This window comes from Pantoea sp. 1.19 (assembly GCF_001922585.1).
In the GTDB taxonomy this organism is placed as follows: domain Bacteria; phylum Pseudomonadota; class Gammaproteobacteria; order Enterobacterales; family Enterobacteriaceae; genus 1-19.
In genome coordinates, this window is sequence record NZ_MRBS01000006.1 from 57,672 (window position 1) to 242,695 (window position 185,024).

At 60.1% G+C, this 185,024-nt stretch carries 155 protein-coding genes, 6 tRNA genes, 4 rRNA genes, 1 other RNA gene and 1 pseudogene (1 of these 167 only partly in view); 71 read left to right on the forward strand and 96 right to left on the reverse strand.

What is annotated here, in order from left to right; translation table 11 throughout:
- From prfC to BS626_RS12130, 5 genes are all read right to left on the reverse strand, one after another.
- A protein-coding gene (prfC, locus tag BS626_RS12110) for a peptide chain release factor 3 (RefSeq protein ID WP_075182665.1) crosses the window boundary here: on the reverse strand, nt 1-892 show its 5' portion. 698 nt of this gene lie to the left of the window's left edge; 892 of the gene's 1,590 nt are visible here — the first part of the coding sequence; it begins with the start codon at nt 890-892; its stop codon lies off the left edge, out of view.
- A 105-nt stretch (nt 893-997) separates the two neighbouring features.
- Nucleotides 998-1,816: a CPBP family intramembrane glutamic endopeptidase gene (locus BS626_RS12115; RefSeq protein ID WP_075182811.1), complete on the reverse strand. Its 819-nt coding sequence runs from the start codon at nt 1,814-1,816 to the stop codon at nt 998-1,000.
- Between the two features lie 28 nt (nt 1,817-1,844).
- Entirely contained in the window at nt 1,845-2,825 is a 981-nt protein-coding gene (locus BS626_RS12120; protein ID WP_075182666.1) for a nucleoside hydrolase, read from the reverse strand.
- The gene (locus BS626_RS12125) at nt 2,806-3,858 is read right to left on the reverse strand and encodes a LacI family DNA-binding transcriptional regulator (protein WP_075182667.1); all 1,053 of its coding nucleotides are present in this window, start codon (nt 3,856-3,858) and stop codon (nt 2,806-2,808) included. Before BS626_RS12125 ends, BS626_RS12120 begins: the two co-directional genes overlap by 20 nt.
- A 93-nt stretch (nt 3,859-3,951) precedes the next feature.
- Nucleotides 3,952-5,331, reverse strand: a complete 1,380-nt coding sequence (locus BS626_RS12130) for an MFS transporter (RefSeq protein ID WP_075182668.1) — start codon at nt 5,329-5,331, stop codon at nt 3,952-3,954.
- Between the two features lie 483 nt (nt 5,332-5,814).
- Here BS626_RS12130 and BS626_RS12135 point away from each other — a divergent pair, with 483 nt between their 5' ends.
- Nucleotides 5,815-6,540, forward strand: a complete 726-nt coding sequence (locus BS626_RS12135; RefSeq protein ID WP_075182669.1) for a MurR/RpiR family transcriptional regulator — start codon at nt 5,815-5,817, stop codon at nt 6,538-6,540.
- Nucleotides 6,541-6,686: 146 nt separating this feature from the next.
- Entirely contained in the window at nt 6,687-8,120 is a 1,434-nt protein-coding gene (locus tag BS626_RS12140) for a 6-phospho-beta-glucosidase (protein WP_075182812.1), read from the forward strand.
- A 42-nt stretch (nt 8,121-8,162) separates the two neighbouring features.
- On the opposite strand, the gene BS626_RS12145 is transcribed toward BS626_RS12140, so the two are convergent.
- From BS626_RS12145 to gcvT, 4 genes are all read right to left on the reverse strand, one after another.
- Entirely contained in the window at nt 8,163-8,903 is a 741-nt protein-coding gene (locus tag BS626_RS12145) for an SDR family oxidoreductase (protein ID WP_075182670.1), read from the reverse strand.
- A gap of 62 nt (nt 8,904-8,965) precedes the next feature.
- The gene (gene gcvP, locus BS626_RS12150) at nt 8,966-11,836 is read right to left on the reverse strand and encodes an aminomethyl-transferring glycine dehydrogenase (protein WP_075182671.1); all 2,871 of its coding nucleotides are present in this window, start codon (nt 11,834-11,836) and stop codon (nt 8,966-8,968) included.
- Between the two features lie 28 nt (nt 11,837-11,864).
- Entirely contained in the window at nt 11,865-12,254 is a 390-nt protein-coding gene (gene gcvH, locus BS626_RS12155) for a glycine cleavage system protein GcvH (protein WP_075182813.1), read from the reverse strand.
- A gap of 29 nt (nt 12,255-12,283) precedes the next feature.
- Entirely contained in the window at nt 12,284-13,378 is a 1,095-nt protein-coding gene (gene gcvT / locus BS626_RS12160; protein ID WP_075182672.1) for a glycine cleavage system aminomethyltransferase GcvT, read from the reverse strand.
- 469 nt (nt 13,379-13,847) lie between these two features.
- Here gcvT and BS626_RS12170 point away from each other — a divergent pair, with 469 nt between their 5' ends.
- Nucleotides 13,848-15,878, forward strand: a complete 2,031-nt coding sequence (locus BS626_RS12170; protein WP_075182674.1) for an NADPH-dependent 2,4-dienoyl-CoA reductase — start codon at nt 13,848-13,850, stop codon at nt 15,876-15,878.
- On the opposite strand, the gene rlmG is transcribed toward BS626_RS12170, so the two are convergent.
- A complete protein-coding gene (gene rlmG / locus BS626_RS12175; protein ID WP_075182675.1) occupies nt 15,875-16,999 on the reverse strand; it encodes a 23S rRNA (guanine(1835)-N(2))-methyltransferase RlmG in 1,125 nt (374 codons plus the stop codon). The genes BS626_RS12170 and rlmG overlap by 4 nt on opposite strands.
- A gap of 73 nt (nt 17,000-17,072) precedes the next feature.
- Between rlmG and BS626_RS12180 the strand changes: the two genes are divergently transcribed.
- Nucleotides 17,073-17,579: a M48 family metallopeptidase gene (locus BS626_RS12180; RefSeq protein ID WP_075182676.1), complete on the forward strand. Its 507-nt coding sequence runs from the start codon at nt 17,073-17,075 to the stop codon at nt 17,577-17,579.
- Here the strand turns inward: BS626_RS12180 and BS626_RS12185 are convergent.
- On the reverse strand, nt 17,576-18,883 hold the full coding sequence (locus BS626_RS12185) for a serine hydrolase (protein WP_139308828.1): 1,308 nt from the start codon (nt 18,881-18,883) through the stop codon (nt 17,576-17,578). The two genes, BS626_RS12180 and BS626_RS12185, sit on opposite strands and share 4 nt — an antisense overlap.
- 239 nt (nt 18,884-19,122) lie before the next feature.
- On the opposite strand from BS626_RS12185, the gene BS626_RS12190 reads away from it, so the two are divergent.
- Together BS626_RS12190 and BS626_RS12195 are read left to right on the forward strand one after the other, a co-directional pair.
- On the forward strand, nt 19,123-19,746 hold the full coding sequence (locus tag BS626_RS12190) for a response regulator (protein ID WP_075182678.1): 624 nt from the start codon (nt 19,123-19,125) through the stop codon (nt 19,744-19,746).
- Entirely contained in the window at nt 19,746-23,336 is a 3,591-nt protein-coding gene (locus BS626_RS12195) for an ATP-binding protein (RefSeq protein ID WP_075182679.1), read from the forward strand. Before BS626_RS12190 ends, BS626_RS12195 begins: the two co-directional genes overlap by 1 nt.
- Here BS626_RS12195 and BS626_RS12200 read toward each other — a convergent pair whose 3' ends face one another.
- Nucleotides 23,337-25,028, reverse strand: coding sequence for a chloride channel protein (locus tag BS626_RS12200; RefSeq protein ID WP_075182680.1), 1,692 nt, complete (start codon nt 25,026-25,028; stop codon nt 23,337-23,339).
- 338 nt (nt 25,029-25,366) lie between these two features.
- Here BS626_RS12200 and BS626_RS12205 point away from each other — a divergent pair, with 338 nt between their 5' ends.
- The 10 genes from BS626_RS12205 (at nt 25,367) to BS626_RS12250 (ending at nt 32,374) form a co-directional block, all read left to right on the forward strand.
- Complete coding sequence (locus BS626_RS12205; protein WP_075182681.1) at nt 25,367-26,329, forward strand: TerC family protein; 963 nt, start codon at nt 25,367-25,369, stop codon at nt 26,327-26,329.
- Between the two features lie 217 nt (nt 26,330-26,546).
- On the forward strand, nt 26,547-27,779 hold the full coding sequence (sstT, locus tag BS626_RS12210) for a serine/threonine transporter SstT (RefSeq protein ID WP_075182682.1): 1,233 nt from the start codon (nt 26,547-26,549) through the stop codon (nt 27,777-27,779).
- A gap of 374 nt (nt 27,780-28,153) precedes the next feature.
- Entirely contained in the window at nt 28,154-28,825 is a 672-nt protein-coding gene (locus tag BS626_RS12215; protein ID WP_075182683.1) for a DedA family protein, read from the forward strand.
- Between the two features lie 5 nt (nt 28,826-28,830).
- The gene (gene mzrA / locus BS626_RS12220) at nt 28,831-29,196 is read left to right on the forward strand and encodes an EnvZ/OmpR regulon moderator MzrA (RefSeq protein ID WP_371328498.1); all 366 of its coding nucleotides are present in this window, start codon (nt 28,831-28,833) and stop codon (nt 29,194-29,196) included.
- Nucleotides 29,197-29,342: 146 nt separating this feature from the next.
- Complete coding sequence (locus tag BS626_RS12225) at nt 29,343-29,714, forward strand: DUF1090 domain-containing protein (protein WP_075182685.1); 372 nt, start codon at nt 29,343-29,345, stop codon at nt 29,712-29,714.
- A gap of 33 nt (nt 29,715-29,747) precedes the next feature.
- Nucleotides 29,748-30,053 (forward strand): YqjD family protein, encoded by a 306-nt coding sequence (locus BS626_RS12230; protein WP_075182686.1) that lies wholly within the window; start codon nt 29,748-29,750, stop codon nt 30,051-30,053.
- Between the two features lie 3 nt (nt 30,054-30,056).
- Nucleotides 30,057-30,452: a phage holin family protein gene (locus BS626_RS12235; protein WP_075182687.1), complete on the forward strand. Its 396-nt coding sequence runs from the start codon at nt 30,057-30,059 to the stop codon at nt 30,450-30,452.
- Nucleotides 30,446-30,727 (forward strand): YqjK-like family protein, encoded by a 282-nt coding sequence (locus BS626_RS12240; protein ID WP_075182688.1) that lies wholly within the window; start codon nt 30,446-30,448, stop codon nt 30,725-30,727. Before BS626_RS12235 ends, BS626_RS12240 begins: the two co-directional genes overlap by 7 nt.
- 204 nt (nt 30,728-30,931) lie before the next feature.
- Complete coding sequence (locus BS626_RS12245) at nt 30,932-31,324, forward strand: DoxX family protein (RefSeq protein ID WP_075182689.1); 393 nt, start codon at nt 30,932-30,934, stop codon at nt 31,322-31,324.
- A 63-nt stretch (nt 31,325-31,387) separates the two neighbouring features.
- The gene (locus BS626_RS12250) at nt 31,388-32,374 is read left to right on the forward strand and encodes a glutathione S-transferase family protein (RefSeq protein WP_075182690.1); all 987 of its coding nucleotides are present in this window, start codon (nt 31,388-31,390) and stop codon (nt 32,372-32,374) included.
- 220 nt (nt 32,375-32,594) lie between these two features.
- Here the strand turns inward: BS626_RS12250 and BS626_RS12255 are convergent, their stop codons facing one another.
- Entirely contained in the window at nt 32,595-33,506 is a 912-nt protein-coding gene (locus BS626_RS12255) for a LysR family transcriptional regulator (RefSeq protein ID WP_075182691.1), read from the reverse strand.
- 131 nt (nt 33,507-33,637) lie between these two features.
- Here BS626_RS12255 and BS626_RS12260 point away from each other — a divergent pair, with 131 nt between their 5' ends.
- The 6 genes from BS626_RS12260 (at nt 33,638) to BS626_RS12285 (ending at nt 40,909) form a co-directional block, all read left to right on the forward strand.
- Nucleotides 33,638-34,339 (forward strand): pirin family protein, encoded by a 702-nt coding sequence (locus BS626_RS12260; protein ID WP_075182692.1) that lies wholly within the window; start codon nt 33,638-33,640, stop codon nt 34,337-34,339.
- 200 nt (nt 34,340-34,539) lie between these two features.
- Nucleotides 34,540-34,815: a GrpB family protein gene (locus BS626_RS19065; RefSeq protein WP_075182693.1), complete on the forward strand. Its 276-nt coding sequence runs from the start codon at nt 34,540-34,542 to the stop codon at nt 34,813-34,815.
- A gap of 131 nt (nt 34,816-34,946) precedes the next feature.
- Nucleotides 34,947-35,402, forward strand: a complete 456-nt coding sequence (locus BS626_RS12270; protein WP_075182694.1) for a GNAT family N-acetyltransferase — start codon at nt 34,947-34,949, stop codon at nt 35,400-35,402.
- A 137-nt stretch (nt 35,403-35,539) separates the two neighbouring features.
- On the forward strand, nt 35,540-37,720 hold the full coding sequence (gene katG, locus BS626_RS12275; RefSeq protein ID WP_075182695.1) for a catalase/peroxidase HPI: 2,181 nt from the start codon (nt 35,540-35,542) through the stop codon (nt 37,718-37,720).
- 207 nt (nt 37,721-37,927) lie between these two features.
- Nucleotides 37,928-39,832 carry a glucose PTS transporter subunit IIA gene (locus BS626_RS12280; protein ID WP_075182814.1) on the forward strand — a complete coding sequence of 635 codons (1,905 nt, stop codon included), beginning with the start codon at nt 37,928-37,930 and terminating at the stop codon, nt 39,830-39,832.
- Between the two features lie 57 nt (nt 39,833-39,889).
- Entirely contained in the window at nt 39,890-40,909 is a 1,020-nt protein-coding gene (locus BS626_RS12285; protein WP_075182696.1) for a LacI family DNA-binding transcriptional regulator, read from the forward strand.
- 45 nt (nt 40,910-40,954) lie between these two features.
- Here BS626_RS12285 and rnpB read toward each other — a convergent pair.
- Both rnpB and BS626_RS12295 read right to left on the reverse strand, forming a co-directional pair.
- An RNA gene (rnpB, locus tag BS626_RS12290) (RNase P RNA component class A) lies at nt 40,955-41,331 on the reverse strand.
- A 230-nt stretch (nt 41,332-41,561) separates the two neighbouring features.
- A complete protein-coding gene (locus BS626_RS12295) occupies nt 41,562-42,365 on the reverse strand; it encodes a DeoR family transcriptional regulator (RefSeq protein WP_075182697.1) in 804 nt (267 codons plus the stop codon).
- A gap of 251 nt (nt 42,366-42,616) precedes the next feature.
- On the opposite strand from BS626_RS12295, the gene kbaZ reads away from it, so the two are divergent.
- From kbaZ to BS626_RS12335, 8 genes are all read left to right on the forward strand, one after another.
- Nucleotides 42,617-43,912 carry a tagatose-bisphosphate aldolase subunit KbaZ gene (kbaZ, locus tag BS626_RS12300; protein ID WP_075182698.1) on the forward strand — a complete coding sequence of 432 codons (1,296 nt, stop codon included), beginning with the start codon at nt 42,617-42,619 and terminating at the stop codon, nt 43,910-43,912.
- A gap of 19 nt (nt 43,913-43,931) precedes the next feature.
- Nucleotides 43,932-44,405, forward strand: a complete 474-nt coding sequence (agaV, locus tag BS626_RS12305; protein ID WP_075182699.1) for a PTS N-acetylgalactosamine transporter subunit IIB — start codon at nt 43,932-43,934, stop codon at nt 44,403-44,405.
- A 10-nt stretch (nt 44,406-44,415) separates the two neighbouring features.
- Entirely contained in the window at nt 44,416-45,195 is a 780-nt protein-coding gene (agaW, locus tag BS626_RS12310) for a PTS N-acetylgalactosamine transporter subunit IIC (protein ID WP_075182700.1), read from the forward strand.
- Nucleotides 45,185-46,063, forward strand: a complete 879-nt coding sequence (gene agaE, locus BS626_RS12315) for a PTS N-acetylgalactosamine transporter subunit IID (protein ID WP_075182701.1) — start codon at nt 45,185-45,187, stop codon at nt 46,061-46,063. Before agaW ends, agaE begins: the two co-directional genes overlap by 11 nt.
- A gap of 16 nt (nt 46,064-46,079) precedes the next feature.
- The gene (gene agaF / locus BS626_RS12320; RefSeq protein ID WP_075182702.1) at nt 46,080-46,514 is read left to right on the forward strand and encodes a PTS galactosamine/N-acetylgalactosamine transporter subunit IIA; all 435 of its coding nucleotides are present in this window, start codon (nt 46,080-46,082) and stop codon (nt 46,512-46,514) included.
- Nucleotides 46,515-47,019: 505 nt separating this feature from the next.
- Nucleotides 47,020-48,168, forward strand: coding sequence for an SIS domain-containing protein (locus BS626_RS12325; protein ID WP_075182703.1), 1,149 nt, complete (start codon nt 47,020-47,022; stop codon nt 48,166-48,168).
- Nucleotides 48,169-48,180: 12 nt separating this feature from the next.
- The gene (gene kbaY / locus BS626_RS12330; protein ID WP_075182704.1) at nt 48,181-49,053 is read left to right on the forward strand and encodes a tagatose-bisphosphate aldolase subunit KbaY; all 873 of its coding nucleotides are present in this window, start codon (nt 48,181-48,183) and stop codon (nt 49,051-49,053) included.
- A 17-nt stretch (nt 49,054-49,070) separates the two neighbouring features.
- Entirely contained in the window at nt 49,071-50,960 is a 1,890-nt protein-coding gene (locus BS626_RS12335; protein WP_075182705.1) for an enterotoxin, read from the forward strand.
- Between the two features lie 50 nt (nt 50,961-51,010).
- On the opposite strand, the gene rsmI is transcribed toward BS626_RS12335, so the two are convergent.
- Nucleotides 51,011-51,874, reverse strand: a complete 864-nt coding sequence (rsmI, locus tag BS626_RS12340) for a 16S rRNA (cytidine(1402)-2'-O)-methyltransferase (RefSeq protein ID WP_075182706.1) — start codon at nt 51,872-51,874, stop codon at nt 51,011-51,013.
- Nucleotides 51,875-51,936: 62 nt separating this feature from the next.
- Between rsmI and BS626_RS12345 the strand changes: the two genes are divergently transcribed.
- The 4 genes from BS626_RS12345 to dolP are packed head-to-tail and all read left to right on the forward strand — an operon-like array spanning nt 51,937 to nt 55,433.
- Nucleotides 51,937-53,895, forward strand: a complete 1,959-nt coding sequence (locus BS626_RS12345; RefSeq protein ID WP_075182707.1) for a penicillin-binding protein activator — start codon at nt 51,937-51,939, stop codon at nt 53,893-53,895.
- The gene (locus tag BS626_RS12350) at nt 53,853-54,248 is read left to right on the forward strand and encodes a YraN family protein (RefSeq protein ID WP_075182708.1); all 396 of its coding nucleotides are present in this window, start codon (nt 53,853-53,855) and stop codon (nt 54,246-54,248) included. Before BS626_RS12345 ends, BS626_RS12350 begins: the two co-directional genes overlap by 43 nt.
- Nucleotides 54,249-54,259: 11 nt before the next feature.
- Nucleotides 54,260-54,850 (forward strand): DnaA initiator-associating protein DiaA, encoded by a 591-nt coding sequence (diaA, locus tag BS626_RS12355; RefSeq protein ID WP_075182709.1) that lies wholly within the window; start codon nt 54,260-54,262, stop codon nt 54,848-54,850.
- Between the two features lie 10 nt (nt 54,851-54,860).
- A complete protein-coding gene (dolP, locus tag BS626_RS12360; RefSeq protein WP_075182710.1) occupies nt 54,861-55,433 on the forward strand; it encodes a division/outer membrane stress-associated lipid-binding lipoprotein in 573 nt (190 codons plus the stop codon).
- 39 nt (nt 55,434-55,472) lie between these two features.
- Here dolP and BS626_RS12365 read toward each other — a convergent pair whose 3' ends face one another.
- The 13 genes from BS626_RS12365 to pmbA form a co-directional block, all read right to left on the reverse strand.
- The gene (locus tag BS626_RS12365) at nt 55,473-57,383 is read right to left on the reverse strand and encodes a transcription antiterminator (protein ID WP_075182711.1); all 1,911 of its coding nucleotides are present in this window, start codon (nt 57,381-57,383) and stop codon (nt 55,473-55,475) included.
- A gap of 45 nt (nt 57,384-57,428) precedes the next feature.
- Nucleotides 57,429-58,169 carry a KDGP aldolase family protein gene (locus tag BS626_RS12370; RefSeq protein ID WP_075182712.1) on the reverse strand — a complete coding sequence of 247 codons (741 nt, stop codon included), beginning with the start codon at nt 58,167-58,169 and terminating at the stop codon, nt 57,429-57,431.
- Nucleotides 58,166-59,281, reverse strand: coding sequence for a DgaE family pyridoxal phosphate-dependent ammonia lyase (locus tag BS626_RS12375; RefSeq protein ID WP_075182713.1), 1,116 nt, complete (start codon nt 59,279-59,281; stop codon nt 58,166-58,168). Before BS626_RS12375 ends, BS626_RS12370 begins: the two co-directional genes overlap by 4 nt.
- A complete protein-coding gene (locus tag BS626_RS12380) occupies nt 59,268-60,398 on the reverse strand; it encodes an amidohydrolase/deacetylase family metallohydrolase (RefSeq protein ID WP_075182714.1) in 1,131 nt (376 codons plus the stop codon). Before BS626_RS12380 ends, BS626_RS12375 begins: the two co-directional genes overlap by 14 nt.
- Nucleotides 60,399-60,407: 9 nt before the next feature.
- On the reverse strand, nt 60,408-61,052 hold the full coding sequence (locus BS626_RS12385) for a DUF4310 family protein (RefSeq protein ID WP_075182715.1): 645 nt from the start codon (nt 61,050-61,052) through the stop codon (nt 60,408-60,410).
- Between the two features lie 11 nt (nt 61,053-61,063).
- The gene (locus tag BS626_RS12390; RefSeq protein ID WP_075182716.1) at nt 61,064-61,840 is read right to left on the reverse strand and encodes a DUF4311 domain-containing protein; all 777 of its coding nucleotides are present in this window, start codon (nt 61,838-61,840) and stop codon (nt 61,064-61,066) included.
- Nucleotides 61,831-62,172 carry a DUF4312 family protein gene (locus tag BS626_RS12395; protein ID WP_075182717.1) on the reverse strand — a complete coding sequence of 114 codons (342 nt, stop codon included), beginning with the start codon at nt 62,170-62,172 and terminating at the stop codon, nt 61,831-61,833. The genes BS626_RS12390 and BS626_RS12395 overlap by 10 nt, the downstream gene beginning before the upstream one ends.
- A 2-nt stretch (nt 62,173-62,174) precedes the next feature.
- Nucleotides 62,175-62,531 (reverse strand): SFCGS family glycine-rich protein, encoded by a 357-nt coding sequence (locus BS626_RS12400; RefSeq protein WP_075182718.1) that lies wholly within the window; start codon nt 62,529-62,531, stop codon nt 62,175-62,177.
- Between the two features lie 11 nt (nt 62,532-62,542).
- Nucleotides 62,543-62,878 (reverse strand): glycine dehydrogenase, encoded by a 336-nt coding sequence (locus tag BS626_RS12405; RefSeq protein ID WP_075182719.1) that lies wholly within the window; start codon nt 62,876-62,878, stop codon nt 62,543-62,545.
- A 559-nt stretch (nt 62,879-63,437) separates the two neighbouring features.
- On the reverse strand, nt 63,438-64,226 hold the full coding sequence (locus tag BS626_RS12415) for a hypothetical protein (protein ID WP_240494304.1): 789 nt from the start codon (nt 64,224-64,226) through the stop codon (nt 63,438-63,440).
- Nucleotides 64,210-66,297 carry a lipase family protein gene (locus BS626_RS12420; RefSeq protein WP_075182721.1) on the reverse strand — a complete coding sequence of 696 codons (2,088 nt, stop codon included), beginning with the start codon at nt 66,295-66,297 and terminating at the stop codon, nt 64,210-64,212. Before BS626_RS12420 ends, BS626_RS12415 begins: the two co-directional genes overlap by 17 nt.
- A 170-nt stretch (nt 66,298-66,467) precedes the next feature.
- Nucleotides 66,468-66,854: a cytochrome b562 gene (gene cybC / locus BS626_RS12425; RefSeq protein ID WP_075182722.1), complete on the reverse strand. Its 387-nt coding sequence runs from the start codon at nt 66,852-66,854 to the stop codon at nt 66,468-66,470.
- Nucleotides 66,855-66,925: 71 nt separating this feature from the next.
- On the reverse strand, nt 66,926-68,266 hold the full coding sequence (gene pmbA, locus BS626_RS12430; protein WP_075182723.1) for a metalloprotease PmbA: 1,341 nt from the start codon (nt 68,264-68,266) through the stop codon (nt 66,926-66,928).
- Nucleotides 68,267-68,381: 115 nt separating this feature from the next.
- Between pmbA and yjgA the strand changes: the two genes are divergently transcribed.
- Nucleotides 68,382-68,924: a ribosome biogenesis factor YjgA gene (gene yjgA / locus BS626_RS12435; RefSeq protein ID WP_075182724.1), complete on the forward strand. Its 543-nt coding sequence runs from the start codon at nt 68,382-68,384 to the stop codon at nt 68,922-68,924.
- Between the two features lie 40 nt (nt 68,925-68,964).
- Here yjgA and mpl read toward each other — a convergent pair whose 3' ends face one another.
- Nucleotides 68,965-70,320: a UDP-N-acetylmuramate:L-alanyl-gamma-D-glutamyl-meso-diaminopimelate ligase gene (gene mpl / locus BS626_RS12440; RefSeq protein ID WP_075182725.1), complete on the reverse strand. Its 1,356-nt coding sequence runs from the start codon at nt 70,318-70,320 to the stop codon at nt 68,965-68,967.
- Between the two features lie 169 nt (nt 70,321-70,489).
- Here mpl and fbp point away from each other — a divergent pair, with 169 nt between their 5' ends.
- Nucleotides 70,490-71,488, forward strand: coding sequence for a class 1 fructose-bisphosphatase (gene fbp / locus BS626_RS12445; RefSeq protein ID WP_075182726.1), 999 nt, complete (start codon nt 70,490-70,492; stop codon nt 71,486-71,488).
- A 116-nt stretch (nt 71,489-71,604) separates the two neighbouring features.
- Here the strand turns inward: fbp and BS626_RS12450 are convergent, their stop codons facing one another.
- Nucleotides 71,605-73,164, reverse strand: coding sequence for a methyl-accepting chemotaxis protein (locus BS626_RS12450; RefSeq protein WP_075182727.1), 1,560 nt, complete (start codon nt 73,162-73,164; stop codon nt 71,605-71,607).
- Between the two features lie 168 nt (nt 73,165-73,332).
- Between BS626_RS12450 and BS626_RS12455 the strand changes: the two genes are divergently transcribed.
- Together BS626_RS12455 and ppa are read left to right on the forward strand one after the other, a co-directional pair.
- Nucleotides 73,333-73,740, forward strand: coding sequence for a lysozyme inhibitor LprI family protein (locus BS626_RS12455; protein WP_083615961.1), 408 nt, complete (start codon nt 73,333-73,335; stop codon nt 73,738-73,740).
- Between the two features lie 144 nt (nt 73,741-73,884).
- On the forward strand, nt 73,885-74,415 hold the full coding sequence (gene ppa, locus BS626_RS12460; protein ID WP_075182728.1) for an inorganic diphosphatase: 531 nt from the start codon (nt 73,885-73,887) through the stop codon (nt 74,413-74,415).
- A gap of 242 nt (nt 74,416-74,657) precedes the next feature.
- Here ppa and BS626_RS12465 read toward each other — a convergent pair whose 3' ends face one another.
- The 3 genes from BS626_RS12465 to BS626_RS12475 are packed head-to-tail and all read right to left on the reverse strand — an operon-like array spanning nt 74,658 to nt 80,502.
- Entirely contained in the window at nt 74,658-74,993 is a 336-nt protein-coding gene (locus tag BS626_RS12465) for a gamma-glutamylcyclotransferase (protein WP_075182729.1), read from the reverse strand.
- Nucleotides 74,994-74,995: 2 nt separating this feature from the next.
- Nucleotides 74,996-78,763 carry a translocation/assembly module TamB domain-containing protein gene (locus BS626_RS12470; RefSeq protein WP_075182730.1) on the reverse strand — a complete coding sequence of 1,256 codons (3,768 nt, stop codon included), beginning with the start codon at nt 78,761-78,763 and terminating at the stop codon, nt 74,996-74,998.
- Complete coding sequence (locus BS626_RS12475; RefSeq protein WP_075182731.1) at nt 78,760-80,502, reverse strand: autotransporter assembly complex family protein; 1,743 nt, start codon at nt 80,500-80,502, stop codon at nt 78,760-78,762. The genes BS626_RS12470 and BS626_RS12475 overlap by 4 nt, the downstream gene beginning before the upstream one ends.
- 221 nt (nt 80,503-80,723) lie before the next feature.
- On the opposite strand from BS626_RS12475, the gene msrA reads away from it, so the two are divergent.
- Together msrA and BS626_RS12485 are read left to right on the forward strand one after the other, a co-directional pair.
- Nucleotides 80,724-81,365, forward strand: coding sequence for a peptide-methionine (S)-S-oxide reductase MsrA (msrA, locus tag BS626_RS12480; RefSeq protein WP_240494305.1), 642 nt, complete (start codon nt 80,724-80,726; stop codon nt 81,363-81,365).
- A gap of 253 nt (nt 81,366-81,618) precedes the next feature.
- Entirely contained in the window at nt 81,619-82,953 is a 1,335-nt protein-coding gene (locus tag BS626_RS12485; RefSeq protein WP_075182733.1) for a hemolysin family protein, read from the forward strand.
- 44 nt (nt 82,954-82,997) lie between these two features.
- Here the strand turns inward: BS626_RS12485 and BS626_RS12490 are convergent, their stop codons facing one another.
- Nucleotides 82,998-83,204, reverse strand: a complete 207-nt coding sequence (locus BS626_RS12490) for a DUF1107 domain-containing protein (protein WP_075182734.1) — start codon at nt 83,202-83,204, stop codon at nt 82,998-83,000.
- 326 nt (nt 83,205-83,530) lie between these two features.
- Between BS626_RS12490 and BS626_RS12495 the strand changes: the two genes are divergently transcribed.
- Nucleotides 83,531-84,079 carry a YtfJ family protein gene (locus BS626_RS12495; RefSeq protein ID WP_371328500.1) on the forward strand — a complete coding sequence of 183 codons (549 nt, stop codon included), beginning with the start codon at nt 83,531-83,533 and terminating at the stop codon, nt 84,077-84,079.
- Nucleotides 84,080-84,180: 101 nt separating this feature from the next.
- Here the strand turns inward: BS626_RS12495 and BS626_RS12500 are convergent, their stop codons facing one another.
- Together BS626_RS12500 and cysQ are read right to left on the reverse strand one after the other, a co-directional pair.
- Nucleotides 84,181-84,351, reverse strand: a complete 171-nt coding sequence (locus BS626_RS12500) for a YhfL family protein (RefSeq protein WP_075182736.1) — start codon at nt 84,349-84,351, stop codon at nt 84,181-84,183.
- Nucleotides 84,352-84,614: 263 nt separating this feature from the next.
- Entirely contained in the window at nt 84,615-85,358 is a 744-nt protein-coding gene (gene cysQ, locus BS626_RS12505; RefSeq protein ID WP_075182737.1) for a 3'(2'),5'-bisphosphate nucleotidase CysQ, read from the reverse strand.
- A gap of 159 nt (nt 85,359-85,517) precedes the next feature.
- Here cysQ and BS626_RS12510 point away from each other — a divergent pair, with 159 nt between their 5' ends.
- Together BS626_RS12510 and BS626_RS12515 are read left to right on the forward strand one after the other, a co-directional pair.
- On the forward strand, nt 85,518-86,396 hold the full coding sequence (locus BS626_RS12510; protein ID WP_240494306.1) for an SMP-30/gluconolactonase/LRE family protein: 879 nt from the start codon (nt 85,518-85,520) through the stop codon (nt 86,394-86,396).
- 138 nt (nt 86,397-86,534) lie between these two features.
- Nucleotides 86,535-88,478, forward strand: a complete 1,944-nt coding sequence (locus tag BS626_RS12515; RefSeq protein ID WP_075182738.1) for a bifunctional 2',3'-cyclic-nucleotide 2'-phosphodiesterase/3'-nucleotidase — start codon at nt 86,535-86,537, stop codon at nt 88,476-88,478.
- Between the two features lie 38 nt (nt 88,479-88,516).
- Here the strand turns inward: BS626_RS12515 and fklB are convergent, their stop codons facing one another.
- On the reverse strand, nt 88,517-89,137 hold the full coding sequence (gene fklB, locus BS626_RS12520) for an FKBP-type peptidyl-prolyl cis-trans isomerase (RefSeq protein WP_075182739.1): 621 nt from the start codon (nt 89,135-89,137) through the stop codon (nt 88,517-88,519).
- A 325-nt stretch (nt 89,138-89,462) separates the two neighbouring features.
- Here fklB and BS626_RS12525 point away from each other — a divergent pair, with 325 nt between their 5' ends.
- Nucleotides 89,463-90,005, forward strand: coding sequence for an OapA family protein (locus BS626_RS12525; RefSeq protein ID WP_075182740.1), 543 nt, complete (start codon nt 89,463-89,465; stop codon nt 90,003-90,005).
- Nucleotides 90,006-90,075: 70 nt separating this feature from the next.
- Here the strand turns inward: BS626_RS12525 and rplI are convergent, their stop codons facing one another.
- Genes rplI through rpsF form a run of 4 tightly spaced genes read right to left on the reverse strand, consistent with a single transcriptional unit; the run spans nt 90,076 to nt 91,516 of the window.
- Nucleotides 90,076-90,525: a 50S ribosomal protein L9 gene (gene rplI, locus BS626_RS12530; RefSeq protein WP_075182741.1), complete on the reverse strand. Its 450-nt coding sequence runs from the start codon at nt 90,523-90,525 to the stop codon at nt 90,076-90,078.
- Nucleotides 90,526-90,564: 39 nt separating this feature from the next.
- Nucleotides 90,565-90,792 carry a 30S ribosomal protein S18 gene (gene rpsR / locus BS626_RS12535; protein WP_000135199.1) on the reverse strand — a complete coding sequence of 76 codons (228 nt, stop codon included), beginning with the start codon at nt 90,790-90,792 and terminating at the stop codon, nt 90,565-90,567.
- 4 nt (nt 90,793-90,796) lie between these two features.
- Complete coding sequence (gene priB / locus BS626_RS12540) at nt 90,797-91,114, reverse strand: primosomal replication protein N (RefSeq protein WP_075182742.1); 318 nt, start codon at nt 91,112-91,114, stop codon at nt 90,797-90,799.
- 6 nt (nt 91,115-91,120) lie between these two features.
- On the reverse strand, nt 91,121-91,516 hold the full coding sequence (gene rpsF, locus BS626_RS12545; RefSeq protein WP_075182743.1) for a 30S ribosomal protein S6: 396 nt from the start codon (nt 91,514-91,516) through the stop codon (nt 91,121-91,123).
- 815 nt (nt 91,517-92,331) lie between these two features.
- Here rpsF and bsmA point away from each other — a divergent pair.
- On the forward strand, nt 92,332-92,652 hold the full coding sequence (gene bsmA / locus BS626_RS12555) for a biofilm peroxide resistance protein BsmA (RefSeq protein WP_075182745.1): 321 nt from the start codon (nt 92,332-92,334) through the stop codon (nt 92,650-92,652).
- A gap of 277 nt (nt 92,653-92,929) precedes the next feature.
- On the opposite strand, the gene rlmB is transcribed toward bsmA, so the two are convergent.
- The 14 genes from rlmB to nnr all read right to left on the reverse strand — a co-directional run bounded on the left by rlmB (nt 92,930) and on the right by nnr (nt 109,136).
- Nucleotides 92,930-93,667: a 23S rRNA (guanosine(2251)-2'-O)-methyltransferase RlmB gene (rlmB, locus tag BS626_RS12560; protein WP_075182746.1), complete on the reverse strand. Its 738-nt coding sequence runs from the start codon at nt 93,665-93,667 to the stop codon at nt 92,930-92,932.
- 45 nt (nt 93,668-93,712) lie between these two features.
- Nucleotides 93,713-96,166, reverse strand: a complete 2,454-nt coding sequence (gene rnr / locus BS626_RS12565; RefSeq protein WP_075182747.1) for a ribonuclease R — start codon at nt 96,164-96,166, stop codon at nt 93,713-93,715.
- A gap of 15 nt (nt 96,167-96,181) precedes the next feature.
- Nucleotides 96,182-96,628 carry a nitric oxide-sensing transcriptional repressor NsrR gene (gene nsrR / locus BS626_RS12570; protein ID WP_075182817.1) on the reverse strand — a complete coding sequence of 149 codons (447 nt, stop codon included), beginning with the start codon at nt 96,626-96,628 and terminating at the stop codon, nt 96,182-96,184.
- A 185-nt stretch (nt 96,629-96,813) separates the two neighbouring features.
- Nucleotides 96,814-98,112: an adenylosuccinate synthase gene (locus tag BS626_RS12575; RefSeq protein WP_075182748.1), complete on the reverse strand. Its 1,299-nt coding sequence runs from the start codon at nt 98,110-98,112 to the stop codon at nt 96,814-96,816.
- 132 nt (nt 98,113-98,244) lie between these two features.
- Complete coding sequence (locus BS626_RS12580; protein WP_075182749.1) at nt 98,245-98,445, reverse strand: DUF2065 domain-containing protein; 201 nt, start codon at nt 98,443-98,445, stop codon at nt 98,245-98,247.
- Nucleotides 98,446-98,508: 63 nt separating this feature from the next.
- Nucleotides 98,509-99,513, reverse strand: a complete 1,005-nt coding sequence (gene hflC, locus BS626_RS12585) for a protease modulator HflC (RefSeq protein WP_075182750.1) — start codon at nt 99,511-99,513, stop codon at nt 98,509-98,511.
- 3 nt (nt 99,514-99,516) lie between these two features.
- Nucleotides 99,517-100,761, reverse strand: a complete 1,245-nt coding sequence (gene hflK / locus BS626_RS12590) for an FtsH protease activity modulator HflK (protein ID WP_075182751.1) — start codon at nt 100,759-100,761, stop codon at nt 99,517-99,519.
- 90 nt (nt 100,762-100,851) lie between these two features.
- The gene (gene hflX / locus BS626_RS12595; RefSeq protein WP_075182752.1) at nt 100,852-102,132 is read right to left on the reverse strand and encodes a ribosome rescue GTPase HflX; all 1,281 of its coding nucleotides are present in this window, start codon (nt 102,130-102,132) and stop codon (nt 100,852-100,854) included.
- Nucleotides 102,133-102,207: 75 nt separating this feature from the next.
- Nucleotides 102,208-102,525, reverse strand: a complete 318-nt coding sequence (gene hfq, locus BS626_RS12600; RefSeq protein ID WP_075182753.1) for an RNA chaperone Hfq — start codon at nt 102,523-102,525, stop codon at nt 102,208-102,210.
- A gap of 109 nt (nt 102,526-102,634) precedes the next feature.
- Nucleotides 102,635-103,579 (reverse strand): tRNA (adenosine(37)-N6)-dimethylallyltransferase MiaA, encoded by a 945-nt coding sequence (gene miaA / locus BS626_RS12605; protein ID WP_075182754.1) that lies wholly within the window; start codon nt 103,577-103,579, stop codon nt 102,635-102,637.
- Entirely contained in the window at nt 103,572-105,488 is a 1,917-nt protein-coding gene (gene mutL, locus BS626_RS12610; RefSeq protein ID WP_075182755.1) for a DNA mismatch repair endonuclease MutL, read from the reverse strand. The genes miaA and mutL overlap by 8 nt, the downstream gene beginning before the upstream one ends.
- 23 nt (nt 105,489-105,511) lie before the next feature.
- Nucleotides 105,512-107,146 carry an N-acetylmuramoyl-L-alanine amidase AmiB gene (amiB, locus tag BS626_RS12615; RefSeq protein WP_075182756.1) on the reverse strand — a complete coding sequence of 545 codons (1,635 nt, stop codon included), beginning with the start codon at nt 107,144-107,146 and terminating at the stop codon, nt 105,512-105,514.
- Nucleotides 107,143-107,619, reverse strand: a complete 477-nt coding sequence (gene tsaE / locus BS626_RS12620; RefSeq protein ID WP_075182757.1) for a tRNA (adenosine(37)-N6)-threonylcarbamoyltransferase complex ATPase subunit type 1 TsaE — start codon at nt 107,617-107,619, stop codon at nt 107,143-107,145. Before tsaE ends, amiB begins: the two co-directional genes overlap by 4 nt.
- Nucleotides 107,616-109,136, reverse strand: a complete 1,521-nt coding sequence (nnr, locus tag BS626_RS12625) for a bifunctional ADP-dependent NAD(P)H-hydrate dehydratase/NAD(P)H-hydrate epimerase (RefSeq protein WP_075182758.1) — start codon at nt 109,134-109,136, stop codon at nt 107,616-107,618. Before nnr ends, tsaE begins: the two co-directional genes overlap by 4 nt.
- On the opposite strand from nnr, the gene queG reads away from it, so the two are divergent.
- The gene (gene queG / locus BS626_RS12630) at nt 109,135-110,274 is read left to right on the forward strand and encodes a tRNA epoxyqueuosine(34) reductase QueG (protein WP_075182759.1); all 1,140 of its coding nucleotides are present in this window, start codon (nt 109,135-109,137) and stop codon (nt 110,272-110,274) included. The genes nnr and queG overlap by 2 nt on opposite strands.
- Before the next feature lie 287 nt (nt 110,275-110,561).
- On the opposite strand, the gene BS626_RS12635 is transcribed toward queG, so the two are convergent.
- From BS626_RS12635 to orn, 4 genes are all read right to left on the reverse strand, one after another.
- A tRNA-Gly gene (locus tag BS626_RS12635) sits at nt 110,562-110,637 on the reverse strand.
- Nucleotides 110,638-110,665: 28 nt separating this feature from the next.
- Nucleotides 110,666-110,741: transfer RNA gene (locus BS626_RS12640), tRNA-Gly, on the reverse strand.
- Between the two features lie 30 nt (nt 110,742-110,771).
- A tRNA-Gly gene (locus tag BS626_RS12645) sits at nt 110,772-110,847 on the reverse strand.
- Nucleotides 110,848-111,044: 197 nt separating this feature from the next.
- Nucleotides 111,045-111,590, reverse strand: a complete 546-nt coding sequence (orn, locus tag BS626_RS12650; RefSeq protein WP_075182760.1) for an oligoribonuclease — start codon at nt 111,588-111,590, stop codon at nt 111,045-111,047.
- A gap of 90 nt (nt 111,591-111,680) precedes the next feature.
- On the opposite strand from orn, the gene rsgA reads away from it, so the two are divergent.
- The 3 genes from rsgA to mscM all read left to right on the forward strand — a co-directional run bounded on the left by rsgA (nt 111,681) and on the right by mscM (nt 117,031).
- Nucleotides 111,681-112,721, forward strand: coding sequence for a small ribosomal subunit biogenesis GTPase RsgA (gene rsgA / locus BS626_RS12655; protein ID WP_075182761.1), 1,041 nt, complete (start codon nt 111,681-111,683; stop codon nt 112,719-112,721).
- A 66-nt stretch (nt 112,722-112,787) separates the two neighbouring features.
- Nucleotides 112,788-113,687, forward strand: coding sequence for an archaetidylserine decarboxylase (gene asd / locus BS626_RS12660; RefSeq protein ID WP_075182762.1), 900 nt, complete (start codon nt 112,788-112,790; stop codon nt 113,685-113,687).
- A gap of 11 nt (nt 113,688-113,698) precedes the next feature.
- A complete protein-coding gene (gene mscM / locus BS626_RS12665) occupies nt 113,699-117,031 on the forward strand; it encodes a miniconductance mechanosensitive channel MscM (RefSeq protein ID WP_075182763.1) in 3,333 nt (1,110 codons plus the stop codon).
- Between the two features lie 48 nt (nt 117,032-117,079).
- On the opposite strand, the gene epmA is transcribed toward mscM, so the two are convergent.
- Entirely contained in the window at nt 117,080-118,057 is a 978-nt protein-coding gene (gene epmA / locus BS626_RS12670; RefSeq protein ID WP_075182764.1) for an elongation factor P--(R)-beta-lysine ligase, read from the reverse strand.
- A gap of 152 nt (nt 118,058-118,209) precedes the next feature.
- Between epmA and BS626_RS12675 the strand changes: the two genes are divergently transcribed.
- Nucleotides 118,210-118,737: a lipocalin family protein gene (locus BS626_RS12675; RefSeq protein WP_075182765.1), complete on the forward strand. Its 528-nt coding sequence runs from the start codon at nt 118,210-118,212 to the stop codon at nt 118,735-118,737.
- A gap of 41 nt (nt 118,738-118,778) precedes the next feature.
- On the opposite strand, the gene BS626_RS12680 is transcribed toward BS626_RS12675, so the two are convergent.
- Both BS626_RS12680 and efp read right to left on the reverse strand, forming a co-directional pair.
- Complete coding sequence (locus BS626_RS12680) at nt 118,779-118,913, reverse strand: entericidin A/B family lipoprotein (RefSeq protein WP_075182766.1); 135 nt, start codon at nt 118,911-118,913, stop codon at nt 118,779-118,781.
- 179 nt (nt 118,914-119,092) lie between these two features.
- Nucleotides 119,093-119,662 (reverse strand): elongation factor P, encoded by a 570-nt coding sequence (gene efp / locus BS626_RS12685; RefSeq protein WP_075182767.1) that lies wholly within the window; start codon nt 119,660-119,662, stop codon nt 119,093-119,095.
- 41 nt (nt 119,663-119,703) lie between these two features.
- Here efp and epmB point away from each other — a divergent pair, with 41 nt between their 5' ends.
- Nucleotides 119,704-120,732: an EF-P beta-lysylation protein EpmB gene (gene epmB, locus BS626_RS12690; RefSeq protein WP_075182768.1), complete on the forward strand. Its 1,029-nt coding sequence runs from the start codon at nt 119,704-119,706 to the stop codon at nt 120,730-120,732.
- Between the two features lie 23 nt (nt 120,733-120,755).
- Here the strand turns inward: epmB and BS626_RS12695 are convergent, their stop codons facing one another.
- From BS626_RS12695 to BS626_RS12710, 4 genes are all read right to left on the reverse strand, one after another.
- Complete coding sequence (locus BS626_RS12695) at nt 120,756-121,100, reverse strand: DUF4156 domain-containing protein (protein WP_075182769.1); 345 nt, start codon at nt 121,098-121,100, stop codon at nt 120,756-120,758.
- A 156-nt stretch (nt 121,101-121,256) separates the two neighbouring features.
- Entirely contained in the window at nt 121,257-122,903 is a 1,647-nt protein-coding gene (gene groL / locus BS626_RS12700) for a chaperonin GroEL (protein ID WP_075182770.1), read from the reverse strand.
- A gap of 49 nt (nt 122,904-122,952) precedes the next feature.
- On the reverse strand, nt 122,953-123,246 hold the full coding sequence (locus tag BS626_RS12705) for a co-chaperone GroES (protein WP_075182771.1): 294 nt from the start codon (nt 123,244-123,246) through the stop codon (nt 122,953-122,955).
- Nucleotides 123,247-123,480: 234 nt separating this feature from the next.
- Nucleotides 123,481-123,954 carry an FxsA family protein gene (locus BS626_RS12710; protein ID WP_170870463.1) on the reverse strand — a complete coding sequence of 158 codons (474 nt, stop codon included), beginning with the start codon at nt 123,952-123,954 and terminating at the stop codon, nt 123,481-123,483.
- A 403-nt stretch (nt 123,955-124,357) separates the two neighbouring features.
- Here BS626_RS12710 and aspA point away from each other — a divergent pair, with 403 nt between their 5' ends.
- The 6 genes from aspA (at nt 124,358) to BS626_RS12740 (ending at nt 130,446) form a co-directional block, all read left to right on the forward strand.
- On the forward strand, nt 124,358-125,794 hold the full coding sequence (aspA, locus tag BS626_RS12715; protein ID WP_075182773.1) for an aspartate ammonia-lyase: 1,437 nt from the start codon (nt 124,358-124,360) through the stop codon (nt 125,792-125,794).
- A gap of 86 nt (nt 125,795-125,880) precedes the next feature.
- Nucleotides 125,881-127,182, forward strand: a complete 1,302-nt coding sequence (locus BS626_RS12720) for an anaerobic C4-dicarboxylate transporter (RefSeq protein ID WP_075182818.1) — start codon at nt 125,881-125,883, stop codon at nt 127,180-127,182.
- A gap of 126 nt (nt 127,183-127,308) precedes the next feature.
- Nucleotides 127,309-129,021, forward strand: coding sequence for a protein-disulfide reductase DsbD (locus BS626_RS12725; protein ID WP_075182774.1), 1,713 nt, complete (start codon nt 127,309-127,311; stop codon nt 129,019-129,021).
- A 64-nt stretch (nt 129,022-129,085) separates the two neighbouring features.
- Nucleotides 129,086-129,664 (forward strand): transcriptional regulator, encoded by a 579-nt coding sequence (locus tag BS626_RS12730; RefSeq protein ID WP_075182775.1) that lies wholly within the window; start codon nt 129,086-129,088, stop codon nt 129,662-129,664.
- Nucleotides 129,665-129,771: 107 nt separating this feature from the next.
- Nucleotides 129,772-129,847, forward strand: a tRNA-Phe gene (locus BS626_RS12735).
- 245 nt (nt 129,848-130,092) lie between these two features.
- A complete protein-coding gene (locus tag BS626_RS12740) occupies nt 130,093-130,446 on the forward strand; it encodes an RcnB family protein (RefSeq protein WP_075182776.1) in 354 nt (117 codons plus the stop codon).
- Nucleotides 130,447-130,480: 34 nt separating this feature from the next.
- On the opposite strand, the gene BS626_RS12745 is transcribed toward BS626_RS12740, so the two are convergent.
- The 11 genes from BS626_RS12745 to BS626_RS12795 all read right to left on the reverse strand — a co-directional run bounded on the left by BS626_RS12745 (nt 130,481) and on the right by BS626_RS12795 (nt 144,932).
- Nucleotides 130,481-131,725 carry a cytochrome c gene (locus tag BS626_RS12745; RefSeq protein WP_075182777.1) on the reverse strand — a complete coding sequence of 415 codons (1,245 nt, stop codon included), beginning with the start codon at nt 131,723-131,725 and terminating at the stop codon, nt 130,481-130,483.
- A gap of 15 nt (nt 131,726-131,740) precedes the next feature.
- A complete protein-coding gene (locus BS626_RS12750; RefSeq protein WP_075182778.1) occupies nt 131,741-133,516 on the reverse strand; it encodes a GMC family oxidoreductase in 1,776 nt (591 codons plus the stop codon).
- Between the two features lies 1 nt (nt 133,517).
- A complete protein-coding gene (locus tag BS626_RS12755) occupies nt 133,518-134,243 on the reverse strand; it encodes a gluconate 2-dehydrogenase subunit 3 family protein (RefSeq protein WP_075182779.1) in 726 nt (241 codons plus the stop codon).
- A 247-nt stretch (nt 134,244-134,490) separates the two neighbouring features.
- A complete protein-coding gene (locus BS626_RS12760) occupies nt 134,491-135,006 on the reverse strand; it encodes a PadR family transcriptional regulator (protein ID WP_075182780.1) in 516 nt (171 codons plus the stop codon).
- Nucleotides 135,007-135,076: 70 nt separating this feature from the next.
- On the reverse strand, nt 135,077-135,850 hold the full coding sequence (locus BS626_RS12765; protein ID WP_139308830.1) for a siderophore-interacting protein: 774 nt from the start codon (nt 135,848-135,850) through the stop codon (nt 135,077-135,079).
- Nucleotides 135,851-136,022: 172 nt separating this feature from the next.
- A complete protein-coding gene (gene narI, locus BS626_RS12770; RefSeq protein ID WP_075182819.1) occupies nt 136,023-136,700 on the reverse strand; it encodes a respiratory nitrate reductase subunit gamma in 678 nt (225 codons plus the stop codon).
- Nucleotides 136,700-137,389, reverse strand: coding sequence for a nitrate reductase molybdenum cofactor assembly chaperone (gene narJ, locus BS626_RS12775; RefSeq protein WP_075182782.1), 690 nt, complete (start codon nt 137,387-137,389; stop codon nt 136,700-136,702). Before narJ ends, narI begins: the two co-directional genes overlap by 1 nt.
- Nucleotides 137,389-138,933: a nitrate reductase subunit beta gene (narH, locus tag BS626_RS12780; protein WP_075182783.1), complete on the reverse strand. Its 1,545-nt coding sequence runs from the start codon at nt 138,931-138,933 to the stop codon at nt 137,389-137,391. Before narH ends, narJ begins: the two co-directional genes overlap by 1 nt.
- The gene (locus BS626_RS12785) at nt 138,930-142,670 is read right to left on the reverse strand and encodes a nitrate reductase subunit alpha (RefSeq protein WP_075182784.1); all 3,741 of its coding nucleotides are present in this window, start codon (nt 142,668-142,670) and stop codon (nt 138,930-138,932) included. Before BS626_RS12785 ends, narH begins: the two co-directional genes overlap by 4 nt.
- A gap of 21 nt (nt 142,671-142,691) precedes the next feature.
- Entirely contained in the window at nt 142,692-144,083 is a 1,392-nt protein-coding gene (locus BS626_RS12790; RefSeq protein ID WP_075182785.1) for a NarK family nitrate/nitrite MFS transporter, read from the reverse strand.
- Between the two features lie 216 nt (nt 144,084-144,299).
- Complete coding sequence (locus BS626_RS12795) at nt 144,300-144,932, reverse strand: LysE family translocator (protein ID WP_075182786.1); 633 nt, start codon at nt 144,930-144,932, stop codon at nt 144,300-144,302.
- A 293-nt stretch (nt 144,933-145,225) separates the two neighbouring features.
- Between BS626_RS12795 and BS626_RS12800 the strand changes: the two genes are divergently transcribed.
- Both BS626_RS12800 and BS626_RS12805 read left to right on the forward strand, forming a co-directional pair.
- Nucleotides 145,226-147,607 (forward strand): glucose/quinate/shikimate family membrane-bound PQQ-dependent dehydrogenase, encoded by a 2,382-nt coding sequence (locus BS626_RS12800; protein WP_075182787.1) that lies wholly within the window; start codon nt 145,226-145,228, stop codon nt 147,605-147,607.
- Between the two features lie 257 nt (nt 147,608-147,864).
- On the forward strand, nt 147,865-148,896 hold the full coding sequence (locus BS626_RS12805) for a methyl-accepting chemotaxis protein (RefSeq protein ID WP_075182788.1): 1,032 nt from the start codon (nt 147,865-147,867) through the stop codon (nt 148,894-148,896).
- A gap of 49 nt (nt 148,897-148,945) precedes the next feature.
- On the opposite strand, the gene lptG is transcribed toward BS626_RS12805, so the two are convergent.
- Nucleotides 148,946-150,022 carry an LPS export ABC transporter permease LptG gene (gene lptG, locus BS626_RS12810; RefSeq protein WP_075182789.1) on the reverse strand — a complete coding sequence of 359 codons (1,077 nt, stop codon included), beginning with the start codon at nt 150,020-150,022 and terminating at the stop codon, nt 148,946-148,948.
- Nucleotides 150,022-151,122: an LPS export ABC transporter permease LptF gene (lptF, locus tag BS626_RS12815; RefSeq protein ID WP_075182790.1), complete on the reverse strand. Its 1,101-nt coding sequence runs from the start codon at nt 151,120-151,122 to the stop codon at nt 150,022-150,024. The genes lptG and lptF overlap by 1 nt, the downstream gene beginning before the upstream one ends.
- Before the next feature lie 255 nt (nt 151,123-151,377).
- Here lptF and pepA point away from each other — a divergent pair, with 255 nt between their 5' ends.
- The 4 genes from pepA to BS626_RS12835 all read left to right on the forward strand — a co-directional run bounded on the left by pepA (nt 151,378) and on the right by BS626_RS12835 (nt 156,874).
- Nucleotides 151,378-152,889: a leucyl aminopeptidase gene (gene pepA / locus BS626_RS12820; RefSeq protein ID WP_075182791.1), complete on the forward strand. Its 1,512-nt coding sequence runs from the start codon at nt 151,378-151,380 to the stop codon at nt 152,887-152,889.
- 83 nt (nt 152,890-152,972) lie between these two features.
- Nucleotides 152,973-153,431 (forward strand): DNA polymerase III subunit chi, encoded by a 459-nt coding sequence (locus BS626_RS12825; protein ID WP_075182792.1) that lies wholly within the window; start codon nt 152,973-152,975, stop codon nt 153,429-153,431.
- 6 nt (nt 153,432-153,437) lie between these two features.
- Nucleotides 153,438-156,293: a valine--tRNA ligase gene (locus BS626_RS12830; RefSeq protein ID WP_075182793.1), complete on the forward strand. Its 2,856-nt coding sequence runs from the start codon at nt 153,438-153,440 to the stop codon at nt 156,291-156,293.
- A 71-nt stretch (nt 156,294-156,364) separates the two neighbouring features.
- Nucleotides 156,365-156,874: a GNAT family N-acetyltransferase gene (locus BS626_RS12835; protein WP_075182794.1), complete on the forward strand. Its 510-nt coding sequence runs from the start codon at nt 156,365-156,367 to the stop codon at nt 156,872-156,874.
- Here the strand turns inward: BS626_RS12835 and BS626_RS12840 are convergent.
- Together BS626_RS12840 and rraB are read right to left on the reverse strand one after the other, a co-directional pair.
- Nucleotides 156,854-157,648 (reverse strand): tRNA-(ms[2]io[6]A)-hydroxylase, encoded by a 795-nt coding sequence (locus BS626_RS12840; protein ID WP_240494308.1) that lies wholly within the window; start codon nt 157,646-157,648, stop codon nt 156,854-156,856. The genes BS626_RS12835 and BS626_RS12840 overlap by 21 nt on opposite strands.
- A gap of 30 nt (nt 157,649-157,678) precedes the next feature.
- On the reverse strand, nt 157,679-158,107 hold the full coding sequence (rraB, locus tag BS626_RS12845) for a ribonuclease E inhibitor RraB (protein ID WP_075182795.1): 429 nt from the start codon (nt 158,105-158,107) through the stop codon (nt 157,679-157,681).
- A 155-nt stretch (nt 158,108-158,262) separates the two neighbouring features.
- Here rraB and argF point away from each other — a divergent pair, with 155 nt between their 5' ends.
- From argF to ridA, 4 genes are all read left to right on the forward strand, one after another.
- Entirely contained in the window at nt 158,263-159,264 is a 1,002-nt protein-coding gene (gene argF / locus BS626_RS12850) for an ornithine carbamoyltransferase (protein WP_075182796.1), read from the forward strand.
- Between the two features lie 216 nt (nt 159,265-159,480).
- Nucleotides 159,481-160,416, forward strand: coding sequence for an aspartate carbamoyltransferase (gene pyrB / locus BS626_RS12855; RefSeq protein ID WP_075182797.1), 936 nt, complete (start codon nt 159,481-159,483; stop codon nt 160,414-160,416).
- 12 nt (nt 160,417-160,428) lie between these two features.
- A complete protein-coding gene (pyrI, locus tag BS626_RS12860; RefSeq protein ID WP_075182798.1) occupies nt 160,429-160,893 on the forward strand; it encodes an aspartate carbamoyltransferase regulatory subunit in 465 nt (154 codons plus the stop codon).
- A gap of 109 nt (nt 160,894-161,002) precedes the next feature.
- Nucleotides 161,003-161,389 carry a 2-iminobutanoate/2-iminopropanoate deaminase gene (gene ridA / locus BS626_RS12865; protein ID WP_075182799.1) on the forward strand — a complete coding sequence of 129 codons (387 nt, stop codon included), beginning with the start codon at nt 161,003-161,005 and terminating at the stop codon, nt 161,387-161,389.
- Between the two features lie 34 nt (nt 161,390-161,423).
- On the opposite strand, the gene BS626_RS12870 is transcribed toward ridA, so the two are convergent.
- Nucleotides 161,424-162,968, reverse strand: coding sequence for a PAS domain-containing methyl-accepting chemotaxis protein (locus tag BS626_RS12870; protein WP_075182800.1), 1,545 nt, complete (start codon nt 162,966-162,968; stop codon nt 161,424-161,426).
- Between the two features lie 211 nt (nt 162,969-163,179).
- Nucleotides 163,180-164,487: a glutamate/aspartate:proton symporter GltP gene (gene gltP, locus BS626_RS12875; protein WP_075182801.1), complete on the reverse strand. Its 1,308-nt coding sequence runs from the start codon at nt 164,485-164,487 to the stop codon at nt 163,180-163,182.
- 518 nt (nt 164,488-165,005) lie between these two features.
- Here gltP and acs point away from each other — a divergent pair.
- The 3 genes from acs (at nt 165,006) to actP (ending at nt 169,065) form a co-directional block, all read left to right on the forward strand.
- Nucleotides 165,006-166,961 carry an acetate--CoA ligase gene (gene acs, locus BS626_RS12880; protein ID WP_075182802.1) on the forward strand — a complete coding sequence of 652 codons (1,956 nt, stop codon included), beginning with the start codon at nt 165,006-165,008 and terminating at the stop codon, nt 166,959-166,961.
- A gap of 143 nt (nt 166,962-167,104) precedes the next feature.
- The gene (locus BS626_RS12885; protein WP_075182803.1) at nt 167,105-167,416 is read left to right on the forward strand and encodes a DUF485 domain-containing protein; all 312 of its coding nucleotides are present in this window, start codon (nt 167,105-167,107) and stop codon (nt 167,414-167,416) included.
- On the forward strand, nt 167,413-169,065 hold the full coding sequence (actP, locus tag BS626_RS12890; protein ID WP_075182804.1) for a cation/acetate symporter ActP: 1,653 nt from the start codon (nt 167,413-167,415) through the stop codon (nt 169,063-169,065). The genes BS626_RS12885 and actP overlap by 4 nt, the downstream gene beginning before the upstream one ends.
- Nucleotides 169,066-169,101: 36 nt before the next feature.
- Here actP and BS626_RS12895 read toward each other — a convergent pair whose 3' ends face one another.
- The 6 genes from BS626_RS12895 to malP form a co-directional block, all read right to left on the reverse strand.
- Nucleotides 169,102-169,647 carry a YfaZ family outer membrane protein gene (locus tag BS626_RS12895; RefSeq protein WP_075182805.1) on the reverse strand — a complete coding sequence of 182 codons (546 nt, stop codon included), beginning with the start codon at nt 169,645-169,647 and terminating at the stop codon, nt 169,102-169,104.
- 674 nt (nt 169,648-170,321) lie between these two features.
- The gene (locus BS626_RS18840; RefSeq protein ID WP_240494309.1) at nt 170,322-170,528 is read right to left on the reverse strand and encodes a hypothetical protein; all 207 of its coding nucleotides are present in this window, start codon (nt 170,526-170,528) and stop codon (nt 170,322-170,324) included.
- A gap of 83 nt (nt 170,529-170,611) precedes the next feature.
- A complete protein-coding gene (locus tag BS626_RS18845) occupies nt 170,612-170,764 on the reverse strand; it encodes a hypothetical protein (RefSeq protein ID WP_240494310.1) in 153 nt (50 codons plus the stop codon).
- Nucleotides 170,764-171,231 (reverse strand): hypothetical protein, encoded by a 468-nt coding sequence (locus BS626_RS18850; RefSeq protein WP_240494311.1) that lies wholly within the window; start codon nt 171,229-171,231, stop codon nt 170,764-170,766. The genes BS626_RS18845 and BS626_RS18850 overlap by 1 nt, the downstream gene beginning before the upstream one ends.
- Nucleotides 171,232-171,567: 336 nt before the next feature.
- The gene (gene malQ, locus BS626_RS12910) at nt 171,568-173,697 is read right to left on the reverse strand and encodes a 4-alpha-glucanotransferase (RefSeq protein ID WP_075182807.1); all 2,130 of its coding nucleotides are present in this window, start codon (nt 173,695-173,697) and stop codon (nt 171,568-171,570) included.
- Between the two features lie 11 nt (nt 173,698-173,708).
- Nucleotides 173,709-176,114: a maltodextrin phosphorylase gene (gene malP, locus BS626_RS12915; protein ID WP_075182808.1), complete on the reverse strand. Its 2,406-nt coding sequence runs from the start codon at nt 176,112-176,114 to the stop codon at nt 173,709-173,711.
- Between the two features lie 436 nt (nt 176,115-176,550).
- Between malP and malT the strand changes: the two are divergent.
- Nucleotides 176,551-179,245: pseudogene (malT, locus tag BS626_RS12925) on the forward strand (HTH-type transcriptional regulator MalT).
- Between the two features lie 303 nt (nt 179,246-179,548).
- Here the strand turns inward: malT and rrf (BS626_RS12930) are convergent.
- The 6 genes from rrf (BS626_RS12930) to BS626_RS12955 all read right to left on the reverse strand — a co-directional run.
- A 5S ribosomal RNA gene (gene rrf, locus BS626_RS12930) occupies nt 179,549-179,664 on the reverse strand.
- Between the two features lie 33 nt (nt 179,665-179,697).
- A tRNA-Thr gene (locus tag BS626_RS12935) sits at nt 179,698-179,773 on the reverse strand.
- A 14-nt stretch (nt 179,774-179,787) separates the two neighbouring features.
- Nucleotides 179,788-179,903: ribosomal RNA gene (rrf, locus tag BS626_RS12940) — 5S ribosomal RNA — on the reverse strand.
- Nucleotides 179,904-179,998: 95 nt separating this feature from the next.
- A 23S ribosomal RNA gene (locus BS626_RS12945) occupies nt 179,999-182,824 on the reverse strand.
- Between the two features lie 427 nt (nt 182,825-183,251).
- A tRNA-Glu gene (locus BS626_RS12950) sits at nt 183,252-183,326 on the reverse strand.
- Between the two features lie 377 nt (nt 183,327-183,703).
- Nucleotides 183,704-185,024 (reverse strand): 16S ribosomal RNA (locus BS626_RS12955); the annotation flags it as partial.

The window sequence follows — 185,024 nt, forward strand, 5'->3', positions numbered from 1 at the left end:
CGCTGAATTTTTCCTCTTTCGCTTCCACCACGCGGCTGTCGGTGGTGCGCGGCATCGGCGCCGGCGCCCAGCTGACCAGGCCATCGAGCATATGGTCAACGCCAAAGTTGCCCAGCGCGGTGCCGAAGAACACCGGCGTGAGCTCGCCGGCGAGGAACAGTTCGCGGTCAAACTCGTGCGAGGCGCCCTGCACCAGCTCCAGCTCGTCGCGCAGCTGCTGCGCCAACTCGTCGCCGACGGCGGCATCCAGCTCCGGGTTATGGAGTCCTTTCACCACTCGCACATCCTGAATGGTGTGCCCTTTCCCGCTCTGGTACAGGATGGTTTCATCGTTGTAAAGATGGTAAACCCCCTTGAACAATTTGCCGCAGCCAATCGGCCAGGTGATCGGCGCGCAGGCAATCTTCAGCTCGCTCTCCACCTCATCCAGCAGCTCCATCGGATCGCGGATATCGCGGTCCAGCTTATTCATAAAGGTGATGATTGGCGTGTCGCGCAGGCGGGTGACTTCCATCAGCTTACGGGTACGATCCTCAACGCCCTTGGCGGCATCAATCACCATCAGGCAGCAGTCCACGGCGGTGAGCGTGCGGTAGGTGTCTTCGGAGAAGTCTTCGTGGCCCGGGGTGTCCAGCAGGTTTACCAGGCTGTCGCGATAGGGAAACTGCATCACCGACGTGGTGATAGAGATGCCGCGCTGTTTCTCCATCTCCATCCAGTCGGATTTTGCGTGCTGATTTGAGCCGCGCCCTTTCACCGTGCCGGCGGTCTGGATTGCCTGTCCGAACAGCAGCACCTTTTCAGTAATGGTGGTTTTACCGGCGTCGGGGTGCGAGATGATCGCGAAGGTGCGACGACGCGCAACCTCCTGCATAAAAGGAGCATTAGACATGTAAAGGATTCTTCTGTTGACGGCGCCACGACGCGACGCATGGGGTTAATACACACTGGGCGCCATTTTCACCGATCCGGCGGCGAGAAACAATCCTGCTGCGCCTCAGGCCGGTCGCCACACTGGCCAGGTAAAGCACAGCAGATGGATCAGATTCAGCGAGAAGTGAAACAGGGTAGCTACCCACAGCCGGCCGCTCCACCACCAGGCGAGGCCGTAGATGACCCCGGCCAGCGCGGCAAAGGCTACCAGCAGCGGGCCGCCGGCCAGATGCGCCAGGCCAAATAGCAGCGAGGCCAGCAGCAGTCCGCCCCAGCCGCCGCAGCACGCCTGCAGTCGGGACTGCAGCCAGCCGCGAAACAGCGCCTCTTCCGCCAGGGAGACAAAAAACAGATTGGCCAGTACAAACTGCGGCAGCCACGCCGGCAGATGCGGCTCCAGGCGCAGGCCGCCGAGCGCCACCGCCAGTAGCAGTAACGCCGGTACGCTCAGCGCCAGCAGCAGCCACCGCCTCCGCCCCACCGGCCGGGCCGGCGTACGGGCCAGCACGCCCGGCAGCATCGCCGCCAGCAGAAACGGCACCATGGCTTTGTCCAGGTTAAACCACAGGCTGGCCGGGGCGCTCTGCGGCCCAACCGCCACGCTGTCCACCACCTTCAGATTTGTGAAGCCCGGCAGCAGATGCAGAAACAGCCCGGCGCACAGCAGCACCAGCAGCGCCTCGCTGGCGGCCTGCCAGCGTGGCCGATCGCCAAGCAGCGCATGACCGCGCGCCAGCATCCCGCCGGCGATCAGGATCAGCACGCCGCTGAGGGCGATGCTTCCTTGCCACCAGCCCAGCAGCACTGCGACCCCGGCCAGGCCAGTAGCCAGCGTACGTTGGACAAATAACAGCCCCAGCGCGATGGCCAGTAGCAGCCAGATTCCTTCCTGTGTCATCTCAATATCCTGATTACGTGTTGGCCAGTACGCTGTTAATCAGCGCCAGCAGGCGAACATTATCCACCTGCGTCAAAACAGTAATGGGCGGCTGCGGCGGCAGCACTATCCCCACGTCGAGACGCAGCGGATGGCGAACGCGCCAGCTGCGCCCGCGGGTTGGCCCGGCATGCAGATCAATCCCTACCTGAAACGCTGCCCGCTCGACCAGTGAAGGATCCAGCAGCCACGCCACCGCCAGCGCATCGTGGATCCAACAGCCCGGCAGCTGCCGGGTCTGCATCGCGTAGGCGATCCACGGGCGCATGGTATGAGCAATATAGTCAGCCAGCGGCGTATGCAGGCCGGCAATCCGATCGAGATCCGCTTCGGTCATCAGGGTTTGCGTCGTGACATCCATTGGCACCAGCGTGATGCGCGCGCCACTGTGCAACACTTTGTGCGCGGCCTCGGGGTCGAGACCAAAGTTGGTGTCCTTCAGGTAGTGATCAACGGCAAACACGCCGCCCATAATGACAATTTCCGCCACCTGCCCGGCCATTGCCGGAAAGAGCTGCATCGCTAACGCCACGTTGGTCAGCGGGCCAATGGCTACCAGGGTTATCTCACCGGGACGCGCGCAAATCAGCTCGCCCATCGCCTGCGCCGCACGCGGTTCGCCGGCCGGCCCCTTCGGCGGCACGGCCACTCCCTGCCACAGCCCCGCCAGCCCGTTTTCGTGAACGCGGCGATCCAGCTGGGCCCGCCACGGTTCTGCCGGCTCCACCAGCGCCTCAGACGCCCCGCGTACTACCGGCACCGCGCGACCGCTGCGCGCCACCAGGTCCTGCGCCACTGCCAGTCCCGTCTCGCTGGGAGTATTGCCGGAAACGGTGGTAATCAGCTCCAGCCTGAGCCCCGGTGAGGCCAGCGCCAGCGCTAATGCCAGGCCGTCGTCGGTGTTCGCACCGGGAATGCCATTTCCCGGATCGCAATCAATAATCACGCTTTTCATCGGTGTCTCCGCTATGCAGCTCTCCGGCGGGGCAGCCGCAAGACTCACCCAGCTCAAGCTGATAATCAAACTCACGCAGCACGGTCTCGCCGCTCCACTGCTGAAGCAGGGCAATGGCCGTTTTAGCCATCTCTCGTACCGGCTGCCGCACGGTGGTCAGGGTGGGGACGGTGTAGCGCGACTGCGCGGTCCCGTTGAAGCACACCAGCGCCACATCCTGTGGCACACGCAGTCGATGACGATTTAGCGCGCTGATTGCCCCGATTGCCTGCCCCTCATTKCTGCAAAACAGCGCCCGCGGACGCGATCGTCCGGACAGCATGGCGCAGACGGCAGCAAACCCGCCCTGCCGGCTGTAATCGCTGTGAAACACCCACTCCGGCCGCACCGCCAGCCCGGCCTCAACCATGGCATCTTTCCAGCCATCCAGCCGATCGTGGGTGTTGAGCATCTCCTGCGGGCCGGCAAGGATCCCGACGTCGCGGTAGCCGTGGCTGAGCAGGTGCTGCGTTACCTGTCGCGCGGCCGCGCGCTCATCCACCCGCAGTACGCTGACGTTACGCGCCGGATCAACCCGATCCAGCATCACAAAGGGGGTGCCACTGGCCTGAATCATGTCGATATAGGGATGGCGATCGACGCTGGTGTAGAACAGGCCGTCGACCGGATGGGACAGCAGGTGGTGCAGCAGCGCTTTTTCGCGTTTACGGCAGTCACCGGCATCCCCCAGCAGCATCACCAGGCCATTATTCAGCGCCTCCTGCTGAAAGGCGTGCGCCACCGAAGCAATAAAAGGGTTGGAGATATTGGGCACAACCAGCCCGTAGGTTTTACTGCGTCCGGATGCCAGCGAGCGCGCGGCGCCGTTTGGCCGGTAACCGGTGGCTTTGATTGCGTCCAGCACTCGCTGCCGGGTCGCCTCGGCAACCGGTCTGGGTCCATCATTAATGACGTAGCTGACGACGGCCACCGAGGTGCCCGCTGCCTTCGCGACATCCGCGCGGGTGATGCGCGGCGGAGTTGTTTTCGCCAATCTGGTTCCTGCTTATTTTACCCTGATAGCAATGGCATACCGGCCCTGAAGGCCGGCGAAATATCTCATGACCGCTTTTTCCCTGACGACGCGCTATACGGCGTCTTCTGGCAGGTTCAGATCGCGCCCGCGCGTTTCGGGCGCCACAAAGGTGGTGAAAAAGCCAATCCCGGCCATCACCATAAAGTAGAGCGCAATCGGCCACCAGTGCCCGGTCCACGACAGCAGCGCGGCCGCAATCAGCGGCGCCGTGCCCCCGGACAGGATGGAGCCCAGCTCTTTAGCCACCGCCATTTTGGTGTAGCGGTGACGTACGCCAAACAGCTCAACCCCCCACGCCGCCTGCACGCCAAAGATCCCCAGCGAAGCCAGCCCCATGCCCACCACAATTACCGGAATCACTATCGCCGGCTCGCGGGAGTCCAGCAGCATAAAAGCTGGAAATGCGTAGACCATCAGTAGCAGGCAGAAAATGCGGTAGGTGATGCGGCGGCCAAAGCGATCGGACAGCCAGCCGGCCAGCGGAATGATCAGAAAGCCCAGCAGCGAGGCGATAAACACCGCCGAGGTCGGCACCGACTTGTCCACCATCAGCACTTTCGCCACGTAGCCAATGATAAAGCCCTGCGCAAGATAGGAGGGGCCGTTTTCGCCAATGCGCAGGCCAACCATCACCCAGAACGCACGGCTACGCTGCCAGAAGCTGCGGCGCGCCGCCGGCGCCGGCTGTGAGACCACTGCGGCGCGCTCGGCCTGTAGCTGCGCTTTCTGCTGTTCAAACACCGGCGTTTCGCGCAGCTGACGACGCAGCCACAGCGCCACCAGCGCAATCACCGCGCTGCTTAAGAACGGAATGCGCCAGCCCCACTCCAGCAGGCTCTGCTGGTCCATTTGTACGACCGCCAACCAGACCAGTGAAGCCAGCAGCGTGCCGCTGTTAGAGCCGAGGGCGATCACCGACGACACCAGCCCGCGCCGCCGCGCCGGGGCGTACTCACCGAGCATCACCGTACCGCCGGACAGCTCCGCACCGGCACCGAAGCCCTGGCTAAAGCGCAGCAGCACCAGCAGCAGCGGGGCCCACAGGCCGATCGCCGCGTAGCTGGGGATCAGCCCGATGAGCGTGGTGGAGAGCCCCATCAGGATAATGGTGCTGACCATGACGACCTTGCGCCCGCGGCGATCGCCCAGCCAGCCAAAGAAGAGCGCCCCCAGCGGACGGGCCAGAAAGCCGACCGACCAGGTCGCAAAGCTGGCCAGCAGCGCCATGGCCGGCGTGGCCTGCGGAAAGAACACATCGCCGAAGACAATCCCGGCGGCAAGGCCATACAGCGCGAAGTCGGCATACTCCATGGCGGTGCCTAACCAACAGGAGAAGGTGGCACGCCAGAAATCCTGACGACCTTCGGGGGTAGCAAAACGGGCATCCGCAGCGGAGGAGGCCGGTGCAGGAGAAGTGTGCGGTGTAGTCATGAAAAGTCCCTGTTAACGTACAAATCAATCAGTGCCCGTCCCTGGGCTCCGATGAAGGAGGAAACCGCTGGTCAGGTGCCGATGTATTGGAATTCCCTGGTGTTGGAATCTGTTATTGTTCAGCCCGCGCCGACGTTATCGTCGATCTCTGTGTGCAGAACAACCCAATGTTTGCCTGTCCGCGCCGTGACGCATCAGCTTTCATCCTGTCGTCATTATATCTACGCGCGTAGATAAAGCAATCCCCTTCACGCGCTATCGTTAATAAAGTTTCACATTATCCACCGGCAACTTGATGGCATGATCTAGTTAATCAATAAGTTAAATTTAACTGGTCATGTAAAGCGGAAACAAATCGCAATCATTATGAAGATAAGCTTACTGCATCGCTCCGCCAGCCACCGCGAATCCTCGCCGCCTCGCCTGCCCGGGCGGGCGAAATCTGCTAAGGTAACGGCTCGGTGTTTTTTCTGGGGCAAGGTCATGTTTTCTCATGCGGCACTGGCGACGCTTAACGCGCTGGAAATGCAGGTGTATCACTTCGTTATCACGCATCGCGATACCATCTGCTCGATGACCATTCGCCAGCTGGCAGAAGCCGCAGGGGTCTCGACCACTACCGTGCTGCGCTTCTGCCGCAAAATGGAGTGTGATGGCTGGGCGGAGTTCCGCATCCGCGTCAAGCTGTGGCTGGCAGAACCCGCTGAACAGCCGGAAAATTTCGGTCTGAGCGACATCATGGGCTTTTTCCGCAGCATCGATAATGCGGAATTTGACGCGCAGATCGCCAGGGCGACCCGGCTGCTTGCCGAGGCCAGGCAGGTGATTTTTGTTGGCGCGGGCAGCTCCGGCACGCTGGGCAAGTATGGCGCACGTTTCTTTTCTAACATGGGAAAGCTGAGCAGCTATATTGACGACCCCTGGTATCCTATCAATCGCGACGGCTACCGCGATGCGGTGGCGGTGATCCTTTCGGTCTCCGGTGAAACGGCGGAGATCCTGCGCCTGGCCAGCCAGCTGAGCCAGCAGCACTGCCGCGTGATCAGCCTGACCCGCAGTGCACACTGTTCACTGGCCGGACTGTCGGATCTCAACCTCTCCTATCACATTCCACAGGACCGCCTGGCCGGACAGTACGATATCACCTCGCAAATTCCGGTGATGTATCTGCTGGAAACCCTCGGCCGTTCGCTGGCGTTGCGGGGATAAAAAAACAGGCTGTTTTTTTACGGTAACATGTCACTTTTCCCCACCGGTGTTATAGCGTGACAAGGCTTTTTGCTTTGCTACACTGCGGCAGACACCGGTTCTGAGCGCGACGCGACGTCGGGCAGCAAGGAGAAGAGACCATGAGCATGCAGCAGCAGTTTCCACAGGACTTTTTATGGGGCGGCGCGGTCGCCGCGCACCAGGTTGAGGGCGGTTGGGATCGCGGCGGTAAAGGCATCAGCATCGCCGATGTCCTCTCCGGCGGGGCACACGGCGTCGACCGGGTAATCACCGACGGCATCCAGCCCGGGTACCACTATCCTAATCACGAAGCGGTCGATTTTTATCACCGTTTTCGCGACGACATTGCGCTGTTTGCCGAAATGGGCTTCAAATGTTTTCGCACCTCAATCGCCTGGACGCGCATCTTTCCGAACGGCGATGAACAGGAACCTAACGAAGCCGGTCTGCAGTTCTACGATGAGATGTTCGATGAACTGTTAAAACACGGCATTGAGCCGGTGATTACCCTGTCGCATTTTGAAATGCCGTGGCACCTGGTAAAAGCCTATGGCGGCTGGGCCGATCGTCGGGTCGTTGACTGCTTTGTGCGCTTTAGCGAAGTGGTGATGACGCGCTATCGTCACAAAGTGAAATACTGGATGACGTTTAACGAGATCAATAACCAGCGCAACTGGAAGTATCCGCTGTTTGGCTACTGCTGTTCCGGGGTGGTATTTACCGAACACGAGAATCCGGAAAAAACCCTGTATCAGGTGCTGCACCACCAGTTTGTCGCCAGCGCGAAAGTGGTCAAGCTGGGGCGCACCATCAATCCGCAGTTCAACATTGGCTGCATGATCGCCATGGTGCCAATTTACCCCTTCTCCTGCCACCCGGACGACGTCATGGTCGCGCAGGAAGCGATGCGCCAGCGCTGGCTGTTCAGCGATGTACAGGTGCGCGGCTACTATCCCTCTTATATCGTGAATGAGTGGGCGCGCAAAGATATTGCCCCCACGATGCAGCCCGAGGATGCGCAGATCCTGCGCGAAGGCTGCACCGATTATATCGGCCTGAGCTATTACATGAGCAATGCCGTGCAGGCGCACGGTGACGGCGGCGGCAGTGCGCTGACCGGCTTTGAAGGCAGCGTTCCGAACCCGCACGTCAACGCCTCCGACTGGGGCTGGCAGATTGATCCGGTAGGGCTGCGCTATAGCCTGTCGGCGCTGTGGGAGCGCTATCAAAAGCCGCTGTTTGTTGTGGAAAATGGCTTTGGCGCCATCGATAAGCCGGCCGCCGACGGGACGATTCACGATGACTATCGGATAGCCTACCTGCAAGCGCACATTGCCGAAATGAAAAAGGCGGTTTGCGAGGATGGCGTGGCGCTGATGGGCTATACGCCGTGGGGCTGCCTGGACTGCGTCTCGTTTACCACCGGGCAGTACAGCAAACGCTACGGCTTTATCTACGTTGATAAACATGACGACGGCAGCGGCAGTATGGCCCGTGCGAAAAAGCAAAGTTTTTACTGGTATCAGCAGGTGATTGCCAGCAACGGTGAGACGCTGTAATCCCTGCGGGCGCGGCCTTCCACCGCCGCGCCCGCGCCGCGATCAGCGCCCGCCGGCCGCGTCGATCAGCGAGCCGGTGACGTAGGAAGCGCTATCGCTCAGCAGCCAGCCGATGATCTCCGCCACTTCTTCCGGCTGACCGCCACGCTGCATCGGTATCGACGCGGCCAGCCGGTCAACGCGGTGCGGCTCGCCCCCGTCCGCGTGCATCTCGGTGTAGATAAAGCCGGGGCGGACGCCGTTTACGCGGATCCCCTGCGCCGCCACCTCCAGTGACAGTCCCTGAGTGATCGCATCCATGGCCGCTTTCGAGGCGGCGTAATCAACGTACTCATTGGGTGCGCCCAGCCGGGCGGCGGCGGAGGAGACATTCACAATCGCGCCGCCTTTGCCGTGGGGCAGCGCCATGCGCTTCACCGCTTCGCGGCAGCACAGCAGGGTGCCGGTGACGTTGGTCGTCAGCACCCGGTTAATCCGTTCGGCGGTCAGTCCGGTCACCCGCGACTGGGTAAACAGTACCCCGGCGTTATTGACCAGCGCGGCCAGATGACCGTGCGCCTGATCGATACGCGCAAACATCGCCAGCACCTGCTGCTCATCGGCAATATCGGCTTGCACGCTAAACGCGCGCCCGCCCTCTTTTTCAATCTGAAATACCAGCGCCTCCGCGTCGTCAACGCGCTGGCGGTAGTTGACCACCACCCGGTATCCCTGACGCGCCAGTAGCAGCGATGTCGCGCGGCCAATACCGCGACTGCCGCCGGTCACCAGTGCAATATTCATCGCTCCCCTCCTAAAAAAAAGGCCGGGCAGCAGCGCCCGGCCTGTTAATGACTATAGCGCTCTCAGGCGTATTCGCTCATCGGCACGCAGGCACAGAACAGATTACGATCGCCGTAGACGTCGTCGAGACGCTTGACCGTTGGCCAGTATTTATTGTGATAGCCCGCCGGGAACGCCGCCAGTTCACGGCTGTAGGGGTGTGACCACTCCCCCATCAGCTCAGGCTGAATGTGTGGGGCGTTAACCAGCGGGTTATCGTCCGCCGGCCACTCCCCGGCGGCCACGCGATCGATCTCCATGCGGATGGCCAGCATGGCGTCGATGAAGCGATCCAGTTCGGCTTTGCTCTCCGACTCGGTCGGCTCGACCATCAGCGTGCCGGCTACCGGGAATGACATGGTCGGCGCGTGGAAACCGTAATCAATCAGGCGCTTGGCAATGTCCAGCTCACCGATCCCGGTCTGCTCTTTCAGCGGCCGGATATCGAGAATGCATTCGTGCGCCACGTGCCCCTCGCGACCGGTGTACAGAACCGGCCAGGCGCTGCCCAGACGTTTGGCAAGGTAGTTAGCATTCAGGATCGCCACCGAGCTGGCCTGCTTCAGCCCCTCGGCGCCCATCATGCGGATATACATCCAGCTGATTGGCAGGATCGAGGCGCTACCAAACGGCGCCGCCGACACCGCGCCCTGCTGCGTCAGTACGCCGTCGAGCTGCACCACGCTGTGGCCGGGAACAAAGGGCGCAAGGTGGGCTTTCACACCGATCGGTCCCATGCCCGGGCCGCCGCCGCCGTGTGGAATACAGAAGGTTTTATGTAGATTAAGGTGTGACACGTCCGCGCCGATGTAGCCCGGCGTGGTGATCCCCACCTGCGCATTCATGTTAGCGCCATCAAGGTAAACCTGACCGCCAAACTGGTGCACAATGTGGCATACCTCGCGGATGGTCTCTTCATAGACGCCGTGGGTCGACGGATAGGTGACCATGATGCAGGAGAGCGCCTCGCCCGCCTGCTGCGCTTTTTCACGCAGATCGTGCAGATCGATATTGCCCTGCCTGTCGCAGGCCACCACCACCACGCTCATCCCGGCCATCTGCGCCGACGCCGGGTTGGTGCCGTGCGCCGAAGAGGGGATCAGGCAGATATGCCGTGCGCCTTCATTGCGGCTTTCATGATAGCGGCGGATCGCCAGCAGCCCGGCATATTCGCCCTGCGCACCGGAATTCGGCTGCATACAGAGCGCATCGTAGCCGGTCAGCTGCACCAGCCACTGCGACAGCTGGCCAATCATTTGCACATAGCCACCGGCCTGCTCCACCGGACAGAAGGGGTGCAGCTCGGCGAATTCTGGCCAGGTGATCGGGATCATCTCCGCCGCGGCGTTCAGCTTCATCGTGCAGGATCCCAGCGGGATCATGGCCTGGTTCAGCGCCAGATCCTTTTTCTCCAGGCTGTGCATATAGCGCATCATCTCGGTTTCGCTGTGATAGCGGTTAAACACCGGATGGGTGAGAATTGGCGTGCGGCGCTGCATCGCCGCCGGGATCGCAGCGCTGTCCTGTGCCTGCGCATCCAGCGCAGCAATGTGTATTCCGTGGGCGTCACCCAGCAGAATGGCAAACAGCGTGTTCACATCGTCCCGGGTGGTGGTTTCGTCCAGCGTGATCCCCACCGCATTGCGTAAATCGCTCCGCAGATTGACGCCAAAGCTCAGCGCGCGCTCAATGATCGCCGCCTTGTCAACGACCTCCACGGTCAGGGTGTCGAACCAGTGATGATGGCGCAACCTGACGCCCCCCTGCTGCAGGCCAAGCGCCAGCAGTGTCGTCAGGCGGTGAATTCGATCGGCAATGCGCTTCAGCCCCACCGGCCCGTGGTAGACGGCATACAGGCTGGCGATATTCGCCAGCAGCACCTGCGAGGTGCAAATATTCGAGTTCGCCTTTTCACGGCGAATGTGCTGTTCGCGGGTCTGCATTGCCATGCGCAGCGCGGTGTTGCCGGCGGCATCGCGCGACACGCCAATAATACGTCCCGGCATGGCGCGTTTAAATTCGTCGCGGCTGGCGAAGAATGCCGCGTGCGGCCCGCCGTAGCCCATAGGTACGCCGAAGCGCTGGGCCGAGCCAAACACAATATCGGCGCCCTGCTGACCCGGGGCTGTCAGGCTAACCAGCGCCATCAGCTCAGCGGCCACGCTGATCACCACCTTCCGCTCGCGCAGCTCGTCGATCAGCGCGCGATAATCATGCACCTCGCCGCCGGTACCGACCTGCTGCAGCAGCACGCCGAACAGATCCTGATGATCGCGGGCTTTTTCCGCCTGATCCACCACGAGGGTGAAGCCGAAGGTCTCAGCGCGAGTGCGCACCACGTCCAGGGTTTGCGGATGGACGTCGGCGGCGACAAAAAAGGTATTGGCGTGTTTCAGCTTGCTGATGCGTTTGGCCATCGCCATCGCTTCGGCAGCGGCGGTGGCCTCATCCAGCAGCGAGGCCGACGCCACGTCGAGGCCGGTCAGATCGAGCGTCAACTGCTGAAAATTCAGCAGCGCTTCCAGCCGTCCCTGTGACACTTCCGGCTGATAAGGCGTATAAGCGGTATACCAGCCGGGATTTTCCAGCATATTGCGCAGAATCACCGGCGGCGTCAGCACCGCGCTGTAGCCCATGCCGATCCAGGATTTATAACGCTGGTTCTGACTGGCCATCGCTTTCAGTTCGGCCAGCGCCTGATGCTCGGTGCAGGCATCACCGACGGCGGGCGGGCCCGGCAGTTGAATATCGGTCGGCACGATGCGGCCAATCAGCGCCGCCAGCGACTCGGCGCCCACGGCCGCCAGCATCTGCTGCTGCTCATCGGCAGAAGGCCCAATATGGCGTTCAATAAAGGCGCCGGTATGTTCAAGCTGACTGAGGGTCTGGGTCATAGCGATACATCCTGGTTACGACAGAAAATTATTCGGCGATCAGCGCGCTGTAGGCGGCGGCATCCAGCAGCGCGGCGACTTCACTTTCATCACTGGCTTTGATCTTGTAGATCCAGCCGTCTGCGTAGGGGGCGCCATTGACGGTCTCCGGGCTTCCGTCCAGACCGGCGTTCACTTCGAGGATCTCACCGGAAATCGGGCTGTAGATGTCGGAGGCAGCCTTGACTGATTCAACCACCCCCACGGTGTCATTGGCGTTCACCTGCTCGCCCACCGCCGGCGTCACTTCGACAAACACCACATCGCCCAGCAGTTCCTGAGCGTGATGGGTGATGCCCACCACGTAGACGCCCTCGCCCTCGGCGCGGACCCATTCATGTTCGGCAGAATATTTCAGGCTGTTTGGTACATTGCTCATTACGGGTTCTCCAAAAAACATCAGCGGAATTACGCAACCGGCTTGCCGGCGCGAACAAACAGGGGGGCGGTGACGGCCACCGGCACTTCACGATGGCGGATCACCACGGTAGCGCTGTCGACGAGGGCCACCGGTACCCGGGCCAGCGCGATGCTGTAGCCCAGCGTCGGTGAGAAGGTGCCGCTGGTGATCGTCCCTTCCAGCAGGTTGCCCTGCGCATCGCTGCCGCGTACCGGCAGACCGCTGCGCAACACGCCTTTCTCTTTCATGACCAGCCCCACCAGCTTGTCGCCGACGGTGTGGCGCTGGCGCTCCAGCGCCTCACGGCCGATAAACTCGCGATCGGGCGGCGCCCAGGCAACCGTCCAGGCCATGTTAGCCGCCAGCGGCGAGACCTGCTCATCCATGTCCTGGCCATACAGGTTCATACCGGCCTCCAGCCGCAGCGTGTCGCGCGCGCCCAACCCGGCCGGTTGCACGCCCGCCGCCAGCAGCCGCTGCCAAAAATCCGCGGCGCACGCCGCGGGCAGCGCGATCTCATAGCCAGCCTCACCGGTATAGCCGGTAGTGGCGATAAACAGGTCGCCGGCCTGCACGCCGTAAAAAGGTTTCATCCCGTCAATAGCCTGACGCTGTGCCTCGCTGAGCAGCGTCTGTACTTTCGCCTGCGCCTGCGGCCCCTGCACGGCAATCAGCGCCAGATCGTCGCGCTCGCGCAGGGTGACGTCATACGCCTGCGCGTGGCGGGCGATCCACGCCAGATCCTTCTCGCGCGTGGCCGAGTTGACCACCAGGCGAAAGCTATCTTCAGCGAGAAAATAGACAATCAGATCGTCAATGACGCCGCCCGATGCGTTGAGCATCGCGGTGTAGAGCGCTCTGCCGGGCTGGGTCAGTTTGGCCACGTCGTTGGCCAGCAGATAACGCAAAAACTCACGGGTGCGCACGCCCTGCAGATCCACGATGGTCATGTGCGAAACGTCAAACATGCCGGCATCGCTGCGCACCGCGTGATGTTCGTCCAGCTGCGAGCCGTAGTGCAGCGGCATCATCCAGCCGTGGAAGTCAACCATGCGGGCACCACAGGCCTGGTGCTGAGCAAACAAAGGGGTCTGCTGGGTCATTGGGGTCCTCTCGGGAGTCAAGTCAGCCTGCACGAATGGTCGCAAAACAGCGCGACGCAAACGATACCATGCCGGCAAAGTTATCACCTTCAGCGGGGATTAACCATAAGCTAAATGAGGGTGAACCGTTTCGGTGCACGAAAAAAGAGATCGCAGTGTGCAGCATTTTGAGCTGGAAAAATGCGGCACATGCCACACAAAATCAGACCTGTTCGGTAAAACACCGATGTGATGGGCAGTCAGCCATTTTTATCACCGCTTTTTTTCATCCCACCCGCGCCTTTTCAGATAATAAAAAGTAATTCGAACGCGGAATAGAATTAGAATTTTTCAAACGATGCGCCATATTGGTGCAGCGCGCAGGGCGGCCCCTTTTTTGACGCGACTCACAGCTTTGCGCTCGCCGTCTGGCCTTTGACGACCCAGCAGGTAAAGTTAACTCATCCGACCACTGACTGTTCAGGCTGCTATGGCGACCACAACCTCCGTTTTTTCTCCCCTTGATTTGGGTTTCACCCAGCTGAAAAATCGCTTTCTGATGGGATCGATGCATACCGGGCTGGAAGAGCATCCGGACGGTGCCGCCCGGCTGGCGGCGTTTTACGCCGAGCGGGCCGCCGCCGGAGTGGCCCTGATCGTGACCGGTGGGATTGCCCCCTGCGCCAGCGGCGTGGTCAGCGCCGGCGCGTCCGTGCTGGACAGCGAGAGCCAGCTGGCGCATCACCAGCAGATTACCGCCGCGGTCCACACCGCCGGCGGTAAAATTGCCCTGCAAATTCTGCACGCAGGGCGCTATAGCTATCAGCCGGATCTGGTCGCACCGTCCGCGCTGCAGGCACCCATCAATCCCTTTCTGCCCCATGCCCTGCGCGAGGAGGAGATTAACGCGCTGATCGCCGACTTTGCCCGCTGCGCGCGGCTGGCACAGCAGGCGGGCTACGACGGCGTCGAGATCATGGGATCCGAGGGGTATCTGATTAATCAATTTCTGGTCGCGCGAACCAATCAGCGCAGCGACGGCTGGGGGGGAAGCGTGGCGGCGCGGCAGCGCTTTGCCATCGCCATTATGCAAGCGGTACGTGCGGCGGTGGGTCAGGATTTTATTGTTATTTTTCGTCTGTCGATGATCGATCTGGTGGAAGACGGCAGCACCCTGCAGGAGACCATCAGCCTGGCCCAGGCCATTGAGGCGGCGGGTGCCACCCTGATCAACACCGGCATTGGCTGGCACGAAGCGCGTATCCCTACCATTGCCACCTCAGTACCGCGCGCCGCCTTCGGTTGGGTAACCCGGGCGCTGCGTCCACATCTGCGCATTCCGCTGATTGCCACCAACCGCATCAACCATCCCGATGTGGCTCAGGCGCTGCTGGATGAGGGCGCGGCCGATATGGTATCGATGGCGCGTCCGTTCCTGGCCGATGCGGCTTTTGTTGCCAAAGCCGCCGCCGGCAAGGCGGCGGCGATCAATACCTGTATCGGCTGCAATCAGGCCTGCCTTGATCAGGTATTTGTCGGCAAGATAACCTCCTGCCTCGTTAATCCCCGCGCCTGTCGGGAGACGCTGATGCCGCTGCTGCCGGCGCGCCGGCCCGTGCGGCTGGCGGTCGTCGGTGCCGGCCCGGCCGGGCTGGCCTGCGCGCTCACCGCCGCGCAGCGCGGCCATCAGGTGACGCTGTTCGACGCCGCCGCAGAGATTGGCGGCCAGTTCAACCTGGCCAAAACCGTTCCCGGCAAAGAGGAGTTCGCCGAAACCCTGCGCTATTTCCGTTATCAGCTCGATGCCTCGGGCGTCAGCCTGCGGCTGGGCGAGCGGGTGAACGCGCCGGCGCTGCTCGACTTTGACGAGGTGGTGCTGGCAACCGGCATTGTTCCGCGCACGCCGGCGATCCCCGGTCTCGATCACCCTTCGGTGATGAGCTATCTCGAGGTGTTGCGCGACCGGCGGCCGGTCGGCCAGCGGGTAGCGATCATCGGCGCCGGCGGCATTGGGTTTGATGTGGCAGAGTTTCTCAGCCAGAACGGCCCGTCGGCGAGTGAGGATATTGCGGCGTTTTGCGCCGAATGGGGGATCGACACCAGCCTGCAGCAGCGCGGCGGCCTGACCCGACCGGCGCCGGTGCCTTCGGCACGGCAAATCTGGCTGCTGCAGCGCAAAGCGGGCAAGCCCGGCGCCGGGCTGGGGAAAACCACCGGCTGGATCCATCGCGCCAGCCTGCAGATGCGCGGCGTGACACTGTGGGGCAGCATACAGTATCAGCACATTGACGATGCCGGTTTGCATCTGCTGCGCGACGGCGAGCCGCTGACGCTGGCGGTGGATAATGTGATTATCTGCGCCGGACAGGAGCCCCAGCGGGCGCTGGCCGCGCCGCTGCGGGACGCCGGCAAGCCGGTCCACGTGATCGGCGGCGCCGACGTGGCGCTGGAGCTGGATGCGCGCCGCGCGATTGCGCAGGGAACCGCGCTGGCGCTGGCGCTGGAGGGACCAGCCGCCTAGCGCAGCTTGACCGCGCGCAGCACCATGAACTTGGGGTTGGTGGCAACGGTCGTGCAGTTGCCAAACAGCTTTTTCAGCTGGCGATAATAGTCGAGGTGGCGGTTGGCCACCACGCGCAACTCGCCGCCCTGCTGCAGGCAGCGGCGCGCGTCGCGGAACATCTGCCAGGCGATGTGATCGGTGACCGCGTGCTGCTGGTGAAAGGGCGGATTACAGAGCACCGCCTGCGCCCGGTCCGGCGCAAAGCCGGCCAGCGCGTTATTCACGGTAAAGGTTGTGCGCGGCAGCGCCTGCGGCAGATTTTCCACCACATTGCGGTGGCTGGAGGCGATGGCCATGTAGGACTCATCAACAAACTGCAGCGTGGCGTCCGGGTTCAACGCCAGTGCCTGCAGGCCAATCACCCCGTTGCCGCAGCCTAGATCAATGATCTCACCGCGCAGCCCCTGCGGCAGATGCTGCAGAAAAAAGCGCGCGCCGATATCGAGGCCGCCGCGGGAAAACACGTTGGCGTGGTTGTGCAGCGTCCAGCCCTGCTCCTCGAGCGGCCACGTCAGCGTCTCCGGCCGTTCGGCCAGCGGTGGCAGCGTGGCGATGCTGAACACCAGCCGGGCTTTCTTCTGCGCCAGCGAGGTGCGGGTTTCTCCCAGAATCTGCTCAAACAGCTGCAGCGTAGAGCGGTGAATATCACGCGCCTTGGCACCGGCTATGATCACCGTTTCCGGCGTCACGATCGTCCGCAGGGCGCGCAGCTGATGTTCAAGCAGCGCCAGCGTTTTCGGGATTTTGATCAGCACGCAGGCCGGCGCCGACGGCAGCGGGGCCAGGCTATCCAGTAGCGTCACCGCACTGTCGTCAAGGCCGTTACGCTGCAGGTTTTGCCGGGTCGCCTGTTGGGCTATCCATGAGTCGCTGACGCTCCACACCTCCCGCGGCGCCAGCGCGCAGGCCAGCGCGCCGAAGGCATCGTTCAGCACCAGCACTGGCCCCTGCGTCGGCAGCGGCTGCGCCAGCAGGTATTCATCCGCGGCATCCCAGGCCTGCAGCGAACCCGCCTGCCCCTCGCGATGAGGAAAGCGGTGTAGCGTCAGGGTCCGGTTGCTCAGTTCAAGTTGGCTCATGGGATCTCCGTGGTAAGATGAGCAGCCCGCAAAACGGGCGCGCAGTATACTGGTTTTTGTTTACGGAGTCCTGATGTCCTCACTGATTTACCTGCAAGGCTATCCCGAGACGCTGCTGGAACAGGTGCGATCGCTGATTGCCCAGCGGCGGCTGGGCGACGTGCTGGCCAGCCGCTACCCGGATCGCCACAGCATTACCAGCGACAGCGCCCTCTGGGAGTACGTCACCGGGTTAAAACAGCGCTGGCTGCGCAACGCGCCGCCCATCAATAAAGTCGCCTATGACAGTAAAATCCGGGTGATGAAGCACGCACTGGGGCTGCATACCGCCGTCTCGCGGGTGCAGGGCGGCAAACTGAAAGCCAAGGCGGAAATCCGCGTCGCCACGCTGTTTAAGCAGGCGCCGGAGCCCTTCCTGAAAATGATCGTGGTGCACGAGCTCGCGCACCTCAAGGAGAAGGATCACAACAAGGCGTTTTACCAGCTGTGCTGTCATATGGAGCCGCACTATCACCAGCTGGAATTTGACACCCGCCTGTGGCTGACCCAGCGGGCGTTAGCCGGCCAGGGCGAAGGCTAATCCGCGCTCAGCGCCGCAGTAAGCGCCTGGAAAAACAGCGCGCTCTCCAGCGGCTGGCGATCCGCCGCCGGTTCTGCCTGCGGCCAGGTTGACCACTGAACCATCACCACCTTCGCCTGACGGTCAATGGCGATGACCTGGCCGTAAATGCCCAGCGCCCACAGCGCGCTCGTCCCGCGCTGCTCACTGGCGGAATCCCCATGCCAGGTGGCCGGTACGCGATTATTCCACCACTGGTAACCGTAGCGCCCCTCCGGGTAGTCCGCCGACACCGATCCCTGCGCGTGGCTCCAGCGAGTGGCATCGTCAAGCCAGTGCGGCGGCAAGGTTTCGCGGCCATCCGCCAGTTGTCCACCATCAAGAATATACTGGCCAAACCGCCCCCAGTCGCGCAGGGTGGCGTTGAATCCATGCCCGCCCATATCGTGAACGCCCGGCTGATAAGCGTGCCAGATACCGTCGCGCGCCATGCCATAAGGCTGCCAAATCGTTTGCTGCAGCCAGCGCGCCAGCGGCTGGCCGGTCGCGCGCTCCAGTATGTCACCCAGCAGCCACGCGCCGCCGGTGTTGTAAGACCAGCGCTGCCCCGGCGCCACGCCCGGCAGGCGCCGCACATTGCGCACCAGCTGGCGCACGCAGGCGTAAGCATCGGGCCGCGTTTCACACTGGGTCAGCGCGGCAAAATCTCCGTGCGGATCGGTATAGTCTTCATTCCAGGCCACCCCAGAAGTATGCGTGATCAGCTGCTTCAGCGTCACCCCGTCCCACGCGGTGCCGATAAAATCCGGCTCGTAGCGGGTGATCGGATCGTCAAGCGAGGCGATCTTCCCCTGCTTCAGGGCAATGCCCACCAGCGTCGATACCACCGATTTGCCTACCGAACGCGATGTCCATAGCGTGGTCGCGGTATTGCCGTGCAGGTAGCGCTCCAGCACAATTTTACCGTCGTGCAGAATCAGCATTCCCTGCACATTCTGCGCGCGCAGATAGTCATCAAGATGACGGATTTTGCCCCGCCAGTGATAGCGGATATCAGGCAGTGGCGCTGCCGCCGGAGGCAGCGCTTTCACCACGCTGCCGTGGCTGAAGCGATCGCCGGGATATTGCCGGTAATCATTACGGAACCCGATCAGCTGCTGGGACGGCGACCATGACAGCAGACTGCCTGTCGGCGGCAGATGCCGATCGCAAGGCTGCGGGGCCTGCATCAGGCCATCCACCCGGCACGCGTCAGCGTCCGCCAGCGCGCTGGCACACCCTGACGACAGGAAAAACAGCAGTGCGTAAACGCAACGTTTTTTCATCATCGGCTCCTTGATTCGTTTATCCGTGACGTCCGCCGCGCGTCATCGCGCGGCCTGCCTTGCTTATACGCGTTCGCTCGCCCGCCGGAACGCCGAATCGTGCGTATCTCCCCCGCCACGCGCCAGGAATTTCCGGCGCCGCCTGTAGGAAATTGACTACACTCAGCATTATTCCGTTGAGACGCGAAGCGCGCCTGCTTACACTGGATTTTTCTTATCGCGGCTGCCCGGAGGTGACTGTGCGCCGATTTATCGTGGTCGATGATCATCCGATTGCCCGTATGGCGATCCGGCTGCTGCTGGAGAAGCAGGGATACCAGGTGGTGGCGGAAACCGACGACGGTGCTGAGGTCCTGCCGCTGGTGCAGCAGCATGCGCCGGATCTGTTAGTGATTGATATTGATATTCCGACCCTGAACGGCATCGAGGTGATTGAGCAGCTGCGCAAGTCCATGTTTACCCTGCCGATCATTGTGATGAGCGGCAAAAATCCCGATTACTATGCCCTGCAAAGCGCCCGCTACGGCGCCAATGGCTTTATCAGTAAGAAAAATAACCTCGATAATCTGCTGAACGCAGTCAACACCGTCTGCGCCGGCTACGGCTATTTCCCGCTGCGCATTAATGACACCCGGCTGCTGGAGCCGAATGCCGATGACAGTCAGCGCATCCAGACCCTGTCAACGCGGGAGTTTCAGGTTTTGCAATATCTGGCCGAGGGCCAGGAAGTGATGAGCATCGCCAACAAAATGAAGATCAGCAACAAAACCGTCAGCACCTATAAGTCACGGCTGATGGAGAAGCTGGGGCTGAAAACCCGTAAAGACCTGCTGGATTTCACCCGCCGTAATCAGGTGTCCTGATGCGCATCTGGCTATGGCTGCTGCTGATACTGCTTTGCGCTCCCGCGTGGGCAGTCTCCCCTGGCGGACAGCCGTTGCAGCTGCCGACAGCGTCACCGCTGCCGCCGGTCAACGTCGATCTGCCGGATGCGGACTGGCGCTGGCTGGGCAAAAAGCGTGAGCTGACCATTGGCCTCGCCGGACGGAGAATGAGCCCGCCGATGGTGCAAATTGCCACCGACGAGACCCTGCGTGGCATCCTGCCCGATATGCTTCAGCTGATGGCCCGCAGCCTCGGCCTGACCGTGCGATTTAGTGACTACGTTGACGACGCCGCAGCGGAGGCGGCGCTGCGCCGCGGCGAGATAGATGCCCTGCTGGTTCCCCCGGGCGCCCGTTCTGATCTTCGCGGCCTCACTGCCTCGGCCGATCTGTTTGCGGCTGAGCCGGTAATGGTATCGCCGGAACGTCAGGCTTTTCTCCCCAGCGTCCGCCCCGAACGCCTGGCGGTGGTAGACGGTATTCTGCCAATAGCGCAGCTGCGGGCGCGGTATCCTGACCACAAGCTGCGCGTTTATGAGACGACGCTGGCGGCGTTAAGCTCGGTGGCGTTGGGAGAGAATGATGCGGCCATCGGCAATCTGCTGGAAAACAACTATCTGATTGAGCGCCACTTTACCAATCTGCTGCAGCTGGATACGGTGCTGAATGCGCCCACGCCAGGTTACCGCCTGATGCTACGCGAAGAGGCGATGCCGCTCAGGGAGATCCTTAACGCCCTGCTGGAGCAACTGCCCGCCAGCACGCGGGAGCTACTGTTGCGCCACTGGGATCAGGGCGCCATATCTCAGTTCATCCAGGCGCCGCTGCTGTTCACTCCCGCCGAACAGGCGTGGCTGGCGGAGCATCCGGACATTACCGTGCTGGTGACCCAGTTTAATGCTCCGTTTATGCTGTTTGACGATCGCCAACATTTTTACGGCATTACCGCCGAGGTGCTGAACCTGATCCATCTCAAGACCGGCCTGCGCTTTCGCACGGAAAATGAGGATGACGTTGAAGCGCTGCCGCGGCGTCTGCAGGAGCCGGGCACGGCGATGGTTGGCGCGATTATCTGGAGCCAGAGCCGGGCCAGCCAGCTGCTGCTGACCCAGCCGTTTATGTTTTCGCCGAATGTGCTGGTCACCGCCAGCGGGGCGCCGGCGTTCAACTGGACGCCGGGCAGCCGCATCGCCGTGCCGGCCGGCCACGGAGCGATAGCCTGGATCCGCGCCCACCACCCTGCGATGGTGATTCGCGAAGTGGGAACCTCCAGCGTGGCGATGCAGATGGTGGCGGAGGGAGAAGCGGATGCAGCGGTCAATACGCTGATCAGCGCCGACTACATGATCGGCCGCTATTTCGCTAACCAACTGCGGGTTAACACGCTGTTGCCGATGCCGCAGGCCGGCATCTCGCTCGGCATCAGGCGCGATGCGCCGGAGCTGTACAGCATTGTCAATAAGGTGCTGACGCTGGTCCCTCCCAAGCTCTATAACGATATGATCGCCCGCTGGCAGGGAACCCCCGATGCCCAGCTGCGAACCTGGTCGGTCTATCGCCTGCAGTTCTATCTGGTGGCGCTGAGCGCCGGGCTGCTGATTCTCGGCGCCCTGTTCTGGGGCATCACGCTGCGCCAGCGCGTGGCCCGCAAGCAGCAGGCGGAGGCGCGCCTGCGCGCCGAACTCAATTTTCGCGATCGGTTGATTAACGGTCCGCCGCGGCCGGTGTACGTGGTGGATAATCAGGGCCTGATCACTCATCAGAATCAGGCCTTTACCGCCGTGTTTTCGCCCCAGCAGCAGCCACTGCTGGCGCTGCCGCTGTATGATAGCCGCCACCCCCTCAGCCAGATTTATGCCGTGCTGAAGGACGGCGCGCCCAGTGCCGAGCTGGCGGCGGATCGCGTGCAGGAGCAGGAGTTTACTCTGCTGACCGCGGACGGCGAACGGCAAATCCGCCACTGGCTGACCGCGTTTAACGAGTCGGCCGACGGTGAGCGCGGCTGGATTTGCGGCTGGCAGGACGTTACGGAGTACCTGCAGCTGTTGGATGAGCTCTCACAGGCGAAAGAGAGCGCCGAACTGGCTAATCGCGGTAAGAGCCATTTTCTTGCCACCATGAGCCATGAAATCCGCACCCCGCTGTCGGCGATCATTGGCCTGCTGGACCTGAATGTTAACCAGATGCCCGCCCCGGATCGCGACACGCTGCGGGTGGCCTGGGACGCTTCGCGAGCGCTGATGGGGCTGATTGGCGATATCCTCGATATGTCAAAAATTGAATCTGGCAAGCTGGAGCTGCAGCCGGCGTGGATCGCCGTCAGCGCGCTGATGCCGCCGGTGATCCGGGTGTTTGACGGGCTGGCGCGGCAAAAAGCGCTGCAGCTGACGGCGGATTTGCAGCAGCCCGCGCCGCTGGCGCTCTATGCCGATCCCCTGCGTCTGCGTCAGGTTCTTACCAACTTAATCAGCAACGCCATCAAATTTACCGACAGCGGTACCGTGCAGGTGCAGCTGAGCGCCGTGCGTGTTGACGATCAGCACGCTGAGCTGCTGCTCAGCGTGCAGGACAGCGGCAAAGGGATCGATCCCGCCAGCCAGTCGCGGATTCTGCAACCGTTTGAGCAACTGGCTGACGATCGCCTGCAGGGCAGCGGACTCGGGCTGGCCATCTGCGTAGAGCTGGTCGAGATGATGCAGGGCACGCTGACGCTCGACAGCCAGCCCAACGTCGGCACCCACATTCGCGTGCGGCTGACGCTACCGTGTCGGGCGGAGGAGGCGGTCCCTCCGGCCGCGGTCGCGGCGGCGCCGGTCGAACGCCACCTGCACAGCCTGCGCGTCCTGGTGGTGGATGACAGTGCCGCCAATCGGCTGCTGCTGACGCGCCAGCTGAGCGTCCTTGGTCATCAGGTGAGCGAAGCGGAAAACGGCGACGTCGCGCTGCAGCAGTGGCGGACGGCGCCGGCCAGGGTCGTGATCACCGATATCAATATGCCGGTGATGGGCGGACTCGCGCTGTGTCAGCATCTGCGCCAGCAGCCGACTCCACCGGTGGTGATCGGCCTGACGGCCAACGCCCAGCTCTCCGAGCGCGAGCGCTGCCTCGCGGCCGGAATGGATGAGTGCCTGTTTCGTCCGCTGGAGCTGGATCAGCTGCGGCAGACCCTCGAGCGCCTGGTGCCCCGCGACGAGGCGACGAAGCCCACCCCCCTGCCGCTGGCGGCGTGGATTGACCTGCCGGCCCTGTCGCTGTTTTTACCCGACGATCCGCAGAGCATTGCGGCCTTTTTACACGCGGCCATCGCCGAGGGGGAACGCGATCTACAGCGCGCCGGGGAGCAGCTGAGCCATGAGGATCGCCCCGGGCTGGCCGCTACGCTGCACCGCATGAACGGCACGCTGCAGGTGCTGCGCATCGCGCCGCTCTCTGACGCGCTGACCGCGCTGGAAACGCAGCTCAGTGAGGGGCAGCCTCTGTCGCAGCTGCGTCCGGGGCTGACCACGCTGGGCGAACAGTTTGCCCAGCTGCGGGATGCGGTGGTCGCCTGGCAGCCGCTGGCTCAGTAGCTAAATAAAGGCTTCGGCCTGCTGAATCAGGCTGGTTTTGGTTAGCGCGCCGAGATACTTGCGCTCCTGCGGATTATTTAACACCGGCAATCGCTCAAGGGTGACCGCGGCAAAGGCATTCCAGCCTTCGCGGATAGTCTGCTGCTGATACACGCAGGGAAACTGGCTGTCGGTAACCAGCGCCACCGGCGAATCAAGCGTCAGGCGCTGCTCCAGAATCTGTCGCGAGATGTCGTGCATCGACGCCGCGCCGAGAAAAGTGCCTTGCGCATCGATCACATAAACAAAGCGTTCGCGCTTCAGTGAACAGACCGCCAGCGCGTTGCCCACCGTTTCATCCGGCTGCAGGGCCGCGCCGGAGACAATAAACTGCCCAATCACGCCGTTGTCAAAATCGAACTTCGCCTCTGAGCGGCTAAAATGGCCGCTGACAACCGGATAGGCGCTGGTGGCCTGCAGGCGATACATGGTCATGGCCGCCAGCGCGCTGGCGAGCATCACCGGAAACAGCAGCGAACTGTTCAGGGTCATTTCCAGCACCATCAGCATCGCCATTAGCGGTGCCTGGCTGACCGCCGCCAGCACCGCGCCCATGCCCACCGCCGCGTACAGCAGCACGTCACCGGCCGGCAACCCCAGCCGCACGACAAGGGTCGCACAGAGCACGCCGAGCAGCGCGCCTATCAGCAGCGCCGGCGTAAACAGGCCGCCCACCGCACCGGACCCCACCGACACCGCCGTGGCCACCATCTTCAGTATTAGCAGCAGGATAACCGTCGCCAGCAGCAGGCGCCCGGCCATGATAGCCACTATCACCTCATAGCCGTTGCCCAGAATGTCGGTGCTGGCTATGGCCAGAATCCCCACCAGCGCGCCCCCCACTCCGAGGCGCAGCGGCAGCGCCGCGATCCGGCCGAACAGCCGTTTGCTGCGAGCAATCAGCCAAATCATCAACCAGCCCAGCAGGCCGGCCGCCAGGCCAATCACCAACGACAGGCCGATGCCGGTCGCCGTCAGCGCAAAGTTGCCCGCGGCCAGCGGATAGAGTGCCGAACGAAAGCCCAGTAACCACATGCAGAGCACCCCGCTGCCGGCGGCAATAATCAGCGGGATCAGGCGCTGCATGGCCGAAATGCCGAAGGCGATTTCGGCAACAAAGATAGCCGACGCCAGCGGCGCATGGTAGACCGAGGCCAGACCGGCAGCGGCAGCCATCGCCACGATATCGCTGTTCCTGAGCGGCAGCCGGCGAAAGCAGAAGCGCCCCATCAGGCTGCCTGCCAGCGCCGACAGCTGGACCATCGGCCCCTCTTTCCCGATCGAAGCGCCGCTGCTGATGCTGGCCAGCGAGGAGAGGGCGCGAAACAGTGAAGTTTTGGTCGGTACGGCGTCCAGCCGGGCGTTGATCACCTCCAGATAATCGGTCTTTATCGTCTGGCGGCGCTCGAGATCGGTTGCGTAGCGCAAAAACCAGCCGGCGACTACGCCGCCCAGCCCGACAATCAGCGGCCAGGCATACCAAGGGTAGTGGGCTATCCCCCGGGTGATATCCGGTTCGGAAGCAAACAGCAGCGCGTTACTGCGTTCCAGCACAAAGCGAAAAAGCAGCGTCACCAGCGAGGCCACGATCCCGACCGGGATGGCCACCAGCACGCTGGTCCAGTTAAGTGCGTGTTTACTGCCCGCCTGCATCGGCCTCTCCCCGCTGTTGAGCTGTCAGCCCGATCCTGTAAGAGCGGAACGCGAATTGCAACCCGTTATCGTCGATGACCGGAATTGTGTAAATATTTCTAAATATGTCAGCGCATCCCTTGCATCACACAGGCAGCTACTCTACCTTTAGTCCAGCAAAGGGGAGTAACTTTTCGTCAGCGAATCGTCATTACGGCAGCCACAGGCGCCCGGTTCCTGAGCCATTCCGGTCACGAATGGTAAGTGAGACCTTGCCGGAAGGCAGGGTTTGCTTATCCCCCATAAGCGGCTAATGTCTTCTGATGTTGGCCGTTTTTTTTGCGAACAGGAAAATAGACATGAATACTGTGGGTACCCCTCTACTGTGGGGCGGCTTTGCCGCCATTGTCGTGGTAATGCTGGCCATCGATTTGCTGCTGCAGGGACGACGCGGCGCACAGGCGATGTCGATGAAACAGGCGGCGGGCTGGTCACTGCTGTGGGTATCGCTGGCGCTGCTGTTTAATGCGGCATTCTGGTGGTATCTCGATGATGTCTCCGGCCGCGAAGTGGCCAATACCCAGGCGCTGGCCTTCCTGACGGGCTATTTGATTGAAAAAGCGCTGGCGGTGGACAACGTGTTTGTCTGGCTGATGCTGTTCAGCTATTTTGCCGTGCCGGCCACGATGCAGCGCCGCGTGCTGATCTACGGCGTACTGGGCGCTATCGTACTGCGTACTATTATGATTTTTGCCGGCAGCTGGCTGGTGTCGCAGTTTAGCTGGATCCTCTATCTGTTTGGTGCCTTCCTGCTAATTACCGGGATCAAAATGGCGCTGGCGAAAGAGGACGGTGCCGCCATCGGCGATAAGCCGCTGGTGCGCTGGTTACGCAGCAAAATGCGCATGACCGATACCATTGAGAGCGAACACTTCTTCGTCCGTAAAAATGGCCTGCTCTACGCCACGCCGCTGCTGCTGGTGTTGATCATGGTTGAGATCAGCGACGTGATTTTTGCCGTCGACAGCATCCCGGCGATTTTCGCCGTCACCACCGACCCCTTTATCGTGCTGACGTCTAACCTGTTCGCCATTCTGGGCCTGCGCGCCATGTACTTCCTGCTGGCCGGCGTTGCCGAGCGTTTCTCTATGCTGAAGTACGGGCTGGCGGTGATTCTGGTGTTTATCGGCGTCAAGATGCTGATCGTGGATATTTACCACATCCCGGTGGCGGTGTCGCTGGGCGTGGTTGGCGGTATTCTCACCGTCACGCTGCTGATTAACAGCTGGGTCAATCATCAGCGCGATCGCACCGGACACTGATCCGCAGCGGGTGCCGACTGGCGCCTGTGCGTCATGCTGCAATACTGTTAAAAAAAAGTGATAAAAATTGATCGGCGATGAAAATCGCCGATTTTTCGCTTTTCCCGCCGACACATTTCCTTATACTCCCCGCTGCAAACGCTTACGCAGATGCGATACGCCCCCGTTCCGGGCCGTCGCCTGCGGCTCCTGATAATGACAATAGATGGATATCCTCATGGAAAAACAAGGTTCGGGTCTCTTGCGCCGGCTGGTACAGGGCAGTCTGGTGAAACAAATTCTGATCGGGCTGGTCGCCGGCATATTGCTGGCGGCAGTGTCGACCCCGACCGCCGAGGCGGTTGGACTGCTGGGCACGCTGTTCGTCAGCGCGCTGAAAGCCGTGGCCCCCCTGCTGGTACTGGTGCTGGTGATTGCTTCGATTGCCAACCATCGCCACGGCCAGAAAACGTCGCTGCGCCCGATTGTGTTCCTGTATCTGTTTAGCACCCTGTTTGCCGCCGCGATAGCGGTGGTCGGCAGCCACCTCTACCCGCAGCTGCTGACCTTGAGCACGGCGCAGACCGATATCACCCCGCCCTCCGGGATTCTGGAGGTGCTGCGCGGCCTGCTGATGAGTATGGTAGCGAACCCGATCGACGCGCTGATGCACGCCAATTACATTGGCATCCTGGTGTGGGCTATCGGCCTCGGACTGGCCTTCCGCCACAGCAGCGCCTCCACCCGCCAGCTGCTGAACGATGCCTCTGATGCGGTGACCTGGATGGTGAAACTGGTTATCCGCTGCGCGCCGCTGGGTATCTTTGGTCTGGTCGCCGCCATGCTGGCCACCGCCGGCTTTGGCGCGCTGTGGAGCTATGCGCATCTGCTGGCGCTGCTGATTGGCTGCATGCTGTTTATGGCGCTGATTGCCAACCCGGCACTGGTGTGGTGGAAAATCCGCCGCAATCCCTACCCGCTGGTGTTTACCTGCCTGCGTGAGAGCGGCGTAACCGCCTTCTTTACCCGCAGCTCGGCGGCCAATATCCCGGTGAATATGGCGCTGGCGAAGAAGCTGAATCTGGACGAGGATACTTACTCCGTATCGATTCCGCTGGGGGCCACCATCAGCATGGCCGGTGCCTCTATCACCATCACCGTGCTGACGCTGGCGGCGGTGAATACGCTGGGGATCAGCATTGATATTCCGACCGCGATCCTGCTGAGCCTGGTGGCGACGCTCTGCGCCTGCGGCGCCTCCGGCGTGGCCGGCGGCTCGCTGCTGCTTATACCGGTGGCCTGTAACATGTTTGGGATCCCGAATGATATTGCGATGCAGGTGGTCGCCGTGGGCTTTATCATTGGTGTGCTGCAAGACTCGGCCGAGACCGCGCTGAACTCCTCAACGGATATTCTGTTTACCGCCGCCGCCTGCATGGCGGATGAGCAGCGTGCGGAACAGCGCATCTGACCCTGGTGCCACGGAATATTTTCCGCTTCGGGCAGGTGCTCTCCTGCCCGCTGGCGGCCAGATGCGCCGCCCCCTTCTATAATTATGTCAGACTGTGTAAAACCGCTTTCACCGCGGCGCGCCTCAAGGTAAAACAGCCCGGCATGGCCACATTTTCCCTGTCTCATTGCGGTGAATTTTGTTACAGTTGTAACCCTTTTTTACCCTGTGCGGCGGCGCGAGTCCCCTCTCAGACGCTGTGCGTTTTCAGGGGTCACCCCTGGCATATTCAGTAGACAATGGCAGCGGCTCCAATCGTCTCACTCCCCGCTGCGGCCATTTTCTCCGGCGCGTCCCTGATAAGGCGTGATGACTTTGGCTGTTAGGATGACTTGATGGATATCTTAAAAGAGTTGGTGAATGCGCTCTGGCATCAGGATTTTGAAACCCTCGCCGATCCCTCTCTGGTCTGGGCGATCTACTTCGTGCTGTTCATGATTCTGTTTCTGGAAAATGGCCTGCTGCCCGCCGCGTTTCTGCCCGGAGACAGCCTGCTGATTCTGGTCGGCGTGCTGATTGCAAAAGGCACGATGAACTTTCCACTGACTCTGCTGATCCTGACCACCGCCGCCAGCCTCGGCGCCTGGGTCAGTTATATACAGGGCAAGTGGCTGGGAAATACGCGAACGGTGCAAAACTGGCTGTCCCACCTGCCGGCACAGTACCACCAGCGTGCGCATCAGCTGTTTCACCGCCACGGCCTCTCCGCGCTGCTGGTAGGCCGCTTTCTGGCCTTTGTACGTACGCTGCTGCCCACCATTGCCGGGCTTTCCGGACTGAATAACGCCCGCTTTCAGTTTTTCAACTGGATGAGCGGTTTCCTGTGGGTGCTGATCCTCACCGTCCTCGGTTTTGCGCTGGGGAAAACCCCACTGTTTCGTAAGTATGAAGATGAGCTGATGTTCTGTCTGATGATGCTGCCGCTGGTGCTGCTGGTCGTCGGCCTGGTTGGCTCACTGTATGTGCTGTGGCGTAAAAAACGCAGCGTCAGCGCAGGAAAAGGATAATCCTGATGCGGATAAAGGGCCTGCCCCGATTTCTTCCCTGGCTGCTGTGCGGCGTACTGATGCTGCTGGCGGCGACCTTTCTGCCGGCGCTGTTTCGTGACGAAACGGCGCTGCAAATCCGCGCCGCTCATCAGGGGCTGTCACTGCCCGATGGGTTTTTCGTTTATCAGCGCCTCAGCGCGCAGGGGATCCGCATCAAAAGCATTACGCCAGGCAGCGATGCGCTGCTGGTGACGCTGGAGTCGCAGGATCAGCGTGCGGCGGCCGTCTCGGCCCTGTACAAGGTGCTGCCGCCGGGCTTTATCGTCGCTCAGGTCGACGCGCAAACCCCGGCGCCGGAGCCGAATTCCACTGCGGGAAAGCTGATATAGGGGCGGCGTCATCGCCTCCCTGACCCGCTCAGGGCTTTGAGCTTTACCCCGATCCTGTCTATAGTGAATGTGATGCGCCTGATGAGCCCATCACATTTTTTTTGGAAATTACCGCGCTACGCTCGCGCAACCAGGAAGGATCATCCATGACGTTACGACCCGTTCTTACCCTACTGCTGCTGGCCTTCGCCGGCACCACTTACGCTGCCAATCCGCTTTGCCAACAGAAAGAGCAGGCCATCCAGCAGCAAATTGAGTACGCTAAACAGCACGATAACGCCCGTCGGATCACCGGCCTTGAGCGTGCGCTCAGCGAAGTGCGCGGCCACTGTACCGATGCGGAGCTGAAAGCCGCCCACGCCAGTAAAGTGGCGGAGCATCAGGAGAAGGTGAGCGAACGGGAAGCGGATCTGCGGGAAGCGCAGGCGAGCGGTGACAGCAAGAAAATCGCCAAACGCGAGAAAAAATTAGCGGAAGCTCGTGAAGAACTGGCTACGCTTAAAGCTCAGCCATACTGAAATGGTTTTGTTCAACACTAAAAGGAAGTCACCATGTCTAAAGATACGACATCTGAAAATTTGCGCGCCGAGTTGAAAAATCTTGCCGATACTCTGGAAGAAGTGCTGAGCACCTCCACGGATAAGTCCCGTTCAGAGCTGGATAAACTGCGCGCCAAAGCGCAAAGCACCCTGAGCGAAACTCGCGCCCGCCTGGGGGAATCCGGCGAGCGCCTGGCGCAGCATACCCGCGAAGCGGCCGACCGCGCCGACGAGTACGTGCGTGAAAACCCCTGGACCGGGATTGGCATCGGCGCCGCCGTAGGCGTGGTGCTGGGCGTTCTGCTGGCGCGTCGCTAACCTATGGCGGGACGCGAAAACCAGCAGGGCCCGGCTAAAGGGGTCGTCCAGGTTGGGCAGCGCATCGTCACCACGCTGGTGAAAATGGTGGAGACGCGTCTGCGGCTGATCGTCGTAGAACTGGAGGAGGAAAAAGCCAATCTCCTGCAGATGCTGATGATGGTCGGGCTGACGATGCTGTTCACCGCCTTCGGGCTGATGAGCCTGATGGTGCTGATCATCTGGGCAGTGGATGTGCAGTATCGCCTGATGGCGATTGGCATCACCACCGGCGTGCTGTTTGCCCTCGCGCTGTTTTTTGGGCTGTGGGCACTGCGTAAAAGTCGGAAATCCACGCTGCTGAGCGCCACGCGTAAAGAGCTGGAGACCGATCGCCACCTGCTGGAGGACGAATCGTGAGCCGGCGCAAGCGCGAGGTGCGTAAAGCGCGCCTGCTCAGCCAGATCCGGCAGCAGCGGCTCGATCTGAGCGCGGCACGGCGCGACTGGTTTGCGGTTACCGGCCGCTACGATCACGGCTTTATGACCCTGCTGAACCTGCGCCGGTGGATCACCGTCGGCAGCGGGCTGATGGCAATCTGGTCTGTGCGTCACCCGCGCGGGTTGTTCCGCTGGGCGCGACGCGGCGTCGGCCTGTGGAGCACCTGGCGACTGGTGCGAAATCGTCTACGTTAACGTCCGCGACGGGGCAATACCCATCCGCCCCGTCCACATTTCAAAATCCTTGAACAACTTCAACAAGAGTTCTCGCTTACAACCCACGCTTACTCTGTTTATTATCAGTGACACACCAACGCACCGTGCGATTATCACGCTACGCGACTGAAATCAGCGGCGCATTCTTCCCTGTAGTGCCTTTAGCGTAGTCTGGAGCTGATAATGAAAAAAATCGACGATGTGGGTTTTCTGATTGCCCGTATTCTGATGCCAATCCTGTTCATCGTGGCCGGCTGGGGTAAAATTACCGGCTACGCCGGAACAGAGCAATATATGGCCGCAATGGGCGTGCCGGGCTTCTTCCTGCCGCTGACCATTCTGCTGGAATTTGGCGGCGGCCTGGCGATTCTGGTCGGCTTCCTGACCCGCACCACCGCACTGTTCATCGCCGGCTTTACCCTGCTGACCGCGTTTATTTTCCACCACAACGTTGCGGTGGATCCCAACGCACTGATGTTTATGAAAAATCTTACCATCGCCGGCGGTTTCCTGCTGCTGGGTATTACCGGCCCCGGCGCCTACAGTCTGGATCGCGCCCTCGGTAAAAAATGGTAACCGGCAGCAGCTATACTGTAACGGGCGGCGCACTGGCCGCCCGTTTTTTTTACAGGAGGAGCGATGGGACAGCTGATTGACGGTGTCTGGCACGACAGCGGGTATGATGCCCTCGCCACCGGCGGGCGCTTCACCCGCCGCGCATCGGCCTGGCGCCACTGGGTCACTCAGGACGGGCGCGCCGGGCCGACCGGCGAGGCCGGCTTTAAGGCGGAGAAAGACCGCTACCATCTGTATGTATCGCTGGCCTGCCCGTGGGCGCACCGGACGCTGCTTATGCGCAAACTGAAGGGGCTGGAGGATCACATCGGCATATCCGTGGTGCATCCGCTGATGCTGGAAAACGGCTGGACCTTTGACGACGACTTCCCGGCCGCCACCGGCGATGTGCTGTATCAAAATGATTTTCTGTATCAGCTCTATCTGCATGCCGACCCGCACTACAGCGGTCGGGTGACCGTGCCGGTATTGTGGGACAAGGAGCGGCACACGCTGGTGAGTAATGAATCGGCGGATATCCTGCGGATGCTGAACAGCGCCTTTGACGCCGTCGGCGCGAAAGCCGGCGACTACTCCCCTGCGGCGCGACTGCCAGCGATTGATGAGATCAACGACTGGGTTTATCACACGGTCAATAACGGCGTTTACCAGGCGGGTTTTGCCACCTGTCAGGCGGCCTACGACGAGGCGGTCGACGCGCTGTTTGTTTCGTTGGATCGGCTGGATACCCTGCTCGGCCAGCAGCGCTATCTGACCGGTGCCCAACTTACCGAGGCGGACCTGCGGCTGTGGACCACGCTGGTGCGGTTTGATCCGGTGTACGTCAGCCATTTCAAATGCGATCGCTACCGGCTCAGCGACTATCCCAATCTGAGCGGTTTTCTGCGCGATCTGTGGCAGACCCCGGGACTGGCGGAGACGGTCAATATGTCACACATTCGCCACCACTACTTCCGTAGCCATACTCACATCAACCCCACCGGCATTATTCCGATCGGACCGGCAATTGACTGGGATAGACCACACGATCGCGACGCGCGCTTTTGCTGATCGCGGCGCCGCGGCGGGCAGCCGCGGCGACAAAGTGCAAAGACCTTGATCTGGCGCAAGTGAAGAGCGCCGCTCCGGCCTGAGAATGGACGCGTTGACCCGTGCAATCAGGAGGGAGTGATGACAGGTAAACTACCGTTTTTCGTACTGGGGGTTATCGCGCTGGGCTATCTGGCGTATGTTGCCCATCTCTATATCGATACCCTGCGGCTGTTTCACCTTATCTGAGCCCGTGGGGCGGTTTATTCAGCAACCGCGGAATCTCCCGCAGACACCAGGCCTTGGCTTCGCCCATGCTGTCGCGTCGCCAGGCCATAATGATATCCACTTCGCGGGTGTATTCCGCACTCACCACCCGCAGCCGCCCTTCGGCAATATCCTGCTCCACCAGCGGTAACGGCATGCTGGCCACGCCCAGCCCGGCCAGCAGCGCTCGCCGTTTGTCATCCATCGAGCTCACCGTCAGCCGCGGCTGTTTATCCAGCAGCTGTACCGTCAGCACCGGGCGCTCACGGGCAGTATCGGCCACCGCAATACCGCGGTATTTGACCCGCGTTCCCTCGGCAAAGGGTTCCGGCTCCTGGTGAATCGGATGATCGGCCGACGCCACGTAGACGCTCACCAGCGTGTAGAGCTTGCGGGTATTGATCTCCGATGAGGCCCGAAAATGCATATCCGGAGCAATCACAATGTCGGCCCGCCCCTGCTCCAGCCGTTCCCACGCACCGGCCAGCACTTCGGTCAGCAGCGAGATTTGCGTATGGGCCTTCTCCGCCAGCCGGGTGACCAGTGGAAACAGCGACTCCGTCGGCACCAGCGCCTCGTTAACCAGCGTAACGTGGGTCTCCCAGCCGCGCGCCAGCGCCTCGGCATCGGTCGTCAGCTTATCCGCCGCCTCCAGCAGGACTCGCCCGCGCTCCAGCAGCATCCGCCCGACGTTGGTGAATTTAGTCCGGTGGCCAGAGCGGTCAAACAGCACCACGTCAAGCTCCTCTTCCAGCTTCTGCATGGTGTAGCTCAGCGCCGACGGCACGCGGCCCAACTCTTCCGCCGCCGCGGCGAAACTGCCGCGGCGATCGATAGCGTCCATCACGCGCAGGGCTTCCAGCGTTAGGGCCCGATCTTTTGCCATAGCCACCGTACTCCTTCAGGATTTTTGAATATTCCCCGCAGATTAACTGGCTAACAATCCGGCGTCCAGCGTCTTACCATGGCTGGTCAGTCAGGGCAGGACAAACGGGCAGCGCCTGCCGGGAGGAATTGATGATCACAACCCGCACAGCGAGCAGCTGCGGCCACGCCGATTATGGCTGGCTACAGGCGCGCTACAGCTTTTCATTTGGTCACTATTTTGATGCCGCGCTCATGGGCTTCGGCGCCCTGCGAGCCCTGAATCAGGAGGTGCTGGCCCCCGGCGCCATGCTGCAGCCGCGCCCGTGGCCGCGGGTAGACGTGCTCAATCTGGTGCTGCAGGGCGACATGGCCGTCCGCGACAGTCAGGGGCATTACCACACCGCCCGCGCCGGCGATGCGCTGCTGCTGGCTGCACATCCCGGGATCAGCTACAGTGAGCATAATCTGTCCGCCAGCCAGCCGCTGACCCGGCTGCAGCTCTGGCTGGATGCCTGCCCGATGCGGGAAAATCCGGGAGCGCAGCACCTGCGCCTGCCCGCCGGCCCGGGCAGCACGCTGATCGCGTCGCCAGAGGGCAGCGACACGCGTTTGCAGCTGCGAAACGCGATTCACATTTCCCACCTGCAGCTGGCCGCCGGCGAACAGCAGTCGCTGCCGCTGAGCGGCTCCCACGCCTATCTGCAATCGATTTACGGCAGCCTGCGCGTCGTGGCCGCCAGCGAACAGACCGCCCGCCTGCAGTGCGGCGACGCGGCTTTTTTGCGGGACGAAGCGCGGGTGATCCTCCGCGCGGAGACCCCGATGCGCGCGCTGCTGATTGATTTACCCTGAAATGAGGCCGGCGTGCGCCGGGCAACGTCATGCACAGGAGATAGCACCCGAGGCGAAGCGTCACGGTTGCGCCTTACGACCAGGCGTGGCCGATTTAGCGCAGATCGTGAGCGAATACCGAAGCAGGCTGCCGCAATGGGTATGGCAACTCACCACGTTGGCAGCGCTGTTCCAGGCCCGTCATCGCAATCCTGCCGGAGGTGCGCGATATCACCTTGCTGGACGCCAGTGACGCTCACGGCCAGCGCGCGGCGCGCGGTAAGGCACGCAGTGCGGATCGCCGCGGCGTCATCACGCGCGACGATCCGCGGCGTCACCACCGGCGTGCGTTTGCCGCCGGAGACGCCGGGATCGCCCACCGCCTCGCTTTTCGCGATCATTCCAGGGATCACCCCGCCATTGCCGCAGTCTACGCGGCATTTATGCGCGCCGCGGCCGCCCGACGCCGCCGCGACTCTCATTCTGTCAGGCTCTGAGCGCCCCGTTAACTCAATACCCTCTGCAGCCGGCCCTGACTGACCTGTCGTGGCCCTACCGCTCCCGGATAGATTTGTCCTGCAACCGCGCTGATGTTACAACAGGGTTTCCTTCCTTAATGGAATAGCAGATGTCAATCAGACTGGCCCATCCGGATGAAGCCGAAGCCTGCTGGCGGATCCGCAACCAGGCGATCCGCAGCGGCTGCGCCACCCACTATAGTCCGGCGATCATTACGGCCTGGACGCCGGAGGCCATGCCCGCCAGCTTTCCCGCCGTGCTGACCGCCCACCCTTTTTTCGTCGCCGACGCCGGGGCGGGCTACCCCGTTGCCACCGGATTTCTTGACGCTGACGCGGGCCGCGTGGAGGCGCTGTTTACGCTGCCGGCCTGGGCCGGCCGCGGCTACGGCAGCGCGATTCTGGCGGCGATTCAGCGCGGAATGCCCCGACTGACCCTGAGCGCCACGCCAAATGCCGTCTCCTTCTACCGGCACCACGGTTTTATCCTGCTGCGGGAATCTGTTCACCACTCCGCGCTGGCCGGGGCGGATCTGCGCTGTTTTCATATGCAGCGTGACCTGTAGCAGCTTCCTGACCAGCGTGGCCACCGCGCCGCCGCTTTCTGAAAGGCTTCAGCTATCAAATCTAAGGGTGATAACGTCTATCTCCGCTGCCCGGGCGGTTTTACTCTAGGGAGAATTTTTGCAGAGGGAGTAAAATGATGAGCACGTCAGATAACACCGAACGCGGCGGCGGCGCCGGGAAGTGCCCGTTTCATCAGGGCGGCCGCGATCCCAGCGCCGGTGCCGGCACCGGCAACCGCGACTGGTGGCCAACACAGCTGCGCACCGACCTTCTCAATCAACATTCCAACCGATCCAATCCGCTCGGCGAAGCATTCGACTATCGTCAGGCCTTTAGCCAGCTGGATTATGCTGCGCTGAAGGGCGATCTGAAGGCGCTGCTTACCGACTCGCAGCCCTGGTGGCCCGCGGACTGGGGCAACTATGCCGGGCTGTTTATTCGCCTCGCCTGGCACAGTGCGGGCACTTACCGTTCTGCCGACGGGCGCGGCGGTGCCGGACGCGGCCAGCAGCGCTTTTCGCCGCTGAACGCCTGGCCGGATAACGTCAGTCTGGACAAAGCGCGGCGGCTGCTGTGGCCAATTAAGCAGAAATATGGCCAGGCGATCTCCTGGGCCGATCTCTACGTGCTGGCGGGCAACGTGGCGCTGGAAAACGCCGGCTTCCGCACCTTTGGCTTTGGCGCCGGGCGCGAAGACGTCTGGGAGCCCGACCTGGACGTTAACTGGGGGGATGAGCAGACATGGCTGGCGCACCGCCACCCCGAATCGCTGGCCAACGGCGCGCTGGGCGCGACGGAAATGGGGCTGATCTACGTTAACCCTGAAGGCCCTGAGCACAGCGGCGACCCGCGCTCCGCCGCCGCCGCGATTCGCGCCACGTTTGGCAATATGGGCATGAACGACGAAGAGACGGTCGCGCTGATTGCCGGTGGCCACACCCTGGGGAAAACCCACGGCGCGGCGGCAGCCAGCTACGTCGGTGACGATCCGGAAGCCGCGCCGCTGGAGGCGCAGGGCTTTGGCTGGGCCAGCCGCTACGGCAGCGGCACGGGCGCCGATGCAATCACCTCCGGACTGGAAGTGATCTGGAGCCAGACGCCAACCCAGTGGAGCAACTACTTTTTCGAGAACCTGTTCAACTATGAGTGGGTGCAGACCCGCAGCCCGGCTGGTGCTATCCAGTTTGAAGCGGTCGACGCGCCGGCATCCATCCCGGATCCGTTTGATGCCAATAAAAAGCGCAAGCCGACGATGCTGGTTACCGATCTGACGCTGCGCTTTGATCCCGAATTCGAACAGATCTCCCGCCGCTTCCTGAACGATCCGCAGGCGTTCAATGAAGCCTTTGCCCGCGCCTGGTTCAAGCTGACCCACCGCGACATGGGGCCAAAATCGCGCTACCTCGGACCGGAAGTCCCGCAGGAAGATCTGATTTGGCAGGATCCGTTACCCGCGGCGAATGACCACCCCGACGACGCGGATATCGCCCGCCTGAAAGTGGAGATTGCGCAGTGCGGGCTGAGCGTTAGCCAGCTGGTGTCGGTCGCCTGGGCATCGGCATCCACATTCCGCGGCGGCGATAAGCGCGGGGGAGCCAACGGCGGTCGGCTGGCGCTGGCGCCGCAGCGCGACTGGGCGGTTAATGCCCGGGCGACGGCGGCGCTGCCTACGCTGGAAGCTATCCAGCAGCGTAACCCGCGCGTCTCGCTGGCGGACATTCTCGTGCTGGCCGGCGGCGTCGGTATTGAGCTGGCGGCACAGCAGGCCGGCGTAATGCTGACCGTCCCCTTCACGCCGGGCCGGGTGGATGCCAAACAGGCAGACACCGATGAGGCACTGTTTGAACTGCTGAAGCCGGTGGCCGACGGATTTCGCAACTACCGCGCGGCGCCTGGGCGCGCCAGCACCGAAGCGTTGCTGATCGACAAGGCGCAGCAGCTCACCCTCACCGCGCCGGAAATGACGGTGCTGATCGGTGGCCTGCGCGTGCTGGGCGTGAATGCCGATGACGGCGCAGAAGGGGTACTGACCGATCGCCCGGGCGTGCTGAGCAGCGATTTCTTCGTAAATCTGCTGGACATGCGTACCGCCTGGCACGCCAGCGACGACACCTCAGAACACTTTGAGGGACGGGATCGTCAAAGCGGTGAGCCGCGCTGGACCGCCTCCCGCGCCGATCTGGTCTTTGGCTCCAATGCCGTGCTGCGCGCCCTGGCAGAGGTCTATGCCAGCCGTGACGGACAGCAGAAATTCATCACGGATTTTGTCGCCGCCTGGGTGAAAGTGATGAACCTCGATCGTTTCGATCTGCGCTGATCGCTGCCCGCATTGTCCAGCGGCTCCCCGATGGGAGCCGTTTTTTTTCTTCTTCTGCCGCCCGCGGTGATGCCGATCACACAATCCGCTACGGACAGGCGTCAAGTGTGGCGCATCACACACTCTGTACTGTAACCGGTTGCAGTAAATTGAAACCGGTTACAGAGTGCAGGATAACTGGCGTGATACGACGGAGAAGGGATGACGATGAACACGGTAAGAGATTATTCACGGTTGGCGGCCGACATTCTCAGCGAGGTGGGTGGTCAGGAAAACCTGGTGAATTTTTCACGCTGCGCTACCCGGCTGCGGCTGGTGCTGAAAACCCTGCCCCCGGACGCGGAAGCGCGGGTGAAAGCCCTGACCGGGGTGATCACCGTGGTGATCGGCGGCGGCCAGTTTCAGGTGGTGATCGGTACCCACGTTGCCGACGTGTATGACGCCTTCGCCGGGCTGGTGGACAGCAGCACACTGCATGACGGGCCGGAAAAAAAACGCTGGCTGGATGCGGTGATTGCCACCATGTCGGCGGTGTTCGCGCCGATCATTTACATACTGGCCGCCGCCGGGATCCTGCAGGGACTGCTGATTCTGCTGCGGCTGTTCTGGCCGACGCTCTCCGCCAGCAGTACCGTCGCGGTGCTGAATTTTATTTCCTGGACGCCGTTCGCCTTTCTGCCGGTATTTATTGCTGTTACCGCGGCGAAGCACTTTAAATGTAATCCATTTATCGCGCTGTTCTGCTGCTGCGCGCTGATCAACCCGGAATGGGCGGTGCTGGCCGGTCAAATTGCTAACGGCGCGCGCCTGACCTTCCTGCATCTGCCGCTGGCGGAAACGGTGTATACCTCCTCAGTGCTGCCGCCGCTGTTTCTGGTCTGGCTGCTCGCCTGGCTGGAACGCGGCGTCAGCCGCCGCCTGCCGGAAGTGGTCTCGCCGCTGTTCACTCCGCTGATCTGCGCGGTGGTGATGGTGCCGCTGACCCTGCTGCTGATTGGGCCGCTGACCTCCGGCCTGGCCACCACCGTCGCCGCCGGTTATAACAGCCTGTTCGCCGCCGCGCCGCCGCTGGCCGCCGCCGTGATTGGCGGTTTCTGGCAAATCCTGGTTATCTTTGGCGTCCACTGGGGCATCACGCCGGTGATCATTGCCAACTTCGATCTTTACGGCCGCGACTCTTTTCAGGCTTTTCAAACCATGGCGGTAATGGGGCAAATGGCCGCCGCCTTCGCCTGCGCCTGGCGCACGCGGCAGAAGCGTTTTCGCACCGTGGCGCTCTCTGCCGGCATCACCGGCATCTTTGGCATCACCGAGCCGGCCATTTACGGCGTCACGCTGCGGTTAAAAAAACCCTTTATCTGCGGCTGCATCGGCGCCGCGGCGGGAGCGGTGGTCGCCAGCCTGTTTGGCAGCTATTACTACGCTTATGCCGGCCTGCCGGGTTTGCTGACCGTGGTTAACGCCATCAGCCCGGAGAACCCCGCCTCCTTTATGGGTGAAATCAGCGGCGCGGCGGTCACCGTGGTGCTTACTTTTGCGCTGGTATGGCTGGTCGCATTTAAGGAACCGCAGCTGAACGATGAGCCCGCCGCCGCGCTCCCGTCGGCCCCCTCAACCACTCCGCCCCCCTCCGCTACGCCGGCCGCCGGCCCGGCGCTGAGCCTGAACAGCCCACTAAGCGGGCGGCTGATGCCGCTGACGCAGGTTCAGGACCCGGCCTTTGCCAGCGGCGCGCTGGGAGAGGGGGTGGCGATTCTGCCCGATGACGGGGAGGTGGTCGCCCCCTGCGACGCGGAGGTTGCCTCGGTGATCGACACCGGCCACGCCGTGGGCCTGCTGTGCGATAACGGCGCGGAGCTGCTGATCCACGTCGGTCTGGACACGGTGAAACTACAGGGGCAATTTTTCACCCCGCAGGTCAGCATCGGCGAGCGGGTTCGGGCGGGGCAACCACTGATACGCTTCGATCGCGAGCAGGTACTGGCGGCAGGCTACGATATCACCACGCCGTTCCTTATCGTGAACAGTGACGATTTTACCGTGCGACCGCTGCAGGCGGAGGGACCGGTTCACGTAGGAATGCCGGTACTCTCACTGGCGCCGCTCTGCTAGAGTACAAGGCTACCGCGGGCCGTCGTGGTCGCAATCGGTAACAGTGAAGGAGTCAATATGGTCACCATGCTGGACGTGGCGCGCAGCGCTGGCGTCTCCAAAGCCACGGTATCGCGGGTACTGAACGGGCGCAACGTGGTGGCCGATGCGGTCCGGGAGCGGGTACTGCAGGCCATCGCGGAAACGGGCTATCGCCCCAACCTGCTGGCGCGCCAGATGGCGACGCAAAAAACCAGCCTGATCGGTTTGGTGATGAGCAGCGAACTGTATGACGGCCCGTGGTTCGCCTCCATGATGTCCGGCGCCGCCACGCGGATCAATCAGTCGCAGCATCAGCTGATCTTTGCCGACAGTAAATACAGCGCGGACGAGGAGCGCGAAGCGATCGATTATCTGCTGCGCATGCGCTGTGCCGGGGTGGTTATCTACCCCGAATATCTGTCGGTTGATGAGCTGGACCGGCTGGCGGCGTCTTCGCCGGTTCCGGTCTGCGTACTCAATCGCCGCCTGCCGCGCCACCCGGCAAACAGCGTCTGGATCGATCACGCCCACGCGGGTCAGGCGATGATGGCCTATCTGCTCGAGCAGGGACATCGACAGATTGCTTTTATCGCCGGTAAGGCCCACTCGTGGAGCAACGGCTTTCGCGAAGCGGCCTGGCGCCGCGCACTGGTTCAGCACGGCGTGGATCCCGATGCGCGGCGGGCGCAGGGTGACTGGACGATGGACAGCGGCTACCGCGCAATGCAGCAGTTGCTGGCCGAGCCGACGCCGTTTAGCGCTGTGCTGGCGGCCAATGATGATATGGCCGCCGGGGCGCTGCGCGCGCTGGCGGAGGCCGGGCTGCAGGTACCCGCAGATCTGTCCGTGGCCGGATTTGATGATGCCAAAATGGGGCGCTATCTCACCCCGGCGCTGACCACGCTGCACGTTCCGGTCGTGGAAATGGTCGAACAGGCCATCGCCCAGCTGCTGGGCGAAGCGGAAGCAGGACAGGCGGCGCTGCGCGGCGCGCTGGTTGTGCGCGAGTCCGTGGGTCCCCCCGGGCGCGGGGGTCATCCGAGCGCGCACCGTTAGCCGCCCGGAAAGCAATAACCCCGCCGTGGCGGGGTTATCAGAAGAAGGTGAAGCTGACCGATAAGCCGGGTTCTGTCGTGGACAGTCATTCATCTAGGCCAGCAATCGCTCACTGGCTCAAGCAGCCTACCCGGGTTCAGTACGGGCCGTACCTGATGAACCCCTATTTGGCCTTGCTCCGGGTGGAGTTTACCGTGCCGCGGACTGTTACCAGCCGCGCGGTGCGCTCTTACCGCACCCTTTCACCCTTACCTGATCCCGCTTGCGCGGGCCATCGGCGGTTTGCTCTCTGTTGCACTGGTCGTGGGTTTCCCCCCCAGGCGTTACCTGGCACCCTGCCCTGTGGAGCCCGGACTTTCCTCCCCTCCGCCCGTCTCCCCCAAGAGGGACGACGACGAAGCGGCGACTGTCTGGTCAGCTTCGGCGCGGAGTATAGAGGGTTTAGCCGCCGCTGTCACCCTCAGGCGGAGGCAAAACGTTTTTGCGCGCCACGACCGCCTGATTCACCCGCTTCAAAACGCTGCCCGCGCCGGCGCTGTCGGGATATACGCCGGCGCCGGTGGCCGGCGTGCCTGTCAGCAGAGTGAAAAGCCATGCCGGGCCCTCCCCCCTCTCCGCTGGAGAGCGCGTGGATGAGGAGGAACAGCCCCTTTTACACCAGCACGACATCAACCCCGTTTTTCCGTAATCCTTCCAGACTCTCGGCGGGAATGCCTTCGTCGACAATAATCATATCAATCCTCTGTGTATCAATGATTTTGTGCAGGCTTGAGCAGTTAAATTTGCTGGCGTCAGTCACGACAATGATGCGCTCTGCCACTTCGCACATTTTGCGATTCAAACGGGCTTCATCTTCGTTGTGCGTGCTTACCCCCCGGTCGAGATCGATGGCATCGACGCCCAGAAACAGCAGATCAAAATGGTAATTCTGTAGCGACCGTTCCGCCTGTTCTCCGTAGAAGGATTGCGACTGGCGACGCAAATGCCCGCCGGTCATCAGCAATTCCACCCCTTCCGCTTCCAGTAAGGCATTTGCCACATTCATCCCGTTGGTCATCGCAATCACGTCCGCGTGCTGGCGCAGCATTCGGGCGATTTCAAACGTCGTGGTGCCGGAGTCCAGAATAATACGGTGGCCGGGCTTGACCAGCGCGGCGGCGGCCTGCGCGATTTTGCGCTTTATCGCCGTATTCAGCGAACTTTTATCCTCGACGGAAGGCTCTACGCCCGGCATATTCCCTTCGCACAGCAATGCCCCGCCGTAAGCACGAACGGCAATCCCCTGCTTCTCAAGAAAGGCCAAGTCGTTGCGGATGGTCACCGTCGATACGCCGTACCGATGAGACAGATCGTTGACCTGCACGCTTCCCTGCGCCCGCAGCCGCTGGATGATCTGCTCTCGCCTCTCACTGGTACCGGTGATGCGCTTCTCCGCAGAGGGATCGATGCCGCTCATACGCACTCCTTGATAAGTCTGCTTTCGTTTCATTTCGTTTTGACTATTAAGGGCTTTCCTTTACGGGAATGCAAGCCCTGTATGATGACTCTGCACAAGCTGACACGGTGCTGAAACCTTTCATGACATTCCTTTTGTGAAACAGATCGGAAATCCATCATCTTTCGTTTCATTTTTAAACCATCCTGGCGCAGGATAATATGAAATAAAACGAAAGATATATTCCATCATCATCCCATACGGAGAGGAAAGTGAAACATCTGACAGACATGGTGGACCAGCATAAACGCGGGCATTCAAACGGAATTTATGCCGTCTGTTCCGCCCATCCGCTGGTACTGGAAGCGGCAATTCGTCACGCACATGCGCAGCGGTCACCGCTGCTGGTCGAGGCCACCTCCAACCAGGTGGATCAGTTTGGCGGCTATACCGGCATGACGCCTGCAGATTTTCACAGGTTTGTCTGCCAGCTGGCGGCGTCTTTGGGTTTTCCAGCGTCACAACTGATCTTCGGCGGCGATCATCTGGGCCCTAACCGCTGGCAACATTTACCGGCGGAACAGGCGATGGCCCATGCCGACGCGCTGATAACAAGCTACGTGTCTGCCGGCTTCAAAAAGATTCACCTCGACTGCAGCATGTCCTGCAAGGGCGACCCGGTGCCGCTGACCGACGCCATCGTCGCCGGGCGCGCGGCGCGCCTGGCAAGGATTGCCGAGGCAACCTGTCGCGAACAATGGGGCGTCGCCGATCTGGTCTACGTTATCGGCACCGAAGTACCGGTGCCCGGTGGCGCACACGACGCGCTCATCGAGCTTGCGGTCACCGCGCCAGACGCGGCTCGCGCAACGCTTGAAGCGCATCGTTATGCACTGGCACAAGAAGGCCTGAACGCTATCTGGCCGCGCATCATTGGCCTGGTGGTTCAGCCTGGCGTAGAGTTCGACCACGCGCACGTCTGCGACTACCAGCCACACAAGGCTGTCGCGCTGAAAGAGACGATCGCAGGGTACGAGACGCTGGTATTCGAAGCGCACTCTACCGATTACCAGACGCCGCAGGCGCTGCGCCAGCTGGTGAACGATCACTTCGCTATCTTAAAAGTCGGCCCGGCTCTGACCTTTGCCCTGCGCGAAGCGTTGTTCTCACTGGCCGCCATTGAAGAGGAGCTGCTGCCGGCGAAAGCCAGCTCTGGTCTGCGTCACGTACTGGAGGACGTGATGCGCGATCGCCCGGAATACTGGCAAAGCCACTACCGCGGCGACGGCAATGCTCAACGGCTGGCCCGCGGCTACAGCTACTCCGATCGCGTACGCTATTACTGGCCGGACAGCCAGATTGATGATGCCTGTGAACGACTGGTGCGTAATCTGGCAAACGATCCCATTCCACTGCCGCTGATCAGCCAGTATCTGCCGATGCAATACAGCAACGTTCGCGCGGGCGCGCTTAAGCCCACTCCGCGGGAACTCATCATTGACCATATTCAGGACATACTCCGGCAGTACCATACCGCCTGCGCAGGCGTAACGACTCAGCGCGCCTAATTAAAATGAGGAAAACACTATGCCAAACATTGTCTTATGCCGCATTGATGAGCGCCTGATCCATGGTCAGGTCGGGGTGCAGTGGGTGGGATTTGCGGGGGCAAACCTGGTGCTGGTGGCGAATGATGCGGTGGCGGAAAATCCGGTTCAACAACACCTGATGGAAATGGTGCTGGCGGAGGGGATCGCCGTGCGCTTCTGGTCGCTGCAAAAAGTGATCGACAACATTCACCGCGCCGCCGACCGCCAGAAAATTCTGCTGGTCTGCCAATCTCCCGCCGATTTTGTAACGCTGGTCGCCGGCGGAGTCCCCATTTCCCGCATTAACGTCGGAAATATGCACTATGCCAGTGGCAAACGGCACATTGCCAAAACGGTCTCTGTCGACGCGGACGATATCACGGCGTTCAACCGCCTGAAAGCCGCCGGAGTGGAATGCTTTATTCAGGGCGTGCCCACCGAGACGGCTTTAGATCTCTTTAAACGGCTTTGAGGGATGCACAATGGAAATCAGCCTGTTGCAAGCATTCGCCCTGGGGCTTCTCGCCCTAATCGCGGGCCTGGATATGTTTAACGGTTTAACACACCTGCACCGTCCCGTGGTACTTGGGCCGCTGGTTGGCCTGATTCTGGGCGATCTGCATACCGGAATACTGACGGGGGGTACGTTAGAGCTGGTCTGGATGGGGCTGGCACCGCTGGCAGGAGCGCAGCCGCCAAACGTGATTATCGGTACGGTTGTCGGCACCGCATTCGCCATCCGTACGGGTGTGAAGCCAGAGGTGGCGGTTGGCGTCGCCGTGCCGTTTGCCGTGGCGGTTCAGATGGGGATCACCTTCCTGTTCTCGGTGATGTCCGGGGTGATGTCCCGCTGCGACCGCATGGCGGCGAATGCCGATACACGCGGCATCGAACGGATTAACTATCTGGCCCTGCTGGCGCTGGGCCTCTTCTACTTCCTGTGTGCTTTTCTGCCGATTTACTTTGGGGCGGAGCATGCGAAAGCCGCCATGGATGTTCTGCCGAAGCGCCTGATAGACGGCCTCGGCGTTGCGGGCGGCATCATGCCAGCCATTGGCTTCGCCGTGCTGCTGAAGATCATGATGAAAAACGTCTACATCCCTTATTTCATCATCGGCTTTGTCGCGGCGGCCTGGCTCACACTCCCGGTGCTGGCGATAGCGGCGGCGGCGCTGGCCATGGCGCTGATCGACCTGATGCGTCAATCACCTGAAGCGACGGCGCCCGCCGCCCACAAGGAGGAATTTGAAGATGGCATCTAATCAACCCACGCTGCCTGACATAGCGGAACATGAAGCGACGCTGCTCACCGGCGTGAATGCAAACGTTTATGAAGACCAGACCACTGGCGCAGCGCTGACGAAAAGAGACATTAACCGCATCGCCTGGCGCTCCATGCTGCTGCAAGCCTCGTTCAACTACGAACGCATGCAGGCCTCTGGCTGGCTGTATGGGCTGCTACCCGCGTTGAAAAAGATCCACACCAACAAGCGGGACCTGGCGCGCGCCATGACAGGTCATATGGGTTTCTTTAATACCCATCCGTTCCTGGTCACCTTTGTCATCGGCATCATCCTGGCGATGGAGCGCTCCAAGCAGGATGTTAACAGCATTCAGAGCACGAAGATTGCCGTCGGTGCCCCACTCGGCGGTATCGGTGACGCCATGTTCTGGCTGACCCTGCTGCCCATCTGCGGCGGCATTGGCGCCAGCCTGGCGCTACAGGGATCCATACTCGGTGCCGTGGTCTTTATCGTGCTGTTTAACGTGGTGCACCTCGGCCTGCGCTTTGGTCTGGCCCACTACGCCTACCGAATGGGCGTTGCGGCCATTCCGCTGATTAAGGCCAACACCAAAAAGGTCGGCCATGCGGCCTCCGTCGTTGGGATGACGGTGATCGGCGCGCTGGTGGCAACCTATGTTCGCCTCAGTACCCCGCTCGACATCAAAGCCGGGGATGCGGTCGTTAAACTGCAAACCGACGTGATCGACAAGCTGATGCCTGCCTTTCTGCCGCTGGCGTATACCCTGACCATGTTCTGGCTGGTACGCCGCGGCTGGAGCCCGCTGCGGCTGATCGGTCTCACCGTGGCGCTGGGCGTTGTCGGTAAATTCTGTCACTTCCTGTAAACGCAAAGAGGTTACCATGTTGGGCATTATCTTGACGGGTCACGGCGGTTTTGCCAGCGGGCTTGAGCAAGCGATGAAGCAGATCCTCGGCGAGCAGCCGCAGTTTATCGCCATCGATTTTCCGGAAACCGCCACCACGGCCGGGCTGACTGCGCAGCTTGATCAGGCGATGAACGAACTCGACGCGCAGCACGATATTGTGTTTCTCACCGACTTGCTGGGCGGTACGCCATTTCGCGTGGCGTCGACGCTTGCCATGCAAAGGCCGGGCAGCGAAGTGTTAACCGGCACCAACCTCCAGCTTCTGCTGGAGATGGTGCTGGAACGTGACGGATTGAGCAGTAAAGCGTTTCGTCTGCAGGCGCTGGAGTGCGGCCACCGCGGTCTGACCAGCCTGGTGGATGAACTGGAGCGCGGTCGCGAGCAGACTCCCGCTGAGGAAGGAATATAGCCCGCTGCGGCGCGTGACGGGAGCTTTCCGGTCGGGGCGGGCGAGCGCCCGCTACGAACTGAAATGGCGTAATTGCGGCGAGTGAACCTGTCCCGGCGGGCGTGACGCCGCGCGAGGCGGGAGCCGCTGTGCCCGGCGTTGATCGATAACCACTTCACGCCGGCGCGGAGGCGGAGGTGATGGAAGAGGCGTCCGATCTGCCGGACGCGGGCTTACACCGCCAGCAGATCCGGATTCAGGGTCAGACCCGCCCTCTGCAACGCATTTAGGGGCTTGCCCGTTGGCCTCACGCAACGCGCGGGTAAAAACCCACCTTCCCTTTCTTTCTTTTTTGCTTTCCTTACGCGATCACACTTTTCATTTTATTTCCTGATGCGCGTTGAAGTTTCGATGTCTTTTCTATAGATTTTATTTCATTGCTAATGCGACAAATTGAAATGAAACGAAAGATGGCGATGCGTTTACCCGCGTCTGATGTGGAATTCACGCGACTAAGGACTGAGTTATGCCACACACCCCTCTTGCCGCCGCAACCGGCACCTGGACCGAGGAGGAGATCCGCCAGCAGCCCGCCAGCTGGATCCGCTCGCTCAACAACATCAATAAGCTGCGCTCCTCGATTGACCGTTTCCTGGCGCCGCTGCTGCGCAAACAGGATCTGCAGATCGTGCTAACCGGCGCGGGCACGTCCGCGTTTATAGGCGACATCATTGCGCCATGGCTGGCAAGCCACAGCGGGAAAAATATCTCCGCCGTGCCAACAACCGATCTGGTCACCAACCCGATGGATTACTTCCGCCCGGCACATCCGCTGCTGCTGGTTTCGTTTGCCCGTTCCGGTAACAGCCCGGAAAGCGTGGCTGCGGTAGAGCTGGCCAATCAGTTCGTGCCGGAGTGCTACCACCTGTCGATCACCTGTAACGAGGCGGGGAGCCTGTACCAGAACGCCATCAATAGCGATAACGCTTATGCCCTGCTGATGCCTGCCGAAACGCACGATCGCGGCTTCGCGATGACCAGCAGCATCACCACCATGATGGCGAGCTGCCTGGCGGTATTCGCCCCGGAGACGTTCGACAGCCACACCTTTCGCAACGTGGCCGAACGCTGTCAGGCGATCCTCGCCTCCCTCGGCGATTTTAGCCCCGGCGTCTTTGGCAACGCACCGTGGAAACGGATCGTGTATCTGGGGAGCGGCGGCCTGCAGGGCGCGGCACGTGAATCGGCGCTGAAGGTACTGGAGCTGACGGCGGGCAAGCTGGCAGCATTTTATGATTCTGCAACGGGCTTCCGCCACGGACCGAAATCGCTGGTCAATGACGAAACGCTGGTGGTGATGTTTATCTCCAGCCATCCGTATACGCGTCAGTACGATCTCGATCTGCTGGCGGAACTGCGCCGCGAAAGTCAGGCCCTGCGTATCGTTGCCATCGCCGCTGAAAACGATCCGGTCATTGCCGCGGGTCCGCATATTCTGCTGCCGCCCTCCCGGCCGTTTATCGATATGGAACAGGCGTTCTGCTTTCTGATGTATGCCCAGGTCTTTGCCCTCACACAGTCGCTTCGCGTAGGCAATACGCCCGATACCCCCTCCGCCAGTGGAGCGGTCAATCGGGTGGTGCAGGGCGTGGTTATTCATCCGTGGCAGGCTTAACAGGAGCTGACGATGAGTATTATCTCGACGAAATACCTTTTGCAGGACGCGCAGGCTAATGGCTACGCGGTACCGGCGTTCAACATCCACAACGCTGAGACGATCCAGGCTATCCTCGAAGCCTGTAGCGAAATGCGATCGCCGGTTATCCTGGCGGGCACGCCGGGCACCTTTAAACACATTGCGCTGGAAGAGATTTACGCCCTGTGCAGCGCCTACTCGTTAACCTACGACATGCCGCTGGCGCTGCATCTCGATCACCACGCATCCCTCGACGATATTCGTCGCAAGGTCAACGCTGGCGTACGTAGCGCGATGATCGACGGCAGCCACTATCCGTTCGAACAAAACGTGAAGCTGGTGAAATCGGTGGTCGATTTTTGCCACCACAACGACTGCAGCGTCGAAGCCGAGCTGGGTCGCCTCGGCGGCGTGGAAGATGACATGAGCGTCGACGCCGGCAGCGCGTTTCTCACCGATCCGCAGGAAGCGAAACGCTTTGTCGAACTGACCGGCGTCGACAGCCTCGCCGTCGCCATCGGCACCGCACATGGCCTGTATCCCCAACGCCCGAAAATCGACTTCCAGCGGCTGGCCGAGATCCGCGAGGTGGTCACCGTGCCGCTGGTGCTGCACGGCACGAGCGATGTCCCGGATGAGGATGTTCGCCGCACCATTGCGCTGGGCGTGTGCAAAGTCAACGTGGCCACCGAGCTGAAAATTGCCTTTTCTGACGCGGTGAAAGCCTGGTTTGCCGACAACCCGCAGGGCAACGATCCGCGCTGCTATATGCGGGTGGGTATGGACGCCATGAAAGAGGTGGTCAGAAGCAAAATCACCGTTTGCGGCTCGGCAAACCGCTTGCGGCTTCCGGCTGAAGCCTGATTAAGGGGTTTATCCTGATGAAAAAAATCCTCACGCTCTCCATGCTTGCCCTGTGCATTTCCCCTGCCGCGGTGGCCGAGAACGCTACCCTCAGTAACGACAATATTGCCCTGTCATTTGATGATGCGGACTCAACGGTCGTGGTTAAGGACACCCGAGCTACCCCTTCGCTCACGCCGCAGGAGCTGTTTTTTCTGACGCTGCCGGACGAGCGCAACATCCACGCCGCTGATTTCAACATCACGCATGTTGACAAACAGGACGGCAGGATAGTTATCGATTTCACCCATCCGGAGTTTAACGTGACGGTGAAGCTGAACCTGGTGAAGGGTAAATACGCCAGCATCGACTACACGCTAGCCGCCGTTGGTCAGCCCCGGGATGTGGCTAAAATCACCTTCTTTCCCACCAAAAAGCAGGCTCAGGCACCTTACGTTGACGGAGCGATCATCAGCTCCCCCATCGTCGCAGATACGTTCTTTATTCTGCCGGATAAACCCATCGTTAACACCTACGCCTATGAAGGAACGACCAACCTCAACGTGGAGCTGAAAACGCCGGTTCAGCCGGCAACGCCGATCGGCTATACCCTGTACTTCGGCACCTTCCCGGAGGCCAGCCAACTGCGCCGCAGCGTAAATCAGTTTATTAATGCCGTGCGTCCGCGCCCGTATAAACCTTATCTGCACTACAACAGCTGGATGGATATTGGCTTCTTTACGCCCTACTCCGAGCAGGACGTGCTGGAGCGGATGGATGAATGGAATAAGGCATTCATCAGCGGACGCGGCGTGCCGCTGGACGCCTTCCTGCTGGACGATGGCTGGGACGACCTTACCGGACGCTGGCTGTTCGGCACGGCTTTCCGCAACGGTTTTGGCAACGTACGGAAAAAAGCCGACAGCCTGCACAGTTCGGTCGGACTGTGGCTCTCACCGTGGGGAGGGTACAACAAGCCGCGCGACGTTCGCGTCTCGCAGGCAAAAAACTATGGGTTCGAAACCGTCGACGGGAAGCTGGCGCTGTCAGGCCCGCACTATTTTAACAACTTTAATGAGCAGATCGTTAAGCTCATCAACAACGAGCACATTAGCTCGTTCAAGCTGGACGGAATGGGGAACGCTAACGCGCATATGCAAGGCAGCCCGTTCGCCTCCGATTTTGACGCCTCCATCGCGCTGCTGCATAACATGCGCAGCGCTAACCCGCATCTGTTTATTAACCTGACGACCGGTACCAACGCCAGCCCGTCCTGGCTGTTCTATGCGGATGCCATCTGGCGTCAGGGGGATGACATCAACCTGTATGGCCCCGGCACGCCGGTACAGCGATGGATGACCTACCGCGATGCCGAAACGTACCGATCGATAGTGCGTAAAGGACCGCTGTTCCCGCTGAATTCGCTGATGTTGCACGGCATTGTCAGCGCGGAGAACGCCTATTACGGACTGGAGAAAGTGCAAACGGACAGCGATTTTGCCGATCAGGTGTGGAGCTACTTTGCCACCGGCACCCAGCTGCAGGAGCTGTACGTTACCCCTTCCATGCTGAACGAGGCGAAGTGGGATACGCTGGCGCAGGCCGCGAAGTGGTCCCGTGATAACGCCAGCGTGCTGCTGGATACCCACTGGATAGGCGGCGACCCCACCGCACTTCAGGTTTACGGCTGGGCATCCTGGAGCAAGGACAAAGCCATTTTCGGCTTGCGTAACCCGTCGGATAAGCCGCAAAGCTACTATCTGGATCTCGCCAGAGATTTAGAGATCCCGGCCGGCAGCACGACGCAATTCGGTTTGCAAGCGGTGTACGGCAGTAACGATAGCGTACCGGATACGTACAAAAATGCGGTGGTGATTACCCTTAAGCCGCTGGAAACGCTGGTATTTGAAACAACGCCGGTTAAGTAAAAGTACGCAGCCGGGTTAGGCGCCTCCCGGCAATAACAGGTCGCAGGGGCTTACTCCCCCTGCTGCTCCAGCGCGTACTTATACAGCGCGTTCTTCTTCACCCCATGGATCTCTGCTGCCAGCGCCGCCGCGCGCTTAAGCGGCAGTTCCGCCTGCAGCAGCGCCAGCGTGCGCAGCGCTTCCGGCGGCAGCGCCTCATCCTGCTGGCTGGCGCCCTCAACAATGAGCACCATCTCGCCTTTACGGCGGTTTTCATCCTCCCGCACCCAAGCCAGCAGCTCCCCGACTGGCGCACCGTGAAGGCTTTCCCAGGTTTTGGTCAGCTCCCGCGCCAGCACCACATAGCGCGATGCCCCCCAGACGCTGACCATATCCTGCAGGCTGTCCAGCAGGCGATGGGTGGACTCATAAAAAATCAGCGTGCGCGGTTCGTTTTCCAGCGCCCGCAGGACGTCGCAGCGGCCTTTACTTTTGGCCGGAAGAAACCCTTCGTAACAAAAACGATCGGAGGGCAGCCCGGCGGCGCTGAGGGCGGCGATCGCGGCGCAGGGGCCGGGCAGCGGGACCACGCGAATGCCTGCCTCGCGGCAGCGGCGCACCAGATGATAGCCGGGATCGTTAATCAGCGGCGTCCCCGCGTCGGAGACCAGCGCGATGCTGTCGCCGGCCTGCAGCCTCGCTAACAGCACCTCGGCTTTCTGCTGTTCATTGTGATCGTGAAGGGCGAACAGCCGCGCATGGATGGCGAAATGTTGTAGCAACAGGCCGGTATGACGTGTATCTTCCGCAGCGACCAGATCGACGCCCTCCAGCACCGACAAGGCGCGCTGGGTGATATCGCCCAGATTGCCTATCGGAGTGGGAACGATATAGAGCGTGCTGGCAGAAATCTCCGCCCGATCGTGTTGTTTCATTGTTTGATCCGCATTGCCGATTTAATATTGAGCATCTTGAAAAAAACATCACTGGATACAGTATGCTTCCTTCATCAGTCGTTGTTACCAAAGCAGGACGCCGTTTGCCCCTGCTGTTGGCCGCTATTCTTTTCGCCGGCTGTACCGGCACCGGCACCCGGACGTCGCCCGTTGACATTCAGGGCGCGGCGTCCAGGTCATCCGATTATTACCTGCAGCAGCTGCAGCAAAGCGCAGATGATAACAAGGCTGACTGGCAATTACTTGCCATTCGTGCACTGCTGAACGAAGGAAAGACTGATGCCGCCAAAGCCCAGCTGGATGCCCTGCCCGGCCAGCTGAATGCGCCGCAAAGCCGCGAACGTGACCTGCTGGTCGCCCAGCTGCTGCTGGCGCAAAATGCCGCCCGGCAGGCGCAGGCGCAGCTGAAGGAGATCGATGTGGCCCTGCTGTCTGACGCGCAAAAAGCGCGCTACTACCAGCTGCAAATCACCGCGCTGCAGGGGCAGCCTTCGCTGGCGCTGCTGCGGGCGCTGATAGCACAAGAGCCGCTGCTGACCGGGGAGGCGCATCAGAAAAATATCGATACCACCTGGCAAACCCTGACCCAGCTGACGCCGGCGCAGCTGCAAAGCCTGGTGATTAACGCCGATGAAAATACCCTGCAGGGCTGGCTGGATCTGCTGAACGTGTACAGCACTCAACGTAGCGACGCGGATCGTTTAAAAACCGCCATCAGCGACTGGCAGACTCGCTACCCGCAGAATCCGGGGGCGAAAACCCTGCCCTCGGCCCTCGATCAGTTACAGAACATGCAGCCGGCCTCGACCGGGCGCATTGCGCTGCTGCTGCCGCTGAACGGTCAGGCACAAAATTTTGGTAAAGCCATCCAACAGGGCTTTAACGACGCCAAAAACGGCCTGCTCAGCGCCCCGGAAACCACGCCGGCCAGCGAATCCGCCCCGGCGAGCGAGGCTGATGCGGTAGTGAGTCCCTCGGCCGAAGCGACTCCGGCCGCGGCGCCTGCTCCCGCACCGACCCCGGCCGCCAGCAGCGCGGAGATCCGCGTGTATGATTCCAGCGCGCAGCCGATCGATCAGCTACTGGCGCAGGCCCAGCGCGACGGTGCCACCCTGGTGGTCGGCCCGCTGTTGAAAAATCAAGTGGACGGCGTTGCCGCCAGCCAGACGCCGCTGAACGTGCTGGCGCTGAACACGCCGGCGCACATGCAGAACCATCCGAATCTTTGCTATTTTGCGCTGTCTCCTGAAGACGAAGCGCGCGATGCAGCGCAACATATGTGGGACCAGGGTAAACGCAGCCCGCTGCTGCTGCTGCCGCGCAACGACCTTGGCGATCGCGTCGCCAGCGCCTTTGCCGGCAAGTGGAGCGAGCTGGGCGGCAGCACCGTGCTGCAGCAGCGCTTCGGCTCTACCGGCGAACTGAAGCAAAACATTAACAGCGGCGCCGGTATTAGCCTGAGCGGTACGCCGGTGGCGGCACCGCCGCCGCAGAGCATTGCCATTGCCGGCCTGAGCATTCCGGCCCCGCAGAGTGAGCCGACCGCCAGCAGCACCGGCGGCGGGCTTGATAGCGCTTATATTGTGGCGACCCAGTCGGAGCTGGCGCTGATTAAACCGATGATCACCATGCGCGCGGGCAGCCGCAGCAACGTGGCGCTGTATGCCAGCTCGCGCAGTGCGCAGGCCGGCGCCGGTCCGGACTTCCGTCTGGAGATGGAAGGGATTCAGTACAGCGATATCCCACTGCTCAGCGGCGGTAATCCGGCGCTGATGCAGCAGGTGGCGGGCCAGTTTAACCACGACTATTCGCTGGTGCGCCTGTACGCCATGGGCGCCGATGCCTGGCAGTTGGCCAGCCATTTTAGCGAGGTACGTCAGCTGCCGGGTTATCAGCTGAAGGGCGAAACCGGCACGCTCACTACCGATCAAAACTGCATGATTAACAGGAAGTTATCATGGAACCAGTATCAACAGGGACAGATCGTTCCGGTCAACTAGACCGCCGGGCGCTGGGCGAGGCGCATGAACGCCTCGCCCGCTGCTACCTGGAGCGGCAGGGACTGCGCTTTATTGCCGCCAACGTCGCGTGCCGCGGCGGCGAAGTGGATTTAGTGATGCGCGACGCGCAGGGTTGGATCTTTGTGGAAGTTCGCTTCCGCCGCAGCGCCCGATACGGCGACGCCGCCGCCAGTGTTACTCGCCGCAAGCAGCGACGGGTGATCAACGCCGCCACGCACTGGCTGCTGAGTCAGCAGCGCGATCTCCACGCGGAGGCCTGTCGCTTTGACGTGGTGGCCATCACCGGGGACCAGATTAGCTGGTTTCCCGATGCCTTTAATGCAGGAGTCTAAGCGAGTCTATCGTGCAGGAAAGAATCAAAGTCTGTTTTACCGAGAGCATCCAGACCCAGATTGCAGCCGCTGAGGCGCTGCCGGATGCCATTTCCCGTGCCGCCATGACCATGGTGCAGTCACTGCTGAACGGCAATAAAATCCTGTGCTGCGGTAATGGCACCTCGGCGGCCAACGCGCAGCACTTCGCCGCCAGCATGATCAACCGGTTTGAGACCGAGCGTCCGAGCCTGCCCGCCATTGCGCTCAGCGCCGACAGCATTTTGCTGACGGCGATCGGTAACGATCGGCTGCATGATGAAATTTATGCAAAGCAGGTCCGGGCACTGGGCCATAACGGCGATGTCCTGCTGGCCATTTCCACCCGCGGCAACAGCCGCGAGATTGTGAAAGCGGTTGAAGCGGCCGTGACCCGCGACATGAATATTATCGCCCTGACCGGCCACGACGGCGGTGAGCTGGCAGGACTGCTCGGTCCACAGGACGTGGAAATTCGCATCCCCTCTCACCGCAGCGCGCGCATCCAGGAGATGCATATGCTGACCGTCAACTGCCTGTGCGATTTAATCGACAATACGCTTTTTCCTCACCAGGATGACTAAAGGAGAACCGATGAAGGGCTTATCCGCTATCGCCGTACTGAGTGCGGCACTGTTACTGCAGGGCTGCGTGGCCGCCGTCGTCGGCAGCGCCGCCGTGGCCACCAAGACCGCCACCGATCCCCGCACCGTCGGCACCCAGGTTGACGACGGCACGCTGGAACTGCGCGTCAGCAACGCGCTGGCAAAGGACAACCAGATTAAAACCGACGCGCGGGTGATTGCCACCGCGTATCAGGGCAAAGTGCTGCTCACCGGCCAGACGCCAAATAGCGAACTGGCGCAGCGGGCGAAGCAGATTGCGATGGGCGTGGAGGGTGCCACCGAGGTGTATAACGAGATCCGCCAGGGACCAAAGGCCACCTTTGGTACCACCTCATCGGATGCGTGGATCACCACCAAAGTGCGCTCGCAGCTGTTGGGCAGCGATCAGGTCAAATCCTCCAGCGTGAAGGTCACCACCGAAAACGGCGAGGTGTTCCTGATGGGCCTGGTGACCGATGCTGAGGGCAAAGCGGCGGCCGATATCGCCAGCCGGGTCAGCGGCGTGAAACACGTGACCACCGCGTTTACACCGGTGAAATAACCGCCGATACCGGGGCCTTCGCGCCCCGGTCTTTCGCGGCTACGGCCGCTGCAGACAGGCGCGGGCGACGCGCATAAAGTGGCTAAAGTCGCGGCAGTCGCGCAGGCGGGCGGTGGCCCGCTCGCGTAAAAACGTGACGAACAGCTCGTAGATCCCCATCGCCTCTTCATAATCCCGCTTGCTGATCGCCAGCAGAAAAATCACCGAGGCACGCCCGTCGCCCCAGACCATCCCCTGCGGCACCAGTACCGTATAGACCACGGTTTTATGCGCCTTCAGCCCCAGCGCGTGCGGCAGGGCAATGCCCTCCCCGAGCAGCGTGCTGACGATCGCTTCCCGCTCCTCCACCGACGCGTAAAAATCGTCTTCCACGTGGCCCTCTTCGCGCAGCTGCTGACACAGCTGTGCGAACAGCGCGCGGCGTGAGATCGGCGGGTCGATGACGCGAAAATGGGCCGCATCAAAATATTTTTCCAGCAGCGAGGGGCGGGTGCGATCCACCAGCACCAGCTTGCCGATCTGCTCCAGCTGATAGGCGGTCGGGAAAGGCGCGATCACCACCACCGGCCGCGCCGTCTCCGCCAGGCGAACGGTGGAGACAATAAAATCTTCCTCACCCGGCTGGCGCTCGTCGTAGTCACGCTGTGACAGCACTGCGGCAATCTCCAGCTGCGGATAGTGGCGCCGCAGTGTGGCTTCAATCAGGCGCGCGGTTGAGGTGCCGGCATCGCACACCAGCAGCCCCCGCGGCCGGCGCTGATAACCGACCTGATAGTGACGCTCCAGCCCGACGCCGATGTGCAGTACCAGAAACCCGATTTCATCTTCACTGATCTGCCACGGGGCGTATTTGCTCCAGTCAGAGACTGCCGCAAGGGTAACGTCCCAGGCCATCGGATAATGCTGCTTGATGTTCGCCAGCAGCGGATTGGGCATCGCTATCTGATAACGTACCCGGGTAATCATGGTTTTCACGTGGGTGAGCAGATCGGCGCGCAGCTGCGCATCGCGGCGCAAATCGTAGCGAAAGTGCTGGTTGATGTAATTGAGCAGCCGGCTCACCAGCGCATCACCGTCGTCAGCATTGATATCGCTGGCGGCCAGTCCGGCACTGCGGCGCGCGGCAATATTTATCCCCAGCAGCCGCGTTTCGCTGCGCGCCAGCGGCCTGTCCAGCCAGCGCTGCAGCTGCGCGACGATTGCCGCGGCGGCCCGCTGCACGTCCGGGGCCATCTCTTCGACACTGAACTCCCCAAGTGGGTACCCTTCGCTCAGACGATAACGCGTCACAGCGACATAGTGGCTTAGCCAGCCGGCACTTTCATCGCTGACGCGGATCTGATGCTCTTTGAGCACCTGTCGAAGCAGCGCGGCGGCCGGTAATATGTCCAGCCCGGGGAGCGCTGGCTGACCCGGCAGCACAGGCTCACCGTCGTGCGAGCCGTTCTGGCACAGTAAATCGACCAGGCAGTGGCGGATCGCCCTCTCACAGCCAAACAGCTTCATGCCATAGCGCGGACGGGTTTCGATGCTAAGTTGATAGCGAGCCGCCCAGTCGCGCACGTCCGCCATATCCCCCTGCAGCGTGGTGCGGCTGATAAACCATTCGTCGGCGATCGCTTCCAGCTTGAGCGCGTAAGCGACGGTAAGGAAGCGTGCCAGCAGCGCCCGGACGCGCTCACGGCTGCTGCGCGGCACCCGCAGCGGCACCGGCGCTACCGCCAACAGCTGCTGATAGCGCGCGTCATCGGTCACGCTTAGCCGGTAGCCTGCACCGCGCACCAACACCAGCTGTACGCCCCGGTCGATCAGCAGGGCGTTCAGGGCGGTGATGTCGGTGCGTACCGTCCGGGTGGAGACGGCAAAGCGCCGCGCCAGCTCGTCCTGCGGTAGCGTTTCACTTTGCAGGGCGCGGAATACCCGCGCCAGACGGGGATGGGGAAATCTCACGGCGGGCCTCGTCGCAGTCAGACAGGTGAATGCCGGCCGGGACCACTAGCCCACCAGCCTGCGCGTCAGCGCCAGCAGCCTCGTCACGTCCTGCGGACGGGTGTCGCCGGTGGCCGGATCGACGATCGCACTGTAGACGTGCGGAATAACGCGGCTGACGCCCGCTTCCAGCGCGGTGGCCAGCAGGGGTTCGTAGTTGGTCAAATCGATACCGCCGGTTGGCTCCAGCCAGAAATCCTGCGCTGCGCAGGCAGCGGCAACGGCGCGGAACTCCGCCAGATGCTTCAGGCCGCCCATGGGAAAATATTTAACCGAGCTGCCGCCCATCTCCTTTAGCAGCGCAATCGCCGTCTCCACCGGCACCACCGCCGCCGGCTGCTGCGCGCTGAGCGGGCCGGTAGCAATATTGACCCAGCCAGGACGTCCGGTTGGCGAGATCAGGCCGTTAACCACCGTCTGGCGTTGTCCCAGCTGCGCCCGGCTGGAACCCACCCCGGAAAACACCTGATTCACGTGCTGCGGCTGCAGCGCGGCGGCGATAGCGCTGACCTTCGCCGACTGCCGGGGATCGCCGGCACCCAGCCCTACCGAAATGGCATTCCCGAGCGCCGCCGCGTAGGTGCGCATGGCGGCCACCGCCGTTGCCACGTCGGGATAGTGCGTTGACAGCAGGCCAACCAGCACGTGTCCTTCCGCCGCCTGCCATACCGCGCGGGCGTTGGCGACCGATCCGGCCAGCACGTTCAGACAGACGCGATCGCGATAAAAATCCGGGGTGAGTCTCATGCTGTTTTCTCCTCGAGCCGCGTACGAATCGCATCCGCGATCGTCACCAGCTGCGCCGCGCTGACGCTGCGTACATCGGCTTCAATGATGCCTTCATTGGCTTTGTATCCGCGAAAATAGATGGCCACCGGGCCGGTTTTCAGCGCCTGGACCAGGTCGCCGGCGGTAAGACCGGCGAGGGTTTCATCAACGTGAATTTCCGCCCGGGCAATATCGCGCCCGGCGGTGTCCCAGACGACACGCGCACTGATGCCGCTGAGCGCATTCAGACTGGCGATAAACGGCGTCATTTTCTCTACCATCTGTGCGCCGCTGATTCCCGGCTGCGTCAGGTAGTGTTCAATCGCCTGGGTCAAACCGAGAATGCTCTCTTTTCCCACCTTCATCGCCCGCCCGATGCCACTGCTCTGCTGCTTCAGCCAGGCGATATACTGCGCCTTGCCAAGCACCAAACCGCTGGTCGGCCCGGCGATCGCTTTCGCCCCGCTGTAGATCACCAGATCGGCCCCGGCCTGCAGATAGGCCCGCAGGTCCTCTTCCGCCGCCGCATCAACGATCAGCGGGAGATCGTGCTGATGCGCCACCTCTGCCGCCTGCGCCACGCTGAGGTGGCTTTTTTGCACGCAGTGATGGGATTTCACATACAGCACTGCCGCACAGCGATCGTCTAGCGCCGCCGCCAGCTGCGCCGGTGTGCACTCATTGGCATAGCCGGCTTCCACCACCCGGCCACCGCCCAACCGTACCATGGTGGCGATCGGAGCGCCGTAATGGACGTTGTGCCCTTTCGGCAACACGATATGGTGCGGCACCCGCAGCGGCGCGGCGTGCAAATTATCGCGCAGCCAGCCATCATCGCGCACAATCAGCGCCGCCACCGCCTGCGCCAGCCCCGCGGAGGCGCAGGAAACCACCACCGCCGCCTCGGCGCCCACCAGACCGGCGATGTAAGCCCCGGTTTTATCCACCAGGTCGCCGATGTCAAAATAGTGCGCGAGGCCGTCATCCACCGCCGCAATCACTTCAGGGCCCGGCGTGGACACGCCGAGCACGGTCATCCGCCCGGCGGCGTTAATGACCGGCTTCAGGCCATATTTTTCATACAAAGACATCGCTGTTTCTCCCCTCTTCCGTCAGGTAACACCGCCCGGCGATCAGCGCCGCCAGCGGGATAAGATGGCGATCGCCGGTGAGCGTCAGTCCCTCAGCGTCCCGCAGCGGAAGCGGCTGCCGGCGCAGGCTGAACAGCGTAAAGTCGGCCTGGGCGCCGGGGATCAGCACGCCGCGATCGCTCAGCCGCAGCGCAGCGGCTGCCCGCTCGGTCACACAGGCGATGACCTGTACCAGCGTCATGCCGAGACTGAGAAACGTCGACATCACGTGAGCCAGGGTGTACACCGGGCCGTGCAGCCGGTTGCGACAATAAATATCAGAGCTGATGGTGTGCGGCAGGATCCCGCAGGCGATCGCCGCCCGGGCCACGGTAAAGCTGAAGCTGGCACTACCGTGTCCGACGTCCAGCAGTACCCCGCGCGCCAGCGCGCGCCGTACCGACTCCCTTAGCGCACCCGCCGCGGTCAGGATGCGGTTGGGTTTACCGTGGTAGCAGTGGGTCAGTATATCGCCAGCCTCGAGCAGGTCGGCAATCTCATCCAAATCGGGCGGCGCATTGCCGATGTGCACCATCAGCGGCAGACCGCCTGCCGCCTGCTGCAGCGACCTGGCCAGATACAGCGGGGTAATACCGTTTTCGCCCACCACGCTGCCGCTCATGCGGGCTTTTAGCCCCACCGCGAATCCGGCGTGGCGACGCAGCGCCGCCAGCGCCGCCGGCGCGTCAATCTGCGTCAGATCCGCCAGTTCGTGTTGCGTCGCCATGCCGCTGCGGGCAATGTTTAACAGCGCCTGCACGCGCGTGGTTGCCTGACGGGTCCGCCGCCAGAAATCATCAATGTCATCGGCGCCGGTGCTGCCGGCATCCACCACGGTGGTGACGCCAGCGTCGACGCCAAGGCGATCGGGCTCATCGTGATAGATCGGCGAACGGGCGTAGCAGTGCACGTGAGCATCAATCCAGCCCGCGCTGAGGTACACCCCCTCCGCCAGTACCCGTTCTTGCTTCGCTGCGCCGCACAGCGTGCCGATAGCGGCAATTTTGCCCTCGCTGACGGCAATGTCGGTCAGCGTGTCATCGGGCAGACGTGCCCGACGCAAGATCAGATCGTACACGGTACCTCCTTAGCCGATCGCCACCGGGAATAGCGCACCGAGGATCATCGCTCCAAGGATCGCACCGCCGGTGATCGGCTTACCCCACAGATAGAACAGCAGCGATCCGATCAGCGATCCCACGCCGATCGGGATCGCAGCGCCCATCGCCGACAGAATGATCAGCGGCCCGAGGAAGCGGCCCGATGCATTACCGGCGCCCATCATCACGTCGGCGCCCCAGGTACTGTTGCTGTCACTGATAGTGAACTTGCGGGCAAAGATGATCAGGTAGCCAATGGCCAGCCCCACCCCCAGTCCGGTGAGCAGGGCGGCCATGAAGTTGGCAACCGGAAAGACCACGCCGGCTCCCAGCAGCAGCGCCGGCACGCCGAGTCCAACGCCGGTCTGGATCGCCCCGCCAATATCGAGGATGCCGACCAGCGAGCCTTCAATGATGCGGGCAAACAGGAAGCTGGCGCCAAAGGCCGCCACCGCTCCCCAGGCACCGGTGTCCATCCCCGCCCGCAACATCGACACAAACGCCACTTCATTAAACGCCCCGATGCCGTACAGGTAGTACATGTGCGTGCCGGCAAATACGCCCGATGAGAGCAGGCCCACCAAGATCGGGAACGCCCCGTCGGCGTACCAAAATCCTTTCTTGTCTTCCATCAATGCCCCCGTTATTTGCCGCCCAGAACGCTGTGCAGCTGTTCCAGCCAGCCCGGCACGCCGAGGCGAAACGCTGCCAGCATGTGCATGTCAAAACCGCGGAAGAACGCGCTGAGCAGAAACAGCGTGACGATGGCGAACATCATCACGGTGGTGACCTTATGCCAGCCACTCTCCTCCACGCCTTTACCAATCAGGATCCCCAGCACCAGTCCGGGCACGGCGTTGCCCATGATCAGCTGCGCGAGACCGCCAAAGATAGTGGCCCAGAAGCCCGCCTTCTTGCCGGCATCGATGGCCGCCAGCCAGAAGATCACCGGCATCACGATGGTCACCAGCAGATTGGCAGCCGGTACCAGCACCTTCACCGCGGTAATTTGCAGTGCGGCCGGCACCGCGGAAGCGGTCGAATTGAGGAACGCCACTACCACCATGCCGATCAGACCGCAGGTGAAGGCCATTTTTTTAGGATTGTGCAGCGTGGCCCCGACGCTGCGGTGGTTGATCATCAGCGCCGCCGCCCCCCAGTGGGGGATAATGCGGTGATCCACATCCTGGGTGAAGGCGCCGGCCGCCACCGACGAGGCCCAGGCATTAAAGAAAAAACCCAGTCCGAAGGAGAAATGCGAGGCCGGATCCCCTTCGCAGGCGTTCAGCTCACCCAACGTGCGGAACGCCCCCATGCCCTGACAGGTCGGCGCATGGAACATGCGGGCCGCTCCGGCGCCCACGCCAACGCCCACCAGCGCGCCTATCACTAACGATTTGAGCAAAATGATTAAGAACATTCTCTTTCCTTATCCGTAGCCGCAGCAGATGACCGCCAGACGGGCGTAAATATCACCGCCTCGCAGTCCAGGCGGGTGACGTTCACCGTGACCGCCAGCTCGACGGCGTAGCGGCAGCGCGTGCGCGCGAGAAAGAAGAACAGAAATTTTTCGCGGCGAACGTGCGCATCGGCGCGCAGCACCCTGACGTCCTGCGGCTCAATACGCAGCAGGATGTGCTGACTACTGCGCAGCAGCGTGCTCTGTACGCGACTCAGGGCGCTGGCCATGGCGGCGGCTTTGCTATCGCCGCGACCGCTGACCGTCACCGTGGTGGTCAAGGTCTCTTTCATGGTTATCCACCGTGTTTGTTAGTCCACGCCTTTACCAGTCGCTCGCCCAGCTCTTCCTTGTCCATAAAGCCAAAGCCCAGCACCTGCGCGCCTTCGTTGATGGCGGTGACGCCCTCCTCCACCGAGCGCATGCCGTGTTTTGCCCGATAGCCATACCGGGTTTGCGCGGTGATCGCACCGGCACCGCCGCTGCCGCAAAATGAGATGCCAAAATCCGCCTGTTCGGCGTGCATCACCTCCCCGAGCTTCATGTCCGCCGCGACGCCCGGTACAACGATGGCGCGACCACCGGCCTTTTCTACCCCGGCCGCCACTTTCTGCCCTTTGCCCAAACGATCGCCAATCACTACGGTTATCATGCTGTCTCTCCTTAGCGGGTTGAATCGGTGTTGGCTTTTGCCACTTCAATGTGCACCGAGAGCAGCCAGGCCTCTTGCGGCGGCAGGTTGCCGAACAGATCGACGCCCTGCTGCGCCAGCGCCAGGCTCCCGGCGGAAATGTCGTCGAACAGGTCGGCCTCAACCGCCGGCAGCGGTTCGCCGGTTAGCGAGCGCCACGCCATCGCCCGGACGTGCGAGACCAGCATCTGACGCTGTACGGCATCCGGCACAATCTGGTGGGCGGCATACAGCTGAAGAAGCTGTGCCAGTTTCTCTGCTGCCAGCGCGTCTGCCGCCCGCTGCTGCGCGTCGTTGCTGTCGCTCATCGTGCCTGTCGTCCCGTTACTCCGCGACCCTGGTGGCCGATGGATCTACCCTAACGGGCAGGCGATGACGTGTGGAGCAGGACTTTTTCCGCTGGAAAGTGGAAAAGCGTTACTATTCCCCCTTTTTTCCTTCGGAAGGGTGACGCTTTCTCATCGCTCACGCGGCTGGCATCCCGGCCCGGTGTAGGTCGCTTGCTCCAAGCTGGGCTGTATGCACGCCCCTCCGTTCAGTCCGACAGCGCGCCTGTTCCGGTAACTGTTCACTTGAGTCCAACCCGGAAATACACGAAAAAACGCCACTGGCAGCAGCCACTGGTAACTGAAAAGGTGGATTGAGATATGAGCGTTTTTGAAGTGGTGGCCTGAGTGCGGCTACACTGGAAGGACAGTTTTGGTGATTCGTCCAGCACAAGACAGTTACCCGGTTAAGCAATCTGCAAGCTGGCTTAACCTTCGAAAAAACCAACTTAGCGGGTGGTTTTTTCGTTTACAGAACCGGAGATTACGCCCAATAAAAAGGATCTCAAGAAGATCCTTTTTTATTCGGTACATGTATCGCCTATTTCATTGACAGCAACTTGTTATAGTCAGGGGATATATTCAGTGGAATGCCGCGACTTCCGTCAGGATAAATTACAGTAAAATCCCCATGCAGATTATTCGGTTCCTCAAGGGTAACCACCTTGCCAAAATGTACTATCGGATTAATTGATATATTCTCGGTATCAGACAACCGATAACAACGGCTCCATTTTTCATAATCCGTATCCCCCCCAAAAAGTTCTACGGTCGTCCTATTACGAGGAATATGTCTGATATATATCATCGGGAAAAAATCCGTTTTTATATCCAGATCACCGCCAGCCGCGTTTACCTGCTTCACACCAAAGACACCACCACAGTTTCCATTCCCTAATAAGTCAAAGTCATAACTGGTCTCAATAACCTCTTTCCCCTTAACCAGAGGATTATCATCTGACACCCGGAACCCCACTCCCACAGAACTCAGCTGCCACCGGCAACGCCCACCGCCGTCTTTAGCGATACTGACCGACATAATATTTGCCGCCCCCTGGCTGACAAAGGGCAGGGAAACTCCCGTAGTAGCATCTGCCTGATAGGTGTGGCCCCCGGCGGTAAAGTTTGTATTAGTACATTCCGATGACGTATAGAGCCCTCCCAGCGGCAAAAGCGTGACGCCTTCCGGCACACGGAAAGACACGGTGAGCAGCTCAGAGTCGGCGGGCGGTGAAAGTTTCCGTGTCAGAGACAGTTCGTATCCAATGTACAGAAGAACCGGAACCAGAAAAATGAGAAGCATGACGCGCTTTTTAGTTAGGAAGTTCAACTTCTTCCTCCGTGACTGCCGCAAAGCGTAGCAGGGCATTTTTTCCGGTTTCCTCTGCCTGTGTCAGCCTCAGCGCCACTGGCAGCATGTCCTGAAGCGCCAGAAACTCGCGGTTACGTTCAACTTCATCTGGGTTGCTGAAGTTTGCCTTTTGTTCTACAGCCTCCCGGAACAGGGTTCGCATGGCTTTTCTGTCCATTTTCCGCGTCGTGTCGGCCAGTTCCAGCAACTGATTGTGAATATAGGGAAGGTACTTACTCGCCATAAAATGATTCAGGGGTTTGGTGAATAAGCCCGCTGAGGCCACATTTTCTCTCTGGGGAAAACGCTTCTCCAGCTCTCCCGGAGCCAGACATTGTATAAACGCCGCCTGATGCTCTCCCGTGGATTTCAGGCATTCTTCATTCAGGGAAGGGACAAGATACAGTTTGACCGACGCTTTCTCCGTGTAGCTTACCGTTCCGCCCCCTATCCACAGCGTATTTCTATCACCGGACTTCATGACGCTCTGTTCTGCACGTAAAAACAGAACCGTTTTTCCGTGATGCCAGTACGGATCTCTTTCCTGCGTAATACCCATATCCACGCCCGCATTCCCCCCGAAGGTTCGCGGTAAAAGACCGATGGCCGATGTTGCCAGCCAGTCAAAGCCCAGTTTGTCACCCAGCCACCCCAGCTTCTCGTAAAGCTCGCTGTCCAGATCCACCTCCGGCGGTATCTGTGGCACTAAGTCGTTATCATTGACGTGACGGTAATGAGTGATATCCCTAAGAAGGTACCCCGCCAGACGGCTGAACGTTCGTGGCATTCCGTAGGTGTACAGGACAGGGTTAAAGGTTTTCATCTCGGCGGCGTACAGCAACGCCAGCGCCCCGCCCAGACTGTGACCACTGATGAATAAAGGTTTACCCCTCTTTACTAAGCCCCCCCTCACTGCATCAATCTTGTCCCGGTACTTACCATTCATTAGCTGATAAGCATCCAGAAAACCGCCGTGCACATTCCCCATTCCGCCCAGCTCTGCCGGACAGCGCTTCGGCGCAAAGGAAAAATCCGTCACGACATTCAGCCCGCTGGCCGTCCCGCACCACGCCACCAGGACATGCGCTCCGCACTCCACCGTGAACAGCCGCGAGTCCCCCTCCGGATTTTCATCCCTCCCCGGATGGGCCGTGTTCAGATACATCTGTTTCAGGTACCGCTCCCGGAACGGCACGTCCACCGCCAGCGTATGAAAATAATTCGGGTATTCCGCAAACTGCGGGAGACAGGAAAGATCCTGACATTTCTGCTCAAAAAAATACGAGATAAGGTGGGCGCCCTTGTCGGGTAAAAACTCTTCTGCATACGCCAGATCGGCCATAATGCCCAGGTTCAGTGCGTTCGCCAGGTCATACTCTTTTGTGTCGTGCAGCGCCAGCACCCACGCCCGGAACGGGCAGATTTCTATCACGTGACGTTGCTCCAGCGCATCCCGCGTGATTTCCGTCCCTTTCAGCGCCTTCCCCGGCGGAAAATGGAACACCGGCGGCTCCGGCTCAGTCCAGTCCTCGATCTCCGGCAGCCGATCGCACAGCTCGCCGATAGTCACATAGTGATGGTGATAGCCAGAAGCCTCCGCTTTCTCCTGCACGTCCGTACGCCAGATCCTGTCCCGCGTCTCACGGCGAAAGGCGTTTCCGCTCACCGGCTGGCTGTTCGGGTTGCGCCGCAGGCTCAGCGGGCGCTTTTCCATCTCGTCGGCCAGCTGCTGCCCGTCCGTTTTCACGTCAACCGCTAGCCAGTACAGGTCGTCGAACCGCACCACGCCCTGGCTGTCGGTGACGCCGGCAGGCGGATTCGGCGGCGACGTGGGGTCAAACCGGGTATGGCCGCCCCTGGCCCACAGCGCCAGCTCCGCCGCGGTCGCCAGCGGATGGTATTCCAGCTGCACCTTCAGCCCGGATACCGGCTGGTTGTTCTCGTCCACAAACTGCAGCTCCAGCCAGTAAAGCTTCTGCTTTCCACATGTTACGGTCTTATACGTCGGTCTGAGGCTGGTGACACACGTGTTATCACCGGTCATTGCCATACTACATCCCTGTATTTTAGGTGGTAAAAGTCGCCCCATCATATCCCGAACCGGACTTAACCCACATTACCCAAGGCGATCGGGCGCACAAAGTGGAAGACTGGCGGGGCAAAAAAATACCCCTGCAGAGCAGGGGTATCGCAGAAAATGGCGCGGTATTACACCGACAATTACCGGAATTTCTGGTGATTTACGTTACGAATGTCCGCCAGTTTTTTCGCTTCCGCTTTGGCCTCATCCAGCTTGCCCGCTTTAGCCAGCGCGTCGGTTTTGTCGATCTGCGCAATCAGATCGTCAATCCCCTGATGGTAGCCTTTGATCTCCGGGCTGTCGGGCGCCTTGCCTACCAGCTTGTCCGGAGTGCCTTTTTTCGCATCCTGCGCTTTAGCCCGCAGATCGGTCAGCATCTTGTGCATCTCCTCACCGCTTTTCGCTTTGTCCAGCGATGAGTAGATGGCACCCATGTCTTTCATGTCTTTTTCCAGCGAGGCCGCAGAGGCGGCGCCACCGGCGGAGAGTAAGGCTACGGCTAACAACGACACTATCGATTTACGCATGCTCAGCTTCCTTCTCGGGGGGGACGGGGCGGTTCAAACGGCCGCCCAACTGAATTAACATCATGACGCATTTATTGTCCGGCAATGTGCATTTCGGGCAGCAGCACCGACCCGCACTGGATATTACTGCGGGTTTCGATATCATCGCCGACAGTGACGATATTACGCCACATCTCTTTCAGGTTACCGGCAATAGTCACTTCGCTGACCGGGAACTGAATCTCACCGTTTTCAACCCAAAAGCCCGCCGCACCGCGCGAGTAGTCGCCGGTCATGGCGCTCACGCCCTGCCCCATCAGCTCGGTGACCACCAGCCCTTTGCCCATGCGCTTCAGCAGCTGATCAAAACTCTCGCCCTGACCTCGGATACGCCAGTTATGGATGCCGCCGGCGTGGCCGGTACTGTGCAGACCGAGCTTGCGCGCGCTGTAGCTGGTCATCAGCCAGCCCTGCAGCACGCCGTCTGTGATGATGTCGCGCGGCTGCGTGCGCACCCCTTCGCTGTCAAACGGCGTCGAGGCGAGCCCCTTCAGCAGATGTGGCTGCTCCTGAATGCTGAGCCACGACGGAAAAATCTCGCGGCCCAGCGCGTCCAGCAGAAAAGTCGACTTGCGATACACGCTGCTGCCGCTAATGGCGCCCACCAGATGGCCGAAGAGGCCGGTCGCCACCTCCGGCGCGAACAGCACCGGCGCTTTCATGGTCGGCAGCTTACGCGGCGACAGCCGCGACAGCGTGCGGCGGGCACATTCGGCGCCCACCCACTCCGGGCTGTGCAAGTCCTCAAAGGCGCGTCCCAGCGTGTAGGCGTAGTCGCGCTCCATTTCGCCATCGACTTCGGCAATCACGCAGCTGGAGAGCGAGTGGCGACTGGAGCAGTAGCTCTGCAGCATGCCGTGGCTGTTGCCGAATACTTTGATCCCGACGTGGCTGTTGAAGCTGCCGCCTTCGGTGTTGCTGATGCGCGGATCCGCCTGCAGCGCCGCCTGTTCGGCGCGCGCCGCCAGTGCGATCCCGCGCTCGGCATCCAGATCGCAGGGGTGAAACAGGTCCAGATCCGGCGCCTCCCAGGCCAGCAGTTCGCGATCGGCCACGCCGGCGAAAGGATCTTCTGACGTGTAGCGCGCAATATCGATTGCCGCCTGCACGGTGCGCTGAATGGCTTGCGGGCTGAGATCGGTGGAGGAGGCGCTGCCTTTACGCTGCTGGTGATAGACGGTGATGCCGAGCGCACCATCGCTGTTAAATTCGACGTTTTCCACCTCACCATAGCGGGTGCTGACGCTGAGACCGGTCGTTTTACTGACCGCCACTTCGGCGCCGTCGGTGCGTGCGTTAGCCAGCTCCAGCGCGAGGGATACCGCCTCGGTCAGTACCTTACGCTGCTCTGCAACCTGAGAGTGTACTTTCATTCATTTGCCATACTGTTGGGAGGAAAGTGATATTTTGAGTCTAACAGGATCTGAGAACAATTTCGTCGTCCCCCGTAACCTGATAGCATTAGCCTCTTTTTTTAAGGAGCCAAACATGACCAGGCAGCCCGACGAGTGGCTCGATGACGTACCCGATAATCAGGATGAAGAAGATGAAGAGATTATCTGGGTCAGTAAAAGTGAAATTAAACGCGATGCGGAAGAGCTGAAGCGCCTCGGCAATGAGATGGTCGATTTGGGGAAGAACTCCCTCGACAAGCTGCCGCTGGATGAAGAGCTGCGTGCCGCCATTGAGCTGGCGCAAAAGATCAAGAAAGAGGGGCGCCGCCGCCAGATCCAACTGATCGGCAAGCTGCTGCGCAACCGCGACGTAGAACCGATCCGCCAGGCGCTGGATAAGCTGAAAAACCGTCATAACCAGCAGGTGGCGCTGTTTCATAAGCTGGAGCAGCTGCGCGACCGCCTGATTGAACAGGGTGACGAGGCGATGCCGGAGGTGCTGGCACTGTATCCGGACGCCGATCGCCAGCAGCTGCGCAGCATGATCCGCAATGCGCAGAAAGAGAAAGCGGGCAATAAGCCACCGAAATCTGCCCGTCAGATCTTCCAGTATCTGCGCGAACTGGCCGAAGCGTAACGCCGGCTCTGGGGCGGCGGCGGCCGCCCCGGCTTGATGCTTAGCGGGCCAGCCGCGCCAGCAGCTTCTGGTGGATCCCCTCAAAGCCGCCATTGCTCATCACCAGAATGGTGTCTCCGGGCTGCGCTTCTTTCGCTATCGCCTCTACCAGCGTGTCCACGTCGGCGCTCCAGCTGGCGGGCTGCATACAGGCGTCCGCCACGTCCGACACCTGCCAGGGGATATGCTTTGGCTGGTAGAGATACACCCGGTCAGCGCGGGCCAGCGACGGCGCCAGATCGTCTTTACTGATGCCCATTTTCATGGTGTTGGAGCGCGGCTCCAGCACCGCCAGAATGCGCGCCGAACCGCCTACTTTACCGCGCAGCGCCTGTAGCGTAGCGTGGATAGCAGTCGGATGGTGGGCAAAATCGTCGTAGACGCTGATGTCATTGACCGTGCCGCGCAGCTCAAGGCGGCGGCGGGCGTTGATAAAGTCATTCAGCGCCCGGCCGGCATCCTCCGGCTTCACACCGACGTGGCGGGCAGCGGCAATCGCCATCAGACCATTGTGCATATTGTGTTCGCCAACCAGCGACCAGTTCACCTCGGCGACGCGCTCGCCGTCCAGCCACACTTCCCAGTGTGACGCATCCTGACTACGCTTTTTCGCCTGCCAGCGGCCATGCTCTCCGGTTGACTCGCGCTCGCTCCAGCAGCCCATCGCCAGTACCTGCTTCAGATTGGCATCCTGCTCCGGCAGCAGGATCCGTCCCTGTCCCGGCACGATGCGAATCAGATGGTGGAACTGGCGCTGAATGGCGCGCAAATCGTCAAAAATATCGGCGTGATCGAACTCGAGGTTATTGAGGATCAGCGTTCGCGGGCAGTAGTGAACAAACTTGGAGCGCTTATCAAAAAAGGCGCTGTCATATTCATCGGCTTCAATGACGAAGAACGGACTGTTGCCCAGCGTAGCGGAGACGGCAAAATTACCCGGCACGCCGCCTATGACAAAGCCCGGCTCATAGCCGCACGCCTGCAGGATCCACGCGGCCATGCCGGCGGTGGTGGTTTTGCCATGCGTACCGGCCACCGCAATAACCCAGCGGTCGCGCAGCACGAAGTCATGCAGCCACTGCGGTCCGGAGACGTAGGGAATATTGCGCTCCAGCACGGCCTCAACGCAGGGATTACCGCGGCTCATCGCGTTACCGATGATAACCAGATCCGGTGCCGGATCGAGCTGGGCGGGATCGTAGCCCTCAATCAGCGCAATCCCTTGCGCTTCGAGTAGCGTGCTCATCGGCGGATAGACATTGGCGTCCGAGCCGGTCACCTGATGGCCCAGTGAGCGGGCCAGCGCGGCCAGGCCGCCCATAAAGGTGCCACAGATGCCGAGAATATGAATATGCATAACTTTTCCACATCAGCAAGAATCGGCGCACAGTGTACCGCCGGGAAGAGTGGGAAGAAACGGATTTAACCTATAGGTCTTTGGCGGTCATTTCGTTAAACTGTGTTACAGATGTCATAACTGTTAAGACGCTTACCTCCTCCTACCGCAAATCTTTTGGGATTGTGTTATGAAAACATTGGGCGAATTTATCGTCGAAAAGCAACACGACTTTCCACACGCCACCGGTGAGCTGACCGCCCTGCTGTCAGCCATCAAACTCGGCGCCAAAATTATTCACCGCGACATTAACAAAGCGGGCCTGGTCGATATTCTCGGCGCCAGCGGCGCGGAAAACGTGCAGGGTGAGCAGCAGATGAAGCTCGACCTGTTCGCTAACGAAAAGCTGAAGGCGGCGCTGAAGGCCCGCGGTCTGGTTGCCGGCATTGCTTCGGAAGAAGAGGACGAAATCGTCATTTTTGAAGGGGTGGAAAACGGCAAATACGTCGTGCTGATGGATCCGCTCGACGGCTCCTCCAACATCGACGTTAACGTCTCAGTCGGCACCATTTTCTCCATCTACCGCCGCGTCACCCCAGCCGGCACGCCGGTGACCGAAGAGGACTTCCTGCAGCCGGGCAATCGTCAGGTCGCCGCCGGTTATGTGGTGTACGGCTCATCGACCATGCTGGTCTATACCACCGGCTGCGGCGTACACGCCTTCACCTACGATCCTTCGCTGGGCGTGTTCTGCCTGAGCCAGGAGCAGATGCGCTTTCCGTCGCACGGCTACACCTACTCCATCAATGAAGGCAACTATATTCGCTTCCCGAGAGGGGTGAAGAAGTACCTGAAGTTCTGTCAGGAAGAGGATAAAGCCACCCACCGTCCCTACACCACGCGCTATATTGGGTCGCTGGTGGCCGACTTCCACCGCAACCTGTTGAAGGGCGGCATCTACCTCTATCCCAGCACCGCCAGCCACCCGAAGGGCAAACTGCGCCTGCTTTATGAGTGCAACCCGATGGCCTATCTGGCCGAGCAGGCCGGCGGCAAGGCCAGCGACGGCGTTAACCGCATTCTGGATCTGGAGCCGACCGCCCTGCACGAACGTTGTCCGTTCTTTGTCGGCAATGAAGAGATGGTGAACGACGTCGAGCGCTTCCTGCGCGAGTATCCGGATCAGTAATCCCCCGCCTCGGCGATCCGTTCAGGGCCGGGATCACCGGCCCTGTTTCAGATAGCGGCGCCGGCCCGTACCGGGCTCCCCCCGAACGGGATCCGCGGCCGGCGACGCCTCCGGGCTCAGCGCTGCAGGCGGAAAGCCGCCATGCTGGCCAGCAGCTGCTGCGACTGATCTTCCAGCGAGCGGGTGGCGGCCGTGGCCTGCTCCACCAGCGCGGCATTCTGCTGCGCCACCTCGTCCATCTGCGTCACCGCCTGATTGACCTGCTCAATGCCGTTACGCTGCTCCTGCGAGGCCAGCGAAATCTCCCGCATCAGCGTGGTGACCTGCGTGATCTCAGCGGAGATAGCGTCCATGGTCTCCCCGGCTTGCAGCGCCATTTCGGTGCCCTCACTGACCCGCCCCTGCGACTGGGCAATCAGCGTGCGGATCTCTTTAGCCGCGCTGGCGCTACGCTGGGCCAGATTGCGCACTTCGCTGGCCACCACCGCAAACCCGCGTCCCTGCTCGCCCGCGCGGGCGGCTTCCACCGAGGCGTTCAGCGCCAGGATGTTGGTTTGAAACGCAATGCCGTCGATGACGCTGAGGATATCGGCAATCCGGCGGGCGCTGTCGGTAATGGCCTGCATCTTCTCCATGACGTAGCAGACCACTTCACTGCCGCGATCGGCGGTCTCCGACACGTTCTGCGCCAGCTGATGTGCCTGCCGGGCGTTATCGGCGTTGCGCCGCACCGTGGCGGTGATCTGTTCCATGCTGGCGGCGGTCTGCTCCAGCGAGGCGGCAGACTCTTCGGTGCGCTGTGATAAGTGCCGGTTGCCGGAAGCCAGCTCGCGGCTGCCGGTGTCAATTTGCAGGCTGGCATCGCGCACCCGGCTTACCGACGCAATCAATCCCTGCTGCATCTGCTCCAGCGCCGCCGCCAGGCGCCCAAATTCGTTGCGCCCCGCCGGCGGCAGCGGCTGGGTTAAATCACCACCGGCAATCCCCTGCAGATGGCTCAGGGTGCGCTGCAGCGGCCGTAGCAGCATCTGACGCAGCAGGAGCCACGACAGCGCCATCAGCATCAGAGTCATAGCGCCGCAGGCGATTATCAGCCAGGTCAGGTACTGCTGATTTTTCATCGCCTGCGCCATCTGCTGCCGGGTCACCTCATTGGCATAGCCGGCGAAAGCGCTGACTGCATCGCCATAGTGTGCCGCCAGCTGGCTAATGTTGCCTTCCAGCAGCGCGTAGTAGGCATCGGTATTCTGCGCGTCAATCGCCGCCATCAGCGGAGCAATCCCCTGCTGCAGATAGGCGTGATAGGTTTTCACTACCCGCTCCGCCAGCACTTCCCCGCGCCGGGTCACGGTTCCGGCGGCAATAAAACGCTTCAACTGCTGCTCAGACAGCGCCACATAGCTGGCCGCGCGCCGCGTATGCTGACGCGCCTCATCGGGCAGGCCAATCTCCAGCTTGCGCACCACCAGCGCCGCGGTAGCACGGGTGCGTAGCAGCCCGCTGTTGCTAACGTACAAACTGTTTAGCTCAATAGCCTGAATGCGGTTGACGGCGTTCAGGGCCTGATTGCCCTTATCAATAGCGATAATCCCCATCACGCTCACCACCAGCAGCATCAGCGTCATCAGTAGCAGCAGCGCCAGCAATCCCGTCCGTATAGAAAGGCGATTTAGCATATTTTTTCCCTGTGCAAATGCATATGTCATCAAAAGCGAAACGTTTCGCCTGCGTCATATCGGCAGACATGGCGCACTTCTTTATCTTTTTCGCCGCCGTCGGGTGATTGACGCCGGCGGCGCCCTGCGTCAGGCTGGCGACATAGCACACCGGAACGGGAGAGGATCATGCACAGAATAAGAATGATGACGGCGGCGCTGCTGCTGACGCTGCCGCTGGCGGCGCAGGCGCAGGCGCAGGCGCAGGAGGATGCGCTGGATCGCACGCTGAACGGCTGTCTGAACACCGCAAATACTACTCAACAGATGAACGCCTGTTATCAGGCGGCAATTACCGGCTGGGATGCGGCGATGAATCAGGCTTATCAGCAGGCGCTGGCCCGCGGCGAGCCGGCGCGACAGCGAACACTGCGGGAGGCTCAGCGGCGCTGGCTGAGCTATCGTGACGCGTGGATGACGGCCAGCCGCGCGCGCTTTGATCAGGGAACGCTGGCCAGCGTCTCACAGGCTGTACAGCTGCTGATGCTGAACAAAAATCAGACGCTGATGCTGCGCAGCCTGCAAGCGCAGGAGTAGCGTCACCGCCCGCCGCGGACCGCTAACCCGCAGGATTTAGCGGCATTGGACGCAGTCTGAAAGCGGAAAAAGGGCAGGACATCGGCGGACGCACCTGGCTATAATGACCGCCACTTGCACCGTTAACGATTGAAGGAATGCATCATGGGTTTAAATCAGGTTCCGGCGGGTAAAGATCTGCCAGAAGACATCTACGTAGTGATCGAAATCCCGGCCAATGCCGACCCGATCAAATATGAAGTGGATAAAGACACCGGCGCGCTGTTCGTCGATCGCTTTATGGCCACCGCGATGTTTTACCCGTGCAACTATGGTTACATCAATAACACCCTGTCACTGGACGGTGACCCGGTGGACGTGCTGGTACCGACCCCGTATCCGCTGCAGCCGGGCTCCGTGATCCGCTGCCGTCCGGTGGGCGTACTGAAGATGACCGACGAATCAGGCGAAGATGCCAAACTGGTGGCCGTGCCGCACACCAAGCTGTCCAAAGAGTACGATCACATCCAGGATGTGAACGACCTGCCGGAACTGCTGCGCGCGCAGATCACCCACTTCTTCGAGCAGTATAAAGCGCTGGAAAAAGGCAAGTGGGTGAAAGTGGATGGCTGGGACGACGCCGCAGCGGCCAAAGCGGAGATCCTCTCCTCTTTTGAGCGCGCTCAGCAGAAGTAAGCGCTGTTTCTGCATCAGGCCGACGCGACGTCGGCCTTTTTTTTATCCTGACCGACCACCGCGCAGCTATTTCCGCCGGCGCGCATTCATCCGATGGCAAACCGCTTCTCTGTGGCCCCTACTTTTACGCCGCGGCCGACGCATTCCCCCGCCGCCGGCAAATTCGCTGGGCTTTTTCGCTGCGGGCATAAAAAACCCGCCGTTTCCAGCGGGTTGATTGCTGTTACTCTGCGGCAAGGCCGTTAGCGACTGACCCAGTCACCGCTGTCAATACGCGGCTTACCGGTGACAGATCGCTGGTACAGATAAAGCCAGGCACTGCCGTAAGGCGTGTGCACCAGGTGGCGTTTGTATTCCCCCCCCTTGGTGCGCAGCGCATCCAGCTCGCCCAGCGTACCGGCATCAATGCGATAGACCTCACACTGCACCTGCCCTTCTCCCACAATAACGCCCGGATAGAGCCCCAAATCGTAGAGTTCGTATCCGTTAATGGTGTGATCACCCAGCCACTGGGCGTTGGTCATCCAGTGGCTGTTTCCCTGCTTGCGGCGCAAACTGCCATATACAATTATTCGCATGGCTAAAACTCAAACTGATAGAGCAGATCCAACGCCTGGTCGAGACCAGACACGGCTTCCAGATATAGCTTAGGCATCAGCCGGTAACGCAGCGTGAGCGTTGCCAGTGAATCAAAGATACCCACGCCGTATTTTACTTGTAGACCCGGCAGCACATAGCCACTCACCTGTACCTGTTGGCTATCGCCAACGCCAGCGGTATCCAGCGCGAGGTTACTGACGCCAAAGGTCTCGCCGATTTTACCCACAACCTGACCACTTTGTGCAACCCCCAGACCGACCAGCGCCGACGTTAAGGCGTTGCTGTCCCCTTCGCCGCCCAGCCCCTGGCCGCGCAGCAGGTAAGAGAGCGCCTCCTGCTGGGATTTTGCCGGATCGGAGAAGATTTCTACTTTCGGTTCGTCAGCCAGCCCGGTGACCCGGATTCCGGCAATGACATCGTCTTCGGTAGCTTCCGGATTGCGGATCGCTTCAAGATTGAGGTAGGGCTGGTCCGGCGGCCCGGCAAACTGCAGCTCACCCTTACGCACCAGCAGGTCCTGGCCGTAGGCATGGAAGCGGCCAGACGGGATATTGATCTGCCCGTTAAGCCCCAGTCCGCGCTTATCCTGAATCAGCTTCAGATCGCCGTTCAGCCGCGCTTTCAGTCCGAATGCATCAAGTCGCACATTGTCGCCAACGTGGATTATCAGGTTGCTGTTAATAGGAATGGCGGCCGATTTTGGCGCGATCGGCTGCAGATTGTTATTCAGCATCACCTCGTCCGGCGAGACGCCCACCGCGCTCTCCGGTACCTGCTGCACGGTGATACGCGCCCAGGGAATATCAACCCGTCCATCAAGGTTAAACAGCTGTGGGGTAGCCTCAAACACCAAATCCGGCGAGACGTCCATGCGCACCATCGGCGGTACGGTCACCCGCACCTTATCCCCTTTGGCGGCGATGCGCGCGCGCCAGGCATCCAGCTTCGCCCAGTCGGCATCGCCGGAGAGCGCGATTTGCCCCTGAGCGGTCTGAACCACCCCCTCCAGCGTGGAGCGCATACCGTTAAACACCATCGTCAGGTTGGCACCGGTCAGGTCGACCGGCATAAAGTTGCCATCCACATCGACGTTACGCAGCCCTAACTGACCATAGACCAGCGGACGCTGCACGTCGCCGCCCAGCCGCAGCTGGCTGTTAATCATGCCGGCGATTTTTTCTCCCTGCATCAGCGCCGGATTGAGCAGCGCCAGCGACAGGTTGGCGATATTGACGTTGCCCGACAGCGTGCGCCGCCCCTGCGGATCGGCCACCTGCACCTTGCCGTCCAGCTGGCCGTTATTGGCAAGGCGAATCAGCCAGCCCAGTTCCGCCCGGTTGTTTTTCAGTCCGGCGTTCAGCGTCAGGGTATCAAACGCAATCGGCAGATCGTTCCCCTGCACATCCTGTACCACCTTCACGCCGCTGCCGCGCAGCGTGACGTTGCCCTGCGGCAGGCCTTCGCCCGCCTGCCAGCGCACGTCAGCATTGCCGGTGAAGACGCCACTGAGGCGCGTTTCCGCCGGCAGGAAGGGGGTGATCATCGCCAGGTCAAAGCGGTTCAGCACCACGCTGGCGCTGCCGCTCGGTCCGGCCTCAATGGTTTTGGGCACGCACAGCTGCGCATTGGGGTTTTGCCAGCAGTGCGGTCCGACCGTGACGGTCTGCTTCGCATTGAGATAATCCAGCGCGATAGCGCGGGTCAGGCGCCATTCTCCCACCGGCGTATCAAAGCGGGTGTTATGCAGATTGCCCTGCCAACGCTGCGTAGCGCGATCGAAGCTGCCGTTTAGCGCCAGCTGCCCGGAGACCGGCTGGCCATCGACATTCAGCTTCAGCTGGTGCTTTTTCTCGTTACCGTCAGCGTTGAGGGTGATCAGCCGCAGATTGAGCGCCTCCTGCTGCAGCCGCTCAATGCGCACCGCCAGCTTACCGCCAACCTGCTCACCGGATCGCACATCGCCGTTAAGGGTGACCTGGCCAATGCGCAGCGCCTGCCAGCGCAGATTGCGCGCGGTGAGATCGGCAAGTAGCTGCGGCGCCTCCAGGTTACCCCGCGCTTTAATCGTGCCTTTTGCCACGCCGCCCAGTCCCGGCAGTGCATTATCGAGATGCGGGGCATCGATATCGGCATCCAGCGCCAGCGTCTCGCCGAGTGCCCCTTTCAGGTTGACGTTGTTGCGGCCCAGCACCAGCCTGATGCCAGGAATGGTCCACTGATGATAGCTGTTACCGTACAGCGTGCCGTCAGCGGACACGGCGTTTTGCTTGACGTTACCTCTCAGCTTCAGCTCCGGCACCCGTACCTGCCAGCTACCGCCGTAGAGACTGCCGGTGGTTTTTAGCGAACCGTCCAGTCTGGCCGGCCAGTCAGGATACTGTTTGGCGGTATTGATGCCGCTGAGGGCCAGCTCGGTGCGCCAGCTGATCGCCTTGCTCCAGTCGACCACGCCGCGCAGTTCGGCACTGCCCTGCAGGGCATTGAGCCGCAGCCTCTCCAGTGTAAACTGTTCCACGTTGCCCGTGCCCGCCAGCGCCAGCGTGGCCGGCGGTACGCCGTCACCCTGTAGCGCAGCGTTCAGCGACATCGCATAGTCAGTCGCTTTACCGCTAAAGCGATAATCGAGCTGGTCGGCCTGATACTGCACCTTGCCGGTCAGCGGCCAGCGCAGCTGCGGGCTTTGCAGATGCAGATTGAGTGGCAGGCCGGCTTCGGCAAGGCGGGTATCCCCCGTTAGCGTCATACGGACCGGCCCCGAGAGGTTGAGCGCCAGCGTCAGGGTATCGCGCAGTCCGCCGCCGAGGTCCAGTTTGATCTTCTCTCCCCGCAGCGGCTCGACATTGAGCGTACTGTTTAGCGTCAGGTTGACCGGCCAGGCGTCAGTAAGCGTGACGCCGCCGCTGAGATTGAGCTGTCCCTGGGGCGAATCGACATCGAAGGTGCGCAGCTGTAAATCGCGATCAACGGTTTTTGCCTGTACCTGCAGCCGGGTCACCAGCACGTCGGTGTCGCCGGTGAGACGCAGGTTTTCACCCACAATGTTCTGAATATCCACATCCAGCGGCAGGCGGAAATCGGGCAGTGCCGGCAGCAGCGGCTGCGCGAACAGCGCGCGCAGCGTCTCGCCCAGCGGTTTTTCATCTGCCTGCGGCTGCTGCACTTTGGGTTCAATCACCTGCTCCTGAGCGACCTGCGTCGCCTTCGGCAGAGCGATCAGTAACCCCTCTATTTGCGTTGGCAAAAGCGTTAGTGAGCGCTCACGCCAGTCAATCCCGGTACGGAAATCGCGCAGGGAGACGGCGGTATCATCGATCCGCAGATCAATATTGTGCAACGCCAGCTTGCTCAGGGTCAGCGGCCAGGGGGTGCTGAGATCGCCCGTCGAAGCCGGCTCTTCTTCCACGGGCGGCGACGCGGGTAACTGCTTACTGTCGATCCGCACCCGGACGTCGTTTAACGCCAATTCATTGACACACAGCGCGCTGTCGCGCAGGCAGGCGAGCTTCAGCGCCAGATGCAGCTCACCGGCGTCCACCTCCACGCCCGGCATCCGGTATGCGACGCCTTTGATAGTCAGATCGCGCCAGCCGCCCTTTACTTCAGCAATAGCCAACCCCGGCACCCAGCGCGCCGCGCCGTTCAGGACCAGATGCAGGCCGGTCGTGGTTCCAATCAGGAAAGCCACGCCTCCCAGCAGCAGGACGACAGCGATCAGTAACCCTATCAGACCCTTTTTCCAGCGACTCATAGCTCAGGCCCCAGACCGATATAAAACTGCACGCCATGCTCCTCTTTATCCCCGACCGGTGCCGCCAGGTCGAACTTGATCGGCCCCACCGGCGACTGCCAGCGTACGCCAACGCCCGCACCGGTTTTGATATTGCTTTTTTTGATGTCGTTTACCGCTTCGCCTGAGTCAACAAATACTGCCCCCCACCATTTTCCGGTGACGTTGTACTGGTACTCCAGCGAACCGGTCGCCAGCTTTGAGGCCCCGGTCAGCTTACCTTCGCTGTCGCGCGGCGAGATCCCTTTGTATTTGTAGCCGCGAATACTGCGGTCACCTCCGGCGAAGAAGCGCAGATCCGGCGGAACGCGCTCAAAGTCGTTGGTTTCAATCCAGCCAAGATTACCGCGCGCGACGAAGCGATGTTTCTCCGCCAGCGAACGGATCCAAACGTTTTGCGCCTGCAATACCAGGAAGTCGACATCCGATCCCCAGGTGGTGTCGGAAACGTCAATGGAGTAGCGCTGGGTATCGCCCCAGGTCGGCATCAGACCGCCGCGCGAACGGGTGCGGTTTACGCTGACGCCGGGATAGAGCAGCATGGTAGTGTTCGTGACGCTGCCCTGCGTAAAGTGGTCAAGGCTCCAGCGCAGATTGATGCCGCGCTGCCAGCCGCTGGAGAGATCCCAGTAGCGCGAGGCGGCCAGCGTGGTGGAGTCTGATTTTGTGTCGTTGAGATCGGTGCGTTTGTAGCCGCCGCCCAGCAGGTAGTACTGCTCCAGCGGACTTTTCAGCAGCGGAATTTTATAGCTGAAATCCAGAATCTGCTCCGGCCCCGACAGGCTGGTGCTGGCGGTGAAGCTGTGACCCCGTGAGTTGACCCACGGTTTGCGCCATGAGGCTTTGACCCGCGGTCCGACATCGGTCGCGTAACCCACGCCGGTCTCGACGGTATTTTGGGTTCGCGGCGAGACCACGGCCTCCAGCGGCAGCACTTTACTCTGCCGCGCCTGTTCAAACTCAGGCGCGACCACCACCGAGTTAAACCAGCCGGTGGCCGAGAGGCGTCGATTCAGCTCCGCCAGATCGCGAGAGCTGTAGTAATCGCCGCGTTTAAACGGTATCAGATTGTGTAGATATGCCTCCTGAATCTGCGATCCTTCAAAGGTCACTTCACCGAAGCGATAGCGCTGTCCACTGTCATAATCGATGTCCCAGAAGGCTTCGTGCAGGTCGGCCGCTACCCCCAGCTCACTTTTCAGAAAGTCAGCGTCAAAGTAGCCCTTACGCAGCGCCAGATTACTGAGTGAACTTTTGAATTTGTCGTAGGTGCCGTGGTTCAGGATCGTCCCTTTCGCCGGCTGACCGGTTTTCACCAGCTGGCGATAATCCTCATCGGTACGCGCGCCGCCGCGCAGCACGACGGTCGTTTTCGCGATGCGCACCGGTTCACCGGGCTTGACGCGGGCAATCAGCACCGGTCGTCCGCCCCCCGGCGGCGCCGGGCGAAACACAAAGTCGATGTCGGGATCGTAATAGCCCAGCGCCCGCAGTCCCTCTTTGATGGCGTCCGCGACCCGCGCACGGAAGCGTCCGTCGGCGTTAACCTCATCGCTGTCGATGGTGGAGAGCCGCGCCCGGGCATTTTTTTGCAGCTCGCCAGTCAGCCCTTCCAGCTGCAGACGCACCTTCGCGGCATCGGCGGTGGTGGCCGCCACTAGCAGGCTGCCGGTGAACAATAAAAGACGAATGTTTGCCACGCTCACTCCTGTCTGACCGCCGGGACGCGCTCCTGATGGTCATTTTCTCACCATTGCCCCGGCTTCAATCGCAATCTCTCGCGACAATTATGCAGGCAATCTGCCGCCCTGCACGCCGCAAGATAACATTTTTAGCTAAAATTTACGTTCAAGCGGTATTGTGTGCAATGTCGTCCGGCAGTACAACATGCATTGCGTTACGAAACCAACAGGAGTTACACGTGGTCGCTAAATTAGAGAAATCCCTGGTGGTGAAATGGGATCGGGAATTACCCGGGCGGGAGACGCCACTGCCGCTCACCGATCATCACGCAGTTAATGGGCACTCACTGACTGCCGTCCCCGAGGGGATGCAGGTCGCCCTGTTTGGCATGGGCTGCTTTTGGGGAGTGGAGCGCCTGTTTTGGCAACAGCCCGGCGTCTGGAGCACCGCCGCCGGCTATAGCGGGGGCTACACGCCGCATCCCACCTATGACGAAGTCTGCTCCGGCCGCACCGGCCATGCCGAAGTGGTGCGAGTGGTGTTTGATCCCACCACCGTGCGCTACGAGCAGCTGCTGACGCTCTTCTGGGAAAATCACAATCCGTCGCAGGGGCTGCGCCAGGGGAACGACATTGGCAGTCAGTATCGCTCCGCTCTGTACTGGCTGGACGACGCGCAAGCCAACGCGGCTAACGCCAGCCTGCACCGCTTTGAAAATGCGCTGATCGCGGCGGGACGCCCCGGCGAGATCACCACCGAAGTGTGCGAGGCCGGTCCGTTTTACTTCGCCGAGGACTACCATCAGCAGTATCTGTACAAAAATCCGCACGGTTACTGCGGCCTGGGCGGTATCGGCGTTTGCCTGCCGCCCGACGCCTGATCGCCGGCCGCTGCGCAATTTCAATACAGAGTCTGGCAGCAGGCCTCGCCCTGCTGCTATAATCCCGCCCACTAACGCGCTGCTGTCTGGTACAGCACGCGTTCATCCATCTGCCCGCCACGACATCGCTTTCGCACAACATCAGGCACCTGCGGCAGACATTTTTGGCACGGATAGCCCTTCTGCCCGGTTTCAGGTGTATTGACGCTGCCCAGGCCAAAAATGACAAGTTGTTAAAAAAATGGGAACATTCATGTTAGATAGTTTGCTTGTCATACTGTTATTGATCGCCGTGAGCGCCTTTTTCTCCCTGTCGGAGATCTCGCTGGCGGCGTCACGCAAAATTAAACTGAAGCTGCTGGCCGATGAGGGCAACATCAACGCGGAGCGCATTCTGAAGATGCAGGAGACCCCGGGGATGTTTTTTACCGTGGTGCAGATTGGCCTGAATGCCGTGGCCATTCTCGGTGGTATCGTCGGCGATGCCGCCTTCTCGCCGGCATTTGCCGATCTTTTCCACCGTTTTATGTCGCCAGAACTGGCTGAACAGCTCAGCTTTATCTGCTCATTTACCCTGGTGACCAGCTTCTTTATTCTGTTTGCCGATCTGACGCCTAAGCGGATTGGGATGATCGCCCCGGAGGCGATCGCGCTGCGGATAATCAATCCGATGCGCTTCTGCCTGCTGGTGTTTCGCCCGCTGGTGTGGTTCTTCAACGGCATGGCCAACATGATCTTCCGCCTGTTTAAAATTCCAATGGTGCGGAAAGATGACATCACTTCTGACGATATCTACGCGGTGGTGGAGGCCGGTGCGCTGGCCGGGGTGCTGCGCAAGCAGGAGCACGAGCTGATTGAAAACGTGTTTGAGCTGGAATCGCGCACCGTCCCCTCCTCGATGACCTCGCGAGAAAACATTGTGTGGTTCGATCTGCACGAAGACGAATCCAGCCTGAAAGAGAAGATAGCCCGGCATCCGCACTCCAAGTTTCTGGTGTGCAACGGCGATATCGATCACATTATTGGCTACGTCGACTCAAAAGAGCTGCTGAACCGCGTGCTGGGGCACCAGAGCCTGACGCTGAACAGCGGCGTGCAGATCCGCTCGGCGCTGATTGTGCCCGACACCCTGACCCTGTCTGAAGCACTGGAAAGCTTTAAAACCGCCGGGGATGATTTCGCGGTCATCATGAATGAGTACGCACTGGTGGTCGGTATCATCACCCTTAACGACGTGATGACCACGCTCATGGGGGATCTGGTTGGCCAGGGGATGGAAGAGCAGATTGTTGCCCGCGATGAAAACTCCTGGCTGGTGGAAGGCGGTACGCCAATTGATGACGTAATGCGCGTGCTGGATATCGACGATTTTCCACAGTCGGGAAATTACGAAACCATTGGCGGTTTTATGATGTATTCCCTGCGTAAAATTCCTAAACGCACCGATTTTGTGAAGTTTTCTGGCTATAAGTTCGAGGTGGTCGACATTGACAGCTACCGTATTGATCAGCTGCTGGTAACGCGAATTGAGGCCACGCCGGGCATTACCCTGCCCAAGGCCAGACTGCCGGACAGCACGGGAGAGTAACTACACAAAGGGCGCCAGGGCGCCCTTTTTTTCATCCGGTGTCGTCAGTTAAATTCGGTCTGCAGACGTAACACCTGACGGTTGACCTCGGACATCACCGAGTAATGCTGCTTATCTTTAATGCGCGGCAGCAGGATTTTACCCTGATCGAATTCGAACGCGCCGACGTCTTTGATGTACAACCGCCCTCTGAACAGCGTCTTCACGTACTTAGCGACTTGTAGTGGGTTGTAACGGCTAAAAATTTTCATTTTCTCATTCTACTCCTTCAACGAATGGTCGCTCCTACGCCCTCAACATGGGGGCCGATCTCCTGGAGCGGAAAATTACTGTGCACAGTATAGACGCCTCTGTGGAGAGTATGTTCCCAAAGGTGACTTTTTTTACTGTCTTTACACATGATGACAGCGGACTCTGCGGGCATGGCGCGATTATCCATGATAAACCTTCAAAAAGAGGGGTTTTGTGCGCTGCACTGCAAAAGCGCGCCCCCGCTGCGACAAACGCATCATCCCTGCTTATTATTACACGCGCATGACCATCTGGTCTGATCACTCTTCAGGAGCTCTCCATGCGTATGAGTCAGCTGTGTCTCGGCCTGGCACTGTGCCTGCCCCTCTCCTCTCTGGCGATGAATCTTAGCGACGGCCAGCGCGTGCCCCCGGTTGGCGTCGGCGATAAGGGCGAACTGGTGCTGGCACAGGATCAGTTTAGTTATCAGCCCTGGAACAGCGCCAGGCTGCCGGGCAAGGTGCGCGTTATCCAGCATATCGCCGGGCGTTCCTCTGCCAAAGAGATGAATGCCGCGCTGATTGAAGCCATCAAGGCTGCCAGGCTACCGCACGATCGCTATCAAACCACGACCATCGTGAATACCGACGATGCCATTCCCGGTACCGGCATGTTTGTCCGCAGCAGTATTGAGAGCAATAAGCAGCAGTACCCATGGTCACAGTTTGTGGTCGACAGCGATGGCGTGGTGCGCAAGGCTTGGGATTTACAGCCTAAAGGCTCGGCGATTGCCGTACTGGACAAAGAGGGTAAGGTGCAGTTTAAAAAGGACGGAGCTTTATCGCAGCAGGAGGTTCAGCAGGTCACCGACTTGTTGCACAAGCTGTTAAAATAACCGACTTTCCGCCCCGCTTACGCTCAGTTGTACGCATTCGCGGGGCGGTGCTGCACCGACCGGCCCGGCGGATTTATCGCCGCTGCCGCTGGCTGATGGCGTTACGATTTATCAACCGGGCCACAGCCGCCAATCATTTTTGACAGCGAGATTGCCGGATGGAATAAATAGTCGTAATTACAATTTTTCTGCTTGTTATATACACTCCCCGTACATCCCGAGACAGAGGTAATCACAGCAGCGACCAGCGCGGCTTTAATTAAAGCATTCATCTTCATTTCCCTTATAATAAGTTAAATACTGTGCCCTACCGGCAACGTGGGGTATCTAACACCATAGTCAGATAATAAGTCAACGCTGAATTCGCCATTTTATTCAGGGGGGGTTGTTTTCTGCCGAATAATTAAATCAACAATCAACAGCAACCGGAAAAAATAAAACGACCAGCCGGAATATGATACCGTCTGTTGTCTCCAGAAAATAACGCTGCTGACAGGAAGCCCATCCCCGGATAATCCAACGGATGGGCAGGAGATCAGTAAAGCGAAACGCGAAAACCGGGATTGAGAAAACGCTCGCGCGGCGTGTAATCCAGCTCGCGCCCCTGCCAGTCGTGCACATGCGCGCCGGCGGCCAGTGCCACCGCGTGCCCGGCAGCGGTGTCCCAACTGTTGGTCGGCCCAAAGCGTGGATAGAGCTGCGCCTTGCCCTCTGCCACCAGGCAAAACTTCAGCGAGGAGCCAATCGCCACGGTCTGATGCTCGCCCAGCGAGTGCAGGTACTCCTGCAGCTCCGGATCGTCACCGTGAGAACGGCTGACCACCACCAGCGGCGGACGCGCATCTGCCACGTGGATCGGCTGACGCGTACCCTGCTCCTCTTTCCAGGCTTTGCCGTCAGCGGCAGCGTATAAAACGTCAAGTACCGGCGCGTAAACCACGCCCAGCGTCGGTTTTCCCGCCTCAATTAGCGCGATATTGACGGTAAATTCGCCGTTGCGCTTAATAAATTCTTTGGTACCGTCCAGTGGATCAACCAGCCAGTAGCGCTGCCAGTGGCGTCGCACTTCCCAGCCCGGCGGGTCTTCTTCCGAGAGTACCGGAATGTCGGGGGTAAGGGCCTGCAATCCGGCAATGATCGTGCGGTGTGCGGCGATATCTGCCGCCGTAACCGGTGAGTCATCCGCTTTTTGCCCAACGTCTATTGGCGTATCGCCGGTATATATGGTCATGATAGCGGCCCCCGCATCGCGGGCCAGTTGGCAAATCTCGTCTAACATGATTACCTCACTCTTGTCGCATTTTGCGCCAGGTTAGCGCGCGGCCTGTGGTTGAGCATAGCAGGTGCTCCGGACCGGTACGCGCGGAGAAAAAGGGAGACCTGTTTCAACAGCATACCCGAAGCGTTACCGTCTAAACCAGCCAGATGAGGGATTCTTGTGTCAACTGCCATTACTCCGTTTCTGCCCGATTACCGCGGCGAATTACCGGAATGTCCCACCTGGGACGCCGCCACGCAAACCCTGTGGTGGACAGATATCCTGAAAAAAGAGATCCACTGCTGCGATGCGCAGGGCCAGCAGCACCGGATTATCACCTTTACGGAAGAGCCCGGCTGTTTTGCCCTGCGCCGGGAAGGCGGGCTGATTGTGGCGCTGCGCTCCGGTATCTGGCTCTGCGATGCACAGGGGCAGCTCAGCGAAAAAGTGTGTGATAATCCCAGTAATCCGGCGCTGTGTCGCTTTAACGACGGCGGCGTTGATTCACAGGGGCGTTTCTACGCCGGTACCTTCTGGGCCCCGGGGGATTTTAACGGCGCGCTACTGTGCCGGGTCGATACGCAGCTGCAAACCCGCGTGATCCAGTGCGATATCATGGGGCATAACGGCCTGGCGTTTAGCGCCGATGGCCGCTGGATGTACAGCAGCGATACGCCGAATGGCGTCATCTGGCGCGCGCCGATCGGCGATGACGGTGAGCCCGGCGCACGCTCAGCATTCCATCGCTTTCAGCCCGGTGATGGCCTGCCGGACGGTGCGGCGATGGACGTTGAGGGCGGCTACTGGAGCGCGCTGTACGACGGCTGGCGGCTCTGCCGCTTCTCGCCGGACGGTGAGGTGCTCGAAAGCCACCGCCTGCCGGTGCGCTGTCCGACCATGGTCTGCTTTGGCGGGGCGGATATGCGCACGCTGTTTGTCACCACTACGCGCGAACACTTCAGCGCGGAGGAGATCGCACAAACGCCGCTGGCCGGTGCGATATTTTCCCTGCGCGTGGGCGTTGCGGGCGTCAGCAAACCGCGTTTTTGCGGCGTCTGAAGCCAATTCACCGGCGCCCTGACGCGGGGCGCCGACGTTAAACATTGCCCCATCTCACATTTCTATGAAATAAACGTCTACCCTTGCAAAATTTCTGAGATCGTTACTCGCTGACATCTGTAACGAAAAGGAATGACGATGAAGCCTATCTCTGTGGCGCTGCTGTCGCTGCTTATTTCGGCCCAGTTGCCCGCCGCCACGGTGGCATTACGCCTGCTGGAGACCACTGATCTGCACAGCAATATGATGGATTATGATTATTATAAAGATGCCCCCAGCGACCAGTTTGGTCTGGTGCGTACCGCCAGCCTAATTCGTGCCGCGCGTGAAGAAGTGAAAAATAGCGTATTGATTGATAATGGCGATGTAATTCAGGGTAGTCCGATGGGGGATTATGCCGCCGCCAGAGAGCCGCAGAAAGACGTAATCCATCCGGTGTACAAGGCTATGAATACGCTGGATTACACCGTGGGAAATTTGGGTAACCACGAATTTAATTATGGCCTGCCGTATCTGCAGAGAGCGATAAAAGACGCAGCGTTTCCTTATATTAACGCCAATATTATTGATATACGCAGCGGTAAGCCCCTGTTCACGCCGTGGCTGATTAAACCCCTGACCGTGATCGACAGCGCTGGCCAGCCGCAGACGCTGAAGATCGGCTATATCGGCTTTGTGCCACCGCAAATCATGAGCTGGGACCGTCAGCATTTGCAGGGCAAAGTGACTGTGGAAGATATCACCGGGACGGCCAGAAAGTGGGTGCCGGAGATGCGCCGTCAGGGTGCCGATCTGGTGGTCGCCGTGGCGCACTCCGGCCTGTCGGCCGCCCCCTGGCACGCGCTGGCGGAGAATTCCGTGTATTACCTGAGTCAGGTACCCGGTATCGATGCCATTCTGTTTGGTCACGCCCACGCGGTGTTCCCCGGCGGCGACTTCGCCGCTCTGCCCGGCGTGGATATCGCCCGCGGGCTGATCAACGGGATCCCGGCGGTGATGCCAGGCATGTGGGGCAGTCACCTTGGCGTGGTGGATCTGACCCTCAGCAACGACGGTGGCCGCTGGCAGGTGAGCGAGGCGCGGGCGCAAGCGCGACCAGTCTATGACAACACTGCCGCCCGGGTGCTGGCTGAACCGGATCCGGCGCTGACCCGGGTGCTGGCTGCCGATCATCGGGCGACGCGCGACTTTGTCAGCCAACCGATTGGGCGATCGGCAGACGTGATGTACAGCTACCTGTCGCTGATACAGAACGACGCCACCGTGCAGATTGTCAATCGCGCCCAGCGCGACTACGTTGAGCGCTTTATTCAGGGCGATCCTGACCTTGCCCGCCTGCCGGTCCTGTCTGCCGCGGCGCCGTTTAAAGCCGGCGGGCGAAAGAACGATCCCCACGGGTATGTTGAAGTGGAAAAAGGCGCGCTGAGCTTCCGTCACGCGGCCGACCTCTATCTCTACCCGAATACGCTGGTGGTGCTGAAGGTCAGTGGCGCGCAGGTGAAGCAGTGGCTGGAGTGTGCCGCCGGTCAGTTTGCGCAGATTGATCCGACCCGCAGCGCGCCGCAGTCGCTGATCAACTGGGATTTTCGCACCTATAACTTCGATGTGATCGACGGTGTGACTTATCAGATCGATGTGACGCAACCGGCCCGCTATGACGCCGAGTGTCAGCCTCTGCATCCCGATGCCTCACGCATCGTCGACTTGCGCTGGCAGGGAAAACCGATGGATCCGCTGGCTACTTTCCTGATCGCGACGAATAACTACCGCGCGTACGGCGGAAAGTTTGCCGGCACCGGCGAGCAGTTTGTTGCATTTGCCGCGCCGGATGAAATCCGCGCGATCCTCGCCGACTGGATTGGCGCGCAGACGCGTGCGTACGGCGCGGTACAGCCCGCGGCGGATAACAACTGGCGTATTGCGCCGATCTCTGGCCAAACGCCGCTGGATATTCGCGTTGAAACCGCCCCGGGCGCGAAAGCCACCGCCTTTATCAAGCAGCGGGCGCGCTATCCAATGACGCCGGTGGGACAGGATGCGATGGGGTTTGCGCTGTGGCGGGTAGATTTACAGCAGAAGTGACGCTGAAGACGCCCCCGCGGCCGGGGGCGCCTGACCGCTTAGAGGATCTCCAGCAGCTCGACTTCAAATACCAGCGTGCTGAACGGCGGAATAGAAGCACCGGCGCCGCGCTCACCGTAAGCCAGCTGATGCGGAATGACCAGCTCCCATTTGGAACCCACCGGCATCAGGGTCAGGGCTTCAATCCAGCCGGCAATCACGCCGCTGACCGGAAATTCTGCCGGCTCACCGCGCGCCACCGAGCTGTCGAAAACGCTGCCGTCAATCAGCTTGCCGGTATAATGCACGCGAACGCGATCGGTACGTGCCGGGATCGCCCCGCTCCCCTGGGTCAGCACGCGGAACTGCAGACCGGATTCCGTCGTGCTCACGCCGTCGCGCTGCGCATTTTCCTGCAGGAAGGCCTGACCTTCGACCGCCATGGCTTCCTGACGCTCGCGACGCACCGCATCGGCCCGCTCGTGAACCTCACGCAGCGCGCGATGTACCACGTCTACCGGGACCGCCGGGGCATTCCCTTCCAGCGCATCGCGCAGGCCCGCCAGTAAGGCTTCCGGCTGCAGTCCCTGCAGCCCCGACTCCAGCAGCTGCTGGCCGACCTGTAAACCAATTCCGTAACTTGCTTGCGCTTCGACGCTGTCAAAAGAAGGGGTGGTCATGACTTTTCCTTAATCGTGTAAATGTCCTGCGCAGCATAACAGCGACAGCCACGGGCGTAAAATCCTCTGATGGAGAGATGACTTTTGCCCGCGAAAAAGAAACAATAGCGCCGCAGGATCTCTGGCCCCGGCATCGCCGCTTCCGCGCGCCAACCTCCGCATAACAAAATGATTTGCTACAGTTAAGAGAGATTACATGGGTCAGATAGCCCCCCGGCGGCGTAAATCGCCTGCACGCGCGTCTGCGCTGGCGTCCCTGTCGCTGTCCGCACGCCGGTTACAAACGCGGCTGCTACAGTTGCTGCCGCCGCCAAAGGAGAACCGTATGCCGCAGACCTCCTCACGCCATACTTTTATCCAGCGCCTGTGGCACTGGCCGGCGCAGCTGCGCTGGATGGATCCCCTGCCTGTACCACACCGCCGCGCGATCATGCTCACACTGCTGATCGTACTGCTGGCCTTTCTATGGCCCACGCCGGCGCCGCGCAGCACGCCCGCGCCCGCCTCACCGTCGGCCACGGAGGTCCCGCTGCAGGCCGAGCTGGTTGACCCGGCTGAACCCGCCGCACCCGACAACGATCCAGCGCCGGCCGCCAGCGACAGCGAAGGCAGCTGGCGCAGCTACCGCGTAGCCGCTGGCCAAACCCTCGCCCAGCTATTTCGTGATAATAATCTGCCGGTCAATGATGTATTTGCGATGGCGCGCGAAGAGGGTAGTGACAAGCCGCTGAGTAGCCTGAGCGCCGGGCAGGCGGTAAAAATCCGCCAGGATGCGCAGGGGGTGGTGACGGCGCTGAGCGTCGAGGGCAGCAGCGGTCCGGTGCTGTTTACCCGGCAACCCGACGGCAGCTTTCTGCGCGCGCAGTGACGGCCCACGCCGCAGGCAAAAAAAAACGCCGGCACAAGGCCGGCGCTTCTTTTGACCGCAAACGCAATGCTTATTCAGCAACCACGTTAACAGTCAGTTTTGCGAACACATCGCTGTGAACCTGGAAGTCCACTTCGTGCTCACCGGTCGTACGCAGAACGCCGTTCGGCAGGCGAACTTCGCTTTTGTTCACGTCAACGCCAGCTGCAGTAACAGCATCAGCGATGTCGCGGGTACCGATGGAGCCGAACAGTTTACCTTCGTCGCCGGATTTAGACGCGATGGTCACCGTGCCCAGGGCGCTGATTTTCTCAGCACGCGCCTGTGCAGCGGCCAGAACGTCTGCCAGCTTGGCTTCCAGTTCAGCGCGGCGCGCTTCGAAAAACTCGACGTTTTTCTTGGTAGCCGGAACAGCTTTACCCTGTGGAACCAGGAAGTTACGAGCGTAGCCCGCTTTAACGTTAACCTGATCACCCAGGCTGCCCAGGTTTGCTACTTTATCAAGCAGAATAACTTGCATTACCTTATCCTCTTAAAGTCGTTAATGGACAGCGGCCAATTACTGATGACGATCGGTGTATGGCAGCAGAGACAGGTAACGCGCGCGCTTGATAGCACGAGCCAGCTGACGCTGGTATTTAGCGCGAGTACCGGTGATGCGGCTCGGTACAATTTTACCGCTCTCGGTGATGTAGTTTTTCAGCGTAGCGATGTCTTTATAGTCAATCTCTTGAACGCCTTCCGCGGTGAAACGGCAGAACTTGCGACGACGGAAATAACGTGCCATTTGGCTAGTCTCCAGAATCTATCAATTCAATCTGCTCGGCATGCAGAACCATTTTATTCAGACCGTTACGCCCCTGATGGGTGCTGATAAAGCCTGAAACGGTAAGGTGCGTGCCGACCGTTATACTGTGAGTAATAGCGAGGTGAGCTTTGCCGCTGATCACAACGGGCATTCTGCACCACGCCTGCCGGGTAAACCCGGCTTCCACCTGCTGAGACCGATGCTCGAGCACCAGCTGACAATGTGGAATGCCTGACGGACTGACTTTCCGCAACGGGGTCTTGCACACCGTGCCAGACAGCGTCAGTCGATTATCCGTCACCAGCGATTACTCTTCAGAATCCCCAGTTTCGGCTTCTTCGGTGGATTCGCTGGCGAAATCTTCACGACGCTCACGGCGCTCATCTTTCGCTTTGACCATCGGGGAAGCTTCAGTTACCGCGTGCTTAACGCGCATAACCATGCTGCGGATAACGGCGTCGTTGAAGCGGAAGTTCGTTTCCAGCTCGTCGATCACTTCCTGCGGTGCTTCCACGTTCAGCAGAACGTAGTGCGCTTTGTGCAGTTTGTTGATCGGGTAAGCCAGCTGACGACGGCCCCAGTCTTCCAGGCGGTGGATCGTGCCCTGAGCACCAGTGATAGCACCAGTGTAACGCTCGATCATGCCAGGAACCTGTTCGCTCTGGTCAGGATGAACCATAAATACGATTTCGTAATGACGCATCGAAATTGCTCCTTACGGATTATTCAGCCTCCTGTCAGGGTCAGCCGCGGCCCGTGGAAGCAAGGAACGTGAAAGACCGTGTTTGGCGCATCGCATGATGCGGCCCGCGCACAGCCTGTAAATGCGGCTGAAAAATTGACGCGTAATCATACTGGCAGCGCGCGCCGAACTCAAGCCGCCAGTCAAAATAAAATCTGCCGCCGCGGCGGTGGGTAACAGCCATGCCAACCGCGACGGCCAGCCCCTGACGCGGGTTGCGACGACTACCGGCTGCGCGCGGCCGGCGTGACCACCGTGACCCGCAACGCCAGCACCACCGGCCCGATCCGGGATACCCGCGCCCTGTGGCGGGCATGGATCATGCGAATGGCGGAGATAGCCCTCTGTTCTACCATGCTGGCGCGGCGGGCCGCCCTCAAGCCCCCCCTGACGGGCGCATACGGCAGGAGGCGTTGCGGTGGGTGCAGCAGCGGCACGGGCGCAGCGTCCGGACGGCGGAAGAGGTGACCTATCTGATCGGCGAGTCGCTGAGCCAGGGAGTGAAGCCGCACGCCCGGCGCCGGCAGCAATGATACGCATCCGCGGCCGCTTACCTGGCTCAGGGCGCTGATGGATGATGTGGCGATCGCCCGGCATCGTCCGGGTTGCCCCGCCGCTGCCGCAGACAGGGGCCGCAATCCAGCAGAATGACCGATGGCTTCGTCGGCCCGCGCAGATCGCCCAGCCCGCAGGGCTGTCCGTCGTCCCCGCCCTCAGCCCGCTCCCGCTCAGGGAGTGATACACTTAACGCATGTTCCCCTCCCGGCGTCACCACAATGAAACGGGTGTTCACCGTAATGGCTGGCCTGCTACTGACAGGCTGCGCTTCGCTCACCCCGCAGCCTGCGCCGCCGCCCGGGGCGGAGCCGCAGGAGATCAACCGCGCGCAAAGCCTGACGCTGCAAAAAATCGGCAACGTCAGCGCGATAGTGCGCGGTTCACCCGATGACGCCGCGCGGGCGATCGCCGCCAAAGCGCGCGCGCAGGGTGCGTCCTGGTACCGTATCGTGGCGCTGGATGATGAGATGCTCACCGGCGTATGGCGTGCCGATGCGGTGCTCTACGGTCCCGCAGCGTCGGCAGCCAACGGTAAGTAATCACTCGTGAACGTGACGCGCAGACACGCTGCCGGCTGCGCCGGTCCGCGCAGTGGGCAGGCCAAAACGCAGCAACGCTTTCGGTCTACAACAGGGTAAGCACACGCTTACTTTTCCGGGGCCACGGCGCGCGTTGCCAGTACGGGGAGTGAGTGGGCAATACAGCACACAGGCGGGGCGGACTTCGCCGGCCCCCGGCGCGGCCACAGGGGAGGGACAATCTGGCCGCGGGGCAGAGTGGCCTGCGAAACGGGGCGCACGTTGCGCCCCGGTCTAATCAGCGAGCGCTGCGCTGGCGCACCGCTTCAAACAGGCAGATGCCGGTGGCCACGGAGACGTTCAGCGAAGAGACGCTGCCGGCCATCGGGATGCTGATGAGCTCGTCGCAGTGTTCGCGGGTCAGGCGACGCATCCCCTCGCCTTCTGCGCCCATGACCAGCGCCATCGGACCGGTCATTTTGCTCTGGAACAGGGTGTGGTCAGCTTCACCCGCGGTCCCCACCAGCCAGACGCCAGACTCCTGCAGCAGACGCATTGTACGCGCGAGGTTGGTCACGCGGATCAGCGGGACGCTCTCCGCCGCGCCGCAGGCCACTTTTTTCGCCGTGGCGTTCAGCTGCGCCGAGCGGTCGCGTGGCACAATTACCGCATGGACACCGGCGGCGTCGGCGCTGCGCAGGCAGGCACCCAGGTTGTGCGGATCGGTGACGCCATCAAGAATCAGCAGAAATGGCTGTTCGAGGCTGGCCAGCAGATCCGGCAGATCGTTCTCCTGATACTGCCGTCCCGGCTTCACCAGGGCCACGATGCCCTGGTGAACGGCACCTTCCGTCTTGTCATCCAGCCACTGACGGTTCGCCAGCTGCACCACCACGCCCTGCGCCTCCAGCGCTTTGATGGTCGGCTGCAGGCGGCGATCGTCGCGCCCTTTCAGCACAAAAACCTGCTGAAAGCGTTGGGGATCACGTTCCAGCAGCGCCTGCACCGCGTGGATACCAAAAATTATTTCACTCATGTCGTTCCTGTACCTTGTCGGGCGGGAGGCCCTCCCGCCAGGCGATTATTCTGCGCTGGTTTTTTTCTTTGCCGCCCGCTTAGCTTTGGTGGCAGCGGCGATTTTACGGGTTTTTTCCGACACTTTTTTGGCTTTTTTCTCACTCTTCGCCTTGTCGGTTTTCGCGGCGGCCGGTTTTTCCTTGCGGAAGGCGGCGTCCGGCTCAAAGTTCACCCCTTTACGCTGTTGGCGACGCTTTCCCCCTGCTCCGCCGTCGCTGCGCAGCTTTTTCCCTTTTTCACGGGCGGTTTTGCCTTCGCCGCGCGGCTTGCGGGTACTGGAAATCAGCGCGAAATCAATTTTGCGCTCGTCCATGTGTACCGCTTCTACCCGCACTTCGACCGCATCGCCAAGGCGATAAGTGCGCCCACCCGCCTCACCGATCAGCCGCTGCCCCACCGCATCAAAGCGGTAATAGTCATTATCCAGCGTCGAAACGTGCACCAGGCCATCGATAAACAGATCGTCGAGGCGCACGAAGAAGCCAAAGCCGGTGACGCTGGAGATGATGCCGTTGAAGGTCTGGCCCACCTGGTCCTGCATAAAGTCGCATTTCAGCCAGTCGGCAACGTCGCGGGTCGCTTCATCCGCACGGCGCTCGGCCATTGAGCAGTGCTGGCCCAGCTGCAGCATCTGCTCAAGGCTATAGTGATGGCCGCCGGTCGGCGTGCTGTTGCCCTGCAGGGTGCCCGCCTCCTGCGCCAGCAGGTATTTGATCGCCCGGTGCAGCAGCAGATCCGGATAGCGGCGGATCGGCGAGGTAAAGTGTGCGTAAGAGGTCAGCGCCAGGCCGAAGTGTCCGCGGTTTTCCGGATCGTAGATAGCCTGCTTCATGGAGCGCAGCAGCATCGTTTGCAGCATTTCGTGGTCGGGACGATCGGCAATGGTGTGCAGCAGTTCTGCATAATCTTTCGGCTGCGCTTTGCTGCCGCCAGGCAGCGACAGCCCCAGTTCGCCAAGCACCGAGCGGAAGCTGGTGATGCTGTCTTCGCTCGGGCGATCGTGCACGCGGAACAGCGCCGGCTGTTTCAGCTTTTCCACATAGCGCGCCGAGGCGATATTGGCGAGGATCATACACTCCTCGATCAGCTTGTGGGCGTCGTTGCGCACCGTCGGCTCCACGCGCTCAATGCGGCGATCGGCGTTAAAAATAAACTTCGCTTCTTCAGTCTCAAAGGCAATCCCGCCGCGCTCAGCGCGAGCGCCGTCCAGCGCCTGATAGAGGCTATACAGCTCTTCCAGGTGCTTCACCAGCGGCTGGTACTGCGCGCGCAGCTCGGCGTCGCCCTGCAGGATGTGCCACACCTTGTTGTAAGTCAGCCGCGCATGGGAGTTCATGACCGCTTCATAGTGGCGAAAGCCGGTCAGCTTGCCTTTCGCCGACACGGTCATTTCGCACACCATACACAGGCGATCAACTTGCGGATTCAGCGAGCAGAGACCGTTCGAGAGCACTTCCGGCAGCATCGGCACTACCTGAGACGGGAAATAGACCGACGTCCCGCGGTTTTGCGCCTCGTCATCCAGCGGCTTGCCGGGGCGAACGTAGTAGCTGACATCAGCGATCGCCACCCACAGGCGCCAGCCGCCGCCGCGCTTTTTCTCACAGTAGACCGCATCATCGAAATCGCGCGCATCTTCGCCATCAATGGTCACCAGCGGCAGCTGCCGCAGATCGACGCGTCCCTGCTTCGCCGATTCCGGCACCTCTTCGCGCAGGCTGGCAATCTCTTTCTCAACCGCTTCCGGCCAGACGTGTGGAATATCGTGGGTGCGCAGCGCCATGTCTACCGCCATACCGGTACCCATATTGTCACCCAGCACTTCGACGACTTTACCGATCGCCTTGCTGCGACGAGTCGGACGCTGCAGCAGCTCCACCACCACCACAAAGCCCATACGTGCGCCCTGGGTCTCTTCCGGCGGCACGAGAATATCAAAACTCAGGCGGCTGTCGTCTGGTACCACAAACCCGACGCCGGCGTCGGTGAAGTAGCGGCCGACAATCTGCGGATTACGCGGTTCCACGACCCGTACCACCCGCGCTTCACGCCGGCCTTTACGGTCGGCGCCCAGCGCCTGAGCGAGAATTTCGTCGCCGTGCATACACATCTTCATCTGCTCAGCAGAAAGGTAGAGGTCATCTTTACTGCCTTCCACCCGCAGGAAGCCATAGCCATCGCGGTGGCCAATCACTTTGCCGCGGGAGAGGTCGAGACGCTCCGGCAGCGCGTAGCACTGGCGGCGGGTAAAGACCAGTTGCCCGTCGCGCTCCATGGCGCGCAGGCGACGACGCAGCGCCTCCAGATGCTCTTCGCTGCTCAATCCCAGCTCATTAGCCAGCTCTTCACGGCTGGCCGGCTTCTCGCGTTTGTCTAAGTGCGCCAGAATGAATTCGCGGCTGGGAATTGGGTTATCGTATTTTTCTGCTTCTCGTTGCTGAAAAGGATCGTGTGACATGCGGTTCCTCCGTTGTCATCGCGGGCCGGATGACGTCTTGTCACCCAGCAATAATGTGTAAAGTGGCGCGTTATCGGCCACTAAGTCGGCCAGCGTGTAGCGGTCCAGCTCCTGAAGGAAGGCAGTGACCGCGTCGCGCAGGACGGTTTTTAACCGGCAGGCCGGCGTAATATGGCAAAAGTCACCGTGGCAATTTACCAGCTGCAGCGGCTCAAGATCGCGGATTACCTGGCCGATACCAATCTGCCGCGCCGGCTTGCCCAGCCGGATCCCGCCATGCTTGCCGCGCACCGTGTCGACGTAGCCGGTGCGGCTAAGCTGGTGAATGATTTTGACCATGTGGTTACGTGACACGCCATAGGTCTCCGTCACTTCGCTGATGCTGGTCATTTTGTCCGGCGGTAAGGCCGCCAGGTAAATCAGGGCGCGCAAACCATAATCAGTAAAACTCGTTAACTGCACGATGACCTCTGAATCAACACGGTGTAGCGGACGCACGACGCGAAAATAACGCGCGCACCTAATGATGATAAACCAGCCAGCAAAAAAGCGGTTACCTTCATGTGATGACGGGGAAAAAGGCAGATACAACAGAGGCGGGAAGCAAAAAACAGCGGCCGGGACAACGGTCCCGGCCGCGACGATGATTAGGCGTCAAACGGATCACGCAGAATCATGGTCTCACTGCGGTCAGGTCCGGTAGAGATGATGTCTACCGGCACGCCGGTCACCTCTTCCACGCGCTTGATAAAGTCGCGTGCGGCCTGCGGCAGCCCCTCAACGGTTTTCACACCGAAGGTGCTTTCGCTCCAGCCCGGCAGCGTTTCGTAAATCGGCTCAATGCCTTCCCAGCCCTCCGCGGCCAGCGGCGTGGTGGTCACTTCACGCCCGTCCGGCATGCGGTAAGCCACACAGATTTTCACTTCTTTCAGACCGTCCAGCACGTCCAGCTTGGTCATGCAGAAACCCGACAGTGAGTTGATCTGTACCGCGCGGCGCACCGCAACCGCGTCCAGCCAGCCGGTGCGACGGCGGCGTCCGGTGGTCGCGCCAAATTCGTGCCCCTGAGTGCACAGGAATTCGCCGGTCTCATCAAACAGTTCGGTCGGGAACGGACCGGCCCCCACGCGAGTGGAGTACGCCTTCACAATGCCCAGCACGTAGTCGACATAGCGCGGACCGATACCGGAACCGGTCGCCACGCCGCCGGCGGTGGTGTTGGACGACGTAACGTAGGGGTAAGTTCCGTGGTCAATATCCAGCAGGGTGCCCTGCGCGCCTTCAAACATGATCAGGTCGCCGTTCTGACGAGCGGTGTCCAGCAGATCGGACACGTCGACCACCATCCCGGTCAGGATGTCAGACACCGCCATCACGTCGCGAAGAACGGTATCATAATCTACCGCTTCTTCTTGGTAGTACTGAACCAGCTGGAAGTTATAGAAATCAACGATCTCTTTCAGCTTCGCAGCAAAGGTCTCTTTGTTGAACAGATCGCCGACGCGCAGGCCGCGGCGAGCCACTTTGTCTTCGTACGCCGGACCGATGCCGCGACCGGTGGTACCAATCGCTTTATCACCGCGCGCTTTTTCACGCGCGAGGTCCATTTTGACGTGATAATCGAGGATTAACGGGCAGGCTTCAGATAACAACAGACGTTCGCGCACCGGGACGCCGCGATCTTCCAGTTCCTTCATCTCTTTCATCAGCGCAGCGGGTGACAGCACCACACCGTTGCCGATGATGCTGGTGACGTTTGCACGCAGAATGCCAGAGGGAATTAAGTGGAGGACGGTTTTTTCACCGTTGATGACAAGTGTGTGGCCCGCATTATGACCACCCTGGTAGCGCACCACGTATTGCGCGCGTTCAGTTAAAAGGTCAACAATCTTACCTTTTCCTTCGTCACCCCATTGGGTGCCCAGTACGACGACGTTCTTACCCATTTCCTAAAATCACCGATTGCTTAAAAATGGATTCTACCATCGTCATTTTTAGCTTTCAGCACTTTTAGCATACGGTTGCGCAGTTTTTTTGACCGCTGCAGCCGTCTGAAGAACAAAGCGCACAATAAGGCCTTACAGATCGCCGCGGCTGCGCAGCATACAGTAAATCACCACCCCGGCTACCGCCAGCCCGCCACCAAAGCGACGCAGCAGGCGATCGGGCAGCTGCGCCATAGAGAGGATCATCCGCCGCCAGATACGGGGTAAAAACATCGGGCCAATCCCCTCAATCACCAGCACCAGCGCCAGCGCCAGCCATACCGTTGTACTCATCCGCTTATCCCCAAAAAAAACGGGCCGGCGAGAGCCGACCCGTGATCTGAGTTATAACAGAAATTACGGCGCGGTGTGAGACGGCGTCTTCATATAGCGGAAGAAGTCGCTGTCCGGGCTCAACACCAGCACATCCTGGTTATTGCTCTTGAAGCTGTTCTCATACGCACGCAGGCTGCGAATAAAGGCGTAGAAGTCCGGATCCTGGCTGAAAGCATCGGCATACAGCTTGGCCGCTGCCGCATCCCCTTCACCGCGGGTGATCCGCGCCTGGCGCTCGGCCGTTGCGGCAATGGACGCCACTTCGTAATCTGCCTGAGCGACCACTTTTGCCGCCTCTTCATCACCCTGCGCACGCTGGCTGCGCGCCACCGACTCACGCTCGGCGCGCATACGGGCATAGATCGCGTCAGAGACTTCCGTTGGCAGGTTGATCTGCTTGATGCGCACATCAACCACTTCGATACCCAGTGCTGCCATACTGTTTGGATTAGGCGCCGGCTCGTTGCTGCTGGTCTCCTGCTCAACGCGTTTGGCAACCGAAGCAATCGCATCGTCCGCCGCCGGCGTGGCGACGTCATCATTGCCAGCGGTTCCGGTGTTCAGCGCGTCGCGCACGTCGGTAGTCAGCCGTCCCCGCGAGTCAGTAACGATGTCTTTCACGTCCAGACGACCGATTTCAGAGCGCAGACGGTCACTGAATTTCCGCTTCAGCAGCACTTCCGCCTGGGAGGTATCGCCACCGCCGGTAGCCAGGTAATAGCGGCTAAAGTCGCTGATCCGCCACTTGATGTACGAGTCGACGATCAGATCTTTCTTCTCTTTCGTGACGAAGCGATCAGCCTGATTATCCATGGTTTGCAGACGCGCATCGAGGGTTTTCACCGACTCGAGGAACGGGATCTTCAGGTGCAGACCGGGAGCATAAATCATCGGCTTATTTTCGTCATCGCGCAGCACTTTGCCAAAGCGCATGACGATGCCGCGCTGCCCTTCCTGCACCACAAACAGTGAGGCATAAAGCACAACCAGCACGATAATTAACAAAATGACTAATGGCTTACGCATTGATTACTCTCTCCCTTCGCGCTGGGTGTCGTTGCGCACGGAGTTGATCCGGCGCTGATCCATAATGTCCTCAGGACTGAACGACGAACGGGCAGGACGATCGCTGTTCGTGTTGGCCGGCGGCACGCGCGTCAGGTTGGTGTTGCTCTGCTCGCGGGGGGCGCTGGCACCGCTCTGACCGCGCATCAGCTGATCCAGCGGCAGCACCATCAGGTTATTGCCTTTATCGTTAACCAGCACTTTACGGGTGTTACCCAGCACGCGCTCCATGGTTTCGATATAGAGACGCTCGCGGGTGATTTGCGGGGCGGCTTTATATTCCGGCAGGATGCGGGCAAAGCTGTCCACTTCACCCTGAGCTTCCAGCGTGACGCGGGTTTTGTACGCGCGGGATTTTTCCAGCGTTTCCTGAGCGTTACCGCGTGCCTGCGGGATGATGCCGTTAGCATAAGCCTCCGCTTCACGCACTTTCTGCTCGCGGTTTTCCCGCGCGGCAATGGCGTCATCAAACGCGGCTTTCACCTCTTCCGGCGGACGCGCCGTCTGGAAGTTGACGTCCAGCAGCGTGATCCCCATGTCGTACGGGCGAATGGTCTCTTCCAGCTCGCGCTGCGTTTCGCTACGCACCACGGTACGCCCTTCGGTCAGGATGCGATCCATCGTAGAGCGGCCAATCACGCCGCGCAGCGCGCTGTCGGTAGCCTGCCGCAGGCTGTTTTCCGCATTGGTGGTCGCATACAGGTACTGCTCCGGATTGGTGACGCGGTACTGCACGTTCATCTCAACGCGCACCACGTTTTCATCCGAGGTCAGCATAGTACCCGCTGCGGAGAGCTCGCGTACGGCCTCCACGTTTACCGCCTGCACCTGATCGATAAAAGTGGGCTTCCAGTTCAGACCCGGATCGACCAGGTGGCTGAACTTACCGAAGCGCAGGACGACCCCACGCTCCGCTTCTTTAATGGTATAGAAGCCGCTGGCGGCCCAGACTAACACCGCAATCACCGCCACGATGCCAAACAGGCGGCCGCCGTGACCCTGGCCGGTTTTGCCGCTGTTGCTGTCACCGCCTTTATTACCACCGCCCAGTCCACCAAGCTTCTTGCTCAGCTTACGGAAGATATCGTCTAAATCAGGAGGCCCCTTATCGCGCCCTCCCTTGTTTCCCCCAGAGTTGCCGCCTTGATTATTGCTGCTTCCCCACGGGTCGCGGTCCTGTCCGTTATTACCGGGCTGATTCCACGCCATGTTTATGCTCCATTCTTTATGTGTGCGGTGGATATACAGGCCGCTGACGCTCGCCAGCGGCCGGAATATACAAGTCTCAGGCAAAATCGATCAAACAATGTAACCGGTTAGCGTCGGTTCCTGCTTGCACAGCCGGCGCCAGTCAACAACAGGCATACGGACGTGAAGCCCTACGCTGCCATCTTCTTCATTCCATTCCTTTTCTATCGCGTGCAGCTGATAGAAACGGCTGCGGAGGCGTCCCGCTTCCGGCGGCAGACGCAGATCAAACTGCGCGATTTCACCGGCGAGACGCTCCGTGAGTGCCTGCAGCAGCAGCGGCACGCCCGCGCCGCTCTGCGCCGAGAGCCAGACCCGCATCGGTCGGTTCTCTTCGTCACGATCGATACGCGGCTCAAAGCCATCGAGCATGTCGATTTTGTTCATCACCTGCAGCTGAGGAATGTCCAGCGCCTCAATCTCATCCAGTACCAGATTGACCGCGTCGATATTCTCATCCATCCGCACATCGGCGGCATCGATGACGTGCAGCAGCAGCGTGGCCTGCCGCGTCTCCTGCAGCGTCGCCTTGAAGGCGGCGACCAGATCGTGTGGCAGGTGGCGAATAAAGCCAACGGTATCGGCCATCACAACCTCGCCAACGTCATGCACATCAATGCGGCGCAGGGTCGGGTCGAGCGTAGCAAACAGCTGATCGGCGGCATACACGTCCGCCGACGTCATGGCGTTAAACAGGGTCGATTTGCCGGCGTTGGTGTAGCCCACCAGCGAGACGGTAGGCACGTCGGCCTTGGCCCGCGCCTGCCGCCCCTGATCGCGCTGTTTTTCCACGCGCTCGAGCCGCGACAGAATCTGACCAATGCGATTACGCAGCAGGCGGCGGTCGGTCTCCAGCTGTGTTTCTCCCGGGCCGCGCAGGCCAATCCCACCCTTCTGGCGCTCAAGGTGGGTCCAGCCGCGCACCAGTCGGGTCGCGAGGTGCCGCAGCTGCGCCAGCTCAACCTGCAGTTTCCCTTCATGGGTGCGGGCGCGCTGGGCAAAAATATCTAAAATCAGGCCGGTACGATCAATTACCCGGCATTCACACAGCCGCTCGAGGTTACGTTCCTGCGCCGGCGTCAGTGCGTGATCGAACAGCACTACCGAAGCACCGGAGGCTTTCACCGCCTCGGCAATTTCCACGGCTTTGCCTTCGCCAACAAAATATTTGGGATGCGGAGCTTTACGACTGCCCGTCACGACGCGAAGCGCTTCAACACCGGCAGAAGAGACAAGAGTTTCAAACTCTTGCAAATCTTCCATGTCTTTGTCTTGCGAAAAATAGATGTGAACCAGGATGGCCTGCTCACCGGCATCATAACGGTCAAACAAGCGGGACCTCTCTCGTTTTAGGCACCATAACGGGGAGCCAGCCGGGCTCCCCGTCGTGGCTGGCAGGGCGCACGCTTATTCTGCGTCGCCGCTGTCTTGTTGCGGCTGAGTCGCTGCTGCAGCCTGATGATTACCGCCGTGATGATAGTTGTTGCTACCGCCACCCGCATTATTATTGCTGTGGTGGGAAACCGGACGGGACGGAACAACGGTCGAGATAGCGTGCTTATACACCATCTGGCTTACCGTGTTTTTTAATAAAATCACAAACTGGTCAAAGGATTCAATCTGCCCCTGCAGCTTGATACCGTTGACCAGATAAATAGAAACCGGAACACGTTCGCGACGCAGTGCGTTCAGGAACGGGTCTTGTAATGATTGCCCCTTAGCCATTCTATCTTTTCCTTATATGCTTGTTGTTTATCACTTAAGAGCCTGTCGGCTCTGAAAAACTACCTAAAAAATTCGCGCACGATAACGGCTCAATTGTACACATTCGCGGTTACGGTGCACCAACTACCTGTAACACGCTGTGCAAAGCCGCATCGGGTTGTTCACTGTCTAACCAGTGGACAGCATCCCAACCCCGCAGCCAGGTCATTTGGCGCTTCGCCAGCTGTCGCGTCGCGCAAATTCCCCGGTAAACCATCTCATCGTAACCGGTTTCCCCCAGCAGATATGACCACATCTGGCGGTAGCCGACACAACGGATAGAAGGCAAATCCGTATGCAAATCACCGCGCGCCAGCAGCGCACGCGTTTCCGCTTCAAATCCTGACGCCAACATCTGCTGAAAGCGCTGTTCAATACGCTGATGCAGCTGTTCGCGACTCGCCGGGGCGATGGCAAACTGATGAACCCGGTAGGGTAAGGCTTCGCCGGCAGTTTTTGTCAGTTCCGTTAAAGTTTTACCCGAAATAAAAAAAACTTCCAGTGCGCGGGAAAGTCTCTGCGGATCATTCGGATGAATACGCTTACCCGCAACGAGATCAATCTCACACAACCGCGCGTGCAGACGCTCCCATCCCTGCTCACTGGCCTGCTGCTCTATCTGCTGGCGCACCGCGGGGTCAGCCGGGGGCAACGGCGACAATCCTTCCAGTAGCGCTTTGTAATAGAGCATGGTGCCACCCACCAGCAGGGGAATGCGGCCGGCGGCGGTAATGTCAGCCATTTCCGCCAGCGCATCGCGCCGAAATTCGGCCGCCGAGTAAGCCTCGGCCGGATCGCGGATATCCAACAGGCGATGGGGAGCCTGGGCCAGCTCGCTCGCGTCAGGCTTGGCGGTACCAATGTCCATGCCGCGGTAAATGAGCGCCGAATCCACGCTAATAATATCCACCGGCAGATGCTGACGCAGACGGATCGCCAGCGCGGTCTTGCCGGAGGCCGTGGGCCCCATCAAAAATATAGCCTTAGGCAGGCCAGCCGTACCGATATCACTCATGTTTCAGGGCGTTTAGTGCCGTCTCCAATGCGACCGGTTGTAGCAATCCCGCCGGCGGCGCTTTGACCAGCTGCGGACAGAGCCGCTCCACCTCGGTTAACAACGCAATCGCCTGTGAGTGATTCCACTCCGGATGCGGCGTCACCGCGTGACGCGCCAGCCACTGCGTAACCCGCTCGGGGTCCACATCCGGCTGCCGGGCGAGATAGCCTAACAGGTCAGGAATCAAGATTTGTAAATTTTGTTGGCGCAATGGTAAAGGCACCGCGCGCAGCGTCACATGCTGTGCCTCCTGCTGCAAATCGAGGCCAAACTGCACTAACAGCGCCGCATGAGAGGCGACAATGGCCCGCTCCGGTTTGTCGATTTTTAACCGCACCGGGATCAGCAGCGGTTGCGGCTTCAGTCCCTCGGCAGGCGGCGTCAGCTGCGCCTGGCACAGCCAGCGCGCGGCGGTGGCTAGCGCAATCAGCGCCAGCCCGCTGGCACGTTCCACCAGCGCACAGTCGGCAATCACCGTCAGTACCCGACCAAAGCTGTGAGTGTGGCCGCTCAGCGCCGGCTCCGCCGGCGGGGCGGTGGCCGCATCCGCCGAAGCGGCCGCACGGGAAGGGAACAGCGGCTGACGCGCCGGCGGTTCACCGGCGTCGACCGATGCCTCCGCGCCGTCGGTATCCGGCTGCAGCAGACTGCGATACAGCGCCCCTTCCCGGCGGTGGTATCCCGGTTGCTGCTGCGGCCACGCCGGCGTCACCCGGCCGGCGGATCCGCCGCTGCGCCGCCCGGCGCTGGCATCGGCGGCCGGCGCCACGGGACGACTGAAGTGATTTTCACCCGCTGCCTGGCGGTTTTCTGGCTGCCAGCGCGGGAGAGCGGCGGTGTCGTCGTCCAGCACCGGCAGCGTTGGCGCGGCGCTCTGCTGAATAACGCTCACCACGCCCTGATAAATAAAATCGTGCACCAGTCGCGCCTGGTGAAAACGCACCTCATGCTTGGCCGGATGCACATTAACGTCCACCTGGTGGGGGTCGAGCGTCAGGTAGAGCACGTACGCCGGCTGGCAGTCGTCGCCCAGCTTGTCCTGATAAGCCTGACGGATGGCGTGATTGATTAGCCGATCCCGCATCACCCGACCGTTGACGTAGCAATACTGCAGATCCGTCAGCTGACGCGATCCCGCTGGATCCGCCACCCAGCCGCTGAGCGCCAGTTCGCCGTGCTGCCACTCAATGGCCAGCGCGTGGCTGAGGAACGGCGCGCCGCAGATGGCCGCCAGCCGCCGCTCACGCTGGGCCGGATCGCCAGCCGCACGGTACTGGCGCATCATTTTGCCGTTGTGGCTCAGGTTAATGGCAACGTCGAAGCGCGCCAGCGCAATCCGGCGCACCACTTCATCGATATGACTAAACTCGGTTTTTTCGGTGCGCATAAACTTGCGTCGGGCAGGGGTGTTGTAGAACAGATCCAGCACTTCGAGCGTCGTCCCCTGCGGATGCGCTGCGGGTTTTACCGCTACCGCCATGTCGCGTCCCTCGGCGTAGGCCTGCCAGGCTTCGCTTTGCTCAGCGGTACGTGACGTCAGCGTCAGGCGCGATACCGAGCTGATGCTGGCCAGCGCTTCGCCGCGAAAACCGAGGCTGAGGATGGCTTCCAAATCATCGAGCGAGCTGATTTTACTGGTGGCGTGCCGCGCCAGCGCCAGCGCCAGCTCCTCTTTGCCAATGCCCTGACCGTTGTCGCGGATGCGAATCAGCTTCGCACCGCCTTTTTCGATATCGATATCGATGCGGGTCGCCCCGGCGTCAAGGCTGTTTTCCACCAGCTCTTTCACCACCGAGGCCGGGCGTTCCACCACTTCACCGGCGGCGATCTGGTTAGCCAGCTGCGGGGTTAAGATCTGAATTGGCATAAAATATCCCGTGTTGCGCCGCGTCAGGATGCGGGGATGGTCAGCGTTTGCCCCAGCATCACGTTGCTGCTTTTCATCTTGTTGGTCTGCATGATCGCCTGCGAACTGACGCCGTAGTGGGCGGCAATGGCGCTGAGCGAATCGCCGATCACCACCTTATGTCGCCGCACCGGCGCTGTACGCGCCGGCGCGTACGGCGCCGGGACGCGAAGTCGCTGCCCGACCCACACGCCCGGTTTCTTCAGGTGGTTGAGCGTTATCAGGGTCTGCATGCTGACGCCATATTTCACCGCAATACCGGACAGCGTTTCGCCACGCTGTACCACGTGACGCCGGGTCACCCCCTGACGGGCGGCCGTTGCGGGCTGGGTTTCAACCGCCGTTGCGGACCGCAACGGACGGTTTTCCTCCTTTGGGACAGATTGTAACGGGTGCGTCAGGAAGTAATTACGCAAGCCTTTATAAATCGACTCGGCAATCTTTTCCTGGTACGCACTGCTTGCCAGCAGCCGCTCCTCCGCAGGATTACTGATAAAGCCGGTTTCCACCAGCAGTGAGGGGATATCCGGCGAACGCAGCACGCCAAGACTGGCGTGCTCAGGCCGGCGCTTATGCAGCGAACCGACGCGCTGTAGCTGAGCAATCACTTTCATCGCCACGTCGTAGCCGACGCGCTGCGAGTGGCCAAACTGCAGATCCAGCACCGCCTGACTGAGGTACGGGTCCGCCTGACTGTTGGCCAGCAGATCGCCGGCCCCGCCCAGCAGCTCAGACTGCTTCTCATGCTGTTCCAGCCAGTTGGCCATCTCACTGTTGGCCCGGCGATTCGACAGCACCCACACCGAGGCGCCGGTCGCGCTGCGGTTGGGCGCCGCATCGGCGTGAATGGATACCAGCACGTTAGCATTTTGCTTGCGGGCCACATCCGAGCGGCCCATCACCGAAATAAAATAGTCGCCATCGCGCGTCAGCACGCCGCGAAACATCGGATCGGCATTGAGTAACGCCTTGAGCTTGCGCGCAATGGCAATCGTGACGTTTTTCTCTTTGGTTCCGCCTGGCCCGATGGCCCCCGGATCCTGACCGCCGTGACCGGCATCAATGGCGACCACCACCGTGTCATTACGGTGCTGGCTCCGCTGCCCCGGCGCCACGCGCGTGTTACCGCTGCTGGCGACCGTGATTTTGTTTTCATCAAAGGGATTGCGGGCAGGCACCGACGGGCGCGGCGCGGTGACGCGGGCGTTACCGGCCGTCGGCGCGGTGGGCTGCTGCCCTTTAATCGTAAACACCACGTTGTAGTCATTGCCGCTGCGCTGCGTGACCGCACGGGTTTTGCCCGGCTGGGTCAGCTCGAACACCAGTCGGATGCTCTGGCTGTCTTTTGGCTGACTGGAACGAATCCGCTTCACGATGTTGTCACCGCTGAAGGTCAGCGGCAGCCCCTGAATTACACCGCTCTGGCGAATATCCAGCACCACGCGGTTGGGGTGGCTCAGCGGAAAAAAGGCATATACCGGCTGGCCGCTGAAGCGCAGCGTCACGGTCGCATGGTTACTGCCGTTAGCGACGCGAATATCGGCCAGATTCGCCGCGCCGGCCGACACTGCGCCCAGCAGTAGCCACAGCAGTAAACCGCTGAGCAGCGCGCGAATCATGGCTGCGCCTCAGGCGGGGTCAGCCGCGCCAGCATCGCCTCGCCCTTCGCCGAACAGGCGCGAATAACCCCTTCGCGACCGTGGTCCAGCCAGCTCAGGGTCAGGGCGAGGTCCGGCTCCGGCAGAACGCCGCTGCCCTGCTGTGGCCACTCCACCAGGCAGATGGCATCGCCGCTGAAATAATCGCGGATCCCCATGAACTCGAGCTCTTCAGGATCGGCCAGCCGGTAGAGATCAAAATGGTATACCTGACGATCGCCCAGCGCATAGGGTTCAACCAGGGTATAAGTGGGGCTTTTAACATTACCCTGATGCCCCAGTGCCTGCAGAAACCCCCGGCTAAAGGTGGTTTTTCCGGCACCGAGATCGCCGCTCAGGTGAATCACAACCGTCCCCTGGCACAGGGACGCCAGTCGGCCACCCAGTGCGAGGGTAGCGGCTTCATCAGGCAATTTCTCTACTCGGATACTCATTCTTCTTGTGCGATTCCAGGATTAACGAAAGGATAAAGGGCCGTGAACAAATCGGTTGCCAGCATGCCGCGTGTGCCGTAGCGCTGCGCCCGCAGATCGGCCGCGGCACCGTGTACCACGCAACCGGCGCAGGCGGCGGTAAAGGGTGCCAGGCCCTGCGCCATCAGGCTACTGATGATCCCTGATAACACATCGCCCATTCCCCCGGCGGCCATCCCCGGATTACCCACATCGGCGATGGCCTGCTCGCCCTGCTGGCTGACAATCAGCGTGCCGGCACCTTTTAGCACCACGGTGCCACCGTAGCGTTCGGCCAGCCGCTGCGCGGCACGCAGGCGGTCGTGCTCAATCTCCGTCACCGTGCATCCCAGCAGGCGAGCCGCTTCCCCAGGGTGCGGCGTAATGACGCGATTTTGACGTTTCTCCGCGCTGAAAGCCAGCAGGTTTAATGCATCTGCATCCCACAGCATCGGTTTTTGCGCAGTTTTCACCTGCGAAAGCGCATTTTTACCCCACTCGCGCTGCCCCAGCCCCGGACCGACAGTGATGATGTCCGCCCACGCCAGCGCCGCGTCCAGCCGCTCCGCATCCAGCTCATCGACCATCAGTTCGGGCCGCGCGGTCAGCAACGGCACCAGATTCGTTTTGTGAGTAAGCACTCGCACAAGTCCAGCACCGGTGCGCAGCGCCGCCTCTGCGGCCATCCGAATCGCCCCGGCGGTACCGCGATCGCCCCCGATCAACAGCAGTTTACCGTGATCGCCCTTGTGCGACGTGGGACGGCGCGGTGGCAGCCAACCGGGAAGCAGCGCCGCATCGAGCCGCTGCCACGGCGCGGGTTGCGCCTTCAGCCAGACGCTCAGGCCAAGCGCATCGCACTGCAGCTCCCCCACGTAGTCGCGCGCTTTCCCGGTTAGCAATCCGCTTTTTAAGACAATAAAGCTGACGGTCAGTGCTGCCGTGACGCACACGCCCGGTACTGCACCGCTGCTGGCCATCAGCCCACTGGGCACGTCCGCCGCTACCGCCGGGGCCGGATGCTGATTGATCTGCGCAATCACGGCGGCAACGGGTCCGTCGGGCGCCCGATTCAGTCCGGTGCCGAGCAGCGCATCAACAATCACGTCAACCTGCTCAGGCCAGGGAGCCGACAGCGAATGAATCTCCCCACCGGCATTCAGCCAGGCATCCCGCGCCAGAGCAGCCTCTTCTGGTAGTGGTCGCTCACTTTCAACGGCAAGCAGCGTCACATTGCATCCCCCCGATCGCGCCAGCCGGGCCAGCACGTAGCCGTCCCCGCCGTTATTGCCGTGGCCGCAGAGAATCAGCCAGTGACGGGCGGCGGGAAAGCGCGCCGATGCCGCGCGCCACAGCGCCTCCCCGGCCCGCTGCATCAGTTCAAACAGCGTCAGCCCCAGCGCATCGGCGGCATTCCGCTCCAGCGACCGCAGGCGGTCGGCGGGCCAGGCAGAGTGTGGTAAACTGCCGCTCCTATTTGACGTTTTCAGGTCTTGCATGTCACACCCTCTCGATCTCGTCGCCTTGACGGAAAACATTAAACAGTGGGGTCGCGAACTGGGCTTCCAGCAGGTCGGCATCTGCGATACCGATCTGAGCCCGGAGGAGCCCCGGCTGCAGGCCTGGCTGAAGAAGCAGTATCACGGCGAGATGGCATGGATGGCGCGGCACGGCATGATGCGCGCGCGCCCTCATGAGCTGCTGCCCGGCACGCTACGCGTGATCAGCGTGCGCATGAACTACCTGCCGGCGAAAGCCGCCTTCGCCACCACGTTAAAAAATCCTCGCCTTGGATATGTTAGTCGCTATGCGCTGGGGCGCGATTATCACAAAGTATTACGTCAGCGGCTGAAACGGCTCGGCGATCGTATTCGCGAGCACTGCATCGCGCTGAACTACCGCCCTTTTGTCGACTCGGCGCCGCTGCTGGAGCGGCCGCTGGCGGTCAAGGCCGGGCTGGGATGGACGGGAAAGCACTCGCTGGTATTGAATCGCGAAGCGGGATCGTGGTTTTTTCTGGGTGAGCTGCTGATCGATGTGCCGCTGCCGGTTGACGCGCCGCAGCCGGAACAGTGCGGCCGCTGCGTCGCCTGTCTGACCACCTGCCCGACCGGCGCAATTGTTGAGCCCTATGTGGTGGATGCGCGACGCTGTATCTCCTATCTGACCATTGAGCTGGAGGGCGCCATTCCTGAAGCGCTGCGCCCGCTGATGGGCAACCGCATCTACGGCTGTGACGACTGCCAGCTGATCTGCCCGTGGAACCGCTACGGCCAGCTAACGGATGAAGATGATTTCTCGCCGCGTCGCGTACTGCACGCGCCGGAACTGATTGCGCTGTTTGCGTGGAGTGAAGCGACGTTTCTGCGCGTGACCGAAGGATCTGCCATCCGACGCATCGGTCACTTTCGCTGGTTGCGCAATATTGCCGTGGCCATGGGCAATGCGCCGTGGGATCAGGCGATCCTCCACGCCCTGCAGAGCCGCCAGGGTGAAAACGCTCTGCTGGACGAACACATTACCTGGGCAATTACCCAGCAGCTGGCACGCCGCCGGGCACTGGCCGTGGACGTGCAACCGCCGCAGCAAAAGCGGCTGGTCCGCGCCATTGAAAAAGGGCTACCGCGCGATGCCTGAGACCGGCGTCGCGTTATCCACACACTGTGCATAAAATTAAAAAAACGTTGTCATTCAACTGACACAGAAAGTACAAGGGATCTGGATAGCAAATCTTAATCTTTATTTTTATTTTATTATCATGACGTTATAAAAAACACCCCGACTAACCTTGGCCTGCAATGCCAGGAAGCCAGACAGAAAGCCTGTGGATAAGTCTGTTGACGGACGGGAAAATTCTGCCGGAAGAGCGGGATAATCGCGACCAGCATCTGTGGATAAAGAGAGGGTGAATCAGGGAGAAAATTTGGAGCGGGAAACGAGACTCGAACTCGCGACCCCGACCTTGGCAAGGTCGTGCTCTACCAACTGAGCTATTCCCGCATCGGAGGTGCCGTTCAGTGAACCAGATTGGAGCGGGAAACGAGACTCGAACTCGCGACCCCGACCTTGGCAAGGTCGTGCTCTACCAACTGAGCTATTCCCGCATCAATGGCACTGTACAGTCAAACAAATTTTGGAGCGGGAAACGAGACTCGAACTCGCGACCCCGACCTTGGCAAGGTCGTGCTCTACCAACTGAGCTATTCCCGCAATACGTACTGACGAAGAAAACTGCATCGGTACGGGAGGCGCATTATACGAGAAAAAGAGGCGGCTGCAAGACTCTTTCCCGACTTTTTTGCATTTTTCTTTCAACCGCTGATTTATGCGTCAGCTGGCCGAAAAAAGCGTCAGCTTTCAGCCGGCTGCAGCCGCCGGCGTCCTAACTTCCCTGCCCTGTGGGCCGTTTACAGCGCCAGAAAGTGTTCGCGATAGTAGGCCAGCTCGGCCACCGATTCCCGAATGTCGTCCAGCGCCTTGTGGCTCCCCTGCTTTTTAAAGCCGGGCAGAATATCGGGTTTCCAGCGCTTCGCCAGCTCTTTCAGCGTGCTGACATCCAGATAGCGGTAATGGAAGTAGGCTTCCAGCTCCGGCATGTATTTAAACAGGAAGCGGCGATCCTGACCGATGCTGTTACCGCAGATCGGTGAAGCATTAGCCGGCACCCACTGCTGCAGAAAGGCAAGGGTCTCCTGCTCGGCGGCACGCTCGCTGTAAGAACTGGCTTTAACCCGATCAACCAGGCCGCTGTGGGTGTGGGTGCGCACGTTCCACTCGTCCATTAGCGCCAGCTGGGCATCAGACTGATGCACCGCCAGTACCGGTCCTTCCGCCAGGATGTTCAACTCGGCATCGGTGACCAGCGTCGCGATCTCAATGATCCGATCTTGCTCCGGATTGAGGCCCGTCATCTCCAGATCGATCCAAATCAGGCGGTTGTCATTTTCACTCATGCGTTGCGTTACCTGTGTTATCCCCATTTATCGGTGTATCATAGACGTTTTGCCCGTCCGGGCGAAATCAATCAATTTCAGAGAGGGTGCGTGAGCAAAAACAAACTGTCGAAAGGCCAGCAGCGTCGCGTTAAAGCCAACCATCAGCGCCGACTGCGTGAACCCCGGGTGGAAGTCGATGACAGCCTGTTTGGGGAGCCTCGCGACGGCACGGTGATCAGCCGCTTTGGCATGCACGCTGACGTGGAATACGCCGACGGCGAGGTGCACCGCTGCAACATTCGCCGTACCATCTCATCGCTGGTCACCGGTGACCGCGTGGTCTGGCGACCAGGTGCCGAGGGAACCGCCACGGTAAAAGGCATTGTCGAGGCGGTACATGAGCGCCAGTCGGTGCTGACCCGCCCGGACTACTACGACGGAGTGAAACCGATCGCGGCCAATATCGATCAGATAGTCATCGTCTCCGCAATCCTGCCGGAGCTGTCGCTGAACATTATCGATCGCTACCTCGTTGCCGCCGAAACGCTGGACGTTGAGCCGCTGCTGGTGCTGAACAAAGTCGATCTGCTGGATGAGGAGGGCCTGGCCTTCGTTGACGAACAGATGGCGATCTACCGCGACATTGGATATCGCGTGCTGATGGTATCCAGTCATGCTCACGCCGGTCTCCAGCCGCTGGAAGCGGCCCTCACCGGACGCACCAGCATTTTTGCCGGTCAGTCGGGCGTTGGCAAGTCGAGCCTGTTGAATACCCTGCTCGGCCTGGAGCAGGCGATCCTGACCAATGACGTCTCGGACGTATCCGGACTTGGCCAGCACACCACGACCGCCGCGCGCCTGTACCATTTCCCGCACGGCGGCAGCGTGATTGACTCCCCCGGGGTGCGCGAGTTTGGCCTGTGGCACCTGGAGCCGGAACAAATTACCCGCGGATTTGTCGAATTTCGCGACTACCTCGGCCACTGCAAATTTCGCGACTGCAAGCATGAGGATGATCCCGGCTGTGCACTGCGCGAAGCGGTAGAAAACGGTAAAATCGATGAATCGCGCTTTGATAACTACCATCGCATTTTAGACAGCATGGCGCAGGTAAAAACGCGTAAAACCTTTTCCGGCAATGAAGACTGACATTTACCCTTGTCGTGGTTACAATTCGCCCCCTTTTTTCAACGATTAACGAGCCCGGAGGCTACCGTGTTGGATCGAATTAAACTTGCCCTGCAGCATGTCCTGCCGCAAAAGTGGCTGACAGAGCTGGCCGGCTGGGGTGCCAGTAAGCGAGCGGGTCGCCTGACCAAGGCGGTGATTGACCTGTTTGTCTGGATCTACAAAGTGGATATGTCCGAAGCGCAGAAACCGGACACTGCCAGCTATCGCACCTTTAATGATTTCTTCGTCCGACCGCTGCGCGAAGACGCGCGCCCGATGGCGACCGATGCCAATGAGCTTATCCAGCCGGCCGACGGCGCCATCAGCCAGCTGGGGCCGATTAACGGCGATCAGATTTTCCAGGCGAAGGGCCACAGCTATTCGCTTGAGGCGCTGCTTGCCGGTAACGCACAGATGGCGGAGCGGTTCCGTGATGGCCACTTTGTCACGACCTACCTGGCACCGCGCGACTATCATCGCGTCCACATGCCCTGCAACGGTATTCTGCGTGAGATGATCTACGTACCGGGCGATCTCTATTCAGTGAATCCGCTGACTGCCGCCAACGTGCCCAACCTGTTTGCCCGTAATGAGCGCGTCATTTGCCTGTTTGATACCGATTTCGGCCCGATGGTGCAGATTCTGGTCGGGGCCACGATTGTTGGCAGCATCGAAACCGTCTGGGCCGGCACCGTTACCCCGCCGCGCGAAGGGGTGATCAAGCGCTGGACGTGGCCGGCCGCCGATAGCGAAGGTGCGGTGGTGCTGTTGAAAGGTCAGGAGATGGGACGCTTCAAGCTCGGCTCGACGGTGATCAACCTGTTCGCCGCCGATCGCATCCGCCTGAATAACACGCTTACCACCCGCTCGGTAACGCGCCTGGGTCAGCCGCTGGCGCAGGGGCTGTCGCCGCAGAGCGAGCCGGTGACCCCGCCCGACGCGTAAGGATACTGGCCGTGCGCCTGATACTGACGTTACTGATCTGCTGGTGTGTGAGCCAGCCCCTGTGGGCCGCTGCAGTGCCCGACAGCGCGCAGCTGAAGCAGGAACTGGAGTCGGCAAAATCGGCGAAAACGCCGAACCAACCCGACACGGTGCAAACGCTGGAAACGGCGCTGAAATCGCTGGAAGATCGCGACGAGTCTCTCGCGCGGGCGAAGCAGTACCAGCAGGTAATCGACGATTTTCCGCGCCTGTCGCGGGAGCTGCGCCAGCAAATTACCGCGGTCAGCGACAGCAGTAAAACCGTGCGCAGCACCATGAACAGCGCCGAACTGGATCAAGAGATCCTGCAGGTTAGCAGTCAGCAGATCGAAGAGAGTCGGCAGGCACAGCAGGAACAGGAGCGCAGCCGTGAGATCAGCGACTCGCTCAGCCAGCTGCCGCAGCAGCAAACCGACACCCGCCGCGCCCTGAGTGAGCTGGATCGCCGGCTGCAGGCCATGCCGGCACCAACCAACGTCTTTACTCAGGCGCAGGTGTGGGCCCGGCAGAGCGAGTCCGCGGCTCTGAAGGCGCGGGTGGATGAACTGCAGCTGGAGCAGCTGTCAGCCAACAACCGCCAGGAACTGGCACGCATGCGTGCCGATCTGCATCAAAAACGCGCTGAGCAGCTGGATAACTACCTGCAGGCGCTACGTAATCAGCTGAATACGCTGCGGCAGCGCGAAGCCGAGGTTGCACTGGAGCGCACCGAGCAGCTGGCGGAAAACAGCGAAGATCTGCCGGCCAAAATTACCGAGCAGTTTCGCGTCAACCGCGAGCTGTCCGCGGCGTTGAACCAGCAGGCGCAGCGGATGGATTTGATCGCTTCGCAGCAGCGCCAGGCCACCAATAACACCATTCAGGTTCGGCAGGCGCTGAGCACTATTCGCGAGCAGTCGCAGTGGCTGGGCGTCTCAAATGTACTTGGCGAAGCCCTGCGAGCGCAGGTGGCACGCCTGCCGGAAATGCCGAAGTCGCAGCAGCTGGATAGCGACATGGCTCAGCTGCGCGTCCAGCGTCTCTCCTACGAAGATAGGCTGGATCAGCAGGCCCAGCTGCGCCAGTTGAAACAAGACAACGGCGAACCGCTGACCAGCGAACAAAAGCGGATTCTGGATGCCCAGCTGCGTACTCAGCGCGAGCTGCTCGGATCGCTGATTTCCGGCAGCGATAATCTGATTCTGGAAGTGACCAAGCTGAAGGTCGCTAACGGCCAGCTGGAAGATGCGCTCAACGAGATTAAACAGGCTGCACACCGCTATCTGTTCTGGAGCGCGGACGTCAATCCGATCGGCCTGAGCTATCCGCTGCACGTGGCGCAGGATTTACAGCGCCTGCTGTCGCTGGATACCCTGGGCCAGCTGGGCAAAGCGCTGATGATGATGTTTACCAGCCGCGACACCATTTTGCCGGTGATCGGTGCGCTGCTGCTGGTCGGCTTCGCCATCAGCTCACGTCGCCACTATCATGCCTTCCTCGCCCGCGCCGCCAGTCGGGTTGGTAAGGTGACCCAAGATCAGTTCAGCCTGACTATGCGCACGGTATTCTGGTCGATCCTCGTGGCCCTGCCGCTGCCGGTACTCTGGGGCGCACTGGGATATGGCTTGCAGCAGGCCTGGCCCTACCCGATTGCGGTGGCGATCGGTAAAGGCGTCACCGCCGCCCTGCCGGTGCTGTGGGCCTTTATGATCAGCGCGTCGTTTGCCCGGCCGCAGGGCCTGTTTGTGGTCCACTTTCGCTGGCCGCAGGCGCGCGTGTCCCGCGCCATGCGCTACTATCGCCTGTCAATCGGGCTGATTGTCCCGCTGATTATGCTGCTGATTACCTTCGACAGCCTGGACGATCGCCAGTTTTCCAGCACCCTCGGTCGGCTGTGCTTTATCCTGATTTGCGGCGCTCTGAGCCTGGTGACCCTGAGCCTGAAGCGCGCCGGTATCCCGCTGCATCTCGACAAAGAGGGTAACGGTGAGAACCTGCTAAATAACGTGTTCTGGAACCTGATGATCGGCATTCCGCTGCTGGCGGCGCTGGCCTCCGCGATCGGTTATCTGGCTACCGCGCAGGCGATTCTGGCCCGTCTGGAAACCTCAATGGCCATCTGGTTCCTGCTGCTGGTGGTGTATCACATTATTCGCCGCTGGATGCTGATCCAGCGGCGACGCATCGCCTTTGATCGCGCCCGTACCCGCCGCGCCGAAATTCTGGCTCAGCGCGCCCGCGGCGAGGAGGAGAGCAGCGCCCTGGCGGCTACCGCCGACGGCGGTCAGGACGTTGAAGAGCCGGTCATTGACCTTGATGCGATCAGTGCACAATCGCTACGGCTGGTGCGCTCGCTGCTGACCCTGATTGCGCTGGTTTCAGTGATTGTCCTGTGGTCCGAGATCCATTCGGCGTTTGGTTTTCTGGAGAACATTAAGCTGTGGGATGTCACCACCAACGTGCAGGGCATTGAGAGCCAGCAGCCCATTACTCTGGGCGCGGTGCTGATTGCGATTCTGGTGTTTGCCATTACCGCTCAGCTGGTCAGAAATATGCCGGCGATGCTGGAGCTTGGACTGTTGCAGCACCTCAGCTTATCGCCCGGCACCGGCTACGCCATCACCACGCTGACCAAATACCTGCTGTTGCTGATTGGCGGCCTGGCCGGCTTCTCACTGATCGGCATTGAGTGGTCGAAACTGCAGTGGCTGGTCGCGGCGCTGGGTGTCGGACTCGGCTTTGGTCTGCAGGAGATCTTCGCTAACTTTATCTCTGGTCTGATTATCCTGTTTGAGAAGCCAATTCGCATCGGCGATACGGTGACTATCCGCGATTTGACCGGCAGCATTACCCGCATCAATACGCGGGCCACCACCATTACCGACTGGGACCGGAAAGAGATTATCGTGCCCAACAAGGCCTTTATTACCGAACAGTTTATCAACTGGTCGCTGTCAGATTCGGTGACGCGCGTGGTGCTGACTATTCCGGCACCGGCCGAGGCCAATAGCGATCAGGTGACCCAGCTGCTGCTGTCGGCGGCGAACCGCTGCAGCCTGGTGCTGGATAACCCGATTCCGGAAGTGTTTCTGGTTGATTTACAGCAGGGGATCCAGCTGTATGAACTGCGTATCTACGCTGCAGAGATGGGGCACCGGATGCCACTGCGCCATGAGCTGCACAGCCTGATCCTGAATGCGTTCCACGAGCACGGGCTCGAGATGCCGTTCCCGCCGTTCCAGGTTCGGATGGAGACTGTCGGCCGGAAAATTCCAGCCAGCAACGGCACGCCGGCCGCCCGTCAGTACAAATCGGGCGGTCTGTAAGCGTGGCGCCCGGCGCGGTCGCTGCACGCGACCGCGCCGGGCATTTAATTAGCAGCGATCGACCGGAAAAGCGATCACCTCGCTGAGCGATTCTGCCTGCAGCGCCAGCATCACCAGGCGATCAACCCCCAGCGCGACCCCGGAGCAGTTTGGCAGCCCGTGTGCCAGCGCCGCCAGCAGATAGTGATCGACCGGCTGCTGCGGCAGGCCGCGCGCCGCGCGCTTGCGATTATCTTGCTCAAAGCGGCCGCGCTGCTCGCGGGCGTCGGTCAGTTCGCGGAAGCCGTTGGCCAGCTCAATGCCCTTAAAGTAAACCTCAAAGCGCTCCGCAACGCGGTGATCTTCGGTGCTGATCTCCGCCAGCGCCGCCTGACTGGCCGGGAAGTGATAGATAAACGTCGGTCGCTCAAGACCAATTTTCGGTTCTACGCCCAGCATAAACAGCAGCTGCAGCAGCGTATCGCGATCGTCTTCGGCGTCAGCCAGATCGCCCACGCCAAGGGTTGCCGCCAGCTCGCGCAGCTGCGTTTTATCGGCCGACAGCGGATCGGTGTCAAGATGGCGAATAAACGCCTGTTGATAAGAGAGGCTCTCCGCACTGTCGCAGTCGAGCACCTGCTGCAGCAGATCGTCGACCTCGTTCATCAGTCGGTACATATCATAATGGGGGCGATACCACTCCAGCATGGTGAATTCCGGATTGTGGTGCCGACCCGCTTCTTCATTCCGAAAACTGCGGCCCATTTGATAAATCGGGCCGCTTCCTGCCGCCAGCAGGCGCTTCATATGATATTCCGGGCTGGTCATCAGATAGAGATCGATGCCCTGAGCCGCACCCGGGCCGACAAAGCGGGTCTGAAACGGAAACAGATGAACGTCGGTGACCGTCGCCTGGCTCATCGCCGGCGTCTCCACCTCCAGCACGCCGCGATCGGCAAAAAAGGCCCGGATATCGCGCAGGATCTTCGCGCGTTTTAAGAGATTGGCAATCGGGGCACTGGGTTGCCAACTGGCCGATTCGCTCATGTTTCATACTCCGCAGTCATACAGGGGCAGGCAGTCTACCCGTTCATTTCCAGCCAGACAATGGCTATCCGGTCGCCCGCGCGGCGCCGAAAATCCGCAGGCCGGCTCGAAGTGTCTATACTCTGACTAAGCCACTGAAAAGGAAAACTAACATGACATTCTGGAAATTATTGATCGCCGCTGCCGGCTCTTTGCTCACCGTGGCCTGTTCGACCACGCCGCCCAAAGGGGTGAAGGTCATCTCGGATTTTGATAGCCAGCGCTACCTCGGCCGCTGGTACGAAATCGCCCGGCTTAATCATCCGTTTGAGCGGGGCCTGGAGCAGGTGACTGCCACCTATAGTCCGCGCGACGACGGCGGTATTAAGGTGATCAATCGCGGCTACAACCCTAAAAAACAGACATGGAGCGAAAGCGAGGGCAAAGCCTACTTTACCGGTAAACCGAATGAAGGGGCGCTTAAAGTCTCTTTCTTTGGCCCTTTCTACGGCGGCTACAACATCATCGCGCTGGATGATGACTATCAGCATGCGCTGATCTGCGGCCCGAATCGCGACTATTTGTGGATTCTGTCACGCACGCCACAGCTGGATGACAAGGTCAAAGCGGCACTGGTGGAGAAGGCGCGACAGCTGGATTTCCCGGTGGATACGTTGATTTGGGTGAAACAGGCGGGTTAAGGTAATCAGCGGTACGGCACGCGGCCGTACCGCTAATCCCGTTACTGGGCGCTGCGCTGGATGGCTTCGCCGCCCGCTTCCACATCCTGGCCTACGCCGCGCGTAGTGTTACAGGCAGACAGCAGGGATGAAAGTACCAGGGCAGAGAGCAGCGCGGCAATGGTCTTCTTATTCATAGTCATTTCCTTGTTGATGTACCGGATGTCTACAGCACTTTTAAATATAGACAGCTTTCAACAAGTCGCGCGGGGATGCGCAGAAAAAGCGGGGGCAGGGTCGGAATCTGTGACGGCATCCCGATCGCGCACGGCGCGATCGGGAGAGGGCCTGCGCCTTCCGGGCGGAAGGCAGCGGCTTATTTTACGCGAGAAACGTAAGAGCCACCGTCGCGAGTATCGACGCGGATCACTTCGCCAATCTGTACAAACAGCGGCACTTTGACTACCGCACCGGTGCTCAGGGTTGCCGGCTTACCGCCGGTACCGGCGGTATCGCCCTTCAGGCCTGGATCGGTTTCAATCACTTCGGCCTCGATGAAGTTCGGCGGCTGAATGGCGATAGGACGGCCGTCCCACAGGGTGACGATACACTTCGCCTGGTCCTGCAGCCATTTCGCGTCATCACCCACCACTTTCGCTTCCACCTGGTGCTGCTCGTAGGTTTCCGGGTGCATAAAGTGGAAGAACTCTCCGTCGTTGTACAGGTAGTCCATGTTGGTATCTACCACGTCCGCGCCTTCCGCAGAGTCGGTCGATTTAAAGGTTTTTTCCACGCGGGAGCCGGTCAGCAGGCGACGCATTTTTACGCGTGCAAACGCCTGTCCTTTACCCGGTTTGACGAACTCGCTGGATTCGATGGCGTAAGGTTCGCCTTCAAACATGATTTTGAGACCGCCGCGAAAATCGTTGCTAGAATACGTTGCCATAAAGGCCCTCTACAATTGAATACTGGTACTTAGCCAAAAAAATGGCAAACATTGTAACCCTAAATACCCCTGTCAGAGAAGATTGGTTGCAGCAACTTGCTGATGTCATCACCAATCCTGCTGAATTACTAAAGATTTTAGCACTCGACCACGATGCCGAACTGGCCGCGGGCGGCGACGCACGCCGGCTTTTCGCCCTGCGCGTACCGCGCGCCTTTGTCGCCCGGATGACCCCGGGAAACCCGCACGATCCCCTGCTACGTCAGGTGCTGACCGACCAGCAAGAGTTTATCACCACGCCCGGCTACAGCGCCGATCCGCTGGATGAACAGAGTAGCGCAGTGCCCGGACTGCTGCACAAATATCGCAACCGCGCCCTGCTGCTGGTGAAGGGCGGCTGCGCGGTCAACTGCCGCTACTGTTTTCGTCGCCACTTTCCCTACGAAGATAACCAGGGCAATAAACGCAACTGGCGCACCGCGCTGGCGTACATCGCTGCGCATCCTGAGCTGGATGAGATTATTTTTTCCGGCGGTGATCCGCTGATGGCCAAAGACAGCGAGCTGGACTGGCTGATAAGCGAACTGGAGCAGATCCCGCATCTGAAGCGGCTGCGTATCCACAGCCGACTGCCGGTGGTGATTCCGTCACGGATCACCGACGGCCTGTGCCAACGGCTGGCGCAGTCGCGCCTGCAGGTGATCATGGTCAGCCATATTAATCACGCCCAGGAGATCGACGGGGCACTGATCGCGGCGTTTGGCCAGTTGAAGCGGGCCGGCGTAACGCTATTGAATCAGAGCGTGCTGCTGCGCGGCATCAACGATTGTGCCGATACGCTGGCGGCGCTGAGTAACGCGCTATTTGATGCCGGTATTCTGCCCTACTACCTTCACGTACTGGACAAAGTGCAGGGCGCCGCCCACTTTTACGTTTCCGACGCCGAGGCGCGGGAGATCATGCGTGGGCTGCTGAGTCAGGTCTCCGGTTATCTGGTACCCACGCTGACGCGGGAAATTGGGGGCGAACCCAGTAAGACGCCCCTCGACCTGGCGCTGCGACAGCAGTGAGTCTCAGGGCCCAGGATCAACGGTCAGGGACAGCGATAGACCAGGCCGGTCATCTTGCTGTCCAGCGGGGCGAAGCTGGACCAGATATTTTCCGTTGGGCTGACCGCACCGTAAATCACATTGCCCCCCATCGCCGCCGCGCGATTGCGCAGGTCATTGGCCGCTCCGCGCAGTGAACTGCCCTCCCCACCCGCACCGGTAAACCAGTTGCTTTGCGAACCGGTCACCTCACCGAGCAGCTGGCACTGGCCGGCCGGCTTTTGGTCGGTAAAAGTGACGCGCTGACCCGCCGAGGTTAAGGTGTGATGGCTGCTGCAGCCCGCCAGCAACAGCGTCGCCAGAGAAAGCCCCATTAGTGAAATTCGCATGCTCGTCCTCGTTATCGTTATTTGTCTGCTGTTACTTATACCTGTTTCATCTGCAAAAGAAAAATTCCCACGCCGCAAAAAGAAAACGCCCCGACAGCATGGTGCTGTCGGGGCGTTCAGGCGTTGGCCCCACCGTTAAGCGGGGCGCGCGGCGACTTACATCATGCCGCCCATACCGCCCATGCCACCCATACCGCCGGCGGCACCTAAATCAGGCGCGTCGGTTTTCGGCAGGTCGGTTACCATGCACTCGGTGGTGATCATCAGACCAGCGACGGAGGCCGCGTACTGCAGCGCAGAACGGGTCACTTTAGTCGGATCCAGGATGCCGAAGTCGATCATGTTGCCGTACTCTTCGGTCTGCGCGTTGTAACCGTAGTTACCTTCGCCGGCTTTGACCAGGTTCGCGACCACGGACGGCTCTTCACCGGCGTTAGACACGATCTGGCGCAGCGGGGCTTCCATTGCGCGCAGCGCAACTTTGATACCGACGTTCTGATCTTCGTTCTGACCCTTCAGATCGGCAATTTTTGCCGCCACGCGCACCAGCGCGACGCCACCGCCGGCAACCACGCCTTCTTCAACGGCCGCGCGGGTTGCGTGCAGCGCGTCTTCAACGCGGGCTTTCTTCTCTTTCATTTCCACTTCAGTGGCAGCGCCCACTTTCAGTACGGCCACGCCGCCTGCCAGTTTCGCCACGCGCTCCTGCAGTTTTTCACGATCGTAGTCAGAGGTCGCTTCTTCGATCTGCTGACGGATCTGGGTGACGCGGCCAGAGATTGCGGCTTCTTCACCCACGCCATCGATGATGGTAGTGGTGTCTTTGTTGATGACTACGCGCTTCGCCTGGCCCATGTCTTCCAGGGTCGCTTTTTCCAGCTCCATACCGATCTCTTCAGAGATAACGGTACCGCCGGTCAGGATCGCGATGTCCTGCAGCATTGCTTTACGACGGTCGCCGAAGCCCGGCGCTTTCACCGCGGCCACTTTCACGATACCGCGCATGGTGTTCACCACCAGCGTAGCCAGCGCTTCGCCTTCAACATCTTCTGCGATGATCAGCAGCGGCTTGCCAGATTTAGCAACCGCTTCCAGCACCGGCAGCAGTTCGCGAATGTTGGAGATTTTTTTGTCCGCCAGCAGGATGAACGGGCTGTCCAGCTCAACCGCACCGGTTTCCTGCTTGTTGATGAAATACGGGGAAAGGTAGCCGCGGTCAAACTGCATACCTTCTACCACGTCCAGCTCGTCTTGCAGGCCAGTGCCTTCTTCAACGGTGATGACGCCTTCTTTACCCACTTTTTCCATCGCCTGCGCGATCAGGGTACCCACAGTCTCATCAGAGTTGGCGGAGATGGTACCTACCTGGGCAATCGCTTTGGAATCGGAGCAAGGTACCGACAGCGTTTTCAGCTCTTCCACCGCTGCGATAACCGCTTTGTCGATGCCGCGCTTCAGATCCATCGGGTTCATGCCCGCCGCAACCGCTTTCAGGCCTTCGTTGACGATAGACTGCGCCAGTACGGTAGCGGTGGTCGTGCCGTCACCTGCCGCATCGTTCGCTTTGGACGCCACTTCTTTCACCATCTGCGCGCCCATGTTTTCGAACTTGTCTTCCAGCTCGATTTCACGCGCAACGGAGACGCCGTCTTTGGTGATAGTCGGCGCACCGAAGGATTTGTCCAGTACGACGTTGCGGCCTTTCGGGCCCAGGGTGACTTTCACCGCGTCTGCCAGTACGTTGACGCCGCGCAGCATTTTTACACGAGCGTCGTTACCGAATTTTACGTCTTTTGCTGCCATTTTATGCTATCCCTTAACTTGTTTCGATATGAGGTTGAACGGGGGAAACTTACGCTTCAACAATCGCCAGGATGTCGCTTTCAGACATGATCAACACTTCTTCATTGTCGATCTTCTCGGCTTTCACACCGTAACCGTCGTTGAAAATAACGATGTCGCCGACCTTCACGTCCAGCGGCTTCACCTCGCCATTTTCCAGAATGCGGCCTTTACCCACGGCCAGGATTTCGCCACGCGTAGATTTGCCCGCCGCGGAGCCAGTCAGAACGATGCCGCCAGCGGATTTGGATTCAACTTCTTTGCGCTTGACGATAACGCGGTCGTGCAATGGACGAATATTCATGTGAAAGCTCTCCTTTGAGAAGTCCAATCAGTGTTTGGGGTAAAAGCCGGTCGCTGTGCGCGCCGGCGTTGTGGGAAGAGAGATAAGGACGGGAGCTATCGCTTTCAAGGGCAAAAAATAATTTTTTTTTCTTCAGGTGCTACAAGGGGATATTCTGGGCCGTTGCCAGCTGCCGGCGAGAGGCAAAAAAAAGGCCGGACAGATCCGGCCCCTGACGTCGGCAACGGCGTTGCCTTAGCGATCGCGGCGGTCGTCCGCGTCGTCGCGCTGCGTCAGCCGTTCGCTATCGCGACGCTCGAATTCGCCCTCAAACACGTCGCCGCTGGCCGTGCCCCCCGCCGCGCCGCCGCGCCACACCCGCAGATGCGGCAGCAGCTTCAGCGTCAGGCGCTTCTGTACCGGCGGCAACAGCAGCAGTAACCCGAGGAAATCCGTAAAGAAACCGGGCAGCAGCAGCAGGAAGCCGGCCATCACCAGCGATACGCTCTTCACCATTTCAGCAGCCGGGCTCTCACCGCGCGCCATTTTTTCCTGCATCAGCATAAAATTTTTGATTCCCTGGTTTTTCACCAGCGAAATCCCCACCGCCGAGCTGAGGATCACCAGAATCAGCGTGACCAATACTCCCAGCACGTGCGCAACCTGGATAAACAGGGAAATCTCAATCCAGGCCAGGACAAACATGATTGCAAACGGTAACCAGCGCACCGCACTCTCCTCTTCAGTTGCCGTCGTGCGTATACCACGGCATAAATGGGTCAGTTTACTCTGAAATGCAGTTATGGGCGCGTTTTGTCACTTTTTCAACCGCGCACCGGGAATAAATCGATTACCCTTAATTTTGCGAAGATGATCACATTTTGTTAACGGAGTGGCCTCGTGAATTGTCAGGATAGTGATCTGGCTAGAGGCTTTTCTGGCATAACAGCATATGATCACGCTCGCCAGACTGATGCTGGTTAAAATGTCGGCACTGGCACTCCACGACAACATAATCACCATTTGCTGACCGCAAATATTCGCGCACCATCCGGGCCGTCAACCCGCTCACGAGGCGCGCAAATACGGCATAATGATGTGATGGCATAATCGCAATAACAAGAAGGTTCCCATGGCAAACAACATTCGTATCGAAGAAGACCTGTTAGGCATGCGTGAAGTCCCTGCGGACGCTTACTACGGTGTTCATACTCTGCGTGCGATTGAGAATTTCTACATCAGCAACAGCAAAATCAGCGATATCCCTGAGTTTGTGCGCGGCATGGTGATGGTAAAAAAAGCGGCGGCAATGGCCAACAAAGAGCTGCAAACCATTCCCCGCAATGTTGCTAACGCCATCATTCAGGCCTGTGATGAGGTGCTGAATAACGGTAAATGCATGGATCAGTTCCCGGTGGACGTCTATCAGGGCGGCGCAGGCACGTCGGTCAACATGAATACCAACGAGGTGCTGGCTAACATCGGTCTGGAACTGATGGGACACCAGAAAGGGGAGTATCAGTTCCTCAATCCTAACGATCATGTGAATAAATGCCAGTCCACCAACGATGCCTATCCCACCGGTTTTCGCCTCGCCGTATACAGCTCGACGCTGAAGCTGCTCGACGGCATCAGCCAGCTGGGAGAAGGCTTTCAGCGTAAGGCAGAAGCCTTTGACAACATTCTGAAGATGGGCCGTACTCAGCTGCAGGACGCGGTACCGATGACCCTGGGCCAGGAGTTCCACGCCTTCAATGTGCTGCTGAACGAAGAAATCAAAAACATCACCCGCACCGCAGAGCTGCTGCTGGAAGTCAACCTCGGCGCCACGGCGATCGGCACGCGTCTGAACACCCCGGACGGCTACCAGCAGCTGGCGGTGCAGAAGCTGGCGGAAGTGAGCAATCTGCCGGTTGTGCCGGCGGAGGATCTGATTGAAGCCACCTCGGACTGCGGCGCTTACGTGATGGTACACAGTGCGCTGAAGCGCCTGGCGGTCAAGCTGTCGAAAATTTGTAACGATCTGCGCCTGCTCTCCTCCGGCCCGCGCGCCGGCCTGAACGAAATTAACCTGCCAGAACTGCAGGCCGGCTCGTCGATCATGCCAGCCAAAGTGAACCCGGTGGTACCGGAGGTAGTCAATCAGGTCTGCTTCAAAGTGATCGGCAACGATTTGACCGTTACCATGGCATCAGAGGCTGGCCAGCTGCAGCTGAACGTGATGGAGCCGGTGATCGGCCAGGCGCTGTTTGAATCCATCCACATTCTGACCAACGCCTGTTACAATCTGCTGGAAAAATGTGTCAATGGCATCACCGCGAACAAGGCCGTTTGCGAAGCCTACGTGTTCAACTCCATCGGTATCGTGACCTATCTTAACCCGTACATTGGTCATCACAACGGTGACATTGTCGGCAAAATTTGTGCGGAAACCGGTAAAAGCGTACGCGAAGTGGTGCTGGAGCGCGGCCTGCTGACCGAAGCGGAACTGGACGATATTTTCTCCGTGGAGAACCTGAAGCATCCGGCTTATAAAGCCAAACGCTACACGGATGAAAACGAACAGTAACCTGCTCGCCAGCTAGCCTCCTTAAGGCACGTCAGTTCCCTGAACGACGTGCCTTTTTTGTGTGTCTCTTTTTTGGGAGCCTGAATATGGTGGTGGTTGAGCTGGCGATCGTCCTGCTGGCAATTTATCTGGGTGCGCGACTGGGCGGCATCGGTATTGGTTTTGCCGGAGGACTCGGCGTGGGCGTGCTGACGCTGGGATGTGGTTTAGCACCGGGCGCGATCCCCTTTGACGTGATTGAAATTATCATGGCGGTGATCGCGGCCATTGCCGCGATGCAGGTAGCCGGCGGCATGGACTATCTGGTCAGCCTTGCCGAGCGCCTGCTGCGCCGCCATCCCCGCTATATTACGCTGCTGGCTCCGCTGGTCACGTACACGATGACCCTGCTGGCCGGAACGGGTCACACGGCGTTCTCGACCCTGCCGGTGATCGCCGAAGTCGCAAAAGAGCAGGGCATTCGCCCCTCACGACCGCTGTCGATCGCGGTCGTCGCGTCGCAAATTGCCATTACCGCTTCGCCCATTTCGGCGGCGGTAGTCTTTCTTGCCGCCCTGCTGGAGCCGCGCGGCGTCAGCTATCTTGCCCTGCTGGCCGTGGCCATCCCGGCTACCATGGCCGCGATTTTTATTGCGGCGCTGATCACTAACTTCCTCGGCAAAGAGCTGAAGGATGATCCCATTTGTCAGGCTCGACTGGCGCGCGGCGAAGTGACCCTGCGCGGCGCCAGCGTCTTCACCGGCAAGCCCGGCGCCAGGCGTGCCGTCCTGCTGTTTTTACTCGGTATCGTCGCCGTGGTGCTCTACGCCACCGCCATCAGCGATGCGGTTGGGCTGCTAAGCCACCCGGTTCTGCCGCGCAATGACGCCATCGTGGTGTTTATGCTGACCGTTGCCACGCTGATCTGCCTGACCTGTCGCATCGATACCGGTGACATTCTCTCGGCCGGTACGTTTAAATCCGGAATGAGCGCCTGTATCTGCGTTATGGGCGTCGCCTGGCTGGGCGATACCTTTGTGAAAGCCCACCTGAGCGATATCCAGGGAGTGGCCGGGCAGTGGCTCAGCGATTTCCCGTGGATGCTGGCGATCATTCTGTTTTTTGCATCGACCCTGCTCTATTCGCAGGCGGCCACCGCCAAAGCGCTGCTGCCCGCGGCGCTGATGCTGGGCGTGTCGCCGGTGACCGCCGTGGCCTCTTTTGCCGCGGTGTCTGCGCTGTTTGTACTGCCAACCTACCCGACGCTGCTGGCCGCCGTAGAGATGGACGATACCGGCTCTACCCGCATTGGCCGCTACGTGTTTAACCACCCCTTTTTAATTCCCGGCGTGTTAGCGATCGTACTGTCGGTACTGTTTGGTTTTGTCCTTGGCAATGTCATTTTGTAACACCTGTCGGCGACGCCGGGCTTTCACCACCGCCCTCGCCGTGCAAAAATCACGCGCCCAATCCACGCCGCCCCGCCCGCGTTCACACGCCTGCCGGCGCTGGCGCCACATGGAGAGTAATGATCAATGACGACGCGCCTTCTTTCTCTGCTGTTCGGGCTGCTGATGCTGTTGGCCAGCGGTGCGCAGGCCTCGCTGTTTTCCCCCCCAGCGTCCGGCCAGTTCATACCCGCCAGCCAGGCGTTTGCTTTTGATTTCAGCCAACGGCAGCAGCAGCTCACGCTGAGCTGGCAAATTAAGCCGGGGTATTACCTCTATCGGCAGCAGCTAAAGCTGTCGGTAAAGGGCGCAACCCTCGCGCCCTATACCCTGCCTGCCGGCGAACCGCACAACGACGAGTTTTTTGGTCAAAGCGACATCTGGCGCGACGCGCTGACGGTGCCGCTGACCCTCACCGCCGCGCAGCCCGACGCAACGCTCACGGTCACCTGGCAGGGCTGCGCGGCGGCGGGTTTTTGCTATCCGCCGGAGACGCGGGAGGTGCCGCTTAGCGCACTCAGCGCGCCTCCGGCATCGCCGGCGGTGACTAACCCGCCCGCTCCTGCTGAAGCCGGGTCGGCAGCGCCCCTGCCTTTCTCACCGCTGTGGGCGCTGCTGATCGGAATCGGCGTTGCCTTCACCCCCTGCGTGCTACCAATGTATCCGCTGATCTCCAGCCTCATTCTGGGCGGCAACCGGCGCTATGGAGCGGTACGACTGTTTACGCTGGCAATGGTCTACGTGCAGGGGATGGCGCTGAGCTACACCCTGATGGGGCTGATCGTGGCTGCCGCTGGCCTGCGTTTTCAGGCGGCGCTACAGGCGCCGGCGGTGCTCATTGCGCTTTCCGTACTTTTCGTCCTGCTGGCGCTCTCCATGTTTGGGCTGTTTACCCTGCAGCTGCCGGCCGGATTGCAAACCCGCCTGACGCTGTGGAGCAACCGTCAGCAGGGCGGCTCGCTGCCGGGAGTATTTCTGATGGGCGCGCTGGCCGGACTGATTTGCTCGCCCTGCACCACCGCGCCGCTCAGTGCCATTCTGCTGTATATCGCGCAGAGCGGCAATCTGGCCGCGGGCGCCGGTACGCTGTATCTTTATGCGCTGGGCATGGGTCTGCCGCTGATTCTGGTGACGCTATTTGGGCATAAACTGCTGCCCAAAAGCGGCCCGTGGATGCAGACGGTCAAAGAGGGCTTTGGCTTCGTTATTCTCGCTCTGCCGGTCTTTTTGCTGGAGCGCATCGTCGGCGATCTCTGGGGCATGCGGCTTTGGAGCCTGCTGGCGGCGAGCTTTTTTATCTGGGCATTTATTCGTCTGCTTCCCGGTCGCCGCGGTCTGGTCCGTATTGTGCAGATGGCCTGCCTGCTGGCGGCCATCGTGGCGGCCAAACCGCTGCAGGAGTGGGCATTTGGCGCCCCCGCGGCCCAGCCGGCCGCCGCGTCCCTCAACTTTACGCGCATCAGCGACAGCGATGGGCTACGTGAGGCGCTGCAGCAGTCCGCGGGGCGTGTGACCATGCTGGATCTCTATGCCGACTGGTGTGTCGCCTGCAAAGCGTTTGAAAAATACACCTTCAGCGATCCCGGCGTGCAGGCGGCACTCGGCAACGTACAGCGGCTGCAGGCCGACGTTACCGCCAACAGCGCGGCCGACAGCGCGCTGCTGCGCCAGCTGGGGGTACCGGGCCTGCCTACCCTGCTGTTTTTTGATGCCCACGGTCAGGAGATCCCGCATGCGCGGGTCGCCGGCTTTATGGACGCCGAACAGTTTCAACGCCATTTGCAGAAAGTGCTCAGGTAAGCAACACTGTTAGCTGTTTTTACGATGGTGTGGCGGGATCTGACACCCTCAGAAGGAGAAGAAAGTGCAACGTGAACAGGTACTTGAACATGCTCTGGGCGTACTGGAGCTGCACGGGCTGTCGCCGGAGATCTCGCTGGAGATGATGGCTGGCGATACCTCCTGCAGCGCCACCGATCTGCGCCGCTTCTGGCCCGATCGCGAAGCCTTGCTTTACGATGCGCTGCGCTATCACGGCGAACAGATCGACGCCTGGCGCCACCAGCTGCTGCACGATACGAGTTTGTCGGCGCAGCAAAAGCTCCTGCGTCGCTTTGACACGCTCAGCGAATACGTCAGCAACCAGCGCTATCCGGGCTGCTTATTTATCGCCGCCTGCAGCTTCTATCCTGACCCCGGCCATCCGGTACATTGTCTGGCCGAACGACAGAAACAGGCCTCATGGCAGCACACGCACGATCTGCTTAGCGAGCTGGAGGTGGACAATCCCGCACTGGTCGCCGGGCAGATGGAGCTGATTATGGAAGGATGCCTGAGCCGCCTGCTGGTCAAGCGGCATCCGCAGGACATCGAAACCGCCCGTATGCTGGCGGAAGATTTACTGACCCTCGCGCTGTGTCGCAAAAACGGTGCGCTGGGTTAAGAACGCCTCCGGACTGACTGAAAAGCAGCCAAACGGGCGATATTTGCGGAGGTTTTGCAAAAAACCCGTTGACGCTTCAGCGGCTTTACGGTTTAATGCGCCCCGTTGCCCGAATAGCTCAGTTGGTAGAGCAGGGGATTGAAAATCCCCGTGTCCCTGGTTCGATTCCGGGTTCGGGCACCACAATTTGCAACCCTCGCTTCGGCGGGGGTTTTTGCTTTTCTGCGCGCCGATACCGCCATTATCCCCCTCCCCCTCTTTGTCGCCGCGACGCGGACCCCGTCCCGCCCTCGCTGCCGACTCATGTCTCCGGTGCTGCCTATAAACAGTTACACTCATTTTGCAGGCAACCTGTGCATTTCCGTTTAAGGTATTGTCTCCTGTTTATCAGAGTCTGTTTTCCGATCGCGGCGTAATAAGGAGTCAGAATGAAGACGCATCAACGCATTTTGCCGGCTATCGTGCTGCTCGCGGCCTGCAGCGCCGGTTTGAGCTATGCCGAAGATAACAACGTTCCGCACCCGGCATCACAAAAGCCGGATAATGCACAAACCTATGAGATTAAACAGTTTTTTATTGAGTATCAGCCCTATCAGGTGGGCGATGTCCTGCCCACTCATTTTCTGGAAAAACAGTACCAGATTACCGACTGGCAAAAACGCCATCTGCCGGCTCCGCAGTCCGGAGCACACTGGGCGTACCTGAACGGCAACTATATTCAGTTAACCGAAAGCGAAGGCAAAGTGGTGCAGGCCATCTCCGGCGATATCTATTTCCGCTGAGTGCGGCGAGGCCATGGGGCGGCCCCGCGCGGCGCTACTTCGCGTTGCGTAGCGCGTCTACCTGATCGGCGCTGACCGCGGGCGCCTCATTTCCCCAGCCGTGGCGAATAAACGTCACCACGTCAGCCACCTGCTGGTTACTGAGTCGCCAGCCAAAATCCGGCATGGTCAGCCCGGTTACCGCCCGGGCGGTGATCGGCGTTCGCCCTCCTTTCAGCACGATGCTGATAACCGATGAGGGATCGTCACTCAGCAGTGCCGGATTCTGCGCCAGCGCCGGAAAAGTATCCCGCCACCCCTTCCCATTGAGGCGGTGGCAGGCGGCGCAGTTATCGACATACTCCTGAGCCCCCTGCTGCCGGAGGTCACCCTTGATCAGCGCGGCGGTCGTACCCGGATCTTCTTCCGCGGCGCGGCGCGGATCGGCGGCCGGCAGAGAAGCCAGATAGTTGGCTATCGCCGCGCGATCCGCCCCGGTCAGATGCTGTGTACTTTGCTCCACCACCGCCACCATTGACCCAAACGCGCTGCTGTGACCGGTGTGACCACTGGCCAGAAAGCGGGCAATCTCCGCGGCAGACCAGCGCCCCAGCCCGGCGCGCGGGCTGGCGGTTAAGTCCGGGGCGTGCCAGCCCTCCAGCGTGCCGCCGGTCAGCCAGCCGCTGCCGCGCTGATCGAGGGCTTTCTCCTGTAGCGCTATGCCGCGCGGCGTGTGGCAGGTACCGCAATGCGCCAGCCCCTGCACCAGGTAGGCGCCGCGATTCCACTGCGCCGTGCGCGTGGTGTCCGGTCGGTAGCGTCCCTCTTCGTGGAACAGGGCATTCCAGATGGTCAGCGGCCAGCGCATGTTCAGCGGCCAGGGAATATCCGTCGGCCGGTTCGCCTGGCTGACCGGCGCGACACGCTGCTGGATATACGCGTAGAGCGCGCGCATATCCGCATCGTCGATTTTGGTGAAAGCGGTGTAGGGCATCGCCGGATAGAGATGGCGCCCGTCGCGGGCAATCCCCTCGCGCAGCGCACGGGCAAAGTCTTCGTAACGGTATGCCCCAATCCCGCTGTGAGCGTCCGGCGTAATATTGCTGGACCAGATATTGCCGATCGGCGAGCGCATTTTTAAGCCTCCGGCAAAGGGTTGCCCTCCAGGGGCCGTATGGCATGCTGCGCAGTCGGCAACGCGCGCCAGATACTCCCCGCGCGCCAGCTGCTGCTGATCTGCCACCGCCTGCTGCGCCAGCAGCAGCAGCAGCAGTCCGGCAATGGGTCTCCATATTTTCATGACGTGCTCTCCCTGTCAGGCCTGAACCAACGGTCCGGGTTGCTTCAGATAGCGGGTGCGGATGGCGTCGGCGGCAAACAGCGCCGTCGCGCCGACGATGCCGGTCGGGTTGTAGGCCAGATTCTGCGGAAAGCAGCAGGCCCCCAGCACAAACAGATTGTGAACGTCCCAGCTCTGCAGATACTTATTGACCACGCTGGTACGCGGATTATCCCCCATCACGGCGCCGCCGGTAGTGTGAGTGGACTGATAGGGGCGGACATCGTAATGCGCCCCGGCCGCCATAAACCCCCTTTCGTAGCGCGCCGGCCCGATCGCTTTGGCAATCGCCTCCGCTTTTTGTCCGATAAAATGGGTCATGGCCAGTTCATTGGGCTGCCAGTCAAACGTCATGCGCAGCAGCGGCTGTCCCCATGCGTCCTGATAGGTAGGATCGAGATCGAGATAGCAGTGGCGATAGGGCATCACCGATCCGGAGGCTCCGATGTTCATGGTGTGCAGGTAATGCTGGCGTAGCGCTTGTTTCCAGCCGCTGCCCCACGCGGGCGCATCGTGCGGCAGGCTCATCTGCTGGATTGGCCTGCCGCCGCTGAGGGTCGCTGAAATCGTTGAGCCGCCGATAAACCCCAGACCGCTGTGATCGAAGTTTTCGGCATTGAAATCATCGATAAAGATGCCGGTCGTCCCGCTGGCGGCAAACGGATTAAAGGTGCGATCGGCGTTGAAAAACAGCTTAATACCGCCGTTCATCTGGTAGGCATAATTACGTCCCACCACCCCCTCACCGCTAACCGGATCCCACGGCTGACCAATGTTTGACAGCAGCAGCAAACGCACGTTGTGCAGTTGAAACGCGCTGAGGATAACCAGCGACGCCGGCTGCTCAATCTCCTGCCCGTCAGCATCGACGTAGGTCACGCCGGTGGCCCGCGTGCCGCTGGCGTCGGTATTTACCCGCAGCACGTGCGCTCGCGTACGGAGCTCAACGTTGGCGTAACGCCGCAGCGCCGGCAGCACCGCGCTTTGCGGTGAGGCCTTAGCGGCATTGAAACAGCCATAGCGTTCGCAGAACCCGCAGTAATTACATACCCCCAGCTGCACACCGTAAGGATTTTTATAGGGCTCGGAGCAGTTAGCAGAGGGGATCGGAAACGGATGATAGCCCAGCTCACTGGCCGCCGCGCTAAACAGCTGACCGGCTAACTGGGTCTTCAGCGGACGCGTCGGATAGGGATTTTTGCGCGGGGCTTCAAACGGGTTGCCGCCGGCAATCTTCTCGCCGTTCAGGTTCCCGGCCTGCCCCGCTGTGCCGCAGATTTTTTCAAATTTATCGAAGAACGGTTCCATTTCCTCATAGGTAAATGGGTAATCCTGTAACTGCATCTCCGGCGGAATCACGCCGGCACCGTAGCGCGATATCACAGTACTGCGCAGCTTGATATCGGCCTCCAGCGGACGCCACAGCATGCCGTTCCAGTGAACTCCGGCGCCACCGACGCCGTTGCCCGGTAAAAAAGAGCCAAAGCGGCGGTATGGCATCGCCGTTTGACGCGACGTGTGGCGGACGGTCACGGTCTCCTGGGCCGGATTTTGAAACAGCCTGAGCCGGATACCGTATGTCAGCTCATCGGTATTGCGCGGATAGGCAAAATCCGGGTAGGTGTCGCGGGCTTCACCGCGCTCCAGCGCCAGTATCTTCAGGCCGGTCCCGGCCAGCTCCATCGCCATCAGCGATCCGGTCCAGCCAAAGCCGACGATCAGAATATCCACCGGCGGTTGCGTACGTGCCATATTATGCGCTCCTCTTCCCTGAGATGCTGACCGGCCCCAGTGGATAGGGTTGGCCGGGATTATCCATTACCTGTTGATAGTCGGCGCGCGCGCCGGGAAAGCCGATCAGCCGCCACGAGGCCAGCGTACGATTGCCGCCGTGCAGCGGATCCGCCAGCCAGCCTTCGCGGGTGTTTTCCAGCATTTGGGTAAAAAATAGCGCGCCCGGCAGCCCGGCAAAGGTCAGATCATCCCGCTCCAGCTGCGTCAGCACCTGCTCCTGCTGCGCCTGACTGAGATCGGCAAACGGCTGGCCAAACTGCGTCTGGCACCAGCCGTTGACGGCGCGAATACCCCGCCGCCAGCACTCCCGCGGCACCAGTGACGACTGATAGCCCAGTTCCGGCACCGCGGTGGCAAACGGTGGCTGCATATACCACAGCTGACCGTAGCCATACGGCAGCTCCATTTGTCGGTCAATAAATTCCGGCACGCCCTCGCTTACCGCGCCCGGCCCCAGCGCATCGGCGGGAATCAGGCGATCGGTCGCGGCAAGAACAAACCGCCACTCTTCATCATTAAAAAACTGCGGGAGATAGCCATCGCTGACCGCTTCTGCGACCGGCTCGCTGGCCTGTGCGCTGGTGGGCAAGGCACGGCTGCCCAGCGCCGCCAGCGGAATGAGTGACAGGGTACGCTGTAAAAAGCGCCGCCGGGATGCGGGCTGCGGGGGAGGCTGTTTGCTCATATTCACTTTTCCTTTGCCGCATCGCCGCCGCGACGGGCATCGTGAGACATGCCTGCGGGCGCAGCGCGCCAGCGTTGGCGGCTCTGCGGCAGGCGGGGATCGCTGAGCCCTGCGAACGTGCGGCAGCCAGAAAGCGCGTGGGCTGCACCGCGACAAGGGCAGGAGAAATCCTGCTCAGCTTCCGGAGTTATAGCAGGCAGGTGGGGAGGGAGTTAGACACATCAGGCTATTCAGCGCCGCACCGCACTCAGGCGCGTTCGATTTTTTTTGCCGCCTCATCCAGCACATCAATCAGGGCGTGCAGGACCTCACGCGACAGGTCAGGCTGCGCCAGCCGGGCGTGCAGCGCGGCGCGTAAATTCTGTACTGCGCGATCCATCTCCGGCCGGCTGCGGTTGCCGGCGAGGATGGCCAGCGACCCCAGCCGTTCGCGCACCGCGCGCAGCTCGACCGGATGGCGGGCCAGCCACTGGCGCCCTTCCGCCTCCAGCTGGCAGGCCTTGCGGGCGGCCAGCGGATCCACCACGCTGATATACCCCATCTCCTCCAGCAGCGTCAGGTTCGGGTAGATCATGCCGGGGCTGGGGCTGTATTCCCCCTGCGACAGCGTTTCGATGGCTTTAATCAGCTCGTAGCCGTGCGCCGGACCGGCCTGGAGGAAATCCAGTATCAGCAGGCGTAGATCACCGGCATCGAGCATTTTTTCGCGCCGCTTGCGGCGCTGACTGGCGCAGGCGCTGCGCGCCTCATCACTCTGCTTCATAGCACATCCGTGAAGGACAAAGGGGCGATGGTAGAGGCCCATCCGGCAAAATACAACCGCCCCGGCTGGCTTACTTCTGATGCCAGTAGGCCACCGCCCGCACCACGCGCGGATCGCACTGGCGCTGCTGCAGGAAGTGATCGCTCAGGCGTTTCACCACTCCACCCTCACCGGTTAACCAGATGTAGTAATTATCTTCCGGCAGCGGCAGCGCCGCCAGCGCGTCGAGCAGCCTGTCGACCTTGCCCGGCTGCTGCGCATCGTGCCCCAGCCAGTGTACAGTGAGGCCCGCCGTCGCGGGGAGGTAGCTCTCCCCCACGTCCGCGTCAACAAAGGCATACAGGTGGACCTGCTGAGCGCGTTGGGTGGCCAGCCTGCGCCGCAGCGCGGGCAGGCCGCTCTCGTCACATACGTACAGCTGGAACGCGTAGTCTTCTGGAATCACCAGCGAACCGCGCGGTCCGCCGGCGATCAGCGTATCGCCCGGCCGCGCCTGCGTCGCCCAGTCGCTGGCAAGGCCGTCCTGATGAATGTAGAAATCGAGGGTCAGGCGACGCTCGCCGTCAAAGGCCAGCGGCGTGTAATCACGCGATGCTGGCTGCACGCCATCGGGCCAGTGGATACCGTCATCCCCGACCGTCGGTAACGCCGGCGCGCCGCCGGCGGTTGGCGGGAAAAACAGCTTGATATGATCGTCAAAACCGGCGGACTGGAACCCCTGCAGCCCATCGCTGGTGAAGACAATGCGCCAGAAGCTGTCGGCGACGCGGATTTTACTTTCAACCTGTAACTGCCGGAAACGCAGCGCGTGGCGCACGCGCTGGGGAAGCTGATGAGATGACATGCTGGCTCCTGATGACGAAATGGGAAACATTCTCAGTTATGAAAATATATCCAAGATATATCTTGAATGCAATATTTCATCCCGATCGTCTCACTTTCAGGTGCCGAATCGTTGGAGCAGACGCCGGTGTAGCCCGGCATCCGACCGTCCGCCGCCGCTGGATCCGCCTCGCTTACCGGCGCGATCGGACCAGCTGATAGCGGCGGGTCAGGTACGTGAACGGCGCGCTCCAGACGTGCACTAACCGGGTAAAAGGGAACAGCAAGAACAGCGTCATCCCCAGCACGAGATGCGCCCGGTAGATGCCATCGACGCCCTCAAGGTACGCCGAAGCATGCCCCTGAAAGGTCACAACCGCCTGCGCCCAACCCGCCAGCTTCATCATTTCGTGACCATCCAGATGGTGCAGCGAAAAACCAATGCTGATTAGCCCGAGCAAACACTGCGCCAGCAGCAGCCCCAGAATCATGATGTCGGCATGGGTCGACGTAGCGCGTACCCGCGGCTGGTACAGGCGACGCTTCAGCAGCAGCGCCCCCCCCACCAGCGTCATAATGCCAAACACCCCGCCGGCACCGATCGCCAGCTTCTGCTTCACGTCGATCGGCAGTACCGCGGCATAGACCCAGTGCGGGGTGAGCAACCCAAACAGGTGTCCGAATAGGATACCGATGATTCCGATATGAAACAGATTAGACGCCAGCCGCATTCCCTGCGGCGCCAGCATCTGGCTGGAGCCAGCCCGCCAGCTGTATTGTCCGTAGTCGTAGCGTAGCCAGCTGCCCAACAGGAACACCGTGCCGCAGACGTAGGGATAGATGTCAAAAAAGAAGGTGGTGCAGTAGGCCATCATGTTGATTCTCCACCAGACAGGTCCAGATACTCCGCGCCCGCCTGCTGACGAAAACGCTGCTGATGCTGCTGCATTTCGTGGTCACAGCGGCGCGGATCTTCACCAAATTTCACCTGCTCTTCCTGCCAGATAGCGTCCATCGCCGCCGGGGTGTCGTCGCGCGCTTCGCCGGTCAGACGCGCCGCCAGGCTGGCGCTGCGCAGCGGGCTGTCGGCACACCGCAGCAGCGCATCCATCAGCTGGCTGAAATCACTGTCGCGCAGCCGCAGGCGCCCACCAATCAGCGCCAGGATCGGCGCGATATCCCGCACGCCCTCGCGGGCCACCGTCTCTGGCTGCAGGCTGAGATACTCCAGATACAGCGGCAGATAGTCCGGCAGCTCCCGGCGACTGAGCTGCAGCCCGGCGCGCTGATACTGCGCCAGCAGATCCACCATCGCCTGACCGCGATCGCGGGACTCGCCATGTACGTGTTCAAACAGCAACAGCGAGGTGGCGCTGCCGCGTTCGAACAGCCCGCACCACTCCGCCTGTTTATCCAGCGGCGGGGAGGCAAAATAGCGACTCAGAAACGGCAGCAGCGCCGGATCGCTCTCCCGGATGCGCCGTTCCAGCTCAGGCAGAGCCGGCCACAGCGCCTCGTCGGGATAGTCCAGCAGCAGCGCAATCACTTTTAACAAGGTCATCAGCGCCCTCCCCGCGGGGAGGCTTGCCCGACGTCAATGGCGTCAATCCGCCGACTATTAAACAGATTGAAGCGGCTGTCGCTGCCCTGGCAGCCATCACCGAAGCTGAAGCCACAGCCGTGACTTTCGCCAAAGGCATCCCGCGCCAGCTCGCGATGGCTGGAGGGAACCACAAAGCGATCTTCGTAATTGGCGATGGCCAGATAGCGGTACATCTCCGCGGCCTGCGCGGCGCTGAGTCCAACCTCCTCCAGCGCCCGCAGATCGGTTATCCCCTCCACCGATTCGGCGCGCTTGTAGTGGCGCATCGCCATCAGACGCTTCAGCGCGCGCAACACCGGTGCGGTGTCTCCGGCAGCGAGCAAATTCGCCAGATATTGCAGCGGAATACGCAGGTTCTCAACCGCCGGCAGTACGCTGTCCTCCCTCTGCGGCAGCGCGCCGGCATCGGCCAGTGACTGCACAGGCGACAGCGGCGGCACATACCATACCATGGGCAGGGTGCGGTACTCCGGGTGCAGCGGCAGCGCCAGCTGCCACTCCATCGCCAGCTTCCACACCGGAGAGGCCTGCGCCGCGTCAATCACGTTTTGCGCCAGCCCCTGCCGCAGCGCTTCGGCGATCACCTCGGGATCATGGGGATTGAGAAACACGTCGCACTGCTGAGAATAGAGATCGGTCTCCTGCTCGCTGCTGGCGGCCGACAGAATTTTATCGGCGTCATACAGCAGCACGCCCAGATAGCGGATGCGTCCGACGCAGGTTTCCGAGCAGACGGTGGGCATCCCCGACTCAATGCGCGGATAGCAGAAAATGCATTTTTCGGACTTGCCGCTTTTCCAGTTAAAGTAGATTTTTTTGTAGGGGCAGCCGCTGACGCACAGCCGCCAGCCGCGGCACTTATCCTGGTCGATCAGCACGATCCCATCTTCTTCCCGCTTATAGATCGCCCCGCTGGGACAGGTAGCCACGCAGCTGGGATTCAGGCAGTGTTCACACAGTCGCGGCAGGTAGAGCATGAAGGTCTGCTCAAACTGGCCGTAAATGGCCTTCTGCATTCGCGCAAAATTGGGATCCTCCGCGCGGCCGGCAAACTCGCCGCCCAGCAGCTCCTCCCAGTTGGGACCGCCCTCGATCTTATCCATGCGCTGCCCGCTTATCAGCGAGCGCGGGCGCGCAATCGGCTGATGCTGGCTGACGCCGGCCTGATGCAGATGCTGATAATCGAGGGTAAAGGGTTCGTAGTAGTCGTCGAGACCCGGCAGCTGCGGGTTGGCAAAAATTTTCTTCAGCACGCCCACTTTGTTACCGAGCCGCGGGACCAGCTGACCGTTGATCTTGCGGATCCAGCCGCCCTGCCATTTTTGCTGATCCTCCCAGGCTCGGGGGTAGCCGATACCGGGTTTGGTTTCAACGTTATTGAACCAGGCGTATTCTGTGCCCTCACGGCTGGTCCAGACGTTTTTACAGGTGATGGAACAGGTGTGACACCCGATACATTTATCCAGGTTCAATACCATACCAATCTGTGAACGGATCTTCATTGCGCCGCCTCCTGAACCCGATCCCGGCCTTCGTCATCCAGCCAGTCCACGCGCTTCATTTTGCGCACCATCACGAACTCATCGCGATTCGATCCCACGGTGCCGTAGTAATTAAAGCCATAGGCCAGCTGCGCATAGCCGCCGATCATATGGGTCGGTTTGGGACAGGCGCGGGTCACCGAATTGTGGATCCCACCGCGCTGACCGGTGACTTCCGATCCGGGAATGTTGACCAGCCGCTCCTGAGCGTGGTACATCATGGTCATGCCGGCCGGTATCCGCTGGCTGACCACCGCCCGCGCGGTCAGCGCGCCGTTGACATTGAACGCTTCAATCCAGTCGTTATCGGCAATCCCCAGTTCGCGGGCATCATCCTCACTCAGCCAGACAATCGGCCCGCCGCGCGACAGCGTCAACATCAGCAGATTCTCGCTGTAGGTGGAGTGGATACCCCATTTCTGATGAGGCGTCAGGAAATTGAGCGCCTTTTCGGGAAAGCCATTCGACGGAATGTGCGCCAGCCGGGCGATACTGCGGGTATCGACCGGAGGACGATAAACCACCAGGCTTTCACCAAAGGCCCGCATCCAGGGGTGATCCTGATACAGCTGCTGCCGTCCGGAAAGGGTGCGCCATGGGATCAGCTCGTGCACGTTGGTATAGCTGGCACTGTAGGAGACATGTTCATCCTCCAGACCGGACCAGGTTGGGCTGGAGATAATTTTGCGCGGCTGCGCCTGCAGATCGCGAAAGCGAATCTTTTCATCCGCTTTCGGCAGCGCGAGGTGGCGATGATCGCGACCGGTAAACGCCCCCAGCGCTGCCCAGGCCTTAACCGCGACCTGGCCGTTGGTTTCCGGCGCCAGCGTCAGAATTGCTTCCGCCGCGTCGATTGCGCTGCTGATACAGGGCTGTCCCGCCGCGTCGCCCGCCGTTTTCACCCGGTTAAGCTGGCGCAGCAGCGCGACTTCGCTGTCGGTATTCCAGTGGATCCCCTTACCGCCATTGCCAAGGCTTTCCAGCAGCGGCCCCAGTGCGGTAAAACGCTCGTACAGCGCCGGATAATTCCGGGTTACCGCCACGATCGTCGGCGCGGTTTTCCCCGGAATCAGCGGACACTCCCCGCGCTTCCAGTCTTGAATCGCTCCCCCTTGCGCCAGCTCACCGGGGGAGTCATGCTGCATCGGCTGCAGCACGACGTCGGTCTCTTCACCCAGGTGCGGTGGGCAGAGCGCCGAGAAAGATGCCGCCAATCCTTTGTAGATCTCCCAGTCACTGCGCGATTCCCAGCCGGGATCGACCGCCGCAGACAGCGGATGGATAAAGGGATGCATATCGGAGGTATTGAGATCGTCTTTCTCGTACCAGGTGGCGGTGGGCAACACCACGTCGGCGTAGAGGCAGGTGGTGGACATGCGAAAATCCAGCGTCACCAGCAGATCGAGTTTGCCCTCAATGGCGGCGTCCCGCCACTCCACCTCTTCGGGGCGCACTTGCCCCTCTGCCAGCTGCTCCTCTCCGCAGATACCGCTCTCCGCCCCCAGCAGATAGCGCAGGAGATACTCGTGCCCCTTTCCGGACGACCCAAGCAGATTGGAGCGCCAGACAAACAGATTGCGCGGGTGGTGGTTGCCGCCGTCCGGGCGCTCGCTGGCGAAGCGGATCTCGCCGGACTGCAGGGCCGCGACGGTATAATCCACCGGCGTTACGCCGGCCTGCCGCGCTCTGGCCGCAATCTCCAGCGGATTCACATCCAGCTGCGGCGATGAGGGCAGCCAGCCCATGCGTTCAGCACGCACGTTAAAATCGATCAGATGGCCGTGAAACTGCTGCGGATCGGCCAGCGGTGACAGCAGCTCTTTTACCGTCAGCTGTTCGTAGCGCCACTGGCTGGCGTGGTTGTAAAAGAAAGAGGTGCTGTTCATCTGGCGCGGCGGCCGCTGCCAGTCCAGCGCAAAGGCCAGCGGCAGCCAGCCGGTTTGCGGACGCAGTTTTTCCTGGCCGACGTAGTGCGCCCAGCCGCCACCGCTTTGTCCCGGACAGCCGCAAAATACCAGCATGTTGATCAACCCACGGTAGTTCATGTCCATGTGGTACCAGTGATTTAATCCGGCACCGAGAATGATCATCGCACGACCGTGGGTTTTATGCGCCGTTGCGGCGAATTCCCGCGCAATTTGTACAATCTGCTGGCGCGGCACGCCGCAGATCTGCTCCGCCCAGGCCGGAGTGTAGGCCGTCACGCAATCGTAGTCGGAAGCGCACTGCGCATCGTTCAGCCCGCGCTCCACGCCATAATGAGCCAGCAGCAGATCGTAGACGCTGGCCACCCGGGCGTCGCTGCCGTCCGCCAGCGTCAGCCGCTTCACCGGCAGCGTGTGCCGAATAACCGGTGACTGGGCGACGTGGCGAAAATGCGCGCGTTCCTGACCGCCAAAGTAAGGAAAACTCACCGCGACCTGCTCATCATGCTGTTCCAGCAGGCTGAGCATGAGCGTAGTGTCATCGTCGCCGGCGCGCGCCTCCAGGTTCCATTTCCCCTTCTCTCCCCAGCGAAAACCGATCGAACCGTTGGGCACCACCAGCCGTCCTCCGGCGTCAAGCGCCACGGTTTTCCATTCGGGATTATTGTGTTCGCCCAGTCCCTCTTGCAGATCGGCCGCGCGCAGCTGCCGGCCGGGAACATAGCTTCCCGCATCGTCCGGCTCCAGCAACACCAGCATCGGCATATCGGTGTAGCGGCGACAGTAGTTCAGGAAATAGTCGCTGGGGTTATCCACGTGAAACTCTTTCAGGATCACGTGCCCCATCGCCATGGCCAGCGCGCTGTCGGTGCCCTGCTTCGGCGCCAGCCACTGATCGCACAGCTTGGCGACTTCTGAATAATCCGGGGTGATCGCAACGGTTTTCGTTCCCTTATAGCGCACCTCCGTAAAGAAGTGCGCATCCGGGGTCCGGGTTTGCGGCACGTTGGAGCCCCAGGCAATCAGGTAGCCGGCGTTATACCAGTCGGCGGACTCCGGAACATCAGTCTGCTCCCCCCAGGTCATCGGCGACGCCGGCGGGAGATCGCAGTACCAGTCGTAGAAACTGAGGCTGGTGCCGCCGAGCAGAGAGAGATAGCGGCTGCCGGCGGCATAAGAAACCATCGACATCGCCGGGATCGGCGAGAAGCCCACCACGCGATCTGGCCCGCAGTGTTTCACCGTCCAGACATTGGCGGCCGCAATCAGCTGATTGACCTCCTGCCAGCTGGCGCGCACAAAGCCGCCTCGTCCACGCTGGCTTTTGTAACCCTTCGCCCGCGCGGGATCGCTGACCAATGCGCCCCAGGCTTCCACCGGATCGGCATGTTGCGCCAGCGCCTCGCGCCACAGCGCGATCAGCTGCTGTCTGACCAGCGGGTATTTGAGCCGGTTCGCACTGTAGAGATACCAGGAGTAGCTGGCGCCGCGTGGGCATCCGCGCGGTTCGTGATTAGGAAGGTCCGCGCGCGTGCGCGGATAGTCGGTTTGCTGGGTTTCCCAGGTCACCAGGCCATTTTTCACGTAGATCTTCCAGCTGCAGGAGCCGGTACAGTTGACGCCGTGGGTGGATCGCACCATTTTGTCGAACTGCCAGCGCTGACGATAGCCGTTCTCCCAGTCGCGATTCCTGTCCAGCGTCTGGCCGTGCCCCGCCGAGAAGCGGTCGCCCTTTTGTCTGAAATAGCGCAGGCGATCCAGTAAGTTACTCATTATATTCTCCTGCCAACAGGGTTAGCTCGCCGCATGGCGACCGTAGACGCACCAGGTGATCAGCACGCAAACGACATAAAAAATCAGGAAGAGGTTCATTGCGCCGACCGGTGAACCGGTCATCGCCAGCGAGGTGCCAAATGCTTTCGGAATAAAAAAGCCGCCCAGCGCGCCAATGGCGGAGATAAAGCCCAGCGCGGCGGCGGTGTCGGTGACGGCCTCGTGCTGTGCAGCGGCATCGCTGCCGCCGCGCGCTTTCACTCGCGCCAGCGTCAGACGCCGAAAAACGACAGCAATCATCTGGAAGGTGGAGCCGCTGCCCAGTCCGGCGGTGATAAACAGCCCCATAAACACGGCGTAAAACGCCGGAAAATTCCCCTCATCACCGCCGCCAGGCAGGGTCAGGAAGAGCAAGGCGCAGCACAGCGCCATCAGGATAAAATTGATAAGCGTTACGCGTACGCCGCCAAACCGGTCGGACAGCATCCCACCGGCGGAGCGCGCCAGCGCCCCGAGCAGCGGACCAAAAAACGCCAGCCGGACGATGTCAATGGCCGGAAACTGCGTTTTCGCCAGCATGGCAAAGCCGGCAGAAAAGCCGATAAACGAGCCAAACGCCGCCAGATAAAGCAGGCCCAGCAGCCACAAATGCAGCCGCCGCAGCACCGGCAGCTGTTCACGTATCGAGGCGCGAAAGCCGGCAATGTCATTCATTCCCCACCCGGCGGCCAGCGTGGCCAGTACCAGCAGCGGCACCCAAATCCAGGCGGCATTGGCCAGCCACAATGCACTGCCATCCGCCTGGGTCACACCGTCAGCGCCGAAAAAGGCGAACAGCGGCACGCTCATTACCAGCGGCGCAATCAGCTGCATCACGCTCACGCCGAGATTACCCAGACCGCCGTTGATACCCAGCGCGCTGCCCTGCAGGTTTTTAGGATAAAACAGGCTGATATTGCCCATGCTGGAAGCGAAATTAGCGCCGGCAAAGCCGCACAGCAGGGCAATAAGCACCATAACCCCGTATCCGGTGTCGGGATGCTGCACCACATAGCCCAGCCAGGCGCAGGGCAGAATCAGCAGGGCGGTGCTGATCATTGTCCACGTTCTGCCACCGACCATGGGCACCATAAAAGAGTAAGGCACCCGCAGTAAGGCGCCGGACAGCGCAGGAAGCGCGGTGAGCATAAATAACTGATCGGTGGAAAAATGAAAGCCGACCTTATTCAGATTGATCGCGACAACACTGAATAATTGCCAGACGCAAAATGACAGTAGCAGCGCCGCGACCGATATCCCTAAATTCCTTCGGGCGATGGCCTGCCCGCTTGCATGCCAGAAGCGGGCATCGTCAGGTTTCCACTCCGTTAAAAGTCCGCGCTGCGTTGGTTTTTCCACACCGTCCCCCTTCATCCCTCTCAGACCATCTGTTGCGTGCTGATGTGATGAGCAATGTAGGGGGGAATGCCGCGTGGAATACTGCGTCACATCAATAAAAATGCCGTTTCTCACCGCGCCCAGCGGCAGGTGTTATCGATATAACTTACTAATTTTATTAAAATAAATCGCAGGACACACCTGCTACTAAGCGGATTAACGCGGTGAAAAGAGGCGGGCGCACAGGCGGAATTAGAAGAATTCGCGGTAGCCGGAGATCATCACATAAACGGCGAAATAGCTAAAAATCAGCGCTGAGGCAAAGTAGCAGTAGCGCAGCAGCTGGCTGCCCAATACCCGCCCCCCGAGCGATCCGGCCGCGCACAGCAGCGCACTCCAGACGATCCCTGCAGTCAGAAAGCCACCGAGAAACAGGCCGGCGGTGGCGGTACCGCTCTGCCCCATGCGGGCGATGAGCGCGCCGCCCACGCTGGCAAACCATAAAATGGCGCTGGGCGAGGACATGGCCAGTACGATCCCGCGCAGGAACTCTCGCCGCGGCGGTCGGGCCTGCGCTCTCGCCGTCAGCGGGATCGCATGATGCTGGCGCAGCGCGGTCAGCAGCATTTTACCGGCGAACCACAGTAGCACGGCACTGCCGCCGAGCCACAGCGCCCAGCGCACGCTGGTGAACTGCAGCAGAACGCTCATCCCCACCAGCGCCAGCAGTGCATAAATCATGTCGCCCACGCAGGTCCCCAGACCCAGCCATAGCCCATGAAAATACCCGCGCTGCATCGCCAGCGTGAGCATCGCGATGTTGGCGATGCCAATGTCGAGACAGAGTGACAGACTGAGTAAAAATCCGTTGGAAAATGGTAGCATATCCTGGTCCAGTGCGTTGAGCCGGGCCTGAGGCGCTACGCGCGGGGGACCCGATGAAATTCACCTCAGTATGCCTCTGAAAAACTGACAATTGTTGAAAATTTAGTTATTCAGTTGAGTAACCACTCAAAAAAACACAAAAAATTTTAACACTTAATATAAAATTCTTATTACACGGACTGCAGCGCTTATGGAAGAGACGCACAACAGCTGGATGCCTTCATCTTTACCCTGTTTCATCGGGCACAGCGTTATTGTGCACCAGGTTTATGGCAAATTAAGAGGTTAACATTATGGGAGACAGCTCCTCTCCTTCACGCATCATCGGCATATTGACGGCGCTATTCGCCACGCTGACGGGCATCTACCTGCTCGCCGGAGGCGCCTGGCTGGCCGCGATCGGCGGGTCATGGTATTACGTCATCAGCGGCGCGGTGATGCTGATGATTGCGGTGATGATGTGGCGGCGCAACAGCCGCGCGCTGGTCATCTACGCATTATTACTGCTGGCCACGCTGGCGTGGTCAATTTGGGAGGTCGGCTTTGACTTCTGGGCGCTGGCACCGCGTACGGGCGTACTGGTGATTTTTGGCGTCTGGCTGATACTGCCGTTCGTCTTCCGCTTCTTCCACGCGCCGCGTAAAGCGGGCATCAGCGCGATGCTGGTGGTACTGCTGGCCTGCGCCGCCGCGCTGACCTGGGCGGGCTTTAACGACCCGCAGGAAGTGAACGGGACGCTGCCCGCCGCCGGCCAGGCCGCCAGCAGCCATCCGAACATTGCCGATGCTGACTGGCCGGCCTATGGCCGCGATCAGGAAGGCACCCGCTACTCACCGCTTAAGCAGATTAACGAAAGCAACGTTAAGAATCTGCAGCCGGCGTGGACGTTCAATACCGGCGACGTCAAGCGCGACAGCGATCCGGGTGAGATAACCAACGAAGTGACGCCGATTAAAGTCGGTGACATGCTGTACCTCTGCACGCCGCACCAGATTCTGCACGCGCTGGATGCAGCGACCGGTAAAGAGAAGTGGAAGTTTGATCCGCAGCTGAAAACCGACCCGAGCTTCCAACACGTAACCTGCCGCGGTGTCTCTTACCATGAAACCCCGGAAGTGAAAGCGCTGGCGGATAAATCGCAGGCCGCCATGTGTGCCCGTCGCATCCTGCTGCCGGTCAACGATGGTCGCCTGTTTGCGCTGGACGCGAAAACCGGAGAGCGCTGCGCGGACTTCGCCAACAACGGTGAGCTCGACCTGCAACACCTGCAGCCGGTAAAAACCCCGGGTATGTACGAGCCAACCTCGCCGCCGATCATTACCGATACCACAATCGTGATTGCCGGTGCGGTGACCGATAACTACTCGACTCGCGAGCCATCCGGCGTGATCCGTGGATTTGACGTTAACAGCGGCAAGCTGCTGTGGGCGTTCGATCCGGGCGCCAAAGATCCGAACGCCATCCCGGCTGACGGTAAGAGCTACTCGCTGAACTCGCCAAACTCGTGGGCGCCGGCGGCCTATGACGCCAAACTGGACCTGGTTTATCTGCCAATGGGCGTGACCACGCCGGATATCTGGGGCGGTAACCGCACGCCAGAGCAGGAACGCTATGCCAGCAGCGTCATCGCGCTGAACGCCACCACCGGTAAACTGGCGTGGTCCTATCAAACCGTGCATCACGATCTGTGGGACATGGACCTGCCGGCTCAGCCGACCCTGGCGGATATTACGGATAAAAACGGTCAGACCGTACCGGTAATCTACGCACCGGCCAAAACCGGCAACATCTTCGTTCTGGATCGCCGCACCGGTGAGCCGGTCGTGCCAGCGCCGGAAAAACCGGTTCCGCAAGGCCCGGCAAAAGGCGATCGCCTCTCCGCGACACAGCCGTTCTCCGACCTGAGCTTCCGTCCGAAGAACGACCTGACCGGCGCAGACATGTGGGGAGCCACCCTGTTTGATCAGCTGGTGTGCCGCGTAATGTTCCACCAGCTGCGCTACGAGGGCATCTTTACTCCGCCGTCAGAGCAAGGCACGCTGGTATTCCCGGGTAATTTGGGGATGTTCGAATGGGGAGGCCTGGCGATTGATACCGACCGTCAGATTGCCATTGCTAACCCGATGGCGCTGCCGTTTACTTCCAAGCTGATTCCGCGCGGTCCGGGTAACCCGATGGAGCCGCCAAAAGGCGCCGCCGGTACCGGCAGCGAATCCGGTATCCAGCCGCAGTATGGTGTCCCCTACGGCGTGGAACTGAATCCGTTCCTGTCACCGTTTGGCCTGCCGTGTAAACAGCCGGCCTGGGGTTACATTACCGCCATCGATCTGAAAACCCACGATGTGGTGTGGAAAAAACGCATTGGGACCGTGCGCGACAGCGCGCCCGTACCGCTGCCGTTCAAGATGGGTATGCCGATGCTCGGCGGCCCGGTCACTACCGCAGGTAACGTGTTCTTTATCGCGGCAACGGCGGATAACTACCTGCGCGCCTTCAGCACCAATACCGGTGAGCTGCTGTGGCAGGCTCGTCTGCCGGCAGGCGGACAGGCCACGCCGATGACCTATGAGGTTGACGGTAAGCAGTATGTGGTGGTCATGGCCGGTGGACATGGCTCTTTCGGTACCAAGATGGGTGATGCACTGGTCGCCTTCGCGCTGCCAGACGAGAAGTAATTTTCCTTCTCTGCGATCGCCGGGCGGGGTTTTCCCCGCCCTTTTTTTATCCGCTGTCATACGATTTTCATATCGCTAAAAAATAGCTTTTTCGCCAGTAAGTTAGCTCACCTCTCCGTGACTTAAGCCAAATCCCCCTTCCCGCCTGCCCAGGCGCTGCTGACAAGCCGGACGCCGTCGGTTTACCCTGCAGAGAGACTCAGGCCGCATTGCTTCGGCTGAATTCATTGCGCTATGCCCAGAGGGCTGTTCGAACTATGGCAAACCCACGCGACATCGTAGAACTGAGCCACCATATTCGCCGTCTGGCAAACGGTAAGATTGCGGATATTAATGACATTAATCGCGAGACCACGTTTCTGGCCCTGAATGCCCTGATTGAAGCGGCCCGCGCCGGAGAAGCCGGACGCGGCTTTGCCGTGGTTGCCAATCAGGTCAAACAGGTCTCAACCGCTATCGCGGCCATGACTACCAGTCTGAACCAGGAGCTGGCCGGTGCGCTGACCCGGCTAACGCACCTGGGCGATGCGATGATCCAGCAGCTGCAGCAGCATGAGCAACATCGCTACGCAGACCTGGCGCTGAATATGATCGATATCATCGATCGCAACCTGTATGAACGCTCGTGCGACGTTCGCTGGTGGGCGACCGATGCCGCCGTGGTTAACTGTGCAACCTCACCGGAGCCATCCTGCTGCCGGCACGCTGCCGAACGGCTGGCGGTGATCCTGAGCAGCTATACCGTGTACCTGGATATCTGGATCACCGATGTGCAAGGTCGCGTGCTGGCCAGTGGACGGGAGGGGCGCTACCCGGTGCGGGGCAAAAACGTCGGTCATTTGCCGGTGGTGAAACAGGCGCTGAACACCGCCAGCGGTAACGACTATCAAACGGCGGATATCACCTCCCTGCCGCTGCTGGACAACGCCGCGGTCGCCACCTACGCCACGGCAATCCGTGAACAGGGGGCGACGCACGGTAAACCGGTTGGCGCACTGCTGATCTTCTTTGACTGGGCGCCGCAGGCGCAAACGGTGGTCAGCAGCGTGCGTCTGAGTGAGGCAGAGTGGGTGCGCACTCGCTGTATGCTGTTGGATTCACAGTGCCGCGTGATTGCCAGCTCCGATCCGGCGCTGTCGCTGGGTCAGGCCTTCGATCTGCGCACCGGCGGCCGGCCAGGCGGTATCTGGCAGCCTGAGCCCGGACGCACCGTCGCTTTCGCGCTGACGCCGGGGTACGAGAGCTATCAAGGGCTGGGCTGGTACGGTGTGATTGAACAGCGCGAGTAAGCGCATAAAAAAGGGGCGGAAATCGCTTCCGCCCCGGAGAGGGTCATGGCTAGCGCCGCTTCAGCAGCAGCAGCACGCTGAACGCGAGGAAGGCCGCACTGGGCAGCAGCGCACCGAGGAACGGTGGCAGGCCATAGACCAGGCTGAGCGGACCAAAAATCTGATCCAGCACGTAGAATAGAAAGCCAAAGCTGATACCGGTGATCACCCGTACGCCCATCGATACGCTACGCAGCGGGCCAAAGATAAACGACAGCGCCATCAGCATCATCACCGCCACCGACAGCGGCTGGAACACTTTGCTCCACATATTCAGCAGATAACGTCCGGACTCCTGACCGCTCTGCTTCAGGTATTTGGCGTAGTTATACAGGCCGCTGATCGACAGCGCATCCGGATCCAGCGCCACCACGCCCAGCTTGTCGGGCGTCAGGGTAGTTTTCCATTCGCTGGTCAGGGTCTGGCTGCCGGTGATCTGCAGCGGGTTGGTCAGATTTGATTCATCCACCTGCGACAGTTTCCAACTGCGGCTGTCGGGATCGTAGGTGGCCGATGCAGCATAGCGTACGGTTTGCAGTCGACGCTGATCGTTGAACGTGTAGATACTGACGCCGCTGACTTCGTTATCGCTTTTTAAGCGCTGAATATAGATGAAGTTGTTGCCGTCTTTTGCCCACAGGCCGCTCTGCGTGGCTAACAGCGAGCCGCCGGAGATTAATTGCGCGCGGTAGTTACGCGCATACTGCTCTCCCTGCGGCGCCAAAAATTCGCCGACCGCCATGGTCAGCAGCACCAGCGGAATCGCGGTTTTCATCACCGATCCGGCAATCTGCAGGCGGGTAAAGCCGGATGCCTGCATCACCACCAGCTCACTGCGCTGTGCCAGCGCCCCCAGTCCGAGCAGCGCGCCCAGCAGCGCGGCCATCGGAAAGAAGATCTCGATATCCTTCGGTACGCTGAGCAGCGTATAGAGTCCGGCGGCCGAGGCCGAATACTCCCCCTGCCCGGTTTTTCGCAGCTGATCGACGAATTTGATGATTCCCGACAGCGATACCAGCATGAACAGGGTCATCATGATGGTGTTAAAGATGGTTTTACCAATGTAACGATCAAGAACGCCAAACATCAGACGGACCCTCCGCGGGTAAAGCGCGCACGGAGGCGGCGCATCGGCACGGTATCCCACAGGTTCAGTACCACCGCAAGCGCCAGATAACTGAGATTAACCAGCCACATCCAGATGGCCGGGTCCAGCTTACCTTTGGCGCCGTTGGAGCGCAGCGAGCTTTGCAGCAGGAAGAAAATCAGATAAAGCAGCATCGCCGGCAGCATTGACAGCACGCGTCCCTGGCGCGGGTTCACCACGCTGAGCGGCACCACCATCAGCCCCATCACCAGCACCGAGAAGACCAGCGTCAACCGCCAGTGCAGTTCGCTACGAAACTCCGGTTTGTCACTGGTAAACAGCGTGGCCAGCGGTGCCTGATCGGCATCGTTGGGGTCCAGCGTCACCGCCTGATGTCCCACGATGGCCTGATAATTCACAAAGTCGGTGATGCGGAAGTCGCGCAGCAGCGCGGTGCCCTCAAAGCGGGTCCCCTTATCAAGCGTCACCACCTGGGAGCCATCGGCGCGCTCGCTCATATGGCCGCCGTCCGCCAGTACCACCGACGGACGGGCATTACCCTTTGGCCGCAGCTGGGCGAGGAAGACGTTGTGAAACTCGCGGCCGTTGACGCGCTCAATGAACAGCACCGAATTGCCGTCACCCGACGGCGTAAACTTGCCGGCGGCCAGCGCCGCGGTGCCGGGATTCGCTTTGGCGTTCTGCGTGACCTCGTTTTGGTATCGCGACGACCAGGGGCTCAGCCACAGGACGTTGACCGCCGCCAGCGTGGCGGTCATTAGCATCAGCACTCCGGCGGCTTTGACCAGCACCGCTTTGCTCAGGCCGCAGGCGTGCATAACGGTGATTTCGCTGTCGGTATAGAGCTTACCGAGCGTCATCAAAATCGCCAGAAAAAGACTGAGCGGCAGGATGAGCTGCGCCATTTCCGGCACGCCCAGTCCCAGCAGGGTCAGCACTAAGTTTGTGGGAATTTCGCCATCCACGGCCGCACCGAGGATCCTGACCAACTTTTGACAAAAGAAGATCAGCAGCAGGATAAACAGTATAGCCAGCTGACTTTTAAGGGTTTCCCGAACCAGATATCTTATGATGATCACGCTTCATACGCCTGTGAAAACTTGTCTTTTTGCAGGAAAATCGCTAGTTTCATCGCTTATTCGCCATTTTTTCTCATCAATGGCTGACGTCATAGCTAAAATGGTATGACAACAATCGCGTTTTGGGGATGAAGTTGCAAAAAAAATCACCAAAACAAACTCTGACGTCCGTTTGACACTTTGTTGTGCGCCAGGTTTTGAGCCACACATTCTAACGGTAGCGGACGCCGTTGTCTTTAAGATTCAGGAGAGTGCATGGAGTTCAGTGTAAAAAGCGGTAGCCCGGAAAAGCAGCGTAGCGCCTGCATCGTCGTGGGCGTCTTCGAACCGCGTCGTCTGTCACCCATCGCCGAACAACTCGATAAAATCAGCGATGGCTATATCAGCGCACTGCTGCGCCGCGGCGAACTGGAAGGCAAAGTGGGGCAAACCCTGCTGCTGCACCACGTACCGAACATTCTTTCTGAACGTATCCTGCTGATCGGCTGCGGCAAAGAGCGCGAGCTGGATGAGCGTCAGTATAAGCAGGTCATTCAGAAAACCATCAACACCCTGAACGATACCGGTTCGATGGAGGCGGTGTGCTTCCTCACTGAACTGCACGTCAAGGGCCGCAACACCTACTGGAAAGTGCGTCAGGCGGTGGAAACCGCCAAGGAAACCCTCTACTCCTTTGACCAGCTGAAAAGCAACAAAGTGGAGCCGCGCCGTCCGCTGCGTAAGCTGGTCTTCAATGTGCCAACTCGCCGCGAGCTGACCAGCGGTGAGCGCGCCATCCAGCACGGTCTGGCCATTGCGGCCGGGATTAAAGCGGCAAAAGATCTCGGCAATATGCCGCCAAATATCTGTAATCCGGCTTATCTGGCGTCGCAGGCTCGGCAGCTGGCCGACGCGTTTAGCCAGAACATCACTACCCGCGTCATCGGCGAACAGCAGATGAAAGAGCTGGGCATGAACGCCTATCTGGCGGTGGGTGCCGGATCGCAAAACGAATCCCTGATGTCCGTGATTGAGTACAAAGGCAATCCGGATGCCGAGAGCAAGCCGATCGTTCTGGTGGGCAAAGGCCTGACCTTTGATGCCGGCGGGATTTCGCTGAAGCCCGCGGAAGCGATGGACGAGATGAAATATGACATGTGCGGCGCGGCGGCAGTGTACGGCGTGATGCGCATGGTGGCAGAGCTGAACCTGCCGCTAAACATCGTCGGCGTACTGGCCGGCTGTGAGAACATGCCGGACGGCCGCGCAATGCGGCCGGGTGATGTACTGACCACCATGTCCGGACAGACGGTAGAAGTGCTGAATACCGATGCCGAAGGCCGCCTGGTGCTCTGTGACACCCTGACCTACGTCGAACGCTTCGATCCGGACGTGGTGATTGACGTCGCGACGCTAACCGGCGCCTGCGTCATTGCGCTGGGTCATCATATTAGCGGCCTGCTGTCTAACCACAACCCGCTGGCTCATGAGCTGATCGGCGCCTCCGAGCAGGCCGGCGATCGCGCCTGGCGCCTGCCGATGGCCGACGAATATCAGGAGCAGCTGGAGTCGAATTTTGCCGATATGGCGAACATCGGCGGCCGTCCGGGCGGAGCGATCACCGCCGGCTGCTATCTGGCGCGCTTTGCCCGCAAGTATAACTGGGCGCACCTGGACATTGCCGGTACCGCCTGGCGCTCCGGCAAAGCCAAAGGCGCTACCGGCCGTCCGGTAGCGTTGCTGTCTCAGTTCCTGCTCAATCGCGCCGGGCTGAACGGCGACGAATAACGCGGTAGTGGGCGGGATGCTCCCGCCCTGTCTGCCGCCAGACCGCGGGCGAGGGTCCCTTCGCCCCGTCGGAGAAACGGAACATGAAAAACGCCACCTTCTACCTGCTGAACACGGATGCGCAGAGTGACAACCTGAGCACGGTCGAGGCGCTGGTCTGCGATCTCGCCGCCCTCCACTGGCGCAGCGGGAAGCGGATCCTGATCGCCTGCGAAGATGAGCAGCAGGCCATCCGCCTGGATGAAGCGCTCTGGCAGCGGCCGGCCAACGCCTTTGTACCGCATAACCTCGCCGGTGAAGGACCGAAGTATGGCGCACCGGTGGAGCTGGCGTGGCCACAGCGGCGCGGCAATGCCCCACGCGATCTGCTGATTAGCCTGCTGCCGCAGCTGGCAGATTTTGCCACCGCTTTCCATGAAGTGATAGACTTCGTCCCTCACGACGATGCACAGAAACAGCTGGCGCGCGAACGCTATAAAGCCTATCGCAGCGTCGGATTCCACTTGAATACGGCTGCGCCGCCACAGCCGCAAACGACATAGCAGAGAATGGACAAGACATATAACCCGCAAGATATCGAGCAGCCGCTCTACGAGCACTGGGAACAGCAGGGCTACTTTAAGCCAAATGGCGATACCTCTCAGGAAAGCTTCTGCATCATGATCCCGCCGCCGAATGTGACCGGTAGCTTGCACATGGGTCACGCTTTTCAGCAAACCATCATGGACACGATGATCCGCTACCAGCGGATGCAGGGTAAAAACACCCTGTGGCAGGCGGGCACCGACCACGCGGGCATTGCCACGCAGATGGTGGTGGAACGCAAGATTGCCGCTGAAGAGGGAAAAACGCGTCACGATTACGGCCGCGAAGCCTTCATCGATAAAATCTGGCAGTGGAAAGCCGAATCTGGCGGTACCATCACCCGCCAGATGCGTCGCCTGGGCAACTCCGTCGACTGGGAGCGTGAGCGTTTCACCATGGATGATGGCCTGTCCAATGCGGTGAAAGAGGTGTTTGTCCGCCTGTACAAGGAAGACCTGATCTACCGCGGTAAGCGTCTGGTTAACTGGGATCCGAAACTGCGTACTGCGATCTCCGATCTGGAAGTGGAAAACCGCGAGTCCAAAGGCTCTATGTGGCATATCCGCTATCCGCTGGCCGACGGCGCCAAAACCGCGGAAGGCAAAAATTACCTGGTGGTGGCCACCACCCGTCCGGAAACCCTGCTGGGCGATACCGGCGTGGCGGTCAACCCTGAAGATCCGCGCTACAAAGATCTGATCGGCCAGTATGTCGAGCTGCCGCTGGTCGGCCGCCGCATTCCCATCGTCGGTGACGATCATGCCGATATGGAAAAAGGCACCGGCTGCGTGAAGATCACCCCGGCACACGATTTTAATGACTACGATGTGGGCAAGCGCCACGCGCTGCCAATGATCAATATCTTCACTTTCGACGGCGACGTCCGCGAAGTGGCTGAGGTCTTTGACACCCACGGTAAAGAGTACAGCGGTATCGACGGCACCCTGCCCGCCGCCTTCCAGAAGCTGGAGCGCTTTGCCGCCCGCAAGGCGATCGTGGCTGCCGTGGAGGCGCTGGGCCTGCTGGAAGAGATTAAACCACACGATCTGACGGTGCCTTACGGCGACCGCGGCGGCGTGGTGATCGAGCCGATGCTGACCGACCAGTGGTACGTCCGTACCGCGCCGCTGGCAAAAGTGGCGGTCGAGGCCGTCGAGCAGGGCGAAATTCAGTTTGTACCGAAGCAGTACGAAAATATGTACTTCTCCTGGATGCGCGATATCCAGGATTGGTGTATCTCTCGTCAGCTGTGGTGGGGCCACCGCATACCGGCATGGTATGACGACGCCGGCAACGTCTACGTCGGCCGCAACGAAGCCGAAGTACGCGCCGACAACCAGCTGGCCGCTGACGTGGTGCTGCGTCAGGACGATGACGTGCTGGATACCTGGTTCTCTTCCGGCCTGTGGACCTTCTCGACCCTCGGCTGGCCGGAAAATACTGAAGCGCTGCGCACCTTCCATCCTACCAGCGTGCTGGTAAGCGGCTTCGACATTATCTTCTTCTGGATCGCCCGCATGATCATGCTGACCATGCACTTCATCAAAGATGAAAACGGCAAGCCGCAGGTGCCGTTTAAGACCGTGTACATGACCGGGCTGATCCGCGATGAAGAGGGGCAGAAAATGTCGAAGTCCAAGGGCAACGTGATTGACCCGCTGGATATGATCGACGGTATCAGCCTTGAGGATCTGCTGGAAAAACGCACCGGTAATATGATGCAGCCACAGCTGGCGGAGAAAATCCGTAAGCGCACCGAAAAGCAGTTCCCGAACGGCATTGAGCCGACCGGCACGGATGCGCTGCGCTTCACCCTCGCGGCGCTGGCTTCGACCGGACGCGACATTAACTGGGATATGAAGCGCCTGGAGGGCTACCGTAATTTCTGTAATAAGCTGTGGAACGCCAGCCGCTTTGTGCTGATGAACACCGAGGATCACGACTGCGGCTTTAGCGGCGGTGAGCAGGTGCTGTCGCTGGCGGACCGCTGGATCCTGGCCGAATTCAACAATACGGTGAAGGCCTTCCGCGACGCGCTGGACAGCCATCGCTATGATATCGCGGCCAACGTGCTGTATGAGTTCACCTGGAATCAGTTCTGCGACTGGTATCTCGAGCTGACCAAACCGGTGATGAGCAGCGGTAGCGAAGCCGAACTGCGCGGCACCCGCCACACGCTGGTGACGGTGCTGGAAGCGCTGCTGCGTCTGGCACATCCGATTATTCCGTTTATTACCGAAACCATCTGGCAGCGCGTAAAAGGACTGAAGGGTATCACCGAGGATACCATCATGCTGCAGCCGTTCCCGCAGGTTGATGCTACCCGCACCGACGACGCGGCGCTGGCGGATACCGAGTGGCTGAAACAGGCGATCATTGCGGTACGCAACATTCGCGCCGAGATGAACATCGCACCGGGCAAACCGCTGGACGTGCTGCTGCGCGACTGTTCACCGGCAGCACAGCGCCGCGTCGAGGAGAACCGCAGCTTCCTGCAGAAGCTGGCGCGTCTGGAAAGCCTGACCCTGCTGGCCGCCGGCGAAAAAGGTCCGGTGTCGGTGACCAAACTGATCGACGGTGCCGAACTGCTGATCCCGATGGCCGGACTGGTAGATAAAGCCGCCGAGCTGGAGCGTCTGGCGAAAGAGATTGCCAAGCTGGACGTGGAAGTCGGCAAAATTGCCGGCAAGCTGGCTAACGAAGGCTTTGTCTCGCGCGCCCCGGAAGCGGTCGTCGCTAAAGAGCGCGAGCGCATGGCGGAGTTTGAGCAGGCAAAAATCAAGCTGATTGAGCAGCAGGGTGTGATTGCCGCCCTGTAACGCCCCGTGAGTGTGATCCATCAGGGCTGCCTCCGGGCGGCCCTTTTTTTCGCTAACAAACAGGATCTGTTATGACGCAACGTTCTGCTTCACCGCTGCAGTTTCGTTTACTGCAGCCCGACGATAACGCCGCCGTCGCCGCCATTATCCGCACCGTGTCCGCCGAGTTTGGCCTGACCGCCGATAAAGGCTTTGCGGTCGCCGACCCTCAGCTTGATGATCTGTACGAAGCTTACGCTACCGCTGACAGTGCGTACTGGGTGGTTGTACAGCACGATAAGGTCGTGGGCGGTGGCGGCATTGCGCCGCTGGCGGGAGGAGAAGCCGACATCTGTGAGCTGCAAAAAATGTACCTGCTGCCCGCGGCCCGCGGTCAGGGAGCGGCCAGAGAGTTAGTGCGCCGCGCGCTGGATTTTGCCCGCCAGCGGGGCTTTAAACGCTGTTATCTCGAAACCACCGCCGCCCTGAGCCAGGCTGTCGCCCTGTACGAGCAGCTGGGCTTTATCCATCTTGACGCGCCGCTGGGCAAGACCGGGCACGGCGACTGTGAAATCCGTATGCTACGGGATCTGTTGCGCTGACCAGGCCGGCAGCCCGCTGTGAAAGCGCAGCTCGCTATCCGGCTCGCTAATCAGGCGCGCTTCCGCTTCGCCAATTTGGCGCACGCGCGGCGCAATGTCGGTTGGCGAGACCTGCGCCGCCAGCGCCAGATAGTCCTGATAGTGGCGCGCCTCCGAACGCAGTAGCGACACATAGAAGCGCGCCAACTCATCATCCAGATGCGGTGCCAGGCAGGCGAAGCGTTCACAGGATCGTGCCTCTATGTAGGCGCCGCAGATCAGTTTGTCGACCAGCGTGTCCGGCTCATGGGTGGTTACCTCACGCAGTAGCCCCTTCGCATAGCGGCTGGCGGTCATCTTTTGATAGGGTATTCCGCGCGCCTGCATGATTTCCCACACCTGATAGAAGTGATGCAGCTCCTCTTTGATCAACAACATCATTTTTTCGACCAGATCGTCCGCCCACGGCAGCGGACGGCGCGCAATGACCCCTTTGCTCAGGTGCCGATTGGCATGCAGAAAATCACTGTCGTGATGTTCGCGGTAGATAAAATCTTCCCAGGGTTTAAGCCAGCCGTGAATGCGCTCGCTGCTCGGCTTATCAGCAACGTACTTTCGAATCAGCCAGGTGGCGGTTTGCGCCGCCTTCAGCTCACACACCAGGTGATCGGTGAGCAGCAGCGTGAGATTGTCCGGTTTGCGCGCTTCCGCAATCCACGCTTCGGGCGTGCGACAGTGGAGGAAAGCGTGAATGGGTTCAAGCAGTTGAGTAATCATTTTTTTTGACAGGATCATGGGCGGGCACATGCCCGCCCGATAGCAAAATCAGTGGCGGACGCCGTTATCATCCTCGTCAATGCCGGTCGCGTCGTCGTCGCCGTCATCATCATCCGTCGCATTGGGATCTTCGAAATAGGTGCCCCAGCCGTCATAGTCGACGTTGAACTTCGCAGCCAGCACCACCAGCTGCTTGACCTGTTCATCGATCAACTCGGCGTTGAGTGCCGATTCGCTCAGGATATCGCAGCACATCACGGTGCTACCGTCGTCCAGGTCCAGCTCTTCCGGCTCGGTCACTTCATAGCCCAGCTTAAACGCTTCCACGGCGGCCTTTTCCAGCGCGTCGAAGCTGTCGCAGGAGAGGTGATGTTCGATGGTATAGAGCGCATCAGGATCGCTGCCATCCTCCAGCAGCTCTTCAATAATCAGCCGCGTCTCTTCGCGCTGCTCTTCCAGTAATTCTTCATTTGCCATAACGATATCCTCTCAGGTGCGGCAGACGTGCCGCTATTTTCACATACCGTTTCATGAACCACTATAGCTGGTGAGAAAGATTCCGACCGCCGGGGTTGATTTTGCATAAACACCCATATAAATTGAATTTTAATTCAATAAAAAAGGAATCTGCTATGGGACAGCTTACGCAGCGTCATTTTCTCCGGCTTCTGGATTTTACCCCGGCTGAGCTTCAGGCTCTGCTGGCACTGGCCGCCGAGCTGAAAGCGCAAAAGCGCAGCGGGCATGAGCCACGCCGCCTGGCCGGGAAAAATATCGCGCTCATCTTCGAAAAAGACTCGACCCGCACCCGGTGCTCTTTCGAAGTTGCCGCGTTTGATCAGGGTGCTAACGTCACCTATCTGGGGCCGGGCGGCAGTCAGATTGGCCATAAAGAGTCGATAAAAGACACGGCTCGGGTGCTGGGGCGCATGTATCACGCGATTCAGTACCGCGGCCATGGCCAGGCGCTGGTCGATACGCTGGCACAGCACGCCGGTGTACCGGTGTGGAACGGCCTGACCGATGAGTTTCATCCCACCCAGCTGCTGGCGGATCTGCTGACCATGCAGGAGCACCTGCCGGAAAAAGCGCTGAGCGATATGGTGCTGGCTTACGTGGGTGATGCGCGGAATAACATGGGAAATACCCTGCTGGAAGCAGCAGCGCTGACCGGGATGGATCTGCGGCTGGTGGCACCAAAAGCCTGTTGGCCCGATGCAGCGCTGGTCGCTGCCTGCCGCGCGGCCGGTGCCCAGACTGGCGCACGCATCACCCTGACCGATACCATCGATGATGGCGTGAAAGACGCCGACTTTATTTACACCGACGTGTGGGTATCCATGGGCGAGGCAAAATCCGTCTGGGCAGAGCGCATCGCCCTGCTACGCGACTATCAGGTCAATCGCGCGATGCTGGCGAAGACCGGTAATCCGCAGGTGAAATTTTTACATTGCCTGCCCGCCTTCCACGATGATCACACCACGCTGGGCCAGCAGATGGCTGAACAGTACGGGCTGCACGGCGGCATGGAAGTGACCGACGACGTGTTTGAATCCGCCAGCAGCGTCGTGTTTGATCAGGCCGAAAACCGTCTGCATACCATTAAAGCGGTCATGGTGGCGACGCTGACGTGAGGGTTGCCAGACGGTAACGATTGCGTATAATGCCCGACAATTTGCCGGGAGGAACCATGCGCCAGAGCACCGACAACATTGCCGCTCATCCCCGCCTCAACGCTGGCGGCGCGCTGGTTTTCTTCCGCGATCCCGATCGTCACACAGCCCCTCATTGCAGGGGCTTTTTTTTGTCCGGCAATCACCCGTTATACCCGCAATCGTCAGGAGGGAAGCATGGCCAACCCGCTGTATCGTAAACATATTATTTCAATCAATGACCTGAGTCGCGATGATCTGGAGCGGGTGCTGGAGACCGCCGCACGGCTGAAAGCCGCGCCGCAGCCCGAGCTGCTGAAGCATAAAGTGATTGCCAGCTGCTTCTTTGAGGCCTCGACCCGCACCCGCCTCTCGTTTGAGACGGCGATTCACCGGCTGGGCGCATCAGTGGTGGGCTTTGCCGACGGCAGCAATACCTCGCTGGGAAAAAAAGGCGAAACGCTGGCGGACACGCTGTCGGTAATTGGCACCTACGTTGACGCGATTGTGATGCGTCACCCGCAGGAGGGCGCGGCGCGACTGGCCACCGAGTTTTCCGGCGGCGTACCCATCCTCAACGCCGGAGACGGTGCCAACCAGCACCCGACGCAGACCCTGCTGGATCTCTTTACTATCCAGGAAACCCAAGGGCGGCTGGAGAACCTGACCATCGCCATGGTCGGCGATCTGAAGTATGGACGCACCGTCCACTCTCTGACCCAGGCGCTGGCCAAATTTGACGGTAATCGCTTCTGCTTTATCGCCCCGGATGCGCTGGCAATGCCGGCCTATATTACCGATATGCTGGATGAGAGGGGCATCACGTGGAGCCGTCATGACAGCATGGAGGCGGTGATCCCGCAGCTGGATATTCTCTATATGACGCGGGTGCAGAAGGAGCGGCTGGATCCCTCCGAATATGCCAATGTGAAGGCACAGTTTGTGCTACGCGCGGCCGACCTGGCCGGCGCGCGCGCCAATATGAAGGTATTGCATCCGCTGCCGCGCATTGATGAGATCACCACCGATGTCGATGCCACCCCGCACGCCTGGTACTTTCAGCAGGCCGGTAACGGCATTTTTGCCCGCCAGGCGCTGCTGGCACTGGTACTGAACGCCGATCCCATCCTGTAAGGAGAGCTTGCCATGACCCACGATAACAAACTGCAGGTTGAAGCCATCAAGCGCGGCACGGTGATCGATCACATCCCCGCGCAGGTGGGCTTCAAATTACTGACGCTGTTTCGCCTGACCGAAACCGATCAGCGTATCACTATTGGTCTGAACCTGCCTTCCGGCGAGCTGGGGCGTAAGGATCTGATCAAGATTGAGAATACCTTTCTCACCGACGATCAGATTAATCAGCTGGCGGTATATGCCCCGCACGCGACGGTGAACCGCATCGATGAGTATGAGGTGGTCGGAAAGATCTCACCGACGCTGCCCGACCGGATTGAGCGGGTGCTGGTTTGTCCGAACGGCAACTGCATCAGCCGCAGCGAGCCGGTGTGTTCCAGCTTTGCAGTCAGGCAGCGCGACGGCGAGGTGATCCTGACCTGTAAGTATTGCGAAAAAGGCTTTGCCCATCAGGTGGTGGTCGGCGAGGCCTGATAGCCTATAATGGGACCACACCCCGCCACAGGCGGGGGTGCAATCGCGGATAAGCGCCTTGTCCGTGGCAGATAACGCAGGCTTTGCCCCTGTTAATAATGGAGAAACTATGTCTCGCGCAATCAATACGGAAAACGCTCCCGCCGCTATCGGTCCTTACGTTCAGGCGGTAGATTTAGGCAACATGATCCTCACCTCCGGTCAGATTCCGGTGAACCCCCAGACCGGTACGGTAGCAGAAGATATTGCCGCACAGACCCGGCAGTCGCTGGCCAACGTGCAGGCGATTGTGGAGGCCGCCGGCCTGAAAGTTGCAGATATTGTGAAGACCACCGTCTTCGTTAAAGATCTCAACGATTTTGCTACCGTCAACGCCACCTACGAGGCCTTTTTCTCTGCCCACGACGCCCCTTTCCCGGCCCGTTCCTGCGTCGAAGTGGCGCGCCTGCCGAAGGACGTTAAGATCGAGATTGAAGCCATCGCCGTCCGTCGCTGATCGCCGAGGGAGGGCGTGCTACCGCCCTCATTGGCTAGCGAAAGACCGAGATAGCCTCCACCAGCCGTGTCGCCTGATGATGCATGCGCCCGGACGCCTCGGCACCCTCCTGCACCCGGGCGGCATTTTGATGGGTGATGTTGTCGAGGTCTTCAACCGCCAGACTGATCTCCGTCAGCGCCGTGGCCTGCTCAGCCGTGGCGGAACTGATTTGCGCCATCAGCGTGGTGACGTTTTGCACCCGGTCGACAATTTCCTGCATCGTTTTTCCAGCATCGTCTGCCTGTTGGCTGCCGGAATGCACGTGCGCTACGCTATTTTCCACCAGCTTTTTAATGTCGCTGGCCGCACTGGCGCTACGTTGGGCGAGGCTGCGCACTTCCCCGGCGACCACGGCAAACCCCTTGCCCTGCTCGCCGGCACGCGCCGCCTCTACCGCGGCATTCAGCGCCAGGATATTGGTCTGAAAGGCGATGCCGTCGATGATGCTGGTAATATTGGCTATCTGCTTTGAACTGTCGGCAATCGCCGCCATCATCTGAATCATACTGCCCATCACCTGCCCGCCCTGCTCCGCCGCCGTGCGGGTTTCCCGCGACAGCGCATTCACTTCGGCAGCGGTTTCAGTGTTGCTTTTCACCGTTGCGGTCATCTCATTCATCGTGGCCGCCGTCTGCTGTACGTTAGCCGCCGCCTGATCGGTGCGGCGACTCAGCTCATCATTACCGGCGCGCAGTGCGTCCGATGCATTCAGCACGGTAATGGCCTGGCCGCTGACGTCGTTCACCAGCCAGCGGAACATCAGGCCGAGCTGACCAATCGCCCGCAGCGTCATGCCAACCTCATCGACGCGATCCATTGGCTCTACCTGCAGGCTGGCACCGGTGGCCACCCGCAGCGCCTGTTGGCACAGCCGCTCCATTGGTCGCGATACCTGCGATTCCAGCCAGACGCCGAGCATGAGCAGTACTGCGGCCATCACCGCGCCGAACAGCCCCAGCGCGCCCGGCGTCATCCCGCATCCCCAGGCGGCCAGCGTACTGGACGGCAGGGCGACGATCATCGCCAGCCGCAGGCGCCAGCGCAGTGGCAGGGTTGTAAACAGCGTTCGCCAGCGCATCAGGCCGGTACGCACAATCAGCCCCTTATGAAAGCGAAACCGTCCGCCACGCCCCTCGCGAAATGCCCGATAGCGCTGCTCTGCCGCCGCGACCTCTTCATCACCCGGCTGAGTACGCACGGACATGTAGCCCTTGACGCTGCCATCGCGAATCACCGGAACGGCGTTGGCGCGCACCCAGTAGTGATCGCCGTTTTTGCGGCGATTTTTCACCAGCGCGCTCCAGGGCTCTCCCTGCTTGAGGGTGTCCCACATATCGGCAAACGCTTCCTGCGGCATATCCGGATGACGGACGAGATTATGCGGCTGTCCTTTGATCTCCTCTGGAGTAAAGCCGCTCACCTCGATAAATGCATCATTCGCGTAGGTGATGTAGCTATCGGGATCGGTGGTCGACATCAGAGTGGCGGTGCTGTCAAAAACGTATTCCTGCTGCGTGACTGGCTGATTGTTGCGCATAGTGGTTTCCCGCAGTGCCAAAGAACCTAAATTTGAAAGGGGTATTCCTGTTGTCGGCATCCGGGCGGAGAAGCTTTAGTTGCTCAGCGGTATTTTTGATAGCGATTGCGGTGGGCGGGTCGTAAGGCTGGCTGGAAGGGCAAGAAGAGAAGAGCGAACGCGGGGCGTCAGACATGACCGCGGCGGGCCGACAGGCCCGCCGCGGCGGCGATCAGGAAGCGCTGTCTGACAGCGGCTTCATCTGGCGCTCATACGCCTGTTGCTGGTCGCGGTCGAACTGTTTTTCCCAGTGGGCAATCACCAGCACCGCCAGCGCATTGCCTACCACGTTGAGTGCGGTACGTGCCATATCCAGAATACGGTCCACGCCGGCAATAAACGCCAGGCCTTCCAGCGGAATACCGACGCTGCCCAGCGTTGCCAGCAGCACCACGAACGAGACACCCGGTACGCCGGCAATGCCTTTGGAAGTGACCATCAGGGTCAGTACCAAAATAATCTCCTGGCCCAGCGACAGCTCAATGCCGTACAGCTGGGCGATAAAGATCGCAGCAATACTCTGATACAGGGTCGAACCGTCAAGGTTGAACGAGTAACCGGTGGGCACCACAAAGCTGGTGATGGCTTTCGGCGCGCCGTACGCTTCCATCTTCTCCATGATCCGCGGCAGTACCGTCTCGGAACTGGCGGTCGAATAGGCGAGGATCAGCTCATCCTTCAGGATGCGCATCAGGGTAGTGACGCGTAGCTGACAGATACGCGCCACGATCCCCAGGACCACGAAGGCAAAAAACAGGATAGCGGCGTACACCAGGATAACCAGCTTGGCCAGCGGAACCAGCGAGGCAAACCCGAAGGTCGCTACCGTGACCGAAATCAGCGCGAAGACCCCAACCGGCGCATAGCGCATGATCATATTGGTCACGCGGAACATGGTTGCCGATACGGAACCAAACACGTTAACCAGCGGATCACGCTGCGCCTTCGGCAGCGCCGACAGCCCCATACCAAACAGCACCGAGAAGAAAATAATCGGCAGCATTTCGCCCTTGGCGATCGCCGCAAAGATGTTTTGCGGAATCAGGCCGAGAATGGTGGTGACCAGACTGTGGGGCCCGCTCTCCACTTCGGCGGTTGTTGCTTCGTATTTGGAGATGTCCACCGTGGCCAGCGTGGACATATCAATGCCGCTGCCGGGCTGAAATACGTTCGCTAAGGTAATACCGATCACGATAGCAACGGTGGTGATCACCTCAAAGTACAGAATGGTTTTGACCCCAATCCGCCCCAGTTTTTTACTGTCCCCCACGCCCGCAATGCCCACAATCAGGGTGGAAATCACGATCGGTACGACAATCATTTTAATCAAATGGATAAAGATATCGCCAGCGGGCTTGAGAATGTTAACGACTAACCATTCACGGTTTTCCGGCTGATTATGCAGGATAGCTCCCACGACAATACCCAGCGCCAGGGCGATGAGGATTTGCCATGCCAGGCTGATTTTAAAACCTTTCATTTTTAAGTTCCTTAACAAAACCCCTCTTCCGCCCTTCTCTGCGGAAGATTTCATACCCAAGGAAAGTATGACAATTTGAGGGGTAAGTGATGGTATGCGCCTGAAGATCAGGGCGATGATAAGTACCATTTTCCACCAGCGAAAAGCAACCCTTGCCGTTTTACCCAGAAAATTGGCGAATAGCGCAGGAGATTATCCTGTTAAATGATGAAGTTACTAACTTACTGTTATAAAAAGGTATATCACTGCATCAAAACGGTATAACAGTCAGAAAACCCGCACTCAGGTTAAAAATTCGGATGAACCGTTTGCTGTTATTTTAACCGCCTCGCGTTCACGCTTTGAGCGGTTTTCGCCATCTGGCCTGCTCCAGCCTCTCCCGCGTTGATAAATAAAAATGCAGTGTACTCTTTGGTTGACAGGGCGTGATCTGTGGCGCAAAAAAGAAACAAAGCTGTTATCGCCGCTGCCTTTAACCTTTGATTGACATATCATTAACATCTTCAAGGAGACCAGCCATGAGCCAACGACAGACCCATCCCGTTCCGGCGCACATTGCGCAACATACCCTGATTAATCCAGAGCAGTATGCGACTCTTTACCGGCAGTCCATTCAGGATCCTGAGGCATTTTGGAGCGAACAGGGCAGAATCATCGACTGGATAACCCCCTACACGCGCGTGAAGAATACCAGCTTTGCCCCGGGCAACATTGCGATTAAGTGGTACGAAGACGGCACGCTAAACCTGGCGGCTAACTGCCTTGATCGTCACCTGCACGATCGCGGCGATCGTCCGGCGATTATCTGGGAGGGCGATGACGCCAGCGACAGTAAAACGCTCACCTACCGTGAACTGCACCGCGACGTGTGCCGTTTCGCTAATGTGCTCACCGGGCTGGGTATCGGCAAGGGCGATGTGGTGGCGATTTACATGCCGATGGTGCCGGAGGCCGCAGTGGCCATGCTGGCCTGTGCGCGTATTGGTGCCATTCACTCGGTTATCTTCGGCGGCTTTTCCCCGGAAGCGGTGGCCGGCCGCATCATCGACTCCAGCGCGCGCCTGGTGATTACCGCCGATGAAGGGGTCCGCGCAGGCCGAACCATACCGCTGAAAAAAAATGTGGATGACGCACTGGCCAACCCAAAGGTGACCACGGTGAATCACGTTATCGTGCTTAAGCGCACCGGTAATAGCGTGTATTGGCAGGCGGATCGCGATCTCTGGTGGCATGAGCAGGTAAACCAGGCGTCAGCCCATCATCATCCGGTAGAAATGGCGGCGGAAGATCCCCTGTTTATCCTTTATACCTCTGGCTCTACCGGTAAGCCTAAAGGAGTGCTGCACACCACAGGCGGTTATCTGGTGTATGCGGCCACCACCTTCAAATACGTGTTTGATTATCACCCGGAGGATATCTACTGGTGTACGGCAGATGTCGGCTGGATAACCGGTCACAGCTATCTGCTTTATGGGCCGCTGGCCTGCGGCGCCACCACCCTGATGTTTGAGGGGGTGCCAAACTGGCCGACGCCGGCACGCATGGCGCAGGTGGTGGATAAACACCAGGTGACGATTCTCTACACTGCCCCAACCGCCATTCGCGCCCTGATGGCGGAAGGCGACCAGGCCATTACCGGTACTCATCGCGATTCGCTGCGCATTCTTGGCTCGGTCGGTGAACCGATCAATCCGGAAGCGTGGGAGTGGTATTACCAAAAGATCGGCAACGGCCACTGTCCGATTGTGGATACCTGGTGGCAGACCGAAACCGGAGGTTTCATGATTACCCCGCTGCCGGGTGCCACCGAACTGAAGGCCGGCTCGGCAACCAAACCTTTCTTCGGCGTGAAACCGGCGCTGGTCGATAATGAAGGCCACATTCTTGACGGTGCCACCGAAGGGAACCTGGTGATTGTTGATTCCTGGCCCGGCCAGGCCCGCACCCTGTTTGGCGATCACGACCGTTTTGAGCAAACCTATTTCTCCACCTTTCCAAACTGCTATTTTAGCGGCGACGGCGCAAGGCGCGATGAGGATGGTGATTACTGGATAACCGGCCGCGTGGATGATGTGCTCAACGTCTCCGGCCACCGTCTGGGCACGGCGGAAATTGAATCTGCACTGGTCTCGCATCCGAAAATCGCCGAAGCGGCGGTGGTCGGGATCCCCCACAATATTAAAGGCCAGGCGGTGTATGCCTATATCACCCTGAACAGCGGTGAAGCGCCCTCGCCGGAGCTGTATAACGACGTGCGCAACTGGGTGCGCAAAGAAATTGGGCCTATCGCCACCCCGGACGTCCTGCACTGGACGGATGCCTTACCGAAAACCCGCTCGGGCAAAATCATGCGCCGCATCCTGCGCAAAATTGCCACCGGCGATACCAGTAACCTCGGCGATACCTCTACGCTGGCCGATCCCGGCGTAGTAGAGAAACTGCTGGAGGAGAAGCAGTCCATTCGCATGCCATAACGCGTTGGCGCCTTCCGGGAAACCGGGAGGCGCAGCGGAAGCTGCCGCCGCATCGCACCGCCTTTCCCTGACAGGACAACGGACCTGGTGGGCAATGTCGAACACCCACACGACTACGTTTAATCACCTCTGGAGACGCCGTGATGAATGATGTCATTTATCAACGCATAGAAAAGAGCGCCCGCTTTCAGGAGCTGGTGCACAAGCGTCAGCGATTTGCGCTGCTGCTGACGCTTATCATGCTGGTGCTGTACGTCGGGTTTATTTTACTGATCGCTTTCGCACCCGGCTGGCTTGGCACCCCGCTCCATCCCGGAACCAACGTGACCCGCGGCATTCCCATCGGCATCGGACTTATCGTGGTGTCGTTTTTACTGACCGGCATCTATGTGTGGCGCGCCAACGGTGAATTTGATCGCCTGACCCGGCAAATTCTGAGCGAGGTAAAAGGATGAAGCATCTGATTTCGCTGTTGGCTCTGCTGCTGCCCGCCGCCAGCCAGGCCGCCGATGCGATGAGCGGGGCGGTCGATAAGCAACCCACCAATTACGAAGCGATCATCATGTTTTTGATCTTCGTGGTGGCGACGCTGGGAATCACCTGGTGGGCCTCTAAACGTACCCGATCACGCAACGACTATTACACCGCCGGCGGCAACATTACCGGCTTTCAGAATGGCCTGGCGATCGCCGGGGATTTTATGTCCGCCGCCTCGTTTCTTGGCATATCCGCGCTGGTGTTTACCTCCGGCTATGATGGCCTGATCTATTCACTGGGCTTCCTCGTCGGCTGGCCGATCATTCTGTTTTTGATCGCCGAGCGCCTGCGTAACCTGGGGCGCTATACCTTTGCCGACGTCGCCTCATACCGCCTGAAACAGAAGCCGATTCGCATCCTCTCAGCCTGCGGCTCGCTGGTGGTGGTGGCCCTGTATTTGATTGCGCAGATGGTCGGTGCGGGCAAGCTGATTCAGCTGCTGTTTGGCCTCGATTATCACGTCGCGGTGGTGCTGGTGGGCATTCTGATGGTGTTGTACGTACTGTTTGGCGGCATGTTAGCCACCACTTGGGTGCAGATCATTAAAGCCATCCTGCTGCTGTTTGGCGCTTCTTTTATGGCCATTATGGTGATGAAGAGCGTAGGATTCAGCTTTAATACGCTGTTTACCGAAGCGATGGCGGTACACCCGAAAGGAGCGGATATCATGCGCCCGGGGGGGCTGGTGAAAGATCCGATTTCGGCCCTGTCGCTGGGGCTCGGACTGATGTTTGGTACCGCCGGACTGCCGCATATTTTGATGCGCTTCTTCACGGTCAGCGACGCGCGTGAAGCGCGTAAAAGCGTATTCTGGGCCACCGGTTTTATGGGTTACTTCTACTTTCTAACCTTCATTATCGGCTTTGGTGCAATCCTGCTGGTCAGCGCCAATCCGGCCTTTAAGGATGCCGCAGGGCAGCTGATTGGCGGTAACAATATGGCCGCAGTGCACCTGGCCGATGCGGTAGGCGGCAGTATTTTCCTCGGCTTTATCTCCGCTGTGGCGTTCGCCACCATCCTGGCGGTGGTCGCTGGCCTGACGCTGGCCGGCGCTTCAGCCGTCTCTCACGATCTTTATGCCAGCGTGTTTCGTAAGGGTAACGCCAGCGAACGCGAGGAGCTGAAGGTATCGAAAATCACCGTACTGGTGCTGGGTGTGGTTGCCATTGCGCTGGGGATCCTGTTTGAGAAGCAGAACATCGCCTTCATGGTTGGACTGGCTTTTTCCATCGCCGCCAGCTGTAATTTCCCGATCATTTTGCTGTCGATGTACTGGTCGAAGCTGACCACGCGCGGGGCAATGATTGGCGGTTGGCTGGGCCTGATTACCGCCGTGGTGTTGATGATCCTCGGCCCCACCGTCTGGGTGCAAGTCCTCGGTCACGCCAAACCCATTTACCCTTACGAATACCCGGCGCTGTTTTCGATGCTGGCGGCGTTTATCGGGACCTGGCTGTTCTCCATCACCGATCACTCCGCCGAAGGGGCGCAGGAGCGTCTCCGCTTCCGCGCGCAGTTTGTTCGCTCCCAGACCGGAATAGGGATCGATCAGGGCAAAGCGCACTGAAAAAAAAGCCGGGATAACCCGGCTTTTTTTACCTACTCAGAAGTGGACTGAGGCCCCGACGTACGGACCATCCGCCACAACGTTGTCCTTACGGCCATCTTTGCCGTTCAGCGCCATGTATTTGTAGCCGACGCGGACGTCCACCAGCGAGATCGGCCGGAAGCTGACGCCGGCGCTGGCTTCCTGATAGTTATCAATGTGCGCCGAGAATGCATCCGGTGACCAGTAGTACTCACCGTACGCATTAAACATATTGGTAACTGGTACTGTTACGCCACCACCGATAGCGACCGCATAACCATCTTTACTGTCTTTCGGGTTAGTTGACATCACTTTCGCTCCCGGAGAGAGCATGAAAGACCCGACGCCAACGTTATAATTCAGGCCGAGGCTCTCGACGTTACCGTCGTGATCGCTGCGCAGCCAGTCGCCGCTGAGCGCAAAACCTGGGGTGTCGGTGCCAAGACCAAAGCGCAGGTGGGTGTAATCTTTACCCACATCCATGCCGCCTTCGATCGCCTGCGCCGTGCCGGCCACTGCCAGCAGGGAGAGGCCTGCACACACCATTGCCACTTGTTTCATTGTTTTTCTCCTGAAATCCTTACATTCCCCCACGGGGCGCTTCGCAGAGTAGCGGAAACGGATCACAGTTTACATGGCGAGATAACCCTGGCTGGCCGATCTTTAAACGAATTTACATCCGATTATGTAATCGAATATGTTTAGCCATCGGGGCAGGCACGGGCCAGCATCCCTGTATCGCGCTCCTCACGTCGCCGCCGGCAGCGCCTTCGCCCATCTTTATCCGCTATCCGCGCTTTTTGCACCCGCTGACCACGCGCGGGGAGCGACACCGCAGCGTAAACAGCACAAGCCGTTTTCCGTTCATCGCTCCCCATCGCGCGCCCGGTAATGCCAGCATCGCGATCATCTGCGGCAGCGGCGATATGCCTCTCAGTAAGGTGATTGCCAGTCGCCCCTGCGCCAGCAAGAAACAGGTCATTTCGGCACAGCCCGCGCGCCGGCTGGGCGCGGCTGGTGAGGATAGCGATCAGCAGCGTCAGCGCAGGGATAAAAAAAGCAGCGCGTGCTGCAGCGGCGGCAGGCTGAGCAGAATCAGCGCAAACGCCAGCAGCAGGACCGCCACCGGCAACCATTCTGCCGGAGCAGCGCGGTGGACGGCCAGTCAAAATAGCGCTCCGGCGATGGGTGGGTCACTACGCCCGGCCCTGCCGGACGCTCAGCGGCGCTATTTCTCACTCCTGCTGCCCTGGCGCATGAAACAGCGCGCCGGTAAGCCTGGCTATCAACGACATCACCATACCGCCAGAGACTAAAGCGTCTTCACAGCGTAGCGCCCGGTTCGCGGCGGATTGCCCGGTGTCGCCACCACGCCGCTGACGGCACTGCCCGCCAGCGCAGCCGCCGCGGGTGCCCCCTCCCCAGCTGGCGACCAGCATCATGTGTACCGGCTCAACCAGGGAACGTTTCGGATAAAGACCGGCGCGGACCGCGGCGTTGATTCCGTTAGGATTGCCCCGGTATTTTATGCACGATTGATGCGTTCGGTGAGTCGCCCGCGATCCTGCTGTGGCCCGGCTTTCAACCATTCCATTGCCTGCAGCGAAGACACGGACGGCATCGCCCGCGGCGTCGCGGCGATCTCTTTTAACGCCCCGCCCGCGCTGGCCAGCGCCATCACGTTCGCGAGGCCGACGTTGCGGCATAGCGCTCCTGAGCGTCGAGCCAGGCCACATTGTCCCCGCTGTTTTCCATCGGGCCATACGCGCGATAGATACCGTTCAGGCATGACAAACCCGTCGCGGCAGCGCCGGCGTAGCCGTTCACGACCAGCGCAGCACTGCCGCCGGCCATAATGGGCATGGCGAAGGCCCCGCTGACCATGACGCCCGCGGTGATGATCATTGCACCGCAGGCGGGCGTGGTAGCCGTAATCTCAGCGCCGATTGCGGTGGCGGTCACGGCGTCCGTCAGCGCGCTACCCCGGCTGGAGGTCGAGGCCTGCGACGCGGTTTTCATCACGATAATCTGGGTCACCAGGCCGCTCTGGCCAGTGGGATGACGGTAACCCGAACGCACCAGAAAATGCTGTGGGCCATCCGCATACGTGATGCCGCCCTGGGCAAATTCGCGCGAACGATTCATCGCTCCCGCGGATGCTTCAAAAGCAAAGCCGATCATGCGGGCCAACTCACGGCCGGGCTCATTTTTCCCGGATCCATCAGGACAGCGTCATGTTTTTTCCTGACGGGACACGCGTCAGCGATACCTTCAGTCGCGGCGCAATGCCTCCCCCGAGCGGCTTGTAATGCAGTTTGATTGAGAAAAACTGATCAACGCCATTGCCCGGCTACGCCGCTAATCGCCGTTCTGCGGCTGGTGAGCAATATTCATAAGAAAGGCGATAGCGCCGATGCCGGCAGTAAAAACGGCCTGCAGGATAATGCAGGCCGATGGCTAACCATACTGTGGCACGATCGCTTAGCGAGCCAGGCAGACATCGGGCCCGGACGGATCCGTTCCGATGGTTCCCGCTCCGGACGGCGTGCGGCGACGGCGGTGAATATCGCGCAGGGTCAGGTTGACCTGCTCGCTGGCAAACATCGCCTCCAGCGTCGCGCTGAGCTTACGCCGCCAGTTGGGATACTGATCAACGGTGCCGGGAACGTTCACCGGATCGGCCATATCCAGCCAGTCTTCCGGCTGCAGTCCCAGCAGCGCGCTGCCGCTATCGGCAATAAAGCGGTGCATCGCCCGATTAAGCAACGGCGTCATGGTCATTCGCTTCGCACGCTTTCCGGCGCGCGCCGGCAGGCAGTTTGCCGCGTGCAACGCATTGAGCAATGCCTGCTTTTGCCGCTCGCGCTCGACATACAGTCCCTGCAAAATGACCTTATCGGGGTAGAGCCCCAGTTGCTCGCCCAGCGTCAGGTCTCCGGCAGTCCAGAACCCGCGCAGCGTTGGCAAATCGTGGGTGGTCGCGCTGGCCATCGACTGTCGCGGCCACGCCTGCGGCGCGCGATAGCGATCTTCGCTCTCCTGCTCGAAATAGAGAACCTTCCACGAGTAGACACCGCTGTCGCGCAGCTTGCCGACGATCTCTGGCGGCACCGTCCCCAAGTCTTCGCCGATCACCATGCAGCGCTGTCGCTGACTCTCCAGCGCGAGGATCGCAAAGAGATCGTCTACCGGATAAAAAACATAGGCGCCGCGATCGGCCGTTTCACCTTTCGGTATCCACCACAGGCGCAGCAGAGACATCACGTGATCGATGCGCAGCGCACCGCAGCTGGCCATATTGGCCCGTAGCAGATCAATAAACGGCTGATAGCCGCGGGCGCGCAGCACGTGCGGATTGAGTGGTGGCAACCCCCAGTTCTGACCCAGCGGTCCGAGAATATCCGGCGGCGCCCCCACCTGCGCATCCAGCGCGTAAAGCTCTCGCTCGGCCCAGGTTTCGGCTCCCCCTTCCGCGACGCCGACCGCCAGGTCTCGGTAAAGCCCCACCGGCATCTGCAGCTGCTGGCTGAGCTGCCAGCAGGCCTCAAACTGCCGGCTGGCCAGCCACTGTAGCCAGAGGAAAAAGCGGACCTCATCGTGCTGCTGTTCGCAGAACCGCGTGACGGCCTCACTGTGCGCCTGCCGGTACGCTTCTGGCCAGGCGGGCCAGCCCCAGCGACGACTGTCCTCGGCCAGCATCGCCTGGTGCAGCGCATCGTAGGCCGCCTGGTACCAGAGGCTGGCGCCGCCTTCGGTGATAAAAGCCTCCAGCGCAACGACCGCCGCATCCTGCGAAGCGCGCGCGCTGAAGCTGCGCCAGGCCAGCCGCAGCGCCTGCAGCTTGAGTGCCGCGACGCCGGCGTATTCCACCTTATCGCTGGCGCGCACCTGGGTCAGACTGGCCTGTGTGTCCGCCTGCTGCCACCAGCGCTGGGCGTCGGCACTCTGTTGAAAATCGTCGACCTGGCTAACGTCGATATACAGCACGTTCAGCCAGCGGCGTGATGAAGGGCTATAGGGGCTGGCGCTTTCCGGACTGGCCGGGTAAAGCGCGTGAATCGGGTTGAGGCCAATAAACGCGCCGCCGCGCGCCGCCACTTCGCGGATCATCTGCTGAAGGTCGCCAAAATCCCCCATGCCCCAGTTGTGTTCAGAGCGCAGCGTATACAGCTGTACGCAGGCCCCCCACAGCTTTCCACCCTGCTTCAACGCGGGCGGCTCATAGCAGCGGCGCGGGGCAACAATCACCCGGCACGGCCACTGCTGGCTCCCCTGGCTGAGGGTCAGCTGGTGATAGCCCTGTGGCAGACGGGTCGGCAGGCTGAGGGAGGCCCCGCCGGCCACCGTGCCCGACCAGCGCTTGCCGTTCTCCGCATGGAGCTGCCACTGCCAGCGGCCGCGGCCGCCCACGCTGATGGCGCCGCTGCGCCGGTGGCGAAGGACCAGGGCCGCAGGCAGCGGCGCCGCGCTCGCCTGCGGCTCGCCGTCCATCGCGCTGAGCAGGCGCTGCAGCGTTTGCGGCGCGATCGCTTCCGATACGCCTTTGGCATTGATGTAGTGATCAGCAATGCCTGCCGCGCGAGCCTCCGCGGCCAGATGTTCGCTCTCCATACCTCTCCTTATTAGCGTGTCGCCTGCCAGATGCGCTGCTGGTAATCGCGGATCGCCCGATCGGAACTGAACAGGCCGGTACGCGCGGTGTTCAGGATCGCCGCCCGCGTCCAACCTTCCCGATCGGCCCACAGCGCCTCCACCCGTGCCTGAGCGTCCAGATAGGCGGAAAAATCGGCCAGCACCAGCCAGGGGTCGCCCCCTGCGGTTAGGCTGTGTAGCAACCGGTCAAACGCGTGAGTGTCGCCCTGACTGAAGTGGCCATTTTCCAGCTCGGTCAAGATGGCGTCGAGGTGAGGATCCTGCTGACGCCGCATCAGTGGATCGTAGCCCTGCGCCTTGAGCGTTTTCACCTGATCCACGGTGTTACCAAAAATAAAGATGTTTTCCTCGCCCACCTCACCGGCAATTTCCACGTTGGCGCCGTCCAGCGTGCCGATGGTCAGCGCGCCATTAAGGGCCAGCTTCATGTTGCCCGTCCCCGACGCTTCATAGCCCGCGGTGGAGATCTGCTCGGAGAGATCCGCCGCCGGGATCATCTGCTCGGCCACGGTGATACGATAATCCGGGATAAATACCACTTTCAGCCGATCGCCAACTTGCGGATCGTTGTTAATCACCTCCGCCACTTTATTGATGGCATAGATAATATTTTTTGCCAGATAGTAGCCCGGTGCCGCTTTGGCGCCAAACAGGAAGACGCGCGGCGCCATCGGTGACTGCGGATCGTCGCGCAGCCGCTTGTAGCAGGAGAGGATATGCAGCAGCGCCAGGTGCTGACGTTTGTATTCATGCAGACGCTTAATTTGCACATCAAAAATGGCCTGTGGATTGATATCAATCCCGGTGACCCGTTTAACATATGCCGTTAGCCGCTGCTTATTCTCCTGTTTGATCTGGCGGTAGCGCTGCCGGAAAGCGGCGTCATCCGCCAGCGGCTCCAGCCGCTTCAGGCACGCCAGATCGTTGGCCCACTCTCCCTGTAGCACCTCATCAATCAGCGCAGAGAGCGCAGGATTACACTGCTTCAGCCAGCGGCGTGGAGTGATTCCGTTGGTGACATTATGGAATTTAGTCGGCCACAGCTGGTGATATTCCGGAAACAGATCCTTCACCACCAGCTCAGAGTGAAGGGCCGCCACGCCGTTCACTGCAAACCCGCTGACCACACACAGGTTAGCCATCCGGACTTGCTTATCGTGCAGTATGGCCAGTTTCGCCCACACCGCCTTATCGCCGGGCCACTGTGCCTCCACCACCTTTTTAAACCGTTTATTGATCTCCTGAATGATGCTGAAGTGCCGCGGCAGCAGGCTTTTTACCAGCCGTTCATCCCAGCGTTCCAGCGCTTCCGGCATCAGGGTATGGTTGGTATAGGCAAACGTCCGGCGGGTGATGGTCCAGGCTTTATCCCAGCTCAGCTGATGATCGTCGATAAGCACGCGCATCATTTCCGGAATGGCAATCGTCGGGTGCGTGTCGTTGAGCTGGATCACTTCGTGATCGGGCAGACTGTGCAGCGTGCGCCCGGCCAGGTGATGGCGGCGCAAGATATCCGCAACGGAGCAGGCGCACTGGAAGTACTGCTGCATCAGCCGCAGTCGCTTGCCAGGCTCATGGTTATCATTGGGATAGAGTACCTTGGTGAGCTTGTCGGCATCGATGCCCTGCTGTTCAGCCTGCAGAAATTTACCGTCGTTAAACCGCGTCAGGTCAAACGGATGCGCATGTGTGGCTTGCCAGAGGCGCAGCGGCTGGGTGATGCCATTCAAATAGCCAATTACCGGCAGATCCCAGGCTTCACCCCGCAGGATCACCGCCGGCTGCCAGATAGGCAAACCGGCCGCATCCTTGATCAGCTTACCACCGAGCGGCACGTCCACATCGCGCGCGCTGTTGTGGCGGAACCACGGATAGCGGCCGCGATGCCAGTCGTCCGGCGCCTCGTGCTGCGCGCCATCGACAAACGACTGACGGAACAAGCCATACTGGTAATTCAGACCATAGCCGGTAGCGGGCTGACCGACAGTGGCCATGGAGTCAAGATAGCAGGCCGCCAGGCGCCCGAGACCGCCGTTGCCGAGCGCTGGATCGATCTCCTCTTCCAGCAGCGCACTGAGTTCAATATCCCAGTCGGCGAGCCGCTCCGCCACGCCCTGATACCATCCAAGATTCAGCAGGTTGTTTCCGGTCAGGCGACCAATCAGAAACTCAATCGAGAGGTAGTTAACGTGGCGTAACGCGCCGGCTGTCGGCGGGCTGGCCGGCAGTGCGGCAAGCATTTCCGCCACCGCACCGCTAACGGCCTGCCACCACTGCTGCCGGGTCATCTCACTGGCGGCGTGCAGGCCCATGCCCTGCCACTGACGCGTCAGAGCAGCGTCAAAACGTGCTGGATTGAATTTTTGCTGCGACATACGACTCTTTTCCCGTAATGGATGGTTGCGCGAAACATTATGCGACTATGCTGACGGCTGAAACGAGCAGCGGCATCCACCTTGGATAAAATCAGACGGGGAGAAGCCGCAGGGCGTAGCCAATAGTGTGATGACGGCGACATTTTCCCTCATTTCAGTAAAGACCCTGTTGCACAAGTTTGCCTGGATTATCTGCTGCCAACGGCGGATTGCCGGCGTTTCAGCGCGTTTACCCTCCGCGATTAACGCACCCGACAGCCAGTTCGCACGGTTCCAGAAGGATTCTGGACAAATGGACATGTGATAAGCACAACTTGCGGCTATTTAGCATGATGAGTCACCTGCATTAGCCCATCGGCTGGCAGAAGGTAACTTAATTACACAGCTAAAAATAATTCAGCGTGTATCTTTCTGCCCCTTTGGTGAAGCCGACACCATGCTCATACCTTCGAAGCTAAGCCGACCGGTGCGTCTGCAAAACACGGTTATCCGCGCGCGTCTGATCGCGCGACTCGCGGCTGTTCAGCATTACCGCCTGGCGTTAATTATCCGCCCGGCGGGATACGGTAAAACCACGCCGATCGCGCAGTGGGGCGCCGATAAAGCGGATATTGATTGGTACTCTCTGGATGAGGCGAACAACTACCCGGAGCAGTTTGCTACCTATTTGCTTGCCGCGATACAACACGCTACCGCTAATCACTGCGAGCGCAGCGATGCAATGGCGCAGAAGCGCCAGTACGCCAGCCTGAGCGCCCTGTTTTCACCGCTGGTTATCGACTGACCGCATGGCCCCATCCGGTATATCTGGTCATGGATGATTACTATCTGCTCACTAACGACGAGATACATCAGGCCATGCGTTTTATTTGCGCCATCAGCCCGATAATCTCACGCTGGTTATTTTGTCGCGTAATTTGCCTTCTCTTGGCATTGCTAACCTGCGGATTCGCGAACAGCTGCTGGAGATTAGCAGCCAACGGTTGGCGTTCACCGCCGGTGAGGCAAAAACTTTTTTCGACCACCGATTGCAGCACCCCGTCGCCGAAAGCGAGTCGCAGCGGCTGTGCGATGACGTTGCCGGCTGGGCCACCGCGCTGCCGTTAATTGCGCTATCAGAACGCCAGTCGAATACGCCCACACATCAGTCAGCACGGCGTCTCGCCGGCATTAATGCCAGCCACCTCTCTGATTACCCGGTGGATCAGGTGCTTAACTGCGTGGACGGTGCTACCCGGCAATTTTTACTGCGCAGCGCGGTGCTGCGCTCGATGAACGATCGGCTGATTGCCGCCGTCACCGGTGAAGAGAACGGACAATGACGGCTGGAGGAAACCGGGCGGCAGGGTTTGGTTTTACAGCGCATGGACGATCGCGGTGCATGGTTTCGCTTTCATCCGCTGTTCGCTCCTTTTCTTCGCCAGCGCTGTCAATGGGAACTGGCGGCGGAACTGTCGGCGATCCATCGCGCCACAGCGCAGGAATGGATGGCATTGGGCTATGCCGGCGAGGCGATTCACCACGCCCTGGCTGCGCAAGATTTGTCGCTGCTGCAAACGATGTTGCTGGAGCATGCCTGGACGCTGCTTAACCATAGCGAACGGCGCCTGCTGGGACAGGGATCGGGCGCGCTGCCCTTCGTCATCGCTGATTGCCCCACCGCGTCTAATTTTATTGCAGGCCAGGCTGGCCCAGAGTCAGCACCGCTATAACGAAGTTAATCACCTGCTGGCACGCGCGGAGCAGGTGATGGATCAGCAGCAGCTCGCCACCAACGCGCTGCTCTGTGCCGAATTTAACGCGCTGCGCGCGCAGGTCGCGATCAACGCCGGCAAACCCGACGAGGCCGGGAGGCTGGCCAGTGAAGCGCTGGCAGTGTTTCCGCTCGCGAGTTATTACGGTCGGATCGTAGCCACGTCGATAAAGGGTGAAGTATTACATTGCCGCGGCGATCTCAATCAGGCTCTGTCGCTGATGCAGGAAACCTGCCAGATGGCCAGGCATCACGATATCTGCCACGACGCCCTGTGGGCGCTGCTTCAGCAAAGTGAGATCCTGATCGCGCAGGGCGATGCGCAATCCGCCTACGAGACACGGGATAACGCTTTTGCGCTGATTCGCGAGCAGGGGCTGGAACAGTTGCCGATGCATGAGTTTCTGCTGCGCTTGCGCGCCCAGCTGCTGTGGTCATGGTCGCGTCTGGATGACGCCGAACAGGCCGTCAGACAGGGTCTGGAGGTGCTGACTCACTTCCAGCCGCAGCAACAGCTGCAGTGCCTGGCGATGCTGGCCAAATGCGCCCTGGCGCGTGGCGATATGGACAACGCCCGCCGGCATCTTACCCGCCTTGAAAATTTGCTCAGTAACGGTCACTACCGCAGCGACTGGGTGACCAACGCCGATAAGCCTCGTCTGCTTTACTGGCAGATGACCGGAGACCGACAGGCAACGGCGAATTGGCTTCACATCACGCCAAAGCCGGCCAATGCCGACAACCATTTTCTGCAGGGACAGTGGCGCAATATGGCGCGATCCTGCTGGGGCAGTTTGACGAGGCGGAAGTGGTACTGGACGAGCTTAACGACAATGCGCATCGTCTGCAGCTAATCAGCGATCTGAACCGCAATTACTTGCTGCTAAACCGCCTCTGGTGGCAAACGGAACGCAAAAGTCTTGCTCGGCAGGCGCTGCAGCTTTCGGTGCGTACCGGCTTTATCAGCCACTTTGTGGTGGAGGGTGAGGCGATGGCGCAGCAGCTGCGTCAGTTATTATAACTCAGCGCACTGCCAGATCTGGAACAGCAGCGCGCGCAGCGTATTTTACGCGACCTTAATCAGCACCATCGCCACAAGTTTGCCCATTTCGATGAAACCTTTGTCAGTCGCCTGCAGAGTCATCCTCAGATACCCGAACTGATTCGAACCAGCCCGCTGACGCATCGGCAATGCCGGGTGCTGGCAGTGATTTATTCCGACTACAGTAACGACCAGATCGCGGCCGAGCTGAATGTCGCCGCCACCACCATCAAAACTGATATCCGCAATTTGTATCAGAAAATGGGCGTCGCGCATCGCCAGCAGGCAGTGCAACAGGCTCATCACCTGCTGCATTTAATGGGATTCGGGGTGTGATCAACACGTCACCCTCTGTTTGACCGGACTGAGCCGCGCAGATTTTGCGCGGCCTGAGGGTCAACATGGTTACCCGGTGGATCGTTTTTCTGCTCTGCGATCCAAAACGCAAAAAACCCCGACCGTCGGCCGGGGCTCCCGCTCGACATGGCGCCCGGCGGGCGTCCTGCGCCCCCTCCGGACCGCCGCGGCGCCGCTCAGCCCCGCTCCCGCCGGCGCTGTCACTCAGGAGGGCGCCCGCCGGCAAACCGCGCGCAAAACAAAAGGCCCGGTCTTTCGACCGGGCCTTTTGCCTGATTTGATGCCTGGCAGTTCCCTACTCTCGCATGGGGAGGCCCCACACTACCATCGGCGCTACGGCGTTTCACTTCTGAGTTCGGCATGGGGTCAGGTGGGACCACCGCGCTACAGCCGCCAGGCAAATTCTTTATTTACCGAACTCATGCCTTAACTGGTGCTGATACCCAGAGTCGAACTGGGGACCTCACCCTTACCAAGGGTGCGCTCTACCAACTGAGCCATATCAGCACGCTTAATTTGATGCCTGGCAGTTCCCTACTCTCGCATGGGGAGGCCCCACACTACCATCGGCGCTACGGCGTTTCACTTCTGAGTTCGGCATGGGGTCAGGTGGGACCACCGCGCTACAGCCGCCAGGCAAATTCTGTTGTCCGCGCCGCCATCCGGCCGCACGGCTTCAATCCGTTATGAACTGGGCTGAAAATCGTCTCTCAAGAACGCCTCTGGCGTTGTAAGGTTAAGCCTCACGGGTCATTAGTACCGGTTAGCTCAACGCATCGCTGCGCTTACACACCCGGCCTATCAACGTCGTCCCGGAGTACCTTTTATCCGTTGAGCGATGGCCCTTCCATTCAGAACCACCGGATCACTAAGACCTGCTTTCGCACCTGCTCGAGCCGTCACTCTCGCAGTCAAGCCAGCTTATGCCTTTGCACTAACCTCACGATGTCCGACCGTGATTAGCTGACCTTCGTGCTCCTCCGTTACTCTTTGGGAGGAGACCGCCCCAGTCAAACTACCCACCAGACACTGTCCGCACCCCGGATTACGGGGCCACGTTAGAACATCAAACATTAAAGGGTGGTATTTCAAGGTTGGCTCCACGCAGACTGGCGTCCACGCTTCAAAGCCTCCCACCTATCCTACACATCAAGGCTCAATGTTCAGTGTCAAGCTGTAGTAAAGGTTCACGGGGTCTTTCCGTCTTGCCGCGGGTACACTGCATCTTCACAGCGAGTTCAATTTCACTGAGTCTCGGGTGGAGACAGCCTGGCCATCATTACGCCATTCGTGCAGGTCGGAACTTACCCGACAAGGAATTTCGCTACCTTAGGACCGTTATAGTTACGGCCGCCGTTTACCGGGGCTTCGATCAAGAGCTTCTCCTTGCGGATAACCCCATCAATTAACCTTCCGGCACCGGGCAGGCGTCACACCGTATACGTCCACTTTCGTGTTTGCACAGTGCTGTGTTTTTAATAAACAGTTGCAGCCAGCTGGTATCTTCGACTGGCTTCGGCTCCGGGAGCAAGTCCCTTCACCTACGCGCCAGCGTGCCTTCTCCCGAAGTTACGGCACCATTTTGCCTAGTTCCTTCACCCGAGTTCTCTCAAGCGCCTTGGTATTCTCTACCTGACCACCTGTGTCGGTTTGGGGTACGATTTGACGTTACCTGGAGCTTAGAGGCTTTTCCTGGAAGCAGGGCATCAGTTACTTCAGCACCGTAGTGCCTCGTCGTCACGCCTCAGCCTTAACTTTCCGGATTTGCCTGGAAAGTCAGCCTACACGCTTAAACCGGGACGACCGTCGCCCGGATAACCTAGCCTTCTCCGTCCCCCCTTCGCAGTAACACCAAGTACGGGAATATTAACCCGTTTCCCATCGACTACGCCTTTCGGCCTCGCCTTAGGGGTCGACTCACCCTGCCCCGATTAACGTTGGACAGGAACCCTTGGTCTTCCGGCGAGCGGGCTTTTCACCCGCTTTATCGTTACTTATGTCAGCATTCGCACTTCTGATACCTCCAGCGGCCCTCACAGGCCACCTTCTGCGGCTTACAGAACGCTCCCCTACCCAACAACGCATAAGCGTCGCTGCCGCAGCTTCGGTGCATGGTTTAGCCCCGTTACATCTTCCGCGCAGGCCGACTCGACCAGTGAGCTATTACGCTTTCTTTAAATGATGGCTGCTTCTAAGCCAACATCCTGGCTGTCTGTGCCTTCCCACATCGTTTCCCACTTAACCATGACTTTGGGACCTTAGCTGGCGGTCTGGGTTGTTTCCCTCTTCACGACGGACGTTAGCACCCGCCGTGTGTCTCCCGTGATAACATTCTTCGGTATTCGCAGTTTGCATCGGGTTGGTAAGCCGGGATGGCCCCCTAGCCGAAACAGTGCTCTACCCCCGAAGATGAGTTCACGAGGCGCTACCTAAATAGCTTTCGGGGAGAACCAGCTATCTCCCGGTTTGATTGGCCTTTCACCCCCAGCCACAAGTCATCCGCTAATTTTTCAACATTAGTCGGTTCGGTCCTCCAGTTAGTGTTACCCAACCTTCAACCTGCCCATGGCTAGATCACCGGGTTTCGGGTCTATACCCTGCAACTTAACGCCCAGTTAAGACTCGGTTTCCCTGCGGCTCCCCTATRCGGTTAACCTTGCTACAGAATATAAGTCGCTGACCCATTATACAAAAGGTACGCAGTCACACCCCGAAGGGTGCTCCCACTGCTTGTACGTACACGGTTTCAGGTTCTGTTTCACTCCCCTCGCCGGGGTTCTTTTCGCCTTTCCCTCACGGTACTGGTTCACTATCGGTCAGTCAGGAGTATTTAGCCTTGGAGGATGGTCCCCCCATCTTCAGACAGGATATCACGTGTCCCGCCCTACTCATCGAGCTCACAGCCGGTGCGCTTTTGTGTACGGGACTGTCACCCTGTACCGTCGNCGGTTAACCTTGCTACAGAATATAAGTCGCTGACCCATTATACAAAAGGTACGCAGTCACACCCCGAAGGGTGCTCCCACTGCTTGTACGTACACGGTTTCAGGTTCTGTTTCACTCCCCTCGCCGGGGTTCTTTTCGCCTTTCCCTCACGGTACTGGTTCACTATCGGTCAGTCAGGAGTATTTAGCCTTGGAGGATGGTCCCCCCATCTTCAGACAGGATATCACGTGTCCCGCCCTACTCATCGAGCTCACAGCCGGTGCGCTTTTGTGTACGGGACTGTCACCCTGTACCGTCGGCCTTTCCAGACCGTTCCACTAACGCACCTGCTGATTCAGACTCTGGGCTGCTCCCCGTTCGCTCGCCGCTACTGGGGGAATCTCGGTTGATTTCTTTTCCTCGGGGTACTTAGATGTTTCAGTTCCCCCGGTTCGCCTCGTTAACCTATGTATTCAGTTAACGATAGTGTGTCGAAACACACTGGGTTTCCCCATTCGGACATCGTCGGCTGTAGCGGTTCATATCACCTTACCGACGCTTTTCGCAGATTAGCACGTCCTTCATCGCCTCTGACTGCCAGGGCATCCACCGTGTACGCTTAGTCGCTTAACCTCACAACCCACAGGCGTCCTGTGAATCGTGAAAATTTGAGAGACTCGAACGCGTCGCCGCNAGTTAACGATAGTGTGTCGAAACACACTGGGTTTCCCCATTCGGACATCGTCGGCTGTAGCGGTTCATATCACCTTACCGACGCTTTTCGCAGATTAGCACGTCCTTCATCGCCTCTGACTGCCAGGGCATCCACCGTGTACGCTTAGTCGCTTAACCTCACAACCCACAGGCGTCCTGTGAATCGTGAAAATTTGAGAGACTCGAACGCGTCGCCGCGTCATTCTTTATTTACGGAAGAATGGGCGCAACGCGTCGTTTCAATTTTCAGCTTGTTCCGGATTGTTAAAGAGCAAATATCTCAAACGTGGTTCGCAAACCAGTTTTGAGATATCGGGGGAGACACCTTTCACCTGTCACCAAGCAGTGGCGTCCCCTAGGGGATTCGAACCCCTGTTGCCGCCGTGAAAGGGCGGAGTCCTAACCGCTAGACGAAGGGGACACTGGATACCGTGTCGACTTCGCAGCCGTTCTGCTTTCTCTACTTTTCTATCAGACAATCTGTGTGAGCACTACACGAGGCAGTATCTTCAGGTAAGGAGGTGATCCAACCGCAGGTTCCCCTACGGTTACCTTGTTACGACTTCACCCCAGTCATGAATCACAAAGTGGTAAGCGCCCTCCCGAAGGTTAAGCTACCTACTTCTTTTGCAACCCACTCCCATGGTGTGACGGGCGGTGTGTACAAGGCCCGGGAACGTATTCACCGTGACATTCTGATTCACGATTACTAGCGATTCCGACTTCATGGAGTCGAGTTGCAGACTCCNTTTCTATCAGACAATCTGTGTGAGCACTACACGAGGCAGTATCTTCAGGTAAGGAGGTGATCCAACCGCAGGTTCCCCTACGGTTACCTTGTTACGACTTCACCCCAGTCATGAATCACAAAGTGGTAAGCGCCCTCCCGAAGGTTAAGCTACCTACTTCTTTTGCAACCCACTCCCATGGTGTGACGGGCGGTGTGTACAAGGCCCGGGAACGTATTCACCGTGACATTCTGATTCACGATTACTAGCGATTCCGACTTCATGGAGTCGAGTTGCAGACTCCAATCCGGACTACGACGCACTTTATGAGGTCCGCTTGCTCTCGCGAGTTCGCTTCTCTTTGTATGCGCCATTGTAGCACGTGTGTAGCCCTGGTCGTAAGGGCCATGATGACTTGACGTCATCCCCACCTTCCTCCAGTTTATCACTGGCAGTCTCCTTTGAGTTCCCGGCCGRACCGCTGGCAACAAAGGATAAGGGTTGCGCTCGTTGCGGGACTTAACCCAACATTTCACAACACGAGCTGACGACAGCCATGCAGCACCTGTCTCACAGTTCCCGAAGGCACCAAGCCATCTCTGGCAAGTTCTGTGGATGTCAAGACCAGGTAAGGTTCTTCGCGTTGCATCGAATTAAACCACATGCTCCACCGCTTGTGCGGGCCCCCGTCAATTCATTTGAGTTTTAACCTTGCGGCCGTACTCCCCAGGCGGTCGACTTAACGCGTTAGCTCCGGAAGCCACGCCTCAAGGGCACAGCCTCCAAGTCGACATCGTTTACGGCGTGGACTACCAGGGTATCTAATCCTGTTTGCTCCCCACGCTTTCGCACCTGAGCGTCAGTCTTCGTCCAGGGGGCCGCCTTCGCCACCGGTATTCCTCCAGATCTCTACGCATTTCACCGCTACACCTGGAATTCTACCCCCCTCTACGAGACTCAAGCCTGCCAGTTTCAAATGCAGTTCCCAGGTTGAGCCCGGGGATTTCACATCTGACTTAACAGACCGCCTGCGTGCGCTTTACGCCCAGTAATTCCGATTAACGCTTGCACCCTCCGTATTACCGCGGCTGCTGGCACGGAGTTAGCCGGTGCTTCTTCTGCGGGTAACGTCAATGACGACGGTTATTAACCGTCATCCCTTCCTCCCCGCTGAAAGTACTTTACAACCCGAAGGCCTTCTTCATACACGCGGCATGGCTGCATCAGGCTTGCGCCCATTGTGCAATATTCCCCACTGCTGCCTCCCGTAGGAGTCTGGACCGTGTCTCAGTTCCAGTGTGGCTGGTCATCCTCTCAGACCAGCTAGGGATCGTCGCCTAGGTGAGCCGTTACCCCACCTACTAGCTAATCCCATCTGGGCACATCCGATG

What these genes read in the sequence shown, in the direction of transcription:
- BS626_RS12120 (WP_075182666.1), bottom strand. Translation starts at nt 2,825, where the DNA reads ATGAAAAGCGTGATTATTGATTGCGATCCGGGAAATGGCATTCCCGGT.
- BS626_RS12130 (WP_075182668.1), bottom strand. Translation starts at nt 5,331, where the DNA reads ATGACTACACCGCACACTTCTCCTGCACCGGCCTCCTCCGCTGCGGAT.
- BS626_RS12135 (WP_075182669.1), top strand. Translation starts at nt 5,815, where the DNA reads ATGTTTTCTCATGCGGCACTGGCGACGCTTAACGCGCTGGAAATGCAG.
- BS626_RS12140 (WP_075182812.1), top strand. Translation starts at nt 6,687, where the DNA reads ATGCAGCAGCAGTTTCCACAGGACTTTTTATGGGGCGGCGCGGTCGCC.
- BS626_RS12145 (WP_075182670.1), bottom strand. Translation starts at nt 8,903, where the DNA reads ATGAATATTGCACTGGTGACCGGCGGCAGTCGCGGTATTGGCCGCGCG.
- gcvP (WP_075182671.1), bottom strand. Translation starts at nt 11,836, where the DNA reads ATGACCCAGACCCTCAGTCAGCTTGAACATACCGGCGCCTTTATTGAA.
- gcvH (WP_075182813.1), bottom strand. Translation starts at nt 12,254, where the DNA reads ATGAGCAATGTACCAAACAGCCTGAAATATTCTGCCGAACATGAATGG.
- gcvT (WP_075182672.1), bottom strand. Translation starts at nt 13,378, where the DNA reads ATGACCCAGCAGACCCCTTTGTTTGCTCAGCACCAGGCCTGTGGTGCC.
- BS626_RS12170 (WP_075182674.1), top strand. Translation starts at nt 13,848, where the DNA reads ATGGCGACCACAACCTCCGTTTTTTCTCCCCTTGATTTGGGTTTCACC.
- rlmG (WP_075182675.1), bottom strand. Translation starts at nt 16,999, where the DNA reads ATGAGCCAACTTGAACTGAGCAACCGGACCCTGACGCTACACCGCTTT.
- BS626_RS12180 (WP_075182676.1), top strand. Translation starts at nt 17,073, where the DNA reads ATGTCCTCACTGATTTACCTGCAAGGCTATCCCGAGACGCTGCTGGAA.
- BS626_RS12185 (WP_139308828.1), bottom strand. Translation starts at nt 18,883, where the DNA reads ATGAAAAAACGTTGCGTTTACGCACTGCTGTTTTTCCTGTCGTCAGGG.
- BS626_RS12195 (WP_075182679.1), top strand. Translation starts at nt 19,746, where the DNA reads ATGCGCATCTGGCTATGGCTGCTGCTGATACTGCTTTGCGCTCCCGCG.
- BS626_RS12200 (WP_075182680.1), bottom strand. Translation starts at nt 25,028, where the DNA reads ATGCAGGCGGGCAGTAAACACGCACTTAACTGGACCAGCGTGCTGGTG.
- BS626_RS12205 (WP_075182681.1), top strand. Translation starts at nt 25,367, where the DNA reads ATGAATACTGTGGGTACCCCTCTACTGTGGGGCGGCTTTGCCGCCATT.
- sstT (WP_075182682.1), top strand. Translation starts at nt 26,547, where the DNA reads ATGGAAAAACAAGGTTCGGGTCTCTTGCGCCGGCTGGTACAGGGCAGT.
- BS626_RS12215 (WP_075182683.1), top strand. Translation starts at nt 28,154, where the DNA reads ATGGATATCTTAAAAGAGTTGGTGAATGCGCTCTGGCATCAGGATTTT.
- mzrA (WP_371328498.1), top strand. Translation starts at nt 28,831, where the DNA reads ATGCGGATAAAGGGCCTGCCCCGATTTCTTCCCTGGCTGCTGTGCGGC.
- BS626_RS12225 (WP_075182685.1), top strand. Translation starts at nt 29,343, where the DNA reads ATGACGTTACGACCCGTTCTTACCCTACTGCTGCTGGCCTTCGCCGGC.
- BS626_RS12230 (WP_075182686.1), top strand. Translation starts at nt 29,748, where the DNA reads ATGTCTAAAGATACGACATCTGAAAATTTGCGCGCCGAGTTGAAAAAT.
- BS626_RS12235 (WP_075182687.1), top strand. Translation starts at nt 30,057, where the DNA reads ATGGCGGGACGCGAAAACCAGCAGGGCCCGGCTAAAGGGGTCGTCCAG.
- BS626_RS12245 (WP_075182689.1), top strand. Translation starts at nt 30,932, where the DNA reads ATGAAAAAAATCGACGATGTGGGTTTTCTGATTGCCCGTATTCTGATG.
- BS626_RS12250 (WP_075182690.1), top strand. Translation starts at nt 31,388, where the DNA reads ATGGGACAGCTGATTGACGGTGTCTGGCACGACAGCGGGTATGATGCC.
- BS626_RS12255 (WP_075182691.1), bottom strand. Translation starts at nt 33,506, where the DNA reads ATGGCAAAAGATCGGGCCCTAACGCTGGAAGCCCTGCGCGTGATGGAC.
- BS626_RS12260 (WP_075182692.1), top strand. Translation starts at nt 33,638, where the DNA reads ATGATCACAACCCGCACAGCGAGCAGCTGCGGCCACGCCGATTATGGC.
- BS626_RS12270 (WP_075182694.1), top strand. Translation starts at nt 34,947, where the DNA reads ATGTCAATCAGACTGGCCCATCCGGATGAAGCCGAAGCCTGCTGGCGG.
- katG (WP_075182695.1), top strand. Translation starts at nt 35,540, where the DNA reads ATGAGCACGTCAGATAACACCGAACGCGGCGGCGGCGCCGGGAAGTGC.
- BS626_RS12280 (WP_075182814.1), top strand. Translation starts at nt 37,928, where the DNA reads ATGAACACGGTAAGAGATTATTCACGGTTGGCGGCCGACATTCTCAGC.
- BS626_RS12285 (WP_075182696.1), top strand. Translation starts at nt 39,890, where the DNA reads ATGGTCACCATGCTGGACGTGGCGCGCAGCGCTGGCGTCTCCAAAGCC.
- BS626_RS12295 (WP_075182697.1), bottom strand. Translation starts at nt 42,365, where the DNA reads ATGAGCGGCATCGATCCCTCTGCGGAGAAGCGCATCACCGGTACCAGT.
- agaV (WP_075182699.1), top strand. Translation starts at nt 43,932, where the DNA reads ATGCCAAACATTGTCTTATGCCGCATTGATGAGCGCCTGATCCATGGT.
- agaW (WP_075182700.1), top strand. Translation starts at nt 44,416, where the DNA reads ATGGAAATCAGCCTGTTGCAAGCATTCGCCCTGGGGCTTCTCGCCCTA.
- agaE (WP_075182701.1), top strand. Translation starts at nt 45,185, where the DNA reads ATGGCATCTAATCAACCCACGCTGCCTGACATAGCGGAACATGAAGCG.
- agaF (WP_075182702.1), top strand. Translation starts at nt 46,080, where the DNA reads ATGTTGGGCATTATCTTGACGGGTCACGGCGGTTTTGCCAGCGGGCTT.
- BS626_RS12325 (WP_075182703.1), top strand. Translation starts at nt 47,020, where the DNA reads ATGCCACACACCCCTCTTGCCGCCGCAACCGGCACCTGGACCGAGGAG.
- kbaY (WP_075182704.1), top strand. Translation starts at nt 48,181, where the DNA reads ATGAGTATTATCTCGACGAAATACCTTTTGCAGGACGCGCAGGCTAAT.
- BS626_RS12335 (WP_075182705.1), top strand. Translation starts at nt 49,071, where the DNA reads ATGAAAAAAATCCTCACGCTCTCCATGCTTGCCCTGTGCATTTCCCCT.
- rsmI (WP_075182706.1), bottom strand. Translation starts at nt 51,874, where the DNA reads ATGAAACAACACGATCGGGCGGAGATTTCTGCCAGCACGCTCTATATC.
- BS626_RS12345 (WP_075182707.1), top strand. Translation starts at nt 51,937, where the DNA reads ATGCTTCCTTCATCAGTCGTTGTTACCAAAGCAGGACGCCGTTTGCCC.
- BS626_RS12350 (WP_075182708.1), top strand. Translation starts at nt 53,853, where the DNA reads ATGGAACCAGTATCAACAGGGACAGATCGTTCCGGTCAACTAGACCGC.
- dolP (WP_075182710.1), top strand. Translation starts at nt 54,861, where the DNA reads ATGAAGGGCTTATCCGCTATCGCCGTACTGAGTGCGGCACTGTTACTG.
- BS626_RS12370 (WP_075182712.1), bottom strand. Translation starts at nt 58,169, where the DNA reads ATGAGACTCACCCCGGATTTTTATCGCGATCGCGTCTGTCTGAACGTG.
- BS626_RS12375 (WP_075182713.1), bottom strand. Translation starts at nt 59,281, where the DNA reads ATGTCTTTGTATGAAAAATATGGCCTGAAGCCGGTCATTAACGCCGCC.
- BS626_RS12385 (WP_075182715.1), bottom strand. Translation starts at nt 61,052, where the DNA reads ATGGAAGACAAGAAAGGATTTTGGTACGCCGACGGGGCGTTCCCGATC.
- BS626_RS12390 (WP_075182716.1), bottom strand. Translation starts at nt 61,840, where the DNA reads ATGTTCTTAATCATTTTGCTCAAATCGTTAGTGATAGGCGCGCTGGTG.
- BS626_RS12395 (WP_075182717.1), bottom strand. Translation starts at nt 62,172, where the DNA reads ATGAAAGAGACCTTGACCACCACGGTGACGGTCAGCGGTCGCGGCGAT.
- BS626_RS12400 (WP_075182718.1), bottom strand. Translation starts at nt 62,531, where the DNA reads ATGATAACCGTAGTGATTGGCGATCGTTTGGGCAAAGGGCAGAAAGTG.
- BS626_RS12405 (WP_075182719.1), bottom strand. Translation starts at nt 62,878, where the DNA reads ATGAGCGACAGCAACGACGCGCAGCAGCGGGCGGCAGACGCGCTGGCA.
- BS626_RS12420 (WP_075182721.1), bottom strand. Translation starts at nt 66,297, where the DNA reads ATGGCAATGACCGGTGATAACACGTGTGTCACCAGCCTCAGACCGACG.
- cybC (WP_075182722.1), bottom strand. Translation starts at nt 66,854, where the DNA reads ATGCGTAAATCGATAGTGTCGTTGTTAGCCGTAGCCTTACTCTCCGCC.
- pmbA (WP_075182723.1), bottom strand. Translation starts at nt 68,266, where the DNA reads ATGAAAGTACACTCTCAGGTTGCAGAGCAGCGTAAGGTACTGACCGAG.
- yjgA (WP_075182724.1), top strand. Translation starts at nt 68,382, where the DNA reads ATGACCAGGCAGCCCGACGAGTGGCTCGATGACGTACCCGATAATCAG.
- mpl (WP_075182725.1), bottom strand. Translation starts at nt 70,320, where the DNA reads ATGCATATTCATATTCTCGGCATCTGTGGCACCTTTATGGGCGGCCTG.
- fbp (WP_075182726.1), top strand. Translation starts at nt 70,490, where the DNA reads ATGAAAACATTGGGCGAATTTATCGTCGAAAAGCAACACGACTTTCCA.
- BS626_RS12450 (WP_075182727.1), bottom strand. Translation starts at nt 73,164, where the DNA reads ATGCTAAATCGCCTTTCTATACGGACGGGATTGCTGGCGCTGCTGCTA.
- BS626_RS12455 (WP_083615961.1), top strand. Translation starts at nt 73,333, where the DNA reads ATGCACAGAATAAGAATGATGACGGCGGCGCTGCTGCTGACGCTGCCG.
- ppa (WP_075182728.1), top strand. Translation starts at nt 73,885, where the DNA reads ATGGGTTTAAATCAGGTTCCGGCGGGTAAAGATCTGCCAGAAGACATC.
- BS626_RS12465 (WP_075182729.1), bottom strand. Translation starts at nt 74,993, where the DNA reads ATGCGAATAATTGTATATGGCAGTTTGCGCCGCAAGCAGGGAAACAGC.
- BS626_RS12470 (WP_075182730.1), bottom strand. Translation starts at nt 78,763, where the DNA reads ATGAGTCGCTGGAAAAAGGGTCTGATAGGGTTACTGATCGCTGTCGTC.
- BS626_RS12485 (WP_075182733.1), top strand. Translation starts at nt 81,619, where the DNA reads ATGTTAGATAGTTTGCTTGTCATACTGTTATTGATCGCCGTGAGCGCC.
- BS626_RS12490 (WP_075182734.1), bottom strand. Translation starts at nt 83,204, where the DNA reads ATGAAAATTTTTAGCCGTTACAACCCACTACAAGTCGCTAAGTACGTG.
- BS626_RS12495 (WP_371328500.1), top strand. Translation starts at nt 83,531, where the DNA reads ATGAGTCAGCTGTGTCTCGGCCTGGCACTGTGCCTGCCCCTCTCCTCT.
- BS626_RS12500 (WP_075182736.1), bottom strand. Translation starts at nt 84,351, where the DNA reads ATGAATGCTTTAATTAAAGCCGCGCTGGTCGCTGCTGTGATTACCTCT.
- cysQ (WP_075182737.1), bottom strand. Translation starts at nt 85,358, where the DNA reads ATGTTAGACGAGATTTGCCAACTGGCCCGCGATGCGGGGGCCGCTATC.
- BS626_RS12515 (WP_075182738.1), top strand. Translation starts at nt 86,535, where the DNA reads ATGAAGCCTATCTCTGTGGCGCTGCTGTCGCTGCTTATTTCGGCCCAG.
- fklB (WP_075182739.1), bottom strand. Translation starts at nt 89,137, where the DNA reads ATGACCACCCCTTCTTTTGACAGCGTCGAAGCGCAAGCAAGTTACGGA.
- BS626_RS12525 (WP_075182740.1), top strand. Translation starts at nt 89,463, where the DNA reads ATGCCGCAGACCTCCTCACGCCATACTTTTATCCAGCGCCTGTGGCAC.
- rplI (WP_075182741.1), bottom strand. Translation starts at nt 90,525, where the DNA reads ATGCAAGTTATTCTGCTTGATAAAGTAGCAAACCTGGGCAGCCTGGGT.
- rpsR (WP_000135199.1), bottom strand. Translation starts at nt 90,792, where the DNA reads ATGGCACGTTATTTCCGTCGTCGCAAGTTCTGCCGTTTCACCGCGGAA.
- rpsF (WP_075182743.1), bottom strand. Translation starts at nt 91,516, where the DNA reads ATGCGTCATTACGAAATCGTATTTATGGTTCATCCTGACCAGAGCGAA.
- bsmA (WP_075182745.1), top strand. Translation starts at nt 92,332, where the DNA reads ATGAAACGGGTGTTCACCGTAATGGCTGGCCTGCTACTGACAGGCTGC.
- rlmB (WP_075182746.1), bottom strand. Translation starts at nt 93,667, where the DNA reads ATGAGTGAAATAATTTTTGGTATCCACGCGGTGCAGGCGCTGCTGGAA.
- rnr (WP_075182747.1), bottom strand. Translation starts at nt 96,166, where the DNA reads ATGTCACACGATCCTTTTCAGCAACGAGAAGCAGAAAAATACGATAAC.
- BS626_RS12575 (WP_075182748.1), bottom strand. Translation starts at nt 98,112, where the DNA reads ATGGGTAAGAACGTCGTCGTACTGGGCACCCAATGGGGTGACGAAGGA.
- BS626_RS12580 (WP_075182749.1), bottom strand. Translation starts at nt 98,445, where the DNA reads ATGAGTACAACGGTATGGCTGGCGCTGGCGCTGGTGCTGGTGATTGAG.
- hflC (WP_075182750.1), bottom strand. Translation starts at nt 99,513, where the DNA reads ATGCGTAAGCCATTAGTCATTTTGTTAATTATCGTGCTGGTTGTGCTT.
- hflK (WP_075182751.1), bottom strand. Translation starts at nt 100,761, where the DNA reads ATGGCGTGGAATCAGCCCGGTAATAACGGACAGGACCGCGACCCGTGG.
- hfq (WP_075182753.1), bottom strand. Translation starts at nt 102,525, where the DNA reads ATGGCTAAGGGGCAATCATTACAAGACCCGTTCCTGAACGCACTGCGT.
- miaA (WP_075182754.1), bottom strand. Translation starts at nt 103,579, where the DNA reads ATGAGTGATATCGGTACGGCTGGCCTGCCTAAGGCTATATTTTTGATG.
- mutL (WP_075182755.1), bottom strand. Translation starts at nt 105,488, where the DNA reads ATGCCAATTCAGATCTTAACCCCGCAGCTGGCTAACCAGATCGCCGCC.
- amiB (WP_075182756.1), bottom strand. Translation starts at nt 107,146, where the DNA reads ATGATTCGCGCGCTGCTCAGCGGTTTACTGCTGTGGCTACTGCTGGGC.
- tsaE (WP_075182757.1), bottom strand. Translation starts at nt 107,619, where the DNA reads ATGAGTATCCGAGTAGAGAAATTGCCTGATGAAGCCGCTACCCTCGCA.
- queG (WP_075182759.1), top strand. Translation starts at nt 109,135, where the DNA reads ATGTCACACCCTCTCGATCTCGTCGCCTTGACGGAAAACATTAAACAG.
- nnr (WP_075182758.1), bottom strand. Translation starts at nt 109,136, where the DNA reads ATGCAAGACCTGAAAACGTCAAATAGGAGCGGCAGTTTACCACACTCT.
- orn (WP_075182760.1), bottom strand. Translation starts at nt 111,590, where the DNA reads ATGAGTGAAAATGACAACCGCCTGATTTGGATCGATCTGGAGATGACG.
- epmA (WP_075182764.1), bottom strand. Translation starts at nt 118,057, where the DNA reads ATGAGCGAATCGGCCAGTTGGCAACCCAGTGCCCCGATTGCCAATCTC.
- BS626_RS12675 (WP_075182765.1), top strand. Translation starts at nt 118,210, where the DNA reads ATGACATTCTGGAAATTATTGATCGCCGCTGCCGGCTCTTTGCTCACC.
- BS626_RS12680 (WP_075182766.1), bottom strand. Translation starts at nt 118,913, where the DNA reads ATGAATAAGAAGACCATTGCCGCGCTGCTCTCTGCCCTGGTACTTTCA.
- efp (WP_075182767.1), bottom strand. Translation starts at nt 119,662, where the DNA reads ATGGCAACGTATTCTAGCAACGATTTTCGCGGCGGTCTCAAAATCATG.
- epmB (WP_075182768.1), top strand. Translation starts at nt 119,704, where the DNA reads ATGGCAAACATTGTAACCCTAAATACCCCTGTCAGAGAAGATTGGTTG.
- BS626_RS12695 (WP_075182769.1), bottom strand. Translation starts at nt 121,100, where the DNA reads ATGCGAATTTCACTAATGGGGCTTTCTCTGGCGACGCTGTTGCTGGCG.
- groL (WP_075182770.1), bottom strand. Translation starts at nt 122,903, where the DNA reads ATGGCAGCAAAAGACGTAAAATTCGGTAACGACGCTCGTGTAAAAATG.
- BS626_RS12705 (WP_075182771.1), bottom strand. Translation starts at nt 123,246, where the DNA reads ATGAATATTCGTCCATTGCACGACCGCGTTATCGTCAAGCGCAAAGAA.
- aspA (WP_075182773.1), top strand. Translation starts at nt 124,358, where the DNA reads ATGGCAAACAACATTCGTATCGAAGAAGACCTGTTAGGCATGCGTGAA.
- BS626_RS12720 (WP_075182818.1), top strand. Translation starts at nt 125,881, where the DNA reads ATGGTGGTGGTTGAGCTGGCGATCGTCCTGCTGGCAATTTATCTGGGT.
- BS626_RS12725 (WP_075182774.1), top strand. Translation starts at nt 127,309, where the DNA reads ATGACGACGCGCCTTCTTTCTCTGCTGTTCGGGCTGCTGATGCTGTTG.
- BS626_RS12740 (WP_075182776.1), top strand. Translation starts at nt 130,093, where the DNA reads ATGAAGACGCATCAACGCATTTTGCCGGCTATCGTGCTGCTCGCGGCC.
- BS626_RS12745 (WP_075182777.1), bottom strand. Translation starts at nt 131,725, where the DNA reads ATGAAAATATGGAGACCCATTGCCGGACTGCTGCTGCTGCTGCTGGCG.
- BS626_RS12750 (WP_075182778.1), bottom strand. Translation starts at nt 133,516, where the DNA reads ATGGCACGTACGCAACCGCCGGTGGATATTCTGATCGTCGGCTTTGGC.
- BS626_RS12755 (WP_075182779.1), bottom strand. Translation starts at nt 134,243, where the DNA reads ATGAGCAAACAGCCTCCCCCGCAGCCCGCATCCCGGCGGCGCTTTTTA.
- BS626_RS12760 (WP_075182780.1), bottom strand. Translation starts at nt 135,006, where the DNA reads ATGAAGCAGAGTGATGAGGCGCGCAGCGCCTGCGCCAGTCAGCGCCGC.
- BS626_RS12765 (WP_139308830.1), bottom strand. Translation starts at nt 135,850, where the DNA reads ATGTCATCTCATCAGCTTCCCCAGCGCGTGCGCCACGCGCTGCGTTTC.
- narI (WP_075182819.1), bottom strand. Translation starts at nt 136,700, where the DNA reads ATGGCCTACTGCACCACCTTCTTTTTTGACATCTATCCCTACGTCTGC.
- narJ (WP_075182782.1), bottom strand. Translation starts at nt 137,389, where the DNA reads ATGACCTTGTTAAAAGTGATTGCGCTGCTGCTGGACTATCCCGACGAG.
- narH (WP_075182783.1), bottom strand. Translation starts at nt 138,933, where the DNA reads ATGAAGATCCGTTCACAGATTGGTATGGTATTGAACCTGGATAAATGT.
- BS626_RS12785 (WP_075182784.1), bottom strand. Translation starts at nt 142,670, where the DNA reads ATGAGTAACTTACTGGATCGCCTGCGCTATTTCAGACAAAAGGGCGAC.
- BS626_RS12790 (WP_075182785.1), bottom strand. Translation starts at nt 144,083, where the DNA reads ATGAAGGGGGACGGTGTGGAAAAACCAACGCAGCGCGGACTTTTAACG.
- BS626_RS12795 (WP_075182786.1), bottom strand. Translation starts at nt 144,932, where the DNA reads ATGCTACCATTTTCCAACGGATTTTTACTCAGTCTGTCACTCTGTCTC.
- BS626_RS12800 (WP_075182787.1), top strand. Translation starts at nt 145,226, where the DNA reads ATGGGAGACAGCTCCTCTCCTTCACGCATCATCGGCATATTGACGGCG.
- BS626_RS12805 (WP_075182788.1), top strand. Translation starts at nt 147,865, where the DNA reads ATGGCAAACCCACGCGACATCGTAGAACTGAGCCACCATATTCGCCGT.
- lptG (WP_075182789.1), bottom strand. Translation starts at nt 150,022, where the DNA reads ATGTTTGGCGTTCTTGATCGTTACATTGGTAAAACCATCTTTAACACC.
- pepA (WP_075182791.1), top strand. Translation starts at nt 151,378, where the DNA reads ATGGAGTTCAGTGTAAAAAGCGGTAGCCCGGAAAAGCAGCGTAGCGCC.
- BS626_RS12825 (WP_075182792.1), top strand. Translation starts at nt 152,973, where the DNA reads ATGAAAAACGCCACCTTCTACCTGCTGAACACGGATGCGCAGAGTGAC.
- BS626_RS12830 (WP_075182793.1), top strand. Translation starts at nt 153,438, where the DNA reads ATGGACAAGACATATAACCCGCAAGATATCGAGCAGCCGCTCTACGAG.
- BS626_RS12835 (WP_075182794.1), top strand. Translation starts at nt 156,365, where the DNA reads ATGACGCAACGTTCTGCTTCACCGCTGCAGTTTCGTTTACTGCAGCCC.
- BS626_RS12840 (WP_240494308.1), bottom strand. Translation starts at nt 157,648, where the DNA reads ATGATCCTGTCAAAAAAAATGATTACTCAACTGCTTGAACCCATTCAC.
- rraB (WP_075182795.1), bottom strand. Translation starts at nt 158,107, where the DNA reads ATGGCAAATGAAGAATTACTGGAAGAGCAGCGCGAAGAGACGCGGCTG.
- argF (WP_075182796.1), top strand. Translation starts at nt 158,263, where the DNA reads ATGGGACAGCTTACGCAGCGTCATTTTCTCCGGCTTCTGGATTTTACC.
- pyrB (WP_075182797.1), top strand. Translation starts at nt 159,481, where the DNA reads ATGGCCAACCCGCTGTATCGTAAACATATTATTTCAATCAATGACCTG.
- pyrI (WP_075182798.1), top strand. Translation starts at nt 160,429, where the DNA reads ATGACCCACGATAACAAACTGCAGGTTGAAGCCATCAAGCGCGGCACG.
- ridA (WP_075182799.1), top strand. Translation starts at nt 161,003, where the DNA reads ATGTCTCGCGCAATCAATACGGAAAACGCTCCCGCCGCTATCGGTCCT.
- BS626_RS12870 (WP_075182800.1), bottom strand. Translation starts at nt 162,968, where the DNA reads ATGCGCAACAATCAGCCAGTCACGCAGCAGGAATACGTTTTTGACAGC.
- gltP (WP_075182801.1), bottom strand. Translation starts at nt 164,487, where the DNA reads ATGAAAGGTTTTAAAATCAGCCTGGCATGGCAAATCCTCATCGCCCTG.
- acs (WP_075182802.1), top strand. Translation starts at nt 165,006, where the DNA reads ATGAGCCAACGACAGACCCATCCCGTTCCGGCGCACATTGCGCAACAT.
- BS626_RS12885 (WP_075182803.1), top strand. Translation starts at nt 167,105, where the DNA reads ATGAATGATGTCATTTATCAACGCATAGAAAAGAGCGCCCGCTTTCAG.
- actP (WP_075182804.1), top strand. Translation starts at nt 167,413, where the DNA reads ATGAAGCATCTGATTTCGCTGTTGGCTCTGCTGCTGCCCGCCGCCAGC.
- BS626_RS12895 (WP_075182805.1), bottom strand. Translation starts at nt 169,647, where the DNA reads ATGAAACAAGTGGCAATGGTGTGTGCAGGCCTCTCCCTGCTGGCAGTG.
- BS626_RS18840 (WP_240494309.1), bottom strand. Translation starts at nt 170,528, where the DNA reads ATGATGCTGGTCGCCAGCTGGGGAGGGGGCACCCGCGGCGGCTGCGCT.
- BS626_RS18845 (WP_240494310.1), bottom strand. Translation starts at nt 170,764, where the DNA reads ATGGCGCTGGCCAGCGCGGGCGGGGCGTTAAAAGAGATCGCCGCGACG.
- BS626_RS18850 (WP_240494311.1), bottom strand. Translation starts at nt 171,231, where the DNA reads ATGAATCGTTCGCGCGAATTTGCCCAGGGCGGCATCACGTATGCGGAT.
- malQ (WP_075182807.1), bottom strand. Translation starts at nt 173,697, where the DNA reads ATGGAGAGCGAACATCTGGCCGCGGAGGCTCGCGCGGCAGGCATTGCT.
- malP (WP_075182808.1), bottom strand. Translation starts at nt 176,114, where the DNA reads ATGTCGCAGCAAAAATTCAATCCAGCACGTTTTGACGCTGCTCTGACG.